The organism is uncultured Roseobacter sp. (assembly GCF_947501835.1).
Classification (GTDB): Bacteria; Pseudomonadota; Alphaproteobacteria; order Rhodobacterales; family Rhodobacteraceae; genus Roseobacter.
Window position 1 is genome coordinate 449,609 of the sequence record NZ_CANMXR010000001.1, and the last position, 228,624, is coordinate 678,232.

Consider the following 228,624-nt stretch of genomic DNA (forward strand, 5'->3'; position numbering starts at 1 on the left):
CGTTGCAAACGACCATGACCTCTTGGCCCTGCACCTGACCAATGCCGGCAATGACGCCTGCGCAGGGGGCCGCACCGTCGTAAAGCCCATGCGCGGCTGTCGCGCCCACCTCCAGAAACGGGCTGCCGGGGTCGAGCAGGTTCGCCACCCTGTCGCGGGGCAGCATCTTGCCCCGGCTCACGTGCCGCGCGCGGGATCTCTCGCCGCCGCCCAGCGCTGCCGATTGCGCGACCTCCGCGATCTCTGCCAAGGCGTCCAGATGCGCGGCCCGGTTCGACTGAAAACTCTCTGACGAGGGCAAAGCCTGTGACGTTAATCTCATAGTCTCTCCTATATCACGCGGGGCTGCGTCAGAGCATCATTCATGTTTGGGGTTCCGCGGGTCGTTCGGCGTTGCCGGGCACATCCAGCAGCCGCCCGAACCGGTCCACCGGGTAGTCGTAGCGCGTGCCGTCCCGGATGCATCTGACCACGATCCAAACGCCCGATTGCCCGCCCGGCACACCTGCGCAATCCGTCAGGCGCGCGTTTTGCCCGGTTTCATCCAGGTAGCGCTGTGCATAGGTGGTGATCACATCGGTCTCAGTGATCGTCGCGGCGATCCATCCCCATCTGAAGCCCCAGGCGGCCAATGCGGTGGCCAAAACGGCGAGGGGCAAGAACCACATCCAGCGCGGCATCAGATCACCGGGCGGTGTGCGACAGCACGCGTCGCCAACCGGTATCCGCTGCTTTTTTGGTCAGTTTCACGCCCCAGCTGCGTGGGAGCACACTGCGGCTGCGGCAATTTTGCACAGGCTGTTTCGTGACCCTCTTGATCTGCGTCAATGCGATTGCAACCGGCGGGGCGCATCACCTCTTCGAAACAACACAAGGAAAGAGAACGACCATGAAACTCACCCCCAAAGCCCTCCTTCTCTCCAGCGCGCTTGCATTGCTCGCCGCCCCCGCGCTTGCGCAGTCTCAGGGCGATTGGACAATTGGTCTGGGGCTTGCCAACGTGAACCCCAAATCGGGCAACGGCACCCTCGCGGGCAGTGAAGCGGATATTGACGACGACATCGCGCTCACCTTCACATTCGAGTATTTCATCCGGGAAAATCTTGGCATTGAGCTGCTGGCAGCCACCCCGTTCGAGCATGACATCTCGATTGGCGGCGCGGCGGCGGGCAGCACCAAACATCTGCCCCCGACCCTGTCGCTGAACTACCACTTTGCGAATGCCAGCGCGTGGACCCCTTATGTGGGCGCGGGCATCAACTACACCACCTTCTTCGAGGAAGAATCGGCTTTGGGCACCCTTGAACTCGACGATTCCTTCGGCGTTTCGCTTCAGGCTGGTGTGGACTACCAGATCAGCGATGCAGGCTCGCTGCGGCTGAACGTGCGGTGGTTTGACATCGACACCGATGCCACACTCAATGGTGCGTCGATTGGCACCGCCGAAATCGATCCCATCCTCGTTGGCGTGGCCTACGTCCACAAATTCTAGGTCTTTGGCCCGGCAGGAAGGGACCAAATCCTCGCTCAAGGCTGACCCGGTGCATCCCATCGGGTCACGCCATTGCCGTCATGAGTTCGCGGCCCACCAGCATACGCCGGATTTCGGAGGTGCCCGCCCCGATTTCCATCAGCTTGGCATCCCGGAAAATCCGCGCCACCGGGCTATCGTTCAGGAACCCCGCGCCACCCATGGCCTGCACCGCCTGATGGGCCTGTTTCATCGCTTCCTCTGAGGCATAGAGACAACAGGCCGCCGCATCCTGACGCGTCACGTCGCCGCGGTCACAGGCCTTGGCCACCTCATAGACATAGGCTCGCGCCGAATTCATCGCCGTATACATGTCGGCGATCTTGCCCTGCATCAGCTGGAAATTCCCGATGGGCTGGCCGAATTGCTTGCGCTCACTCAGATACGGCATAACCGCATCAAGGCAGGCCGCCATGATACCGGTGCCGATGCCGGCCAGCACCACGCGCTCATAGTCCAGCCCCGACATCAGCACCCGCACGCCCTTGCCTTCTTCGCCCAGCACGTTCTCAAACGGCACCTGTACGTCCTCGAAGATCAGCTCGGCGGTGTTCGATCCGCGCATGCCCAGCTTGTCAAAGTGCGGGGAGGTTGAGAACCCGACCATCTCCTTTTCGATCAGAAAGGCGGTGATGCCCTTGGATCCGGCGTCGGGGTCGGTCTTGGCATAGACCACAAGCGTATCCGCATCCGGACCATTGGTGATCCAGTACTTCGTGCCGTTCAGGCGGTAGTGATCGTTGCGCTTTTCCGCGCGCAGCTTCATCGACACAACATCCGATCCCGCCCCCGCTTCGGACATCGCCAGCGCGCCCACGTGTTCCCCTGAGATCAGACCGGGCAGGTATTTCTGTTTCTGCTCATCCGTACCGTTCAGCTTGATCTGATTGACGCAGAGGTTGGAATGCGCGCCATAGGACAGCGACACCGAGGCGCTGGCCCGCGCGATCTCTTCGATGGCAACGGTATGGGCCAGGTAGGACATGCCCGCGCCGCCGTATTCTTCGTCAACGGTGATGCCCAACAGACCCAGCGCGCCCATTTCGGTCCAAAGCTCGGACGGGAAGGTGTTTTTCGCGTCGATTTCGGCGGCCATGGGCTTCACGCGGTCCTGCGCCCATCGGTGCACCATATCGCGCAGCGCGTTCACATCTTCGCCCAGATCGAAAGCCATGGTTGCCATAAACATCGCGCCGCACTCCCCTCGGTGTTTATTGAACACTCGTTCATAAATGCCACAGCGCGCGCGCTCGGTCAAGCCAGCAAACGGCAGGCAGATCAACGCAACCGTCACACGGCACGCATTTTCGCGACGGGTGTGCGGCCTATTCGGCGGCTGTGGACTGTCCTTGGAATACCGCGCTCACCTCAGCGCGGATGATCCGCGCAATCAGCGCGCAGTCCTCCAGCGAGAAGGTCAGCGGCACCCGCATGTCCGCGATCCCGGCCAACACGCGGTCGGTCTTCGGCATCGCCGGTGTCTCCGCATAGCGCCAACTGTCGTAGCGGCTGGTAAAGCCTGCGGGCTCTGCGCCGCCAAACCATTTCAGCTCGACACCGCGCGCAGCACAGCGGGCCAATACCTGGCGCACATCCGCCGCGCCCCAGTCGAGCAACAGGAACTGAATGGACGAGCCCACGATTGTCTCGGGCGCGGGCCGTTCAATCACGGTCAGCCCCGGCGTGCCGCGCAGCCCGTCCTCCAGGCACCGGTAGCGCTCGTTCCACCGCGCGCATTGGGTCGCCAGATCAGCCACCTGCGGGCGCAGAATCGCAGCGCGCAGATTGTCCATCCGGCCCGAGATATTTGGCGTTTCATAGCGAATGGCGTCAAACGCCTCCGTCGGCGGTGCCGCCAGATGACGCTCGTAAAGCATATAGGACCCCGACAGCATCACCGAACGGGCCGCAATTTCCGCATCATCTGTGACCAGAAATCCACCCTCGCCGGAATTCACATGTTTGTAGGTCTGACAGGAATAGCAGCCCACGGTGCCCTGCCGCCCCGAGGGCACACCGTTCCAGGCGGCCCCCATCGTATGGGCGCAATCTTCGATCACTGTGACGCCCGCTGCTTCGCAGATCGCTATCAACCGGTCCATGTCACAGATGTGGCCGCGCATGTGGCTGAGCAACAGCACGCGGGCCGCGCCGGCCTTTTCCTCAAGATCATCGAGATCGATGGTCAGCGCTTCGGTCACGCCGACAAACACCGGCCGCGCCCCAACGGCGGCAATCGCACCGGGCACCGGCGCCAGCGTGAAGGCGTTGGACAAGACAGGATCGCCCGGCTTCACCCCAACCGCGCGCAGGGCCGTGGCCATGGCATAGCCGCCGGACGCCACCGCAAGGCAGTATTTCGCCCCGACGGTTGCCGCAAACTCCTGTTCCAGCAGCGCCGTCTCGCTGATCTCGTCAGCCGCCGTGTTGTACCGGTGCAAACGACCGTGACGCAAAACCGCCATTGCAGCCTCGATACCGGCCTCCGGGATCGGTTCCTGCTGGGTGAAACTGCCTTTGAAAACTTCTGTCATAGCGCGCCTCTTCTTGGCTGAAACTCTGCCGATGCCAATGCCATTGGTCAAGCCAGCAAGCGATCCACGATCTCCGGCAAGTCGGCGTAATCCTGCAACAGCGCCTCAGGTGACAGCGCCGCCATATCCCCGCCTGCAGGGCCGAAAGTGACAAGAACGCAGGGCACGTTGGCTGCTTTGGCCGTGTTGCGGTCGGTATCGGAATCCCCGATCAACACGCATTTCATCGGATCCCCGCCCGCTCGCCGCGCCGCCTCATAGAGCGGTTCCGGGTCCGGTTTGCGCACCGGCAGCGTGTCCGCCCCGATCAGCGCGCCAAAGGCATCACGCACGCCAAGACGGCGCAACAGCGTGTCTGCCAGACCTTCTGGCTTGTTGGTGCAGATCCCCACACCATAGCCCATGACCTTCAGCTGCTCCACCGCTGCCATCGCGCGCGGGTAGACCTGCGTGTGGACGTCGATGGCGGCCCCGTAGGCCTCCAGCAGCACCGGGTAATAGGTATCGATGGTGGCCACTTCTTCGGCGCGGCCCAGCCGGGCCATTCCCAGACGCAGCATCGCCCGCCCGCCGCGCAGGGCGGTGCCTGCGTCCGCGATGGCGTCCAGCACGTCACCCTCGCCCATGTCTCGAAAACAGTGGTTTGCCGCGGCAATCAGATCGCCACTGGTATCGGCAAGCGTGCCATCTAGATCGAAAATTACCGTTTTCATGCCTGCTCCCCGGGCTGTAGTTTGGACGTAACCCCGCCACGGGATGTTGCAAGCCGCAACCTTCTTTGATGGCCGCGTGACTTGCGCCACCCCGCCAGACGGATAAACAGGGCCGGAGCAGAACACAAAGAGAAACGACATGAAAACCGCATTGGTCATCCTCGCCGCAGGCAAAGGCACCCGGATGAATTCGGACCTGCCAAAGGTTCTGCACCCGCTCGCCGGTGCCCCCTTGTTCGTGCATGCCATGCAGGCCGGTGCCAGTCTGGCACCGGAGCACACTGTCGTGGTCGCTGGACACGGCGCGGATATGGTGCGCAAGGCGGCGCTGGCCTATGACGAGACCGCGCAGGTGGTGGCCCAGACCGAGCAGCTTGGCACGGCCCATGCTGCGGCACAGGCACGCGAAGCCCTTGCAGGATTTGATGGCACGGCGATCGTGCTCTTTGGCGATACGCCCTTTGTGCGGGCTGAAACGCTGGACGCGATGATGGAGGCGCAGGCGTCTCATGACGTTGTCATTCTGGGGTTTGAGGCCGCAGATCCCGGTCGCTATGGCCGGTTGGTGATGGCGGGCAATACGCTTGAACGGATTGTCGAATTCAAGGACGCGGATGCGGCGGAGCGCGCGATCACCCTCTGCAACAGCGGTGTCGTGGCCTGCAAGGCGCCGCTGCTGTTCGACCTGATCGAGGCTGTCGACAACAACAACGCCTCCGAAGAATACTATCTGACCGATATCGTCGGGCTGGCCCGCGCCCGCGGGCTGAGCGCCACGGTCGTCACCTGTGACGAGGCCGAAACGCTGGGCATCAATACGCGGGCCGAGCTGGCCGGGGCCGAGGCCGCGTTTCAGGCCCGTGCCCGCGCTGATGCTTTCGAGAATGGCGTGACCCTGCCCGCACCGGAGACCGTGCATTTCGCCTTTGATACGGTCATCGGCCGCGACACGGTCGTTGAACCCAATGTGGTTTTCGGCCCCGGTGTCACCGTGGAAAGCGGGGTGACGGTGCGCGCATTTTCCCATCTGGAAGGCTGTCACATTGCCCGTGGCGCGATCGTCGGACCCTATGCGCGGCTGCGTCCGGGGGCCGAACTCAGCGAAGACGCCCGTGTCGGTAATTTTGTCGAGATCAAGAACGCCCGGATCGGCACCGGCACCAAGGTCAACCACCTCAGCTATATCGGAGATGCCACTTTGGGGCGCGGCACCAATATCGGCGCGGGCACCATCACCTGCAACTATGACGGCGTGATGAAACACCATACCGACATCGGCGAGAACGTCTTTATTGGATCAAACACCATGCTGGTCGCACCCGTGCACGTGGGCGATGGTGCGATGACCGGCAGTGGGTCGGTGATCACCTCGGACGTCGATGCCGACGCGCTGGCCATCGCCCGCGCCCCGCAGGTCGAAAAACCGGGGATGGCGGCGAAATTGTTCCAAATTCTAAAGGCCAAAAAGGCCAAACTCCAAAGAGGCAGCTAAAATGTGTGGAATTGTAGGGGTTTTGGGCCATCACGAAGCCGCACCCATTCTGGTGGAGGCGCTTAAACGCCTTGAGTATCGCGGTTATGACAGCGCGGGCATCGCGACCATCGATGCGGGTAAGCTGGACCGTCGCCGCGCGGTGGGCAAGCTGGTTAACCTGTCGGATCTGCTGGTGCATGAGCCGCTGACCGGCAAATCGGGGATCGGGCACACCCGCTGGGCCACCCATGGTGCGCCTACGGTCACCAACGCCCACCCGCATCAGGCCGGGCGTGTCGCCGTTGTCCACAATGGGATCATCGAGAATTTCAGGGAATTGCGCACGGAACTGGCGGAGCTGGGGATTTCCTTTGTCACCGAAACGGATACCGAAACCGTTGCCCTTCTGACGGAGCATTACATGTCGGGTGGTGCAAACGCCGTTGAGGCCGCCAACAAGGCGCTGGACCGTCTTGAAGGGGCTTTTGCCCTGGCGTTTCTCTTCGCTGGCGAGGACGATCTGATCGTGGCCGCGCGCAAAGGCTCGCCGCTTGCCATCGGCCATGGTGACGGCGAAATGTTCGTGGGCTCCGATGCCATTGCCCTGTCGCCGCTGACCGACCGGATCAGCTATCTCGAAGAGGGCGACCGGGCGGTTGTGACCCGCGGCACAGTCGAGATACGCGATATCAACGGCGCGCTGGCCAATCGTGCGATCAAAACTGTCCAGATCGGTGATACCCGCATCGACAAGGGTGGCCACAAGCATTTCATGGCCAAGGAAATCGCCGAGCAACCCACCGTGATCGGGCAGGCGCTGAGCAATTACCTCGACAATGAAGGCAAGATCATTCTGCCGGATCAGGGGCTTGATTTCTCCACCGTTGACCGGCTGACCATGGTGGCCTGTGGCACCGCATCCTATGCTTGCCTGACCGCGAAATACTGGTTTGAACAGATCGCGCGCCTGCCCGTCGACGTCGACGTGGCGTCGGAATTCCGCTACCGCGAGCCGCCCATTCCTGCGCGCACCGCCGCGCTTTTTGTCAGCCAATCGGGGGAAACTGCCGACACGCTGGCCGCGCTGCGCTATTGCGAGGGCAAGGCGGACCGTATCGTCTCCGTGGTGAATGTGCCCGAAAGCTCGATTGCCCGCGAAAGCGATCTGGTCCTGCCCATTCACGCAGGTGTCGAAGTCGGGGTCGCCTCCACCAAGGCTTTCACCTGTCAGCTCGTGGTGCTCTTCATTCTGGCGCTCAAGGCAGCACAGGATCGCGGCGTGATCGACGCCGAGACCCTGGCCGAGCACCTCTCGGCCCTGCGCAGCATCCCCAGCGTGCTCAGCACCGCGCTGGAGGCCAATGCCGAAATGCAGAAAGCCTCGCTCAAGCTGGCCGAGGCGCGTGACGTGCTGTTCCTGGGACGGGGGCTGATGTTCCCGCTCGCGTTGGAAGGCGCATTAAAGCTAAAAGAAATCAGCTATATACACGCCGAAGCTTATGCATCCGGAGAATTGAAACACGGGCCCATCGCGCTGGTAGACAAGACCGTTCCTGTGGTGGTGATGGCCCCACGCGACGCGCTGTTCGACAAGACGGTGAGCAATATGCAGGAGGTTATGGCACGCAAGGGTCGGGTCATCCTGATCTCTGACCGGCAGGGGCTCAAAGAGGCTGGCGAAGGGGCTTTTGCCACCATCGAACTGCCCACCGTGCCCGATGCGGTCACCCCGATCCTCTATGCCATTCCCGCACAGCTGCTGGCCTACCATACGGCCGTGGCCAAGGGGACGGATGTGGACCAGCCGCGCAACCTCGCAAAATCCGTTACGGTGGAATAAATCATGGCCAAGCAATTTGATCACCTGAGTGACGCGCTGACCCGCTTCATCGAAGCACAGCATATTTTCTTTGTCGGCACCGCCGCGGCAGAGGGGAAGGTGAATATCTCTCCAAAAGGCATGGACAGCCTGCGTGTGCTGGGCCCGAACCGGATTGCCTGGCGCAATCTGACCGGGTCAGGCAATGAAACCGCCGGGCACCTGGCGCAAATCAACCGCATGACACTCATGTGGTGCGGGTTCGAGGCCAAACCGATGATTTTGCGCACCTATGGTTCTGCGCGTACGCTGCACCCGCGCGATGCGGATTTCGCGGAACTCAATGCGCTTTTCCCACCATCGGACGCAGCGCGGCAGATCTATGATCTGGCCATCGACATTGTCCAGACCAGCTGTGGTTACGCGGTGCCCTTTATGGACTACGCCGGCGACCGCGATGTGTTGAAGAAATGGGCCGAAGACAAAGGCCCCGACGGCATTGCGGCCTATTGGGATACACGCAACAGGCAGACCATCGATGGCGCGCCAACGCATATTCTCGACCCGCAAGAGGGCTGAAATCAGGCCAGAACCTGAAGGGTCACCAGATCGGTCAGGTTGACTTCCAGCAGCCGCATCGCAGAGAGCGACAGGCGGCTGCCTGCCGTTTCGGGGCCATCGATGGGAATCAGCGTCACCGCGACCGACAGCCCGGTTGCCGGGTCTCTGACCCGACCCGCCGTTTCCGCCTGTACCAGCGGCGTTTTCAACCAGAAGCCCGGTTCCGCCGGGCTGCCCAGTGAAGCAACGGTTTGCCCCAAGGCACGCCCGCCCCCGGTTTGCGCCGCGGCCTGCCGTTCGGCATCAGTGGTTTGATCGAGAGCTTCCGCTGTGCTGAGACCGGTTGTCGGCACACCGTCGGTCGCAGGTGCCGGCGCGGTCGTTTCCGGTTTGGCAACCCCCAGCGCGGCACCGAGCTGTTCGAATTCCGCGCAGCCAGTAACGGCAAAAAGCGCGCCAACAAAGGCAATCCGGGAAACCATGGTTTTCAACATGACCCGTCTAAATCACATGTGCCCTGCGCCATCAATGGCGTTAACCTCTTGCTGCGCCAGCCCCAGACCATTACCTATGGTGCCATGACAGCCCCATTGATTGATCCCTTTGCCCGCGCGATTACCTACCTGAGAGTTTCGGTAACCGATCGCTGCGATTTCCGATGCGTCTATTGCATGTCCGAAAACATGACCTTTCTGCCCAAGAAAGAATTGCTGACGCTGGAAGAATTGGACCGCATGTGTTCGACCTTCATCGGGCTGGGCGTGGAAAAGCTGCGGATCACCGGCGGCGAGCCTCTGGTGCGCAAGGGCATCATGACGTTCTTTCAGGGCATGACGCGGCACCTGGAGAGCGGCGCGTTGAAAGAGCTGACGCTGACGACCAATGGCAGCCAGTTGGAGCGGTTTGCCAAGGACCTCTATGCCGCTGGCGTGCGCCGGGTGAATGTTTCACTGGACACGCTGGATGAGAGCAAATTCGCGGAGATCACCCGCTGGGGTCGTCTGCCACAGGTACTGCGCGGCATTGATGCGGCGCAGGATGCAGGGCTGCGCGTGAAACTGAACGCGGTGGCGCTCAAGGATTTCAACGAGGTTGAGCTGCCCTACATCACCGAATGGTGCGCCAAGCGCGACATTGATCTGACGTGGATCGAAGTGATGCCGATGGGCGATATCGGCAATGAAGATCGCCTGGGGCAGTATTGGTCACTCAAAGACGTGCGCGCGCGCTACGGCGAGCACTACACCGTGACCGATCTGGCAGAACGCACTGGCGGCCCTGCCCGCTATGTCCGGCTGGAAGAAACCGGGCAGAAGATCGGCTTCATCACACCGCTCAGCCACAATTTCTGCGAAAGCTGCAACCGGGTCCGGCTGACCTGCACGGGCGAGATTTTCATGTGTCTGGGGCAGGAAGATGCCGCAGACCTGCGCGCGCCCTTGCGGGCGCATCCGGAAGACAACGGACCGCTCGAAGATGCGATCCGTGCCGCGATCGCGCTGAAACCCAAGGGCCATGATTTTGACTACTCGCGCCAACGTCTCGACGGACAGATGCCCCGGCATATGAGCCATACGGGCGGCTGATCTGAGCCATGCGCGCGCCGCCGCTCTTTCACGTCTATGTGGCCGCGACCGTCCTTTTGGCGCCCTTCGCGGCCTGGTCCGAAATTCGCAAATTGCGGCGGCAGGGCGTCTCGGCGTTACGCGCGCATGAGAAGATGGGCCATGCCAGCCAGCCGCGCTCCGGGGCGGGCCATCTGATCTGGTTTCACGCCGCTTCCGTGGGCGAGAGCCTCTCGGTGCTGGCGCTGATTGCCAAAATGGGTGACATGCTGCCGCGGGCGCATTTCCTGATCACCTCCGGCACGCCAACCTCGGCCAAGCTGGTCGCAGACCGGATGCCACCGCGGACCGTGCATCAGTTTGCACCGCTGGACGCGCGCGGCCCGCTCAGCCGATTTCTAGGGCATTGGCGCCCGGCCGCCGCAATCTTTGTGGAAAGCGAGCTTTGGCCCCGGATGCTGCGCATGACCCGCGACAGGGGCACCCCCATGGCGCTGGTCAACGCGCGGCTGAGTGCGAAATCCCGTGCGGCCTGGGCCAGCAAACCGGCGCTGGCGGCCTATGTGCTGGATGTCTTCGATCTGATCCTGACGCAGAATGACGAGATGGCGCAGGCGATGGTGGCGATGCACGCCCCTGTGGACCGGGTGGCGCGCGGCACCAATCTCAAGGCGATGTCCTCGCCACTGCCCACCGACCCGGCGGTGCTGGCGCAGGTGCGCACCGCCATCAAGGCGCGCCCTATCTGGGTTGCGGCCTCCACCCACAAGGGCGAAGAGGCCACGGTGCTGGCGGCGCATAAGGCGCTGCTGGAAGATATCCCCGATCTGCTGCTGATCCTGGTGCCGCGTCATCCGGATCGCAGCGATGAGGTGGCCGCACTGATATCGGATCACGGGCTCAGCCATGCAACCCGCTCGCAGCAGGCACTGCCAACGGCGGAGGACGCGGTCTACCTCGCGGATACGCTGGGCGAGTTGGGCAATTGGTACACGCTCACCGATTTTGCTTTTCTGGGTGGCTCGCTGCTGCCCATCGGCGGGCACAATCCGTTTGAGGTGGTGCAAGCGCAGGCTGCGGTGTTGTCGGGGCCGCATGTGACCAGTTTTGCGGAAACCTATTCGGACATGACGGAAATGGGGGCCGCGGAAATTGTCGATGACGCGCCCGCCCTTGCAAAAGCTGCTGGAAGGCTGTTGAACGACCCGGCCCATGCAGCCGCGAGTCTGACGGCGGCGGACCAGTTTGTGCGGGGGAAATCGGACGAACTGGGCTCCATTGCGGCCCGCCTGATCCATATGCTCAAGCTTGAGGATGACATCCGATGAGTTCTGTCCCTGCGCCAGTGCTGCGCGACATTGAGGTGATCGCGCCGAATTTCAAACGTCGCCATTCCGGCGTGACGTCGACCGTGATCCGTCTGGTGCCGCTGCAGGCGCATGACATCGCGATCACTGCCTGCGCGCCCGATCTGCCGCCCGAGGTGCCGAACATGGCGCCGGTGCGGCTGTTGCGCCTGCCGCGACGCGGCCCTTCCGGCGCCCGGGTCTGGCACGCGCGTCGCAACGTCGAAATGATCGCCGGTCTTGCGCTGAAATACCTCACCGGCAAGAAGCTTAAGCTGCTTTTCACCTCCGCGGCCCAGCGACGACACACCGGGTTCACCCGGTGGCTGATCCGGCAGATGGACGCGATCATCGCAACCTCGTCGAAATCCGCGAGCTATCTGGAACGCGATGCAACCGTGATCCGGCACGGTGTGGATTGCGAACAGTTTCAACCAGTTGACGACCGGGCAGCCTTGCGTGTCGCGCTGGATTTACCCCCTGATGGCCCCCTGATCGGCTGCTTTGGCCGCATCCGGCATCAAAAGGGCAATGATCTCTTTGTCACCGCGATGATCGACGTTTTTACCAAACACCCAGAGGGCAAGGCCCTCATCATGGGGCGGGCGACGGCGGAACATCAGGATTTCCTGAAAAAGCTCAAGGATGACGTTGAAAGCGCGGGATTGTCGGATCGGATTCTGTTCCGGGATGAGGTGCCAATTGCGGATCTCGCCCGTCATTTTCAGGCGCTGGATCTCTATGTGGCCCCGCAACGTTGGGAAGGGTTCGGGTTGACACCGCTGGAGGCGATGGCCTGCGGTGCGCCCATCGTTGCCACGAAAGTGGGCGCTTTTGAAGAGCTGGTGGTGGAAGGGGAGACCGGGCATCTGGTGGAGATCGAAGACGCGCCTGCCATCGCGGACCGGGTCAGCCGGATCCTGTCATCCCCGGAAAACCTTCAATCGATGTCGGAGGCCGCTCGGCAAAACGTGGTCGACAACTTCCGCATCGAACAGGAGGCTGCCGCCATCATCGCGGTCTACCGCAAGCTTTTGGCCGCCTAATCCTGGCCTGATCCGCTATGAGGCGACGGGCAGCCGTTGTTCAACGATCTCGGCCCACCAGCTACAGCCTGCGGGGATCGCCTCGTCGTTGAAATTGTATTCCGGGTGGTGCACCGCCGCGCCCGGTCCGTTACCGACCAGAATGTAAGCGCCGGGGCGTTCTTCGAGCATGAAAGCGAAATCCTCGCCGCCCATGACCAGCGGTGCTTCGGCACAGGACCCGCTGATCTTGGTCGCGACATCTGCGGCAAATTTGGTCTGCTCGTCGTGGTTCACCATGACCGGGTAATTGCGCACATAATCCACCCGGGCCTCGGCACCAAAGCTCTCCGCCACACCTGTCGCAATCTTCTTCAGTCGCGTTTCTGCAAGGTCCCGCATCTCACCGGACATCGTGCGCACCGTGCCCTTGAGGGCCACCCGCTGCGGGATGACATTGAACGCCTTGGAGGAGGTCTCGAACGAGGTGACAGAGACCACGACCTGATCCACCGGATCCGCGAAACGGCTGGCAATTGTCTGCAAGGCAACGACAATCTGGCTCGCCACAACGGTGGTATCCACGGTTTCATGCGGCTTTGCGGCGTGACCACCCAGCCCTTCGACCTCAATCTCAAAGATATCCGTTGCGGCAAAAAACGCACCGGGGCGGATCGCGAAACTGCCCAGGGGGCGGCCCGGCCAATTGTGCATGCCGTAAACTTCCTGAATGCCGAAACGCTCCATCATCCCGTCTTCGCACATTTCGCGGCCACCGCCTCCGCCCTCTTCGGCGGGCTGGAAGATCACCACGGCCGTGCCATCGAAATTACGCGTCTCCGCGAGGTATTTCGCCGCCCCCAGCAGCATCGCAGTATGGCCGTCATGCCCACAGGCGTGCATCGCGCCCGGTGTTTTGGAGGCATATTCAACACCAGTCTGTTCCAATATCGGCAGGGCATCCATATCCGCACGCAATCCGATCACCTTGCCGGAGGTGTCCGAATTGCCCTTGATAACACCTACGACGCCAGTGCGCCCGATGCCCGTGACGACCTCGTCACACCCGAAGGCCGTCAGCTTTTCCGCCACCAGCGCAGAGGTGCGATGCGTATCGAAAAGCAACTCCGGGTGCTCATGCAAATCGCGCCGCCATGCGGTGATTTCATCATGCAGTTCGGCAAAACGGTTTTTGACAGGCATGCGTATCGTCTCCTTGACGGCCATGCGACCACGTACGGCGCTTCTTGCATAAGGCAAATGGCCACCATGGTTCAGGCTTTTGGGCGTTGGGTGCCTTTAGGGCACGGAAATGCGGGCGTGATTCCGACCGCTTACCGGTATCTTAACCCGCTGCGCCGGGTCTTCAACCAGATCGCGAAAATTCCTGGGCGATATCCGGGACAGCGCTAGAGGGCCGGACCAAGGTGCATCCTGCTGCCGTCTGAAAAACGTGCCAGTCTGAAGCGGGTCAGATCATGCCCCGGTGGTTTGCCCTGCGCCAGATCCGCAAGCACCCGCCCCATCGCCGGGCCGATACCAAATCCGTGGCCGCTCATGCCCGTGCCCAGGGTGAGCCCCGGCAATGCCGCCACCCTGTCCACCACGGGCACGATGTCGGGCATGGTATCGATCATGCCAGCCCAGGCATGCGACAGCTGAAAATCGGGCAGTTCCGGAAACAGCTGTGCGAATTGGCTTTTCAGGCGATTTGCCCGGCCCATGTTCGGTTTCGGGTTCAATACGCGCAGGGCCTCAAAGGGGCTGGGCTGATCCCCCGACCAGTGGCGGGGTGTGCGCCAGCCATCGGGGTATCCTTCGGGTGCGGCGGGCAGAAATCTGGTGCCAAAGGGGGCTGCACGCAGCTGGGTCAGAAATTTCGGCAAGGCGCGCAGAGCGTCCCACCCCAGAAACAGCTCATGAAACCCGCCCGGCGCAAGGGTGTACCCGCCATCCACGCGGGCACGAAAGGCAATTTCATCATCCGCAACGCCGCCTGCGGCCACCACCGGCAGCGCCGACGTGGCCGCAACGGTTGCGCGCACGGACAACTGCGGCAGCGCCACACCGTGATTGCGCAGGAAGAGCGCGGACCATGCCCCGCCTGCCAAAACCACTTCCGGGGCGGCGACCCTGCCCCGTTCCGTGACAACCCCGGCCACCCGCCCAGCCGCAAGATCAAGGCAGCGCACAGCACAATTTTCAATAATTACAGCACCTTCGCGCTGCGCAATCTCGGCCACAGCAGGCACCGCCAGCCAGGGTTCGGCCCGCATGTCGGAAGCGGTGTGCAGCGCGCCCGCGTATTTTTTGGACATGCCGGGCACCAAATCTGCAGCCTCAGTTGCAGACAGGAGCCGCGTATCGACGCCCGCATCGCGGGCATGGGCGATCCAGTCTGCATAACGGGCCATCTGCGCCTCAGACTGCGCCAGATAAGTCACGCCGCCCTGTGTGAGCCCGATGTCCTGATTGGTCTGGGTCGCCAGTTCACGCCACAGGCGATTGGCCTCCACCATGATCGGCAGCTCATCCGGGTCGCGCCCCTGCTGGCGGATCCACCCCCAGTTGCGGCTGGATTGTTCGCCCGCAATGCAGCCTTTTTCCAGCAGAACCACCTTTTGACCCGCGCGCCTCAGAAAAAGAGCCGTTGAGACCCCCACAACCCCGCCGCCCACGACGACAACATCCGCCTGCGCTGGCAGCTCTGCGGAAAAACGTCGGGGTGTTGCATCTGAAAAGGGAAAAGACTGCATATCAGGCAAGGCGCGCCTCAAGACGGTCTGCCGGACACCGCTGGGGTCTTTCGCCCCAGGCCAACCGGCTCATTGGCACAATCGGGTGACCAGCTTCTGCATAAAGCTATGGCCTGCGTTGAATTCCGCAACTGAAATAAATTCGTTGGGCTGATGCGCCTGTGCGATATCACCCGGACCGCAGATGACAGCAGAATATCCCGCTTCCTGAAATTGCCCGGCTTCGGTGCCGTAGCTGACCACATGGCTGGCATTGTCGCCGGTCAGCATGCGCACCAGGCTCTCGGCTTCGCCCTCGACCTCAGGCTGCAACCCCGGCACGTCGAACCGTGGGGAGATTTCGATCTTCGTCTCCGGCACAACTGCCTGCATGAGCGCTTCGACCTCGGCGACACGCGCGCGGTAACGCGCCTCCCAGTCCGATTTGCGCTCCCCGGGCACAACGCGGAAATCGACCGCGAAATAACAGTCCTTGGCGGTGATATTATGTGCCGTGCCGCCTTCGATCATCCCGACATGAACCGTGGTGTAGGCCGGGTCGAACATCGCCGCCATGGCGCCGGGTGTGGCGCTCTGGTTTTGCGCGTTCATCTCATTGGCCCATTCGATCAGCTTGGCACCATACATGATCGCATTCACGCCGCGGTCCAGCAGCGAGGAATGCACTTCAAAGCCGCGGACATGGGTATTGAACCCGGTGCCGCCCTTGTGGCCAGCCACCACGCGCATCGACGAGGGCTCGCCCACAATCACCGCGGATCCTTTGGGCAAGACCGGCTGCATGGCCGCAATCATCGGCGGCGCACCGACGCAGCCGATTTCCTCATCAAAGCTCAGCGCAATCTGCAGGGGTCGTTTGATCCCTGCGTGATGTGCCTCGACCATTGCCCAGATCGCCAGCGCGTCGAACCCCTTCATATCGCAGGTGCCGCGCCCGAAATACTTATCGTCTCTCTCCACCAGATCGAAGGGATCGCTGTCCCAGGGCTGGCCATCCACCGGGACCACATCGGTGTGACCGGAGAGCACGATTGCCCCTTCTTCCCAAGGCCCAACATGCGCAAAAAGCGCCGCCTTGGGTTCATCGGGATGATTGTAGCGATGCGATGTGATCCCGTGACTGCTGAAATAATCATCCACCCAGTCAATCAAGGGCAGGTTGGTATCACGGCTGACGGTGGGAAAGCTGACCAGTTGGCGCATCAGCTCTAATGGGGTGAGCCGGTCAGTCATACAGGCGGCGTCCGCTCAACCCTTCCGGGGCGTCCTGCCCTTCGCGCAGACGGTTTTCTGTGCGCACCAATGCGTCATCACGCTTATAGCCGCCCCAATCGCCCTGCAACACAAAGTGCCCCGGTTCAACCTCGTCATAGACTGATGGTCCGGGCGCGTAGCCAACCGGGTGAATCGGCGATGGGATCGGTTTAAAGTTCAAATCCCGCTCGTCCTTACGTTTGCGCGGGTCCGCGATGGGCACCGCCTTCATCAGGGCCTGCGTATAGGCATGCTGCGGGTTTTCGAAAACGCGCGCGCGCGGCCCAAGCTCGACAATCCGGCCCAGATACATCACACCCACCTGATGGCTGACGCGTTCAACGACCGCCATGTCATGGCTGATGAACAGGAACGACAGGCCCATTTCGGCCTGCAGTTCCAGCATCAGGTTCAGCACCTGCGCCTGCACCGACACATCCAGCGCCGAGACGGCCTCATCAGCGATGATCAGTTTCGGATTGAGCGCCAGGGCGCGGGCGATGGCCACCCGCTGCCGCTGCCCACCCGAAAGCTCGTGCGGAAAGCGGCGCATGAAGCTGCGGGGCAGTTCCACCCGGTCAAAAAGCATGCCGACCCGTTCCTGCACGGCCGACCCCTTGAGCGTGCCGTAGTTGTGCATCGGTTCGGCTACCTGATCGCTCAGCTGCATCTGCGGATTGAGCGAGGCGAAGGGATCCTGAAAGATCATCTGCATGTCGAGCCGCGCCTCGCGCAGCGCATTGTGATCCAGCGCCATGACATCAGTGCCGTCAAGGTTCACCTCGCCGGACATCGGATCGACGAGCCGCAGGATCGAGCGCCCGGCGGTGGATTTGCCGCAGCCGCTTTCGCCAACAAGGCTCAACGTCTGCCCCTTGTTGATGGTGAAGGAAACATCCTCCACCGCGTGCACATTGGCCACCGTCCGCCGGAAAAAGCCGCCCTTGACCGGGAAGCGTGTGGTCAGGTTCTTGACCGACAACAGCACCTCATCCGTGCCGGTGATGGGCTTGATCTCATGGCCCTCGGTGCCCAAGAGCTTCATCGGCTCCGGGAATGCCTTGCCGGTCATCTCGCCCAGCTTGGGCACCGCCGCCAGCAGCGCCTTGGTATAGGGGTGCTGCGGGTTCTCGAAAATCTCGGCCACGGGGCCTTCTTCGACCTTGTTGCCGCGGAACATCACGACCACGCGGTCGGCCATCTGTGCCACCACCGCCATGTCATGAGTGATGAACATCACCGCCGTGCCGGTCTCACGCTTCAACCGGTCCATCAACGCCAGAATTTCCGCCTGAATGGTCACATCCAAGGCCGTCGTCGGCTCGTCGGCAATCAGCAGACGCGGCTTGCAGGCCAACGCCATGGCAATCACCACACGTTGTCGCATCCCGCCCGAAAGCTCGTGCGGGTATTGCACCAAACGCCGCTCCGGTTCCGGAATGCGGACCTCGCGCAGCAGCTCCAGCGCCCGCGCCTCGGCTTCGGCACGCGTCATATCCTTGTGCAGACGCAGCCCCTCGGTCAGCTGCCGCCCAACGGTGAACACCGGGTTCAGCGCCGTCATTGGCTCCTGAAAGATCATCCCGATCTCATTGCCGCGGATCGAGCGCATCTTTTCCGGATCGGTGCTGGCCAGGTCAACGTCATCGGCATCCGGGCGATCAAACCACAGCTGCCCACCGGTGATTTCGCCGCCGCCAAACTCCACAAGCCGCATCAGGGAGAGCGATGACACCGACTTGCCGGACCCGCTTTCGCCCACCACGCAGACGGTCTCGCCCGGGTTGATGTCAAAGGAAACATCCTCGACCCCGACAACCGGCCCGTCCTTGGTTTGGAATTCGACCCGCAGCCCTTTGATTTGTGCAATCGGATGCACAGCACCGCTTTGTTGTTCGTTATCCAGCATGGTCGCCCCTGATGTTCTTGTCCCGGGACGCTAAAGCCAAGACGCCAGTGGTGTCAAACCCGTCCGGGGCAGTTGCCACAAAGTCATCCATCACAAGGGTTGCTTTTTCCGAAAAAGATGCTTCGATGGGCATATGCACCCCCGGGGGCTCGGCTCAAAAGTTGCGTCTTTTCGCAAAGTTAGGCCAGTGTTCTCACATTGCTTCCGGTCAGCACTCAAGCGCCCAAGACGCAATCGAGGCGCGCAACGGCATTCACGTGTCCAACATGGAGTACAAAATGAAACTCAAAACCCTACTATTGGGGGCAATCGCCACAACCGCACTGGCACCCGTCGCATTTGCAGACGGCCATGAGGGCGAACGTGGCAGAGATGGTCAGGTCAACATCATCTACTGGCAGGCCCCATCGATCCTGAACCCTTACCTTTCCGGTGGTACGAAAGATCTCGAATCTGCCTCGCTGGTGATTGAGCCGCTGGGCCGCTACGACGAAAACGGCAATCTGGTGCCCTATCTGGTCGATGAGATTCCGACCGTTGAGAATGGCGGCGTCAGCGCGGATCTGAAATCCATCACCTGGAAACTGAGCGAAGGCCTTGTCTGGTCAGACGGCTCACCTGTGACCTCGGCGGACGTTGCCTTTACCGCTGAGTACTGCATGCACCCCGAAGGCGGCTGCGCGCAGGCGTCCAAATTTGACGGCGTGGAAAGCGTAGAGATCCTTGATGACCTGACGGTCAAAGTGAACTTCGTCGACGCCAAACCGAACCCTTACGGCCCCTTCATGGGCGGCCAATCCCCGATCATTCAAAAGGCGCAGTTTGCGGACTGCCTCGGTGCCAAAGCGCCTGAGTGCACAGAAGCGAACTTCAACCCCATCGGCACCGGTCCCTTCGTCGTCACAGATTTCCGTCCCAATGACGTGATCCAGATGGTGGCGAATGAAAACTTCCGCCACGAAGGCAAACCAGCCTTTGCCTCGCTGACCTTCAAGGGCGGCGGTGACGCAACAGCAGCAGGCCGCGCGGTTCTGGAGACTGGCGAATTCGACTACGCCTGGAACCTGCAACTGGCTCCCGACGTTCTGGCCAAAATGGCGGAAGCCGGCAAAGGTGTGCCCGTCTCGGCCTTCGGCACACTGGTTGAGCGGCTTGAGATGAACCTCACCAACCCGTCGCCGGACCTGCCGGAAGGGGAGCGCTCCACCATCGCGCACCCCCACCCCTTCCTGTCCGACTTCAACGTGCGCAAGGCGCTATCCATGGCCATCGACCGCGAACTGCTGGTCGAGATCGGCTACGGTCAGGCGGGTCGCGCGACCTGTAACCTCGTGCCCGCTCCGGCGCTTTATGCCTCCGACAATACGGAATGCCTGACGCAGGACATCGATGGCGCCAAGGCGCTGCTGGATGAGGCCGGTTGGGTCGACAGCGATGGCGACGGCGTGCGGGACAAGGACGGCGTGAAACTGTCGATCCTCTACCAGACCTCGACCAACGCGGTGCGTCAGGACTTCCAGGCCCTGATCAAGGACTGGTGGAACCAGATCGGTGTTGAAACCGAGCTGCGCAACCTTGACGCCTCCGTGTTCTTTGGCGGTGACCCGGGCTCGCCCGACACCTTCCAGAAGTTCTATGCGGATGTGGAAATGTACGCCAACAACTTCGACGGCACCGACCCGCAGGCCTACCTGTCGGCCTACCGTTGCGGCGGCGAACCAAAACCCTCCAGCCAATGGCAGGGTGAGAACATCAACCGCTTCTGCAACGAAGAATATGATGCCCTCCTCGATGAATTGGCCCGCACCGGTGAGCTCGACAAGCGCGGCGAAATTGCCAAGCGCCTGAACGACATCATCACCCGCGAGACAATGACGATCGTGCCGCTGGTGGACCGTGGTCGTGTGTCGGCACACTCGACGACGCTGGGCGGTGTGATCCTGAACACGTGGGATTCCGAATTGTGGAATGCCGCGGACTGGTACCGCATCAGTAACTGACACAAATTTGAGCAGGGGCGCACAATAAGATGCGCCCCTGCCCTCTTTTGGTGGCGGCGAAATTGATTTATGCGCCGCATAGCTCGCAACAATAACAAGACTGACGCATAGAGGCGTAGCACATGCTGACTTACACGATCCGACGGCTGGTCCTGTCGATCCCGACTTTGCTTTTTATCAGCCTTGTCATTTTCGCACTTTTGCAACTGGCCCCGGGCGATCCGATGGCGCAGGTGCCCCTGACCGTCCCCCCCGAAGTGAAACAGAAAATGCGCGAAGCCCTGGGTCTCGGAGCGCCCGCGCATGTGCAATACTGGAAATGGCTGGTGCAGTTTTTCTGGATCGAGCCGCAGGTGCTGATCGATCATTGGTTCGGCACCAGTTTTGCCGAAGGCAAGCTGCGCGTGATCTCCTGGCAGACCCGCTCGCCGGTGATGGACATCGTCATGCAGCGGATGCCACAGACGCTCTGGGTGGTTGGCATGTCCTATGTCGTGGGCATCCTGATCGCACTGCCGATCGGCATATATTCCGCCTATAAGCAGTATTCGCTCTTCGATCAGGCGGGTACGTTCGTCTCGATGATCGGGTTTTCCATTCCGCCCTTCTTCTCCGGCGTGCTCGTGATCGTGATCTTCTCAGTCAATCTGGGCTGGTTCCCGTCCATCTACGACACCACCCATGTGGTCACGGACTGGGACAGTTTCGTGGTGCAATTCAAGCAGATGATCATGCCCGTGATGGTGCTCGCCCTGCAGACCACCGCCCAGATCAGCCGCTTCATGCGCGCCTCCATGCTCGACAACCTCAATCAGGACTACGTGCGCACCGCCCGCGCCAAAGGGCTGAAGGAAAGCGTCGTGGTGCTTGTCCATGTGCTGCGCAACTCGATGATCCCGATCATCACCGTGATCGCGCTCGGCATCCCGGCGATCTTCGGCGGCGCCATTATCACCGAAACGCTCTTCAAGGTGAACGGCATCGGGCAGCTCTTGCTGACAGCGCTTTTTGCCAACGATCTGCCGATGGTGATGACGCTGACCTTCATCTTCGCCATCCTCATCGTTCTCTTCAATCTGATCGCTGACGTGCTCTACGGCATTCTCGATCCGAGGATCCGCTATGACTGATCAAATCACCGACCCGTCCGAGATCGAACTCTACGGCGCGCTCAAGGATAAGGAGCCGCCCAAGGAGCCGCGCAGCCAGTGGAAAGACGTCTGGGACCAATTCCGCAAACACAAGGGCGCGATGATTGGTGGCGGCTTTTTGCTGTTCATCACGCTGGCCGTGCTGATCGGCCCGGTGGTCTGGGATGTGGATCCCAAAGCGCTCGACATCCGCAACAAGGACATGCGCCCGATGTATACGCTGCTCTGGGATGGCGAGGCCAAGACCAGCTGGGCCAAGCCGCTGGGCTCGGACAACCTGGGGCGCGATATTCTGGCGACCCTCATCGCCGGCGGGCGCGCCTCCATGGCGGTCGGTTGGACGGCGATGATCCTCGCCCTTTTCATCGGCACGGCCGTGGGCGTCTCTGCCGGGTATTTCAAGCGGCTGGACGGCCCGCTGATGCGTCTGACAGACCTGTTCCTGTCCCTGCCCATCCTGCCGCTCCTGCTGGTTGCGGTGACCCTCTTCCGACAACCCTTGAGGGCCAACTTCGGGCCGGAAACGGGCATGTTTATCCTGATTGTCGGGGTGATCGGCATCACCTCCTGGATGCAAACGGCCCGGATTGTGCGCGGCGAAATCCTCGCCCTCAAGGAACGGGAATTCATCCTCGCGGCGCGCTCCATCGGCACCAAGCCTTTTGCGATCATCCGGCGGCACTTGCTGCCAAATGTGGTCTCGCCAATCATGGTGTCTGCTACCCTTGGTCTGGCCACCGCCATCATCACTGAAAGCGCGCTGAGCTTTCTCGGCGTTGGCTTTCCTTCCGACTTCCCCACCTGGGGCAAACTGCTGTCGGACGCCGTGCCACGGATGGAGGAATTCCCAGAACGGGTGATGCTCCCCGGTATCCTGATCTCTCTCACCGTCTTGTCCGTGAACTATCTGGGCGACGGGCTAAGGGACGCGTTGGATCCCCGGATCAGAGGGCGTTAAAGCCCTCTGATCCGGGTGCGGACCGCGTGAAAATCCATAGGATTTGGGCGGAGGCCGCACCACTCTCGATTTCGGGGACCGAATACGGGACGGCGGGCGGGGCGTCTTTGGCGCAAGCCCAAAGAGCGCCGTTCAGCCGTCATCCCAACATCAGAACCGGGTGCCGGACCGCAGGTTTCTTTCAGAAACCCACTTGTCCGCACGGGTCGACTTTCCTTCGGAAAACTCGATCTACTCTACTGACTTCCGCAACCTGCGCACCATCCACCACACAAGCAGCACCACAGGCACCGTTGCCAGCGCCGTCAGCATCCCCTTGCTCATCCCGGTGGCCTGTGTCAGCGGATAGATCAGATAGCCCACCAGCGAGACCGCATAATAGCTGATGGCCACCACAGACAGCCCCTCCACCGTGCGCTGCAACCGCAGTTGCAAATCGGAACGGCGGTCCATGCTCTCCAGCAAGGATTGGTTCTGTGCCGAACGCTCCACATCCACCCGCGTCCGCAGCAGGTTCGACGCCCGGATCGACCGGCTCGACATCGCCTCCAGCCGCGATTCCGCGGAATGGACGGTGCGCATCGCAGGGGCATAGCGTCGCATCATAAACTCGCCGAAATGCTGCCGCCCCTGATACCGCGCCTCGCGCAGCGCCGCGATCCGCTGATTGACCAGCGCTTCATAGGCCCCCGTCGCGCCAAAGCGAAAGGACGATTGCGCCGACAGGGTTTCCAGCTCCGCCGAAATCGCCAGCAGGTTGTGCAGCGTCCACTCTGCGGGCGCATCCTCATCGGACATGTCACTCATCAATCCGGTCAGCTTGGTGTCCAGATCGTTGAGCTTGGGCTGCAGCGCCCGCACCCGGGCAAAGCCCAGCATCGACATGGTCTTGTAGGTTTCGATCTCACAAAGGCGCTGCACGATCCGACCGATGCGCCGTGTCCCGGTCTCCGGCTTGGCAAAAACGGCAAATCGCAAATGCCCGTTTTGATCGATCCGGAAATCTCCGGCAACAATCGCGGCCTGATCGAGCACCTCTGACACGGCAAGGCTTTCAGAGACAAACCAATCGTCCAATCGAGTGCTCACCTCCGCGATATCGCCTGGTTGCTGCTCAATGTGCAGCAGCACCGAGGTCATACGCTGCCCCGGCGCCGCCTCCAGCCAGTCCGAGGGAAAGACATCAAACTGCGCGGGGTCGAAGGGGCGCTCGTAAATCGTTTCCGAAAACGCCGTATAGGTCACAAACTCGGTGTGCTGCTCCCATTTGAGCCAGTGCTTCCCGATCTGACCATAGTAATGCGTGGCCCCCGGCTGCGGATGCGGCGCCCCGTGACGGTCGAGCAGCGCCGTGAGATGCGCCAGATCCTGCGCCCGATCCCGGCTCACCGCATCATTGGGCTGCTTGATGGCGATATAGACCGCCGAGCACGGCGCGCTCAACGACGGAAACGGGCGCGCATGCAGCTCATTGGCCAGCTTGTACCGCAAAGGGTGATCAGTGATCGGTGCCATATGTACTTTCCAGAGGGTTTTAGCTCAACTAGTACTCGACCAGATAGAAGTAAAGAAAAACGCCTTTTTATTCATTACCTTAGCAGTACACCTTTGCATACTGCCCGGCAATCAGGCGCGCAGGCGGTTGATCCGGGATCGGGCCGTAAAACGCCCTAATCCGCGGCGATTACCGGTCGGGGCCGCCCGTTTTCATCCAGCGCTACAAAGGTAAAATGCGCATCCGTCACTTTCACACGCGTTTCATGATGCCGCACGCGCCGCCAGGCCTCGACATGAATGCGCATGGAGGTTCGGCCAATCCTGGTGGCTTCGGCATAGAGGGATACCTCGTCGCCGACCTTCACCGGGCTGAGGAATTGCATCCCATCCACCGCGACGGTCGCGCTGCGCCCGCCGGAAATCATGGCCGCAATGTTCCCGGCCGCAAGGTCCATCTGGGACATGAGCCAACCGCCAAAAATGTCACCCGCCGGATTGGTATCCGCGGGCATGGCAATGGTGCGAATGGCAAGGATCTGATCGCCCTCTTCGGGGCGACCAGATTTTTCAGGCGTATCATCCATCTTGCAAATCCACCGGATCGATCACCACACCAATGGTGCGTCAGTCGATCATCGGCAAAAGCTTGTCGAGGCTTGCCTTGGCATCGCCGTAGAACATGCGCGTGTTCTCCTTGAAGAACAGCGGATTTTCGATGCCGGAATAGCCCGTGCCCTGCCCCCGCTTGGAGACAAAGACCTGCTTGGCCTTCCAGCATTCCAGCACCGGCATACCGGCGATGGGCGAGTTCGGATCGTCCTGGGCCGCAGGGTTCACGATGTCATTGGAGCCGATCACGATGGCCACATCCGTCTCCGGAAAGTCCTCGTTGATCTCATCCATTTCCATCACGATGTCGTAAGGCACTTTCGCCTCGGCCAGCAGCACGTTCATGTGCCCGGGCAGACGCCCAGCCACCGGGTGGATCGCAAACCGCACGGTCTTGCCCTGCGCGCGCAGCTTGCGCACCAGCTCGGCCACGCCCTGTTGTGCCTGTGCCACGGCCATGCCATAGCCGGGGATGATGATCACGCTGTCGGCTTCATTCAGGGTCGCCGCAACACCGTCCGCCTCAATGGCGATCTGCTCGCCTTCGACCGCCATTTGCTCCCCCGCAGGGCCACCAAAGCCCCCCAGGATCACGCTGACAAAGGACCGGTTCATCGCCTTGCACATGATGTAGGAGAGGATTGCACCAGACGAACCCACCAGCGCGCCCACAACGATCAGCAGATCGTTGCCAAGCGAGAAACCAATCGCCGCTGCGGCCCAGCCGGAATAGCTGTTGAGCATGGAGACAACCACCGGCATATCCGCGCCGCCAATGCCCATGATCAGGTGATAGCCGATAAAGAGCGCCAGCAGTGTCAGGAGTACCAGCGTCCAGCTGCCGGACCCGCCCAGATACATGATCGTAAAGATCAGGGACAATCCAGCCGCACCGGCATTCAGCAGATGACCGCCGGGCAGTTTTGTCGCAGCGCTGTCCACCTTGCCCGCAAGCTTGCCGTAGGCAATGACCGATCCTGTGAAGGTCACGGCACCAATCCAGATGCCCAGCACCAGCTCGACCTTCAGAATATTGATCTCAACCTGGCTTTTCTTCGCGATCAGCTGACCAAAGGACGACAGCCCCTCGTAAATCTCCTTGGGCAAACCAATGGCCGTGAAGCCGTCCGCTTCCGTCGCACCGAGAACCAGATTGTTCGCGACAAAAAGGCTATCGAGGTTGTTTATCATGATATCGGCGTTGAAACCCACGAACACCGCCGCGAGACCCACAAGGCTGTGCATGATGGCCACAAGCTCTGGCATCTGCGTCATCTGCACCTTGGTGGCCAGCTGATAGCCAACAGCCGCCCCCAGACCGATCAGGATGATCGATGCGATCCCAAGCCCCTGACCGGGGCCGATGAGGGTCGCCAGCACCGCAATGGCCATCCCGACGATGCCATACCAGACCGCGCGTTTCGCGCTTTCCTGACCGCTCAGACCGCCCAGGCTGAGGATGAAGAGAACAGCCGCGACCGCATAGGCCGCAATCGTAAATCCGTATTCCATTGTTCCCTACCCCTTACGATTTCTGGAACATGGCGAGCATGCGCCGTGTCACAAGGAAGCCGCCGAAAATATTGACGGAAGCCATAAAGATCGCCAGCGCCGCCAGCAGCGTGATCAGCAGCGAGCTCGACCCGATCTGGATAAGCGCCCCCAGAATGATGATCGAGGAGATCGCGTTGGTCACCGCCATCAACGGCGTGTGCAGGCTGTGCGCCACGCCCCAGATCACCTGGAACCCGATGAAGACCGAGAGCACAAAGACGATGAAGTGCTGCATGAAGCTCGCCGGCGCCACCAGCCCAACGGCCAGCACCAACGCCGCCCCGATGGCCAACAGGCCGACCTGATTGCGGGTCTGCGTCTTGAACTCCGCCAGTTCCTGAGCGCGTTTTTCTTCTGCGGTAAGTTCCTTGGGCGCTTCTTTCTTGGGGGCTGCCGCAATCGCGGCCACCTTGGGGGGCGGCGGCGGGAAGGTGACCTCTTTGGCGTGCGCGATGGTGGCACCCCGGATCACATCGTCTTCCATGTCGTGGTTGATCACACCGTCTTTTTCCGGTGTGAGGTCCGTCATCAGATGGCGGATGTTGGTGGCATAGAGGTTGGAGGCCTGTGTGCCCATGCGGCTGGGGAAATCGGTATAGCCGATGATGGTCACGCCGTTGTCGGTCACGATCTTCTCATCGGCCACGGTCAGCTTGCAGTTGCCACCCTTCTCCGCCGCCAGATCGATAATGACCGAGCCGGGCTTCATGGATTTCACCATGTCTTCGGTCCAAAGCTCCGGTGCCTCGCGGTTCGGGATCAGCGCGGTGGTGATCACGATGTCCACGTCCGGGGCCAGTTCGCGGAACTTCGCCAGCTGTGCTTCGCGGAATTCCGGCGAAGAAACAGAGGCATAGCCACCAGAAGCGGAGCCGTCCTGCTGTTCTTCCTCGAAATCGAGATAGACGAATTCCGCGCCCATCGATTCCACCTGCTCGGCCACTTCGGGCCGCACATCGAAAGCATAGGTGATCGCGCCCAGCGAGGTCGACGTCCCGATGGCCGCCAGACCGGCGACACCGGCACCGACCACCAGAACCTTGGCTGGCGGTACCTTACCCGCCGCCGTGATCTGCCCGGTAAAGAACCGGCCAAAGTTGTTGCCCGCCTCGATCACCGCGCGGTAGCCCGCGATGTTCGCCATCGACGACAGCGCATCCATCTTCTGCGCGCGGCTGATCCGGGGGATCATTTCCATCGCGATCACGGTCGCGCCCTTTTTCGCGGCGGCCTGCATCTTGGCTTCATCCGCCACCGGGCTGAAGAAGGAGATCAGCGTCTGCCCCTCGCGCAGCCGCTTCATTTCGGCCGCGTCAGGGACCCGCACCTTGGCCACGACATCCGCCGCTTTCCACAGGGCGGCCGCCGTTTTGACAACCGTGACACCGGCCTCTTTGTAGTCTGCGTCCGAAAATCCGGCAGCCGCACCGGCCCCGGCCTCGATGACACATTCATGACCCAGCTTCTGCAGGTCCTTTGCCGAAGCCGGTGTCATTGCAACCCGTGCTTCGCCTTCAAAAATCTCTTTTGGCGTCCCGATCTTCAATTGGAGCTCCCCCGTTTGATGCGTATTTGCGCAAAATGGTGCACTAAACTGGCATGTCCACTATCGCCTACGCCCGCAAGGTACAAGCGCGTGGCAAAATGTGAGCGCTGACGGTTGCACAGAACTCACACCCACCTGCGTGTTTTTTGGACGTATCGGGCAAAATCGGCGCGGAATTCCCGACGCATACGATTTTCTTCGGGGATGATGAACCGTTTCTCCAGAACCCAGACCAGAAGAGGCACCAGAACCAGCGCGAGCACCGCATCCCACCAGAGGCACAGGCCTGCCAGAATCAGGACATCCGCCAGATAGATCGGATTGCGAGAGCGGCCAAAGATGCCGGACTGGATCAGCGCACTGGGGGTTTCATGCGGGATGATCGTGGTCTTATGGCGGCGAAACTCCATCACCGCCAGCACAGTGATCACAATGCCACCGCCCACAAACAGCCCTGCCAACAAAAACGTGATCGGATGCGCCAGGCTCAGACCGAACGCATAGTATTGCGCCTGGCCCCAGGCCAGCGCGAGACAGAGGACCAACCAGACAGGTGGCAAATCGAGCCACTTCATGCCGGTGTTTCGACCTCCTTGGGTTCCCAAAGCTCGATCGGGTTGCCTTCAGGGTCGTAGACCCGCGCAAACCGCCCGTTGGGCAACGTCTCTGGATGCATCTCGACGTCAATCTCCGCCGCGCGCAGTTGTGCGACCATCGCGTCAAGATCATCCACCCGGAAATTCAGCATCCACTGATTGTCTGAATTGCCAAAATACTCGGTGCCCCGCGCGAAAGGGGCAAAGACGGTTGGCCCCGCCTCCTGGGTCCAGACCGGGGTTTCGTAATCCTGCGGGACTTCCGATATGCCGAAATGGGTTGCGTACCAGGCCGATAACGCCTTTGGGTCGTTCGATCTGAAAAAGAAGCCGCCGATGCCGGTGATTTTCTGCATGATGTTTCCCCTTTGACCACAGAGCCATGCTACCTGCCCCGCAGGGGTAAAACAATCTTCCACTCTCCCTTGCACCCGCTTCCCCTGCCTCTAAGCTGAACGTCTGAAACCGGAGGAGGTGTCATGTCGCTTGCAGGAAAACACGCATTGGTCACAGGGGGTGGCACGGGCATCGGCCTCGCAATTGCCCGTGATCTGGCCGCACAGGGCTGTGTTGTGACCATCACCGGCCGTCGCCAGGAGGTCTTGGACGCGGTCAGCGGCCAGGGCATTTTTGGCATGGCCATGGACGTGCGGGATGAGGCGGATGTGGTGGCGACCATTGCAGCGGCGGTTGCCGCACGCGGCCCCATTCAGATTTGCGTCGCCAATGCCGGCATTGCCGAAGGGCGCGCGGTGCACAAGACCGATCTGGAATTCTGGCGCAATATGATGGCCACCAATCTGGATGGTGCGTTTCTGACCATTCGGGAATCGCTCAAATCGATGCGGCAGGCCGAGTGGGGCCGTGTGATTGCCGTCTCTTCGATTGCCGGGTTGCGCGGGCTGCAGGGGGCGGCCTGCTATTCGGCATCCAAACATGGGTTGATCGGGCTGATCCGGGCGCTCAGCGAAGATTATCTGGGCAAGCCAATTACCTTCAACGCGCTCTGCCCGGCCTATGTCGACACGCCCATCGTGACCCGCAACACCACCTCCATTGCCGAACGCGCAGGGGTCAGTGAGGATAAGGCAAAAGCGATGATGGTCTCCGCCAATCGTCACAACCGGTTGATTGCCCCTGAGGAGGTCTCCGCCGCGGCGCTTTGGCTGGTCTCCCCCGGCTCCGAAAGCGTGAATGGTCAGGCGATCGAGATTGCTGGCGGTCAGATGTAAGCGCGGCGTAAAGCGATGCTCAGGCGCGTCCGCTCTGACCGGATTTCGGTCAACCGCTGTTCAATTTCCATTAACCATGTCGGCGCTAGACATGGACCATGCCACATTACATCCGCTCCCAACCGCCTGGTGCCACCTATTTCTTCACCGCCCGTCTGGCCGACCGCGACAGCACCTTGTTGACGGACCGGATCGAGCTGCTGCGCCAGGTAACCCGGCTGGCCCGCCAGCGCTACCCCTTCGAGATCGACGCGGTGGTGATCCTGCCCGCAGCGATCCACACGCTTTGGACACTGCCCAGGGGCGATGCGGATTGCAGCATCCGGTGGCGTTTCCTGAAGAGCGCGTTTTCCCGGGCGGTGCCGACGGCGGATGACCACCCGAATGTAAAGAGGGTCCGGACCGACAAAGGCATCTGGCAACGTCACTTTTGGGAGCACCGCATTCGTTCGCCACAGGATCTGGCGCTCCATCGGACGCTCATTCACACCGCGCCGGTTCAGGCCGGGCTGGTCGACGATCCTTTAGACTGGGCCTGGACGTCGTTGCATCGGGATATGGCCGTTGCACACCCTGCAACATACCCCGAGCCGCCTAAACCTTTTGGAGCCTTAAAGCTGAAAGACCCGGCGCCCACTTAACAGCGGCGCTTACGCTACCTGGGCGGGGCGCAGTTTCTGACCGTTGGACCAGGCGCGTGTCGCCTCACCAAAGGCCGCAAACAGCGGGCGTGAGACAGGATCCTGCGCGGCCTCATATTCCGGGTGCCACTGCACCGCCAGGGTAAAGCCCGGCGCACCGTCGACATAGATCGCTTCAGGTGTCCCATCGGGGGCGATGCCATCGACGACCACGCCCGGACCACAGGATTTGATGCCCTGGCCATGCAGCGTGTTTGTCATCACTTCCTGCGCGCCCATCAATCTGTGAAAAACGCCGCCTTCTGTGAAGGACACAGTGTGGCGATGTTCGAATTTCTCTTCCAGCGTGCCATCGGGCGGCATCCGGTGGTTCATGCGGCCCGGCAGGTCCCTGATCTCGGGATAGAGCGATCCGCCCATGGCCACGTTGACCTCCTGAAAGCCCCGGCAAATGCCCAGAAACGGCTGGCCCCGTTCCACGCAGGCCCGCACCAGCGGCAGCGCAATCGCATCGCGCGCCCGGTCAAAAGCGCCATGTGCCTCCGTGGGGGCCTCACCATATTCTTCGGGATGCACATTCGGGCGCCCGCCGGTGAGCAGGAAGCCATCGCAGATTTCCAGCAGCTCAGTGACGGAGACATAATCGGGGTCGGTGGGGATCATCATCGGCACACATCCCGACACCGCAGAAACCGCGTCAGAATTCATCGTGCCACCGGCGTGCACCGGGTATTCATCATTCAACAAATAGTGGTTGCAAATAACTCCGACGACGGGTCGCGCCATGGATATCCCCTTACATTTGTCCCCTACATGATTTTATACTGTGACACACAAGCAGTTAACAGCCTATGACCGCGCAGACGTCTGTGCGTCATCGCTCAATTGCAGGAATTTGCCGCAAAATCAGGCGTCGCCGATCAATCCGGCGGCCTCGATCCCGGCCACACCGGCAATCACATCGTTCTCCGAAGTGTCGCCGGTGACCCCAACCGCCCCGATCACCGCGCCCTTTTTGTCGCGCAGCAGGATACCACCCGGCACCGGCACCAGTTTGCCGTCATAAACGCCGTTCACCGCATTGATGAAATAGGCCTGGGTTTCAGCGCGCGCCATCTGCGCGGAGCTTGGAATGCCCAGCATGATCGCGCCATGGGCCTTGCCGTGGGCAATCCCGAAACGCCCCGGCGACGCCCCATCTTCGCGCTCGAACGCCTGCACATGGCCACCCGCATCCAGCACGACAACGGAGAGCGGTTTGAATTCCATCTCACGCCCTTTGGAGAGCGTTTTGCGAATGATCGTGCGGGCTTTGTTCAGTGAGATTGTCATATCTTGTCCCTGTTCTTCTGTTAACTTCGATGGGCGTGATCAGTGGCTGGCTTTGAGCTCCAGACGACGCGCGTGCAACACCGGTTCAGTGTAGCCCGATGGCTGTGTGCGGCCTTTGAAGACCAGATCACAGGCGGCCTGAAAGGCGATGCCGTCAAATCCCGGCGCCATCGGATGATAGAGCGGATCACCGGCATTCTGGCCGTCCACCACTTCGGCCATCTTGCGCAGCGCCTGCATCACATTCTGCGCATCGACGACACCGTGGTGCAGCCAGTTGGCGATATGCTGGGCTGAAATCCGGCAGGTGGCGCGGTCTTCCATGAGCCCGACGTTGTTCATGTCGGGCACCTTGGAGCAGCCCACGCCCTGATCGACCCAGCGCACCACGTAGCCCAGAATGCCTTGTGCGTTGTTTTCAACTTCACGCTGCTTCTGCGCATCGGTCCATTTCTGATACTCCGCCAGCGGAATGTTCAGCACCGTATCCACATAGGCGCGCCGCCCGCCCTTTTTCAGCTGCTTCTGCACCGCAAACACATCGATCTTGTGATAATGCAGGCTGTGCAAGGTTGCCGCGGTCGGGCTTGGCACCCAGGCGCAATTGGCGCCGGATTTCGGATGTTCGATCTTTTGTTCCAGCATCGCGGCCATCATGTCGGGCATCGCCCACATGCCCTTGCCGATCTGCGCTTTCCCGCTCAGCCCGCATTCCAGCCCGATGTCCACATTCTGGTTCTCATAGGCCCCGATCCAGGCTTTGCGTTTGATGAAATCCTTGCGGCTGAACGGGCCCGCTTCCATCGAGGTATGTATCTCATCGCCCGTGCGGTCCAGAAACCCGGTGTTGATAAAGGCCACCCGTGATTTGGCCGCCCGGATGCACTCCTTGAGATTGACGCTTGTGCGCCGTTCCTCGTCCATGATCCCCAGCTTCACGGTATTTTGCGGCAGTCCCAGGATTTCTTCGACGCGGGTAAAAATGCGATCGGCAAAGGCGACCTCTTCCGGCCCATGCATCTTGGGTTTGACCACATAGACCGATCCGTGCAGGGAATTGCCGCCGTCGCGTTTGAGATCATGGATGGCGATGAGCGTGGTGATCATCGCATCCATCACACCCTCGAACACCTCGTTGCCCGCCTTGTCCAGAATGGCCGGGTTCGTCATCAAGTGACCGACGTTGCGCACCAGCATCAGCGCCCGCCCCTTGAGCGTCACTTTCAACCCGTCCGGGCCGGTGTATGCGCGATCAGGATTGAGCGCGCGGGTGATCGTCTTGCCGCCCTTGTCAAAGCTCTCCTGCAAATCGCCTTTCATCAGCCCCAGCCAATTGTCATAGGCAACGACCTTGTCCTCGGCATCGACGCAGGCGACGGAATCTTCACAATCCATAATCGCGGAAACCGCGCTTTCCATCTGCACATCCGCCAGCCCGGCCTGATCACGGCTGCCAATCGGATGTGTCCGGTCGAACACCAGTTCGACATGCAGCCCGTTGTTGCGCAGCACGATGCGATCCGGCGCCTTTGGGTGGCCGGTGTAGCCCACGAATTTGGCCGGATCGATCAAAGGCTGATCGTCAATCAGCAAGGCACCGTTGTGCACATAGTAACGCCGTGCGTCGGCGTGACTAGTTTTCTCAATCGGGAAGGCCTCGTCCAGAAACACGCGGGCGCGGGCCACCACGCGGGCCCCCCGGCCCTGATCATAGCCCCCCCTTGGCGGCGCGCTGCCCATCGCGTCCGTACCATAAAAACCGTCATAGAGGCTGCCCCACCGGGCGTTCGCCGCATTGAGCGCATAGCGCGCATTGGTGATCGGCACGACCAGCTGCGGCCCGGGCACGCGCGCGATCTCATCATCCACATTGGCGGTGTCGATCTCGAAACTGTCGCCTTCGGGGACCAGATAGCCGATCTCGCGCAGGAAGGCGCAGTAGGCTTCGTGGTCATGGGGGGCGCTGCGACGTTCCTTATGCCAGGCATCGATCTGTGCCTGAATGGCCTCGCGTTTCTCCAGCAGTGCACGGTTTTCAGGTGCCGCATCATTCACCAGCTGCGAAAAACCCGACCAGAAGCTGGCCGGGTCAACATCCGTTCCGGGCAAGGCGCGGTCTTCGATAAAGCGAACGAGTTCCGCCGCCACCTGCAGATCATTTTTCTGAAGAAACTCGGCCATCCGGAACACTCCCCAACTTCGGCGTCTTTGTTTGGACCGAAGGTGTAAGAAGTTTGTTTCCGATAGGCAACAAGACTGGTCAGACTATTTTACCAATCACTGGTTTGTCGCCTCTGTTGAGGCATTCGAGCGACGCTCGCGTCGGCATCTGTCCGAACAATAGCGTACCTCATCCCAGGTTTTCGCCCATTTCTTCCGCCACGCGAAGGGGCGCTGGCAGCTGGCACAGATCTTCGTTGGCAAATCGCGTTTGCGCCGCATGTCCACCTAGACAAACAGCTCGAGGGCCGCGAGGGATGCGGCGGCTTCATCCGCGCTCAGCATCCAGGCCAGGATCGATCCGACAACGATGGCGAGCAACACGCCCGTCCAGAGCCCCCAAAGCGCGGGCCGATGCCGGGTTTTCTGTTTCGCGATGTTTGTGTCAGGCGCTGACATGAGGTCTCCTTCAGATTGCTTGGCCAAGCCGTCTTGCAGCTTGTGTCTTGGGCACCTAACGTCTGCGCTGTCTGATCCGTTCCAAAAAAAGATGTAGGTGACCATGCGCGACGCCACCCCTCAAACCATTTATCTGAGCGATTACAAACCTTTCGGGTATGATGTCAGCTCGGTTGAGCTAACCTTCGATCTGCACCCGACCGCCACGCGGGTCAAAAGCCGCATCGCTTTCGTCCCGAAACCCGATACCGAGCCGACGCTCTTTCTGCATGGCGAGAATCTTAAGCTGATCTCCGCGCATATCGACGGTGCCCCGGTGTCACCAACCCTGACGGCGGCAGGCCTGACCTGCGATGTGCCCGCGGCATCCTTTATCTGGGAAGCTGAGGTTGAGATCGATCCGGCGGGCAACACCGCGCTTGAGGGGCTTTACATGTCAAACGGCATGTATTGCACCCAGTGCGAGGCCGAAGGCTTTCGCAAAATCACCTACTACCCCGACCGTCCGGATGTGATGAGCGTTTTCACCGTGCGCATCAACGGCCCGCACCCGGTGCTGCTCTCCAATGGCAACCCGGTTTCGGCCTCGGAAGGGGCGGCGGAATGGCATGACCCCTGGCCCAAACCGGCCTATCTGTTTGCGCTCGTGGCAGGTGAATTGGTCGCCCATCCCGGAGAATTCACGACAAAATCGGGCCGCAGGGTTGATCTGAACCTTTATGTCCGTCCGGGCGATGAGGACAAATGCGCCTTTGGCATGCAGGCGCTGAAGGATTCGATGAAATGGGATGAGGAGGTTTATGGGCGTGAGTATGACCTCGACATCTTCAACATCGTTGCCGTGGATGATTTCAACATGGGGGCCATGGAAAACAAGGGCCTGAATGTTTTCAATTCCTCGGCTGTGTTGGGCTCGCCCGAAACCTCGACAGATGGCAATTTCGAACGGATCGAGGCCATCATTGCACATGAATACTTCCACAACTGGACGGGCAACCGCATCACCTGCCGCGACTGGTTCCAGCTGTGTCTGAAGGAGGGTCTGACGGTTTTCCGTGACAGCCAGTTCACCTCCGACATGCGCTCGGCCCCCGTCAAACGCATCGCCGACGTCATCGATCTGCGCGCGCGACAGTTCCCCGAGGATCAGGGTCCGCTCGCCCACCCGGTGCGGCCGGAAAGCTTTCAGGAAATCAACAACTTCTACACCGCCACCGTCTATGAAAAAGGCGCAGAGGTCATCGGCATGCTGCGCCGCTTGGTTGGCGCGGAGGCCTACAGCAAGGCGCTGGACCTCTATTTCGAACGGCACGACGGGCAGGCCTGCACAATCGAAGACTGGCTCAAAGTGTTTGAGGATGCCACGGGGCGCGATCTCAGCCAGTTCAAACGCTGGTATTCACAGGCGGGCACGCCAACGGTGACCGTGAAAGATGCCTGGTATGCAGGCAGTTACATACTGACCTTCACGCAAAATCTGAAGCCGTCGACGCCGACCCCGGACCCACAACCGCAGGTGATCCCCATCGCCACGGCGCTGTTTTCGCCCTCAGGCGAGGAACTGGTGCCAAGCCAGATCCTCGAACTGACAGAGGCCTCGCAGTCTTTCACCTTCGAAGGCCTGCCAGAGCGTCCGATCCCCTCCGTTCTGCGCGGGTTTTCTGCTCCTGTGGTGCTGGAACGGGACTTGCCACAGGAACATACCACCTTCCTGCTCGCCCATGACACCGATCCTTTCAACCGGTGGGAGGCCGGGCGCAGCCTCGCCCGCGCCAGCCTGCTGGCGATGATCCGCGAGGATGCTGAGCCGGATACCGGGTATCTTGACGGGCTGCATGCGGTGTTGGCGGACGACAGCCTTGATCCGGCCTACCGCGCGCTGATGCTGAACCTGCCCGGGCAATCCGATCTGGCGACCACCCTGCACAACGAAGGCGACACGCCCGATCCGGATGCGATCTGGGCCGCGACCGAAAAAATGGCGCAGGCGCAGGCGGCGCATTTCGGCGATCTGCTCGACCGGCTCTTTGATCAGCATCAGGTCACGGAACCCTATCAGCCCAACGCCGATCAGGCTGGCAGACGTGGCCTTACCAATGCCACGCTTCGGCTGCTGTGTCTGCGCGACGGGCCCGCGCGGGCGCAGGCGCAATATGACGCCGCCGACAACATGACACAGCAATTGGCCGGATTGGCCGTGCTGCTGCGGGAAGGCGCCGGGGAGGACGCGCTGAAATCCTTTGCCAAGCAATGGCAGGATGATCGTCTGGTCATGGATAAGTGGTTCGCCCTGCAGGTCATGCAGGCCCGACCGGACCAGGTCGCCGCCACCGCGGCAAAGCTGACCGAGCATCCGGATTTCAACTGGAAGAACCCCAACCGGTTCCGCGCAGTCCTTGGTCCGCTGGCGTCGCATCACGCCGGGTTCCACAAGGCCGATGGTGCCGGTTATCAATTGCTGGCTGACTGGCTGATCAAACTGGACCCGGTCAACCCGCAGACAACGGCACGCATGTGCTCCGCCTTTCAGACCTGGCGGCGCTATGATGCGAACCGTCAGGGCCAGATCGCCACCCAGCTGGACCGGATATTGGGCACGCCCGAACTCTCCCCAGACACCACCGAAATGCTGACCCGTATCCGAGGAAATACATCATGAGACCCGTACTCTTAGTCACCGGCGGCTCCGCTGGTATTGGCGCCGCCTGCGCCCGCATCGCTGCAGCCCAGGGCTTTGATCTGGCGCTGAACTTCCGGACGGATACGGCGGGCGTCGAAACGGTCGCTGCCGCCTGCCGGGAGGCCGGGGCCAAGGTCATTCTCTGCCCGGGTGACGTGTCAGATCCGCAGGCGATTGCCGACATCTACGCACAAATAGATGAGAGTTTTGGCCGCCTCGATGCGCTGATCAACAACGCCGGCGTGGTCGATCAGACCGCGAAAGTGACCGATATCGACCACGCAAGGTTGCGCCGCATGTTTGATATCAATGTGATCGGCGCCATTCTGGTGGCGAAGGAGGCGGTGATCCGCATGCAGACCCGCGGTGAAGGTGGGGTAATCGTCAATATCTCCTCGGCGGCGGCACGGTTGGGGTCTGGCAATCAATATGTCGATTACGCAGCCTCCAAGGCGGCAATTGATTGCTTTACCAAAGGCTTATCAGACGAGGTTGCAGCGGATAACATCCGCGTCATGGCCGTACGCCCCGGCCTGATTGAGACCGAATTGCATGCCAAGGGTGGGGAGCCGGGCCGCGCCGACAAGCTCGCGCATATGGTGCCGATGAAACGCAAAGGCTCCGCCGAAGAAGTAGCGCAGGCGGTGGTCTGGCTGCTGTCGGATGATGCAAGCTATGTCACCGGATCGACGCTGGACGTCACCGGTGGCCGATGAGCCCTTCAGCTTCCGGCGTGACGGGCGCAATCGGGCAACGCTCTGGGCGGTTCTTGCCGTCTGGGCGGTGCTCTTGCTGGCCATCATCTGGGTGGATGCCGCGCCCTGGCTGATGGGCATCATCGCGCTTTTTACCCTGCCCGCGCTCTGGGATCTTTATGCCAATCCGGGCGCGGGCCTCACATTTGACGACCGGCAGATCAGCTGGTTCAGCGGCAAACGCACGGGCGTGCTGGCCTGGTCTGAGGTCGATCATATGCGGCTTGATACGAGGTTGGACTTCTCCGTGCGCGCCACGGCGGTCCTGGAGAGCGGGCGCAAGATCAGGCTGCCCTATGAAGCCACCCCGCCGCATCAGGCGCTGGAAGACGCACTGCACGCCATCGGCATCCGCACCGAACGGCATCACTTTTCGCTGATCGGCTGATGCCGGGCCGCCTAGCGTTCCTCGGATGAGTACCGCGGGCGTTGTCGCACCGGTTCCACCGGGGCCTGGCAGTAGGGTTGTTGCTGCAACCAGCCCGCGATGTCGCGCCGCTTGGTTGGGCTGCGCATCGGGCCCCAATCGGCGGCAACGCCGCTCCAGCGGGGCTCCCGGGCAAAGATCACGCCATCGCGCGGCACGGTCACAGCCATGATCCGGATCGCACAGCTCAGGTTGTCGCCGCCGTCCTTCAGCGCCTCGCCGGATCCTGCACGGCATTCATAGCCCCGCGCCGTGGCAGGCGCGATCTGGAGCAGACCGAACCATTTGCCGCCACCGCCCACCGCGCGCGGTTTATATGTGCTCTCGTGTTTCGCAAGCGCGGACATGAACCCGACCCAAAAGGCCTGCCGCCCGGTCTGATCTGCCGCCTCATAGTAGGGGCACCACTGCGCAATATCGGCAGGTACCATGGATGTCAGCGGTTGCCCGTGCGCGCGCAGGGCCGCCAGGGCGGCTTCGTTCCACAAGTGCTGATTGGGCATATGGCTCCACCGCATCTGCGGCAGCGGCGCGGATTGATCACCGGGGTCGGGATCTTTTGCGGCCACACTCAAAGGCAGGCAAATCACACATATCACAAGGCGCATGAGGGCTTTCATCCCGCATCTATGCGCCAAAAACTTTTGTCTTTTCAAGCCTCTTGTGCCCACCCGGGCGCAGAGCGACCAAAACCCGCGCACGCCCCAAAGGCGCCTTAAAAGATCGTTGTCGGTTTCTGAACAACTGCGAACAATTGTCTCCTTCACCGCTTCCAATCAACGCGATATCTCCGCGCGACCGCCTTTATTCAGCCCAAAAGAACCGCAATGTTTAAATCTGTTACCGAAGTTGGAATTTGTAAATGTCACTGCTGTACCGTGTTGCCAAAGGTTCGTTGGCGCCGTTTCGCCGGAGCGTCCGTAGGGCGGCAAAAATCTCCGATGAGACCTCCCCTCACGCCGCGCACCCGACAAGTGTACGCCCTGAAGGAGCGCTGATGATCGCCTGCCCCAATCCTACCGCGGAAGAAACTGCGCGCGACACGCATCAGATGCGTGGACAGTTCCTGGCGCGTCAGGACCGCTGGACCGAATTGGTCGAGGATATCCGGCTGGCCGAAGATGCCCGGCGCGCGACCCCCAGCGCCATGCCAGTGGCCGATTTGTTGAGCTACGGCGCACGCTCCGACGTGGTGCTGGCCGTAGAACACGCGCTTTTTGACGGGCGCCCGGCCCGCGGCGCGCCGATGCTGCGCGGGATCGAAGCGCTCGAGGAAGTGCTGGCGGACGCGGGCAATGATATGATCCTGTCCACTGTGGTGGCCCATGCGCATATGGACATCGCCTGGGCCTGGCGCGGCACCGGTTGGGACAGTCAGGTGCCGCGGCGCAACCGGGACGCCTTTGAGGCGCATTTTGACCGTGCCCGCGATATCCTTGCCCGATTTTCCGTGGCTGAAACGCAATCCCCCACATTGGCGGCAGCGAAATGCGCGTTGCACGGCGTGGGATGCGACCAAAGCGACCGGCTCGCCGCCGACTACGAGGCGCTCATCGATCTGGCCCCGGGCAATCCCGGCCCGATGCGCGCCATGGGCAACTTCCTGTCGCCGCGCTGGTTCGGCAGCTACCAAAAGCTTGAGCTCGAAGCCCGCAGAACAGCGGCCCGGACGCAGGACGTTTGGGGCGCTGGTGCCTATACCTGGGTGATGTTCGACGCGCTGTCTGGGGATGATGCCGCCTGCGCCAACCTCGATCTGGAATTCTTTGTCGAAGGTCTGCACGACATCCTCGCCCGCAACCCGAACCAACATATGGTCAATCTGCTCGCGGCCTATTGCGCCCATACCATCGGCGGCAATTTGACCGGGTGTGACGCGGCCGACCAGACCCGCGCCCGCATCGCCGCCTGCGCGGGCTGGATTGTCCGCAATCATATGACCGAATTGCACCCGTTGATCTGGGCGCATGCGGCAGTTGGGTTTGACAACAACCTCACCGTAAAATCCGCCCGGGGTTTTGCCCTGGCCGGACAGAAAGAAGCGCTGCGCATCATTGCGGATCTCTTCAAACGCGAAATCGCCTCCGGGCATCGCATCATTTTCACCGCGGATGGTCCCGTGGCAGAACCGAGCTAGACGAGAAGAAAGGACGCATCATGGGCGAGATACCCACCGACGCAACCCATTGGGACACAGGCGACTGGATCGACTGGCACCGCAACGCGCAACTGCCCGCCAATCCACCCTGTGCCGCCCCGTCCGAAGACCCGCGCGCGCGCCTGCACACGCTGCACATGCGCATGTTGCAATGTGCCCGGGCCTATTTCACGCTGACAGGGGATCATCTGCCCATCTATGAAGACATTGCAAAGGTCCATGCCGCGCTTGCCTTTGATCTACCATCTGAAAGCAGATTGATGTGCAACGCGGACAATGAACCGGCACAGATCATCACACTTGCGCCAAACAATCCGTTGAACATCGTGACCGTTGATTTGGCAAAGCCGTTCTGGTGTCTGATCGTTGTGCGCATCAACAATAATTTCGTGGCAGAGGGTCGGATGATGCGGCGAGCGTCCTTGCCCGACCAGCGCGAGGGCACATTCGAAATTCACTGGCGCGACCTGCCGACGAGCAACTAACCGGTCGGTGCGGGGGCTTGCAGCACCCCGCGCACTGGCCTAAGACCTCTGGCACGATAAGACCTGCCTGACGAGGGACCACAATGCTTGATTTGACCTTTGAAACGCCGAAACCCAAGACCATTGCAGGCGCCAAACATGACTGGGAACTGGTGATCGGCATGGAGGTGCATGCGCAGGTCACCTCCAACGCGAAGCTTTTTTCCGCAGCCTCCACGAAATTCGGCGCCGAGCCCAACAACAACGTGTCCTTCGTCGACGCGGCGATGCCCGGCATGCTGCCGACGATCAACGAATACTGTGTGGAACAGGCGGTGCGCACGGGCCTGGGCCTCAAGGCCGAGATCCATTTGCAAAGCGCCTTTGACCGGAAGAACTATTTCTACCCGGATCTGCCGCAGGGGTATCAGATCAGCCAGCTCTACCACCCGATCGTCGGCGAGGGCGAAGTGCTGGTGGAAATGGGCGACGGCACGGCACGGCTGGTGCGCGTCGAGCGCATCCATCTGGAACAGGACGCGGGCAAATCAATCCACGACATGGACCCGAACATGTCCTTTGTGGACCTGAACCGCACCGGTGTGGCGCTGATGGAAATTGTCTCGCGCCCCGACATTCGTGGCCCCGAGGAAGCCGCCGCTTATTTAGGCAAGCTGCGCCAGATCCTGCGCTATCTGGGCACCTGTGACGGCAATATGCAATCGGGGTCGATGCGCGCGGATGTGAACGTGTCGATCTGCCGACCGGGCGATTATGAAAAATACCAGGCGACACAGGATTTCTCGCATCTCGGCACCCGCTGCGAGATCAAGAACATGAACTCCATGCGGTTCATTCAGGCCGCCATCGATGTCGAGGCCCGGCGCCAGATCGCGATTGTTGAAGCGGGTGGGTCCGTCGATCAGGAAACGCGGCTTTATGATCCCGACAAGAACGAAACCCGCTCCATGCGTTCCAAGGAAGAGGCGCATGATTACCGCTATTTCCCCGATCCCGATCTGCTGCCGCTGGTGATTGAACAGGCCTGGGTCGATGAGATCGGCGCTACCCTGCCCGAGCTGCCCGACGCCAAGAAGGCCCGTTTTATCGGCGATTTCGGGCTGAGCGGCTATGATGCCTCAGTGCTGACCGCCGATCTGGAGTCGGCGGACTACTTCGAAGCTGTGGCGGCGGGCCGCGACGGCAAGATGGCGGCGAACTGGGTGATCAACGAACTCTTTGGACGGCTGAAAAAGGACGACAAGGACATCACCGACAGCCCCGTCAGCCCTGCGCAATTGGGTGGCGTGATTGACCTGATCGCCTCTGATGCCATATCTGGCAAAATCGCGAAGGATCTTTTTGAGATCGTCTACACCGAAGGCGGCGATCCTGCGGAGATCGTCGAGACGCGTGGCATGAAGCAGGTCACGGACACCGGTGCGATTGAGGCTGCGGTAGACGAAATCATCGCCGCCAACCCCGAGCAGGTCGCCAAGGCGCAGGAAAACCCGAAACTGGCGGGTTGGTTTGTTGGACAGGTGATGAAAGCCACGGGCGGAAAAGCCAACCCCAAGGCGGTCAATCAGTTGGTGGCACAAAAGCTCAAGGGGTGACCCTGCCCCCCGGATGTCGGCCTGACGGCGTCCGGTCAATTGGCGCACGCCGTTGAGCTTGCTATAAAACACCTCACAAGTTTGGAGAGGCATTATGCCACAGTACGAATACCGGGTGATCACCGCCCCCAATCGCGGCGTCAAGGCGAAGGGGATCAAGACACCCGAGGACCGGTTTTCCCACGCGCTCGAAGAGGTCATGAACCAAATGGCGGCAGAGGGCTGGGAATATCAGCGCGCGGAAACGTTGCCCTCGGTTGAGCGCTCCGGTCTGACCTCATCAACGACCTCCTGGCGCAACGTTCTGGTGTTTCGCAAGCAGGTCGCGGAAATCGCATCACAGCCCCAAGAAGAAGCGGAGGAAGCGGCGGAGGAGACCGATCCAATCCGCAAGGAACCGGTCATTGTCCCGCCCAAAACACCCGATGACGATGCCTCGCAAAGCGAAGGTGCTACCCGAATGCTCAGCGATAATGGCGTCGAGGAATCCAGCGACGTGGCGGGCATGACGAATTCGCTGAAACAACTCGCGGCCAGCAGAAATCCCGAAAAAACAGAAGACTAGGCCGCAGCGCTAAACATCCACGTCAAGCGCAAGCGCGTGGATCTCTGAGATCAGCTTGGGCCCGAGCGCTGCATGTACCGCGCGGTGCCGCGCCAGTCTGTTCATGCTCTTGAACTGCTCGGCACGGATCGCCACGTTAAAGTGACTTTCACCCCCCTCGGGATATCCTGCATGGCCACGATGGCTTTCGCTGTCATCCACCACTTCCAGTTCGCGCGGTGCAAAAGCTTCGCGCAACCGATCCTCAATCTCTTGTCGTTTCGACATTTTTTTCGCCCGACCCCTTCACTCTTTCGGTGTGCAGTCTAAACTAAGCGGCCTCGACTCGTATAGGTGCCAATATGCCAAAACAAGATCCTTTCGGATTCGATATGTCCGTCTCTTCTTCCAAGAAGAAAAACCCACGCGGTCGGCGTGGCATGTCCGGCGCCTCCGAGACGTCGACACGCATCTGCGATCACGAGGGATGCAACGAGCCGGGCAAGTACCGCGCGCCAAAAGCGCCGGATGTTCTGGATGACTTTTTCTGGTTCTGTCAGGCGCACGTGCGGGAATATAATCTGAAGTGGAATTTCTTTGATGGCACCACCGAAGCCGAGTTGAACGCGCAGATGTCCAAGGACAAGGTTTGGGAACGCAATACCAAGCCGATGGGTGATCCGGAGGCGCGCGCCTGGGCACGGCTGGGCATCGAGGATCCGCATCAGGTGCTGGGCGCCAATGCCACGCAAAACCCCGGTCGTGGCGCGCAGGCGGGTCGTCGCTTGCCGCCCACCGAGCGCCGGGCGCTGGAAATTCTCGAAGCCAAGGACACCTGGACCAAACCGGAGGTTCGCAAGGCCTATAAGGCGCTGATCAAAGTCCTGCACCCGGATATGAACGGCGGCGACCGCAGCCAGGAAGAGCAGTTGCAGGAGGTCGTCTGGGCCTGGGATCAAATCAAGGGCAGCCGCAACTTCAAGGATTGATGGCGCTACCGATTTGCGCCAACTGGCACGCCCCTTCCCCTTGCACATGCCCGATATATGTTGCACCAGATGAGCCGGGCCTGACCGGCTCCGAATTCTTGTTCTTTCTATAAGGGTGAAACCTCATGGCCGACGGCGCACTGGACATCAACACAAAGCCCACCGAAGAGATCCACGTCCGCGACGTCTTTGGCATCGATACCGATATGGTGGTCAAGGGGTTCTCAGATCGCAGCGACCGGGTGCCGGAAGTCGACAGCACTTATAAATTCGACCCCGACACGACGCTGGCGATTCTTGCCGGTTTCCAGCACAACCGCCGGGTGATGATCCAGGGCTATCACGGCACCGGGAAATCAACCCATATCGAACAGGTGGCAAGCCGCCTCAACTGGCCGGCCGTGCGGGTGAACCTCGACAGTCACATCAGCCGGATCGACCTCATTGGCAAGGACGCGATCAAGTTGAAGGACGGCAAGCAGGTTACTGATTTTCAAGAAGGTATCCTGCCCTGGGCCCTGCGCAATCCGACCGCGATCGTGTTTGATGAATACGACGCGGGCCGGGCGGACGTGATGTTCGTGATCCAGCGCGTGCTGGAGGTGGACGGCAAGCTGACGCTGCTCGATCAGAACCAGGTCATTGAGCCGCACCCTTATTTCCGCCTCTTTGCAACGGCCAACACCGTCGGCCTCGGCGATACCACTGGCCTCTATCACGGCACACAGCAGATCAACCAGGGTCAGATGGACCGCTGGTCACTGGTGGCGACCCTGAACTACCTCAGCATCGATGCGGAGACGGCGATCGTGCTGAGCAAGAACCCGCATTACAACACCGAAAAAGGCCGCAAGATCGTCAAGCAGATGGTCACAGTTGCGGACCTGACACGCACGGCCTTCATGAACGGCGATCTCTCCACGGTGATGTCACCCCGGACGGTGATTGCCTGGGCGCAAAATGCTGAAATTTTCCGCAATGTCGGCTATGCCTTCCGCCTCAGCTTCCTCAACAAATGTGATGAGCTGGAGCGTCAGACCGTGGCGGAATTCTACCAGCGCCTCTTTGACGAGGAACTGCCAGAAAGCGCTGCCAGCGTGAGCTTAGGATAGGCCCATGCACATCGGGTTGATCGGAGGTATCGGCCCGGCAGCCACGGTGGTTTACTATCAGCGGCTGACGGCGCTGATGCGGGAACGCGGGAAAAAGCTTGAGCTGACGATTGTGCAAGCAAGCTCGGATGAGCTGGTGGCCAACAATCTGGCAGATGACCGCGCCGCGCAGGCGCAGATCTATGCGGAGCTCATCGGGCGCTTGCAAGCTGCGGGCGCTGATTGCGCAGCGATCACGTCGTTGGGCGGCCATTTTTGTTACGCGGAAACCGAGGCGATCAGCCCTCTGCCGCTGATCAGCGGCGTCACCCCCTTGGACGCCTATTTCGCTGCGCAGGGTCTGAAGACCGTCGGGCTGTTGGGCACTGAAGTTGTCATGCGCACGCGCCTTTACGGTCAATTGCAGACCACGCAAGCGGTCGCTCCTGCGGAGAACATGGATCGGGTGGCGCGCAGCTATCTTGATATGGCCCTGCGTGGCACCTGCACCGAAGAGGATCGCGCGTTGTTCTTCGAAGCCGGGCGTCTCATGGTCGAAGATCAGGGTGCGGAGGCCATCGTGCTCGCCGGGACCGATCTGGGTTTGGCCTTTGACGGGCATGATCCGGGGTATAGAGTGATTGATGCGTTGGATGTGCATGTCGCCCTGTTGGCCGATCTGGCCACGGAGGACGCGACCCTGCCGCAAGGGACGAAAGGCAAAGAGCGATGAGCAAACCGTCAGACAACCCGGCTGATGCGTTCAAAAAGGCGCTTTCAGAAGCGACCAAGGTCATGGCCCATGATCCGGAGTTGACCGTTTCCTATTCGGTGGACCCTGCCGGCATGTCAGGCGATGCCATGCGCTTGCCCCAGGTCAGCCGCCGGATGACGCGAGACGAGGTGATGCTGGCACGCGGCACGGCGGATGCGCTGGCGCTGAACCGGCGCTATCACAATGGTCAGACCCATGCGCGCTATGAGCCGCAGGGCGAGATGGCGAAAGATCTCTATGAGGCGATGGAAACGGCGCGCTGCGAAGCCATGGGTGCACGCGACATGCCCGGCACCGCAGGCAATATTGATGCCAAGATCGCCCATGAGGCCATGCGCAAGGGCTACGATCAGGTCACGCAAGCGGCGGATGCTCCGCTGGCCACGGCGGCGGGCTACCTGATCCGGCATTTGGCCACGGGGCGTGAGCTGCCATCCGGTGCGCAGAACGTGATGGAATTGTGGCGCGGCTTTATCGAAGAGCAATGCGGCGGGACGCTGGAAAACCTGGATGAGACGCTGAGCGATCAGGCGGCCTTTGCCAAATTTGCGCGCCAGTTGATTTCTGATCTGGGATATGGCGATCAGCTGGGCGACGACCCCGATCAGATTGACGAGGATCAGGAAGACGAAGCCGAAGAAGGGGCGGAGGAGGAGTCCGATCCTGACAGCACCGGTCAGGACGATCAGGATGATGAAGAGGCGGATGCCTCGCCCGAACAATCGCAAGAAGAGCAGCAGGACGCCGCACAGGCGCAGGTCTCCATGGATGACATGGCCGATCAGGAGATGGGCGAAGAGGCCGAGATGCCCGACGGCGAGGCGCCGATGGAACCGCCTGCCCCACCGCCGGCCTCCGAAGCGGACCCGGATTATCTGGTCTACATGAATGATCATGATGAGGAAATCGGTGCCGAAGATCTGGCTGATCCCATCGAGCTGGAACGCCTGCGCGCCTACCTCGATCAGCAGCTTGAACCACTGAAGGGTGCGGTCAGCCGCCTTGCCAACAAGCTGCAACGCCGCTTGCAGGCGCAGCAGAACCGGTCCTGGGAGTTCGATCTGGAAGAAGGCATGCTGGATGCCGGGCGTCTGGCGCGGGTGGTGGCTAACCCCACCACGCCATTGTCGTTCAAGGTCGAGAAAGACACCGAATTCCGCGACACGGTTGTGACGCTGCTGCTGGACAATTCCGGCTCCATGCGCGGGCGGCCGATTTCGATTGCGGCGATCTGCGCGGATGTTCTGGCGCGCACGCTGGAGCGCTGCAATGTGAAGGTTGAAATCCTCGGCTTCACCACGCGGGCGTGGAAAGGCGGGCAAGCGCGGGAAGCCTGGCTGGGTGAGGGCCGTCCGCAGCAACCCGGGCGTCTCAACGACCTGCGCCACATCATCTATAAATCAGCTGATGCGCCCTGGCGGCGAACCCGGCCCAACCTGGGTCTGATGATGAAAGAAGGGCTGCTGAAAGAGAACATCGACGGCGAAGCGCTGGAATGGGCGCACCGCCGGATGCTGATGCGGCATGAGGCGCGCAAAATCCTGATGGTGATTTCCGATGGTGCGCCGGTGGATGACAGCACGCTGTCGGTGAACCCGGCGAATTATCTGGAAAAGCACCTGCGGGATGTGATCGCCATGGTCGAGAAACGCCGCGCGGTTGAGCTGCTGGCCATCGGCATTGGCCATGATGTGACGCGCTATTATGATCGCGCGGTGACCATTACTGATGTGGATCAACTGGCGGGCGCGATGACCGAACAACTGGCAGCGCTTTTTGACAGTGATCCCCGCGCGCGGGCGCGCATCATGGGCATCAAACGCGCAAGCTGATGCGGCGGGACGCTCCGCGGGGGGATATTTTTGGCCAGAAGAAATCAGGGGGGGTGGCATGTTTCAGACCTTTGAGGTGACCGCGCGGCCCGAACAGGGGCCACCCCGTCTGGCAGCGCTGCGCGATGAAGTGGCGCGCGACGGGCTGGATGGATTTCTGATCCCGCGCGCCGATGCGCATCAGGGAGAATATGTTGCCCCTCGCGATGAGCGTCTGGCCTGGCTCACCGGGTTCACGGGCTCCGCCGGGTTCTGTGCCGCGCTGACGGGGATCGCGGGCGTTTTTATCGACGGGCGGTACCGAACCCAGGTCAAGGCGCAGGTCGCGGAAGACTACACACCGGTGCCCTGGCCTGATGTTTCGCTTGGATCATGGTTGACTGAACAGCTGCCCAATGGCGGTGTCGTGGGGTTTGATCCCTGGCTGCACAGTGCGGGGCAGATTGAAACGCTTGAAAAGACGCTGGAGACATCGGGCATATCCATGCGCGCGCATGCAAATCTGGTGGATCGTATCTGGGAGGATCAGCCTGCGCCGGCCCTGGCGCATGCGAAAATCCACCCCCTCGAATTTGCGGGTGAAAGCCATGACGCCAAACGCGCGCGCCTTGCGACCGAGCTGCGCGACGACGAGCATAAGGCGGCAGTGATTACGCTGCCGGATTCGGTATGCTGGCTGCTGAACATCCGCGGCGCCGATATTCCACGTAATCCAATCGCCCAGGGCTTTGCTATTCTGCACGATGACGGGGCGGTGGATCTGTTCATGGCGGCGGAGAAACTGGTGGAGCTGGGGGATCACCTCGGCCCCGATGTCAGGCAGCATGCGCCCGATCACCTGCTGGACGCCGTGGACGCGTTGGAGGGTCCGGTGCGGGTTGACAGAGGCACGGTGCCTTTCATCCTGTCGGAACGTCTGGGGGAGCGCGCGGCCTTTGCCGGGGACCCCTGCGCCCTGCCGAAAGCGCGCAAAAACGCCGCCGAAATCGAAGGCAGCGCGGCGGCGCATCTGCGCGATGGGGCGGCGATTGTCGAGCTGCTGGCCTGGCTTGATGCGCAGCCGGTGGGTAGTTTGCGCGAAACGGAAGTTGTGAGCCGGCTGGAAACCTTCCGGCGCACCGACAACGCGCTGCAGGACATCAGTTTTGAGACAATCGCCGGAACCGGCCCCAATGGTGCGATCATGCATTACCGCGTGACCGAGGAGACAGATAGCATCCTGGAAGACGGCCAGCTGATTGTGCTCGACAGCGGTGGCCAGTATCTGGATGGCACCACGGATATCACCCGCACGATCCCTATCGGCACGCCGCCGCGTGAGGCCATGGAAGCCTTTACCCGTGTGCTGCAAGGCATGATCGCCATGAGCCGCTTACGCTGGCCGGAAGGCCTTGCCGGGCGCGACATCGAGGCCATTGGCCGGATGCCGCTGTGGCTGGCGGGCCAGGACTTTGATCACGGGTTGGGTCATGGGGTCGGCGCTTATCTGAGCGTGCATGAAGGTCCGCAACGGCTCGCCCGAACCAGCCATGTGCCCTTTGAGGCTGGCATGATCCTGTCCAATGAGCCGGGATATTACCGCGAGGGGGCGTTTGGCATCCGCATCGAAAACCTGATCGTGGCGCAGGAAGCACCCGACCTGCCGGGCGGCGACAGTCATCGCAAGATGCTGAACTGGCGTACGTTGACCTTCGCGCCCATCGACCGGCGGTTGATTGTCGTGGAGATGCTGACCGCGGCGGAACGCGACTGGCTGAACGCCTATCACGCTGAGGTTGCAGAAAAGATCGCCCCCCGGCTATCGCCCGCTGCAAAAACATGGTTGGATGCGGCAACTGCGCCGATCTGAGGCCCCTGCGGATGTCATGAGGGTGTTACCAAGCGAGCGCAGGTACAGTTTGACGATGAGGGGGAGACGCGTCTATGGCCGACCATATCACCATCCGCAAAGCCGAAGGCACCTGGAGTGTGCGCGCAGGTGGCGCTGTGCTGGGCGAAAGCGCCAATGCGTTGGAACTGGTCGAGGGCGACTACCCTTCAGTGATTTATTTCCCGCGGGATGACATCGCCATGGCCTTTCTGGATCGCACCGAAAAATCCACCCATTGCCCGCACAAGGGCGACGCCAGCTATTTTTCGGTGGTGACAAAAAGCACGACGCTGTCGGATGTTGTGTGGTCTTATGAGACACCCAAGGAAGCTGTGGCGCGGATCAAGGACCATCTGGCCTTTTACACCAATGGCGATGTAACGGTGGAGCAGATCTGATCAGGAATGCTCTTCGGCGGCGGTGGCAGCCAATGCGCGGTTGTAGACTTTCAACGCATCCACGTGAAAAAGCGCGCCGTGGAGTTCGGGCGGCGACGCGTCGGTGCTGAGGGTCACGACCGGGATGAAGCGAACACCGGTTTCAAAGATCGGCATGGCGGCTTCCAGCGTTGCATTGCTGTCGATGTAGACACCATCGCCGATCATTTCCCAGCACTCCTCCTCGGTCGCCGCGCGCGGATCATCCATCGCGCGCATCACGGATCCGACGCGGAACATCGCCAGCAGATAGGCCTGTGGCCCGGCGGCAAGGTGGATGTCACGCCGCTCCAGCTGGGTGAGGAAAAAGCTGCGGTCCACCAGCCGTGACGCCAGAGCCGTGGACATGGACACGGCGACCATCACGGCAAGACCGGTCTGCCAGTCACCCGTCAGCTCAAACACGATAAGCGTGGTGGAGATCGGTGCGCCGAGCACAGCGGCGGCCACAGCGCCCATGCCGGTCAGCGCGTAGAGCGTTACCGAGCTGGAGACATCCGGAAAGACACTTGTGGCAATCAGCCCGAAGCTGAGACCGGAGAGCGCGCCAATCATCAGCGACGGCGAGAAGATACCACCGCCCATACGGCCCGCCATGGTGATCGCCACTGCAACGGCCTTGAGGATGGCAAAAACGATGGCGTTCCACAGCGCCAACTGCCCGGTCAGCGCCAGCGAGGTGGTCTCATAACCCACGCCGATGATGTGGGGGAAATAGATCGCCAGCCCGCCCAGCATCACCCCGGCAAGGGCGGGGCGCAGATACCCCGGCAGCCTGATCTTGTTCTGCACCAGAGTGCCAAGGTCTTCCGCCCAGAAGATCCCCTTCATGAGCGCCACCGCAATCAGACCGGAGACGAGGCCCAGTATCAGATAGGCTGGCATTTCCTGATAGAATTGCACGGCCCCCGTGGTCGAGAGCGCAAACTCCGTGACATCGCCAAATTCCAAACGGTTGATCACCGTGCCAGCGGCACTGGCGATCACGATGGGCGCAAAGGCATGCACGGCAAAATGGCGCAGCACCACCTCCAGCGCAAAGAGCGCCCCGGCAATCGGCGCGTTGAAGCTGGCGGATACGGCGGCGGCAACGGCACAGCCCAGCAAATCACGCCCGGTGATCCCGTCCGCGTGCATGCGGCGGCTCACCCATGTGGAAATCACGGCGGCCAGGTGCACCACCGGTCCCTCACGGCCGGTCGATCCGCCCGTGCCCAGCGTGATCATCGAGGCCAGCGCCGAGGCAAGGCCTGCACGCGTCTCCACGCGCCCGTCATTCATGGCCGCGCCGTGGATGACATCCGCCACAGACCGTGCGCGCCCGTCGGGTGTAAAGAAATGCAGGATCAGCCCCACCACCAGCCCGCCACAGATCGGGATGATCAGGATCAGATACCAGGGCAGCGATTCCGCAAAACTGTGCAGCAGACGCACATCCTCGGTGCCATAGAGGTAGGTCTGCAGCGCATTGACACCCTTGCGGAAAAACAGCGCAGCGAAGCCGGCGGCAATCCCGATGGCCAGGGCGATGAACCAGAACTGGATCTGATTGGGACCGCGGTGGCGTATCACCCGCAATCCATCCCGACAGGTGGTCAGCGCTATATCAAGCTGCTGGGACAGGATGGATCGCTTTGGGCTGGACATCAACTTTACTCTGGCTGCTTCCTGTCTAGGCCACCCGGTGATGTGTGGAAAGCCCCTTGGTGGTCCTACCCCGCCAGAAGCGCGCGCGCGGCACCGCGCGCCTCTTCTGTAATCGTGTCCCCGGACAGCATGCGCGCGATCTCATCCACACGCTCCGGTGTTGGCAGCGGCGTCACGGTGGAGGTCGTCATGCCAGCGGCCACGCGTTTTTCCACGCGCCAGTGGTGCGCGCCCAGGGCGGCCACCTGCGGCGAATGCGTCACCACCAGAACCTGCCCGTCACTGGCCAGCGTCGCCAACCTGCGCCCCACCGCATCTGCGGTCGCACCGCCCACACCGCGGTCGATCTCGTCAAAGATCATAGTCAATCCGCTTTGCCCCTTGGTCAGGCAGACCTTCAACGCCAACAGAAATCGGCTGAGTTCGCCGCCGGAGGCGATCTTGTTCAGGGGTCCCGAGGGCGCGCCGGGGTTTGTCGCCACGGTGAAGGCCACGGCATCTGAACCCTCCGGGCCCGCCGCATCTGCAGTGATTTGCGTCTCGAAAACCGCGCGCTCCATCTTAAGCGGCGCGAGTTCTGCGGTGACAGCCTTGTCCAACGCCTTGGCTGCTTTTTGGCGTGCGATGGTCAAACGTGCCGCCTCGGCGTCATAGGCGGCTTCTGCCGCCGCCAGATCCCGGCCCAATTGCGCGAGATCCGCATCGCCGGCGTCGAGAGCCGCCAGCTTGCCGCGCAGCGTATCGGCAAAAGCGGCAAGATCGTCCGCCAGCACCTCATGTTTGCGCGCGAGGGCGCGGATGGCAAAGAGGCGCTCTTCGGTGTCTTCCAACTCTATGGGATTAAACGACAACCCCTCAATCGCCGCGGAAATGCCCGCCGTCGCATCATCCAGTTCGACAAGCGCCCGTGACAGCGCGGCCATGGGCGCTTCGAGCGCCCCCTCCGCCTGTTCCGCCGCGCCATCGAGCCAGCGCAGCGCGTCACTGAGCGCCGCTTCGGCGCCCTGCCCGCTCAGTATTTCATGCGCACGCACCACATCGCTGCGGATTTTCTCGGCGTTTTGCATCGCCCGGCGGTGTGTATCCAAAGTGGCCTCTTCGCCGGGTTCCGGGCTGAGCGCATCCAGTTCGGCAACCGCGTGGCGCAGGAAGTCCTCCTCCTCCCGGATCACCACCATTGCCGCCTCTGCCGCGGCCAATGCCTTGGCGGCCTTGCCTTTTTCGGTCCAGGCGGCGCGGCACTTTGCCTTCGCTTTATCCAGCCCGGCGAAGTCGTCCAGGATCAGCCGGTGCCCGCGCGGGTTAAGCAGGCCGCGGTCATCATGTTGGCCGTGCAACTCCACCAGCGTTTCCGACAGCTGCCGCAGCACCTCTCCGGAACACCGCCGGTCGTTGATCCAGGCGGTTTTCCGACCATCAACCGTGTTGATCCGGCGCAGGATCAACTCATCCCCCCCTGGCAGCCCCGCCTCGCTCAGAATGGCATGGGCGGGATGCCCCTCGGCCAGATCGAACCACGCGGTGACCTCGCCTTGCGCCGCACCCTGGCGCACAAGGTCCGCGCGACCGCGCCAGCCGAGCACAAACCCCAAGGAGTCCAACAAGATGGATTTGCCCGCACCGGTCTCGCCCGTCAGCACATTCAACCCCGGCTGGAAGCTGAGTTCCAACCGGTCGATGATGAGCATGTCGGAGATATCGAGCCCGCGCAGCATTGGCCTTTTCCGTTATCCCCGCCGGGTCAGAGCCAATCGCCCCTGACAGTTTGGCGGTAAACCTGACGCAACCAACCATCGCCAGCGGCCTCAAGCGTGAGCCCCTGCCCGGTCAGCAGCGCAAAACTGTCCTCATACCAATCGGTGGATCGGTAGTTGAAGCCGAGGATCGCCCCTGCGGTCCGCGCCTCATCGGTCAGACCGAGTGACAGATAAGCTTCAACCAGACGGTGCAGCGCTTCCGGTGTGTGCGACGTGGTCTGGAAATCCTCGACCACGACGCGGAAACGGTTGATCGCAGCGGTGTAATGGTCGCGGCGCAGATAGTAGCGTCCGATCTCCATTTCCTTGCCCGCCAGATGGTCGAAAGCGAGATCAAATTTCAAAATGGCGGAGCGTGCATAATCGCTGTCCGGGTAGCGTTCGATCACTTCGCGCAGCGCTTGCAACGCCTGGAATGTCAGACCCTGATCGCGACCGACCTCATCGATCTGGTCGTAATAGCTCAGCGCCAGAAGATATTGCGCGTAGGCTGCATCTTCATCATCGGGGTAGAAATCAATGAACCGCTGCGCGGCTGACCGGCTGTTGGGGTAGTCCTGGTCGCGGTGGTAGGAAAACGCCTGCATGATCAGCGCCCGGCGCGCCCAATCGGAATAGGGATAAAGTCGCTCGATCTCGGCGAAATAGAATGCCGCGTCATCGGGTCGGCTCCGGGTGAGCTCGAACTCACCCCGCTCGAAAATCTGTTCCGGAGAATAGGTTTCAAGCGGAATTTCCTGTGGGTTAAAGAAATTACCTGTGGTGCGCCCGGGATTCCCGTCACCACATGCCACCAATGTTGTTGATACCAACACCGCAGCTAACCACCGCTGGCGCGACCCAAGCCTACTCATGCTTTGCCACCTTTGCTCCGTACCCCTGTGAGCTGCATTTCACGTCAACTCTCAGAGGTCCTAGCATAGAAATTTCCCATGCAAAACGCCCATTGCGTCCTTTGTGAACGCGAGTGTGAGAAAGCTTGGGAAAATGAGAGGGCTCTTGCCGCCAAGCCGCGACATGACCTTATGCGACCGCGGGGATCTCGTCCCAGACGAGGCCGTAGCCCGGCAGCCGTGATGCCGTGCTTTGATCACAGACCACCATGCGCACCGCATCCGGCGTGGCAAAGAGGCTGCGCAAAAGCGTGTTGGTCAGGGAATGCCCGGCGCGCACGCCGGTGTAATGTCCGATCAACGGCGCCCCGGCAAGGGCCAGGTCACCCAGCGCGTCCAGCATCTTGTGACGCACGGGCTCGTCGCTGTGGCGCAGACCGCCGGGGCTCAGGACCCGCTCACCGTCAAAAACAACTGCGTTCTCACCAGGTGTGCCGCCCAGGGCCAAGCCGTTCGCGCGCATCGCATCCACATCCGCCTGACGGCAGAAGGTACGGCTGTCGCACAGCTCGCGCGCAAAGCTGCCGTTGTTCATCACCAGCGACTTCTTCTGATGGCCGATCGCCAGGTCGTCAAAATCAATCTCGAAATCGATCCGCAGCGTGTCCGCCGGGGCCAGCGTTGCAGATGCAAGCCCATCGGTGACCGTTACGGTTTTCAACACCTCAAAGGCGCGCACGGGTGCTGCGAGCTTCCGCAGTCCGCGTTGCATGATACCGCGCACGAATGGGACCGCAGATCCATCCAGGATCGGCACTTCCGGACCGTCGATTTCAACCAGCGCGTTGTGCACGCCACAGCCGGCCAGCGCCGCCATGATATGCTCAACGGTGGACACCTGAAGGCCAGCACCATTTTCGATTTTTGTGCAGAGGGGCGACCGCAGAACGGCATCCCAGCGCGCGGGGATCAGGCGATCACCGACGGCAATATCCGTGCGCGAGAACCAGATGCCATGTTCGGCACCCGCCGGACGGATCGTCACGGTGGCTTTGTGGCCTGTATGAAGACCACAGCCGGAAAAGCTGATCGGTGATTTGATCGTCGTCTGCACTGGTTGCCCCACATTCTTCGAGCCCTTTGGCCCGGTTGCAATGGTAACTATGGGTTGATCGCTCCAGCCTCAACTCAATCTTTGCAACCGACTGAAACACATCTGTTACATTTGAGCACAAAGACGCCTGCCACGCCCTAAATTACTGTTTTTCAATAAAAAAGAGCCGCATCTCTGCGGCTCCTTCTTCGAATTTCGTGAAGTATTTAGTTCGCCTGACGGCGCAAAAACGCGGGAATTTCGATCCGTTCCTGATCCGGATCCGCCTGTTCCTGGGGCATGGGCGCCGGTTCATGCGCGCGCTGTTGCACAGGGGGTTGCTGGCGCGGCGCAGGCTGTGCGCCGCCTTCAGCATGTCCGGTCATCCGGTTGATCAGGGAATTGATCCCGAAACGGGGGCGATCACCCTGTGCCGCATCGCGAGGTTCAGCGACCTCCCGTGGAGCAGACTGCTGTGGCGCTGCTTTTTGCGCAGCCGCCCGCAACCGCGCCATGGCTTCTGGCGACGGTGTTCCTGGGGTCGGCGCACGGGGTGCGACAAAGCTTTCGGGCTCGACGTCTGTGTCAACACGGCTGGGTTCAAAGGCAGCAACCTGCGGCTGATAGGCCGGGGGCGGCAGATCGTCGTCGTCCTGCGCCGGTGTGTCATGCGCAAAGACATCGTCGCGCGTATCCTCGGGAGCGGCTTGGTGCACGTCCAGCGATTCAAAGAGCGAGGGCTCTTCCGCTGCTTCGGCGACCACGCTTTCCTGAGGTTCAGGCATCGTGGCCACGGCGGCCACTGCCGGTGCTGGCGTTTCTTCCTCAGCAACCTCTGCAGGCTTGAGCGGCTGAGACAAAGAGCGGCGCGGTACGGGCATTTCGGTGTTCACATCCGTCGCGTCGATGCCTGTGGCCACGACGCTGACGCGCATCAGGCCCCCCATATCCGTATCCAGCGTGGAGCCCACGATGATGTTGGCCTCTGGATCCACTTCCTCACGAATGCGGTTTGCCGCCTCGTCCAGTTCAAACAGGGTCAGGTCATGACCACCGGTGATGTTGATGAGGACACCCTTGGCGCCACGCAGACTGATCTCGTCCAGCAGCGGGTTGGCGATGGCCTTCTCGGCGGCCTGGATGGCGCGATCTTCGCCGTCATCTTCCCCCGTGCCCATCATTGCCTTGCCCATTTCGTCCATCACGGCGCGCACATCGGCAAAGTCGAGGTTGATCAGGCCCGGACGGACCATCAGGTCGGTCACACCCTTAACACCCTGATAAAGCACATCATCCGCCATTGAGAAGGCTTCGGTAAAGGTGGTTTTTTCATTGGCCAGACGGAACAGGTTCTGGTTTGGAATGATGATCAGCGTATCGACAACCTTCTGCAGCGCCTCGACGCCGTCTTCGGCCTGACGCATCCGCTTGGCGCCTTCAAACTGGAAGGGTTTGGTCACGACACCAACGGTCAGCACACCCAGCTCGCGCGCAGCCTGCGCGATGATCGGTGCGGCCCCGGTGCCGGTGCCTCCGCCCATACCTGCGGTAATGAAACACATGTGTGCGCCTGCCAGATGGTCGACGATCTGTTCAATGCTTTCCTCAGCGGCGGCGGCCCCAACCGTCGCGCGGGCGCCCGCGCCCAGACCTTCGGTGACCTTGATGCCCAGTTGCACCCGGTTGTCCGATTTCGCCTGCTGCAGCGCTTGCGCGTCGGTATTGGCCACGACGAACTCGACGCCGTCGAGTTCCTTCTCGATCATGTTGTTGACTGCATTCCCACCGGCACCACCAACGCCGAACACGGTGATACGAGGTCTGAGATCTGCCTGTCCGGGCATGGAAAGAGTAAGGGTCATGGTAAAATCCGCCTGTGCTGCTGCCCCGCATTCGCGGGTGTTTTTGTGCCTATTCCGGCTTGACACTACCCTTTGAGCGCCGCAGCGTCACGCAAAAAACGCAATTTCGCCACAAAATATGGCCCAAATCCGGCCTCACTCCGCTTCAGGGAGTGTTCTTTGGCAAGATGTTGCGCAAATCGCGCATCAAGACGCTAGAAAACGCGCAGGGGATTCGGCCAGATGCAGGGCATCTGATCCGCGCAAACGCGTCGTGGTCAGCAATTTCAGGACGACTGCTCGGTCGCCTCGGGCCTCTTATGGGCCTTAGTGAAAGCGTATCACAACGCACGCGACGCGTCATCGTGATTCGCTAAAGTCTTACCAGTTATCGCGAAACCAGCGGACAGCGCGTTTCAGCGACCGGTTCGGGTAACGCTCAGCCGGAATATCGAAATCCCACCATTCGTCCTGCGGATGCGCTGCAAAGAGCGTGAGCCCAACCACGGATGCAAATCCGGGACCAGTTGCCGCCTGCGGCAATCCATGCACCCGCAAGGGCCGCCCCAACCGCACCTGTTGCCCGAGAATTTTGCTGGCCAAGCCATCAAGCCCCGGGATCTGGCTGCCGCCGCCGGTCAGAACGATCTGCTGGCTGGGCAAATGGTCGAAACCGGCTGCATCCAAACGCGCCCGCACCTCTTCAAGAATCTCCTCGACCCTGGGCCGCATGATTCCGATCACTTCGGCGCGGCTGGCCGTCCGGCGGTCGTGCTCAAAATCGCCGGTATCGCCGCCGATCTCGATCATCTCCCGGTCGTCCATTCCGGTAGCATGCACCCCGCCGTGCATGGTCTTGATCCGCTCGGCCATCACCATGGGCACTTGCAGCCCCATGGAAATATCCCCGGACACATGATCGCCGCCCATACGCACGGTATCGGCGTAAATCATGTGTTTCTTGATGAAGATCGACACGCCGGTGGATCCGCCGCCGAGATCGATACAGGCCGCGCCCAATTCCTGCTCATCTTCCACCAGCGCGGAAATGCCACTGACATAGGCGGATGAGGCAATGCCCGCGAGCTCCAGATCACAGCGTTTGATGCAATGCGCCAGATGCTGCACCGCTGCGCCGTCGATGGTCAGCATGTGCATGTCGACCGACAGCGCATTGCCCAACTGTCCGCGCGGATCGCTGAGACCGGAGCGGTGGTCGATGGCGAAATTCACCGGCTGCGCGTGCAGCACTTCGCGGCCCGGTCCGTAATCCGGCACATCGCAGGCCGCCAGCACGCGGGCCACATCCTGTTCATCGACCGCCTGCCCTTCCAGCGCGATCTGCGCATCCAGACCGTAAGACCTTGGCTCAGCCCCCGCGAAACAGGCAATCACGTGATCAACACGAATACCGGCCATTTTCTGAGCGCCCTGAAGAGCGGTGCGAATGGCGCGTTCGGTTTCCTGCATGGCGCAGATCTCACCAAACCGGACCCCGCGGGACCGCGTCGTGGCCGCGCCGATGACCCGAAACCCGGACTGCCCGGCCAGGGACCCGATTTCACCCTCATCCCCGAGATCGCCGGTGCCATCGAACCGCAGCACCAGACAGGAAATCTTGGAACTGCCCACATCCAGAATGGCCACCACGCCGCGTTGCATGGCCGCCTTGCGCATGTTCCGCATCTGGCGCTGGCTGTCGTATAAATCCATTGTTTCTATTGCCCCGAAAACTGTTTTATGTCCCACCACAATGCCGTGGCCTGCTCGCTCATCTGTAAGGTCGGTCGCGTGCCCAGCCGCAAATCGACCCGCACCACGTCACGCGCCAGAATGTCCTGTGCCCCATCCAGCGCAATCACCCGCTCCAGCGCTTCCACAGCATCCGTTTCGGGCAACAGGATGCGTTGACCCCGATCCAGCACAACGTCCCAGCGCCGCGCGCCCATCCGGACAATGCCGCGCAGCCGCCCGCCCAAGGGGGCCGCGGCCCGGTAAAGGCTCAGCGCTTCCTTGACCTGCGCTTCGGCGCCTTCGCCAGCGATCACCATCAAATCGGGGCGGTCCATGCGTTTGGGCAGCGTCCCCAGATGCGTGCCGGTGATATCCACCAGGATCAGCCCTGTGCGCCCGCGCCAGATCGCAACCGGTCTGCGTGGGGTGACGTCAACCTGCAGGATACCGCCCGGACGGATGCGCACCCCCACTGTTTTCACTGGTGCAAGCGCTGCGATTGTCTTCCGGATTTCGACGAGATCGAGGTCAAAGGAGCTGACCGGGAAATTGAGCGGCACCACTTCGCGGATGTCTTCGGCCAGCGCGTCGTCACCGCCATCGATGGCCATCAGCTGGACCATGAACTCCGGGCGTGTCTCGAAACTGGCCCGCGCCTCGGCGACCGTGTCGTGAATGGCCTGCCGCCGCCCCTCGTCCGACAGATACCAGGCCCCCGCCAGAAAGGTCAGCGCCATGGGCACACCCGCGCGCAGCATCAGCAAGAACGCAGGCGTCAGCATCAACCGCTGCATGCGCCAGGCCCACCGCGACGGTGCCGGGTCGCTCGCAGCGGGCCTGCGGGACATCAGCGATCGCATGAGGCGTCCTCCACCATCCAGGCGCAGAGCTGACCAAATGTCATGCCGCAGGCCTGCGCCTGCTCCGGCGTCAGCGAGGTCGGGGTCATGCCGGGCTGGGTGTTGGTTTCCAGCAGGATCAACCCGTCAGCGCCCTTGTTTTCATCCCAGCGAAAATCGGTGCGGCTGACACCGCGACAAGCCAAAGCTTTATGCGCCCGCAACGCGTAGTCCATACACAGATCGAAGATCTCCAACGGCACATCGGCGGGCACGACGTGGCGCGAGCCGCCCGGTTTGTATTTTGCATCATAGTCGTACCAACCGTCCGTCAGGATATCTGTCACAGTCAGGGCACGATCCCCGATCACAGTGGTGGTCAACTCGCGGCCCGGCGCAAAGGCCTCCACCATGACGTTCTTGGGCATATCATCGGAGAGTTGCGGTGGCCCATTGCTGGCCTCATGCACCAGATAGACCCCAACCGAAGACCCTTCGTTGTTGGGTTTGACAACATAGGGCGGCGGCATCACATGCCGCTTGCGCACGTCCTCGGCAGGAACAATCACACTATCGACGATGGGCAACCCCGCGGCAACAAACGCATCCTTGCTGCGTTGTTTGTCCAGGGCCAGCGCGGAGGACAATACGCCGGAATGCGAATAGGGCATCCCCATCCATTCCAGCAGGCCCTGCACACATCCATCCTCACCCCAACGCCCATGCAGGCAATTCAGGATCGCATCCGGTGAAATATCGTCGAGAACCGTGCAGAGATCGCGGCCTGCATCGACCTCGATCACTTCAAATCCTTCTCCCCGCAGGGCGGCTGCACAGGCTTGCCCGCTCGACAGAGACACTTCGCGCTCAGCCGAAGGGCCGCCCATCAATACCGCCACACGCTGGGGTGTCCTGCTCGACTGACCCACTTTGGTGCCTCTTTGCCGGACCGTTTCGGCCCATTATTTGTTTTTAGCTCCGACTTTTGCGCCGGTTCACCGCTAATTTTCTTTCTGCACTCTGGCGAGGGTTTGGTTAATGCCCCGTTAACGCTCGCCGACGCGCATGATTTCCCATTCTAGCGTGATACCGCTTTGGGCGTAAACCTTTTTTCGCACAGCTTCCCCCAATCCTTCCAGGTCCGCCGCTGTGGCCTCCCCGGTGTTGATCAGAAAATTCGAATGCTTCTCACTCATTTGCGCCCCGCCCTGCCGCGCCCCGCGCAGACCTGCGTCGTCGATGACTTTCCAGGCTTTGAGATCATGCACATCATCCAACTGACCGGTGGAGGAAAAACCGGCGGGGTTGCGGAACGTGGAGCCTGCGCTGCGGTCCTTGGTTGGCTGCGTGGCGTCGCGTTTGGCGATCTGATCTGCCATGCGCGCGTGCAGCGTCGCGGGGTCCCCCGAGGGCGCCTGAAACGTCGCTTGCGTGAGCACCCATCCCGCCGGTAAATGGCTTTGCCGGTAGGCAAATTGCAGGTCATCAGCGCGCAAGGTCACAACCTCACCGCTGCGCGTGATCGCTTGCGCCTCAATCAGAACATCCGCCGTATAGCTGCCATAGCAGCCCGCATTCATACGCACAGCCCCGCCAATGCTGCCCGGTATCGTGCGCAGGAACGTCAGATCAAGACCCGCATCCGCCGCTTTCTTTGCCACATGCGCATCAAGAGCCGCCGCCCCCGCCGTCACACCTGTGCCATCGATCTCGATGCCGTTGAACCCGCGCCCAAGGCGAATGACCACAGCGCGCAGGCCGCCATCGCGCACAATCAGGTTGGATCCGACACCCATCGGGAACACCGGAACATCCGCAGGCAGATTGCGCAGAAAATCGCGCAAATCCGCAAGGTCAGCCGGTTGAAACAGCCAATCAGCGGGTCCGCCCACGCGCAACCACGTCAGATCGCTCAATGCTCGATTGGGCGTCAGGCGCCCGCGAACCTCTGGCATGTCGTTCATCGGCCAAGCCTATCGCAGGGTCACGCGCTTGATCCAGCGGCCCAGGTAAATGACAGGCCAGCGCAGCACCGACATGCCGCCCGCCAGCACCAACATGCCAATCCAGGGCCCATGTTGCCAGGTCACGAACCCAACGATGGGAATGCCGATGGCGATCAGGACATAGGCGTTGCGCCAGTGGTGATCCTTGCTCGGCGTCATCGCCAGGATGTTTGCCGCCACGGCCCAGCAGGCGGCCAAAATCAACGAGAGGCTCATTCAGGGATCTCCGGTCTTTGCCCACGGGCGCGGGCGAGAAAAAAACGCAACGGGTTACGGAACATGGAAACGAAAGCAAATAGGGCCAGCACCGCCGCCCACCATGCAACCTCCATCCCGATCCAGAGGATCAGCAAGGGTGCTGCAATCAGCAAGGCAACGCCCGGAATATATTGATGGCGCATCGGCAGCATTGCGACCGCCGCAGAGGCAAAAACCCATAGGATTGCCGCCCAAAGCAACATCAGGCGGCCCCTCTGCGCAGCCGCGCAGGCAGGCCGTTGGCCCAGGCACTGATGGTCCCCGCGCCAAGGCAGACCACCATATCGCCGGGGCGGGCCTGTTCACGCACAAGACGTTCAAGATCATCCTCACCCACAACTGCGCGGGCGTGACGGTGGCCATGCCGAATGAGCCCGGCCACCAGATCATCGCGGCTGGCCCCCTCAATCGGGTCCTCGCCCGCGGCATAGACCTCGGCAATGCCGACCACATCGGCGTCATTGAAACAGGCGCAGAATTCGTCAAAAAGATCAGACAGCCGCGTGTAACGGTGCGGTTGATGCACGGCGATCACGCGACCCTCCGTCGCCTGCCGGGCCGCCTTCAGGACGGCCGTGATCTCCACCGGGTGATGGCCGTAATCATCGATGATCGTTACGCCCTCGACATCGCCCACGCGGGTGAAGCGACGGTTCACACCGGCGAAATTCGCCAGGGCCTCGCGGATCTGGTCGCCCTTCATGCCGAGATGCCGCGCCACGGCAATGGCCGACAGCGCGTTGGAGACGTTGTGATCCCCAGGCATCGGCAGGCTGCAGTCCTCGATCATGATCCCCTCGGCTTGAAGGGCGACATCGAAATGCGCCACGCCATTTTTATAGGTCAGGTTGACCGCCCGCACATCAGCCTGAGCATTGAAGCCATAGGTCACCACGCGGCGGTCGGTGATCTTGCCCACCAGCGCCTGCACCTCCGCATGATCCGTGTTGCAGACGGCAACGCCGTAAAACGGAATGTTGGAGACAAAATCGAGGAAGCCCTGGCGCAGCGTGTCAAAATCCCCCCAGTGCTCCATGTGCTCGGGATCGATGTTGGTGACAATCGCGATGGTGGCTGGAAGGCGGTTGAACGTGCCATCGCTTTCATCCGCTTCGACCACCATCCACTCGCCCTCCCCCGCCCGCGCGTTGGAGCCATAGGCGTGGATGATGCCGCCGTTCACGACCGTCGGGTCGAACTCCCCTGCATCCAGCAGCGTCGCCACCATTGTCGTCGTGGTGGTCTTGCCATGGGTCCCCGCCACCGCAATGTTCGATTTCAGCCGCATCAGCTCCGCCAGCATCTCGGCGCGGCGCACGATGGGCAGGCCCTGCACGCGGGCCGCATCCAGCTCGGCATTGCCGGGTTTGATCGCGCTGGAAATTACGATGACTTCGGCATTGTTGATGTTTTCGGCGCGCTGACCTTCAAAGACATGCGCGCCCAGCTCTTGCAGCCTTTTGGTGATCGGCGTGGCCTTCAGGTCAGACCCCTGCACGGTATAGCCATGGTTCAACAGCACCTCGGCGATGCCTGACATGCCGATACCGCCGATGCCGACAAAATGGATGGGCCCAACGTCGCCGGGCAGTTTTGTTGCTGCACTCATTCTTCTTGCCTTTTCATTGTCAGCCCCTCGACCAGTTCCACCAAGGCTTCCGTTGCATCCGGTTTGCCAAAGCGCGCGGCCGAGCGCGCCATTTGCATCGCCCCCTCGGGATTGTCCAGCACCGAGAGGATCTGTTCCGTGACGGCATCCACGTTCAACCGGCTTTCGGGGATCATGATCGCGCCACCCGCCTCAACCAGCCCGCGCGCGTTTGCGGTCTGGTGATCGCCGGTCGCCGCCGCATAGGGGATCAGAATAGAGGGCCTACCGATCACCGAGAGGTCAGCGACGGAAGAGGCCCCTGCACGGCTGATCACCAGTTGCGCTTCGGTCATGCGGCGCGGAACATCATGAAAGAACGGTTGCACATCCGCGTTGATACCCTGCTCTGCATAAAATTCCGTTACGCGCTCATGATCTTCGTCGCGGGCCTGGTGACTGACCCGGATGTTGCGCAACATGTCCATGGGCAGACCTGCAATGGCGGGCGGGATCACATCGCTGAGAATGCCCGCACCCTGGCTGCCACCGATCACCAGCAGCTCCATCGGATAGTCGCCGGGCGAGATATACCCGGCCTCCACCCGTTCCAGAATGGCGCTTCTGACCGGGTTTCCGGTGTGGTATCCTGCGACCCCATCGGGCAGATCCGTGGGCCATGTGCCGCAAGCAATCGCATCAACTTTCGCCGCGAAGATCTTGTTTACACGTCCCAATATGCCGTTCTGCTCGTGGATCATCCGTGGCAGCTTCATCAGGTAAGCTGCCGACATCGCCGGGATCGTCGGATAGCCGCCAAATCCCACCACCACCGATGGTCGGTCCCGCATGAAGGCAAAAAGCGCTGAAACCGCCCCCACGGCCAGACGCGGCGCAACCATCGCCTTTGCCAGCAGACCGCCGCGCGCAAAAGTGGCGCTGCTGATCTCTTCGATCTCGGTGCTATGCGGGAAACCTTGGGTATAGCGCGCACCGCGCGCGTCGGTGGACAGCTTCACCCGCCATCCCCGCAGCAACATCGCTTCGGCCAGCGCCTGGGCTGGGAACATATGCCCGCCCGTACCCCCGGCCGCGATCAACAAAAGAGGTTGCTTGCTCACTTTACCCGTCCACGTGCCAGAAGATCACTGATTTCGCCTTGCGGGCGGGTGCGGGTGAACGCCAGCAACATGCCAACCGCGATCCCGCTGGCAATCACCGAAGACCCACCATAGCTCACAAACGGCAGGGTCATCCCCTTGGCGGGCAGCAGCCGCACGGCAACGCCCATGTTGATCATCGCCTGAACCCCCAGCGTGCAAGCCAGCCCCGTGCCCGCCAGGCGGATAAACAGGTCGCGTTCCCGCAGCAGCCGCAGCAGGGACCGCACAACCACGGTCGCATAAAGTGCTATGATGACCAGCACCAGGATCAATCCATATTCCTCAGCTGCCACAGCGATGATAAAGTCCGTATGTGCGTCCGGCAGGGACCATTTTACCTGTCCCTCACCCACACCGACACCAAAAAAGCCACCTTCCTGAATGGCATTTGTGGCATACCCCAATTGGGTCCGTGGGTCGATATCGGGATTCAGAAAACCGTCGATACGGCGGGCAAAGTGTTCCGAATTGGAATAGGCCAGCGTACCGCCAAAAACCACCAGTGCCGCCATTCCGACCAGCAACGCCATCGGCGCCCCCGCGACGAAATACATCACACCCCAAGCAAAGAGAATGAGGCAGGCCTGCCCAAAGTCGGGCTGCATGACCAACATCATCGCAATCGCCATGCAGAGCGCGAAAGACCATGTTTTTCCGGGCGGGCCATTCAACTCGGAGGACGCCGCCATCATCCAAGCCGCGACGATCACGAACCCTGGTTTCAGAAATTCGGAAGGCTGGATCGCCGCAAAGCCCAATCCATACCAGCGCACGGCCCCTTTGCCAAAGTCCGTTCCGAAAAATGGCAGTAAAGACAGCGCGATAAAGGCCACAATGAAACCAAGCACAGCCAGCCGCCGCACCAGCACCGGAGACATCATCGAGGTCACGATCATGGTCAGGAGCGCCAATGTGCCAAAGAACGCTTGCCGCTGCACGTAGTGGAAGGGTTCGAACCCGTTCTTTGCGGCCAGCGGCGGCGAGGCGGCCAGCCCCAGCAAGAGCCCCACCGCAAAGAGGATGAGCACACAGGACATCGCCCATTTGTCAATCGTCCGCCACCATTTGGGAAGGATCGGTTCACCATCGCGAACCGGAACTGCGCCATAGACCATTTCTGTCATGGGTGCCTGCCTTGGATAACTACACTGCCTCGATACGCCCCTTTTCGGGGTCTGATCCGCACACAGTAACGCGAAATCATCCACAACGCTAGCCTCAAGGCTTGTCATTTGCGGGATTTCACGCCAGTTGGCCGTGATGCAGGTAGACATAGCAATTATCGGTGCCGGGGCCGCAGGCATGATGTGCGCCGCCCATGCCAAGGGGCGCATTCTGATCGTGGATCATGCCCGCGCGCCGGGGGAAAAGATCCGCATTTCAGGCGGCGGGCGTTGCAACTTCACCAACCTGTATTGCGACGCCGGGGCCTTTTTGTCCGGCAATCCGCATTTCGCCAAATCCGCGCTGGCCCGATACACGCAGTGGGATTTCATTGATCTGGTGGATCGCCACGGCATCGCGTGGCACGAGAAAACATTGGGTCAGTTGTTTTGCGACACCTCCGCAAAGGAAATCATCGCGATGCTGCGCGGGTTGATGCAGGAAAACGGCGTTGACCTGCATTTGCAAACAACTGCGCACAGCTTTGCAAAGTCACCTGACGGGTTCACGTTTCTGCTGAAATCCGACGCGGCGGAAACGCTGGTGACCGCAAAAACGCTAGTGATTTGCACAGGCGGCAAATCCATCCCCAAGATGGGGGCGACAGGGCTTGCCTATGAGATCGCGGCGCAATTCGGTCTGCCTATGAAGGAGACCCGACCGGGGCTTGTCCCTTTCACCTTTGCGCAAGAGCGATTTTCAGGGCTCGCCGGCGTGGCAACCGATGCGCGCATCACCGCCGGTGGGACCAGTTTCGAGGAAGCACTGCTTTTCACGCATCGCGGCCTGTCCGGCCCGGCGATTCTGCAGGCCTCTTCCTATTGGCGTGAAGGCGAGAAAATTGCCGTCAACCTGACGCCGAATGCCGATCTCTACACCGCGCTGCGCGACAAACGTGGACACTCCGGACGGCGCAACCTGACAACGGAATTGTCGCAGCACCTGCCCGCCCGGCTGGTAGACTTTCTCGCCACTGAAACCGATCTGTCTGGCAATCTCGCCGATCAATCGGATGCGAAACTCCACGCGATCACCACGCAGCTGTCCGAATGGTACCTGACACCCACGGGGACCGAAGGCTACCGCACCGCAGAAGTGACTTTAGGCGGTGTGGACACCGACGCGCTTTCGGCCAAGACAATGGAGGTGACCGCTGTTCCGGGGCTGTTTTTCATCGGTGAGGCCGTGGATGTGACGGGCTGGCTGGGCGGTTACAATTTCCAATGGGCGTGGTCATCGGCCATGGCCGCTGCCTCCGCACTGCGGCCCTAGGCGCAACCAAGATCCCCGCACTCAGAGATGTTTTGCCACCGCGTCGGCAAATGCCTCGCCGCGTTTTTCGAAGTTATCGTATTGATCGAAACTCGCTGCCGCTGGCGCAAGCAGGATCACTTCTCCCGCCTCAGCCTCAGATACCGCCCGCGTCACCGCTTTTTCCATCGTGGTGCAGACCTCTGCCTCCACCGGCAATTGCATCGCAAAATTGGCCGCTTCGCGCCCGATCACATAGGCTTTCACCACGGTGCGGGCGTCGCCGAGCGTTGCCAAACCGCCCTCTTTTTCAAGCCCGCCGCAGATCCAGCGCACCCGCTCGAAGGCCGAGAGGGCTTTGGCCGCGGCATCCACATTGGTGGCCTTGCTGTCGTTCACAAAGCGGACACCATCCTTTTCACCAATCAGCTGACTGCGGTGCGGGAGCCCCGCAAAGCTATGGAACGCGGCCTCGATGACCTTGGGGGCAAGCCCCAATGCCCGGCAGGCGGCATAGGCGGCGCAGGCGTTCTGGTGATTATGCGCGCCGGGCAATCCCGGCACGCCCCGCAGATCGATTGAGGCGGCCTGCTTGCCTTTGCGGTATTCCGACAAGAACCCCTTGCGGGCAAAAACCTGCCAGCCCGGCCCGGTCAGTTTTTCCGCGACGGACACGCGGATCACCCGATCATCGGCGCGGCCCTCCGCCAGTTGCCCAGCCAGAAAACGCCCTTCGGCTTCGTCCACGCCAATAATCGCGCGATCCGGGCCGCCCTCCGCGAACAAGCGTCTTTTGGCCGCGAAATATCCCCCCATGCCTGCGTGGCGGTCCAGATGATCCGGCGACAGGTTGGTGAACACCGCGATGTCCGGGGTCAGGCTGCGTGCGAGATCGGTCTGGTAACTGGACAGCTCCAGCACAACGACTTCGCCATCAATCGGCGGATCGATATCGAGAACCCCGCGCCCGATGTTGCCCGCCAGCTGACAGGGCCGGTTCACCTCGCTCAGAATATGGTGCACGAGCGCCGAAGTTGTGGATTTACCGTTGGACCCGGTGATCGCCACGACCCGCGGGGGCACATCAAAACGGTTCCACTCTGTTGTCGCGAAGGATTGAAAGAAGAGCCCGATGTCATTGTCCACCGGCACGCCCGCGCTCAGCGCAGCGGCGACAACCGGGTTCGGCGCGGGATAGAGATGCGGAATGCCGGGGCTGACAATGAGACGCGCAATCTCTTCAAAATCCCGCGCGTCCCGGAAGGGTTGACAGGTGAACCCTTCGGCCTCCGCCGTGTCGCGCGCGGCCTGCGTGTCATCCCAGCAAATTGGCACGGCGCCGCCCGCGGCCAGCGCGCGTGCAGCACTCAGACCGGAACGACCAAGACCCAACACAGCGATTTTGTGACCTTGCAAACCTCTGACCGGAATCACCTAAGCTCTCCTTGGAAATTGTCGGGGCGACACTGCCGCTCCTGCAGCTTGCTGACAAGCGCGTTAACTCTATCGGGAGGAAAAGCGACGGGGATCAGGCCACATTTGCACGCGGCGCGCAGTGCCGGATTTGCCAGCGTACTACGCACAGTTGGTCACGGGTGACGTGTCACCGCACTTTCAACGTCGCCAGACCAATCATCGCCAGGATCAGCGAAATGATCCAGAAACGGATCACGATGGTGCTCTCCGCCCAGCCCTTTTTCTCATAGTGGTGGTGGATCGGCGCCATCAGGAAGACGCGCTTGCCGGTGCGTTTGAAGTAGAGTACCTGGATGATCACGCTCATCGCTTCGACCACAAAAAGCCCGCCGACGATGGCCAGCACAATCTCGTGTTTGGTAGAGACGGCGATGGCGCCCAGAGCCCCGCCCAATGCCAGGCTGCCGGTATCGCCCATGAAAACCGCCGCTGGCGGCGCGTTGTACCATAGAAAGCCAAGGCCGCCGCCGAAAATACCCGCCGTAAAGATCAGGATTTCACCCGTTCCGGGCACGTAATGCACGTCAAGATATTCGGTAAAGTCGACGCGCCCCACCGCATAGGCGATCACGCCCAGCGTTCCGGCGGCAATCATAACCGGCATGATCGCAAGGCCATCGAGACCATCGGTGAGGTTCACCGCATTGGCGGCCCCCACGATCACGATGATCGCAAAGGGGACAAAGAGATAGCCCAGGTTGATCAGCGTGTCTTTGAAAACAGGCAGCGCCAGCCGGTTGTACAGCGCCTCCGGGTGATGCTGTGCCGCCCAATAGGCAGCGACAGCGGCGATGAGAAAGCCCAGCAGCAAACGCACCCGGCCGGGCACGCCCGCCGTGGTCTGTTTGGAGACTTTGGCATAGTCATCCATGAAGCCGATGGCCGCGAAGGACATGGTGACAAAGAGCACGATCCAGATGAAGGGATTGTCGAGCCGGGCCCAGAGCAGCGTCGAAGTGAGCAACGCGCCCACGATCAGCAACCCGCCCATGGTGGGCGTACCGGCCTTGACAAAATGGCTTTCCGGGCCGTCGTCGCGGATCGGCTGACCTTTGCCCTGGCGTTTGCGCAGCACCGCGATGAGCGGTTTGCCAAAAAGGAACCCGAAGACCAGCGCCGTCAGAAATGCCCCGCCCGCGCGGAAGGTGATGTAGCGAAAGAGGTTGAAGAAATCCCCCCCGTCCGACAGCAGCGTGAGCCAGTAAAGCATTCGTTATCCTTCTTCCACGTCCAGCGGGGCATGTCCCATTTTGCGGATCGCGTCAACGATCAGGCCGAGTTTCATGCTGAGTGACCCTTTGGCCAGCACCACGTCACCGCTATCGAGGGAACGTTTGAGCCGGGGCAGCGCCTCTTGCGCGGTTTCGAACCAGTCACCGCGTTGGGCATCCGGCAAGAGATCATAAAGCGCGCGCGCCAGCGGCCCGATGCAATGGATCACGTCGATCTCCTGCGTGGCGGGCAAATGCGCAAGGGCCGCGTGCAGGGCAATCTCATCCGCCCCCAGCTCCTTCATATCGCCCAGATAGGCGATGCGGCGGCCTTTGGACACGCGGCCAATGTCATTCATCACCGGTGCTGCGGCCAGAACCTCCAGCGCGGCAGCCATCGAGGTCGGATTGGCGTTGTAGCTGTCATCAATGAGATCCAGCGACAGGCGCGTATCCACCGCGTCGAGGAAAATCCGTTCCCGCTGCCCGCGCCCCTTATAGGGACGCCAACGCCCCAGGGCGCCGACGGCCAGCGCGATATCAGCCTTGAGCGCGGCCACAACCGCCAGCGCCCCCAGCGCGTTCATCGCAAAATGACGCCCCGGTGAGGCGATCTTATAGAGCAGCGGTGCTTCGGCCATCTGCGCCTGCACCACGGTCATGTCATCGCGCAGGTCAGCGCGAATGAGTTTGAAATCATAGCCTTCCGTGCCAAAGCTGATGTCGCGCAGCTTGCAATCCAGCGCCTTGGCCATCAGAATCGCAGAAGTTTCGACATCCGCGTTCAGAACCGCCACGCCGCCCGGTTCCACGCCCTCGAAGATCGAGGCCTTTTCCACCGCGATGCCGCTGATGTCGTCAAAGGCCTCCAGATGCGCGGCGGCGACCGTGGTGACCAGCGCCACATGCGGGCGGGCCATTTTGGCAAGCGGGGCGATTTCGCCGGGGTGGTTCATGCCGATCTCGATGACAGCAAATTCGGTCTCGTGGGGCATCCGCGCGAGGGTCAGCGGCACGCCCCAGTGGTTGTTGTAGCTGGCCACGGAGGCGTGGGTGCGCCCCTGAGCAGAGAGCATTTCGAGCAGCATTTCCTTGGTGGAGGTCTTGCCGACGCTGCCGGTGACCGCCGCGACCTTGCCCGTCATTCGGGCACGTGCAGCGGTGCCCAAGGCTTCCAGCCCGGCCAGAACGTCGTCAACCATCAGCAAGGGTGCGGTGTCGGGCACGCCCCCTGGAACATGGTCTACCAGCGCCGCGGCGGCCCCTTTTTTCAGCGCCTGCGCGACAAACTCATGCCCATCGCGCTGATCCTTCAGGGCTACGAAGAGATCGCCCGGCTGCAGCGTGCGCGTGTCGATGGACACGCCCGTGGCGGACCAATCGCCCGTGACCGTGCCGCCCGTGGCAGCGGCGGCTTCCTGCGCCGTCCAGAGGGTCATGCCATCCTCCCATCAAGCGCGGCAACGGCAACACTCGCCTGTTCGGCGTCGTCAAAGGGCAAGATATCATCGCCAACGATCTGGCCGGTCTCATGGCCCTTGCCTGCAACCAACAGGGCATCTCCCGGTCCCAACGCGTCGACTCCGCGCAGGATGGCCTCCGCCCGGTCGCCAACCTCCTGCGCATCCGGCGCCCCCAGCAGAACCGACGCGCGGATCGATGCGGGGTCTTCTGAGCGCGGGTTGTCATCGGTCACAATCACCAGATCGGCGTTGTCAGCCGCAGCCTGTCCCATCAGCGGGCGTTTGGTGGCATCACGATCCCCACCTGCGCCGACAATGGCGATGAGCCGCCCCACCACGTGCGGACGCAGTGCGCGCAAAGCGGTCGCCACCGCATCCGGCGTATGCGCGTAGTCCACAAACACCGTGGCCCCGTTCTCACGCTTTGCCGCCAGTTGCATCCGACCCCGCACCGTCTTGAGGTCTTCAAAGGTGTCAAATACATGGTTCGGCTTTTCACCGCAGGCCACTACAAGTGCTGCCGCCAGCATCACGTTTTCCGCCTGAAAATCACCGATCAGGTTCAGGCGGCGCACGTAGGATTTACCCAGATGGTAAAACTGCACGGTCTGACCCGTTGCATCGACCTGAACATTCCCCAGATGGAAATCACCGATATCGCGCCCGACCGAGACCACCGGGCACCCGCGCGCATTGGCGATGGCGGCCATATCGACACCGCGCTCTTCCTCGATATTGATCACGGCCTTGGCGTCCTCCGGCAGGACCCGCGCAAAGAGCCCCGCCTTGGCATCGAAATAGGCTTCGAAGCTTTCGTGATAATCCAGATGGTCCTGGCTGAAGTTGGTGAACCCTGCCGCCTTGAGCGTCACGCCATCGAGGCGACGCTGATCCAATCCGTGGCTGGAGGCTTCCATCGCTGCATGGGTCACACCGTGATCTGCCGCCTGAGCGAGCGCCCGGTGCAGCGTGATCGGCTCCGGCGTGGTGTGCATCAGGGGCGCGGTCCAGGACCCTTCGACGCCGGTCGTGCCGAGGTTGATCGCCTGATGCCCCAGCATCGTCCAGATCTGTCGCACGAAGGTGCTGACGGAGGTTTTACCATTGGTCCCCGTCACGGCGACAACCACCGGGGGCTGGCGCCCGAACCACAGCGAGGCGGTGCGCGCCAGTGCTTCACGCGGCTCGGTCGTGACGACAACGGCGGCATCGCTTTCAGCCAGCACATCGCGGGCGATCTCTGCACCCGTCGCATCGGTCAGGATCGCGGCAGCACCCATTCGCAGGGCATATTGGATGAACTCACCGCCGTGCATCTTGACCCCCGGCATGGCGGCAAAGAGGAATCCCTCCTCCACATCCCGGCTGTCCACGGCAAGACCGGTGATCTGCGGGTTCCGCCCGGCCTTGGCCGTCAGTCCCAGTGAGGAAAGTGATTTTATGTCAGCGCTCATGCCGGGCCTTTTCGGCTTAGTTCTTGGTGAGCTTTATATCCGTCAATTCCACAGGTTCAACGGTTGGTCTGAGGCCCAGCAAGGGGGCCACGCGTTTGATCATCTCCGCCGCCACGGGCACGGCGGTCCATCCGGCGGTCCTGCGCGGCTCGTCACCGATGGTATCCACCGGCTCGTCCAACGTCACAATCAATACGTAGCGCGGGTCATGTGCCGGGAAAATCGAGGCAAAGGTCGCGATCACCTTGTCATCATAATAACCACCCTGACGGCGCGGTTTGTCGGCCGTGCCGGTTTTGCCGCCCACAGCATAGCCCGCTACATCACCAAAGCTGGCGGTGCCCTCGGTGACGACGCGGCGCAGCATCTTGCGCGCCTCGGCGGATGTTCTTTCCGAGAAAACACGCGCGCCGGATTGCGGGCCATCCTGCTTGAGCAGCGTGGGCTTCACTTTCAACCCGCCATTGGCGATCGCAGCGTATCCTGCTGCCAAGTGCATCGGCGAGGTCGACAGCCCATGGCCATAAGAGATGGTCATGGTGCTCAGCTCGGACCAATTTTTGGGCAGAAGCGGTTTGCCTGTTGCGGCCTCCACGATCTCGAAATCCGTGGCCTCCAGCATGCCAAGCTCGCCCAGGAACGCACGTTGACGCGCCACGCCGATTTGCTGTGCCAGCCGTGCCGTGCCGATGTTGGAGCTTTTCTCGATGATCTTGGAGACGGTCAGCTCATTGCCATAGTTGCGAAAATCCCGGATGCGGAACTTCCCCCAACGCAATGGCCCCTTGGTGTCGATCACCGTGGAGGGGTTGACCAGCCCCAGATCCATCGCCTGCGCCACAGTGAAGATCTTGAAGGTAGAGCCAAGCTCGTAAACGCCCTGCACCGAGCGATTGAAAAGCGGGCTGTCGGAGGCATCGCCCTGAACCGCGGGACGTGGGCGGTTGTTGGGGTCAAAATTCGGCAGCGAAACCACGCTGACGACCTCTCCGGTATGCACATCCATCAGGATCGAGGTCGCCCCTTTGGCGTTCATCAGCTTCATGCCGCCATAAAGCACGCGCTCCGCGGCGGCCTGAACCGTCAGGTCCAGCGACAGCTGCAGGGGCTTGTTGCCATTCGCCGGGTCGCGCAGGTAGTCGTCGAAATACTTCTCCACCCCTGCCACGCCGATGACTTCAGCGGCATGTACGCCTTCCCGACCGTAGCTTGCGCCGCCCATGACATGGGCCGCAAGACGCCCATTGGGATAGAGGCGCATGTCGCGGGACCCAAAAAGCAACCCCGGATCGCCGATTTCATGCACCGCCTGCATTTGCTCCGGGCTGATCTTGCGCTTGATCCAGATGAATTTGCGCTTGCTGGTAAAATCCTCCAGCAAGTCATCGGCATCAAGGTCCGGAAACACACGGGCCAGCTCCCGCGCAGAATGCGCCGGGTCGATCATCTGCGGTGGCTGCGCGTAAAGTGAATGCGTCTCAAAATTGGTGGCCAGCAGACGCCCGTAGCGGTCGACAATATCTGCGCGGCTGGCATGGATGCGGGCGCCCGGTGCTTCGGCCTGCGGCTCCATCGGCTCTGCGGTTGCCAGCAGCCCCATGCGCGTGCCGATGACACTGAACGCCACGACAAAGAACAACCCAAGCACCAGCAGGCGGCCCTCGGCGCGTTGTCGGGCCTGGTCGCGCATCTGCTCGTGGCGGATGCGGATGTTTTCGCGTTCAATCGCGTCGGGGTTTTCGCCCTTTTCGCGGGCTTCCAGAATACGCGCGAGCGGGCGAAGCGGTGTGCGGATCATGGGCGGGCCTCTTCATTCGATGCGTCCCCGAGGTTGGATACATCTACCGGATTGGTGATGGGCAAAATCGGATCGGGCGGGTAGGCCACCTGATCAACAAAACCGAACTGTTCCGGGCGCAGTTCCAGCAGGCCCAATCGGTCAAAATTGATCTCGGCAAGATCGCGCAAACGGTCCGGACGGTTGAGATAGGCCCATTCCGCCCGCAACACCGCCAAACGTTCATGCGCTTCGCGGATGTCCTGACGCAGATCTCTGGTCTCGCTCAGCGCCGCCTGGGTCGCGTAGTTTTCGCGGTAGGCCCAGAAGGCGAGGCCAATCACGCCAAGGGTGGTGAGAATGTAAAGGACCGTCCGCATCACTATACCTCTTTGACCATCGGCATCCCGATGGCTTTCGCGTCTATTTCCTGGGCTGGCGCATCGGTGCGCTCGGCCACCCGCAGTTTCGCCGAACGGGCCCGCGGGTTGGCGGCAATCTCAGCAGCATCCGCGGCAACGGCCTTGCGCGATTTCAACGTGAACGCGGGCGGGTCCTGTTCGATCTGGGGGGCGTATCTGTTGGCATTGCCGCCGGCACCTGCCCGCGCGGTCAGGAAGCGTTTGACCATGCGGTCCTCCACGGAGTGAAACGTGACTACCGCGAGTTTTCCACCGGGCGCCAAAGCCCGTTCGGCCGCCATAAGCCCCTGAAAAAGCTCGCCATACTCGTTGTTCACCGCAATGCGTAGCGCCTGAAAGCTCCGCGTTGCCGGATGCGATTGCCCCGGCTTGGCCCGCGGCAAGCAGCCTTCGATGATGCTCGCCATCCGCAAGGTGGTGGTGATCGGATCCAGCGCGCGTTCCCGCACGATCGCCTTGGCAATGCGGCGGCTGGCACGCTCTTCACCGTAGTGAAACAGGATATTGGCAAGCGTCTCTTCGGCAGCGTCATTGACGATGTCTGCCGCCGACACGCCGTCCTGGCTCATGCGCATGTCCAGCGGACCGTCCCGCATGAAGGAAAACCCGCGTTCCGCCAGATCCAGCTGCATCGAGGACACGCCCAGATCAAGCACGACACCGTCCAGATCGGTCGCATATGTGTCCATCTTGGAAAAGACGCCCTGCTGCTGCAGCAGCCGCGCGCCGTATTGGCCGGACCAGTCGGCCGCCATCTCGAAGGCCAGCGGATCGCGATCCACGGCGATGACCTTATCCGCGCCCGCCTCCAACAAGCCGCGCGTGTAGCCACCCGCCCCAAAGGTGCCGTCAAGCCAAACGCCCGTGACCGGGGCGACAGCCTTCAGGATCGAGGGCAACAGAACCGGAATGTGGGGGGCAGACGTGTCAGAGGGGGCCGCAGCAGCCATGTGTCACTCCCCTTGCTTGGCATCCAAAAACGCCAGCGGATCGAAGTCTTGCGGCAGCTCGTCCAACCAGGCTTCGGTTTTGGCCGCCTCTTCCGCCTCATAGGTCTCGGGCTGCCAGATCTGGAAAGTATCGCCTGCGGCAATGAAGAAGGCTTCCTTATCAAGGCCGATTTTCTGACGCAGCTTGGCGGGCAGCACCAGCCGCCCGGTCTCATCCACGGACGTCGGAAAGGACTGACCGTGAAAGAGACGCTGCAGCATTTTGCGTTCCATCGATCCGCGCGGCAGCGCATCGATCTTGTCATCGACCTCGTTGATCGCCTCAACGGTATAGCATTCCAGATAATTGCGGCGGTGATCGCCGTAGACAATCACCAATTCGGGGGCATCGCCGGAGGTCCAGTTCGGATCAGCAGCTTCGATCACACGCCGAAAAGAGGCTGGGATAGAGACCCGCCCCTTTGTGTCGACCTTGTGATGGCTTTCGCCTCTGAACCTGCGGCCCACTGCCTTATCCCAATCTTCGGCGCCACTTTAAGGTTGACGCCTATCCCCCTGCCGTGAAATGGAAACGGCGGGTTGATCTGCTGCCACTGATCAACCCGCCGCCCTCGTCCCGCTCCTGCGGGGAAGTCCAGCTGCGCGCGCCACCTGGGGGGATGTCTGCTCGCTCGCGCGCCGGATCTCTTGGTCGGATGAAAGCGAGGTGCCTGTATGAAACCTGCTAGAGTTTTTGATTTGCGTGGGGTCGTTTGGTGCCCCTGGCTCGTTCTCATCTGATGTAGAAAGGTATAGCGCGGGAAATCATGGTACGGCAAGGGATTTTTGGTTACTAAATCCCTAAATCTTGCTTTCGAGGTTAACGAAAAACAATATATAGTTGTATATTCCACTGTTAAGAGGAACAAATAGCGTCCAAGGACAATTGAAACACAAGATATAGATCCAAGCAGAAAGCAAAAATTTTCCCTCGATTTCCCAAATAAATTGGTCGCGCACCAATTGCGGATCCTTTGTTTCCCTTATGTTCCACCATGCCCGGTCGCAAATTCTCAGATTCCTTCAGGAAATGGGCCATTTTTGATTCGTTTCCGGCGCAAACCAACGAGTCACCCCTGTGACCCATTCAACACGTCCCATCAATTCCCATGCTGATCTCATCCGAAAGCATCAACTTGATGCTGCGCGCACGGCTGTGGGCGCGTAGTAGAAAGATAACGCAATAGAAATCCAATGAGACCGCCCCATGAGCCTCCCCATCAATATCCTCAGCAGATCCTTCCGGCTCATTCTTGCAGCCCCGACCCAAACCCTGAAGGTCATTGCGCCGGGCATGATCGTGAGCGGCTATGCCACATATCTGCTTTTCAACAGCCTGGGCGGTTTGGGCAACGATCTGCTGGATGCTCCTGCCGCGATCAATTTCCCGCTGTTTGGCGGCGCACTCCTGCTCAGTATCCTGGGGTGGATGACCTTTGCGATTCTCTGGCATCGATATGCGCTGCTGCAAGGGGACGACCGGGACCATATCATGCGCCCGACAGCGGCCATCTTCGGTCAGTACTTCAAGGGTGCATTGGTCGTCGGGGTGATTTCGTTTCTCGCCGCCCTGCCCGGTGGCTTTGTGCTTGGCTTCGTTCTGGCCATTCTGGCGGCGACAAGTGCGAGCATCATTACCCTCGCCTCCATCGCTCTCAGCCTGGCCTTTGCTATGTTCCTGTCCTGGGTTCTGCTGCGGGTCAGCCTGATCCTGCCAGCCGCAGCCACCGGGCAGCAGTTGCGCTATTCCGAAAGCTGGCAGGTGACCAAGGCTGTGTCGCGTGACATTCTGTGGACGGCCGTGTTGCTGGGCGTGCTGAATGTTGTGGTCGAGCAGCTCGCAACAGGCCTGGCGACAGCTATGCCCGCGTATCTAGGTCTCTTTGTCATTCTGCAAATCATGGTGCAGTCGCTGATCTACATCAGCGTGCTCAGCACACTCTATGGATACCTGCTGCAGGGCCGGTCACTCGACTGAAGCGGCAACGGGCTTTACGCCATCCCGCCTTTGATCAGGCCCTGCGCGATCTGCGCATAGGCCTGAGCCATCGCGCCATCACCCACGGCAATGGGGGTGCCGCCGTCGCCCGCCAGCCGTGTTTCCAGATCAATCGGCAGCGCCCCCAGCAGGGGCACACCAAGTTTCTCAGCCTCGGCGGCCACGCCGCCCTGCCCAAATATCTGATGTTCGGACCCGCAGTCGGGGCAGACAAACATCGACATGTTCTCGATCAGCCCCAACACCGGCGTCTTCAACGTGTCGAACATATCTAGAGCCTTACGGGCATCTATAAGAGCCACATCCTGCGGGGTGCTCACAACAATGGCGCCGGTGAGTTCAGACTTGGTACAAAGCGTCAGCTGAACATCCCCCGTGCCCGGCGGCAGATCGACAAGCAGAACGTCCAGCTCCCCCCATTCCACCTGCCCCAGCATCTGCTGCAACGCGCCCATGAGCATCGGACCACGCCAGACCACCGCCTTCCCCTCTTCGAGCATGAAGCCGATGGACATGAGTGTCACGCCATGCGCGTGCAATGGAATGATGGTCTTGCCATCCGGCGAGGCCGGGCGCTTGTTCACCCCCATCATCCGTGGCTGGCTGGGACCATATATATCGGCATCCAGCAGCCCGACTTTACGACCCGCCCGCGCCAGCGCCACGGCCAGGTTTGACGAAACGGTGGATTTGCCCACCCCGCCCTTGCCCGAGCCGATGGCCAGAATGCGTTTGACACCGCTGGGTTTCGTCGGCCCTGCCTGCGGTTTTGGATGCCCACCGATCTTGAGGCTGGGGGGCGCGGGCTTTTTTTCCGCCGGACCATGGGCGGTCAGCGCAACGGAGGCGGTATCGACGCCCGGCAGCTCCGCAACGACCTTTTCTGCAGCATCCCGCAGCGGGGCCATCTGGCGCGCAACCTCGGGGCTCGGGGCCTCAATCACAAAGCGCACGGCATCGCCGTCGATGGTCAGCGCACGAATCAAATCATGCTCAAGGAGGCTTTTGCCGTCTGGCAGCGCAACACGGCTCAGAGCCGCTTCGATTTCGGCTTTCGTTACAGACATGCTCATTTTCTCCTCATTAGCGCTGCGTTCTTAAGCGCCTGTTGCCGCTAACATAATGTAAGCGTTCAAACTGCTTAACCCTATAGCGATACGCATAAATTTACGCTAGGTCGCCCATGCATTTGCTGCATAGCAGCATTGAAAATCTAGGCATTGTGCACCCGCAGCATATTCCTAAATATAGGACACAAGAACGAACACGAACGAAACTCGAGGCGAAAACAATGGCCTATTACACAAACACAGCATCTGCCAGTGTGATCGAACGGATCCTGGCCGCAACCGCAAACCTGCTGCACTCGGCAGCCGCACGCTACGCACGGTACCGCATCTATAGCCAGACATATGCCGAATTGGCGGAACTGGGTGATCGCGAACTGGCCGACCTCGGCCTGTCCCGCTCGATGCTGCGCGGCCTGGCCTGGGAAACAGCACAGAAACAAACAGGCGTCTAAGCCTGAACCGGATCAGATGTTCCTATCCTCCCTTTGGACATCTGTAACACAGCGGCGGCATTCATCCTCCTCCCGGATGCCGCCGCCATGAACAAAAGCGCTCAGATGCGCGCCGGCCCTCTCCGACACAGCGTCGCCGCGGGCGGGTTACCAGATCAGGCATTCCTCTCCTCCTCCCTGGGATGTCTGTAACTTGGCAGCGGCATTCATCCTCCTCCCGGATGCCGCTGTCCCTAATCTTCAAGCCAACCGGCTTGGTGTCATACGCTTCGGGGACAATCCTCCTCCCTGATCTCCGAAGCGGACAAAGAAGGCGGCGCCCTCCTCCCGGGCGCCGCCTTTTCTTTTTGCAAAACCTCCATCGTCCCCCCGCCGGCGACACAGAGTGCGGTGCCGCCTTGGGCTGAAAACTGCTCAAATTGTCGCGATCTGAGTGACTTAACCCCTGTTCCTGATAGGATCGCGTGAGGGGTGCGAGGATAATTCCGCAGATCTTCCGGGCAGATGACCGGGGATGTGGCGCGAAAAACGGGTTGGTGCGACATGCCAGTTTTCATCAGATTGACGAATTCGGATATCACGGATGCGTCCTTTTGGGCGTCTCTGGACATCGGCCCCGACAGCACCATCGACGCCCGCAGCCTCAGCGACCGGTTCCAGATCACGCTGACGGGCAACTCGATCACCTTCACTGACACCAACAGCGGCGTCACCACCACCTACACCGATACCGACCTGGCAGGCGGTTCGTTCAGCGAATTCGTCGAGTTCCGCGGAAACGACGCCGACAACGACGTCAGCGGATCTGTTGGATTGAACGCGCGTGGGTATCGCGGTGGCGGGGGCGACGATACCTTCACGGACGACGGCACCCTCGGCGGCACCATACGCGGCGGGCGCGGTGATGATGTGCTGCAAGGCGGCAGCGGCAACAACAACATGGACGGCGGGCGCGGCGACGACATCCTGCGCGGCGGGGGCGGCAACAATAACATCCTGCGCGGGGGCAGCGGCGATGACACGCTTTTTGCCGAGGACGGTGGCGGCAACCTCGAAGGCGGCAGCGGCGACGACACGATTTTCGCGGGCCTGAATACCGGGTTCGTACAGGGGGGCACCGGCGATGACAGCCTGATTGTACCGCAGGGCTCCACCGTCAATCCGTTTTCCGCCACAGGCGGGACCGTAAATCTACCGAACGGCAATAGTTTTACCTACCTTAACATCACGAATGTGACGGTTGCCTGTTTCACCGAAGGCACCCCGCTTGCCACGCCGCGGGGGGACGTCGCGGTGGAAGACATGAGCGTTGGGGATCTGGTTGAGACGCTGGATCACGGGCCGCGCCCGATCCGCTGGATCGGCAAGCGGGCCGTGGTCGGCAAAGGCCATCTTGCGCCCACTACATTCATGCCCGGCAGCATCGGAAATGCGCAAAAGATCAGCCTCTCGCCGCAGCACCGCGTCCTCTTATCAGGCTGGAAATGTGAGTTGATGTTTCAGGCGCCCGAGGTGCTTTGCGCCGCCAAGCACCTATGCGACGGGGATCAGGTTTTTGCAACGCCTTGCGAGACCGTCACCTATTATCACATCATGTTTGACCGACATGAGATCGTCTTCTCTCAGGGCGCACAACTGGAAAGCTTCTTCGCGGGAGATCATATTTTGCAGGCGGATCAGGCCAGCTATGACGAATTGGTCGACATCTTCCCTGAGATTGCCGAGGGTCATCGCGGGCCGCTGCGCGCCGCGCGGCCCTTTGTGAAAAGCTATGAAGCCGCAGCACTGTTGCGCAGCAAGGTCGGCTAAGCGCTCAAAACGGGATATCGTCGCACCCGGTCACGAATTTCGCGACCACCTTTTTGACACCCGCCTTTTCAAACGCGATCTCCAGCTTGTCGCCTTCGATGCCCTGAATAGCCCCATAACCGAACTTCTGGTGGAATACGCGCTCGCCCATGGTGAAACTGGAAACCGCGGACATGTCGATGACGGTGTTCTTGCTTTCGCGCGGCTGGCTGACCGGGCGTTCCTGACTGCGAGCCTGCAAGCGTCGCCAGCCCGGTGAATTATAGACATTTGCCTCTGCCGCCGCGTCATGCAGGTTGGACGTCGGCGCCGCCGCACCATAGCCACCGCCGTAGAGGCCCGGCGGGGTCAGGACCTCGACATGCTCCTCGGGCAACTCGTCAATGAACCGCGAGGGCATCGAACTTTGCCACTGGCCGAACACCCGCCGGTTGGCCGCAAAGGAAATCGTGCAGACCTCTTCGGCCCGCGTGATACCAACGTAGGCCAGACGGCGTTCTTCCTCCAGGCCCTTCATCCCGCTTTCATCCATCGAGCGTTGCGAGGGGAAGAGGCCGTCCTCCCACCCCGGCAGGAACACCACCGGAAACTCCAGCCCCTTGGCCGCATGCAGCGTCATGATCGACACCTTTTCGCCGCCATCATCGCTCTCATTGTCCATGATCAGGCTGACATGTTCGAGGAAGCCTTGCAGGTTCTCGAAGTTATGCAGCTGGTTGACCAACTCCTTGAGGTTTTCCAACCGCCCGGGCGCCTCGGGCGTCTTGTCGTTTTGCCAATGCGCGGTATAGCCGCTCTCATCCAGGATGATCTCTGCCAGCTCCACATGGCTGACGTCAGGTGGGCCATATTCCATCTGGACCGGGCCATCCTCGATCACGTCATCGGTCTCGGACACCGACAGCAGGCGCCCTTTTGTCATCTTGCCCCAGCGGTTGATACCCTCAACAAGCTGCGCCAGCGCCGCCCCACCCTTGCCGCCGATGGCACGCGTCTCCACCACGATCCGTGCCCCTTCGAGCAGTGCGACGCCGTTTTCCCGCGCGGTACGCTGAATGGTCTGTTGTGCCTTGTCGCCAAGGCCGCGTTTGGGCGTGTTCACGATCCGCTCAAAGGCCAGATCATCGTCCGGGCTGACCACAACGCGGAAATAGGCCATCGCATCGCGGATTTCCATCCGCTCATAGAAGCGCGGGCCGCCGATGACGCGGTAGGGCAGCCCGATGGTCAGGAACCGATCCTCAAAAGCGCGCATCTGATGCGACGCGCGCACCAGGATGGCCATTTGATCGAGGCCAAAGGGCTTCATCCCGCGGGTGCCGCGTTGTGCGGCCTCGACCTCCTCGCCGATCCACCGCGCCTCTTCCTCGCCGTCCCAGTGGCCGATCAAACGGATTTTTTCGCCCTCGGTCAGGTCGGTGAACAGCGTCTTGCCCAGCCGCCCCTCGTTGCCTTCGATCACACCGGAGGCGGCAGCCAGAATATGCGGGGTGGAGCGGTAATTCTGCTCCAGCCGAACCACATGAGCGCCCGGAAAATCCTTTTCAAACCGCAGGATATTGCCCACTTCGGCACCGCGCCAGCCATAGATCGACTGGTCATCGTCACCCACACAGCAGATGTTCTTGTGCCCCCCCGCCAGCAGGCGCAGCCAGAGATATTGGGCCACGTTCGTATCCTGATATTCGTCGACGAGGATGTAGGCGAACCAGCGCTGGTATTGCGCCAACACATCCGGATGCGCCTGAAAAATCGTGACCATGTGCAGCAAGAGATCACCGAAATCGACTGCGTTCAATTCCAGTAAACGGCGCTGATATTGCGCATAAATTTCCGTACCACGATGATTATAGGCGCCTGCATCGCTGGCGGGCACTTTCTCCGGCGTCAGGGCGCGGTTTTTCCAGCCGTCGATGATGCTGGCAAGCTGCCGGGCGGGCCAGCGTTTGTCATCGATGTTGGCGGCAGAGACCAATTGCTTGAGCAGCCGCAACTGATCATCCGTGTCCAGAATCGTGAAATTCGACTTCAGGTGGATACGATTAGGTTGAACCGATTGCTGATCAGGCGGCACTGGAACGGGGCCAAGGTCATATGCATCATCAATTCCCGGTTGCTCCGAACCCTGCTTCCTAAGATCCCCGATATCACACCCCACCAGTTCCGCGTGCCGCCGCAACAGCTTCACACAGATCGCATGAAAGGTGCCCAGCCAGGGCATTCCCTCGACCTGCTGACCCAACATCTGGCCCACGCGGTTTTTCATCTCACGCGCGGCCTTGTTGGTGAAAGTCACCGCCAGCACCTCGTTGGGTCGCGCCCGCCCGGTGTTCAGCAAATGCACAATCCGCGCCGTCAGCGCCCGGGTTTTGCCCGTCCCCGCACCGGCCAGCATCAGAACCGGGCCGTCCAACTGCTCCACCGCGGCGCGCTGTGCCGGGTTCAGACCATCCAGATAGGGCCGCGGACGGGCGGCCATCGCCCGCGCACTCAGTGATGCGCCATCAAAGGCGTCCATTTCATCAAAACTGCTCATGGCGCCATCTTACCCCGGACTGGCCTCGGTTTAAAGCTATGTTCTTATAATGTTCGACAGGTCCTGTGACGCATGGGAACCCGCCCAAACTAGGATAAATGCAACTGAAATACCGGCTGGAACGGCACGCATTTACCGTTGGCAGATCAAGAGATTAAGGAATTCGAAATCTTAACACCTCATCCCGGTACATGGTGTTTCAGAGGAGTGTATCGCGTGGAAGTGGTAGAACTGTCCAACAAGATTTCGGATCATATCAAAGAGAAAACGTCTTCGGTCCGGATTCGCAAATACGGTGTTGTTGCCCTGCTGGTCTTCATGGCCGCCGCCAATATCTTCGCCAACATCAAGCTGCCCTACCCGATTGTCGACTGGATGCTGGAGACGGACATCAAGCAGGAGGCTAAACTCTGGCGCAAACGCGTGCTCGATCAGTTGGACCACGGCGCGCGTGCATTTGTGCCCGATACGGACATCGGTCCGGGCAATCAGGGTTTGAATTCCAGCAGCCCCATCGTCGACAGCAAATACAGCCTTACCTCTCGAGACACGCTGTTCTTGTCACAGATCACGCGGGCCTCCGACATTTACCGGTTCAAACTCTTCGACGCCGAGGGCAACGTCTTCTGGTCCAGCCGCGCCTCGGACATCGGCGGCGTCAATGCCACACCCTATTTCTCCGAGCAGGTCATGCAGGGAGAGGCGTATTACACGCATTCAACCAAATCAGCCTCCGAGGTGGATGATTTTGAGCTGCACGCCTTGGCCGACACCAACGAAATGTCGCGCGAGGTGGCCGAAGTCTACACGCCGGTGGTGATTGACGGGGCCGTTGTGGGCGCGATCGAGTTCTACACTGACATGACCGACATCCGCGACACCTATGCCTGGCGCATCGAGTGGTTGATGATGACCCTGTCCGCGATCTTCATGACCATCTTTTCCGTCATTGTGTCGTCGGTTTTGCGCCGAGGGCGGCGGCAGATGCTTGAGCTGGAGACCCGGACGACCCAGGAACGTCAATCGCTTGAGCGGCAGATGCAGCTGGCCCGTGAGGTGAGTCTGCTCGGCGAGTTGAACGAATGGCTGCAATCCAGCCGGTCACTCGACGAACTCTTTGAAATGGTCGCGCGTTTCATGACGCACATGCTGCCGGATTGTGAAGGGAGCGTCTATGTATATTCCAATTCGCGGGATGTGCTGGACGGTGCCGCCGCCTGGAATGAAGGCACGCATAAAGCGCATATTCATCCCGAGGAATGCTGGGGCCTGCGGCGTGGGCGCACCTATATCTATGGTACCTCCAGCATCGATTTCGTCTGCGAGCATGCGGAGCCCCATGACGACCGCCCCTATTTCTGCTTCCCGATCTTGGCCCATGGCGAAACCGTTGGCCTGATGCATCTGAAAGCGAAATCCATGGTCCCCGTCGAGGTTTTTCGCGAAAACCAGAAGCTCGCGCAAATGTGCGCCGAACAGATCAGCCTCGCCATTGCCAATGTGCAGATGCGCGACCAACTGCAGGAACGCTCGGTGCGCGACCCTCTGACGGGTCTGTTCAACCGTCGGCATATGACGGATTATCTGCGGACAATGATCCAGAGCGCACAGCGGAACGAGAGCCCGTTTAGCATGCTCTACATGGATGTGGATCACTTCAAGAAATTCAACGACAACCACGGGCATGATGCGGGCGACATGGTCCTGCGCACAGTGGGCGAAGCGCTGGAACGGGCCTGCGATGGCGATGAGATTGCCTGCCGAATGGGCGGCGAAGAATTCATGCTGCTGCTGCCGGGCACAGATCGTCAGACGGCCGAACACCGCGCGGAAAAGCTGCGCCGCGCCATCGAAGCCATCACACTACGCTATGGCGAAAAGAATCTGCCACGGATCACCGTTTCGGTTGGGGTCGCGCTTTTCCCGGACCATGGCCAGATGCCACAGGACCTGCTGCGTGTGGCCGATGACGCGATGTATGACGCCAAAGCACAGGGTCGCAATCTGGTGGTCGTTGGCGGGACCAACGGCGGAGGGCGCAACGAAGATGCCGAAGAAATGGCGGACCGCGCATTCGAAGCGCAGGCGGAACATGTGTCGCGGGCCAGTTAGACATTGAAGGCGAAGCTGAACGGGGTCGAACCGGTGTAAAACGCGCTTTCCGGCTCCACGATTGGTTGCTAGCGTCCCGGCATGGATTTGCACAGCACCTACCCTGCCCTCGTTGACCTGCGCACCCGCGCGCAAAAACGCATTCCGAAATTTGTCTGGGAATATCTCGACAGTGGCACGGGCCATGAGGCCACCAAAACCCGCAACCGAACCTGCCTGGACCGGATCGGCTTTGCACCCGCAATTCTGCGCGGCGAATTCACACCGGATTTGAGCGCCCGCCTATTTGGCGACGATCTGCCGCTGCCTTTCGGTGTGGCGCCCGTGGGTATGTCCGGGCTGATCTGGCCGGACGCCGAGGGACATCTGGCGCGGTGCGCGGCGCGCGCAGGCATCCCCTATACGCTGTCGACCGTGGCCACGCAGTCACCGGAGGATCTCGCCCCCCATTTGGGTCCGGCGGCGTGGTTTCAAATGTATCCACCGCGCGACGAGGACATCCGCTGGGACATGCTGGCCCGCGCCAAGCTGGCCGGTTTCAAAACGCTGGTGCTGACCGTGGATGTGCCGGTGGCCTCGCGCCGCGAACGGCAAACACGCTCTGGCCTGACCATGCCCCCACGGCTTACACCACGTTTGATGGGGCAGATTGCGCTGCGCCCCGCCTGGGCGCTGGCGATGGCGCAGCGCGGTCTGCCAAAGATGCGAACCCTGGAAAAATATGCGCCACAGACGGCAACGCCGCTGTCCTCCACCGCGCACGTCGGCTACCTGCTGCGCACCTCGCCGGATTGGGACTATGTCGCATGGCTGCGCGATGCCTGGGACGGGCCGTTTGTCCTCAAAGGGGTGCTGCGCCCGGAAGATGCGCAGCCCGCGGAACAGGCGGGTGTGGATGCGCTTTGGGTGTCGAACCACGCCGGGCGGCAGTTTGATGCCGCGCCGGCGAGCATCGACGCCCTGCCCGACATCCGCGCCGCAACCAGGCTGCCCCTGATTTTTGACAGCGGCATCGAAGGTGGCCTTGATATCCTGCGTGCCCTCGCCCTGGGTGCAGATTTTGTCATGCTGGGACGTGCATTTCACTTTGCCCTTGCCGCCCTGGGTCCCAAAGGCGTCGACCACCTTGTGGACTTACTGACCAAGGATCTCATTTCAAACATGGGCCAACTGGGCGCGCGCAGGCTGCAGGATTTGCCACCGCCCCTAAGATTGACCTAACCTCGCGCAGGCACCGAAGGGACGATGGTCACTTTACATTTTCGTCGCAAAATGCTGCGGTGCGGCGGAAATAACCGGCTCTACCCAATACTACGCGTTTACGCGCCAAGATAATCTTTCTACACAGACGCACCCGACCAACACCGAAAGAAACCATCTCATGCCAGAATTCAGCAAAATCCTGATTGCCAATCGTGGCGAAATCGCCATCCGCATCATGCGCGCCGCCAATGAGATGGGTAAGAAAACAGTCGCGGTCTATGCTGAGGAAGACAAGCTGGGCCTGCACCGTTTCAAGGCGGATGAGGCCTACCGGATTGGCGAAGGATTGGGACCCGTGGCCGCCTATCTGTCGATTGACGAGATGATCCGGGTGGCCAAGGCGTCGGGCGCCGACGCGATCCATCCGGGATATGGGCTATTGTCTGAAAACCCCGAATTTGTGGATGCTTGTGACCAGAACGGCATCACCTTCATCGGGCCACGTGCGGAAACGATGCGCGCGCTGGGGGACAAGGCCTCGGCCCGCCGCGTTGCCATGGCCGCAGATGTGCCGGTGATCCCGGCCACTGAAGTGCTGGGCGATGACATGAAAGCGATCAAAGCGGAAGCGAAGGAGATCGGCTATCCGCTGATGCTGAAGGCCTCCTGGGGCGGTGGCGGGCGCGGCATGCGCCCGATCAACGCCGAAGCTGAGCTGGAGGAAAAAGTGCTGGAGGGCCGCCGCGAGGCCGAAGCGGCCTTTGGCAATGGGGAAGGCTATCTGGAAAAGATGATCCTCAAGGCCCGTCATGTGGAGGTGCAAATCCTCGGCGATAAACACGGCGGCATGTATCACCTTTACGAGCGGGACTGCTCTGTTCAGCGACGCAACCAAAAAGTAGTAGAGCGCGCGCCTGCCCCCTATCTGACCGAGGCGCAGCGCGCAGAGGTCTGTGAGCTGGGCTATAAAATCTGCAAACACGTGAATTATGAATGCGCCGGGACCGTCGAATTCCTGATGGATATGGAGGACGGCAAGTTCTATTTCATTGAGGTCAATCCGCGCGTTCAGGTCGAACATACCGTGACCGAAGAGGTCACCGGCATCGACATCGTGCAGGCACAGATCCTGATCGCCGAGGGCAAGACCATCGCGGACGCCACGGGCAAGCCCACGCAAGGTGACGTGCACCTCACCGGGCACGCGCTGCAGACCCGGATCACCACCGAAGATCCGCAGAACAATTTCATCCCCGATTATGGCCGTATCACCGCCTTCCGCGAGGCGACCGGCATGGGCATCCGGCTCGATGGCGGCACCGCCTATTCCGGCGGCGTGATCACGCGCTACTATGACAGCCTGCTGGTGAAAGTGACCGCCAAGGCGCAGACGCCCGAAGCCGCGATCGCGCGGATGGACAGAGCCCTGCGCGAGTTCCGTATCCGCGGGGTCAGCACCAACATCGCCTTTGTCGAGAACCTGCTGAAGCATCCGACCTTCCTCGACAATACCTACCACACCAAATTCATCGACGAGACGCCGGACCTGTTCCAGTTCAGCCGCCGCCGGGATCGCGGCACCAAGGTGCTGACCTATATCGCGGACATCACGGTGAACGGGCACCCGGAGACCAAGGATCACCCGCGCCCCGGTGCCCATGTCCGAGACCCACGCCCCCCGGCGCTGAAAGCCGAACCGATGATGGGCACGCGCAATCTGCTGGAGCAAAAAGGCCCGCAGGCCGTTGCCGACTGGATGAAACAACAGCGCCAGTTGCTGATTACCGACACCACCATGCGCGACGGTCACCAGTCGCTGCTGGCCACGCGGATGCGCAGCCATGACATGATCAAGGTCGCCCCTGCCTACGCCGCCAACCTGCCACAGCTTTTCAGCGTGGAGTGCTGGGGGGGCGCGACGTTCGACGTGGCCTACCGGTTCCTGCAGGAATGCCCCTGGCAGCGGTTGCGCGATCTGCGCGCGGCCATGCCCAACGTGATGACGCAGATGCTGCTGCGCGCCTCCAACGGCGTCGGCTATACCAATTATCCCGATAATGTGGTGCAAGAATTTGTCCGCGTCGCCGCGAACACCGGTGTCGATGTGTTCCGCGTGTTCGACAGCCTCAACTGGGTGGAGAACATGCGCGTCGCCATGGATGCGGTGATCGAGGCAGGCAAGGTTTGTGAGGGGTCGATCTGCTACACCGGGGACATCAACGACCCTGACCGCGCGAAGTACAACCTGCAGTACTATGTCGATATGGGTAAGGAACTGCGCGACGCAGGCGCCCATGTGCTGGGTCTCAAGGATATGGCCGGGCTGCTGAAACCCGCCGCTGCGCGTCAGCTGATCCGGGCCCTGAAATCCGAGGTCGGCCTACCGATTCACTTCCACACCCATGACACCGCCGGTGTCGCTTGCGCGACCATCCTCGCCGCCTCCGAAGCCGGTGTCGATGCGGTCGACTGTGCCATGGATGCGCTTTCAGGGAACACCAGCCAGGCCACCCTCGGCTCCGTTGTCTCGGCCCTCAAACACACCGACCGCGACAGCGGGCTGGACATGGCTGCGGTACGCGAAATCTCGGATTACTGGGAAGAGGTGCGCAGCCACTACGCAGCCTTCGAGACCGGCATGCAGGCGCCTTCATCCGAGGTTTATCTGCATGAAATGCCCGGCGGTCAGTTTACCAACCTCAAGGCGCAAGCGGCCTCATTGGGGCTCGAAGATCGCTGGCATGAGGTGGCACAGACCTATGCGGATGTGAACCAGATGTTCGGCGATATCGTGAAGGTCACGCCGTCGTCCAAGGTGGTGGGTGACATGGCGTTGATGATGGTATCGCAAGGCCTGAAGCGCGCCGATGTGGAAGACCCTGGCACGGATGTGTCCTTCCCCGACAGCGTCATTGACATGATGCGCGGCAACCTTGGGCAGCCTCCCGGCGGCTTCCCGACCGGCATCTTGGACAAGGTGCTCAAGGGCGAAAAACCCAATACCGAGCGGCCCGGCAAACACCTGCCCGCAGCAGACCTTGAAGCGCTGCGCAAGGAGGCCTCCGACGCGATGGAGGGCCGCACCGTCGATGATGAAGACCTGTCTGGTTACCTGATGTACCCCAAGGTTTTCCTGGATTACATGGGCCGTCATCGCACCTATGGCCCGGTGCGCACGCTGCCGACACGCACGTTCTTTTACGGGATGGAACCGGGCGAGGAAATCTCCGCCGAGATCGACCCGGGCAAGACGCTGGAAATCCGGCTGCAGGCCGTGGGTGACACCAATGAGGATGGCGAGGTCAAGGTCTTCTTTGAACTGAACGGCCAGCCACGGGTCATTCGGGTGCCGAACCGGTTGGTCAAGGCAACCACCGCACAGCGCCCCAAGGCAGAAGCTGGCAACGCCAACCACATCGGCGCGCCGATGCCGGGCGTTGTGGCCTCGGTGGCCGCGACGGTCGGCGGCAAGGTGAAAGCGGGCGATCTGCTGTTGACCATCGAAGCGATGAAGATGGAAACCGGCATCCACGCCGAACGCGATGCGGTGATTAAGGCCGTGCATGTCGCGCCGGGTGGGCAGATCGATGCAAAGGATCTGCTGGTCGAGCTGGAGTAAAGTGGCCACAGGCCATTGAACGCAAAGCGCTTTTTCAGTGAACTGCTTCATGCTGGTGAGGCGGTCAAAAAGATATAGACGCGGCGCGGCCCCGCTGCGCCGACCCCGCCACGCCATCAGGAGGGCCGGATGGAAATCTCTTCCTTCTCTTTTATCGTTCCCGATTATGACGCCGGGATTGCGTTTTTCTGCGACACTCTGGGATTTGAACTGATCGCGGATGAGCCACAAGGGCGCAAACGTTGGGCCGAAGTGCGTGCACCGGGCGCAACCACATCCGTTGTTCTGGCCAGAGCAAACGGCCCCGAGCAAGAAGCGATAATCGGCCAGCAAGGCGGTGGGCGGGTCTGGTTGTTCCTGAAAACCGACGATTTTGAACGTGATCACGCGCGCCTGTTGGCCCGTGGCATCATATTTGAAGAAGACCCGCGCGACGAACCCTATGGTCGCGTGGCCGTTTTCCGCGACCCGTTTGGCAACCGCTGGGATTTGCTTCAAAAAGCCAGCTGAGCTTGGGAAAAATCTCTGAATATGGCGGACCGTCAGCGGCCAAAAAAATATCCCGGTTTTGGGTTTTTCCTCTTGCAGGTGATCGGCAGCAGGGGTATTCCACGCCTCACCCAAGGAAGCGGGCGTAGCTCAGGGGTAGAGCATAACCTTGCCAAGGTTAGGGTCGGGCGTTCGAATCGCCTCGCCCGCTCCAATGGGTCCTCAGAAAAACATCGTGTTACGACGGCGTCATCTATCGCCGTTGTTGGCACGTGTTTTTTACCCTCCACAGGTTCACCGGCGAGCCTCTGGCACCACCAAAGAAAATGCACGAAAAGCCATACGATTTTAGCGTTTAGGTGGTATGCAGGTGCCGGAGATCAAATGTGAGGCACAGGTGAGAATTCTCTTAGCAGACGATCATGAATTGGTCCGCGAGACGATTGCGGCCTTTATCGAAAACGAAGATGGGTTCACGGTTGTCCAATCCAGCGACCTGACCGGCGTTGAAAAAGCGCTGGTGGCGCATGATCCCTTCGATCTGGTCTTGCTTGACTACGAGATGCCAGGAATGAACGGGTTGAACGGCCTGCAAAAAATCATGGATGCGGTGCGGCCAAGGCCCGTGGCGTTGATATCGGGATCGGCCAGCAAATCGATTGCAGAAGAAGCGCTGGAAATGGGGGCCGCTGGCTTCCTGCCAAAAACGGTTGCTGCCAAATCGCTGGTAAACGCCATACGGTTCATGGCCATGGGCGAAAAATATGCGCCCATCGACTTTATGACCCAGGAAGAGGAAGAGACCGCGCATCCACTCAAGGATTTGCTGACAGAGCGTGAGTTGCAGGTGCTTTCCGGCCTGACACGCGGCCTCGCAAACAAGGAGATCGCGCGCGAGATCGATCTGCAGGAAGTCACCATCAAGCTGCATGTCAAAACGCTTTGCCGCAAGCTGGAAGCAAAGAACCGCACTCATGCGGCGATGATCGCGAAAGAGGCAGGCCTGTTCTGACCCGCCACTCTCGCGCGCGCCTCAAAGCTCCAGACCGTCACAGACTTGAAGGTAAAACGCGTCCATCATGTCGTTGTGGTCCCATAGATTAACGGTCAGATCCTGCACATCGATGGTCACGCTGTGATCCTGGTTCTGAACCACGTGTTCCGCGACCCATTCTGATTTGGATTGACCCGCCGCCAGGAGCTCAAGCAGACGGAAGTCCAAGCGGTCATTTTCAACACCGTCACAGGTGAAGTCCTGGATCGTGTCGGTGCCGCCGTCCATATCCTCGGCGCGGAACACAAACCAATCGGTATCAGCGCCGCCCAGGGCGATATCGTCCCCTGCGCCCAGCAGGATCTTGTCGCGACCGGCGCCCGCATCAACCTGATCATCCCCTGATGAGGCGTTGATATAATCGCTGCCGGTGCCGCCGTGGATCACATCATTGCCGGTGCCGCCGTAGAGTTTGTCCTTGTCGTCGCCCCCATCAAGCCGGTCATCGCCGGTACCGCCCTTCAAAACATCACGGTCACCGCCCCCTGAGAGGATGTCATTTCCAGAGCCCCCGGTCAGATGATCGATGCCACTGCCGCCGGTCAGCTGGTCGTGTCCGGAGCCACCTTCCATCGTGTTATTGCCGTGGGCGTCGGTCAGGATATCGTTGCCCGTGCTGCCGTGCAGAACGTCATCACCCTGCCCACCGTTCAACAGGTCATCGCCAACGCCGCCTTTGAGCAGATCATTACCCGCCCCGCCGTCCATCACATCATCGCCTTCGCCACCCGCCAGCGTATCCGCGCCAGCATCACCAAAAAGGTGATCGTCGCCAGTGCCACCTGTCAGCGTGTCATTACCGGCCCCGCCATAGAGGTGATCGTTTTCCGATCCCCCCGACAGTTGATCGTGACCGTCCCCGCCGTGCAGCGTGTCTAACCCGGACCCGCCGATGAGTTCGTCATCGCCTGTCCCGCCATCGAGTTGATCATTGCCAGCGCCGCCGTGGATCATATCCGCCCCGGCCCCGCCAAAAAGCGTATCATTGTCTTCGGGCAGCAGGTTGCCCGCGGCATCGTAACGGTTGCCGAGCCCGTCATAGGTATAGGCAACGGGCGCGGCGCTTCGGTCAGAATTGCCGCCAAAGAGCTGATCATCACCATCACCCCCGGTCAGCGTGTCATTCCCGCTTTGGCCCGCGATCTTGTCGTCACCGATCCCACCATGGGCGGCATCCGCCCCGGCACCGTTTTCAATGACATCGTCGTATGAGGTGTCGCCCCCCGTTGTCGCCGCCACATTCAGATCGCGGATCAGAACAGTTGCGGCGCGATCAATCTCGGTAAACGGGTCCATGGCGCGCGGGTCTGCGGTACCATCGTTGGAATAGGATTTAGGACTGGTCGCCACCAGTTCGAGATGCGCGGTATCGCTGCCCGCTTCCTGTATCACGCGGTAGATACCCCCGGCGCTGGCCGTGGCATCGTTCATATCATGATCGCCACCATTGCCCCCAACATAGAGATTGCCATCCGCGTCATGGATCGCAGCGCCGAATGTGATCTGCGGCACGCCGTCCTGGAGAATGCCGTCGATCACCGTGCCGGTGATCTGGGTGGTCAAAATGGTCGGTACACCGCCGTCAGCCACGGTGGAGATATCGATCTGGTAGAGCGTGCTGGGGCGGCCCTCGGCGGCGGGACGCGTCACACCGAAAAAGGACCCGCTTTGCGCGTCAAAGGCCACATCCCAGAGCTGATCCGTAATCAGTGACTTGGGGAACGGAAACGTCTTTGTTGCAACGGCGCCGTCCGCGCCCACGTCGTCCACATCGATCATTGTGATGCGATCCATGCTGGACTGAAACGCCCAGAGGTTGCCATCCGTATCAAAATCCCCCGTCCAGGAGCGATAGGGTGTGGTGCCGATGCGGAAACTCGCGCCCGAGGCATCCAGCATCACCAGGTCAGAACTGGCCACGGCATTGCCAAGGCTATCCGTGCCATTCGATACGGCAAGACCGTAGATCATGTCGTCCTGAGTGTTGAACCCAATCGCATTGACCGTCACAGTCGCCGCCTCTCCGGCGCGTGTGTAGGTGCCGGCCTGCGGATCAAAGACCTGAAGGGTGCCATTGATGACCTGATAGATATTGGGCTGGCCTTCGGCAAAAGCCTTCACTTCAACGGGCTGGTCACCGATCTGCATCTGTTTTTCATAGTAATAAATCGGACCATCCGTGTGGATGACCGGACCGGTGGACTGGGTGCTGTCAATGGACCGGAACGTCAGTTCACCGATGCCGTCCACACCCTCGAAGGTGACATCATGGGCGGAAAAGCTGGCGCTGTTGGTGTCGAAACTGTCGATCACCGTACCATTCCACAGCACCTCCACCGCGCCGCTGACGGAGCCCGCGCCATAGTTGGCCGCCAGATCAAAACGGATCTCATAGACCTCGCCCAACCGGGTATCGACCGCTTGGCTCATACTGGTGTGGCCATTTGCGCCGGTGGTGACCGCCCAAACCCCCGTTTCCGCATATTGTGCGAAGCTGGTGGCGTTTTCGGTGCCATTCAGCAGGTTCGACTGCAGGAAATCGCCGAAAACAACATCGTCCCCCTTGTCGGTTCGGATCACGTCATCACCGGAGAGCCCGACCATATAGTCGGAGGCCGTGGTGCCGTACAGTGCTTCGGACAGGTGGGTGCCGATCTGGAGGGATTGATTTGGATTTACTGACATTTTTCTTTTCCTTGATTACGCGTACCGTTGATGAGGGAGCTGATTTACCAGCCGATGCCGCTGTAGGCTGGCGACGGCGGCAGGGTTTGCGCCACGCGAACAACATCGATGACGGGTGTATCGCCTGCATTCAGTGCCGCTGCGCGATAGGCCGGATTGGCATGGGTCACGATCAGCGCCTCGACGTCTTGCGTGACCTCACCCAACTCCGCACGCATCATGCCCGGCAGGTCCTTTGCCAGCGCCTGCAAACCGGGGCTGCCATGACGCACATAGGCAAGTTGCCCGGCCAGTGGCGTGTCCGGCGTGATGGCCGGGTCGTGGATGACAACCTCGACACCCTCGGCGTTGAGGGCGGCGATCACCTCCAGAATTGGGCTTTCGCGCAAGTCATCTGTCCCCGGCTTGAAAGCCAGCCCCAGAACACCGACCTTTTTCGCCCCGGTCTGTCGAACCATCCCGATTGTGGTGTCGATATGCGATGTGTTCGACGCGCCAAGGCTGTTGATCAGGGGCACATCGACACCCTCTACTGCCGCGATATGGGCCACCGCGCGTACCTCTTTCGGCAGGCAGGACCCCCCGTAGGCAAAACCGGGCTTGAGGTAGTAGGGCGACAGATTGAGCTTCGTGTCCTGCACGAAAACATCCATCACATCGTGGCTGTCGACACCCAGTGGCTTGCACAGACGCCCGACTTCATTGGCAAAGCAGACCTTGGTCGCGTGCCAGACATTGTCCACATATTTGACCATCTCCGCCGTCTCCACAGAGGTGATGATCGGCGCGTCATCGACCGCCTCGTAGATGCGCGAGAGAATGCGCGCGCTGCGGTCGTCATTCACGCCAATAACCGTTTTCGGCGGCGCGTAGAAATCCTCGACCGCGACGCCTTCACGCAGGAATTCGGGATTGAAGCAGACACCAAAATCCACGCCCGCCTTGAGGCCTGATACCTCTTCGAGGATCGGGGCCATGTACCCCATGGTGACGCCCGGCGGGATCGAGCATCGCATCACCACCACATGAAAATCCTGCTTGCGCTTCAATCCGGCGCCGATGGCGCGGGCGGCGGCGTCGATATAGCTGTGATCGCAACCGCCATCTGCGGCCGTTGGCGTGCCGACGGAAACAAAGGTGACGTCGGTTTCCACCACGGCCTGTTCCAGATCATCCGTGGCCGTTACCAGGCCTTCCGTGACGCCTTTTTGCAGCAAATGCTCCAGGCTCTTTTCGTGGATCGGAGAGCGTCCGTTGCCGATGCATGCCACCTTATCGGGGTCAATATCCACACCGATCACAGGGTGCCCGAGGCTGGACAAACAGGCCGTCGAAACAGCCCCCACGTAGCCAAGGCCAACGACGCTGATGGCTGGTTTTTCATCAACCAACCGCAGGGGAGGGATCGCGATTTCCAGGGCGAACGTAGGGGGACTGTCAAACATCTTTAAATCCTTTACTCGTGACTGAACCCTTTGTAGCGGACTGTTTTTCAACAATCTTTTCCGCGCCCGTATAGGTCGGACAAAATTTGTATGGGGTCCCTATCCTTTGGCATAGCCTCACTTGACCCTTCGCGCGGGTTCAAAGAAATGACGCTTGAACGGCGCGGCATCGGGTCTGAACCGGATGGGTCTTGGGCTCGGGAAACCAATGCTGCCAGCAGCACGCGCGTGGGCAGCTCGATGGAGAGATTAGATGTCGCTACAGGATACCGACCACAGCTTCGCACATGGCGACGGCTGGACCGGCGGACATTGCGAATAGTATCTACGGGGTCATCCACCTCATGAACGCTGATGGCAAACCCTGTCCCCCAGCGTCAGAAAACTCGCGGCAGATCCAGCAGGCCAACGTACACCGCCAACCCGGAGACAAATGCAAGAACCGTAGTGATCATCTGAAACTTCGCGATCAGAGTCTGGATCCTGTCGCGCATGGCCGTGCCACGACCCGCGGTCTGATTGCCGCGGTTTGCCCAGCTTTGTTTGCTGAGGTGAAATATCATGTAGACCTTCACGCCCGCGTTGATGATCTGATTGAAATAGAGAATGAACGGCCAGCTGATATCCGGGATGCGTGCGTACCTGAAAAGGAACAGGCACAGCAAGGTGCGGCTCAACACGATCCAGATCACGCAATGCACAAGATAGGCCGGATCGACAAAAAGGGTCAGCAGCGCCAGCGTTGGGCTGACCAGCATGGTCCACATCGCGATGCGTTGATCGACAAGACACCACCAGATAAACGGGTTGACCAGACGCGGACCAAGGGCAATCGCCCGCGCCCCGTTGCGCAGCATATTGCCGGACCAGCGCCGGAAATTCTGCACCATACGACCCGTGCCTGAGCCTTCGATCCGCTCAATCGTATAGACACAGGCATCAGGCACATAGGTCATTTTGGCGCCTTTGCTCAGCAGGTGGTACCAGGTGCTTTTGTCGTCCCCGGACAAGAAGCGGAACCTGCCCCAAAGCCAATGGTCCAGATGATCGGCTTCGACCGTACGAATGAACTTTTCGTCGATGATATGCTTGGCACGAAACACGCTCATCCGACCGGTCAGGGTCAGCACCTTGTCGGACATCGCATGGCTCTGCATCGCAAGGCGCCGCTGTGCAAAGCGCATCGACAGCCAGCTCTGGATCCAGCGCGGCCCGTAACAAAGCACCTCTTCATTCGTGGTCAGTGCTTGCAAATCCGGGTCCGCACCGAACATCGAACAGGTTTTTTCGAGCACATCCGCGCCGTAGACGGCGTCGCCATCCATGAAGATCACCAGATCATCGCGTTCGATCCCCGCCCGGTTCATCGCGCGCAGGATCATCCCGATGGCCATGCGCTTTCCCGGCTGGTTCTGGCGCAGGAAAATCAAATCCGCATCAAGATCGACGGCATGGGTGCGGACAAAATCGGTAATGATCTCCTCGTCGTAGGATGAGCCCGTGCCGATCCACAGCGTCGTCGGAATGCCTTCACGCCGGATTTGCCCGATGATCGATCCGATGACGCGCCGGGTGATGGCCGGTTCCTCGTAATAGGTGGTCATCTGGATATGCAGATGACGCGGCCGCCAGCCATTTTGCCAAACCGCGTCGGCCCGCCGCCGCATGCCCGGCCATTTCAGGCGCGCATAGACCTCGGCGCGGATCGCGTGGGTAAACCACCATCCGAACCGCCAAATGCCGAGCACACCCAGCACGAAGGTGACCTGCAGCACATCAGGGTGGAAAAAATTATTGGGCCAGCAGACCATGGCCGCAGTCAACGCCACCAGCAAAACGCCAAACTGCGCGATCCTTGTTCCGGACCATTTGGCAAAACCACTTGGGGCTGGGCCTGACAATTGCCTGAGCCAGCCATCAAGGTGTTTTTCCCTTGCGTGGAGGGTTTCAGGGGGTGTCATTGCCGTCCCGCGACCAGAATGCGATGACCGGGCGCCGGTTGAGCGTTACATGCGCCGGCGCGTTACGGCGAAACCACTTGCGGCTGTTCAACAGCCCAACATCGTCCGCTGTTACCGTCAGGACCATCCCGAAACGATCAGGTCGAACGTGGTCGGCGCCTGCCTGAATGTCGGTAACCGTGCCGGACGCATGTTTGCGCGCGCCCCGAAAAGTGTAGGTGATGTCGGCGGTCATGCCGATATGGACGTCGCGCGCCATGCTATCATCAAGCCAGGCCACGGCCACGCGCGGTGTGCGGTCCTCAACTTCCAAAATGGGCGCATTGCGCGCCACGTAGCTGGTCTTGCGGGTATGCACCGCAAAGACCGTGCCCGCAGAACGTGCTCGGATCAGCAGCTTGTCGGCGGCGGCTTTGCGGTGGCGCAGCTCACGTTTCCAGCGCCGGAGGTCCAACTGCCGTTCTTCGACGCCGGATTGTAGCGTTGCCAGCATGTCGAAATACCCGCCAGCTTCGCTATCGCGCCCTCGGTCAAACGCGTAGAGGGCCCGCCACGCCGCCTCGATCCGGGGCGGATAGCGGGTGGCGCGCGGATCGTGACGGTGCCACGGCAGCCAAAGCTGCTGAAACGCCTCGAACAAAGCGGCCCGACGCGCAGCCCGCAGCGCAAGGTGGCGGGCCAGACGGTCCTCGGCGGTGGCAAGACGCCGTTCCGCCAAAAGCACCTCTGTCCGGACTTCCTCAACATCGCTGCGCCGGTCGGGATCCTCGATCTGCGCCAGGACATCCCCGGCGGCGACATCATCCCCCACCTTGACGGTGAGCCGGGCCACATAGCCCGCATCAGGGGCGGTGTATTCGACTACCGGGGCTGTAAAACGCGCATGATCCAGAGTGATCTGCGACAACCGCTGCCAAATCTGTCCGCCCAGACCCGCCACCAGTATCAGGGCCAGCATCAGATAGACGACGCTATTGCCCAGGATACGCAGGAAACGCGGCCTGGCCTTGGCGCGCCCCATTTCTTCTTCCTCTTCGGTCTCGCCCATCGGCACGAGATCAACGGGTGTGTCGAGGCTGGTGATCATATCGGCAGTCGACACCATTTGCCCCGACAGCACCCCCTGATGAAAGGCCGAGAGTGTTTCACGCTGGCGCACTGTGAGGTCGACAAAATGATATTGGCCGGGCGTATCCGCAGCGGTCAATGTGGCAGGAAATGAAACCTCAACACCCTGAAAGGGAACGGATAACACGACATCACCAACCAAATCCCCGGATGTATCCTCTACCCAGAACCCCGCCAGGGACCACCGTCGCACAACGATCTTGCAGCCATTCGCCTTGTGCAAATGCAGCGGTGCTGTCACGGGAAATGACAGATCCGGCAGAGGACATGCGTGGCGAATGTTCATGGCATACTCCCGACTGATCGACAGTCCGGCGACTGCCACCATCGTTGGATATCAGGAGTTGCAAAGAGGTTGGGGAGCGCAGCCGGACAATTGCCGCGTCAAAAGCCTAGGGCAGACTATGCTTTGGGATAGGGCATGCTCAGTGGGCAGCAGCGCGCAACGCCCGGCGCGTACCCTGCCAGGCGGTTTTAACTTCAGCCGCCGCGGCCTGTGCCACTTCTGCGTCATTGACCTTGGCGGCCTGTTCCAGAGCGCGCAATTGGCGCTGAAATCCGAGCGTCCCGATCATGCCCGCCGAGCCAATCGATTTATGCGTGCGAGCCGCCAGCTCGGACAGGTCTTCGGCGTTCATCAGGTCCGGGATCGCGGCCAGGAGACCGGATATTTCCGCTTCGAAATCTTCAACCAGTTTTTGCAGTTTCTCCGTTTTGAACACGCTCTTGAGGTCCCCAAAGATATGGGCGTCGATCAGGTCACTTGGAGCCGTCTTTGGACCACTTGAGCCCTGCGAGCCATCCTGTGAGACAACGGAGACAAGCGCGCCCACCAAGCCGGCCTGCGATACGGGTTTGTTCAGGCACATGTCCATGCCGGCGGCGAGGAATTTTGCCTGCTCATCCGCAAGCGCATGGGCGGTCAGCCCGATGATCGGCGCCTGCTTGTTTGGCGTGTCCGCCTGTCGGATAATCTCGGTGGCGTCCACGCCGTTCATCACCGGCATGCTGACGTCCATCAGGATGGCCGCATATTGCTGTTCATGAACCCGGTCCACGGCTTCCTGCCCATTGTGGGCCTCAGTGACGGTGGCGCCCTGAGACTGCAACATCTGCCGCACGATCAGCCGGTTGATTTCATTGTCCTCCACCAGCAAGACAGACAGGCCAGCGAGCGCGTCGGTATTCTCCGGCACCTCCGGTTTGGCTGCAGGCTTGACCGGTTCGGTCGCAATGCGAAGCGGGACCCGGACGGTGAAGGTGCTGCCCTTGTCCACCGCGCTGTCGAGCGCAATCGTGCCTGCCATCATATCGACAAGCTGCCGACAGATGGTCAGGCCCAGCCCTGCGCCCGACGCCAGGCGGTCGTAGGATTTTTCCTGAGTAAAGAAACGATCAAACACGCGGGTCTGATCCTCGGGGTGGATGCCGACACCGGTATCGGTCACGGAAAATTCGAGCCATTCTTGCCCGATGATCCGTGCTTTCAGCGTGACCTCCCCGTGATGGGTGAATTTGAGCGCATTGCTGACCAGGTTATACGCCACCTGCCGCAACCGCTGCTCATCGGCGACGACATGACACCGCGGCATGTCGCCGAGATCGAGGCTCAACCGGTTGCTCTGCGCATAGGCAGTGGTTTCATTGGTCGTGACGATATCCCTGAAAAACTGTGTAAGTTCAAAGGTATCGTTGCTCAGCTCCAGCTTGCCAACATCCATCCGCGCAACATCGAGCACGTTGTTGACGTGGTACAGCAGGATATCGCCCGATTGCTTGGCGATATCGAGGTATCCTCTTTGCGTTTTTCCAAGTTTCGTATTCTGCAAAAGCTCAATGGTGCCGAAAATACCATTGAGCGGGGTGCGCATTTCGTGGCTCATCACAGCCAGGAAATTGGATTTCGCCTGTTCAGCCTGCAGCGCTTCATCGCGGGCACGCTTCAGGTCTTCTTCCGCGGCGCGCCGGTCGGTGATGTCGCGCAGGTAGGAGATGAAAATCGTACCACGATGATCCGTCGACATGCCGATGGAGATCTCCACCGGAAACTCCTCGCCCGACTTGCGCAAGGCGGTGATCTCGATGCGCCCCTTGCCCACCAGATGCGCTTCCCGAGTTCTGTTGAAACGCTCCATCCCGGCAAGATGCGCGGCGCGGTGCTGATGCGGGACAATCAAATCCGACATCTTGGCACCAATCGCTTCGTCTTTGCTGAAACCAAAGACGGTTTCCGCGGCACCACTATAGTCGAGGATAACCCCCTGATCGTCCGCAACGATGATCGCATCCAGCGATACGTCGAAACTGGATTTCAGCCGCGAATTCGCCCGTTCCGCCGCCTCGGAGATTTCGCGATGCGACCGGTATTGCCGCAACAGAAAGACCAGCATCACCCCCAGGAACAAGATCAGCGCCAGGCTGATGGCCGCCGCCGCAAAGAGCAGCCGACTGAAGGCTTCACGCTCTGCGTCCGAGGCAACGGACCGCAGCTTGATACCGGTCAGCGCTATGTCATGCGCGTCTTCGCGGATCGTGCTGGAGAGTTCCCAGACCCTTGGCAGGTTTGCCACCAACTCGGCGTCTGAGGCGTCGATCAACACCGCCAGCTTGTCGATGCAGGTCCGCAAGGTTGCCAATTGCGCGGCAAAGGTCTCATCTGCGCGCATCGGGCCAAAGACCGGGCTCTCGCTGACACTGGTGGCGCGGCTGTAGACATTGTCGAACCGTCGCCGCAGCGTGGCAAGATCCGGTGTGCCCGCCTGCATCGCCAGTAGCGCCTCATCCGTCAGCAGCAAGACGTCGACCTCAACCTGCGACAGGGTCCAGGTCAGGTTGTCGCCCGGTGCCTCGCGCAGGTCGGTCATCCGCTGTGTGATCGACAGGAAGGTCACCGCCAGCGCCGCGATGCCTGCAAAGATCACGCCAAGCGGGATTAATCGTCTCAGGATACCGCTCTGTTCGAACACGTCAGGGATCATTCCAATGCCACGACCAGCACTGCGCTAGTCGCCCGAATGTATACGATCAAGTTGCCAAATAGAACGTGAATAGACGACTTCGGTGCGGTACTTGGTGTCCTCGTCATAGGGGTAGACGATCCAAAGCGGCCCTTTGCCGCGTGGCGACATTTCCGCGCCGTTCATCAGATAAGCGACAATGGGCGCGCCCTCTTCAATCTCGCCCACCGGAATGTCGACCTTATAATCGTTCAGCGCCAACGCGCTCACCATATCGCCTTGCGCCCCGGCATAGTCGAGCACGTCACGCAGGGAAACGCCGGTGAATTCAACCTCCCCCTCCATCCAGATCGTCGAGGTTGTGAACACGATCTGATCCATCGCCTGCAACATCGCCATGTCCAGCGTCACGACACCATCCGCTGTTTCATGCATCAGATCACCGGAGAGGGTCAGAACAACCTCACCCGTGGGCGCAGGCAATTGCTCCGCCATCGCGGGCATTATCAGACCGGCGATCAGGGTTGCGGCGACAAGGTTCACTTTGAAAGGGGTCATGATGGCTCCGTCGGATTTGCGCGGGTGTCGGTTGTGTTCCTGATTAGGGCCTGCGCGAAACGAATGCGACAAAGCAACGGGATAGACCGCTATACGAAGGTATAGTTGCCACCGAAATCGCCGCGATCTAGTGCAGCAAACGCAGCTCTGTGCCAGGGGTCGCCTCCTGCCCAACAAGACGGAGTTTGATCCTTGCAATATCGGTCATCTCCAGGGCAGCCAGCGCCACTTGCCAGCGATCACTACGCTGCGCCGGGTCAATGCGTTCCGATTTGATCAGCTTGATGCGTGTTTTCTCGCCACTGTGGTCGATCAATTCGACCACGAGCGTGCCGATTGATCGACCCGGTGTTTCGATCTCGAGGCCGCTGTAGGCCACAGCATCGAATGCATGGGAAATCCCGGTCCAGGCGTCCCCGACGGGCCCGATTTTGACGGGTGTGTGGTGGGTCGCTGATTGGCCCCGCAATGCGCCCAGGATCTGGCGCAGGCCGTCAACCCGGGTCAACACAGCCGTATAGGGGGATTCCCAGACAACCGTCTGAAACTGTCCCCGATCCAAGGCACCGCTGCCGATAAACGCGGTCATCGATCCAGCAAGGCCGCCACCGGTCACCGCGTGATTTTCCACCGTTCCGTCCAGCACATGCGCCAGCGCATCCGCGACCTGATAGGCGTCCCGCTGATAGCGGTCGGAAAAGCTTGTACCCACCAGCGCGATGCGCGGCCCCCCGGCCTCTTGCGACAGAAGGTCGGATGCGGTGCCGCGCTTTGCGAATACCGGCGCCGGTACCGTTTCGGGCCTCGGTCTTTCTCCGCAAACATGCTCCACTACCACGCTCAATGATCCTTTTTCGCTGTAGTCCGCGGAGAACGGAACCTCCGGCAAGGCTTCACGCCCTGCTGATCCCGCCATCGCTGAGCGAAGATATGCGGCCGAAAGGGCCGCACCCCTCGGCGTCCAATGGGTGTCGCGTTTGAAATAAATCGACGTAGATACATCGCTTGCGGCAAGCACAGACAGGTCCGGGGCGACAATCCCTGCCTGGTTCAGCGCCGCGATGTAGTCCGAAAACCCCTGTGACAAGGCCTGCCGGTCGAAGCCGCTGCCGAGACCCATGGCCGTGACAGTATCCTCCGGCACAAACAGCGGGCGTGGGGGCGCGGCGAGAACCACCAGCTGTGCGCCGCGGGCTTTGAATTCCGCAGCGATCAATCGCCAAAGCTCCGTCGCTTCTTCTGACACGGCAAAATCGGCCTTGAGCTGGTCAGCACCAATGATCCATCCAGTTTCCGCCTCGGAATAGAACGGGCCGCGTTTCTGATATTTCTTTGGCAGGCTCTCAACGTTCTCCAGCCCCGCGCAATAAGGTGCCGCCGGCACTGGCGTAGCCAGGACAATACTGGTGGCGAGAACCACCTTGGCAAGCAACGTTTTCATAATCTTAGCTCCTTTGAGACATAGCGCACCGGAATTTCCCAAATGACGGTTTGGGGGGATGTATTCTTGAGAAAGTCGGACGCCAGAAAGGCATCCATCGGTCGGAATGGCCCACGGCCTTCTAGGGAAAAATTGATCACATCCGCGCTCAGCGCCTGTTTGAGGAAACCCGCAAAATGCCAATCGTCGCGCGCACTGAAGCTGGTCCCAACCAAGACAGCATCAACCTGCGCTGCGCCGAACAGACCGCCACCCGTTTCCACAGTTGTCGTGTAGCGGGTGATGTGTTCCTGCGGCGGCCCCATGAGGGGGCGGAAAGCCCCCGTCGGAACAAAGCGCAGCAGGTCCCCATCAAAGGCAATGCGTCCCTCCGCGCGTGTCGTGACAGTGGCTGGCGCCAGGGGGATACCTTGGTCCCTCACCCACTCGGCCACCAGATGGGCGACGGCCCGGCTGCCATCAGGCGACCAATGCGTATCGCTGCGCATGAACGCATCTGCTGCGTCCTTGGTCCGCAACAGGGTGTCGGTTGCATCCAGCGCTGCGATATCCTCTGCGGCCAGTTCCTGCAAAAACCGGTGGCGCCGTGATTTAACCCTTTCCGGACGGGCAACACCCAAGGCCTCTGAGTAGATCTCCGCCTTATCGGGCAAGATCACCGGGATCAACGTGATGCCACGCGCGGCCAATTCAGCATGCACAGCGGCCACTTCGCCCGCCGCCAACGCGATGTTCTGCGTATGATCTTCGGGTGTGACCAACTCTTCGGTGGTAAACAGCCATCCCTCACGCCCGATAATCGCGCCGGGCATCGCCTGACCAAAAACGCCATAGCGAACTGCGCCAAGGATCGACACGGCGATCTCCTCAAGTGGGTTATTTGCGATAAAGGCCGCCTCGTACTGCGATTGCACCGCGCCCCTGAAAACATCCGCAGATGTATGGTCACTCTTGATTCCTGGATGACTTGCCAGCCCGATGCCCGCGAGCGCCGCGACAAAACCGAACGCCATCGCATGGTGCAAATACGATCGTTTCAAATACATCAGGATCCTCCTTAGAATTGGAAGTAGAGAAAAGGAGAGTGGGTTTGCGCGATCAGCGCGAGGCAGGATGCGGTCATCAGTGAGAACGCCCCCGCCCCGCGCAGCAAAGATGGCGCATTTGCTATTGGTCTTTGGAGCCATTGACCGGGTGCGCAAAGCGCCATCCCCACGGCCAATGCGGCCAGTTCTGTGGGCTGTATCTGCCAGGCAATGTCTGTGGTGACAGCCCAGCCATGGACCCCCACCATTCCGGCGTAGATCTGAAACGCGTCTTCAACAGACGCGGCCCGAAACATCACCCACCCGATCAAAACCACGCTCATCGTCACCGGCCAGCCGATCATGCGGGGCCAGACCTGCGCCGCCGATTTCGCCCCAAATGCGCGCTCGATTGCCAGCCACCCCCCGTGCCAGGCCCCCCAGAGCAGAAAGGTCCAGTTGGCACCATGCCACAGCCCGCCCAGCACCATCGTCAGCATCAGGTTGAAATATGTGCGCAGCGGCCCTTTGCGATTGCCGCCCAGCGGCAGATACAGGTAGTCCCGCAACCAACGTGACAGGCTGATGTGCCAGCACCGCCAGAATTCCGTGATCGATTGGCTGCGATAGGGTGCGTCAAAGTTTTCGACAAAGCGAAATCCGATCATCAGGCCCAATCCAATGGCCATGGCTGAATAACCCGCGAAGTCGAAGAAAAGCTGGATGGCGTAGGCAAGAGCGCCCAACCAGGCCTCGCTCGCCGAAGGGGCGGAGATCGCAAAGAGGCGGTCCGCAAGCGGGGCGACGCTGTCGGCAATCAGCAGCTTCATCGCCAGACCTTGCGAAAAGCGCCCGGCACCCTGCAGGAATTTTGCAGCCGAATGGGTGCGATTGGCAAATTGCGCGGACAGGTCCTTGTAGCGCAGAACCGGCCCTGCAATCAGCTGGGGAAACAAGGACCCGAAGGCGAGAAAATCGATCAAATTGCGCGCGGGGGGCGCGTCCTTACGGGCCACATCGATGATGTAGCTGATCGATTGAAAAGTGTGGAAACTGATGCCGATGGGCAGAATAATTGCCGGGACGGTGATATCGCCGCCGCCAAGCGCCACGGAAAGATCGCTCAGACCCGTCAGCGCGAAGACGGTGTATTTAAAATACCCCAGCACAGCGAGATCGAATAGGACGCCAAGCCGAACCGCCCAGGTTTTGACCCCGCCGGAGCGCGTAGTGTGGGCCAGATGGGCCGCGGCATAGCTCACCAACGACATGCCGAAGATCAGCGCCAGATAGTCAAGACGCCACCAGCCATAAAACGCGTAGCTGCCCAGCAGAATAATAGCAGATCGCGCCCGCATCGGAGCCAGATAATAGAGCGTCAGAAAGGCTGGCAAGAACCCGAAGACGAATATGGCGCTGGAAAAAATCATCGGAAACCTCTGCTGCGGGGCGCGTTATCTGGCGACGGCGCCAAAGCGGTTTTCGACCAGCCGGATGCCGGTGTCATCGGCAATGAAGCTCAGGTTCTGCCCCCGCTTCAGCGCGACATCGAAAGTGGCCAAAGGGATCGGGTTGCCAAGCTCAAAGACGCCCAGCGCAATGGCCACCGGGTTGACATCGCGCGCACCGGCGGTTGCCGCAGCCACGGTTTCGATGACCGGCGTGGACCCGTCCGCAAGACGAAGCTCCAACACCCGCTCGGTCGCGTTGATCAAAAAGAGATGCACGCGTGCCGCGTGAGAACGCGGCCCCTCGAGGATGGTTTGCTGATGGCCATCCGCACCGCGCACAATCGTGACGAAGGTTCCCGGAGCGACGCTGTTGAGCAGCGCTGAGGACACCGGGAGGTAGGCCAGGTCATCTTCTAGCGTGAGCGCAAAGGATTTGCCCGCGAATTCCGCGGTCTCGTCAGGATCAAACCCGGCAAAACGGACAAAGCTGGCGTCCGCCGGGGCGGCTTCAGGGTAAAGGCTCGTGTCACTCGCCGTGGCGGTTGCACATATCACCTGGGCTGCGAGAAAAAGGGCGGTGAGGTATGAGTGTTTCATATGAAGGCTCCTTCAAAAAGCGTCAGAAGTAATAGGAGATGCGGGCGTAGACGCGGCGGGCCTTGCTACGATCTGAATAGGCCGATCCCGGCGTGAATCGGGCCACGCCGAATTCCATTTTGGATTTCTTGCCGGGCCGCCATGCCCCTGCGAGGCTGATTTCCGACCCGAGAAAGCGTGCGTTTCCCGTGGTGGTCCCCTTGATCCGCGCATCCGGGCCAATCGTGGACCGGCTGGGTTGCAGATATGCGTGCAAGCCCAGGTCCATCGAAAACCGGCGCGAGGGGCGCAACCCATAGGCTAACGTGCCAATGGCGATATTGGTCAGCTCAGGCTGGAAAACATAACCATACCGGTGAAACTGCGTCTGCCCGCCGTCATAGGTTTTATTGCTGTGCAGACCGCTTTGTTGAAACCCGGATGTGCCAAATGCAAACCCATAGGTGATTTGCGGGTTCCAGCGGCCTGTGCTCAATTCCTGATGCGCGCGGACATCGACGCCGACGCCATATGATCGGTCCTGCGCCGCCTCCCCCATCACCACACCCGCATTGAGCTGGTAGGAAAATCGCTCCGATACCTGGGCGAACCGATAGGTGGATAGATGCAAACGTCGCTGGTTTCCATCGCGTTCTGCGATGGCAAAAAGGCCGATGCGCCGCGCCGGATCTGTGTCCGAGATATGGGCGATCAGATAATCGGCGGTGATGTCACGCGTCCCTGACACCGCGGCAAACTCAAGGGCCCTGCCCTGCGATCTATGCGCAAAATGCAGGCCATCCACCGATGCGTCAGCCACCCATTTATGGGGATCGGAAAACCGCAGCCGCCCGACACTCACCTGCGCCCGATCTGTCAGCGCAACAGAAACAAGCGCCTCTTTGAGCTGCGGTTGCATGATCCGATCATAGGAGCGGGCGTGGGTCTTTTTGTCCTTCAGGCTTACCTCGCCATGGACAAACCCGGTCACGCCACGCGCGATGTTTGCGCGCCCGACCACCCCCAGATAGCTGGCGAATTCATCCTTGCGATCCGAGACGCCATCGTCGCGGGCGATATCACGTTCACCCTGGAACCGCAGGTTGCCGTAAACCGAGGTGCGCAGCCAATGCGTGACGGTGCGTTTCGTCTTTTTACGTTTGTCGATGTCAAAAACCACTGATGCCTGCGGTGCGTCTTTGCCGCCTGCAATCGCGCCAGTTGTCTCTGCCATCAGACACAGACCACAAAGGGCAGCAAACATCGTGCCTTGAACTGTCTTCTTACTCGTTACCATCGAACCATCCTCGCACTGGCTGTGCTGAGGAATGACTACGGCAGACCGCTCGTTCCGAGCAGACCTGCAAAGGCACAGGAAGACGACAATCCGTTTAGGCAGGCTATCCTTTGGTATATTCAGCCACGCGCTCAGGATGGGCTAAAGGCGTGAATCCCTACTGCTGGAAAAGCTTCGCGACCACCGCCGCAATCGCGGCCTCGGCGCGCGCGCGGTCGCCGCTGTTGACGTTTATGACCGCAGAGGTTCGCGTTTGCGGATCGAAAGCAACAAAGGAATACCACATCGTGTTGGACCCAGCATGCGCCAGCACCCCCTGGCGGTGGCCCCACCCGGCGGAATAATCGGCTCCCTCAGGCGGATCATGCAAACGCCGCCAACTCTCCGGCGTCAGGAATGTGGTGTCTTGCGTCGCATGAGCGTTCAGGTAGGTCAGGTGGTCCGGGATCGAGAGATGAACGGTACCTGCGGGGCCAAAGAACGGCGGGTTATCCCCGGCGGGTCCGGGCGAGATCGCGCGGCGCACAAAGAGGAACTTTCGATGACCCCACGGCTGCGTCTCCGGCGCGGAAACACCGGGGGCCCCAAACCCTGCGCTATCCATCCCAAGTGGGCTAAAGACATGACGGGTGATCAGCGTTTCCCATGACAGTCCGGTTTGCTGTTCCAGCATGGCACCCGCAACGATGTAGCCTAGATTGGAATACTGGAAGGATCCCTGAGCCTGGGGGGCCTGGGCCAAGGCAGCATCTGCTGCCGAAAGGCGATCAGCGAGCACATCACGCTCCGCTACACTTCCTGACATGCGGATCATGGACAAACGCCCCGGGTTGGCTCGCAACCCCGCGCGGTGATGCAGAAGATCAGCGTAGGTGACCGCCCTATACCCCTGATCGATATCCGAGAGGACGGGCCCTAGAACATCGGCAATTGTATCCTCCCAACGGATCACGCCACGTTCGGCCAATCGGGCAATCAGCGTTGCGGTCATCGATTTGGTATTGGACCCAATGTGCCAGAGGCTCTCATCTGTCACGGCGGGCCCATTGCGATAGATCGTACCGGCGCTGGCCACGCGCATGTTGCCCTCCCGCATGACCCCGATGCTGGCCGCAGGCGCCCCGCTGATTTCCAGAACCTCGTTTGCCAGAGACGACATGTCTTGCGCATATGCTGTCTGCGACGTCATGAAAATCGCTGAGTAACAGGCCAGTTTGAGCTGCTGTAAGATCCGCATGGGTTCGATTTGGTCACGCGCCTCAACGTAATCAATCCCAATCATTTTTTGGGCGGAGAACGGCTGGACATCAGCCAAGACCCCAAAACTTTGCTGCGCTTTCTGAACACGGTATTGAGCGTTTTAACTCTTTCTTCACAAAGTCCATTTACCTTTTATTAATTGATTTGAGACGGGGGAAGGGTGTCGTGGATATCCTGATTTTGGAGGACGATCTGCCTTTGCTCTTGGCCTTTGCTCAGGCATTGGAGAGCGACAATCACAACGTCCATGCCGTCTCAGACATCGAGACCGCAGCAGATATCGTTAGCAGCTGCAAACTGGACATTCTTCTGCTGGATTTGATGATCGGAAACGACAGCTCCCTGCAGATCGCAGAACTTGCCGGATACGCGGCACCGGATGCCGAGGTTGTCTATGTCACTGGCAGTACAAAATTTGCGAATGGCGAGCTGTTTCAAATGTATCAAAACACCTCATGGGTCATGCGCAAACCGGTCGATTTCCGCGATCTGAAGGCTTTGATCAACTACCTTGGAAAATCGCCCTCCGGCAAGCGAGGAGGCTCTGCAACGCAGATGTTAAGCGCCAAAGCGCAGGCTTGAAAGATCGACAATGAACCGTCGACCTCCCGATAAACTGCGTCCCCGCTGGAAAAATATCCTAGAAACTTGAAGCTGATCTGGTCGACGTGATCCTGGATGGGGTTTTCGCCACTGATGTCGTTACCGCGCTGTCTCATACGGCGTCATCGGGCGACATCTGAGCGCTCAAAATAACGTTTGTGCGGTCGGTCCGCCGCTAGCTGTCAGCCTTTTCGATGATTGTGAGATGAATAAGCGAATAGAGCGGCTCTTCTGCCGCCACCGCCTCATCCAGCAGTTCGTCCCCACCCAACAAGGGCGCCGAAAGCTCACCGGTTGCAATCACCCGTTGCCCATCCAGGCGATGGCCTTCCTCCGCCGGCCGATTGGCAAGATCGACAAAAGTGCCATCATCAAGGGCGAGCAACACAACGCAGGCTGCTGGGGCAGAACGGCCATCCGCGTCCAGCACGGGCATCTTATGCACCGGGTCAAACTCAGCCCGATAGGTGCCGGCCAGACGAACGACACGCCCGGCATTCTCGGCAAGTGCAGACGGCGCGATCAGAGGTGCATCCTGGCTCATTTTGTGGCGTGGAATGTGGTGGCACGGTTGCCGTGGGTGCCACTGCCGAGATGATCGTCGTGGAAGGTCTCGCCCTTGCGCTTGGTCCCATACATCTGGAACAGCCAATCCCGGTCGACATAGTCCGCCGCCCATTTGCGCAAGCGGGCGATTTCGTCCTTAAGCGCTTGACCGGACATGGTTTCTTTGGCCTTCTTGATCTCAGAGGCGGCACTGACCGCATAACCCTCCAGGGTCAGATTGTCGCCGCCATCCTTGGCGATGACGCCGGCCCAGTGGAAGTTCCACGTGCGGCCGGACGATTTGAACCCCGGCATGTCTTTTTCGGTCACCATCGTGTAGGCGTCGCCAATCTCCGGGTTGGCGAAGCGGTTGATACCAACGTGTTTGTCGAAGGCTTCGCGACCCTCTTCGCCGAGCGCCGAATACATCTTGCGGGCATGTTTCGGATCCTTCGGCTTCACAAAGCTGACCCAGCCAATGAAGTTGGTCGTATAGTGCACATTTTTCTTGAGGAATTTCTTGTTCGCCTTGCTTCCGAAAAACGCCTTGATGGCTTTGGGATAAAGCTCGTTTGAATAATCTGCCGGGTTGCCGGATGGGGCGCTATCGCCAATGTTGGTGGTGGCCTTTGGGCTTTTGCCGGTGTCCTGCACACCCATGATTGTGCGTGCCGCCTTGCCGCAGTCGGTCCAGAGCGCCATGATCTCATCATCTGTGACCCCTTCATCATCCTCAAGATCACCCGCGTTGATCTGCTTGAGCTTTTTCGTGCGATCATGATCCACGTCGGCGATGGCCTGATCCCGCAGATAGGGGGCCACGCCGTAAACGGTTTCGCCTGCCAGCGTCATTTCATCATCGGATTGGTGCAGACCAATCGCTGAGGAGGCGGCGAGCAGCTTCTTGTCCCCGTCCTTGATGATGTCGGGTGTTGCATAGAGCTTGTTGCCACCCTCGTCCTGATCCTGTGGCACCGCAGATTTGTCAGAGTCGCTGACCCGCCAAACCGGATCTTTCGATTCGTCGGTCAGCCCATAGGCCTGGATCACCGGCGTAGCGGGGATGTTTGTCCGGGCGCGCCCATCAGCCATCCGCTGCAACACGCCCAACTGCCGCGCATTGCTCGCGCGGTCTGCGATGGCCTGCAGCACATGCGCCTGCCCCCCCACCGCGCTGAGCTGTGGTTTCGCCTGACGGGTGGCGGTTGGAAGTGGTTTCCGCAACGGTTGAGCTCTGACATTCATGTCCGAAATTCTATCTCAGGTGGTGGCACACGACAAGAAATCTTTGGTTAATGGCTCGGTCATGGAAAGAACCGCGCATGGTGTTTCGACGCGAGGCCCCTTTATCAAAGGGGATCCACCGGCCGATGGCCGCAGGTTCTCTGGCGCAAACGATCCAGATTAAACGTCCAATTGATCCAACAATGCCCGAAAGGTCTTGCGGGCGGATCCCGGGTGGCGCACCTTCCTGACCGCTGCCAGATTGGACAGGTCTCCTCCCACCACGATCAGCCCGACCATGCCCATCTCATAATGCGGCAAGCAGAGATACCCGTAGATGCCGGGCACGGTGAAATCCACGGTCAGCACCTCATCGATCGCGCCATTCCACGGCTGCGCCCCCTCGGGGATCATCCCGCGTTTGGAGGCGGCGTTGTGCCCCGCGTCCGTGGGCAGGAACGTCACGCTCTCGCCTTGGTTGATGCGCAGGATTGCAGGTTCAAACACGTTCGGCGTGTTGCTGTCCCCACAGGCGGCATTGAGCATGAGGATGCTGTGATTGCCGGTCTCGTCCACCGCAGGCGCCGGGCAGGCCCAGGCGGCGCGTGCGGCCCCCAGGGCGGTCAGCGACAGGATGATGTTACGACGCGTAGGCATGGACAATCAGATCCTTTCTGGGCCCCGTGGTGATCTCAACCTCCACCCCGTAGGTTTGCGAAATAGCCGTGGAACGCAGGACCGTTTCCGGCGGGCCCTGCGCCAGAATACGCCCCTGCCCCAACAGGATCAGGTGATCGGCGAACCGGGCGGCGAGGTTCAGATCATGCAAGGCGACCATGCCGATGACACCGCGCTCGACCATGGCTGATTTGATCCGGGTCAGCACCTCCAGCTGGTGGCGCAAATCAAGGGCGGAGGTGGGTTCATCAAAGAGATACACCTCGGATTTGCGGATCAGCGCCTGCGCGACCGAGACCATCTGCGATTGCCCGCCTGACAGGTCGCTGACGTAGGCCTCCGCCAGATGGCCAATGCCTGCAGCCTGCAGGGCGCGGCTCACGGTCTGCATGTCCGCCTCCGACACCCGCCATCCTTTGAGCTGTTTATGGGCCATCATCACCACGTCAAAGACCGTAAGGGCGGCGTTGGCGGCAAAGAACTGCGGCATGAAACAGATGCGTTTCAGACGCGCGCGGGTGGGCAAACTGGACAAGTCGGTGTCACCCAAGATGATCTGGCCGGTGGTCGGTTTGGCCAGCCCGGCGATCAGACGAAACAGGGTCGATTTCCCTGCGGCATTTGGCCCGATCAGCGCCGTCAACTGCCCCGGGTGCAGCGCCGCGAAGTCGGCGTTCTGCAGCACCGGACGGGCGCCGTAGGAGAACCCGAGGCCAGAAGCGGAAAGCGTGTTCATTGCCAGTGCCTTTTGCGTTGGCCCAGAATGAGCAGGACGAAGAACGGGATGCCGATCAGCGAGGTGATCATGCCGATAGGATAGACAATGCCGGGGGTGATGGCCTTGGAGGCGATGGAGGTGCCCGAAAGAATGAGCGCCCCGCAAAGCGCCGAGAGGGGCAGGAAGCCGCGCTGGTCCTCCCCCACGATCATGCGTGCGATATGCGGGCCGACCAGGCCGACGAAAGCCACGGCACCCACAAATGAAACCGCAACGGCAGAAAGCAGCGAGACACCGGCCAGCACCGACATCCGCAACAGCGACACGTTGACCCCAAGTGCGGCGGCTTTTTCCTCGCCCATGCGCAGGGCGGTAAGCGCCCAGGAGCGCGACATAAAATAGGGCAGAACGATCAGCAGGATGACGACACAGACGCCAACCTTTGCCCATGAGGCGCGGGCAAGCGAGCCCAGTTGCCAGAAAATCAGCTGCGCCAATTGCAGCTCGGAGGCCCCGTATTGCAGAAAGGCCAACAGCGCGTTGAAGGTAAAGAGCATCGCGATGCCCACGAGGATCATCGCCTCCGGGCTGACCCCCCGCAGACGGGTGAAAAGGAACAGAAAACACGAGGTCAGCATGGCCAGCGCAAAGGCGTTCATCGTCACGAAGAGCCCACCGACCCCCGGCACCACCGACCAGCCCAGCACGATCGCGAGCGCGGCACCAAAGCTGGCCGCAGAAGACAGCCCCAGCGTGAAGGGGTCCGCCAGCGGGTTGTTCAGGATTGTCTGCATCTCGGCGCCAGCCACACCCAGCATCGCGCCGACGGCCACGGCCATCAGCGCCACCGGCAGGCGCAGTTGCCAGATGATCACCTGCTCCTTCGGCGAGGCAACCGAGGGGTCGATGATCACCTGCACCGTGCGCCCGAAACTGAGGTTTGCGGGGCCGGTGATCACGTCCAGCACAATCAGGCAGCACAGCACCACGCCAGCGCCGAGCACCAGTGCCACCCGGCGCAGGTTCCGCCTTTTGTAGGCCGCGACAAGCATTGCGGCACTTGGCCCGGATACCGAGGCGGGTGAGATGGCATGGTCTTTCATGGCGCGATCCAGATCAGGGGTGCGCCCACGGCGAGATACCGGCGCGGGCGCAGCGTGTCAGTTCAGGGTTGTCCAGAACTGTCCTGAAGCCGCAAACGGCAGAAACCGTTTGTGCAGCTCGTCGAAATTCGCCTCCACATCAAGGTCTTCGAAGTCATCGGGGTGCAGCCATTTGGCGATCTGTTGCACCGCGATGAAGTGGTAAGGCGAATTGTAGAACTGGTGGTAGATGGAGTGCAGATTGCCCTCCTTGACCGCGCGCAGATCGGCAAAACCGGCCCGGTCGGCAAGGGCCTGCAGCTTTTGCGCATTGACCGCCGGGTCGCCTTCGTAGCCCAACAGGGTCGAGGTTACCTCGGGCCGCGCTTCCACCCAATTGGCGCCGGTGCCGATGATATGATCTGGGTCCGCCTCCAGAATGCCTTCCAGGCTGATGTCGACCGAATAGGCGTTGGCAAGTGTGGAGGCGTAATTCACCCCACCGGCAAGCTCGACAAAACGGCCGTAGTTATAGGGCCCGAAGGACCAGCAACAGAAATCCTGCTGCCACCCGGCGGCGTTTTCAACCACCACCAGCGGGCGGTCCTCGGCGGGGATGGCGTCAACCACATTGGTAACCCTGCGCATCTGCGCGATGTAGAAATCGATGAATTCGGCGGCGCGCTTTTCTTCGCCAAGGATGCGCCCCATCAACAGCAGGGACGGCACCGTGTTTTCGGTCGAGTTGCGCCGGAAATCGACAAACGCCACCTGCACACCGGCATCACCCAGCTTTTCCACCAACCCGGTTTCTTCAGCCTTGAAGAGATTACCGACATCCAGCAGCACCAGATCGGTTTCCGCCTCAAGCACGGCCTCGATGCTGAAATCGCCCGCATAGGGGTTGCCGAAATTGATCAGCCGGGCAGTGTCTTCCGGAAAGGCCGCTTCGAATTTGCGAAAGGCGTCCGGGTCATAGAGGATCAGATCGTCTTTCCACCCGACGATTTTTTCAAAAGGATTGCCATCGACGAGCGGCGCGATGGAATACATCATCCGCCCTTCGCCCAGAACGATCTTTTCTGGCAGGTCGGTAAAGGTGACTTCTCGGCCAGCGATATCAGTTACAGTCAAGGCTTCCGCTTGAGCTTCACTGGCTTGCGCGATCATCATCACGCTGGCTGTAACAGCACCAAGGAAGCCGCGCGTGGGTGTCGAAAACGACATGGCGGTCTCCAATGTGTTGGTCAGTGTGCGGTGCTGGTAGCGCATTTCGCGGCAATACCCAAGTATTTTTATCGGAAATTTCAGATTTCTGTAAAGCCCGTCTGCGCGTGACGGTTTCACGCCTCAAGCCCGCGGTTCAGCGTTAATTTCGCCCCGCATTCCCTTTCGAGCCATGATCAGCCTGTCGCCGGGGTGCCCCCCATCGCACCACCAAATGCATTCTGCCGCAGGAAATCCACGAAGAGGGATTTGGACCCCACAATCGAATCCGTGCGCCAAAGTGCGACAGTTTGCAGCTGCTCGGTGATCCCCTCCAGTTCCAATGGCACCAGGTCATTGGTCAGTGAGCCACGCACACTTTCTGTCAGGACGGTCACGCCCATCCCACAGGCGACAAGGCCCAATATGCCCGCAGAGTTATAGGCTTCCTGCACGATGTGCGGAACAAACCCCGATCTGCGACACAGCGGGATCAGATAGGAATAGAAATGTTCCCAATCCTTTGACGGTCCATGCACAAAATCCTCATGCGCCAGCTCTTCCAGGTGGATGCTGCCACGGTGGGCCAGCCGGTGATTTTCATAGACGACACAGACCAGACGCTCCGACTGAATGAGCTGTTGCTCATATCCGGACCGACTTATCGGACCGGTGACGCAGCCGATGTCGAGCTCGCCCTCATCGAGTTTTTTCAATTGGGTGGCGGTCACGTGATGGTTGGGCTGCAAAACGATGCCCGGTTGCTGCGCCTGAAAGGATTTCAGCAACCTTGGCAGCACGCCAGCAATCGCCATATCCGTATAGCCGATGCGCAGACTGCCTATTTGCCCGCGATGCACCTGACGGGCATCTTCGATGGTGTGCTCCACCGCGTTCATGATGCTGCGGCACCCCTCCAGAAAAGTCTGGCCCGCATCGGTGATCCGAACGCTGCGGTTTGACCGATCAAACAGCAACACCTGCAGCTCCTGCTCCAGATGCTGAATGGCGCGGCTCAATGCGGGCTGCGCCACGCTCAACCGGTCCGCTGCACGGCGGAAGTGCAGCTCTTCGGCCACGGCGATAAAATACCGGATATGTCTGAGGCCAATTTTCATGATGCCGTTTCGTTATCAAAGCTGACTGATTTGATATTATACTTGCAATGATACCTGTGGCAATCTTGCGGGAATAACCAAAAAAATTTCAACACGGAGAGAAAAATGCCAAATTTCAGATCACTGCCCCTTGCGGCATCGCTGTTGTCCCTGAGCCTGTCCGCCCACGCGACGCTCGCCGCGGATGTCGTCATCAATCTTGGATATGCGGCAGCCGAGGGCAGTTCCTATGCGGTTCTGGCCAATAAATTCGAAGAGCTGGCCGAGACCTATTCCGATGGCACCATCGATGTCAAAGTGCGCTGCTGCGGGCAGCTGATGGGTGAGGATGAGGCGTTCAAGGCGATGCAGCTGGGCACCGTCGATATGCATGTGATCACCGGCAACAACATCTCGCCGCACTTCCCGCTGATGGACGCCTTTGTCTTGCCCTATATCTTTGAAGACAAGGACCATGCCTACCGCGTGCTTGAAGGTGACGTGGGACAGGGCTTTGCCGAGCAGCTGCAGGCCGCAACGGGCGTTCATCTGCTCACCTTCGGCTTTGTCGGAGATCGCGACTTCTATAACTCGCGCAACCCCATCACCAAGATGGAAGATATGGCGGGCCTCAAGGTACGGGTGCCCAAGAACCAGGTGATGATCGATACCTTTGCCGAATTTGGCGCCGCCCCGATCCCGCTGCCCTGGGCCGACACACCTACCGCACTGCAAACCGGAACGGTGGAGGGGGCGGACAACGGCACCTCTTTCATCAAGTCACAGAAATTCTACGAGATCATGCCGCATTTTACCGCGCTGGAGCATTTCACCTATTTCTCACCGCTTTTCGCCAGTCAGCGGATCATGGACAAGCTTGATGACAACCAGCGCGAGGCCGTGATGCGGGCCGCCCGCGAAGCCGGGATCTACCAGAAAGAGGAGATGACGAAACAGGTGGATGAGATCCGCGCATTCCTCACCGGTGAGGGCGGGATGAAGACCGCCGCGTTTGACCGTACCGATTTCATTGCCGCCGGGCAGCGTGTGCAGGACAAATATGCCGCCGAAAAAGACGACGTTTTCAAAACGCTGGTCGGCGAAATCCGGGCGGCGGCCGAATAACACCCTTTCTCCCTGAAACTTCGGGCTGCGATCAGATGATTGCAGCCTGCTTTTCACCCGACACGAAAGGGGTGGTTCATGCTGGGCAAACTTGATCGACACTTCGAAGAGGTTCTGTGCACGATCTTTCTGGCCTGTGTCGTGGGATCGGTCCTGATGCAGGTGGTGATGCGCTTCGTCTTTCACTCTGCCGCCGTCTGGGCCGAGGAAACTGCGGTCTACGGCATGATTTTTGCGGTCTATCTGGGCGCGACGATGGCCGTGCGCGAACGCGCCCATATCCGCATCACGCTGCTGGTCAGCCGCCTGCCCCGCGCCTTGCAGGTCTTCTCGATCGTGCTAGCGGATGCTTTGTGGTTCGCTTTTGTGATCTTCATGATCGTGCAGACCACCACATATACCCAACTGCTGTTCAACGTGACCTATCAGACGCCCGGCCTCGGGATCGAACAGCGATGGGTGCAGATGTTCATCCCGATGCTTTTCTGCCTGATGCTGTTTCGCATTCTGCAGGTCTACTGGCGCTGGAAAAACGATCGCTTCAAAGGGCTGCCGCTGTGAGCCAGACAGACACGTCCCCTGCGCGCCGCGGCATCATCCCGTCGATCATCTTTGGCCTGATGATCCTTGGGGTCGCCGCCACCTACGCCGTTGGCCTGAACGGTCCGGTCACAATGGCGGTGATCTTTGTCGTCACCATGGCCATTGGCGTACCGATCCCCTTTGCCGCGGGGATTGCCACCGTCGCGGGGCTCTATATCGCCGACATTCCGATGACCCTGATGGCGCAGGCAGCCTGGACCGCGTTTGAGCCCTTCCCGCTGGTCACCATCCCCCTTTTCGTGCTGGCCGGGCAGTTGATGGAACAGGGCGGCATGTCGGAGAAGCTGGTCAATATCGCGCAGAAACTCGTGGGCGCCTATAAGGGGGGGCTGGGCCTGGTCACGGTGGTGGCCTGCATGTTCTTTGCCGCCCTCTCCGGCTCCGGCCCAGCCACCACGGCGGCCATCGGATCGATCACCATTCCCGCGATGCAGGAAGAGGGCTACAGATCCCGCTTTGCGGGGGCCATCGCCGCCGCTGCCGGGGCGCTTGGCAGCATGATCCCGCCCTCGAACCTTCTGATCATCTTTGCGCTGGTCACCGATGTCTCCATCCCGCGCCTGTTTCTTGCCGGCATCGTGCCCGGCATCGTTCTGGGCCTGATGCTGATGGTTGTCGTCTTCATCATCTCGGCCAAGAACGGCTATGGTGGCACCGGCGAACCCTTCCGCTGGGGGCCGTTGCTGGAGGCCTTTTGGGAAGGCAAATGGGCGGTCTTTGCGCCGGTGATCATTCTGGGCGGCATCTATGCGGGCATTTTCACCCCCTCCGAGGCGGCAGGTGTGGCCGTGGCCTACGGGCTCTTTGTCGGTCTCTTCATCTATCGCGGGCTGACCCTGGCCAAGCTTTTTCATGCCTTCAAATTCACCGCCATCGTCATTGGCACCGTGCTCTTTATTCTGGGCTCCACCAAGGCATTCGGCCAGTTGGTCACGATCTTCGACATTCCCGACGCGGTGCTGAGCCTCTTTCGCGGGCTGGTCGAATTTCCCTGGCTGGTGATGCTGATGATCGGCGCCTTCTACATCCTTGTCGGCATGTGGCTGGAAAGCATCCCGCAGATCATCATCTTCACCGCCGTGTTCTTCCCGCTGGTCACCAGCCTGGGGATCGACCCGGTGGTCTTTGGCATCTTCACGGTCATGACCTGCGAGATCGGCTTTCTGACCCCACCCATCGGGGTGAACCTCTTTGTCGCCGCAAGGATCAGCAAGATCACGATCGAGGAAATATCCGTGGGCGTTCTGCCCCTGCTGATCCCCTATATTCTGATGATCCTGCTGCTGGTCTTCTTCTCCTCCTGGGTGACATTTCTGCCCGATCTGGTCTATGGGCCGATGCGATGACTACCCGGCACAAAAACCCGCCCTTACTGGGGTATGCTGACCGTCTCTCCGCACGACCCGGAGAGCGCATCGCCTTCAAGGTGTCATCGGCCTCGCCCCAGCCCTTCGCGGCACGGCTCGTGCGCTCCATCAGCGCGGATCCGAACCCGGCGGGCCAGGGGATCGTTGAAGAGGATGCCTCGCCCTACTTCCCCGCTCAGACCTTCGCATCTGTCGAACGCCCGTTTTATGCAGGCTCCTATAGCATCGCCAGGTCCGGGGTTGCCGCCGCAAAAGGCGCTGACCTGAGCCTGTCGGTGAAAATATGGCCGACGCTGCGGTCGGACCGCCGCCAAACCATTCTCAATATCGACACGCTCGACTTGCGACTGGACACCGAAGGTGCCGTGGCACTGGCATTTGGCGCGCAAACCATCTCCACCGGCCGTCCGCTGAGCTTGCGCCAATGGCACCTGATCGAAGCGCGACTTGAGAAGGGCACCTGGACGCTGCGGCAAACCCCGCTTGGACCTGCGCAGGCCGCGCCGGTTGAGGTCCAAGAGGACGCGCTTGCCTCCCTCAGCTTATCCGGAACCCCGGTGATCGCGGCCAAATGGGAGGACGGTCGCGCAGGGCAGCATTTCAACGGAAAAATCGAGGCCCCGACCCTGGTGGCTGATGCTCAGCCCCTCTGCGCCTGGGATTTTGGCAAGCAGATCTCCTCCACGACGGCAGAAGCAACCGCCGGACCCGATCTTGATCTGGTGAACTACCCGACGCGCGCCGTCACAAGCGCCGGTTGGGACGGCGCCGAGATGAACTGGACCCACAAGCCCGATCACTACGCGGCGATCCACTTCCACGAAGACGATATCTACGATTTCGGGTGGGACACCGATTTTACCTTCACCCTCCCCGAAGACATGGCCTCAGGCGCCTATGTCATGCGGCTGAGCTGCGACGGGCATGAGGATGCGATCCCCTTCTTTGTCTGCCCGCCGTTGGGGAAGCCATCCGCCGATCTCTGCGTGCTGATCCCGACCTTCACCTACACGATCTACGGCAACCACGCGCGCCCGGATTTTGACCCCTCGTGGCAGAAAAAATTCGCCGACTGGGACGCCTACCCCCACAATCCGGCGGCATACCCGCACTACGGCCTGTCGACCTATAACAATCACAGCGATGGCTCCGGCATTTGCCACGCGTCGCATCGCCGTCCGCTCTTCAACCTGCGCCCCGGCTACGTGACCTTTGGCAATACCGACTGTTCGGGCCTGCGCCATTTCCAGGCCGACAGTCATCTGCTCAGCTGGCTGCATGCCAAGGGCATTGCCTATGATGTGATCACGGACCATGCCCTGCATGCGGATGGCGGCGCGGCGTTGCGTGACTACAAGGCAGTCACCACGACCACCCACCCCGAATACCACACCGCACAGACCCTTGATGCGCTGCGCGACTATCGCGATGCAGGCGGCCATTTGGCCTATCTTGGCGGCAACGGGTTTTACTGGCGTATCGCGGTGCATCCCGAAAACGACAGCCTTCTGGAAATCCGCCGCGCCGAAGATGGCATTCGCGCCTGGGCGGCTGAACCCGGGGAGTATTATAACGCGTTTGACGGCACCTATGGCGGGCTTTGGCGGCGCAACGGGCGCGCGCCGCAGGCTCTGGTGGGCATCGGCTTTGCCGCGCAGGGCGAGTTCTTCGGCGATCCCTACCGACGTGTCTGCACCAATCTGGCGTATGACTGGGTATTCGAGGGGATCGAAGGCGAGATCATCGGCGATTTCGGGTTTTCGGGGCATGGCGCCGCGGGCTTTGAACTGGACCATATGGATCATCGTCTGGGCACACCTGAACACACGGTGCTGCTGGCGCGATCCGTGACGCGTGAAAACGGCTTCATGCTGGTGCCCGAAGAACAACTGACCCATCTGACCAACCTCACCGGCGGCCCGGCGCAGGATGCCCTGCACGCGGATATGATCTGGGCCGAATATCCGCAGGGCGGGACGGTTTTTGCCACCGGTTCGATCACCTTCTGCGGCAGCCTGCCCTGGAACAACTTTGACAACAGTGTTTCACGACTCTTCCAGAATGTTCTGACCAAGCTGCTGGCGTGAATCGGTCGACAGGCGGCGAAGCGCGCAACTGGGGTCAGCCTTGGCTCGCCACTGAGGTGGCATTCCATTTACGCTCAAGAAAATTAAATACACGCCCGATTTTCGGCGGCGTCTCTTTTGCCAGATGATATGCAGGGTGCATGCTCTTTGATCTTCCAGACCGCGACACGCTCTACCAGGCGCTGATTGACCGGAATACCGCCTATGACGGACAGGCTTATGTCGGCGTGTCGACAACGGGTGTGTTTTGCCGGCTGACCTGCCCTGCCCGTAAACCAAAGCCCGAAAACTGTAGGTTCTACGGATCGGTCAAGGCGTGCCTGGAAGCGGGGTTTCGCCCCTGCAAGAGATGCCAGCCCTTGCGCCCCATGGCATCGGCGGACCCTGCGGTCGGCACCCTGCTTGCGGCGCTTGAGGCACGGCCAGCGCACCGCTGGTCCGAAGACGATGTCAAACATATGGGCTTTGACCTCTCCACGATCCGCCGCAGTTTCAAGCGCCAGTTCGGGATGACCTTTCTGGAAATGGCCCGGCAACGGCGGTTGCGCGACGGGTTCGCGATTCTGGCCGAGGGCGGCAAGGTTATTGACGCCCAAATAGATGCAGGGTTCGCATCCGCAAGCGCGTTCAGAGCGGCCTTTGCACAGCTCCTGGGCCGCGCCCCGGGCAATTTTGACAGCAAACCCCTGCTCTTCGCGGATTGGGTCACAACCCCCTTGGGCGATATGATTTCGGTAAGCAGCCGATCACATCTTCACCTGTTGGAATTCGTCGACCGGACAGCACTGAAAAGAGAGATCACCCAGCTGGAAAAGCACGCCCATGGCAGGCTCGGGATCGGTAAAACCGACCCCGGCGAGCAGATCAAAGCGGAATTGCGTGCCTTCTTTGCGGGCGCTTCCGCCGGTTTTTCGACACCCTGCGCGCTCGACGGATCACCCTTTGCACGCGAGGTTTGGGCGGAACTGACGCGCATCGCGCCCGGCACAACGCGCAGCTATTCAGAGATTGCCAGATACATTGGCAGGCCCTCCGCCACGCGCGCCGTTGCCCGCGCCAATGGCGCCAATCGGCTGGCCATTGTCATCCCCTGTCACCGCGTTGTTGGTGCCGACGGGTCGCTGACCGGATATGGTGGCGGTCTGTGGCGCAAGCAGAAACTGATCGACATAGAACGCCAATATCAACCCCAGGAAAGGGAAGCATGAAACAATGAGCCAGACCGAAAAAGCAAATTTATTCAAATCACTGCACGTGAAAGGTGATCCTCTGGTTCTCTACAACATCTGGGACGCAGGTGGGGCAAAAGCGCTCGCGAAAGCGGGCGCCAAGGCCGTCGCAACCGGCAGCTGGTCGGTCGCCGCCGCACATGGGTTCAAGGATGGCGAAGCCATGCCACTGGATTTCGTGCTGCGTGTCGTGGAACGCATCGCGGCCAGCGTGGATATCCCCCTCACCGTTGATTTCGAAGGGGGATATGCCGAGGCCCCGGAGCTTGTGACCGAAAACGTGCGCCAGGTCCTGCGGGCAGGTGCAATTGGCATCAATTTCGAAGATCGCATCGTGCAGGGCGAGGGCCTCTATCCGGTTGCAACGCAGGTCGAGCGGATACGCGCCGTGCGCGAAGCGGCTCGGATGGAAGACATCCCCCTGTTCATCAACGCGCGGACCGATGTGTTTCTGGGGTCGGATCCGTCGGAGCACGCTGAGCTGGCCCCCGACGCGCTGGAACGTGAAGCCGCCTATGCGGAAGCAGGTGCAGATGGTTTCTTCATCCCCGGCCTGACACAACATGATTTGATTGGCGACATTGTTGATGCGGCCAGCCTTCCGGTGAATGTGATGATGAAAGGCGCGCTGGACACACTCGCCGGTGTCGCAGAGATCGGTGTGTCCCGTGCAAGCTACGGTCCCGGCCCCTATGCGAGCGCGATTGCGGACTTAACTGAAAGGTTCAACTCCCTGAAGTAGGTATCTGTTATCAGAAGATAGTTTGAATTCCCGAAGGCGCGCTTCGGTCATTCAAACAACAGCCGCCGAGGTTGCCTGCATGTTTTCGGCCTCAGGCTTCCACCCCCTGGGCCATCTGCAGCAGCTTCTTCGAGAATTTCGCCAATTTCCCGCCGCCGCGGATATCACGCAGGCAGTCCTCGGCTTGCGGGCTGAGCGAGGTGGTTCGTGAGGCGACAGAGAGTTCATACAAAAGCTCCAACATGCCGCCAAAGTCATGCGGCGTGTCATCTGCGGTAAAATCCAGCATCGCGACCATGGCTTCGCGCACCAGCGTCGCGTTTTGTGGGGCCGTTTGAGCGATTGTACCAAGTCCTTTCGTCCACCGTTTGGTTGGGAGGGCATCGGCCAAGACAAACGGCTTCAACGCCTGCGCAAAGAGCGCAACCTCCAGGCGGTCTTCTGCAAACAATGTGGCGACAGCTTCGCAGGCCAGACCGGAGACGGATTTGTCCTCTGACGCCATATAGTAAACCAGTGTCGCAGCGCCCAGCGGTCCACATGGGGGACCCGGTCGGAAGAACGGCTCCAGAAAACCCAGGCACGGGTGATCGGTCAGTTTTTGATCGGGATCCAGCCTGGCGATTGCGGAGCGGAAAAATGGCTCTGGCCATCCCGGTCTGACAAGGGAGGCCCAAGCCACATCCTCATAGGTGCCACTGCACGCAAAAACCCCGTATGCGCCTGTCACATGGAACATGGCGGGCAAGGCTTTTGTATCCTCCGTAATAGTCAAGGGCTCGGCAATTCTAACGTCGATGTAGCGATAGATATCGCGGTCGATCCGCGCGACCGAGACATCATATTCCGCGGCAATGCCACAATCGGGATGTGGCCGGTCAAACAGCGCGACAATGTGCGGATCGGTCGGACAAGGCTGCCGCGCGGCCCAGGCGGCGGCCCACAGCGCTTGCTGCGATCCGAGGCACGCGTCGGAGCCCAAAGCATAGGCCAGCGCGTGTTCCTCCTCTGTTTTTGGCACAAAACCCACGCGCGCCGTTTCGCGATTGTCTGTAGACAACCGCAACAAGGCCAGCGACAGATCGACCATCCCCGGCGCAACCCCGGCTGCCCGATAAGGCTCAAGCCGGGTCATCAAGACCACCGGATTAACGAAGCCGCCGGTATCTGTGGGTGCAGATAGCATCGGCAGGCTGAACCCCGACTGAATACGCTCGATGATTTCGGCGTTGCGATCGCGAAACACGCGGGCAAAGCACCCTTTTGGCACATGAGCGACGCTCGGATTGTAACCCCTCTCGTCCGCAAATTCATGCACTGCGGTGCCCTCGGCGAGCGCGCTGCCAGTCGCTGCCAGAACAACCCTTGTGTAGTTCTCGCCCGGTTTATTCCAAATCTGCCTAGCACGTTTTTTAAGTGGTGACAGGAGCTTGGCGTCCTTTGTTAATTTCACGCCAAACCGTGCAATCCCATCGATTGCGCGTTCTACCTCAAACGGATCGCGCGAGACTTCCAGAACGGCCAGAAACACCGTGAGCGCCTCGGCAGCATCAGCGACGGGCATGATCTGCTGTGGGATGCTGGTCTGGGCAATGGCCTGACCGGCTTGCGGTGTTTCATGGCTGATCCCCGCCATAGTGGCAATGCGCGCCTGAACCGATGGCGCCACCAGCGGCACATATTGCGCCAAGGCATCCTGGATCGCCGGAGCATCTAACCTCTCAATCAGGTCGAGCGCTTTGGATTGCACATCCGCCTGCTCGGACACCAGTGCGCATATCGCCTTTCGGGTCGCGGCCTCGGACAACGTCGGGTCTCGTTTGACCGCTGAGGCGATGAGGCGCAAGGCAGCCACCACGGTACCCTTTTGCCGAGCCTGAAGCGGGCCGTCCAACGCCTCCAACAGGTCACCGGGCGCGATCTCCTGCGCCTTGTCCAAGGCCTGCACAATCTTGATGGCAAAGGATACCGTCGTCGGGATCGACGACCCAAGCAGCGACAGATACCGTTCCGCCCGTTTGGCAATTTCTTCTGGCGTGGGGTTAAGAGCGGTGTGAAACCGCGCGTACCAGCCTGCACGAAACTGCGCGAAATCGCGGGCGAGCGCCTCCAGCGTTGCATCGAGCATCCTGTCGCGGTCCAGCTTGCCTGCGTTCACAAGCGCCACAAGTTGCGTTGCCCAACTGCAATCGGGGCTCGCATATTTATCATGCGCCGCGAGGCTGAATTCGCCACCGCCTTCGACTTCGAAGAAGCGCCAGACGTCGTGGTCGAGGAACATATCATCCGCGGAGAGGTCGCGGTTTTGCGCGTAGGTTGCGTAGTAGCCAAGAATGAAGGCATCGCTTGTCGGTCGAGCGCACAGACCGGCCTCCCAAACCGGCGCAATACGCGCGATCCAGTGGGGGCTGTTTTCAACCACCCATGCAACCCATGCATCGGTCCACTCCGGTGACAGGGTGCGCAGGGCGTTTTCGATGCCGAATTTGGTTGGAATAGGGTGAAAGAGCAGTTTTTTGAGATCGGTCAGGGTCGCCGTCGCCAAAACACCCACCTGAACCGCCTCAAACGACTTGGCGGTCTTCCGGTTTTGCAACGCCTCACCATAGAAACGCGCGACGTCTTTGCCATGCTTGCGCCGCTCCGCCTGCGGTATGGCGGCCAGCCGCTCCAAGACCACTTCAGGTCGCTTTGTGCGGATCAGCTTGAGGATATCGTCGGAATTCATGCCCCTTGCTCCACTTGCATTTCGACCGCCAGCACGTGTTTGCACGGGCCCCGGCCCCCGGCATGTTTGGCGTACCAGGGGCAGGTGCAACGCCAGCCCTCAGCATGCGCGTCCACCCGATGGATCACACCGGCACTGCGCACTTCAGCGCCTTTTCCGATCATCTGTACGGCCCCTTTGTCGAGTAGCTTTTGCGCGGCATTGAGGCGGGGGTTCATCGCCGCGATGCGTTCCAGATCAAACGGCAGTACTCGGTGGAAATATCTGTTCTCTTTTAGGTCAAACCCAAGCAGACCGACAGCGGCCAGTTCCGCCATCGCACGGCGGGTATCGCGCACCGACAAACCCGTCGCAGCGGCGAGAGACACCTCGTCCAGCTGCTCCTGCCAGCACAATTGCGCCCGCAGGGCCGCCGCCCCGGACCCGTCCGAGGTCGCAATCTGCGACAGCAGCCCCCCATCCCCGGAAAACCCTCGCCACGGATTCGCGTTCAAGACAAGGCACAGGCGCTGAGCAGCAAGCTCAAGCACCCAAGCCGAGGCGCCCGTATCCCGATTGACATAGACCTCCAAACGTTCACACAGGCCAGCCATCACCTCCAAAGCACGCAAACGATGCGCACCACGCAAAGGCACCGCGCCAGGCACCTCACGCATCGTCAAACGCGGCAGATCACCGGCCAGAGTAAGCCATTGAAGATGATCGCTCTTTCCGCGCGGCAACTGCCGCAAAAAGCGCTGCGCCGCCATAGGTTTCAACGTGTAAGCCTTCGTCATGCCCGCCATAACGGTTTGCACCTCGGCAAACCCCTTGATCCACCGCAGGGGCAGCGGCACTTTCTTCTCCACGATGGCTTGGCCGTCGCGCGCGACCTCGACCGCATCCGCACCAATCGTCAGGTCCAGCGTGTTGCGCGTGCTCATCTGGGCCAGCGTGCTCCGCATCTCGGCCCCAAAATCCACGTTCACAGTCCCCTTCCGGCGCAGCGTGGTGTTCAGCGCATTCTGGTCGAGATCAAGCCGGATATAGGCGCTGCAGCAGGCGGAAAAGCCTTCAAACCGGACGGCAGTGCTGCTGACGGTTGCCACCGGATCCGCTTCGCGCAGCATCCGCGCCAGCATCGATGGCGGCACATAGAACCGCGACCCGACAATCTCGGACACGGCCCTGAGACCACGCGCCGTCACATCTGGATAAAGCGCCCTCGCTTTCAGGAATTGACCCTGGTTCGCAGGCGACGCACTGGTATCGCTTACCAGAGCCAAGGTTTGACCGTTGGCATGATCGCGCAGCGCTGACCGGGCCAGATAACGATAGTTTTGTTCAAGCGCGCTCATTCAGGCCACCGGGTGATTTCTCTTGGGCCCATGCATAGCGATGAATTTCGTCAAGATTTTGATGCAGTGGGAAAAACCGGATCGCCGATGCTTTTCTCTGCGCGAAAGCTGTCGCCATCAGCCATGCTGTGATGCGTTTTCCTCCCCATTTCTCGCCCCTACCCTCCGATCGGCAACAGCCCCAATTGGCAAAAAGTGCGGACGTCATTTTTCTGTGATCGGCGCGCGATATACACGGCGCAAAAGCAAAATGGCCGGGCAGCAACGTGAATTACCGCACCATCTTCTTGTCGGATATCCACCTGGGCACGCCAGGTTGCCAGGCGGAATTGCTGCTGGATTTTCTGCGGCAACACGAGGCACGAGAATACTATCTCGTCGGTGACATCGTCGATGCCTGGCGCATCCGGCGCAAAGGTTTTCTATGGCCGCAGGCCCATAATGACGTGGTCCAGACCCTTTTGGCCAAGGCACATGATGGGGCAAAGATCTATTTGATCCCCGGCAATCACGATGAATTTCTGCGTTCCTATCTGGGCACGCATTTCGGCGGCATTGAGGTCCTGCACAGCGCCGATTTTACCAGCGCCGATGGCAAGCGGTTTCTGGTCACGCACGGGGATCAATTCGACTCCGTGGTGGTCAACGCCAGGTGGCTCGCGCATGTGGGCGACCGGGCCTATGGTTTCATGCTGTGGCTCAATACCCGGCTAAACCGGCTGCGCTGGCTCTGGGGCGGGCAATACTGGTCGCTGTCGAAATGGGCCAAGCATCAGGTCAAGCAAGCCGTGAACTACATCAGTGAATATGAAAACGTGCTTACAACCGAAGCCAGACGGGGCGGCTATGATGGTGTCATTTGCGGCCATATTCACAGCGCCGCCATCCGCGAGATGGATGGCATTGCCTATGTGAATACCGGCGATTGGGTCGAAAGCTGCACGGCGGTTGTGGAGTTGGACAGTGGCCGCCTGGCCCTGATCGACTGGGAAAATTCTGCCCGGCAATCCCGCAAACGCGCGCGCCTGCGCCGTGCCCGCCGCAAAGACAAACAACTGGAAAATGTATAGCGAGGCCCAGACCTGATGAACATCTCTGCACAGGCCCAGCTGGACGCCGCGGTTCGGCAAGACACCGATGCAACGACCGGGCATCTGGAACAGCTTTTCTCGCGCCTGTTTCTCGGTCTGGTGTATCCTCAGATCTGGGAGGACCCGGTTGTCGACATGGCCGCCCTGCAGATCAGCCCCGACGACAATCTGGTCTGCATCGCCTCTGGTAGCTGCAACATGATGTCCTATCTGACCGCCGGACCGGCCTCTGTCACGGCGGTTGATCTGTCACCGGCCCATGTGGCTCTGGGCCGTCTGAAACTGACCGCAGCACAGAACCTGCCCGACCACGCGGCGCTCTACCAGTTTTTCGGACGCGCCGACATGGCAAGCAATATGCGGCTTTACGACCGCTATCTGCGGCACAGTCTGGATGACCAAAGCCGCGCTTTCTGGGAAGGGCGGTCGCCATTCCGCCGCAGGCTTTCGCTGTTCCAGAAGGGTTTTTACCGATATGGGCTGCTTGGTCGTTTTCTGGGTGCGGTGCATCTGGTCGCGCGCCTTGGCCGTGTTGATTTCTCCAGGCTGTTGGCGGCGCGCACCCAGACTGAGCAACAGGCCTTTTTTGACACGGAAATCGCCCCACTCTTTGACATGTGGCTGGTGAAAAGGCTCGCTGGTTTCCGGGCGTCGCTGTTCGGTCTGGGCATCCCGCCTGCGCAGTATGACAAGCTGGCCGCAGATGGGGGTGGCGATGTAATTCCGGTGCTGCGCGAGCGTGTGCGCAAGCTCACCTGCGACTTTCCAATTCGAGAGAATTACTTTGCCTGGCAAGCATTTGCGCGGTGCTATGATCCCAGCCCGGATGCCGCGCTCCCGCCCTATCTCCAGGCACAGAATTTCGAAGCACTGCGCAGCTATGCCAACCGCGGCAGGATCGTGAACCAATCGCTCACCGACCATCTGGCCACGGCCCCGGACGGCTCGAAACAAGGATATGTGCTTCTGGATGCGCAGGACTGGATGAACGACGCGCAGTTGAATGCGCTCTGGCGCGAGATGACCCGCACGGCCAGCCCCGGCGCACGGGTGATCTTCCGCACCGGCGGCACCGCTGACATCCTGCCCGGGCGCGTGGCCCCTGCCCTGCTTGGGCGCTGGTCATACGACGACGAAGTCTCCAAAGATGGCAGCGCACGCGACCGCTCGGCGATTTACGGCGCCTTTCAACTTTACCATTTCGAAGGCTGATACCCATGCTTGATACAGGTGCCAATTCTCACGCCAACCTGATGAACCAGACCTACCGCCATCAACGGCTGATCTATGATCTGTCCCGGAAGTACTACCTCTTTGGCCGCGACCACCTGATTGCCGGGCTCGCGCCGAAGGAAGGATCGCATGTGCTGGAAATCGCCTGCGGCACCGGGCGCAACCTGCAGGTCGCAGCGCAAAAATACCCGCATTGCGCGTTCTATGGATTGGACATCTCATCTGAAATGCTGCGATCCGCGCAAGACAAGTTGGGCGAGAAGGTGCAGCTCGCCCAGGCAGATGCCTGCCATTTTGATGGTGCGGACCTGTTTAATCGTCCGCACTTTGATCGGGTTTTTATCTCATATGGGATCTCGATGATCCCGGAGTGGGAGGCTGCGCTGAGCATGGCATTTGCCCACCTCGCACCCGGTGCAGAGCTGCATGTGGTCGACTTTTCGGATCAACACGGTTGGCCGCGCTGGTTTGGAACGGCGCTGAACAAATGGCTGCGCAAATTCCACGTCAGCCCGCGTCTGTCTCTGGCGCCCGTTCTCAGCGAAATCGCGCGCGACGCTGGCGCAGGCGCGCGCCACCACCAACTCTATCGCGGCTACGCGCAATATGGGGTGATCGAAAAGCGGCGCTGACCCGACGCCCCAAGGCCGTTCCTAGCGAGCGGATGCGCGCTCAACAGATCAGGTTGCCGTTCATACTTGGCGGACCAAGCCGCTAGCAGCTTTTGCATTGGCCAGATCCCAAAGCCTGTTCATTGACCCGGCGCGTCAGAGCTTCGGCGCTCTTCATGCGTTCGCTGTAGCGATCAACCAGATAGGCGCTGCTGTCTCTTGTCAGCAGGGTGAATTTCAGCAACTCCTCCATCACGTCGACCATGCGGTTATAGTAAGGTGATGGTTTCATGCGATCGTCGCTCTCGAACTGTTGAAATACTTTTGGAACCGACGACTGGTTCGGGATCGTCAGACAACGCATCCAGCGGCCCAGGATGCGCAGCTGATTGATCGCGTTGAAGCTTTGCGACCCACCACAGACCTGCATGACGGCGAGCGTTTTCCCCTGCGTTGGCCGCACCGCGCCGAGCGAGAGTGGTATCCAGTCGATCTGCGCTTTCATGATCCCGGTCATGGCCCCGTGACGCTCCGGTGAGCACCAGACCATGCCCTCGCTCCAGGTCACCAGATCGCGCAGCTCCTGTACCTTGGGGTGTTGTGCATCCGTATCATCGGGCAGCGGCAACCCTGAGGGATCGAAGGTTTTTGCCTCCGCCCCAAGGTGCGCTAAAACGCGTCCCGCTTCTTCTGTCATCAGGCGGCTGAAAGAGCGGGCGCGCAGGGACCCGTACAAGAGCAATATGCGCGGTGGATGCACGCTCCGGGCCTGCGGGAAAAGCTGCGCGTCGTCGATTGGTTGCAGATGCTCGTCATTTAAACTCGGCGTCTCAGACAAGGCGTTCTCCTCTCTCTCAAGATCATCTGCCTGCTTTCAGCGCAGGGTAAGGTTCATCTGATGACCATCCCATCACCCAACAGGTTCAAATCGATATGACAACGGCTCTTACAGCGGGACCTATCGCTCTGCTTTCACGACACGACACGAAGACGGTTGGCCATCCCACAGCCTCGCGTGATGCTATCGCTGCTGGACGGCATAAAAAAGGCCCCGGTGGTGACCGGGGCCTTTAAGGAGCATTGTTGCCAGATTATTCCGCTGGCATCACCGAGGTTTCCGGGTCAATCGTTGTCGCGACACCAGCCGCTTCCCGGCGACCATCGTTGAAGATGGCCTTGATCAAAGCGATGCACATCAGCGCCATAACAATCGAGAACGGAAGCGCTCCGATCACCATCGCGGTCTGAATGGCCCCCGTCCCCCCGGAGATCAGCAGACCGCCAACAACCAGCGCCAGAGCAGCACCCCAGAACAGGATGTGAGGGCGGGCCTTTGGACCTTCGTCACCGGCCGCGTTGATGGTGTTCACGATCAGCACCGCAGAGTCAGCGGAGGTCACGAGGAACGTCATCAGCAGGACAACGATCACGACCGCCATGCCCCAAGCCAGGGCTTGTGCAATCGGCGCCAGCATGAACTCGGTCATCGCAAAGATCTTGTCACCGTTGGCGGCATCAAGGATCAGCCCATTGGCCTCACCGTTGAGCTCGAGGTCGATCGCTGTGCCACCGGCCCAGGCGAACCAGACAAAGCACATCAGCGACGGTACGATCATCGCACCCAGCACGAATTCGCGGATGCTCCGGCCACGCGAGATACGCGCGAGGAACAGACCCACAAACGGCGCAAAGGCGATCCACCAGGCCCAGTAGAACACCGGCCACCAGCCCTGCCATTGCGTCAGCAGGAATGCTTCGGACCCTTCGACACCATCAGAGCTGTAGACGTTGAAGCTCAGCCATGGCAGCGCGACCAGGTAGTCCCAAATGCCGACGAAGAAGGCCATCGCCCCGAACCATGTTGCGCCAAAGAGGATGAAGAACCCCAGCAGGAAGATCGAGAGCACCATGTTGATGTTGGATAGCCACTTGATGCCCTTGCCAACACCCGACAGCGCCGAGAGCGTCGAGGCCCCCATGATCACCAGCAAGGCAATCACGATGCCCATTGTGGTCGCGGAGCCATCTTCGAGCGCAAGACCACCGATCCCGATGCGTGTCAGACCGGCCACGAACTGCTCAACACCGAAGCCAAGCGTTTGCGCCACACCGAGAATTGTCGCCACGACGGCCACGATATCGATGAGGTGGCCCACCGGGCCGGACAGGGATTTGCCAAAAAGAGGTGTCAGTGACGAGCGGATCGTCAGCGGCAATCCCCGGCGGTAGCTGAAGAAGGCCAGCGCCAGACCTGCAATCGCGTAACACGCCCAAGCGCCCAAACCCCAGTGCAGGTAGGACCACACATAGGCCGTACGCACGTTGTCCGCATCAAGGGCCGTTGTCAGACCCTGAATGACCGAAGGGTTGTTCTTGAAGTGGGCGACGGGTTCCGCCACGGCCCAGGTCAGCATGCCGACACCGATCCCGGCGCCAAACATCATCGAAAACCATGAGAAATTCGAAAACTCAGGCTTCTCGCCATCGGTGCCCAGATTCAGGCGACCGGCGGTGGGCCAGATGGCCAAGCCGATACAAACGATGACAAAGGCGGTCACCACCCAGATGTACCAGGCCGCAAACTGCGCCAGGATGGCCGTGTTCCAATTGCCCAGAACGGTGCCCGCCTGGGTTGGCCAAACGATACACCAGACCACCAGCATACTGATGATGATCTTACTGATGACAGTTACGTTAACACTGAACCCCCGATAAAAACCGCTGTCAGCGGTCTTAATCGGTAGATCGGATAATGGAGGTTTTATTGACATTATAGTCTCCCTGTTGTTCTCGCGAACGTAGCGCGATCTTAATAGAGATAACAATACGGGCGGCATAATGTTTGACAACTAGAAACTATGTTGTGCATAGTTGCATAATAGAGAAACCTTAGATGGCCAAACGCGCACTCATTCGAAGCCTTACCAATGTCGATATTCGGCTTGTGCGTATCTTCATCACAGTGACCGAATTCGGCGGCTTTGCAGCGTCTGAACTTGAGTTGAACATCGGGCGCTCGACCATTTCAAAGCACATTTCGGACCTGGAGCTGCGTGTCGGGCTGAAGCTGTGCAATCGCGGCCCATCCGGGTTTTCGCTGACGCCAGAAGGTGAACAGGTATTGGTTGCAGCGCGAAGGTTGCTTGCGTCCATCGAAGGGTTTCAATCAGAGATTGACAATATCCAAACCAATTTGACCGGCACCCTGAGGATCGGCCTGTTTGATCAGTCCACGACCAATCCGAATGCCCATATCCACAAAGCCATTCAAAAGTTTGACGATATTGCCCCTGATGTGGCTCTTGAAATCGCCCTCGATCCGCCCAGTTCCCTTGAGGCGCGTGTCACCGATGGCACCATGGATGTGGCGATCGTGCCCGTGCACCGCCAATCCACCCTGCTGACATATACCCCCCTCTATACCGAGCATATGACGCTTTATTGCGGTGAAGGGCATGCGCTTTTTGACACGCGAAACGACGTAACCGTCAGCGATCTGGCCCTCGCGGATCACAAATACGCAGGCTACGCGTTCAACTCTCCAAACATGAAGGCGGGCATGAACCTTGGCATCAAACGCGCCGCCCGGGTGCAAGAGGAAGAGGCGCTGTCCCTACTCATCCAATCCGGACGCTACCTGGGGTTTCTGGCGGATCACGTCGCCGAGACCTTCCTGCGCAAGGGTACCGTGCGTCCGATTGCACCTGCAGATACCGGCTATTCCAGCACCTTCGCTGCCATCACACGCAAGAAACCGGAACCTGATCGCAAGACAATGGAGTTCGTTGCCTGCCTCAAGGCGTTTCACGCGCAGGAGGCTGACGAACAAGGTCTCTAAAGCTTCGGCGGCAATGTTAGCGCGTATTGTGGACATTTTGACATCGCCTGCCCTTCATTGTCGGCAAAGAATGCCAAGGTTTGGCAGGTAAAACGCGCCGGACGTGGCTGCCAACGTTTATGTGCAGCAGCGCCTGGCCACCGCATGATCTTCGAGCGACCAAGGACAGCGAGAAGAATTTGAGCGGGGTGGCATTTAGCCCGCGCTCCCCATGGTCAAATTCCGGCTATCGCAAAAGTCGATCCCGACCAGAGTTTAAGGTTGACCTAAACCATACTTGAGGACCTAGGAACTGTTCATCACGATCAATTTTGACGTTAGGCATCTCCATGAGCAATCCTCCTCAATCCCACCAGCTTTCAAGGTTTATCGTCGCCAGCGGCATGACAAATCTCGCCGATGGGATTGCTGTCGTCGTATGGGCATGGATCGCGTCTCTGCTGAGCCGCGACCCTTTTCTGATCGCCCTCATGCCCGTCGCCCTCCGCCTGCCATGGTTTCTGTTTGCGTTACCGGCCGGGATCGTCACCGACAGAACAGACCGCCGTCGCCTGATCCTGGCGATGGACATGGTGCGGGCCATCGCCTTCACCACGGCAGCGCTGGTTGTCTGGATGTCGCAGCCGCTTGCACCGGTGACCGGGGACGGAACCGCAGAGCCAACCCTATTTGCCGCGTTGCTGGGGTGCGCCTTGCTGGTGGGCACCGCTGAGGTTTTCAGGGACAATGCCGCACAGACCATGCTGCCCGCGATTGTCCCGCACGACCAGCTTGAACGGGCCAATGGACGGCTGTGGAGTGTCGAACTGGTCGGCAACGCGCTCTTGGGGCCAGCGATCGGGGCCTTTCTCATTGGTTGGATCATCTGGCTGCCGTTTGCCCTGAATGCGGTCACTTTTGCGCTGGCCGTGGCGCTGATGCTCAGCTTGCAGGGGCCTTTCAAACCGCGGCGCAACGATACGCCCGATTGGCGAAAGGAGCTGGGGCAAGGACTGGCATTTCTGCGCGATGCCCCCCTGCTGCGGCTTCTTGCGGTCACGACAGGGGCGTGGAACCTCCTGCATCAGATGGTGGTGATCGCGCTGGTTCTGCATGTGCAGGAAAATCTTGGGCTCGCGGCCTGGGGGTTTGGTTTGATCCTCGCGGCCGGTGCCGTCGGAGGTATCCTGGGGGGTTTTGTCGCCGAGCGGGTCGTGCGCTGGATGGGTCCTGGGGCGGCGGCACAATGGATGACGCTGGCCTCGGCCGTGGCCTTTGCGGCCATCCCGCTGGCCCCGAACGGTTTCGTTTTGGCGCTGGTTCTGGCCGCGTTCGAGTTCACCGGGCTGATCTGGAACACCGTATCCGTGTCTTATCGCCAAAGGGCCATTCCCGATGAACTGCTTGGCCGCGTGAACAGCGTCTATCGACTTCTGGCTTGGGGCATGATGCCCATCGGGCTTCTCTTGTCCGGGGTTGTCGTCAATGCCGCCACTGTAATCATGGCCCGCGATCTTGCGCTTGCCATGCCGTTTATGGTCGCAGCGATTGGTGCTGCGCTTTTGACGCTCTTCGTCTGGCGACCTTTGGGACATGGCTTTGCCCTGGTTTCGAATTGATAGCATTGAGTGGTGGCAATTGGTTGGCGCGACATCGCAATTCTGGGTGAGGAAGCTGTCATCCTCAGCTCAACAGTTACAAGAGTTTTGACCGCTTTTCAGCGGAAATCGCCTTGGCGTCAGCGCACTGCGAGCATGCTCTAAAGTGAATTGCCTGTCTGAATTTGAAGATCCGCGACAACAGGTCCGGCTCAGCGCGATGTCTTCCGTGTCGCGAAAGCCCGGAGGCCAACCACCGTCCTGATGGTCGCTGCGAGGACCAGCGCGCAGAGCGCCGCCTTTGACACCGTTTCCATCGTGCCCTCAATCAGCATTGCATGGACCACGCTACCCAGCACGATCACAATCGCGAAGATCGTGTGAACGCGCCGCCAAGTGCGCACGTGCAGGCGTAACCGCCGACGGAAAGCGACCAAAAGCGCTGTTGCAAAGATCGTCCACATGGCGATGACGCCCCAGGCAGAGAATGGGGTGGGTGATACGAATAGCAGTGCGTCGATCACATCTGGCGGACTGGTGATCCAAAGCCCCGCGACATGTATGACCACAGCCATTAACAAGAAAGCGCCAACAAAGCGGTGGATTCGTCGTCCGATCTGTACCGTCAGGCCCGGCAAGTACCCACCCGCGAGCAAAGGTTGAACGAGCAAGAGAGACATCGCGACAACCCCGGCAAAGCCAGCCACGATGTAAACCGGATCGCGCCAAGCGAGCAGCGGGCTGGTGGCCGCCGCTGCGATGGGCACAGCAACGGCCATCGCGAGGGCTGCCCATTTCAAGGTAGCGCGCGCGAGGCTCATCCTGGTGGGTCAGGCCGACTGAAGGACGAAATGCGCCTCGAGAGTGGTCTCAGCTGCCTTTGACATGACGGGACGCAGGAATACTGTTTCGAAGTCGTCACTGTCATAGGCGAGATGCCCATGCGGTTGGCCAAATGCGGGGACAATTTGCGGCATCTCCAGGCGAAATTCGCCGTTTGCGTCGGTGAGCGTGGCACCATGGCTATGCGGGTCGCGCTCGTGACCTTCGGTGGTATGCGCCCAGATTTGAATGCGCTGACCGGCAAGCGGTGCGCCATCTCCGGCGCGGCGGACGGTTCCGGTCATCCAGAAGCCCCCACCCCCAATTTTATCGACAATCGGTGCGCCGGGCAGGTAGTTGTTGGCGCCGCCTCGCATCGAAGCCGTCGGGGCAAGACCCTGAGCCTGAGCCGGCACAATCAGGCCGGAAACGCCCGTTGCGACAGCGGCAGAGCCTGCTGCGAGGATGGTTCTACGGGTAGGACGCTTGGAAATCATCTGGATGCCTCCTGTCGAATCTCTCATTTCCATAGCTTGCTGGACAAAGCCAACGCGCGTTACGCGCAACTCTTTCTAAGAATTATAAATAGGGTATCTCCCGCGCATGACAAACCATAGCCACAGCTTCGTGATGTCATGCGCGACCCCTGGCCGAGGTTCGGCGTGTCCGGGTCGCCTGCCCCAAAGCTGTCATCCGTGCACCTGCTTTGAATTGACGGCCTTTTTGGCGTGAAACGAGACCAGACCGGTATTCGCAAAATACTTGATACCCTGGGATATTCATGTAGCGCTGTCGCATCACCATCAGCCTGGGACGGGGTACAAATGGGAACGCTTGCCGGCAAAACAGCCATCGTGACGGGCGCATCGGCACCACAAGGGATTGGTCGCGCGATTGCGTTAAGACTGGCGATGGACGGTGCTGACATCGTTGTGGCAGATATGGACGGCACGGTGGCAGTGGCAGGAAAGCCCCGTCTGAGGGCGGACCTGCTCAATGATCTCGTCACGGAGATCGCCCAAGGTCAAAGTCAGGCGATCTCAGTGCAGCTGGATGTCACGTGCCAAGACGACATAGAAGCCTGCGTCGCGCAGACCATTTCAGCGTTCGGCCGCATCGATATTCTTGTCAACAACGCGGGATCCCTTGCAGGATCGGCCAATTTTCTTTCGACGACGCCCGATCAATGGGAAACAAGCTTTCGCGTCAATCTGCTGGGTCCGATGATGATGGCACAGGCTGTTATTCCCCGGATGCAAGAGATTGGTGGTGGCCGGATCATCAATATCGGCTCAACAGGCAGTCTCGGCGCAGAGCCGGGATTTGGTGCCTATACTGCGATGAAACATGGTCTTGTTGGGTTATCGAAGACCCTGGCTGCCGAATTCGGAGGTGATGGCATTCTCTGCAATACTGTTTGTCCGGGGTACATTGCAACTGACATGCATTTGGCTGCCAACCATCGGCTGTCTGCTGAAAGCGGTAACTCTCTTGAGGAAACCAAGGCAAATCGCTATGCCAATGTCGCGCTACAGGATGCGGGTCTGCCAATCGATGTGGCACATGCTGTGGCCTATCTTGCGGGGCCGCAGGCAAACTATGTCACCGGGATCAACCTGCCCGTTACCGGCGGCGTATCCGTCGGACTCTAGCCTGTGAAATCCCGGGGGGGCGATCTCGAAGAGGCCAGTTTCAGTACCCTGGGTGGTCTGTTGCTTGACGATAATAGCCCAAATGCGGTTCCGCGAACATTCGACCGTGACGGGCGGCTTCTTTAAACGGGCCGTTCGTGGCTCGCAAAATAGATCAGCTGGTCCAATATAAGGCCACCACGCCTGCTCTTTTGGATGACGGCACACGGTTTATTCCCGGTGTTCTCAAGCACTTCATCATCGTGATCAAGACTGATGAGATCAGACGCCCCGAGGCCGGGAATGGCAGGCAACGTCGCTGACAAATGCGCAAACCCGGACTATTTACGCTCAGTTTCACTTGATGATGGGCCTAGTCCGGATCAATCGCGCTTTGGCGATAGCTCTCCGATTTGGGCAACCGGTTGGACGGCAGCGCTTTCAATGCGGCCAGCAGGTCAGCAGGCGCATCAATCCTCAGATCGACGTCTTTCAGCCCTTCCGTTCGCAGCACAACTAGAGCAGCAGATTGCAACGGATCGCGTTCGCTACAGGCCTTCTGACGGCCTTGGCGCGTGCTGACCTGTTTGGGATCATTGCGCTCGGCCCAGCCTCTTTCGCACGCCGCCGTGTGCGCATCCGACCTGAATGTCGATCTCAAGTAACAGTCACCACCAGATCTCCCACGCCCGCCACATGACCATGCAGGTTATCGCCACGCTGAACCGGACCGACACCTGCCGGGGTGCCGGTCAGGATCACATCGCCCGGCTGCAAGGTAAAGAGCGTCGATAGTATCGAAATCATCTCCGGTGTCTTCCAGATCATCTGGTTCAGATCGCCCGACTGCCGCAGCTCATCATTGATCTTGAGCCAGATGTCACCCGCATCGGGATGCCCCACTGCGGATACTGGCATGATTGGCCCGGCAGGCGCAGACATTTCAAAGGCTTTACCAATTTCCCAGGGCCGACCCATTTTCTTCATTTCACCCTGTAAATCCCGGCGCGTCATGTCGAGGGAAACGCCATACCCAAAGACGCAGTCCAGCGCGTTCTCGACAGGGATGTCTTCGCCACCGGATTTCAATGCAACCAGAAGCTCAATCTCATGGTGCACATCCTCGCTCGCCTTTGGATAGGGAAATGTGGTCGCATCCGGCACCAGATTGTCCGGGTTCTTCTGGAAGAAAAATGGGGGTTCCTTATCCGGGTCATGCCCCATCTCGACGGCATGCGCGGCGTAATTTCTGCCGACGCAATACACCCGATGAACGGGGAAACGATCAGTCGTTCCACTAATTGACAGCGCCGCCTGCTCGGGGGGCGAAAAAGCGTAAGCCACGGCTTGAGCTACAGAGTCCATATCATTGCCTTTCGATTTTCATGCATTTTTAAGAGAGGTACGTTGCGTCGCAACAGGAGGTGGGGCGTATTTCAAACCGTAAACGGATCCGGGACACCGACATCCTTGGCGAGGTGTTGAAGGTCGCGGCGCAGCGCCGGGTTCAGAGCCAGCCCTTCAGCGCGCCGCTTGGCAGCAGCGGCGGTTTTGCCATCACCCGGCAGGCGGACGGGATCGTGACCCGGAAGCGGCGCTGATGCGCGCATCTCGCTGAAAACACGGGCCGCCGCTGCGGCAAAAGCATCGCGGCCAAGGCCAAAGGCTGCCACATCCAATGCCATCACGAATTGCCCTGTGTTGGTTTCACTGGTCGTATCGGAAGTAAACTCAACCACATCCGATCCGAAAGCGGCCCCATTCAGCACGCCCGCCAGCAGGCCAATTGCCACCGACAGGCCGAAGCCCTTGGCACCGCCGATGGGCAGCAGGAACCCCTCAGACCGTTTGGCGGGGTCGGTCAGTGGTGCGCCATCCCGGCCCACCATCCAACCCTCTGGCATGAGTTCTCCGCGCTGCGCAAGCACTTTGATTTTGCCCATGGCAGCAACGGTTGTGGCCATATCGAGGACAAAGGGGTCGGCGTCGGCACTGGGCGCAGAAATGGCAAACGGATTGGTGCCAAGCAACAGGTCCGATCCGCCGAAGGGTGGCACATGATTGGCGCTGCCCACCGCAGACGCCATGCCGATCATGCAGGCATCAGCCTGCGGGCGGACATAGAGCGCGAGGGGCCCCGCGTGATTGCCGCGGCGCACGCCGACCCACCCAATCCCAGCTTCCTTGGCTTTCTGCATGGCCAGATCACGCGCTGCGGATAGGGCCAAATGGCCAAGCCCGTTGTCGCCGTCGATCAACGCCGTCGCGGCTGTTTCTGTGGCCACGCTGATTTGTGCCTTGGGATTGCAGCCGCCGTCGCGCAGCCGTGCCAGATATTGCCGCAGCCGGAACACCCCATGGGTGCCATAACCGTAGACATCCGCCTCAACCATCAGGGCGGCGACCGTGTTGGCGTCCTTCGATGGCACATCTTGGGTCGTCAGGGCCTTCGCAACGAAATCGCGGAGGTTTGAAACCGGTATATTTGGCTCTGTCAGATCAGCCATCGAACCGTGCACCGACGCTGTCACGTTGCCAGAAAACGATCTTGCGCTGTGCAAACGTTACGAGTGCATAAAGCGCGAGACCAAGAAGGCTGAGATACAGAATGAGTGAGAAGACGCGCGGCGTGTTCAGCTGCGAAGCCGCGACCCGGATCAATTCGCCGAACCCTTTACCGCCGCCGAGAAATTCAGCCGTGATCGCGCCCGCCATCACACCGACCGCGCCGATTTTGAGGCCGGTAAAGACCTGGGGCAACGCCATCGGCAGCTTCATCTTGATCAGCGTTTGGACACGACTGGCGCCCATGGTCTTGAAAAGCATGCGTGAGTTTTCATCCGCGGCGTGAAGGCCTGCTGCGGTCCCGACGACAATCGGGAAGGTGGCGATAAAGGCAGCCAGCGCAACCTTCGATTCAATCCCAAAGCCCAGCCAGGCAACAAAGAGCGGCGCAAACGCCACTTTGGGCATGGTATCAAGGGCGACGAGATAGGGCATGATCGCCCGCTCGCCAAACGCGGTTTCCCCGACCAGAATACCAAGCGAAAACCCCAGAAACATCGCCAGGGCAAAGCCGTAGATCACCTCCTTGGTCGTGATCCAGAGCGCGGGCAGCATGTACTGCCCGGTCAACAGGTTCTTGCCGACAAAAACCATGTCATTGAAGGTTTCCAGAGGCGTCGGCAGCACGATGCTGGACACAAGATCTAGGCTGGTGGCGAGTTGCCACAACGCGACAAAGACCACGAAAACGAAGGTCATCAATATCCCGCGTGGAATGCGGTCCAGGAGGGGCACCTCCTCTACCCAGACGGTATCTTCCTCCGCCTGGTCACGATCGCTTGCGCTCACATCGGTCATAGGTCTTCTCCCTTGTCCAAAAGGCTGCGGATGTAATCCACCAACTCGCCAAACTTCGGGGTTGTCATCATATCCAGCGTCCTCGGACGCGGCAGATCGATATCGACAATCTCGGCAAGACGCCCCGGCCGGGGCTTCATGACAAAGACCTGATCCGACAAGATCACCGCCTCCTGAATAGAGTGGGTCACGAGAAACGCCGTGGCATGCTGTTCATTGCAAATGCGCTGGAGCTCCATGTTCATGGTGTCGCGTGACAGCTCGTCCAGCGCGCTGAAGGGCTCGTCCAGCAACAGCACGGCTGGCTCGGTGATCAGCATTCGGCAGATGGACGCCCGCTGTGCCATCCCACCGGACAATTCGTTCGGGAAAACGTCTTCGAAGCCCTTCAGCCCGACGATCTCCAACAACTCACGCGCCTTTTTCTTTGCCTTTTCGGCAGCAGCACGCCCGTCCCGGATTTCGATGGGCAGGACAATGTTTTCAAGCGTTGTGCGCCAGGGAAAGAGCGTGGCCTGCTGGAACATCATGCCAATGTCGCGACGTGGGCCGGTGACAGGCTTGTTCCGCAGGACCACGCGCCCGCGCGTCGGCGGAATCAACCCTGCCATGATCTTCAGGAGCGTGGATTTTCCGCAGCCACTTGAGCCGATGACCGATGAAAAGCTGCCCTTGCGCAGGGTGATGCTCACATCTTCAAGGGCGATGACCTGATTGCGCGCATAGGTCTTGTGCACGTTGGTCAATTCATAGATGGCTTCGCCGGAGACCGGCGGGACATCTATACGGGCTGCGGAAGCACTCATCAGTTCAGCGCCTCGTTCGCTTTGGCACTGAATTCATTGGTAAAGGCCGCAGACAGATCATCGAGCGGGGCCGCGATTTCACCACCGGCAACCAAGCTGGCCTGCCATTCTTCCCAGACTTCGGCCGGCAGATATCCAAGACCTTTTGACATATCCACAGGGATGGTTTTCGACCGGACCGCGTCGAAAAGAGCGGACTGGAATTCGGCGTCTTCGCCCTCTTGCGGATTGCCGTCCTTCAGATGCGCCAGTACTGCCTCACGATTGGCATCATCCAAGGCGAAAGCATGACCTTTCGCAAATGCCCGGATGAACTTTTCGACCAGTTCCGGCTCATTTCGGATGGTGTCGCCCATGGTGGCAATACCGTTGCCGAAGAACCGCGCGAATTCAGGCGGGGTAATGTCCCGCACGGCCATGCCGCGCTGGTTCAGGATCGCCGCATCCGCTGTCGAAGACGAATAGGCATCCATCTCGCCACTGTTGAAGGCGACCGTCGCAGGCCCACCGTCGCCGACCGTAAGGAATTCAAAATCCTCGCCGGCAATCATGCCTTGGCCGGCCATGACATTGCGTGCAAAACCAACCTCGGCGCCATCGGCTGTGCCGGTGCCGATGACCTTGCCCTTAAGTTCCGCAGGGCTCTGGATTTCGCTATCTTCCCGGACGACGATGCCAAAGTTGCTGCGGGCGGCAACGTTATAGATGAAAACCGCGTCGACGTCGCGCGAGCGCGCTGCAATGACCGGGCCAGGGCCTGGCCGACCGAAATGCGCCTGGCCAGCGGAAAGCGCCTGCAGCACGGCGCCTGATCCGTTGATCGCTTCCACCGTGACGTTGAGCCCCTCCTCGGCAAAATAGCCTTCACCGATGGCCACAAACACCGGGAAAGAGTTGATGGCCGAGGGGCTGGGCTGCACAAAGGTGATATCGCGCATGTCCTGAGCGACGGCCTGATTTGCGACAATACCGGCGAGCGGCAAAGCGGCGATCAGGCCCGCTGTGATTAATCTTCTGGTAATCATGAATTTTCTCCTCCGTTTTGATTTTGGTTATGTGCCGCACCTCTGACGGGTGCGTTTGAGCCCGATTATGCCAAGCGGACCGTATTCTTGAGCTGTCCGATTTTCGGGATGTCGCAGACGACGGTATCGCCCGCCTTCAGAAATTGCGGTGGGTCCATGGCATAACCCACGCCCGACGGTGTGCCCGTTGCAAGGATGTCGCCCGGCTCCAGCGTCAGACCTTCCGACAGCGAGGCAATCAGCGTCGGGATGTCGAAAATCATATCGCGGGTCTGGCCGTCCTGACGCATGTCACCGTTGACGGTCAGACGGATGGCAATGTTGTGGGGGTCTTCGATCTCATCCGCGGTCACGATCCACGGACCGATGGGGCACGACCCGTCCAGACCTTTCCCTTTGAAATACTGCCCCCCATGCCGCCTCTGGACGTCGCGCGCCGTGATGTCGTTGAGGATCGTGTATCCAAAGACGTGATCGTAAGCGCTTTCCTTCGGAATGTTCCGCCCGGCCTTGCCAATCACCACGGCCAATTCGACCTCGTAGTCGATGGCCTCGGAGACGGAGGGAAAGAGCAGCACGTCACCTTCGTGCCCGACCACTGCCGTTGCGGGTTTCGTAAAATACACCGGGTGATCCGTGACGCCGATCTTGGTGTTCTGCGCGCGCTCGCCTTCTGCGATGTGTTCCGCATAATTGCGCCCCACGCAAAAGACGTTTTTGCGGGGGTGGGGAATGGGGGCGAGAAATGACCCGCGCGGATCAAAGGTGGCATCTGCATACCCGCCGCCGTTGGCCTCTGTTGTGATCTCTTGCAGAGCGGGCAACGCCTCCGAACTTCTATCGACAATCGCCTGGATGGTGCCCGCGCGCAGGATCTCGCCAGCGACACCGGGGAGGTTCTTTGCCGCCTTTGCGATGTTCAATGCTGCCTCATTGTTCAGCAGCGTAACCGCCAATGGGCCGTCCGCTGTCGAAACAGTTGCAAGTCTCATCCGATCCTCCCCCCTTAGTGACCAATGACTGTCCTGGAAACATGCGGGCTGGCTGTTGCGATGGGCTCCGCCAAAACGCTGCGCCAGTGCCGATTTTCTCAGCCGGACAGATATCGTTACTTTCAATAAGAGCTTAGGTTGACTACATTTCAATCAACCAATTCAGTGATTGGGTGAAAGATTGTGTCTGAAACAAACGCGCTCGTGGACCAATTGCGCAAGATGATCGTTGCCCAGAAATACGGGCTCAGCGACCGCTTGCCCGCCGAGCGAGAGCTTTGCCAGGCCTTCGACGTGACGCGTCATCAGATGCGTACGGCACTGGCATCACTGGAGAAAAACGGGTTGATCTGGCGCCATGTCGGGCGGGGGACATTCGTTGGGCCGCGTCCCGTTTTGAACCTCGAAGAGGTCGCATATCTGAGTGAATTGGTGTCCGCCGAACAGATCGTAACCGTTCGCCATTCCATTGAACCTGAATTGGCCCGGCTGGCGGCGGAAAACGCAAACAAGTCAGATCTGGTGCGGATCAGAGACTGCGCCACCGGTTGCACGCAAGCCGCCGATTGGCGCGGCTATGAAGCATGGGACACGAACCTGCACCTTGCAATCGCACGCGCGGCGCACAACAAACTTTATCTCTATTTCTTTGAAACGCTGAATGTGGTTCGGCGTGGCATGGTCTGGAAGCAAACCCGAACGACCCGCGGCCCGGCGCAAGACTATTGCAGCTTTGAGCAGCACGAGAGCATCGTCGCCGCCATCGAAACGGGCGATGCGCGGCGCGCCAAAAAGGCCATGTCAGCACATCTGAAATCCGTCTATGCGCGGGTCTTCCCCGAGATGCGGTAACGCGCGCAATGCCGTCTGACCGGGCTATGGCCCGCATCTGGAAAACGCACAGCCCAGCGACGTCAGTTGTAGAAATAATCTACCAGGAACAGCGGGATAGACGGAATGTAGGTGCACATGAGAAGCACAGTCAGCAGCACTGCGATGAAGTAGATATTAACCTTCGTCACATCCCAGATATTGGCGCGCGCCACAGCACAGGCGGTGATGAGCACACTGGCCACGGGCGGTGTCTGCTGACCGATGGCGAGGTTGAGCGTGACCACGAGGCCGAAGTGGATCGGATTGATCCCCACGGCGTCGATCAGCGGAATGACGATGGGCACGACAAGGATGATGGCCGCGGCGGAATGCAGAAAGAAGCCGATCACCAGAAAGAAGAAGTTCAGGATCAGCAGGATCAGCCATTTGTTTTCCGTGATGCTGAGGATACCCGCCGCCAATTCCTGCGGGTATTGCGCACGTGTCAGAAAGCCCCCCATGACCACGGAGGCAGCGACCAACAACATGACCACAGCCGTCTGCATGCCCCCGTCCAGCATGGACCGTTGCAGGTGCCTGAGATCCACCTGCCGGTACCACAGGCTGATTGCAATCGCAGCAAGCACGGCCAGCCCTGCGGCTTCTGTGGCGGTGACGTAGCCGCCGAAAATTCCGCCCAGAATGATGACCGGCAGCGCGAAGGTGGGCAGCGCGTCGACAAAAGCCACCCATAGTTTACGGCCGGAGAACGCCTCCTCCCGGGGCAGATCGTAGCGGCAGGCGAAGTAGTAGGCGACGCCCATGAGACCCGCCGCGCCCATCAAGCCGGGCACGATACCGGCGACAAAGAGCTGCTCCACCGACACGTTGGCCGAGGTCGCATAGAGGATCATCGGGATCGAGGGTGGGATGATGATCGCGAGCGAGGCCGAAGAGGATGTGACGGCAGCCGAAAAGGCACCGGAATATCCGCGTTTCTTCATCTGCGGGATCATCACGGAGCCCATCGCCGCCACATCCGCCACGGCTGAGCCAGAGATTTCCGCGAAGAACAGCGAGACGCCAATGTTCACATGCGCAAGGCCACCGCGAATGAACCCGATGAGTGCCGCAACGAAATTGATCAGGCGGTCGGTGATGCCGCCTGCGTTCATGATCGCACCGGCCAAGACAAACATGGGAATGGCGATCAGTGAAAACTTGGTTGCCCCGCTGTACATATCCAGCGCCACATTCACGAGCGATCCGGTGCCTTCCAAAGCAACGAGACCGCCGATCGCGGACACGGCCAACGCCACACCAATCGGCACGTTCAGACAGATCATCGCCACCATTGCGATGAAGATCGCCAGCATCAGCATCAGGTGTTCCCCGCTTTCTTCATTTCGGCTTCGACCTCTTCCTCGATCTCGGCATGTTCGAGGGAGACGCCGCGCGCAGTGTTGCGCCAATAGTCCGGCAGGCTGAGCGCCTGACAGATCAGGAACAAGACGGCGCCGACGGGGATAACCGATTGGGTGAAACTGACGGGCACCCAGGTCAGGGAAACCAGCGACATGCCCCCGAGGATGGTCATCACGACATACCCGGCCCAGGCCAGCAGAATGAAGAATCCGGCGGTGATCGCTTCGGCCAAGGCAACCGCCCACATCCGCGTCGGCATCGGGATCGACAGCAGCACGCTGTCAAAGCCGATATGGCGGCGGCGCAGCGCGGCCAGCGCAGAACCGTAGTAGGTTATCCAGGCCAGCAGGATTGCCGCGACTTCATCGTACCAGGCGAGGCTGGAGCCCAGCAGCCGGTAGATCACCGCCACGACGACAATCACCGTCAGGATGACCATCAGAAAAATGACGAAGTATTCGAGGACCACCTCGAAGAACCTGCGCAGTGAATTGAGCATAACCTTGTCCCTGCCGGGTGTCGCGCCCGATGATCTACAAAATGGCTGTTTTGGGTCGTCTGGCCAAAGGTCGGCAGAAGGCCAATGGCGGCCTTCTGCTCTGTTCAGGTCAGGACCCCGAAGCGAGCTTCTGGATGCGTTCGATCAGGTCTGCGCCCCCCTCAACGGTGCTGGCGAACTCGTCATAGATGGCCGCCGAGGCCTCGATGAACGCCTGATTATCCGCCTCATTGACCGCGACACCTGCGTCTTTGATCACCTGCAACAGCTCGGTTTCAAGCTTGGCCGCATGCTCATAAACGAAATCCTGGGTTTCAGCACCGCAGGCCTCAAGTTCCGCGCGCACATCTTCCGGCAGACGCTGCCACTGGTTCTCGGCCACCAGCACATATCCCGGCGTGTAAACATGACCCGTGATCGACAGATATTCCTGCACTTCCTGGAACTTGGCGGAGGCGATCTGAGCGTAAGGGTTTTCCTGCCCGTCGATGACTTTGGTCTGCAGCGCTGTAAACACTTCAGAGAAGGCCATCGGCGTCGGGTTGGCGCCGTAAAGCTGGAACATCTTCACGCGCCATTCCCCATTGGGCGTCCGCAGCTTGATGCCCTGCAGGTCCTCGGGTGTGTTGATCGGGCGCGTGTTGTTCGTGATGTGGCGGAAACCATTCTCGAAATAACCGATGATCCGATATCCCTCGCGCAGCGCCGCGTCCTGAAAGACGTCACCCAGCTCTGCCTGAATGCGCCGCATATGGTCGCGATCCTGCACGATATAGGGCATCTCAAAGACACCGAACTCAGGCGCCACGGATGACATGACGGACGACGGCAGTGAGAAGTCCACCTGGCCCAGCTTCAGCTTTTGTAGCAGTTCCCGGTCCTTGCCAAGCTGGCTTGCGCCAAAGGTCTGGACCTCCGCCTTCTCTCCCAGCTTGCCATTGGCACATTCGGCAAAAGCATCCGCCGACGCTTCAAACAGCGATCCGGGGTTGCCGACATGACCAAATCGCAGGGTCAAATCTGCCGCGCTGGCGGCGAGCGGCATCGCAATTGCCGCAACACTCGCAAGAATGGTTGCTCTCAATTTCATGGTTCTTCCTCCCTTTGATGCCCCGTTCCGGGGGCTATTCAGCGGCGACCCGCTCGTCTGTTGTCTCCTTGAGATAGTCCATCGCCGATTGCACGCCGCCCGATTGGTGAGGGACACCGGCTTTGGCAAACCCCATCTCCACACCGCTGAGCGTGGCCATCAGCATCAGATCGTTGAAATCGCCCAAATGACCGATGCGAAAGACCTTGTCGGCGACTTTCGACAGCCCATTGCCCAGCGAGATGTCATAATGCTTGAGCGTGGTGGCACGGAAAGCATCCGCGGAATGCCCTTCCGGCATCATGACCGCGGTCAGCACACCGGATTCCTCGCCCTGCCGGGCGCACAAGACCTCAAGCCCCCAGGCGCGAACCGCCGCCCGCGTCGCAGCACCATGGCGGGCGTGACGGGCAAAGACACTGTCGAAGCCCTCCTCATGCAGCATGTCAATCGCCTCGTTCAGGCCGTAGAGCAGATTGGTGCCGGGGGTGTACGGGAAATACCCGGTTTGGTTCGGCGCAACCATGTCTTGCCAGTCCCAATAGCTGCGCGGCATCGTCACGGATTTCGAATGCTCCAGAGCCTTTTCGCTCACCGCGTTGAAACTCAGGCCGGGCGGCAGCATCAGCCCCTTCTGAGACCCCGACACACAGACATCCACGCCCCAAGCGTCAAAGCGGAAATCAATCGATGCCAGGCCAGAGATCGAATCGACCATCAAGAGGGCGGGATGCCCGGCGGCATCGATGGCCTTGCGCACTTCCGCGATGGGTGACACCGATCCGGTAGAGGTTTCGTTGTGCACCACGCAGACGGCCTTGATCTCATGCGTCACGTCTTCCCGCAGGTGCTTTTCGATCCGATCAGGTTCTGCTCCGCCGCGCCAATCCCCTTCCAGTAATTCAGGCTCCAGCCCGATCTTGCCCGCCATTTTGTTCCACATGGCCGCAAAATGCCCGGTCTCAAACATCAAGACCTTGTCGCCAGGCGACAGCGTGTTGACCAAAGCGGCCTCCCATGCGCCGGTGCCGGAAGACGGAAAGATGAAGACGTGCTGCTCGGTTTTGAAGATGGATTTCATGCCGTCGAGGGCTTTCTTGCCCACCTCGGCGAAATCCGGACCACGATGATCGATGGTCTGCTGGCCAATCGCTTTGAGGATGCGGTCGGGCACCGCGCTGGGACCCGGGATTTGCAAGAAATGTCTGCCAGCCTGACGCATTGAAAACTCCTCCGGCGTGCGCCTCGGCACGGGCGCATTTACTAGTTGCTAAAGCGTAATTATGAATTCATAATTCAGTCAACACTAAAGTTTGCGTTAATAGACCTACGCAAAAACGCGAGGAGAAGTCGTCGCTCATGCGTGAGAATGCCCGTCTTTTCAACAAGCTGACCGGCGCTGTTGAAGGTCAGGTCATGTCTGACCCCGCCTCCCGCGGGCGCTATGCGACTGATGCCTCGATCTACCAGATGATTCCCGAAGCCGTGGTCATCCCCCGGTCAAAGGACGATATTCAGGCGGCAATGAGCGTCGCGCGCGAAGAAGAAGTGCCGATCCTGCCGCGCGGCGGCGGCACCTCACAATGCGGGCAAACTGTGAACCGTGCCGTGGTGCTCGACAACACCCGACACCTGAACCGAATTCTGGATATTGATACGGACACGCTTCGGGCACGGGTGGAGCCGGGGCTGGTGCTGGATGAGCTGAACCGCGCGCTCAAACCGCATGGATTGTGGTTTCCGGTCGACCCCTCCACGGCCTCACGCTGCACTTTGGGGGGCATGGCCGCAAACAACTCCTCCGGCGGAAAATCGTTGCGCTACGGCATCATGCGCGACAACGTCCGAGCGATCACCGGCATCCTCCCCGACGGCACCGAAGCAAATTTCAACGGGTCCGAACCTGCCCCCGGACCCTATGCCGATCTGGTGGCGGACATGCGCACCCTGGGACATCGCGAGGCAGATGAAATCGACGCGCGTTTTCCCAAGGTGCAGCGCCGCGTCGGCGGCTATAACATCGACGCGCTGACCGGCAATGAAGTGAACATGGCGCATCTGCTTGTGGGCTCCGAGGGCACGCTCGCCTATTTCACGGAACTGGAGCTGAGCCTCGCGCATCTACCCGGCGAAAAGGTGACGGGGGTCTGCCATTTCCCAACCTTCTATACCGCGATGGAGGCCGCACAGCATCTGGTGACCCTAAATCCACAAGCGGTTGAGCTCATCGACGACACGATGATCGCACTGGGGCGTGACATCCCGCTCTTTCGCAAAACGATTGAAGCCTTTGTGGAAGGCGCGCCCGAGGCGCTTTTGCTCGTCGAGTTCGCCGAAGGCAGCGCCGAGACCAATGCCGCCAAGCTGGCGGAACTGGCGGAGATGATGGGCAATCTTGGCTACACCTTCAGCGGGCATAAAGACAGATGGGGGGGTGTTGTGCCGATCACGGACAACGCCTTGCAGAGCGCCATCGCGGAATATCGGAAATCGGGATTGAACGTGATGATGTCCATGAAGGAGGCGGGCAAACCCATTTCCTTCGTCGAAGATTGCGCGGTTGCACTACCTGATCTGCCGGAATACACGCGCGGGCTCACCGAAATTTTCGCGCGCCACGGCACCAAAGGGACCTGGTACGCCCATGCTTCGGTCGGCTGCCTGCATGTGCGCCCCGTGCTGAACATGCGTCAGGACCAGGATGTCAAAACGATGCGGTCGATCGCCGAAGAGGCTTTCGATCTGGTGAAACGCTACAAGGGGTCTCATTCGGGCGAGCATGGCGACGGGATCGTCCGATCCGAGTTTCATGAAAAGATGTTTGGGCCACGTATCGTAAATGCCTTTGAAGAGGTGAAATCCCGCTTTGATCCGGGCGGCCTGATGAACCCCGGCAAGATCGTGCATGCCCCGGCAATGGATGACCGGCGCGTGTTCCGCTATGGCCCGGGGTATGACGTGCCGGAATTCGAGACCGCGCTGGACTGGTCGGCCTGGCCCGGTGCCGCAGGGGGATTTCAGGGCGCGGTCGAGATGTGCAACAACAACGGCGCGTGCCGCAAGCTCAAGGGGGGCGTCATGTGCCCATCCTTCCGGGCCACCCGAAACGAGCGCGACACGACGCGAGGGCGGGCCAATACGCTGCGGTTTGCGATCTCCGGCCAAATGCCGGGTGGGCTGACGTCCGACGCCATGGCGGACACGATGAAATATTGTGTGTCCTGCAAGGGCTGCCGCCGCGAATGCCCCACGGGCGTCGATATGGCCCGCATGAAGATCGAAGTGCTCGCCGCCCAGCGCCAGAAAAACGGACTGACGGTTGCTGACAAGTTGGTCGGGCACCTGCCCCGCTATGCGCCCTACGCGGCCAAAGTCGCGTTTCTGATGAACCTGCGCAACAAGATCGGCCCTCTGCGCAGACTGACCGAAGGCCTGACCGGCATTTCTCACCGCCGCACCCTGCCCGTCTGGTCGATCAATCCATTCCGCGACGCTGAGGCACAGGACGAGGCACCCGACGTTCTGCTCTTTGCCGATGTCTTCAACCGCTACTTCGAGCCTGAGAACCTGCGCGCCGCTCTACGGGTTTTGCGCGCCGCCGGAATGCGCGTTGCCGTCGCACAGGATGGATCGGGCCGTGCGCTGGATTGCGGGCGAACGCGGCTTGCGGTGGGGGCTGTGGATGCGGCACGGGCAGAGGCGCAGCGTGTCATCGCCGCCACCCGGAACGCCGTTGCCCGCGGGGTCAAGGTGGTGGGTCTGGAGCCCTCCTCGATCCTAACCCTGCGCGATGAATTTCTTGCACTCTGTCCCGGCCAAGAGGCTGACGCATTGGCCGAAGCCACCTGCACCTTCGAAGAGTTTCTGATGCAGCACACCGAACTGCCGCTCAAGCCACTTGGCCGCCCGATCTACGTACATGGCCATTGCCACCAAAAGGCGCATGACGCGGTATCGCCCATGCTCGCGCTGCTGGGCCGCATTCCGGACGCCCAGGTGCATATGATCGAATCGAGCTGCTGCGGCATGGCCGGGGCGTTTGGATACGCGCCGGATACAATTGACGTGTCCCTCAAGATGGCGCAACTTGACCTTTTCCCGGCACTTGATGCTGTGCCGGCGGAGGCGCTGATTGTGGCGGACGGCACATCTTGCCGTCATCAGATTGCGGACGGGACCCCCAGGCGCGCGCATCACGTGGCGCACGTATTGGACAGAGTTCTGGCCGGGTAGGAGGACGATATGAATCTGACCAGCAGCATCAAACGCGCCACCTTACATGAAGAATTGGTGGAACGGCTGCGCAATCTCGTCATCGAGGATGTTCTGAAGCCTGATGAAAAGGTGCCGGAAAAGGAGCTGTGCGAAACCTTTGGTGTGTCGCGGACACCGTTACGCGAAGCGCTCAAGGTGCTGGCCTCGGAAGGGCTGGTCGTGCTTCTGCCCAACCGCGGCGCGCGCATTGCCCGGGTCACGCGTGAAGAGCTGGAAAACACCTTTCCAGTGATTGCGGTGCTTGAGCAATTGGCGGGTGAACTGGCTTGTGAACGTTTGGATGACGACGGCATCGCAAGCATCGAAAAGCGCCATAACGCGATGGTCCGAGCCTATGAGGCAAGGGATCGAACGGCGTATTTTCAGGCCAATCAGGACATTCACAATGCTCTGATCGAAGGGGCCGAGAACGATGTTCTAAAAGCGCATCACCGCAGGCTCGCCGCCCGTGTCAGCCGAACCCGGTTCATGGTCAACCTCTCTGACGAACGCTGGGCCGAAGCAATCGACGAGCACAACCAGATGATGGATCGGCTGCGCAATCGCGACGCACCCCGGCTCGGACAGCTTATGAAGACGCATATGATGAATAAGTTCACGGCCCATCTAAAAGCGCTTGGCTGCGACCCCGAGTAGGGACCGAACTGCCCTCAAAGGCATTGCAATTACCCTCTTACATGATCCCGAATAGGTGTTTCGTTTCTCCAGATAACCTCCGCACTTTAACCCGCCTGACAAAGCATTGCGACGGGCCTCTAAGCGAAACACCGCAAGTTCTGAGCAATGAAACTGAGCACTTCTGAACGCCTATAGAAAGGGTGGCGGTTCCAGCAGCACCCGGCATTATGATCTCATTGAAGATGTCAGGTGATTTTCCGCCGCGTTTGCGCGAAGCAAAGGGCAGCGAGCTTGCAACTTTGCACCACCTTTTGGCTGGTTGAGCTAGAAAAGCGATCTGTCGGGCAGGTCAGCACTTGGTCGCGGCCAAAGCCTCAACCGCGACATCGCCAACGGCCTTGGGTAAGTAACGCGACCAGTTCATTACCCACAAACGATCACTCTCTGACCGGTTCAAAAACACCCAATCCGGTGCACCATCCTCACCAAACTTGATCAACCGGCCCCGGGAGGTTTCTTCCACCATGCGTCCAGACCCTGCGATCGCATCCGAAAGACCCTGATTAAACGTCCGAATGTCCATCGAACTCATTTCATCCAGAAAGAATTGCTCCGCTTTCTTGCCGGGCAAATCGAAACGCAGGAGCTCGTTCAAGCCCAGGACAAACGGCTTGCCATCCGCATCCGTCTTGCGTCGGTTGTCATAGACGGAGATGCTGTCAGGGCCCAGCGGGTCGACATCGTGCTGGTGCATCATCAGGTCCTGCGAATACCAGATAATCTCGTCGGTTGCCGGTCGGAACAATAGGACCATATTCAAATGTCCCAGGCTCAGAAACACGTCTCCGCGCTTTGCGATCTCTCCGTCTGCGCGAACCGGTTCGATGTCATTCAGGTGGATGGGATCCTGCACGGTAAAGTCATAGTCGTAAATCAGATTGATGAGGTCCGCATCAATCAGCATTTGCAGCACGGATTTGGCGTAGAGCACCTCTCCCTCTGGTGAGACCTTCACGATGTGATCATCGTATGTTTTCTCGTTCCAGCCATAGCCTTCGATTTCCGGCGACACGGTGCCCGGCGTCCAGATGTCACCTTCGGGTGAAATTTCGACGCTGTGGTGAAAGCCAAACTCGGCATTCGTCCAGATCGGTTTGCTGCAAGCATCGACCCGGTAAAGGCCCGAATAATGTGAGTGGACGACGAGCGAGCCGTCCGACATCAGCTGCGGGTGCACTGTCCGTAGGAGGTGGGACTTGCGCGGCTTCGGGGACACCGCAAAGCGATTTTCCGACGCAAATGCGAATTCCTCAGGCTGGTCGAATTTCCACACATGGATGGGATCGCTCTCACCCTCGCGATAAAGCTCCACAATGCTCCAGCGAATATCGCCGTCATACCGGCTGACAAGGACATATTGCGGCGCTTCCGGTTCACGAAAGAAAGTGAACCCGCCCGCTTCATCAAAATTCGCCCGCACTTCGTGATCATCGAGTTTCAGGTCACCGCTGAGGATCTTTTGGGCTGTTTTCGGTGCCGATACGATCAGCACAGCGGCGGAAGACGCCGACCCGAAGTGCTCTCCACCGGACAAACGGTTGTAGACCAACCAGCCAAACACCCACGTCAAGAGCAGCATCAAAAGAACTGCCCCCAACAGGATACGCAATTCAACCTTCTTGGCGAGCCATCGTTCCACAGAAACCACCCCTACTCGTGCACCATCCCAAGGACATGTTAAAGAAACATAACACTAAGGGAACCCCTCAATATTTTTGGCCGTTTCTCAGAAACGCTTTAAAAGATCAAAGGGTATTGAATCGGTATTGCGAACAATTGGATGCGAAATGACCGACCTATGCGCCGGTCATCAGAAACCGCGGTTTCTTAGGGCATCGGAAGAGCACGTCGAGAGGGCCAAACTCTGCACCGTCAACGAATACCAGAAATCCGTTCGACCTCTTTCTCAATCCGCGCGGCCATCAACATGAGCTGAAGAACCTCCCCATGTGGTTTCTCAGACGCAAGCGTGTAGGCCGCTTCTTCCACCAGTTTGGCCGCCAGGAAAAGACATTCGGTTGATTTCAGGGAATCGGGCAACGCCTCGGTTTCCGTCAGCAATTGCGTGAACGTGCTGCGGTGGGAGTACTTCTGGGTCTTGCCGCGCTTTTCATTCGACCGCTCAAAGTCATAGATGTACAGATTGCTTTCTTCGAGCGATTGCTGAGGCTTTGTCACAGAAGGTTCCCGTTGGATCATTTTCGGTTTTTTGCGGTCATGTTCGCGTTACGACCGGTGGTTGTTTAAACAGACCAAAAATGAAACATTCCTGTCAATAAAGAAGCAAGAACATCGGCATTTTCCTCTTCGCAACCGCGCTATTTTGAGTGTTTTGAGACAAAATATCCCATTCGCAAAATGGCACCCGCAGTGCGCCTCAGAGAGCTAGGTTGCCTCGCAACGCAAGCTTTGAGCACAGACGATGAAGTTCTGCGCCGGAAACAGCTGGCCGCGACCTGCGTGCCGCGCCAATTTACTTGTGGGCTTTCCGGCTTGCATCCGCTTCCTCGGCAATCCCGGACAGGTTCGTTTCTGAGCCTGAAAGGCGTGCGCGACGACAGGCGAAAATGGATCAATCAGGGACCCATCCGAAGCATCGCAGCCGACCTTCTAACCTGACTGCGCAAATTGCTTTAGTCCCGCCGCCCTTGCGCCTATAGTTTCGCAAAAGACCCTCAAAGGGACAGGCATTCATGGCCGGATCGGCTGAAACCGGGAAGACTGACTTCAATGTGGTTGTTGTCGCGCAAAAAGGGCGGCTGACTTATGAGGCGTTGCTGTTTGCAGCCTCCTTGCGCCAGTGCAGTCCGGATTTTAGCGGTCGGTTGCTGATCGCCGAGCCACAACCTGGTCCGCTCTGGCCAGATGATCCGCGTATCTCCGATCATGCTGCGCTGGAGATGTTTGGGGCGCTCGGGGCGGAAATCCTGCCTTTTGAAAGCATTCACTTTGGTGCGGAGTACCCCTATGGCAACAAGATCGAAATGCTCGCAGCGCTTCCCCCCCAAGAGCCTTTTGTCTTTTTCGACACCGACACCCTGATCACCGGCGATCTGACGCAGGTGCCCTTTGACTTCGCCCGTCCCACGGCATCACTCCGGCGCGAAGGCACCTGGCCCAAACCCGAACTCTACGGGCCCGGCTACACTGATCTGTGGCGGTCTCTCTATGACAAGTTCGGGCTGGATTTCGAAAGCTCGCTCGACCCCGATCAACCCGACGAATACTGGAAACGTTACCTCTATTTCAACGCCGGGTTCTTCTTCTACGAATGCCCGCGTGTCTTTGGTGACCTGTTTCGCGACTATGCTGTGGCGATCCGAAACGACCCGCCACAGGCGCTTTGCGCGCAGGAATTGCACCCCTGGCTGGATCAGATCGCCCTGCCTCTGGTCATTCACGCGCTTGGCGGCGGGCGTGACACCCTACCCGCTGGATTGCTGGACGGCACCGTGAGTTGCCATTACCGCATGTTCCCGCTGCTCTATGCCCGCGAAAGCGACCATGTGATCAAGGTCCTCGAAGAGGTCGCGGCCCCCAATAAACTCAAGAAGCTGCTCAAGGCGCATGAGCCGATCAAGCGCAACGTCTATCAGGGCCGGGGCGCAAAGGTGCGCGCACTCTTCGATCAGGACAACCTGCCACGGCGCGAAGCTGCGATCCGGAACCGGATCAAATCCGCGGGCTTCTGGATGCGCTGACAGACGGGGGCAGAGCAGCCGCCCTTGTATGCTCTGCCCCCTTCGCCTAACGATATGGGCAAATAGTCCTCAGGAGGAACCCCATGACAGACGGCCCCAGCTACGGCTTTGACACCCTGCAAATTCACGCAGGCGCGCGCCCCGACCCGGCAACCGGTGCCCGCCAGACGCCGATCTACCAGACCACAGCCTATGTGTTCCGCGATGCGGATCATGCGGCGGCGCTGTTTAATCTGCAGGAAGTGGGGTTCATCTATTCACGCCTGACCAATCCCACCGTCGCCGTGCTGCAGGAACGGATCGCCACACTCGAAGGGGGCGTCGGTGCGGCCTGCTGTTCCTCGGGCCACGCCGCCCAGATCATGGCGCTTTTCCCGCTGATGATGCCGGGCAAGAACATCGTGGTTTCCACCCGGCTTTATGGTGGGACGGTCACGCAATTCTCGCACACGATCAAACGGTTCGGCTGGGAAGCTACTTTCGTCGATTTCGACGATCTGGATGCGGTCAAAGCGGCGATCAACGACGACACGCGTGCGGTGTTCTGCGAAGCCATCGCCAACCCGGGCGGCTATATCACCGATCTCGACGCAATATCGAAAATCTCCGATGCGGCGGGCATTCCGCTGATCGTCGACAATACCTCCGCCACGCCCTACCTCTGCCGCCCGATTGAGCATGGCGCGACGCTGGTCGTGCATTCCACCACGAAATACCTGACCGGCAATGGCACGGTAACCGGCGGCTGCGTGGTGGATTCAGGCAAATTCGACTGGTCAGCAAACGATAAATTCCCCTCGCTCAGCCAACCGGAGCCTGCCTATCACGGGCTGAAGTTCCACGAGACCTTTGGGCCCCTCGCCTTCACCTTCCACTCCATCGCCATCGGGCTGCGAGACCTCGGCATGACGATGAACCCGCAGGCGGCGCATTATACGCTGATGGGGACGGAAACGCTGAGCCTGCGCATGGAACGTCATGTGGAGAATGCCGAGACTGTGGCGGGCTGGCTGGAGAAAGACCCGCGCGTAGACTACGTGACCTACGCCGGTTTGAAATCATCGCCCTACCATGACCGGGTCAAAAAGATCTGCCCCAAGGGCGCGGGCGGGCTCTTCACCTTCGCGATCAAGGGCGGGTATGAGGCTTGCGTGAAATTCGTCAACGCGCTGGAGATCTTCAGCCATGTGGCCAATCTCGGCGATACCCGCAGCCTTGTCATCCACTCCGCCTCCACTACCCACCGGCAGTTGACAGCGGAGCAACAGGAAGCCGCGGGGGCCGGTCCGGGCGTGGTGCGCATTTCCATCGGTACGGAAAACGCCGATGATCTGATTGCCGATCTGGATCAGGCCTTGGCCAAAGCCACCAGTTGAACATGAAAAAGGGGCGCTCCGACGGCACCCCTTTTTCCAGTTCTAAGAGAAGCTATTCAGCGATGGTAAAAACGATGTTGACCGAAGCCGTCACGGTCAACTCTCCCGCAGCCACCGGTGCGTCCATCTGACGGGCGGCCGCCATCTCCATCATCTGCGGGCGTGGCATGCCGCCCTGTTCGCTGATCGATTGAATGGCGCCCAAAACGACACCCGCGGCATCCGCCAATTGCTGAGCACGGTCTATCGCGTCGCGCACCGCCTCGGCCCGGGCCGCATCTGCGACCGGTTTCGGCTCTTGCAGGCCAAATGACAAGCCATTGAAGGTATTGGCACCGTCACTGACAACCAGATCCAGGATGCCACCAAGTGCCGCCAGATCGCGCACCCGCACGGTCAGAGTGTTGCTGGCCACAAAGCCGGTGATCTTTGCCGGTGTGTCGCTGTTCGATCCCCGCCCCGACCAGACCGGTTGCAGCGAAATATTGTTGGTTTGCATGTCGCGCGGCGCGATCCCCGCCTCCGACAACCGGCTCAACACGGCTGCTACGCCTTCAGATGTCGCTGCCATGGCGGCGGCGGCCTCTTTCGCCTCCTGGGTCACGCCAAGGCGAATGGTCGCCATATCCGGGGCAGCCTCAACCGCGCCCTGTCCGTTCGTAGTGATCACGCGCAGATCTTCGGCAAAAGCGTTGCCTGCTGCCATGCACAAGATCATCACAAGCTTAAAAACATGTCTCATCGTTATCCTCCATACATTCCATTTACCTGACACTCCCGCTCCTGCAAGAGCAAGCCGTTAAGACATGGTTCACTTTTCCTCGGCAAAGACCTGCTGTATGATCTCAAATGTCATCAACGTTCTGTGCAACTTCGCAATCGGCTGGTAAACCCACGACATGAAACCAAACTTCGCGTTGTCTTTATCCGCTGAGAGCATCCGGTTGCTGCATCGCGCAGCGGGCGGGTGGCGACTGGTCGGCGAAGTTTCGCCAGAGGCAAAAGAGCTGATTTCCGAGCTCGCGATGCTGCGCAAAACCGCGTCGTCGCTGGCGCCGGACGGGGTGCGCTGCAAGCTTGTCATTCCCAATGGGCAGATCCGTTATCTGAGCATCGACACACCGGATATGGACATCGCCGCCTGCCGGGATGCCGCGCGGGCCGCCCTTGAGGGTGCAACGCCCTATGCGGTCGACGATCTGGCGTTCGACATCTCTCAAGACGGTGATCGCACCCATGTCGCGGCTGTCGCACAGGAAACGCTGGACGAAGCCGAGACCTTTGCGGAGGAGCACAGGTTTCATCCCGTCAGTTTCGTGGCGATCCCGGATCACAACTCCTTTCTTGGCGAACCTTACTTTGGGCCGTCAAAAGCGGCGCGCACCTTGCTGGAGAGCGGCCAAAGCGTGGAGCCGGACGGCGTTGCCATTGTCGTCATCGGTGACGTGACCGTGCCCGAAGGCCCCGTCGTGGAGCCCGCCGCAGCGGAGGCGACGCCCGCTGATGCTGCGCATGTGATCGATTGGACCGATGACACCGCAACCGAGCCCCGAAACCGGTTGGGTGACGCGCTCGAAAACCTGCGCAAGAACAGTGATATCTCCGCAGATGTCGCGGCGCCCCAGGTGCCACCCATCGATGTGCCGCCGCCCCCGCCAACGTTCTCCAGCAGGCGGCAACCCATCGCGCCACCGCGCCCCACCTTCGTGCAAAAGCCGGAGCCAGCCATGGCAGCGCGTGGTTTTGCAGAATCGGCGGCGGCGCCCTACACGCCCAAAGCCCGTTCGGTGCGCGTTCCAAAACCGAATGTCGTTGCACCGGTAAAACCCAAGCCCGTCACGGATGAAGCCGAACGCATGACCGTGTTCGGGGCCCGCGCGCAGATGCCACGCAAACAAGCGCCGCGCTATACAGCTCTTGTTCTGACGGTTGCACTTCTGGTTATTCTCGTCGGAGTAGGCGCTTTTGCATCTGGCAAGATGCCGGAAAGCATCGCGGGTCTTTTTGACCGCACATCCCGTGCCGATGTCGATACCACGGCCATCCAGGTCTCTCCGCCCATTCCACAATCGGATGCATCCAAAGCTGATCCGGCCCCTACCCAGCTCGACGAAACCGAATTCACCTCGCTTAACCCGAACCTGACGGATGAAGATGCCGCCGTGCTTGATGCGTTGCGCACACCGCTCGCACAAGACGACAGCGCATCGCCGCAACCGACGACCACTGATGATCTGCGCGCGCAATACGCGGTCACCGGGATCTGGCCCATCGCGCCAGATGTCCCGAGACCCCCGCCCCTGGTTGATATCGAAGACCTTTATGTGACCAGCATCGATCCGATTGAGCCCGCGTTCGACGCCGTTGCCCTGCCATCAGTGGAAGAGCTCAATCGCGATGTCGCGCTGGACGCCCCCAATTCACCCGCGGCTGCAGGGACAAAATTTGCACTGGATGATCGCGGGCTTGTTGTCGGATCCAGCGAGGGTGCGCTCTCGCCCGATGGCATCAAGATCTTCGCCGGTGCCCCGCCTGTCCGCCCCACCTCGCTGCCCGAACGCGGTGGCCCCGAAGCCACGGAAGAGCTGAGCCCGGTGCAGACGGAGCTTGCCGCCTTCCGCCCGCGTCTGCGCCCGGCCGACATTGTGGAGACAACGGAGCGCGCAACGCTGGACGGCCTTACACGCTCGGAACTGGCGGAAATTCGGCCCCCCGCGCGGCCGAGGCCGCCGTCACCTGAAACCACTGTTGCCTCAGCGAGCCTCGTTCCGCTGGAGGGCAGTGCCGCGCTCCTGTCGGACCCGAATGCGCAGGGCATTGCCGCCAGCAACAGCCGTTTGGCCCTGGCGGCAACCCTGCGTCCCGACGCACGCCCAAGCAATTTCAACCAGATCGTTCAGCGCTCCCAAGAAGCCGCCGCCGCTGCAGCTTCGGTTGCCACCGCATCGATTGCACCACGCGCCATCACGCCCAACATCCCCTCAAGCGCCTCCGTGGCCCGCGAGGCCACCGTGCGCAACGCAATCAATCTGCGGAAGGTCAATCTGATCGGCGTTTATGGCACGCCCTCCCAGCGGCGCGCCCTGGTACGTCTCGCAAACGGGCGCTACAAAAAGGTCGAGGTCGGTGATCGCATTGATGGCGGGCGTATCTCGGCCATTGGTGAGGGCGAGCTACGGTATCAGAAAAGCGGTCGGAACATCGTTTTGAAAATGCCCAAAGGCTGACCCGTCGGGGGAGCGCCCCATGGCACGCCCGTAGACTTCCCAACTCCTGATCCCCCGCTGAGTGACTGAGCACCCAAACAGCTTACTCCGCGGCCAGCTCCCCGCTATCGATCTGCTCTTGCTCAATACTCTCGAAGAGCGCCTTGAAGTTGCCCTCGCCGAACCCATCATCACCCTTGCGCTGGATGAATTCGAAAAAGATCGGCCCGATCACGGTTTTTGAGAAGATCTGCAGGAGGATCTTGGTCTCGCCACCATCGACGACGCCTTCGCCATCGATCAGAATGCCGTGTTTTTTCATCCGGTCAATCGGCTCCTCATGCCCGACAACCCGATCCTTACTGAGCGCATAATAGGTTTCGGGGGGCCCGGGCATGAATTTCAACCCACGCGCGGCGATCTCATCGGTGCTGTCGTAAATGTCGCTGGAGCCCACGGCGATATGCTGAATGCCCTCGCCCTTGTATTTTTTCAGATAGGATACAATCTGCCCGGTCTCGCCCCGATCCTCATTGATCGGAATGCGAATGCGCCCACAAGGCGAGGTCAGCGCACGGCTCAGCAGACCGCTGAACTTGCCCTCGATGTCGAAGAACCGGATTTCGCGAAAGTTGAACAGGTCGCCATAGAACTTGAACCAGATGTCCATGTTGCCCTTGTGCACGTTATGGGTCAGGTGATCGAGATAATAAAAACCGACCCCCGCAGGTTTGGAGTGCGCAATCCAGTCGAATTCCGCGTTATACGGGCTGGTGTCGTAATACTGATCGACAAAATAAAGCAGCGATCCGCCAATGCCGACAATCGCCGGCACATCCAGCGCTTTGCCCTCGCCCTCATAGGGCGTGGCGCCCTTCGCCACCGCATGGTCAAAAGCGTGCTGGGCATCCACGACGCGCCAACCCATGGAGGGCGCGCAGGGCCCGTGCTCTTCGACAAACCGTGCAGCAAAACTCTCAGGATCCGCATTCAGCACATAGGTGATGTCACCCTGCTGCCAAAGCTCGATCTGCTTGGTCTTATGGTTGGCCACATGCGCATAGCCCATGCGCGCAAAGAGATCGCGCAATTCCTGTGGGTCGGGGTGGGCGAACTCCACAAACTCAAACCCATCGGTCCCGGTCGGGTTTTCGGCTGTGATCGAAGACTTTGGTGCGTCATGCGGGAAAGGTCCCATGAGAAAACTCCTGAAATGAGTGGAATCACGCGCGAAACGCACGGTTTTACGGCAAAATACATCCTATTCACTGTGAAATTCGCGCAACTTCGGTCAAAGCATTGGCTATTCATGCGGATTGCGCGCACAATAAGCGTGAAACGTGGAAAAAGGACGCATGATGCTGGATGACGTCGATACCCGCCTTTTGGAAGCCCTGCAAAAGAATGCGCACCTGACCGCGCAGCAGCTGGGCGAACGTCTCAACCTTTCCCCGAGCCAGGCCGGGCGCAGACGCCAGCGTCTGGAAAACGACGGCTACATCCGCGCCTATGTCGCCCGGCTTGATCCCGCACGGTTGGGGCTACATGTTCAGGGGTTCGTGCAGGTTCACCTGGGCACGCATGGACCGGATCAGTCAAAGAGCTTTGCGCGCCTCGTAGATACCCGCCCGGAAATCACGAGTGCGTGGACATTGACCGGGGATGCGGACTATCTTTTGAGGGTTTACTGTGCCGATTTACCAGCGTTAAACGCGCTTATCCACGAAGTCTTGCTGCCGCATCCGGCTGTGGCACGCGTTCACAGCCAGATTGTCATGGACCAACTGAAATCCGACGGGCCCCTGCCCACCTGATCCCCTGCGAGGAGAACCCGCATTCATGGAAAGTTTCCTGTTCCAAGCGTCCATCTACCTTGCCGCAGCGGTCATCGCGGTGCCGATTGCGGCGCGGCTGGGGTTGGGGTCGGTGCTGGGCTACCTCGCGGCCGGGATCATCATCGGGCCGGTGCTGGGGCTTGTGGGCGCCGAAACCGAAGACCTGCAGCACTTTGCCGAATTCGGTGTTGTGATGATGCTGTTTCTCATCGGGCTGGAGCTCGAACCCCGCACATTGTGGGACATGCGCCACCGCCTCATTGGCCTGGGCGGTTTACAGATCGGGCTCAGCACGCTGGCGATCATGGGCATCGCAATGGCCTACCACCAACCCTGGGGCGTGGCGCTGGCCATCGGGCTGGCGCTGTCGCTGAGTTCCACGGCCATCGTTCTGCAAACCCTGTCGGAAAAGGGTCTGATGCAAACGAGCGGCGGACGATCCGTGTTCTCCGTACTGCTGACGCAGGACATCGCGGTTATCCCGATCCTCGCCTTCCTGCCGCTGCTGGTGGCGGCTGTCCCTGCGCAACTCAACACAGACGGCTCGATCCAGCGCGCCGGCGAAGAAGCCCACGACAAGGCGCACCACAGCCTGTCGCTGGTCGAAGGTCTGCCGGGATGGGGGGTCACGCTGGTCACCCTCGCAGCCATTGCTGCGGTTGTACTGGCGGGTGTGTTTCTGACCCGACCGCTCTTTCGCTACATCCACTCCGCCCGGCTGCGCGAAATGTATACCGCGCTGGCCCTGCTCATCGTCGTGGGCATTTCCTTTCTGATGACGCTGGTGGGCCTGTCCCCGGCGCTTGGCGCATTTCTGGCCGGTGTGGTGCTGGCCAGTTCGGAATTCCGTCACGAGTTGGAAACCGACCTTGAACCCTTCAAGGGGCTGTTGCTGGGTCTCTTTTTCATCACCGTGGGCGCGGGCATCAATTTCACCCTGCTGTTCGACAACGTGGCGGGCATCGTCGCGATGGCGCTGCTGGTGATCCTCATCAAGGGCCTGATCCTGTTTTTCCTCGGGCGCGCCTTCAAGCTCAAGGGCAAGGACCATTGGCTTTTCACGCTCGCGCTGGCGCAGGCGGGTGAGTTCGGATTTGTGCTGGTGTCCTTCTCCGTCGTGCAGGGCGTCATTCCGAGGGGGGTTGCCGAAACGCTGTTGCTGGTGATCTCCATCTCCATGCTGATCACACCCTTGCTGTTCATCCTCTACGATTTCCTCTCGAAACGGATGCAGGACACGCAGGAACAACACCCAGACGACGAGATCGACGAAGAAGGCCCGGTGATCATCGCCGGTATCGGTCGCTTCGGGCAGATCGTGAACCGGCTGGTGCAAGCCAACGGGTTCAATACGGTTGTGCTGGATCACGACATGGAAACGATCGCGGTGATGCGGCGCTTTGGCTTTAAGGGGTTTTTGGGCGATCCCACGCGCCCTGACATTCTACGCGCTGCGGGTCTGGACGCGGCGCGCGTGCTGGTGGTGGCGCTCGATGACAAGGAGGCCGCGATAAAGCTGGTCCGATACGCCCGGAAACTGCGCCCGGATCTGCATATCGTTGCCCGTGCGCGGGACCGCACCCATGTTTACAGGCTATATCAGGCGGGGGCCGATGACATCGTGCGCGAGCTCTTTGACAGCTCCCTGCGCGCCGGGCGCTACGTGCTCGAAAACATGGGGCTCAGCGATTACGAGGCGGCGGAGGCCGAGCGCATCTTCTACCACCATGACCGATATTCGGTGCAGGAATTGGCGCAGCTCTGGGATCCGGATATTCCCGCCAGCCAGAACGCGGCCTACCTGGCCCGCGCCAAAGAGCTGCAGAAAGAGCTGGAAACCGCCTTCCTCAGCCGCGACAGCGAGAAAAAGAGCGCGTGATGTGAGGCCGCGAAACCCTGACAGTAGATCGGGGTTTCGATGTCTGCGTTCAGCTGTCGGAAACGCCAGCTTCGGCAAAGGTTGCCATACCGCTCAGACAGGCCACAGCAGCCTTCAAAACCCCAAGGGACAGCGCCGCACCGGAGGCCTCCCCCAGACGCAGGCCAAGTGACAGCAACGGTTCTTTGCCCAGCGCCTTCAACATCGGGCCATGCGCGCCTTCGGCACTCAGGTGACTGGCGACGCAGTGATCGAGGGAACCCGCCACCGTCTTTTCCAGACAGGCCGCTGCGGCACAGCAAATGAACCCGTCCAACAGCACCGGGATACGCAAGCTACGCGCCCGCGCAATGGCCCCCACCATGCCCGCCAGCTCACGCCCGCCCAGACGGCGCAGCTTTTCCAGCCCGTCGCCTTTGCCGCCGTGTCGCGCCACGCCTTCTGCAACCACGCGGGTCTTCGTCGCCAGACCCTCATCATCCACGCCGGTGCCGCGCCCCGTCCAGGCGCCCGCATCCCCGCCAAAAAGCGCTGTGGCCAGTGCTGCCGCAGAGGTCGTATTCCCGATCCCCATTTCGCCCGTGACCAGCACATCCGTGGTCTCATCAACCGCGTTCCAACCCGCCAGCAGAGCCTCGCAGAGCTCATCTTCGCGCATTGCCGGGCCTTGTGTGAAATCGGCCGTGGGCCGGTCCAATGACAAGGCATGAACATCCAGTTTGGCCCCGAAGGTGCGCGCCAACTGGTTGATCGCCGCCCCGCCGTGCTCGAAATTCAGCACCATCTGCGCGGTCACCTCCGATGGGAAGGCAGACACGCCCTGCGCCGCGACCCCATGGTTGCCGGCAAAAACGATGACCTGCGGCGCGGCAACCGTCGGGCGATCCGTGCCGCGCCACCCGGCATACCAGATCGCAAGATCCTCGAGGCGGCCCAGGGCTGCGGGCGGTTTGGTCAATTGCCCGTTGCGCGCGCCTGCTGCTGCGATGGCCGCTGTGTCCCTGGCAGGCTGCGTTGCGAGGAGGTTCCTGAACCCTGCCAAATCGGAAAAAGCTGCTGTCATCGGGTCACCTCGGTTGCATCATTCTTTGCACCTCATTACCCAATGCTGAGACACTCACAAGGCAAGAAACGGCATGTAATGTCATGAAAACCGACAGATTACCCTTTTGGGTTCTGGATATGCTGGTCGCGGGCAGCCTGCTCAGCCGCCTGCCGCTTCCGCAGCTGCACGAAGGCGCCTATGAGCGCGCGGCACGCGCGGTGTGGGCCTATTCGATCACTGGCGCCGTTCTGGGCCTGATTGCGGGTGGCTTTGGGTTTGCGCTGATGGGTCTGGGGCTCCCTGCGGGTCTTGCCGCGGGGGGTCTTCTCGCCGTCCTCATGCTGTCAACCGGCGGGATGCATGAGGACGGGCTGGCCGATACCGCCGATGGTTTCTGGGGCGGGTTCGACGCACAGCGGCGCTTGGCGATCATGAAAGACAGCCACCTCGGTACCTATGGCCTGCTTGCCTTGATCGTGGTGACCGGTCTGCGGTGGGTCGCCTATGCATTCTTGCTGCCACTGGGCGTTTGGCCGGTTGTTGCCGTGGCCGTGCTCTCGCGCAGTGTGATGCCCTGCCTGATGGTCGCTTTGCCTCATGCGCGCGACACCGGCCTGTCACATAGCGTCGGTCGCCCGGGCGAGGTCTCGGTGATCGCCGGATTGGGCTTGGCCCTGGCCCTCGCGGGGGCGAGCCTAGGTGGCATTGCGATCCTGTGTTTGCTGGTGGCGCTGTTGACCGCCGCCGCCATGGGCCTGTTGGCGCGCGCGAAAATAGGCGGGCAGACTGGTGATGTTCTGGGCGCCGTGCAACAGCTTTCCGAAGTTGCCGTTCTTATGGTTCTTGTGGCCGTCTTGACATAAAGAAAGCCGCCCCCTTTTCAGGGAACGGCCTTGTTCAACCTTGATATCGGATCAGGCCGCGACGCGGCTTTCCAGCACGTCACCCACCTGCTTGGCCGCGGCAAGCTCATCGCCACCGCTCACTGCCGCAACCTCCCGGGTCAACCGTTCAAGTGCGGCCTCATACAGCTGGCGTTCAGAATAGCTTTGTTCGCGCTGATCGTCGGTGCGGTGCAAATCACGCACCACTTCCGCAATCGCGATCAGATCGCCCGAGTTGATCTTTTGCTCATATTCCTGTGCCCGGCGTGACCACATGGCGCGCTTCACCTTGGCCTTGCCCTTGAGCGTCCGCATCGCATGGGTGATCACATCCGGCGAGCTCAGCGCCCGCATCCCGATCTCCGTCGCCTTATGCGTCGGCACCCGCAGTGTCATCTTGTCCTTCTCAAAGGAAATCACAAAAAGCTCCAGCGAAATACCGGCCACTTCCTGCTCCTCGATCGACAGAATCTGACCCACGCCATGCGCTGGGTAGACGACAAATTCGTTCGGGCGGAAATCAAGTTTCTTCGATTTGGTCATTCAGTGTTCCTTAGAAAACAGGCGTGCAAATCGAAACTTTCGACAGTCAAAATCACACCAAGCGGTGGCCTCGCAGCCGCGCCCCTGAGTGTGAGTAAGTCGATTTTCCGGTGCCTGCCCCCTCTTCGAGGCAGGGCAATTAGCTCGTCCATTATTACTTTGTGACAGAAGTATAACACAAAAATGCACCGCAAAAAAGCGCACGCTGCGTCAACTTGCGAAAAATCGGGAAAAATGAGTGCCTTAACCGGAGAGTTCTGCGCAGGGACCGCTTCGAATCAGCCAGATTGACCTAGCCGCCCTCACCCGGTGCTTCGGAAAAATACTTCTCCAGCTTGCCGGATTCGCCATCCCGCTCTTCCGCGTCAGGCAGCGGGTCCTTCTTGGTGATGATCACCGGCCACATCTCGGAATACTTGCGGTTGAATTCCACCCATTTTTCCATGTCCGGTTCGGTATCCGGGCGGATCGCATCGGCGGGACATTCTGGCTCGCATACACCACAGTCGATGCATTCATCGGGGTGAATGACCAGCATGTTCTCGCCCTCGTAGAAACAATCCACCGGACAGACTTCGACGCAGTCGGTGTATTTGCAGGCAATGCAGCTGTCGTTCACGATATAGGTCATCGGACCCTCTTTTTCCCCAAGATCATATGGTAGCTAAATGAGGCAAAGGGATCATTCAAGAGAGCGTGCCTTAGAAAGATCAAGGATGCGACGATTGCGCTTCGTTGGACGACCTTTTCCCTCATAGGCCGGGTTTTTCGGGTCGCTATCCTTGGATTTCGCCTCCGGCGGGGACAAATCCGTGTAAAGCTCCTGAGCTTCCGGCGCCGGACCGCGCCGCGTGCCAATTGCATCGATCCTGATCACGCGAATATGATCGCCCTGCGCAAAGGTCAGAACGTCCTCCGGCCCGACCATCTGGCTGCGCTTTTGTGTATGAACGCCATTGACGCGCACGTCCCCGGCGGCGACGCGGGTTGCGGCGAGCGACCGGGTCTTGAAAAACCGCGCGTGCCACAACCATTTGTCCAACCGGAGTTTTTCAGCCAATTATTTGGTGTCCTTGAGCCCCATAAGTGCTGCCGCGAAAGGATTGTCCGGATCGATCTTCTTTTCCGGTTTTGGCGGACGGGCCGAAAACTTCTGGCCGCTCTGCCCCTTGTCACTGCGCGGCCCGCCGCGCTTGCCCTTGCCGCCGGGTTTGCCTTTGCCCTTGCCCTGCGGACGATCCGCAGACCCGCGTTTGTTAGCGTGACCTGCCGGACGTGCCGTGCGGCCCCAGGTGAAGGTATAGAAAACCTCTGTCTCGGGCGCAGTGTCCGTCGCGGCTGCTCCCGCATCTTCGCCAGATGCAGCATCGTCCGCCGCTTCTGGTGCCGTCTCCGCTGGCGCGGTCTCTTGCTCGACTTCGGCGGCGTCAGGCGTTTCGCTTGCGGTCTCCGCCGCCTCAGACGTCACAACCTCATCGGGCGCTTTTGCCTTTTCTGCAGCAGTGGGATCAATGGCCTTGACCTTTATACGCTCGCCTTTCTCGGCCTTGTAGCCAAGACCCTGCATAAGATCAGCGAACTGCTCCAGCGTCATGCCCGTGATCGACAGCATGTCTGCTGTCGCCTCGAACCCCGCACGCGAATTCTCCGAGCGCAGCATATCCGCCAACCGCTCCAGCATATCGATACGGATCGCGCGCTCCCCGGCAATCCGGTAGCCCGACATCGTATCCGCCCCTGCGGGCGCAGCGGTATCCGCGGGGATCGTCACCAAACCCGGAGGGGGGGCTTCGGGGAAGTCCTGAACCCCTTGCGACAGGGACCACAACACCAGACGCAGCCGCGTCGGGGCGGGCTTCAGCAAAAGCGGCATGAAGATCGTGAACTGCCCGAACCGAATGCCGTGCTTGCGCAAGGCGCCACGCGCGTCCTGATCGAGCGCCTTCACATCATCGGCAACAGCGGCGCGCGGCAAAACACCGAGGCCCTCGACCATCTGAAAGGCAAAGCCACGCGCCAGCCCGGCCAGCGTTTCATCGCGACCAAGGTTCAGCAGCGGCTCAAACAGCGCCGCGATCTTGCGGTCGATGAAATGCTGCAAACGACGTTGCACCTTCTGCGCCACCTCGGGCCCCGCCACGTCATCGACAAAAACCTCAACCTGCGGCTTGAGCGCATCCGCACCGGCAACCAGCTTGCCAACAGCGTCCTTCCCCCAGATCAGGCCGCCCTGCTCGGTGAAATCGATCTCCGTGTCCGGGGCGTTATAGAACCGATCCGCGCGCAAATGGAATTGGGGCGCCAACGCCTGCAGCGCCGCCGTCTTGATGGTTTTCGCCTCCGCGCCGCCGGCGCCCTTGTCCTGGGAAAACCGGAACCCTTCCAGTCGTCCCACAAATTCGCCTTCGACGGTTACTTCGCCGGTATTCGATACTTCTGCCACCATGGCTTCCTTCTGGCCGAGCCGGCGCAAGAGCACGGATGTGCGCCGGTCTACAAATCTTTGGGTCAAACGCTCGTGCAGCGCATCTGACAATCGGTCTTCTACAGAACGCGCCTGCTCGCGCCAATGACTTTCGTCAATCGTCCAGCCTTTGCGCTGCGCGACATAAGTCCATGTGCGGATAAACGCCAATCTCTTGGACAACGCATCAATGTCGCCATCGGTTCGATCAATTCTGTTGATTTGTTGCGCCAGCCAATCGTCCGGGATCTGGCCGCGTTCGTGCAGATAGGTGAATATCGCCTCCAGAAGGCCCGCGTGTTCCGCGTGGCTGATGCCGCGAAAGTCAGGGATCCGGCACACATCCCAAAGCAGTTTGACCGAAGGCCCATCGCTGCACCGCGCCGCAACCTCGGTGACCTGCGCCAGGGCTTTCAGCGCGCCCAGATCGTCGGCCTCGCGCGCTTTTACCAGAATTTCGTCGTCGGGCGCCGCCTCCAAGGTCTGGATCAGACGGTCAATGGTGCCGAACTGGAGCGCATGATTGCGCCAGTTGAGCTTTTTTTGCGGGGTGAAGCGGTGGTCCATGATCGCCTCAGCGACCCCCTCCTCCAACGGCGATGCCTCTCCGGTCACGCCAAAGGTGCCGTTCTTCATCCCGCGCCCGGCGCGTCCGGCGATCTGCGCCAGTTCATTGGGCGCGAGAGGACGCATCCGGCGCCCGTCGAATTTGGTCAGGCTGGAAAACGCCACGTGATCGACGTCAAGGTTCAGCCCCATCCCGATGGCATCGGTGGCCACCAGAAAATCGACCTCTCCGTTCTGATACATTTCGACCTGCGCATTCCGCGTCCGCGGCGACAGCGCCCCCATGACCACTGCGGCACCGCCCTTCTGGCGGCGGATAAGCTCGGCAATCGCATAGACATTTTCAACCGAAAAGCCGACGATGGCGCTGCGCGGGCGCATCCGGCTTATCTTTTTCGGACCTGTATAGGTCAGGGTCGACATCCGTTCGCGTTGCACGAACTGTGCATTTGGCACCAACGCCCGGATCGGGCCGCGCATGGTGTCCGACCCCAGGAACAGCGTCTCATGCAGCCCTCTGGCCCGCAACAACCGATCGGTAAAGACATGCCCACGTTCCGGATCGGCGCAAAGCTGGATTTCATCCACGGCGAGAAAATCACAGCCCATGCCCTCGGGCATCGCTTCGACCGTGCAGATCCAGTATTGGGTGCGCGGTGGCACAATCCGCTCTTCACCGGTGACCAGGGCAACAACGGAGGGCCCGAGCGCCGCAACAACGCGGTCATAGACCTCGCGCGCCAAAAGCCGCAGCGGCAATCCGATCACACCGCTCTTGTGGCCCAGCATGCGTTCGATGGCATAGGTGGTCTTGCCTGTGTTGGTTGGGCCTAAAACGGCCACAACCCGGGTTTCACCTGTCACGGCGCTGTCCTTGCATGTCTGGGGGTCAGAGAGTGCGGCCGATCCCGCTCCGTTTGAGCTGTTGCATCGCCGACTTGGCGTTCTCGTGGTGCGGGTTCAAGGCCAGAACCTGATCAAAGGCTTCAGCCGCGCGCTCAAAATCCCCAAATTCCTGCAGCATGACCCCAAGGCCGAAGATCGCATGGTAATTGTTCGGGTTCAATGCCAGCGCGCGCTCCAGATCATCCAGCGCCGGTCCGTAAAGCCCGGCCTTGTAATAAGCCGTCGCACGGGCGTGCCAGCCCTCGGCGAAATCGGGCGCGTGATCCGTCAGCGCCGTAAAATGATCAATGGCTTTTGAATTATCTTCTGCTTCCATGGCATCGCGCCCGCGGGTAAGCAGTAAATCCATGGCCGCAGATCCAGATCGCCCCCACAGCAGTTTCAATTCCCGATCCAGACGCTTTGCTTCCGATTCGGGGGCCTGTTGCAATTGCTGCAATAATTCCGCTTCGGTCTGTTGTGCATGCAATGGCGCAACATAGAGCAACAAGGCGACAAGTGCCGTAACGATACGTTTGAGGATAACCGGTTTCATAGCCATAACACATGTGAATGTAACAGGCGTGCAGGGCAATTCCAGACCCCAGACACGCAGATTGGCAAAAGGGCCTGATGATGAGCGATATTGTGAACCAAGCTGTAACAGTTCTGAACGAAAAACTGGCGGGTGCGGATTTCGGCGGGACGGCCAAATTCGTGATCTCCGGCGAGGGCAGCGTGATGATGGACAGCACCGGCGCGCGCGCGGCGGATGAACCGGCGGATGTGACGCTGACCTCTGACGCGGATACCTTCCAATCGATCCTGTCGGGTGACACGAACCCGACCAGCGCCTTCATGTCCGGCAAGCTCAGCGTTGACGGTGACATGGGCATGGCAATGCAACTGGCCTCCGCGCTCGCCTGATGGCTCTGACCCCCGCCCCCTTTCTGAGCGATATTGCCTATGGCGCGGCGGGCGGGGCCGCGCATTGGGTGACCGCGTCGGATGACATCCGCATCCGGGTTGGCCACTGGCGACCGGAAGCGGCCAAGGGCACGGTGCTGATGTTCCCTGGTCGCACCGAATTTATCGAAAAATATGATCGCTGTGCGGCGTCCTTCGCGACACGCGGCCTGGCAAGCATGGCGATCGATTGGCGCGGACAGGGGCTGGCGGATCGCCTCCTGGATAACCCGCTGATCGGTCATGTCGGCCATTTTACCGACTACCAGAAAGACGTGGATGCCATGGTGCGCACCGCGCGTGAGCTGGACATGCCGCGCCCTTTCTTTCTCTTGGCGCACTCGATGGGCGGGGCCATCGGCTTGCGGGCCGTGATGGAAGGGCTTTCGGTTCAGGCGACGGCCTTTTCCGCCCCGATGTGGGGCATCTATCTGGCGCCGCATCTGCGCCCGATGGCCTGGGCGCTGAGCCATTTGATGCCCCGCGTCGGTCAGGGGCACCGCCTGCCCCCGGGCACCCAGATCGAACACCACGTGTTGACGGAGGGGTTTGACGACAATCTGCTGACCCGTGACCGGGCCCAGTTCGAGATGATGCGCAAGCAACTCGAAATCCATCCTGAGCTGGCACTTGGCGGTCCCAGCTTTGTCTGGCTGCGCGAGGCGCTGTTGGAAACCAGACATCTGGCCAGCCGTCCCGCCCCAAACCTGCCCTGCGTGACCTTCCTGGGCACCAATGAGCGCATTGTCGATGTCCCTTCAATCCATCGCCGCATGGCGTCCTGGGCGCGCGGACGTCTGGAACTGGTTGAGAACGGCGAACATGAGGTGCTGATGGAAAGCGATGCGGTCGCAAATCCGCTGTTTGACATGATGGCAGATCTCTTTCGCAGCGGCGGCCACGGCTAGGCTCTGGGCAAATGGGCTGAGCCCGCTAAATTGGCCGGTATGAAGACCAGCCCCGCCCTGACTTTCACCGACCGCGGCATCTATTGCGCCGCTGGCGATTTCTACATCGACCCCTGGCGTCCCGTGGACCGGGCACTAATCACCCATGGCCATGCCGATCACGCGCGGGGCGGGCACGGCAGCTATCTCGCGACGCATGCCGCCCTGCCGGTGATGCGGCACCGATTGGGAGAGATCGATGCCCAGGGGGTTTCACTTGGCGAGGTCCTGCAGATCGAGGAGGCGACGGTGTCTTTTCATCCCGCGGGGCATGTGCCGGGGTCGGCGCAAATCCGGGTCGCGGTCGGCGGCGAGGTCTGGGTGGCCTCTGGCGATTACAAAACCGAAAACGACGGGCTGTCGGAAGCCTTCGAGCCGCAGAAGTGTCATCACTTCATCACCGAATCCACCTTTGGCCTGCCGGTCTTTCGCTGGCAGCCGCAAGCGCGGGTCGCTGAGGACCTGAACGCCTGGTGGGCCGCCTGCGCTGCGGCTGGCAAAACCGCGTTTCTGGGCGCCTATGCTCTGGGCAAGGCGCAGCGCTTGTTGACGATGCTGAACCCGGAGATCGGACCGATCCTGGCCCATGGCGCGGTGGAGGCCACAAATACCGTTCTGCGCGCGCAAGGGGTGGCGTTGCCCGCAACGGTGCCGGTCACGGCAGAAACGGATCCCAAAGCGCAGAAAGGCGCCTTGGTGCTGGCCCCGCCTTCGGCTATGGGCAGCGCCTGGGCGCGCAAATTCGGCCCGCAGGAAAGCGCCTTTGCCAGCGGCTGGATGCAATTGCGCGGTGTCAGGCGGCGGCGCGCGGGCGACCGGGGGTTTGTGATCTCGGATCATGCGGATTGGAGCGGGTTGCTTGACGCAATCAAAGCGACAGAGGCCGAGAACATCTATGTCACCCACGGCTACACCGATGTTTTCGCCCGCTACCTGACGGAGAATGGATGGAACGCGCAAGTGGTGCCCACCGAGTTTGAAGGCGAAAACCTCGACACCGAGGGCCCGGAATGAAACGGTTTGCCCAGCTCTTCAGCGCCATCGATCAGAGCACGAAGACCACCGTGAAGGTGACCGCGCTGGCCGCCTATTTCCAAACCGCGCCGCATGAGGACCGGATGTGGACCATGGCGCTCTTTTCAGGTCGTCGTCCCAAACGCGCGGTGACCACCACCAAACTGCGCGAATGGGCGTCGGAGGCGGCGGACATCCCGCTTTGGCTCTTTGAGGAGAGCTATCCGATTGTCGGCGACCTTGCCGAAACCATTGCACTTGTCCTGCCCGCAACCGAGACATCGAGTGACCGGAGCCTGTCGCAGTGGATCAACGCGCTGCGCGACCTGTCAGCGGTTGAGGAAGACGCCCGCAAAGCCTTTGTCCTGAAGGCCTGGGCAGAGTTGGGCGGCACCGAGAGGTTTGTGTTCAACAAGCTGATCACCGGCGGGTTCCGCATGGGCGTCAGCCAAAAACTGATGACCCGCGCGCTGGCACGGGCCACGGACAAGCCCGAAGCGGAACTGGCGCATCGGCTAATGGGCAACTGGCACCCCGATGACACCACATGGGAGGCGCTGATTGAGGCCGAAGACGCCTCCGCAGATGCCTCGCGGCCCTACCCCTTTTACCTCGCGTATGCGCTGGAGGACACGCCTGACGCTCTGGGCGACACCCACGACTGGCGGGCAGAATGGAAGTGGGACGGCATTCGCGGCCAGCTGATCCTGCGGGACGGGGCGCATTTTGTCTGGTCGCGCGGCGAGGAGTTGATGACAGACCGCTTCCCGGAACTGGCGCGCGCGGTGGACTTCCTGCCCCCCGGCACGGTGCTGGATGGCGAATTGCTGGTCTGGCAAGCCGCCTCCGACCGGCCCGACAGCTTCAATGCCTTGCAAAAACGGATCGGGCGCAAAACTGTGCCGAAAAAGCTGTTGTCAGAAACGCCGGTGGTCCTGCACGCCTATGACCTTCTTGAATGGCAGGGGCATGATCTGCGGCAGACGCCCTTTAGCGAGCGGCGGCACCTGCTGGAAACCGCCTGCGCGGCCCTTCCCCCCGACGCGCCGGTCCGGCTCTCTCCGCAACTGGATTTCGAGAGTTGGGACGATCTTGCCGAGTTGCGCAGCGTCGCGCGGGACGAGAATGCCGAAGGGATCATGCTGAAACGCAGCCAAAGCCCCTATCTGGTGGGCCGCAAGAAGGGTGATTGGTGGAAATGGAAGCTTGATCCGCTGACCATCGACGCGGTGATGATCTATGCGCAGGCGGGGCACGGGCGGCGCGCCAATCTCTTCACGGATTTCACCTTTGCGGTTTGGAATGGCAACGATCTGGTGCCTTTCACCAAGGCCTATTCCGGCCTGACGGATGCGGAGTTTCGTGAGATCACCAAATGGGTGCGCAAGAACACGCTGCAGCGCTTTGGCCCGGTGCGGCAGGTGACGCCACATCATGTCTTTGAAATCGCGTTCGAGGGTATTCAGGCCAGCCCGCGCCATAAATCTGGCGTTGCCCTGCGGTTTCCGCGTATGTCGCGCTGGCGGCAGGACAAACCGCTGCAGGAGGCCAATACATTGGACGATTTGAACGATATGCTGAGAATTTATGGATAAGCCTGACGCCGGAATGCCCCCCGCACCGCAAGCGCCGCTGAAACTGGCGCCCCCCGGGGCCTGTGATGCGCATGTGCATCTTGTGGCGGGGGCAGGTGAATTCCCGCTTTGGGAGGGGCGCGCGGAAAACCCTGCCCCAGGACCCACCCTTGAGGGTTGGTTGGAGAAGTTTCGCACCCAATTGAAAACGCTGGGGTTTTCGCGCGGTGTGATCGTGCATTCGATCCTCTATAGCACCGACAACAGCGTCACCGTGGAGGCTGTGCGCCGGATGGGCACGGGGTTCCGTGGTGTCGGTCTCTTGCCGGATGGCGCGTCAGAGCAGCAGATGGACCAGTTCGTCGAATGGAACATCTGTGCGGTGCGCCTGAACTACGTGCATGGTGGCGTGCTCACTTGGGAGGGGGCCAAGGCGATGGCGCCTGCGCTGGCGGAACGCGGCCTCCACATTCAGATGCTGTGTCATTCGGATGACCATATGGCGGAGCTGGCGGCGGATGTGCGCGGCCTGAATGTCGATGTCGTCTTTGATCACATCGGCTGGCCCAAGGATGCGTTAACCGCGCAGTCCGACGGGTTCCAGACACTCTGCGGCTTGTTGGCCGAGGGCAAGGCCTGGGTGAAACTCTCCGCGCTTTATCGCATGTGCGCCGCTCCCTATGATGCAGCCGACCCACTAGTCGCGGCCCTGATCGCGGCCAATCCGGAACGGTGCCTCTGGGGGTCGGACTGGCCGCACCTGATGCTGGCCGGGGCCAGCATGCCACAGGCCGCGGAGATGCTGAACGCGCTTGATCGTGTGATCCCCGATGACGCCACCCGCCAACGCATTCTGGTGGACAATCCTGCTGCATTATTCCGCTTTTCGAGAGGCTAACCCGCAGCACCCGGCTTGTCCCTTGCTTACGTGCGCCTTAGGTATAGCGAAACACATATGAGGTCCTTGATGTTCCAACTTCCCTTCCCCGTCCGTGACGCCAATGCAGCAGGGGCGGCCAGCCCGTTGGGCGACCTGCCAGAGTGGAACTTGGATGACCTCTATACCGGCGAGGATGCGCCAGAGCTAAAGCGCGATCTGGACTGGCTGGAGCAGGCCTGCGCCAGCTTTGCCGCAGATTACGAGGGAAAATTGGCAGAACTGGATGCGCCCGGGTTTCTGGACTGCGTGCTGCGCAATGAAAAGATCAATCAGGTCGCGGGACGCATCATGTCCTTTGCAGGCCTGCGCTATTACCAGCTGACCACGGATGCCGACCGGGCGAAATTCATGTCCGACCTGCAGGAAAAAATCACCAATTTCACCACCCCACTGGTGTTTTTCACCCTGGAGATCAACCGGCTGGCCGATGATCACCTGGACGGGCTTTATGCCCAGAACGCCGACCTTGCGCGCTACAAACCTGTTTTCGACAAGGTGCGCGCGATGAAGCCTTATCAGCTTAGCGATGAGCTGGAAAAATTCCTGCATGACCTCGGCGTGGTCGGCGACGCCTGGGAACGGCTTTTTGATGAAACCATCGCCGGTCTGGACTTCGAGGTGGAGGGCGAGACGCTGAACATCGAAGGCACGCTGAACCTGCTGACCGATCCCGAGCGCCCCAAACGCGAGGCCGCCGCGCGCGAGCTGGCAGAGGTCTTTGCCGAGAACATCAAGACCTTTGCGCGGGTGCACAACACACAGGCCAAGGAAAAAGAGATCATTGACCGGTGGCGCGGGATGGAGACGGCGCAGCTGGGCCGCCATCTGAGCAATCAGGTGGAGCCAGAGGTCGTCGAAGCGCTGCGCAATGCGGTGGTGGAGGCCTACCCCAAGCTCAGCCACCGCTACTATGAGCTGAAACGCAAATGGCTCGGCCTCGACAAGATGCAGGTCTGGGACCGGAATGCGCCGCTGCCGATGGAAGACAATCGCATCGTCAATTGGGATCAGGCCGAGAAAACGGTGATGGAGGCCTATAACGCCTTTGATCCGCGCATGGGCCAGATCGCAGAGCCGTTTTTCCGCAAGGGCTGGATCGATGCCGCCGTTAAACCGGGCAAGGCGCCCGGCGCTTTTGCCCATCCGACCGTGACCAACGTGCACCCTTACGTGATGCTGAACTACCTTGGCAAACCGCGCGACGTGATGACACTGGCGCATGAATTGGGCCACGGTGTGCATCAGGTGCTGGCCGCCGAACAGGGTGAGATGCTGTCCTCCACCCCGCTGACCCTCGCCGAAACGGCGTCGGTTTTTGGGGAGATGCTGACCTTCCGCAAAATGCTCGATGGTGCCAAGGATCCCGCGCAACGCAAAGTGATGCTGGCGGGCAAGGTCGAGGATATGATCAATACCGTGGTGCGCCAGATCGCGTTCTACGATTTCGAGTGCAAGCTGCACGCTGCGCGCCGTGGGGGCGAATTAACCCCCGAAGACATCAATGCGCTGTGGATGTCGGTGCAGGCCGAAAGCCTTGGGCCTGCCTTTGAGTTCATGGACGGGTACGAGACCTTCTGGGCCTATATCCCGCATTTCGTGCATTCCCCCTTCTACGTCTACGCCTATGCCTTTGGGGACGGGTTGGTGAACGCGCTCTATGCGGTTTACGCAGAAGGCGACGAGGGCTTCGAAGAGAAGTATTTCGACATGCTCAAGGCCGGTGGCTCCAAGCACCACAAGGAACTCCTGGCCCCCTTCGGTCTCGATGCCTCGGACCCCGCGTTCTGGGACAAGGGCCTGTCGATGATCTCCGGCTTCATCGACGAGTTGGAAGCGATGGAGGATTGAAGCTGGCAGACCGCTCAGGTTTGCAGCGAAAACTCATCCTTGGCTGACAAAAACCCTTTGACGATCTGATGGATACCCTCGGAGCCGCCTGCAAGGATCAACGCGGTGAAGAGGATATCAACAGCCACAAAGCACTGCAGCTGGTTGAAGATCCCCAGGAAATGCGCGCCGCTGGCTTCCTGGGGCACCTTGACGAACTCCGCCAGAACGGTTGTGCCGGTCAGGGCAACCAATCCCCCCAGGATCGTGGCGGTTGTTGCGGCAAAAGCGGCCTTCTCCGTCGATGTTTTTTCGCGATCCGGCATGGCATTTTGATCGGCGGCGATTTTTGCCAGTTTCGCTTCGCGGATCTGGGTCCTCAAAGAGTGAATGTTTTCATTCTTCGCCTCATTGGCTGTCGTCAAAGCATTCTGATCGGTCATCACCGGAACCGGCTGTTGCACCTCCAGATCAAGGGCGGATTGCAGGATGCTGCATTTGCGCTGCAGGCGCACCACGGCAGCGTTTTCGCTGAGCTCACGCGCCATGAACTTGTTGTTGACGATGACCTCCACCGCCCGTTCGATCAGAAGCGCAAAGAACGCCAGGGCCAGCAAGTGACTGGCCACGCGTTCCGCAAGGTTTTCTTCAAATGACAGGCTGCCAAATCCGAGCGAGGCCGCATATGCAGCGATCAACGCGACGATGGCAACGGCAATAATCGGGGCGATTTTCATGGTCTTCTCCAAATTCGATCTTTCAAACAACGTCGTCTGTGGGTTGAGACGTATCCCAAAAGCGCTGCGACCCGCTGAACGCAAAGGGCGGTGCCACAGCCTATCAAGGTCACTGCCTGTGGCCTAAAACGCCACCGGCAAGGCTCAACCATTGTAAACAGGGGTAAAATGACCCCAGATCACGTTACCTTATTTTCCAGTTTCAATCCACGCTAGAGGTTATTCTGGCATAAAATGCCTCTAGCGGAACGCCAAGGATCACTGCTGCGTCGAGGAGAAACGCCGCCGTAAGACCACGCTCCTTTGCCCTGCAATGCACTTTCATTGCAAGACAGTTTCGCGGGCGCAAAAAAACCCGCCGGACTTGCGTCGGCGGGTTAATGACAAAAAGGTGTTGGCTCAGGCCGTGGCCAACATGCCTTTTTCCTTGGCCAGATCACGCATTTTCTTTTGCAGCTTCTCGAAAGCGCGCACTTCGATCTGGCGAATACGTTCGCGGCTCACGTCGTATTCCGTGCTCAGATCTTCCAGCGTGACAGTTTTATCAGACAGGCGGCGTTGGGTCAGAATGTCCTTTTCGCGGTCATTCAGCACCGACATTGCCTCGGAAAGCAACTCCCGACGCGCCTCAAGCTCGTTACGCGCCTCATAATCGCCAGCCTGGTCGGCGTCTTCATCTTCCAACCAGTCCTGCCACTGCATGGCGCCTTCGCCTTCGGAGCCAACGGTCGCGTTCAGCGATGCATCGCCGCCGGACATACGCCGGTTCATGGAGATCACTTCGTCTTCGGTCACGCCAAGATCGGTCGCGATGCGAGCCACGTTTTCGGGGCGCAAGTCGCCTTCCTCCAGCGCACCAATGCGGTTTTTGGCCTTACGCAGGTTGAAAAACAGCTTTTTTTGACCGGAGGTTGTGCCAAGCTTCACCAGGCTCCAGCTGCGCAGGATATATTCCTGGATCGACGCGCGGATCCACCACATGGCATAAGTCGCAAGGCGGAAGCCTTTTTCTGGGTCAAACCGCTTCACCGCCTGCATGAGGCCGACGTTTGCTTCGGAAATCACCTCAGCCTGCGGCAGGCCATAGCCACGGTATCCCATGGCGATCTTGGCAGCCAGACGCAGGTGTGACGTCACCATCCGATGCGCCGCCGCGGTGTCTTCCTTCTCGACCCATGCTTTTGCGAGCATGTATTCCTCTTCAGGTTCCAAGAGCGGAAACTTCCGGATTTCCTGCATATAGCGGTTCAAGCCGCCTTCCGGTGTTGGAGCCGGTAGATTTGCATAATTCGCCATGAGCACCTCCCAATGTTTAAGGGCTTAACATGAATATGGGGTCTGAACCGATCAGTTCAAGTCGCAGACCGCGGAAATGTTAACGCAATCATTACAATGCATCGATTAATGAAAGACTGACACAAAGCGCCAGCGTTAACATCTCACATGTCAGTGCGCTCACGCAGGCTTGCTGTTTATGTCAAAACGCTCCGCAAATTCCGCAGCAGCGCCGCCAAATCTTCGGGCAAAGGTGCTTCAAACCGCATTTTTTCGCCGCTGATGGGGTGGTCAAAGCCCAAAACCGCGGCGTGCAATGCCTGGCGCGCAAATGCGCGAACGGCCTCATGGGCACCATCCGAAAGGGCTTTTGCCGCCAGTTTGCGTCTTCCACCATAGGTTGGATCACCGACCAGACCATGACCGGCATGCGCCATATGCACCCGGATCTGATGGGTGCGTCCGGTTTCCAGCCAACACTCCATGAGCGCCAGTACCGGCGGCGTCCCATAGCTTTCAACCGTGCGCGCACGGGTCACCGCGTGGCGCCCACCGTGAAACAGAACCGCCTGTCGTTGGCGATCCGTCTTGTGGCGCGCCAATTGGGTGGTGATCTTCAAGATGTTCCCAGCCTCGAAACTCGCCCCCTTTACCCCCCGCAACCGGGGATCGTTGCCATCCGGCACCCCGAAAACAAGCGCGCGGTAGTATCGCTCCACCGTATGGGCTTCGAATTGCGTGGCCAGCCCATGATGGGCGGCGTCGGATTTGGCCACAACCAGCAGGCCGGAGGTCTCCTTGTCGATCCTATGCACGATGCCGGGGCGTTTCAGGCCGCCCACCCCCGACAGAGCGTCCCCGCAATGCGCCAGCAGTGCATTCACCAGCGTGCCCGAAGGCGTTCCCGGTGCGGGATGCACCACCATCCCCGCGGGCTTGTTCACCACGATCAGGTCATCGTCTTCAAAAACGACGTCCAGGGGGATGTTTTCGGGTAGAATATGGCTCTCTTGCGCCTCCTCGACCTCAATCACCACCGCTGCCCCCGCCTGCACGCGCGCCTTGGGGTCGGTGACCACATCCCCCGCCACAGAGACGGCACCATCTGCGATCAGGCGGCCCAGACGGGTGCGCGACAATGCAGCCTCCGCTGGCACATCCCGCGCAAGCGCCTTATCAAGACGCTGCGGCGGTGTTTCGTCGATGATGAAGTGGATTTGGCGGTGCGGCATGCGTAATTCCGAAATGAAGCCCGAAGAAGAGATGGCAGAACCCGCAAACCTGCGCTTTCTGAGACGATTGGTGACGGTGCTGACCGCAACGATGATTGGCGGTCTTCTACTGATCATCGCGCTGATTGTCATCCGCTTCAATGATCGCCCACCGACATTGCCCTCCGAGATCACCTTGCCGGGGGATGCGCGGCCCGTTTCCTTCACCCAAGGGCCGGATTGGTTTGCAATCACGACGGATGCGGATGAAATCCTGATCTTTGACAGGGTCACCGGTCAGCTTCGGCAAAGCATTGCCATCAATCCGACCGATTAACGTGTTTTGGGTGGTACCACCTCCCCGGCTCGAACGGGGGACCTCCTGATCCACAATCAGGCGCTCTAACCTACTGAGCTAAGGCGGCACTATGCTCGATTTATCCGCCCGACCTGCAGATTGCAAGGGGCTTAGAAGCGATAGGTCCAGCTCTGTTCCACCAGATTCTGGCCAAATGAATGCACCGTTTTGCTGCCGATCATCTGCCATCCGGTCGATTTGTAAAGCGCGCAGGCCGCCGCGTGGCTTTCATGAGTCCAAAGCTGCATGTCAGCGTAGCCGCGATCCTTGGCAAAGCGCATGCAGGTCTGCAAAAGTCGCTTGCCCAGCCCTTTGCCGCGCGCCTCCGGCACCAACAGAAACAAGCGCAGTTTTGCGGTCGTCTCGGTCAGCCGGACGCAGAAAATCGACCCCAGCCGCTGGCCGTTCTCCTCCGCGATCCAACCAGCTTCGACACTCGGGTCATGCCCGGCGATGAAATCATCCAAAATCTCCGCCACCAAACTGCCGAAACTGTCATCGAACCCTTCGGATTTTGCATAAAGCGTGCCATGCTGTGTCACCAGCCAATCCCGGTCGGCCGAGGTGAAATTGCGTATCTTGATGTGATCCATCCGGCCACAAAAGCGCATGCCGGCTTGTGTTTCAAGGTCACGCACGCTAGCGATGCCTGCACTTACCTGAGGAGAGCAGACATGGGCATCGATACCGAAAGCGACATTGAGGCAAATCTGCAAATTGGCCCGACCGACAAGGGTATGGTGCGGATCTATGTCGAAGCGGGTGGCGCTGAAATCCCGATGGATTTTTCACCCGATGACGCAGATGAAATCGCCGAAGAGATCTCTGCCGCGGCAAACCGTGCCCGCGCGATGAAACCCGGCCGCCGCTAACCCCAATCCGCGCCCGCCTCCGGATCGCGCAAAACCTGCAGGCGCCGCGCTGCGGTCACTGCCACTTTCTGCACCATGGATTTGCGCCGCGGCGCGGGCAGTTTGTCTTCCGGCCCCATGCGGATGATTTCCGCGCCATAGGCGTCGCCAATGATCAACCCGGTCTCATCGGGCAAAAGGTCGGTTGGAAAATGCGCGTCAACCGCCCAGAAAAACCTGTCACACCAGTCCAGATACCCCTGCCATTTGTGATCAGACTGATAATCCGCGCGGCTCGATTTGCATTCGATGATCCAGACCTCGCCTTTGGGGCCTAGGCCCATCAGGTCCACCCGCAGACCGCGGGAGGGGATCAGCTCTTCTACACTGACAAACCCGTAGCTTGTCAGCAGGCGGGCCGCCCCACGCGCCAACAGCTGGCCCGGTTGGAAATTCTGCGGATCATCATGTGGCATGTCGCAAATATGAACATATCATGAACATCGTGCAAGGATAATCATCCGCCGTTGTCGCTTAGCCCCTTGCCGAGGTCAGCTGGTGAACTTAAGTGGGGTGGGTGACGGGTGCTGCTCTTCGCGTGACTGGTTACATTCCAGTGGCCTTAAGCAAATCCGAGGGAGCTGGCTCTGTCCTGGCCCTGGCCTGGTTACCTGGCGCCCACCTGTATATACAGGTCCTCGGGAATAAATACCAAGACGGCTGTAGCGGGCCCGTCACACCGACCCGCTTTCAAAACGTTCAAAACTTGGCTGGTGCGCAGCTTAGCGGCGCGTATACAGCTTGCGCTTTTCTTCGACGCGCACTGGGATCAGCAGTGTTTCTTGCTGCGGCTGAGCAAACAGATTTCTGAATATTCTAAGGATGAATTCGGACATTTTGCTCTCCTTTGATCTTAAGATGGCATTTCTGAGCCAAATGTCCAGAGGTCAATGCGACATAAATCAAGATTAAACGAAAGAATATGACCGCATCGGCGCGTGCATCATTGGCTGTTACGCAGCGTCAATCTGTTCGCTTCGCGAGCTGTGTGACGGCATAGGCAAACTGAACCCCTGAAAACACGATTCCGTTCAGAATCCAAAACGCGACCGTCGCCATGACACCAATATCCGAGGTGAAAATGAGGTGCCGCAGGTTGGCCACGTTGAAGGCGATGATCATCGCAACGAAAACCGCTGCGACACCAAATCCGGTGAGCCCACTGATGATGTAGAGACGCATGACACGTGGCATGACCGATCCAATCTTACCATTCACGGTTGAGAATCTAACACCCGATCCGCGGTAAGCAAATGCTTCAGAATGCCTCGGGCTGGATTTCGCGCGCCATGTGATCCAGCACGGCGTTGACAAATTGCGGCTCTTTCCCATCGGGGAAGAACGCGCGGGCCACATCGACGTATTCTGTGATCACCACCTTCGGTGGGGTCTCTTTGCCATTCAACTCGGCACCGGCGGCGCGGAAGAGCGCGCGCAGCGTCGGGTCGATGCGGCCCAACGGCCATTTGGCCACCAATGCACGATCGGTCATCTGGTCAATCGGGGCCTGATAGTTCACGGCCCCCTCGACCACCGTTTCAAAAAGCTCAATGTCGCCATCGAGCATTTCCTCACCATCGTAGGTGGCGCCAAAACGGTGATCGAGAAACTCAGCACGCACCGCTTCCACGGTCTGCGCGGAATGCTCCATCTGAAACAGCGCCTGCACCGCATAAAGCCGTGCCGCCGATTTCATTTTGCGGCGCTGATTGCCGGAAAGGTTGCCGTGAAGCGATGTCATGAGGTTGTGGATCCATCTTTTGAACCGGCGATCAGAATCTCCTGCCCTGCTGGCTTGAACCCGATGCCCTTGGATTGGGACGCCCACTTACGAGCCATCGCCACCAGATGCAAGGCCGCCGCCGCCGCCCCACCGCCTTTGTTCTGCCCCTTGACATCAGCACGCACCTCAGCCTGTTCGCGGGTCTCCACCGTCAGGATGCCATTGCCGATGCACAGCCCCTGAAGGCCCAACAATTGCAAGGCACGGCTGCTATCATTGCACACCGTTTCATAATGCGTGGTCTCGCCCCGGATCACACATCCCAGGGCCACGTACCCGTCGAAATTGCTGCGCCGGTCGGAAATGCCGATGGCTGTCGGCACTTCCAGCGCCCCGGGCATTTCGACCAGATCCCAGGTGCCGTCCGCGGCCTCAATCTCAGCCTTGGCCCCGGCCACCAGATTGTCGGCGATGTCCTTGTAGTAAGGCGCGACCACGATCAGGATTTTCACCGGTTTGTCGAACGCCGGGCGCGGCAGGACATAGTGCTGTTCATTGGCGGCCATGGTCTACTCCTTGGTGATGGGGCGCGTGCCCACGATGGACAGGTTGTAGGCATCAAGCCCGAGGTATTTGGTCTGCGGGCTGTCGGTCAGCAGAATGAGCTCGCTCAGACCCATGGTGGACATGATCTGCGCGCCCACCCCGGTCCGCTTGATGGTGCGGGGGCCATCATCCTCATCCCCATCAAGGCGCAGTTTCGGATGCGGCTCCCGAAAGAGCAAAACGGCACCCCGCCCTTCCTCGGCAATGATCTCCATCGCGCGGGGCAACTCATCCGCAGGGCTTGGCCCGAGACCCAGAATGTCTTCCAACGCGTTCAGCGCATGGGTGCGCACCAGAACCGGCGCATCAGACGAAATATCTCCCTTCGACAGCATCACATGGTCGGTGCCGGTGATCTCATCGGCAAACACCCGCATGTGCCAGGCGCCACCATAGGCCGAGGTCACCTCGCGTTCATCGCGCAACCGCAACAGGTTGTCATGTTTCAGACGGTAAGCGATCAGGTCGCTGATGGTGCCGATCTTGAGCCCATGCTCTGCGGCGAAATCCACCAGATCGGGCAGACGCGCCATGTCGCCATCGGGTTTCATGATCTCGCAGATCACACCGGAGGGGTGCAGCCCCGCCAAACGGCTGATGTCGACGGCGGCTTCGGTATGGCCCGCGCGCACCAGAACGCCGCCGCGCCGCGCACGCAGGGGAAACACATGGCCAGGTGTTGCAATGTCGGCCTGGCCGTTGTCGTCATCAATTGCCACCGCAACCGTCAATGCCCGATCTGCCGCGGAAATGCCGGTGCTCACCCCTTCACGCGCCTCGATCGATACGGTGAAGGCGGTCTCATGCCGCGACGAATTGTTCACCGCCATCATCGGCAGGCCCAGGGTGTCCACCCGCTCCGCGGTCAGTGGCATGCAGATCAACCCGCGACCGTGCATCGCCATGAAGTTGATGGCCGCGGCATCGGCAAATTGCGCAGGGATCACCAGATCGCCTTCGTTCTCGCGATCCTCATGATCCACCAGAATGAACATCCGCCCCTGCCGGGCATCTTCGATGATGTCTTCGATGGGTGCGATGCTGCTGCGCAGATCTTTCTCAACCGGTCCGGGCGTTTCAAAACTCATGGCGCGCGTGCCTTTCCTTCAACCTTGCTGGCTCTTAGCCCAGCCGCCGCCCCTTGACCAGACGCGCCGCGCGTTCAGGCGGCAGGCATTTCTGCCAGTCGCGCGACGTAACGCGCCAGCGTATCGATCTCCAGATTGACCAGATCCCCCAGCGTGACCTCCCCCCACGTGGTGGCGGTTTTCGTATGGGGGATGAAATTGATACCGAAATCCGTGCCGGAGACATCATTGACAGTCAGCGACGTGCCGTTCAGCGCCACCGATCCCTTGGGCGCAATAAACCGCGCCAATGCATCAGGCGCGCGCAGCGTCACGCGGGTGCTGTCGCCCTCATCTTCGATGGCGACGACTTCTGCGACGCTATCCACGTGCCCGGAAACGATATGCCCCCCCAATTCGTCGCCAACCCTGAGCGCCCGCTCAAGGTTGACGCGTTTACCGACCACCCAATTGTTCCGCCCGATGTTGGTTTTCTCCACGGTTTCGGCGCTGATCTGCACTTCGTACCAGTCAGGCCCCAGATCGACGACGGTCAGGCACACGCCGTCTGAGGCGATGGAGGCGCCCATATCGATGCTTTGTGTATCGTAATGCGTCTGGATGCGCGCGCGCAGGTCGCCTTCCTGCACCAGTGACGTGATGGTCCCGATATCGGTGATAATACCCGTGAACATGGCCAGCCTCTCCTGCGGTTCTGACCTTGACCTAGCTGCGCGACCTTGCCCTGACAAGACCCCCTGCCTTGCCGGAACGGGCATAAACTGCCATACAAATGCCGGGTATACTTGGTGGAAGTGAAGCTATTCGTTGATTGAGGCGCAATCGTTGACTTCAAATACCATCGCATCTTCCCGCGTTTTCCTTTTTCTGCAAGGCCCGCACGGTCCGTTCTTTTATCAATTGGGCAAGCAATTGCGCCAGGCGGGTGCAAAGGTTTGGCGCATCGGCTTCAACGCGGGCGACAGGGCATTCTGGCCCGGACGGCAGAGCTATTTGCCCTACCGTGCACCGCAAGAAGACTGGCTGCCTTTCCTGCAAAAACATCTTGCCGACAAGGGGGTGACCGACCTTGTGCTTTATGGCGACACACGGTGGATGCATGCCTCAGCCGTCACGGAGGCCAAAGCCCGCAACATCCGCGTACATGTCTTTGAGGAAGGGTATCTGCGGCCCTATTGGGTCAGCTATGAGCTCGGCGGCTCAAACGGGCATTCCGCGCTCATGGACATGCCGCTTTCCGCCATGCGCGATGCCCGTGCAGAGGCTGACCCTGACCCGCCACTGCCGCCAAGCCATTGGGGCGACATGCGCCAGCATATTTTTTACGGCGCGCTCTATCATTGGTTCGTGATGTTCTGGAACCAGCGATACAAGCAGTTTCAACCCCACCGCGCCCTGCACGTGCGGCAGGAATTTGCGCTTTATATCAGGCGGTTGCTGTTCATGCCGTTTCAGGCGCTTGAACGGATCGTTGCCACATATCGACTGCGCAGCGGCAGCTTCCCCTACCATCTGGCACTGCTGCAACTGGAACATGACAGCGCCTTTCAGATGCACGCGCCCTTTGCCAGCCAGGCGGAGTTTCTCGAACTCATCATCTCGCAATTCGCCGCTGGCGCCCCCGCGCACCATCACCTGGTTTTCAAGGCTCACCCCCTGGAGGATGGGCGCGCGCCCCTGCGCCGCGACATCCGCCGGTTTGCCCAGCAGCATGGCATCGCGGATCGCGTGCATTACCTGCGGGGGGGCAAATTGGCGGGTATCCTCTCCGAGGCGCGCAGCGCTGTCACGGTGAATTCCACCGCCGGTCAGCAGGTGCTCTGGCGCGGCATTCCTCTGCGGACGTTCGGCGCTGCGGTCTATGGCAAACCCGAACTGGTGTCGCATCAACCGCTGAACGCATTTTTTGCCAACCCCACCCGCAGCGACATGAAAGCCTACCGCGACTTTCGGCAATTCCTGTTGGAGACCAGCCAGTTACCCGGCAGCTTTTATGCCAGCCGGGGCCGCGTCCAGCTGCTGCGCAAGGTGGTCGATCTGATGCTCGCGGGACGCGACCCCTACGAGATTCCACGCCGCAAAACCGCGGCCATCGCGCAACAGTTTCGTGTCGTGAAATAGCCTACCCGCAAGCGCACAGTAGATTTTTGAAAGATTAGCCGGTACTTTAAGGAATAATACGCCGGGAAAACGTCGGCGATCTGAGGCAGAATTCGAATTGGTCGAGGAGACCGCGCAGTGAAAATCTCCGATTTCGGATGGGTGCGTCCCATCGTAATTTCGGCGGCTCTGGCCGTCTTGACGGCGTGCACGCTTCCGCAAGTTGGCCCCAACAAGAAACAGATCTTTGCGGGCTCCGTGCAAAAGGAAGGCGATGCCTTTGTCGTTGCGGTTAACGACCGGGTCACGCGCGCCATCGCAGTTGTGCCGGCCTTGGGATTTTCCGAAAGCTTCCAGAATTCTGCCAAGATCGGGTCCGACACGATCCAGCCCGGCGATATTCTCGGTCTGACGATCTGGGAAAACGTGGATGACGGCCTGCTGGCCGGAGAGGCCAGCAACGCCACACTGCTGGAAAGTGTACAGGTTGATGGGGACGGGTTCATCTTTGTCCCCTATGCCGGGCGCATCCGTGCGGCGGGCAATTCACCGGAAGCCATTCGCCGTATCATCACTGCCAAGCTCGAAGAACAGACGCCTGATCCGCAGGTCGAAGTACGCCGCGAGGCCGGTGACGGCTCCACCGTGTCCCTGACGGGGGCAGTGGGTGGACAGGGTGTTTACGCTATTGAACGACCAACCAGAACCCTTTCGACCATGCTGGCACGTGCGGGTGGCGTGACAATTGAACCTGAAATTGCGCAGATCACCGTGATCCGTGGCAGTCAGCGCAGCCGCATCTGGTTTCAGGACCTCTACAACAACCCCCACCTTGACATCGCCCTGCGCGGCGGCGACCGCATCCTGGTCGAAGAGGACACCCGCTCCTTCACAGCGCTTGGCGCGACCGGCACGCAGGCACGGGTACCCTTCCAGTCGCAAAACCTGTCCGCGCTTGAGGCCATCGCCCAAGTCGGCGGCCTGGTATCGTCGACCTCTGACGCCACGGGCGTTTTTATTTTCCGCAACGAACCGCCAGAAGTTGCCGCCCAGGTGCTGGGCCGGGATGATCTGATTGGGGCGCAGCGCATGATCTACCTGCTGGATCTGACCCAGCCCAATGGCATGTTCGTGGCCCGTGATTTCGTCATTCGCGACAGCGACACGCTTTATGTGACAGAAGCGCCGATCAACCAGTGGAACAAAGCGGTTTCCGCGGTCTTCGGATCGCTTGTCGGACCTGTTGCCAATGTCGACCAGATCGTCAACTGACGCACCACATGGGTCATCCGCATGATCCAAAGGCCGCCGGACAGGAAACTGCCCGGCGGTTATACGTTTACAACGGCGGTTTCCTGACCCAAACGCGCATCAGGCGCATTCTGCAGTTGAGCGGATATGACATTAAACTCGGGGCGCCCGGTCCGAATGATCTTGTGGGCGTATGGGGCAATAGCCCGACATCACATCGCGGCGAAGCGGTGGCCGCCCATAAAAACGCAGGGCTGGTGCGTGTCGAAGACGCGTGGCTGCGCTCCCTGCATCCCGGACGCGCGGGCGAGCCGCCGCTTGGGCTGCTGATCGATCACGCAGGCGCGCATTATGACCCCGCCACGGTTTCCGATCTGGAGCATCTGCTGAGCACCCACCCTTTGGACGACACCGCCCTTCTCAACACCGCCCGCGGCGCAATTGCGCGGATGCAGGAGGCGCATCTGACGAAATTCAGCGCGGTCAATTCCGCCCTGCCCGCCCTGCCCCCGGGCTACGCGCTGGTGCTGGATCAGACCCGCGGCGACGCATCTGTGACCGCAAGTGGTGCGGACCGGAACCGCTTTCTCGAAATGCTGTTTGTGGCGCAGGAAGAGCACCCCGGCGCGCAGGTTATCATCAAGACCCACCCGGAAACCGTGGCCGGGTTCCGGAAAGGGTATTTCGACACCGCCGATCTTTCGGATCGCATTTCGCTGCTGGCCGATCCCATCAGCCCCTGGATCCTTTTCGAAGGGGCGGTCGGCGTTTACACGGTTTCTTCACAACTGGGGTTCGAGGCGATCTTTGCCGGGCACAGACCACGGGTCTTCGGCCAGCCCTTTTACGCGGGCTGGGGACTGTCCGAAGATGAATTCCCGGTGCAGCGACGACAACGCAAACTGACCCGTGCACAGCTTTTTGCAGCGGCCATGATGCTCTACCCGAAATGGTACGATCCCTACAACGATATGCTCTGCGATCTCTTGACAGCGATGGAAGCCATGAGCGCCCAAACCCGCGCTTGGCGAGAGGATCGTGAAGGTTGGGTCGCGTCTGGTATGAGCCTTTGGAAACGCGCGCCGCTGCAGCAGTTTTACGGACAGCACAAGCCCGTCACCTTCGAGGATGACCCCGGCAAAGCGCGCGCAACCAAACGTCCCTGGATGGTCTGGGCGGGCAAGGCGGACGTTGGCCACAAGGATGCGGTACGGGTGGAGGATGGGTTTCTGCGGTCCCGCGGGCTCGGCGCGGAACTGGTGCCGCCCCTGTCTCTCGTCACGGATGATCTGGGCATCTACTATGATCCGTCGCGCCCCAGTCGGTTGGAAAATCTGATTTCCGAACGCGAAACACTGCGCCCGGATCAAGAGGCGCGCGCACAGGCGCTGATCCGGAAATTGGTTACCGGGGGCCTGACCAAGTATAATCTGGGCGGCGCGGCCGCGCAGATACCGGAAGGGCACCGGATTCTGGTGGTTGGCCAGGTCGAGGATGACGCCTCGATCACCACCGGAGCAAGTCCCATCCGGCGCAACCTGCAGCTTTTGCAAGCCGCCCGGGAGGCCAATCCGACCGCCATCCTGATCTACAAACCCCATCCGGATGTGGAGGCAGGTCTGCGCGAGGGGGCCTGTGACGCCACCAACCTCGCCGATCATATCGCACAGAAAACAGACGTGTTGTCGTTGCTGGATCAGGTAGAGGAGGTCTGGACCATGACCTCCCTGCTGGGGTTCGAGGCGCTGCTGCGCGGATTGCCCGTGACCACGCTCGGCGCACCCTTCTATGCGGGCTGGGGGCTGACAACCGATCTCGGGGAAATCCCGCCGCGCCGCCGTGCAAGGCCCACACTGGCCGGGTTGGTCCACGCAGCACTCATCGACTACCCACGCTATGTCGATCCGCAAACCGGTCTGCCCTGCCCGGTCGAGGTCGCCGTGGACAGGCTGGCGCAAGGCGACATGCCCCCGCGCAGCACACGCAATCGGTTATTGTCAAAACTGCAGGGCCTCTTTGCCAGTAAAGCGCATCTTTGGCGCCGGTGATTCAACCCTGCGCGCGGCGCCACACCTGCACCGTATCAGGGCCAAGAGACCGACAGCTTTTCAGCGCGTAGCGGGGCGCGTTTTGCAAATGGCTCAACCCGAGCGCGCCAATGGAGGGCAGCCCTTCGGCGCCGATGGCCAGACCCGCCGTAAAGCCGATGAGCTCATCCACCAGATCCGCTTCGATCAAGCTGGCGGCCAAGGCGCTGCCGCCCTCGCAAAAGAGCCTTGTCAACCCGTAGGTGCCAAGCTGTCGCAGCACATCACCCGGGTCGAGTTGGCTGCCACTTGCAGCGCAGGGCAGAAGGTCAGCCCCCAGGTCGCGCCAGGTCTGCACAAGCGCCGGGTCAGCATCTTTGCCGTGACATAGAATAACGGGTACGTCCTGGGCGGTGCGGGCCAGCTTGCTCATCAAAGGCAGGTCAAGCCGCCGGCTGATCACCACCCGGGCCGGTTGCCAATCAACCCCCAAGTCGCGCACCGTCAGGCTGGGATCATCTTTGCGGGCCGTCCCCCCACCAACCATCACCGCATCGTGCCGTGCCCGAAGCGCATGCACATATCGCCTGGCTGCTGGTCCGGTGATCCACTTGCTTTCGCCGGTCGCCGTTGCAATCCGACCATCAAAGCTGCTCGCCAGCTTCAGGGTTACGAAAGGTCGGCCCAGATCGACACGCGCAAAAAAACCAGCATTGTCGGCCAGCGCTTCGTCTTCCAACAGGCCGATCTCGACCTCAATCCCGGCGGCACGCAGCATCTCGCAGCCCTTGCCGCTCACACGCGGATCGCTGTCGAGCGTCGCAACATAGACCTTTGCCACCCCCGCATCGATCAAGGCTTGCGCACAGGGCGGCGTTTCACCCTGATGCGCGCAGGGCTCCAAGGTAACGTAAACATCCGCGCCTTTTACGGTGGCTCTGGCTTGAAATAGGGCCTCTGTTTCCGCATGCGGCCGCCCACCGGGTTGCGTCCAGCCGCGCCCGATGATGCGGCCCTCTTTGACAACCACACATCCGACAGCGGGGTTGGGCCAGGTTCGTCCCTGCCCGCGCCGCCCCAAAGACAGCGCCAGTGCCATGAAACGTTTGGGGTCGCTCACTCTTCCGGTGGGACGTCGGGGCGCAGCTCGCTGACGAATTTGTCAAAGTCATCTGCGGCCTGGAAGTTCTTGTAAACGCTAGCAAAGCGCACGTAAGCGACGGTGTCGATCCGGGCCAAGGCTTCCATCACAATCTCGCCGATCATCTTGGACTGAATATCCGTCTCGCCCATGCTTTCCAACCGGCGGACGATGCCAGAGATCATCTGGTCGATACGCTCTGGATCGATGGGACGTTTCTGCATCGAAATACGGATCGAGCGCTCCAGCTTGTCGCGGTCAAAATCTTCACGCTTGCCTGTCGATTTGATCACAACCAGATCGCGCAGTTGCACACGTTCATAGGTGGTGAACCGCCCGCCACAGGCCGGACAAAAGCGCCTGCGCCGGATCGATACGTGATCCTCCGCCGGGCGGCTGTCTTTTACCTGGGTGTCAATGTTTCCGCAAAACGGGCAGCGCATGGGCCGTCCCCCTTTTATTGTCTATCTGCCTCTGATTGTGGGATCGCCGCCCCACTTATCCACACTTATAGGTGAGCGCCTAAGTTTTGGGTAGTGGGGAAATGCGCGCCCAGATGTGGTAGGCGAATTACGCCCTCAAACGTTGCGCAGAAATGACACTGCAATGCTGCGTTGGTGCGGGCGTGTGCGGTGTTCAAAGAGATAAATGCCCTGCCAGGTGCCCAGAGCCAGCTGCCCGTCCACCACCGGGATCGACAGATGCGTGGGCAAAAGTGCGGCCTTGATATGGGCCGGCATGTCGTCGGGCCCTTCATAGGTATGGGTGAGATAGGACATCGCAGGATGGTCGGCGGATGGCACCAAACGGGCAAAAAAATTCGCCAGATCTGTTTGGACCTCCGGGTCGGCATTTTCCTGAATGAGCAGGCTCGCTGAGGTGTGTTTTATGAAAAGTGTGAGCAAACCGGACCCGGAAAGCGATTGCCGCACATGATCGGTGATCTCATAGAGCCCGACACCTCGTGTGCTGACCGTAATCTCGCGTGGCCCGGGAGCGCTCACTGAAACAGCCGCTCACCCTGCTCGTCGATCACCTGTTTGGCCTTGCGCAATGAAATACGTATCGCTTCATCTCGGTCAGAGAAGGTATCCGCGCGCAGCAATCGGTAGCTCTGCCCATCCTTTGTGATCGTTGCCGCGATGCGATAGTTTCCGCCTTCTGCTTCGGGATCCGGCATGATCCGGAAACCTTCGTACACTTCTACGTCTTTCTTAGCGGTCGCAGCAGCCGAGCCGCCCTTACCAAAGAGTTTAGAGAGTATCGACATTTCTGATTTACTCACCTTGCGCCATCAACCCACACAAACAGAGTTCGCTGCACGGCTTCTGTCAAGAAGATAGATATCGAAGTTCGCAATTGCCGCGCTTGATTTATGAGACTGAGTTCAGCGACATTTCAATGACCGGTGGGCATGTTTCAGATCTCGGATGCCGCGCCTCATCGTTTCTCTCCCGATGCAAATGAACGACGCTTGCAGCCCCGAGATCGCCGCAAAATAGAGACTTTAAGTGCTGTTGCGCGTTGCAAAGATTGCCGGGCTGGTGGTGCTAAAGGTTTTACCGACGGCAAAACGCAAATTGGCTCTGGCGACCGGGTATGCTTAGCGGGCCGACGCGGTAGTCCGCGCTGAAGCTTCGATGCGTGTCAGATCAAGACGTCCAACATCTTGTCTTCTGCACCGAACGCGTTCACCGCTGCAGTCTCAAAGACCGACCATCTGCGCTTTGATGCGCTGCGCCCGCATCGAATTCTGTGCACAACCGCCGCCGTAGGAAAGGATCAAAATCCACTGGCAGGATCTGGGACGGCAAAGCCGCCAGAACAACCGAAAGAAGCTGGCGAGAAAGGCCATTTCGATGTAACGCGGCGCGAACATCCATCGCGTTTTGCCAAACCAGGAAACGGAGACCTCCCCAGTGTTTTCACCGCGTCGGGTCTTCATTGGCAATCAGTGACGTCTCTTGGTTTGGATATCACACAAGCGTTTGGCAGCGCGTCAGCATCAGGCGACACAGCGACAATGATAAACTCCTGCGCGGTCGGAAACGCATTGGCAAGTCTTTGGCGAAGGGTTTCGGATGTCACACGATCAAGTGCAGACGCAAGATCAAGTGCTACGCTGGGGTCCTGATCATCCAGCAGAGCCATAAGGGCAGAGGTGGACGCGGCGACAGGGTCAGCAGCTGTTTTTTTGCTCTGTGCGACGAAGGGGTCTTTGAGACTTTCCAGAAAGCCTTGCGGCGGCCCGACCTCGCGAAACGACGCATAGGCTTCCTGCACGATGGTTGCGGCTTGCGCTAACTTTGAGGTTTCGACCTCGCCCCCAAAGTACAAAAGCCGGATGTCGCGCGTGTATGCATCAAGATGCGCACTGAGCCCATATGTTGCGCGCAACTGTGTGCGCACGGCCTCAAAGAGAACGCTGTCCTTACCCTCCCCCAGAGCCGAAACAAGGATGATATCCTCCAACTCACCGCCATCTCGCATCGGGGGCATTGGTGCAACAAACGACAACGTGCTGGTGTTGGCCTCCGGCACATGCAGCAGGATACGGCGGGGCGTGAAATCGGTACTTGGCGCCTTTGCGACCCGCGCCCCCACCTCTGGCAAGCCGGCAAAGAGGTCGTCAATTGCGGCCCCGGCCTCTTCAGCATCAATGGCACCCGCGATCACAATCTTTGCGTCGTTGCGCACAATTGTTTCACGATGCCATCTCGCAACATCCTCGGGCGTGGCAGATGTAATCTGCTCGGGTGGATCGACGGACAGCGCACGACGGAGCGGTACATCGCCCAAAACGGCCCATCGCACCGCGGCAAAACCCTGATGTGCTGGCGCAGCAGATGCTTCGGCCATATTCGCTGCAAAGCTCTGTTGAATCCCTTCAAACCAACCTTGTTCCAAAAGCGGTGCCCGCAAATGCGCATTGGCGATTTCGACAGCCTTGTCCAGGTTTTCCTTTGGCGCGGCCAAACTGCCCTGGACATTATCGGACGTAACCGACAGGTGGCCCGTGACTTGCAGATCTGCAAACATCTCTACGACTTCCGAAGCCGGAAACCCCTCGGCACCACCTGCGAGGATCAGGTCGGCCCCGATATAAGGAACCGCCTGATTGGCATCTTCACGCAACGGCCAGTCTGTGGGCCAGGCGATCTGGATGGCCACAACCTCGGCCTCGGGGATGTACAGGCGCACGTAGTCAATGCCGCCGGGGCTGGTCTCGATGTTGGAGGACGGTGCATCGTCGCTACACCCGCTCAACATAAGGATTGCAATCACTGCCACGGCAAAGTGTTTCACTTGATCTTGTCCTTTCCGATAAAGGCAGTGGCCGTTCGGCCAGGGCCGGTCAGGGCCGTGAGCAATGCGTCGATGTCTTGCGCCGAGAGCAGACTGTGCAATGCGGCCAGTTCGATTTCCGTCATTGGCGCCCGCAAGTTGCTGGCGCGGTCCAACACGTAGTCCGCCATCCAGTCACGGGTCGCCTCCTTGTTCGACCACTCCGGCCAAAACGATCTGAACCGTTCATGGACACGCGCGTAGGTTTCTGCAGGGATTCCTCTGGCAGAAGCGGTCAAGGCCGCCTCGAAGCCCGCGCGCAGGTCGTCAAAGCCAATGTCATTGCCCGGTTCAGCGCGAAAGTTGAGTTCGACATGGCGTTCATCGATGGGAAAGACGGCGATCCGGAAGCTTTTTGCGACAAGGGTGTCGAACCGCAAAGGCCCGGCAATACCGCCCGGAAGGGTGCTCGCGAGAATATCCCGCAGCAAACGCGTCTGGGCATCCAGAAGATCGAATTGCACCGGTTCGGGCAGTGCAACAACCTTGCGCCAGATCATGCGTGGGGCCGCATCCGCCACCGGGTAGGTCACGACACGATGGTCTGGCTGGCCAAGGACAAAAGGCGGCGGCGCGATCACCGCGGGCGCGCCCGGCTGATGCGGAAAACCGACCTGTTTCATGGCGCGGCGCACCTGACGCTGCGATACCTCTCCGATAACCAGCAGCGACGACCGGTCTGGCTGATGGATGGCCATGTGTTGCGCCTTGGCGTCGTCAAACCGTAGCGCGTCGATCTGCGCAGGGGTGCCAATGACCGATGCGGCAATGGCATTGCCCTGATAGAGAAACGCATTCATCTCTTCGGCCGCCTGCGCATCGGGATGGTTAGCAAGGCGCAGGTCGTATTCCCGCCGGACGATATCCCGCTCCTGGTTTGCAAATTCACGCGACAGTGTGATGGGATCAAACACGCGTGCAAGGGTGCGCAGCATGGCTGGTAAATCTTCGGGTGGACCTGACAACCAATACCCGATGGCAATGTCAGACGTCCATGCGTTGGAATGGCGTGCGGCGTGGCGACTGGCGGCAAATGCGTTGAGCCAAGTCAGATGCTCGACATAGTGATCCAACGCAGGCGATGCGCTTTCGGCCCCTCCCGACCGGCTGAACAACAGATGCACACTCACTGTTTCGGGCTCGGCGTTCCCGACGATACGGGTTCTGCCATAGGCTTCATCCCACCCAGAACTGACCAAACCCGAAGCAACGGTTACAAAAATTGCGAGCGCCACGCCAACTGCAGAAATAAGGTAGAGAGGCCTGAGTTTGAAAGTGCGCGTGACCCAAATCAATGCTTGGACCTTTGCTGAAACAAATGAATGTTCCTGCTGGGGATTACCGGAAACAATTGGCCAAAAATACGTCTCGATCGTATCAGATGAAAATACGACCAGCACATCGGCATCTTGATGCTATTGGGATCAGACATCTAAATATGCGTCAATAAAACGGTCAATATCGTCAAAAGCAGTGCGCCCAAAAAAGCGATGGACACCTCGCGTGGAGTAATCGCTTTCTTTTGCACATATTTTCTGATGGCAATCGATACTGACATTGCAACAACAAAGAAAAAGACTGCCTGAGGTATCGACATAGAATCCGCCTTTTTTAGGTGGCTGTTTTTGCGATCTGCGAAACGCGTCGCGCAAAAACAGCCGGTCAAGTCTTACGCGTCACTATTCGGGGGTCAAAGCATCATATGTGCCTCTTGCAACCATCGCGCCGACAGCTGCGCCCGCAACCGGGCTCCTGGTGGCTGCGGTGACGCCCAAACCGGCGGCCGTTCCAGTGGCTGCCGCAGCACCAGTTGCAGCATAGTCGCGATTAACAGCCTGCTGTTCTGCGGTGAACTCCACACTGCCAGCGATGCCGCTATCGTAATTCGACCCGCTGCCGGTTCCGCTGTCTCCACTGCCACCACCACCTCCGCCGCCAAAACTGATGTTGGCGTAAAGATCACTGAGCGCCTTTGTTGAAGTATTGGACATTCCATCTTCCTTCCTGTTGCGGGCCGGATCTGATACCGTTCCGCCGTTGTGGTTAGCCGGGTTTTCCTGCCCGGCGGCTCAATCGGGTGGGAGGTTCTTGACTAACCGCCCACCCACTTTCGTCTCTTTGGACGGATCGAGACGAAACTGGTTCCGGCGCTCAGTAGTAGCGCCAGAAATAATTCACGGACATGTTGGGGCAGTCGAGCGCGTGGACACGATGGAACCAACCTGCGCACTGCACTGGCGGTTCACCGGGATGCAGTGCGACAGAAATGGATTTGGTAAGGTGGTTTACACGCGGATTGCCGGGGGACGTGATTGTGCCGATGATCTGGGGATCGCGCCGATTGAGGGTTTCGAACTCGTTGAAAATGCGATGTATCGTGGCTGTCGGGGTCATCACCTGCGTGTCAACGTTGCGTTCTAGATCGCCATGCACGACCTGAAGATCATCATCATTGCCTACGACAAAATAGTGCTGAAGGTATTCGGGAATGGTGAACAAGACTATTGCCCAGATGTTTTCCGGGTTTTCAACGCCGTCTCTAAGCAAGACGACAAAGCCCTCGATCGCGGCGGTGTCTGATGTGCCATCTGACGAGAGTTGGGCGATGTTCATGCCCCCCCCTTTCGCACGCTCCGCGCAAGTCTATCCCGGTCCACTCGTTGATCCGGCGCACAGAACGATCCTGTTTCCGACGCAGGCGAAGCCGCGCGCCCGATACATCTGCCAAGCTGAAATTGACGGTGATCTTCGGGCCAAACCAACAATCCGAGTGCATAGCCAACGCCAGCGTAGGAAGCGACAGTTACCATGCCACCTGTTCCTGTCGTGCGCGGCGGGAACGGCGAGCCAAATCAGCGCGACGGTCCACCAAATGACGTTCCAGTGACTTTTGAAGGCCAGGATAGCCATCAAAAGATGCGGCCTTATGGTTGGCTGCAAGCTCTCCCGAAGGGCCCTTGGTCCACTTTGCATCGACGAAACCGGACACCAGCGCGGGGCAAACAATCGTTCGGAGAACCGGCTGTTGGCCTCCGAGACCAGTACACAGCTGGTCGTGCCCTGCCGGATTCTTCTTTTCGAGCAGGGATCGGGCGATTGCTTCCGAACGAAACACCGCAACGATGTCCAGACCCGTGAGCCGGCCCAGATCTTGTAGATCTACCCAGTGAGAAATGCTGTGCACAAAACTCCCTCCCGACCGAGATCATCGCAATTCACGCATAATCGTTGAGCCGCGAAACGCCACACGTTTCAAGCAAGGGAGGTTTTCAAGCTATTTGCCGCTTGTTCGCTGTCGTGTTTAGCAAAGAATTGCCATTTGCCTTTGTCAGATTAAGGCTCCTGGCCATGGCACTTTGTGGTCCGTTCAACACCTTTGACAGCGACAAGCGCACCGCGAACGATGTCTTTTACGTCCACGCTTACGCGGTCGAAGCTTGGGGATTTTCATTTTTGCAATACTCAGAATTCCAATTCAGCAAATCGCTGGCGAGACAAACTAGAAGCTTCAGCTGAGGCAGGAACCCGCATTGGAGGTTTACGGAGATCGCTTCCTTGGGCCTGAAAACAGCTTCCTGCTTGTCCAGATTGACCAACCCAATGCATTCGTTGTTACGGAGTAGCATCGCTGGGACGCATATGCCCTTCGGGCGTCTTCGATCTCAACAAGAGTACCACCAGCAGTGGTCAGCTGTTATGGTGGGAGGCACCCTTCAACATAGTACAAAGAGATCGGGCTTCGGTATCTATAAGGATGCTATGCGGGCCACCGTGACTACGCAGTTTCCATTCTTGAGATCGCCTCGCCCGACATGGCAACATCGGACATCATCGCCTCAAAGACCTTCTGGAAACAAATGCTCGGCGCAAGATGCTTGGCTTGACACAAGAGAACTTAGCGGAAGCTGCTGGGCTGACTGTCCGTACGATACAGAACATGGAAAGCGGGCGGCGTGTGCCTCACGTACAAACTCTGCGAAGCATCGCGCGTGGCGTTGGGTTTAATGTGACTGTGTTCAGCAAACCGACACCGGAGCAGGAAAAACGGCAACAAGAGGAGATGGTGCGCGCGCTGAGGCAGACCATTCTTGTACCAACCTCGCCAATCAAGAAAGCGAACGACTTCTATTCTCGCAACTGCGAATGGCATGCGATTTTATTCAACACCGAGGCCGTGGAAGCGGATGACGCGCTCGAACTGACTGCCGCGATATCGTATTGGATGGATGAACTCGACAGAATATGGGCAATCAGCACGGCGAGCCAGCGTCTCGGGCAAGGGCCGGCCTTTTCGAGAGGAGAGCCTCTACCGCACTCGCCGATACGACAGATATGATTTCTCTTGGCGCGAGGCGACGGCCAAGACGTTCTTCCAGCGACAGAATGAGCCGCATATGCGACAGGCTTGACCAAACTTCACTGGCACCGGGCGCGAGGCTATCGTCTATCTCTTCTGACGACACTTCAAGCGCATCAGCCATCAACCGGATTGTGCTGCTGGATAGCTTCATCCGGTGCCCTTTCTTTTTTCGGCCCATTCAGGAGCCAGAATGCCATAGACCAATTGATCCAGCCGGTCGTTGTCGACGACGGACAGCATCTGCGCGCGCAGGACCGCTTCGCAGGTGAACCCCATGGCGTTGTAGTTGTATATGGACGATAAATTTCGACCATGCGGCCGTCCAATAACCTTGTAGATACCGAGCGTATCGAAGAGAAAATCGAGAAGTGCCGCACGTGTTTCCATGACAACGTTTTTTCCCCAGTAGTTCCGGTCGCCAACAACAACGGCCGTCTCTGCGGTCTTGTGGCTGTCTATAGTGACTGTGAAGAACCCGATGGGGGTTCCAGTCGTCCGGTCACAGACGAGCAGAAAGAACTGGCGGGCATTGTCGAACCCCATTGCCCATCGCAACGCCTGGGCCTGTGACATCCGGCGCTCTGGCAGGTTGAGCCCGGTCATCACCTCGGGATCGGCCATCCATGACAGGAGACTTTCCGTGACATCCTCGCGCTCGATCGACCGAACCAGAAAGCGGACCGTTTCGATCTCCACCAGATCTCCGGGCGACCAGATCATTGCGCTGTAACCATGCAAAGCGAAGCGACCCGATTTCGGTCGATCTTGCCCGTGGCGGTTCGGGGCAGGCTGGGCAGCAGGAAAACCTTTGCGGGATGCGCGTCCTTGCGGATCCGGGCCTTGGCCCAACCTGCAAGCACCTTTGAATCAGCATTGGCGCTTTCGGCCAGCGACAAAGCGACCGCGAGCTTCTCACCGCTCGCTGCGTCTTCCTGGGCGAAGGCGCAGGCCTCTTTCACGGCGGGGTGCTTTTCGTACAGCAGGTCGAGCTCCTCAGGATAGATTTTCGTGCCAGCGACATTGATCATGTAGCGCGTCCGCCCGTGCAGCCGGAGCGCGCCGTCTCTCGCGATCTCTCCGGAATCTCCAGTTCGGTACCAGCCTTGCGTAAATACCTCATCGGTCAGTGCCGGGCTGTTCAGGTAGGCCCGCATCAGCGTCGGCGTGTGCACTACAATCTCGCCTTGCCCGCTGCTGTGAAGGCTTCCGTCGTCGGACAGCACTGCCGCGCGCCCGCCCCAGAGCCGCCCAACCAGTCCGTCCATAGGTCCGGTATCGCGGGACGACGCGCCAGCGACCCAGTTCGCAGTCTCCGTCATCCCATACATGTTGACCACATCAGCGCATCCGCTCCAGTCGATCACCTCTCGCCAAAGATCAGCTGACAGCGGTGCGGATCCGATATGAATGCGTTTGAGGCTGTCCACGGATTTCTCATTGGGCGAACGGGTTGCAAACCGCCAGAACGCTGGGACGGAGCTCAGAAACCGGATCTGATGGTCGACAATGATCTGGTCGAGGTTCAGCGCCAGCGATGCGCCCATATGAGCGCCGAGATAGACCGTGCCGCCCGCGAAAAACGGTGTCAGGCAATTGCCGACCAGACCGTGGCCAAAATGAGTGGGCAGAGTGCAAAGCGTGCTTTGCAAGGCGTCATCGCCGATATGAGCCCGGTTAAGCTCGATGCGCGCAAAGAGGGCGCGCAACGTGTGAACGACCCCCTTTGGCGTGCCGGTCGATCCGGAGGTGAAGAGGATCAGCGCCGGATCGTCCAAAGCGAGCGGTCGCGCGTGCGAAATGTCCGCGGACAGGCTTTGCTCTGAGAGGTCATGAACGGGAACGCTGCAGCGCAGATCCTGCCCATTGCTCAGCAGCACCACGGCGTCTGAGAAGGCGATCAGGCGGGCAAACTCCGCGCGCGTCAGCCCCGGATTCAGACAGGCCGCCGTCGCCCCCACGGACCAGATTGCAAAAAGATCCGCGAAGAAGTTCGGTGAGTTGGCATGTGCAACGGCCACACAGTCCTTGCGGCGGATGCCGAGACGCAGCAGGACGCCAGCGCGACGGTGGACTTCGGCACCAAGCTCGGGGCCGGACAGTCGGCTGCCTGTCGCGAGATCGTGGAATGTTCCGGACCAGTTGAACATTCAAGCCTCCATTTCCGCAGCGCGCCAGTTTTGCAAAAGAGCTTCGATTGCGGTGCCGGCGGAAATCTGATCGAGTTGCCGCACCCCCTCCGCAGCAAGCTCAAGCCCGGGGGCGAGCGACAGCGACGTCTCGAAAGCGGATCGCGCCTCGCCCAACCGGCCAAGGCCCAGCAGGGCAAACCCGCGCCGGGCGTGAACCTTGGGCTGATGCTGGGCGCCTTTCAACGCGCTTTGAAAGTATGACAGCGCCTGCGTAAATCGTTTGCGGCCAAGATGCACGGTTCCGAGGCCACCCAGGGCCAGTGTGGACGCGCCGTCGATGCTCAGGGCTTGTTCAAAACTGCTGCTGGCCGCGTCATGAGCCGCGAGGCGCAGCTGCGCCCAACCAGTTGAAGCCAGCAGTCTGCTGCCCTCTGCCGTCTTTTCGGTCTTTTGCGCGGCACGTGAAAAATGAGCTTTGGCGGTCTCCGCATTGCCGCGCGACTGTGCGATGCGCCCGCGCAGGAAATCGAGCATGGCGTTATCCAATCCGAGACCTTCGGCGATATCGAGCGCCGTTGCAGCATCCTCTGCCTGCCCAAGTTCGATCTGGCTTTGCGCGATCAGGACATGGGCGTTGATGTTGCCTGGCGCAAGGTCGAGCAGCTCGGCGAGGTGGGCAAGGGCCTTTGCATGCGCCCCCGCCGTGATGGACAGCCGCGCCAGCGCCTCCAGCTGCATGGAGACCGTCATTTCGCGGGTGGCATCGCGGCTGCCCGGCAGATCCGGCAGATAGCCAGCGCGGGTCCAGGCCAGCAGGCGCGGCACCACGGTTTCGGGCGCGGGTGCTGTTGCGGGGCCCTGCGCAGACGGTATCTCACTGCGCTCAGACGGGACGTGGGTGGTCAGATCCGCAATCGGGTGCCCGTCCATCTCCGGCGGGAGCGCAAGGCCCAGCAGCGCCAGCAGCGTAGGGGCGACGTCCGTCTGAAGGGCCCCGAACACCAGACGATCCTCGGGAATGCCGGGGCCCGCCGCGCAGAGGATGCCGGGGTCGCGGTACGCCAGATGCACCTTGCCGCCGCGCATCTCTGCCGGGCGTTTGCGCAGCGCACCCTTCTGATGGCCGTGATCAGAGGTGAGGACCACCCGCGCACCCTCGCCTGCCAGTTCCAGATACGTTGCGAGCATCATGTCGAACGTTCGGTATGCCCCCTCGACCACATTGGCAAACCGCGCGTGATCGGACCGGCTCACATGACCCATGCGCGGGGCGCGGTATTGCAGGAAGGTGGCGGACAGAAAATCAACAAGATCGACATTCACCGCGAGGAAGTCCGGCGTGCAGTGCTCTGCGATCCAGGTGGCCGCGCCATGCAGGGTCAGCGTGCGCGCGAGAGCCCGGGCGAGCAGGACGAGCCTTTCGTCGCTGCCGCTGTCGATGGTCTCGGGTTTGTCGAGAAACGGCAGCACCATCTCGGCGCTGACATCGCCGGGATGCAGACGCAGGTCGGCAAAGACAGCATGTAGGTCGGGGTCGGACACCGTCTGTGGATCAAAGGGCCATGTCTCAAACGCGGTGCCGCTGGCGTCGGCAAAGCTGTCGCTGACCACCAACAGATTGTCCACTCCGGTGGCCGGATAGGTGACCGGCCAGCCGACCGCGGCGCAGGAGACACCGGCGGCAGCGACGTGCTCCCAGACGGGCGGGACGCCTAGGTCGCAGCGCTCCGCCGGGCGCGCACCAACCGGACCTGACGCATCCACCACCAGCGGGGTTACGATTCTGTGGCGTAGCGGCGATGCCCCTGTTGCAAGGGTCATGGCGGCGGTCGGAAACCGCAGCGACTGTCCGGCAAAGAGCTTGCCAATGCTGCCAGCCTCAATCAGGGCCGCCAGCCTTGGCAGCGCACCGGCATCCACCAGCGGCTGCACCAGCGCCCAGTCGGCACCTTGCAGATTGATCCAGAGCAATCGAGGCTGGGTCATGATGGTGTCCAACTCTAACGTGGTCCGCGGCCACAAGGACCGCATTTGCATGGAACAGTTTCAAAGGCGAACCCCGGTGAGAGGGATACCCGGGTTCGCCTGCCTGATCGGGGGAAACCCCGCGGATCAGGGGGTTACGCCGCCTGAGCGGTCCGGCGACGCCGGAGCGCCAGCAGACCGCCCGCACCGGCCAACAGCAGCGGCAGGCTGGCAGGAAGCGGCACGGCGGCGAGATCCTCGCCACCGGGGATTTCAGCCGCCGTGTTGGCGTTGGTCTGAAAGCCGATGCGCAGCAGGGACAGACTGTCTTCGCGACCGCGTTCCAGCTCGGCCCAGCCGAAATGTGTGTTCGCGACCCCATCTTCGTCCAAGAGCGACAGGACAAGACCGACAAAACCGGTGTCCCCGACCGTCGCGAAGGGACCCTGGTCATTGATAAAGGCGTTGGCGAAACGGTTGGCGTCGCCGTCGCTATCGGCATCAACTTCATCACCTTCTTCGAAGCGGAGAGCCAGACGAAAACGGTTCAGTTCGCCATCAGTGAGCACGTTCCCTGCCGGGTCGTCGAATTTGCTTTCGGCGAGGCCGGTGATAGCTCCAAAAGCGCCTTTTCCCCGGTTAACCGCGGCAACGCTATAGTCGTCCACCCCATCCCCGTTGAGATCAAAGTTGAAGGAAGAGTTACTCGCCGTCTCGTTGATATCGACGATTCTCAGCCCGTTGGCATCCACGGTCGCGGCACCGGCGGTTGTGGCCGCAAACGCGCCCATAACAGCCGTACCGGTCACGAGGGTTGCCTGCTGCAAAAGGGCTTCCAGTTTATCTTGGTGCTTCATCAAATCATCCTTTATTCGTTACAAACGTTGAACCCACGAAAGGTCTTGTTTCAAAAATCCGAGAGCGGCAAAGAACATAAAAAGGTAACGCGTTACGCCGTTTTGCCGTGATGCGCCGTTATTGCCCACGCTCTCGACCGTCAGCTACAGCAAGCCAGTGTTTGGCTAAAGCCCAGGAGCCCGCACGAAGCGTGGTAATTGCGTTGTAATGGCGTTGTATTTGCGTTGTAACGACGTGCCTGCGTGGTCACGAGGCGGCTGCATGCAACAGAGAATTGAAGACCAAGGCCGTTGATGGTGCCCCTGAACCGCATGCCGTCGCCGCCTTGCGGAGGATAGGATTCGGATGTGCGCAGCCAGCCTGCAGGTCGGGCCAATCGCTCTGCGGCTTTGGTGGGGCAAGTAACGCTGAGACGGGGGAGCCAACCTGACTGTCAATCAGGATCAATTTACCTGCCCATTCCCATACCCGGCGTGGCGCGCCGGATGGATTGTCATCTGGTTGGGTGCCAAGTCATTCTTTCCCGTGACACGATCCAGATGACCTGTCTCCCGCGGCGCCTCCATTCATAGCGAGAGTGTGCGGGTTCTTGCGCTGCTCCCCCAATCCTGCATCGCTTGTGGCTGATTGACGAGCCTGCTGCGAACGGCCGTGTGTCACTGACGCAGCTCATTTGCACACCTTTTCATGGGCATATGAAACGCAAGCTCACCACCAAATTCATCTAAGGCAAAAAACCTAACCCAAAAAAGCGCCTCGAGTACCGAGATGAACTAATGCCGGGTTTGGTGCTGCGGATCAGCTACTTTCGCTGACCGCGTGCGCAGAGAGTAAGCGATGCGAGGCGGCAAGTAGTGACGGACAAGCTCCTTCGGGGTGCGACGACTGAAGTAGAACACTCCGTCTTTTATGAAGGTGAACGTGGGTGAGATGGTCTCCGACACGGTCTACGGCTCCAAGCAGTTTTTAAAAACTGAAGCAAAACCAATGTGTTAGCTGAAGATATGGTGCCCGGGGGCGGAATCGAACCACCGACACGAGGATTTTCAATCCACTGCTCTACCCCTGAGCTACCCGGGCACGGGACGCCAATTGCTTGGCTGGGTGAGCGGGTTCTAGGAGTTTGTCGCAGGGCTGTCCAGTGCAATTTTCCATCTGTTCCGCCAAGGTCCAGCGGTATCCTTTGAACCACCCGTCTTGGTCATGCGACCGTTTCGGAAAACCACTGGCCGTAGTAACCAGATACATCATTTGATTTCAGTCACGCCCCCGCTGAGGCTAGCACATTCAAAGCGCCTGTTTTTTGGGCAGCAGACGCATCATGACCTTTGCAATCAGCAGCTTGACGCCAAACGGTTGTGCCACAGGCCTTGTGCGTTATGGTAATCAGATGATTAAGAAATCGCAGATTTTCGATGAAATGATCCAATCCGACGGATCGATTACCTCACCCTACCAGGCCTATAACGATTGGTTCCAAGCGCAGGATGCCGAGCGCCTGCAATCCAAATCTGAGGAAGCAGAAGCATTTTTTCGACGCACAGGCATCACATTCAATGTCTATGGTCAGTCCGAAGCGCAGGAGCGTCTGATCCCCTTTGACCTTGTGCCGCGTATTCTAGCGCATCGGGAATGGACCCGGCTGTCAAAGGGCATTGAACAACGGGTACGCGCGATCAATGCTTTCATCTGGGACATATACAACCGTCAGGAGATCCTGCGCGCGCGCCGTGTCCCCAAAGAGTTGATCGCGCACAACGAGGCCTTCTTGCCGCAAATGATGGGCTTCACCCCGCCTGGGAATGTCTACACTCACATCGTGGGCACCGACATCGTGCGCACGGGCGAAGGCGACTTCTTTGTGCTCGAAGACAATGCGCGCACCCCGTCCGGCGTGTCCTATATGCTGGAAAATCGCGAAACGATGCTCCAGATGTTTCCCGAACTCTTCTCGCAGATCCGGGTGCAGCCGGTCAGCGACTATCCGAAAAACCTGCGCCGATCCCTCGCCGCCTGCGCCCCGCAGGCCTGCGTCGGCAAACCCACCGTTGCGGTACTGACCCCCGGCATTCACAACTCGGCGTACTTTGAGCATTCCTTTCTGGCGGATCAGATGGGCGCGGAACTGGTGGAAGGGCATGATCTGCGGGTGGTGGAGGGTCGGATCGCGATGCGGACTACCAAGGGCTACAAAGTGATCGACGTGCTTTACCGGCGGATCGACGATGATTTCCTGGATCCCTTAAGCTTCAACCCCGACAGCATGCTGGGTGTGCCCGGGATCATGGATGTCTACCGTGCGGGCGGCATCACGATCGCAAATGCACCGGGGGCGGGCATCGCGGATGACAAGGCCATCTATTCCTATATGCCTGATATCGTGGAGTTCTATACCGGCGAAAAGGCCATTCTGCGCAATGTGGAAACGCATCGCTGCGCAGAACCCGAAGCGCTGAAATACGTGCTCGACAACCTCGCTGATCTGGTGGTGAAAGAGGTGCACGGTTCCGGCGGATACGGCATGCTGGTGGGACCTGCCGCCAGCAAGAAAGAGATCGCCGCCTTCCGCAAGAAGCTGGAGGCGAAACCCTCCAACTATATCGCGCAGCCGACACTGTCGCTCTCCACCGTACCCATATTCGTGGATCAGGGGCTTGCGCCGCGGCACGTGGATCTACGCCCCTTCGTGCTGGTGTCGCCGCAGGGCGTGAACATCACACCCGGCGGTTTGACCCGCGTCGCCCTGACCGAAGGGTCCCTGGTGGTGAATTCCAGCCAGGGCGGCGGGACCAAAGACACCTGGGTGCTGGAGGACTGATATGCTTGGAAAAACCGCAGGCGGCCTCTATTGGATGTTCCGGTTTTTGGAACGCAGCGAAAACACAGCGCGGCTTTTGGAGGCCGGGTTTCGTATGGCGCTCACCCGCTCCTCTGATGCGGAATCCGAATGGAAATCCGTGGTCACGACCTCAGGCACAGGCATCGGCTACGACGCAAAATACGACAGCTACAGCGACACCCTGGTGATGGATTGGTTGCTGCGCGACAGCGACAACCCGTCAAGCGTCATGTCCGTCACGAAATCCGCGCGCGACAATGCCCGACTGGTGCGCACGGCGCTGACGACGGAAGTGTGGGAAGCCGTCAATGACAATTGGATGAGCCTGCGGGACCTGCTGGCAAAACCGGTAACTACGGTGGATTTGCCCGCGGCCCTCGCCGTGATCCGCAAACAAAGCGCGCTGGTGCGCGGGGCGCTTTACGGGACCATGCTGCGCAATGACATCTACGATTTCGCACGCATCGGCACCTTCATCGAACGCGCGGATAACACGGCGCGGATCATCGACGTGAAATACTACACGCTGCTGCCCTCCGCCTCGGCAGTCGGTTCTTCGCTGGACAACGTGCAATGGGAAATGATCCTGCGCTCGGTCTCGGCGCATCGGTGTTTCCGGTGGCTTGATGAACAGGATATGACCGCAACCGCCATCGCGGAGTTTCTGATCTTTGACAAAAGGCTGCCGCGGTCCTTGGCGTTTTGCGTCAAGCAGACCACCGAAAACCTGCGGTATCTCGAACAGGAATACGAAACCCGCCACCCCTGCCATGATCTGGCGGAGAAACTGGGGCGACGGCTCAAAACGCTCGATATCGATACGGTCTTCGATCAGGGGCTGCACGAGATGGTCACTGAATTCATCCGCGACAACAACGTCTTGGGATCACAGGTCGAAAAAGACTTCCGGTTCATCGGATAGAAGGGAGCAGCCATGCAGCTGTCGATCAATCACACCACCCGCTACTGCTACGATGCGCCGGTCGATTATGCTTTGCAACAGGTGCGGCTGACGCCGCCCAATACCGCGCAGCAGGATGTGCGTGATTGGGCGCTATCCGTCGACGGTGGCACCATTGAGACGCAGTATCGGGATCACAACGGCACGCAGGTGCATCTGGTCAGCGTCGACCCGGGCGCGCAGGAGATTGCGATCACCGCGGCGGGTGAGGTTGAGACTACAGATACAGCGGGTGTGCTCGGCAAGGTCTACGGCCCTGCCCCGCTTTGGTATTTCCTGCAATCCACCGCGCTGACCGAAGCAGGCCCCGGCATTCGCGCGCTGGCGGGCGAGTTGGCCGAAGCCTCCGACATGCTGGGTGCGCTGCACGCGCTGTCCTCTTCGATCCGCATGGCAGCGCCTTACAAGATTGGCGAAACCTATGCGGCGACTACTGCGGAGAACGCCTTGATGGGCGGCAGCGGTGTCTGCCAGGATCACGCTCAGATCTTCGTGGCCGCCGCGCGTGTGGCGGGGGTGCCCGCGCGTTATGTCTCGGGTTATCTGATGATGGACGACCGGGTGGATCAGGACGCAAGCCATGCCTGGGCCGAGGCCCATGTCGAGGGGCTTGGCTGGGTGGGCTTTGACGCCTCAAACGGGATCAGCCCCGATGACCGCTATGTGCGCCTGGCTGTGGGCCTCGATTATCGGCACGCGGCACCGATTTCCGGCATGCGTCTGGGGGCATCGAATGAATCGATGATTGTATCGCTGCAGATACAGCAGTAAGCCTGCGGGAAAGAACTGCTGCCTGAGAACTGGATGACTTCATGACCTATTGCGTGGGCCTGCGCCTTGATCGTGGCCTGGTGTTCATGTCAGACACCCGCACCAACGCCGGGGTCGATAACTTTTCAAAAACACGCAAGATGTTCAGCTGGGGCGTGCCGGGCGAACGCCTGATCACGCTGATGACCGCTGGCAATCTGGCCACAACGCAAGCGCTGGTGAGCCTGATCGAGGAGCGCGTCAAAGCCGTGGGCGAACGTGACCCTTCCATCCTGCGTGCCCCGTCGATGTTTCAGGTGGCCCGCATGGTCGGCGCGACGCTGAAAGAGGTGATCGCCGACAGCGCGCCCGTGGGTCAGAAAAGCGATGCCGCCTTTCAGGCCACGGTGATCGTGGGCGGGCAGATCCAGGGCAGCGCCCCCACGATGTTCATGGTCTATCCGGAAGGAAACTTCATCGAAGTGACCTCCGAGACACCGTTTTTTCAGATCGGCGAGGCTAAATATGGTCGGCCCATTCTTGTACGTGCCTATGACGCAAACATGCGGTTTGAGGATGCGGTGAAGCTGCTGCTGGTGTCCTTCGATTCAACGGTACGGTCAAATCTATCCGTTGGTCTGCCGTTCGATCTGATGATCTATGAAAACGATTTTTTTGAGCCCCTGCTGGAGCGACGGATCGAACAGGAAGATGCGGTTTACCAAAGTATTTCAACGGGCTGGGGTGACGCCTTGCGTGCAGCGTTCGAGCATTTGCCGACCTTTGATCTCTAGGTGCGGATGGCCTGAAGCCCACCCTACGGCACTGCGTCAGTGGGGTTTGCTTGGGGCGTCACCCGTTCGCGCTGCTTCATCCAGCGCCTGTTCCAGATCGTCCATGTCTTCGGGATCGGTGGAGGGCACGGCATAGCTGCCATTGAACCACCGCGAGAGATCAACATCCGCACAGCGTTTGGAGCAGAATGGCCGCATCCTGGGCGCGGTCTCTTTGCCACAGATCGGGCAACTCATGTCAGAACCTCCTCTATCGGCAGGCGCGCGCGTTTGCGCTGCAACTCATAGTGGCCAAGTGGCGTCCAGCCCACCAGCGCCGTTTCTACATCATCCGCGCGGAAACTCTGCCGCAAGGCTGTCTCGAAGGCGCGACGATCCTTTTTCGGCATCGGTGCCAGATCAAGCACGATTTGTCCGCCCAAACCGCGCAACCGCAATGCCCGCGGCAATGCTCTGGCGCAGGCCATATTGGCCTTGATCCCCGCCGCCAGCGACGCGTCCGAGCCGGTGTTGACGTCAACAGCGACCAGCGCACGTGTGGGTTCGACATAGAGGCTGGCACCGCCGCCCAAACCAACCTGTGCCGCACGCACCCCGTCCAGCGCATCCAGAACACCGTGATCCTCAAAGCCGCCCGGATCGGTGATCACCTCTGCCGGGGCAACCCAATCACGCCATGCCAGCACGTGGGGACCATCCCCTTCTGCCAGCGTTTCCATACCCGCGCCCTCATCTGCAGCGACACGCGCGGCAAGCTCTGCCATCTGCGCGATGTCATCGGCAATCTCATCCGCATCTGCGCCGGCGCAGGAGGATCGCAGGATCAGGCCGGTTTTGGCCTCCGCCAGCACATCATGCGCAATCTCCAGCAAACGATCCCGTTGTTCCTCATCCTTGATCGCGCGGCTGATGTTCAGACCGGGCGCGTCGGGTGTCACAATCGCGTACCGGCTTTTGAAGAGCAGCTTTTGCGTGACCGGCAGGGCCTTACCCGGTTCCGCGTAGCCGGTGACCTGCACGAGGATCGCCTGCCCCGGCGCCAATCCCTTGATTTGACGTAAGAAAGCCGATCCGTCGGGGGTTTTCAGGAACATGCCCCCCTGACCCTTCACCGGCCGGTCCGCAATGGCGCGATAGACTGTGCCGGGGCGCGGCGCGTCTGCGTCGATCAAGATGTCCTCCAGTTGACCATCCACCATCAGGGCCGCCGCTTCACGGTCGCCCAGATGGTCGAGAATGATGCTGCGCCCCTTCATGCCAGCGCCCTCATCACCGGCTGACCAGCCGCGCGTAACAAATTTGCGGTCTCGGCCAGCGGCAGCCCGACAATGCCGGTGAAGGAGCCGCTGATCCATGGCACCAGCACGCCCGCGGGCCCCTGAATGCCATACCCGCCCGCCTTGCCGCGCCAGTCCTCGGTGGCCAGATAGGCCGCAAGTTCCTCATCAGAAATCGACTTCATCCGCACGGTGCTGACCACGTCCTTCTCCCAGATGCGGGCACCCTGGCGCACGGCCACGGCGGTGATCACCCGGTGCCTGCGCCCGGAAAGCGCCCGCAGAAAACCCGCCGCCTCTTCGGCATCTGCCGGTTTTCCCAGGATGCGACGCCCCAGCGCCACCGTGGTATCGGCACAAAGCACGACGTCCACGTCATCTGACACGACCGCCAGAACCTTTTCACGGGCGATGCGACGGCAATAGGGCCTGGGTAATTCGCCCGGGCGCGGGTCTTCATCGATGTCGGGCGCGCGAATATCATCCGGCACAACGCCGATTTGCGCCAGCAATTCCTTGCGGCGCGGACTTCCAGACCCAAGTATAAACAAGGGCTTACTTGAAGCGGTAGTTGATCCGACCCTTGGTCAGATCATAGGGGGTCATCTCGACCTGCACCTTGTCGCCAGCCAGAACACGGATGCGGTTCTTACGCATCTTGCCTGCCGTATGTGCGATAATCTCATGGCCGTTTTCAAGCTCGACCCGGAATGTCGCATTCGGCAGGAGTTCCTTCACGACACCGGGAAATTCGAGCGTATCTTCCTTGGCCATGTTGTCTCCTTGATTGCACGTCCACCTGATATGGACGCCGCCTAAATGAGCGCATTTTCAAGGATTTTCAAGGGGAATTCAGTGCAATGACACAATTGGCGCGACGTTATCGCGCCCGTCCTGCTCCTCCCAGTGCAAACGGCCCAAAACCCTGCCATCTGCGCGCACCTGTGCGATCTTGTCCAAATCAACCTCCGCATAGGTCCAACCGGGGCTGTTGATCTCTCCCTGCGCCATCACCCCTGTGGGCGGAAACCCCACATCGGGCGGCCCAAAGACACCGCCCGTCCCGGTGGTCACGTCAACGGCCTCCGACCAAGCGGCCTCTCCCACCAAGGACGACATGATCGTCACACATTGGTTTTCGAGCGCACGGGCCATCGCGCCGATGCGCACCCGCCAATAGCCCGATAGCGCTTCGGTGCATGAGGGCACCAGGATCACATCGCACTGCGACAGGGCCCGCCCCAGCAGGGGAAATTCGCTGTCGTAACAGATCAGAACGCCGATCTTGCCAATCTCCGTGTCGAAAATCTGCAAGGGACCCCCACCGACGACCCCCCAGACATCCCGCTCAAACCGGGTCATGATCTGCTTGTCCTGCACCCCAACATCCCCTTTGGGCGCAAAGAAACGCGCACGGTTGACAGGCCGCGTCGCGGTCGCGGCAGACCCGGAGGCGGCGAGAATGTGCATCCCATGTTCCGCCGCCAGTCTTTGGTGCAAAATATCCGCGTCGGCCAATCGGTCGGAAACGGAGAACAGCGATTTCTCCAGATCGGCGGCAACATCGCGCCCGTCCAGCGTTGCCAGTTCCATGGCACCATATTCGGGGAAAACGGCCAGCTGCGCGCCTTCTGCCGCCGCCCCGCGCACCCATTTCGCGATCTTGTCTTCATACTGCGCCCAAGACGTCAGATAATCCAACGGATAGGCGGCGGTGGCGATCTTCATATCTGTGATCCTTGATGTGTCTGCCCCATCGTCTCGAAGCCAGCGCGACAGTGCAACCGTCAAAGCAATATGTTGCGGATTCAGTTTTCCGACATATACAGGCGCTCAACGACTTCTATGACAGGACAAGAACAGATGCACTTCTCAGGAAAGCTGAAACTGTGAAAGGCTCGCCGACATGATGAAGGGCATCACCCTGCGCGGCCTCGAGGTTTTTGAAGCGCTGGCGGGCACCGGTTCGGTCGCGCAGGCCGCCGCGCGCACCGGCCTCAGCCAACCCGCTGTCAGCCAGCAATTGCGCAACCTCGAAACGGCGCTGAACGCGGAATTGATCGATCACGGACGCCGGCCCATGCGGCTCACCCCCGCGGGAAGCTTGTTCCTGCACCGGGTCGAGGCGGCGCTGGCCGAATTGCGGCTGGCGCAGAGCGAGTTGACGGTGATGGATCTGGCACATCTGAAGGCGTTGAGCATCGGCATCATCGATGATTTCGACGACAGCCTGACCCCGCGCCTTGCCACAATTCTGGCCGACAGCCTAACCGGGTGCCAGTTCAAGATGATCACCGCATCGAGCCATGATCTGATTGCCGCCATCGCCGAAAAACGTCTACATCTGGTGATTTCAGCCCACACCGGCCAGCCGCTGGAGGGCGTCGTCGAACACCCGCTGGCCGAAGACCCGTTTATGCTGGTCGCACCCAAGGGCGTCGATGTCAGCAGCGGCGCATTACCGGATCCCAACGGCCTGCCCTACCTTCGCTACGATCCCGATCAGCTGATCCGCAAACAGATCGATGGCCACCTGGCCCACCAAATCGATGCGCATCCGGTTCCGTTCGAGATCGGCAGCCACCTGGCGCTGATGTCGATGGTGGCGCGTGGCATCGGCTGGACGATCACGACACCTTTGGGGTACATGCGCGCGCATCGCTTTCATGACCAGCTGGATGCCCACCCCTTGCCGTCAGAACCCTTCGCCCGGCAAATCTCGCTCTTTGCCAGTTCGGATTGGTCGGATGACGTACCGCTGAATGTGGCGCAGACCATGCGGCGCCTGATCAAGACCCATATGATCGACCCGGCGCTCACGGAATTGCCGTTTCTGGCTGGGCACCTGCGAATTCTGGGCCTCTGAACCTGCGAACCGCTTTGACAGCTCCCTATGATCGCGTCATCAACGTGTGGATGACACAGGAGGCCGCTGCATGCAGAAAATCGTGATCCTCACCGGCGCCGGCATTTCCGCGGAAAGTGGATTGGGCACCTTCCGGGCAGAAGGCGGCCTTTGGGCGCAACACAAGATCGAAGACGTAGCCACCCCCGAAGGGTTCGCACGCAACCCCAAACTGGTTGTCGATTTCTACAACGCCCGCCGTGCGCAGGCTGCGGAGGCCAACCCAAACGCCGGACATCTGGCGCTGGCGAAGCTGGAGGCCCAGTTCGCGGGCGAGGTCGTGCTGATCACACAAAATGTCGACGATCTGCACGAAAAGGCCGGATCGCAGAAGGTCATGCATATGCACGGCGCGTTGAAGGGCGCGCTCTGTGCAGCCTGTGACACCAGGTGGCCCGCGCCGATGGTCATGGCACCGGGAGACGCCTGCCCCAATTGCGACCGGCCCACCGCGCGGCCTGACATCGTCTGGTTTGGCGAAATGCCCTACGATATGGACGAGATTTTTGACCATCTGGCCGGTGCGGATCTCTTTGCCAGCATCGGCACATCTGGCAATGTCTACCCGGCGGCCGGCTTCGTGGCGGAGGCCCGGCGCTTTGGTGCAGACACGGTTGAGTTCAATCTCGAACCGTCGCTGGTCGGCAGCCAGTTCGACGACATCCGCATTGGCCCGGCAACGCAGACCTTGCCCCTTTGGGTCGATGAAATTCTAAAGAGCTGACCCCGGACACGAAAAAACCCTGCCCGATTGAGGCAGGGTTCGATTTCTTTAATGGATCAGATGGATCAGCTCAGCGCTTCAGCCGTGTCCGACGACTTGGCAATCGCCTTTTTAACTTTCAGCGCATTGGGCGACAGCTCGCTGTCTTTGGCTTTTGCCAAAAACTGGTCCAGCCCACCGCGGTGATCCACGGTACGCAGGGCTGCGGCGGAAATGCGGAACTTGAAGGCACGTCCCAGCGCTTCTGATTGCAGGGAAACGTCGTTCAGGTTCGGCAAGAACCGGCGACGGGTCTTGTTGTTGGCGTGGCTGACATTGTTGCCAGTCATCGGGCCTTTTCCGGTCAATTCGCAAACGCGCGACATGGGTTTATCCTTTTCTCTCAGGTCGCCCCGGCGGTCCGGTAAACGACAAAGGGGGCAGCTTCAGGCCGCGCCCCGGAAATTCGTTCGCTGGCTGTAGTGGGAATCGCCTACCGGGTCAACCCGAACCATGCGGCATTTCACGGTTTTGCGGTCACAGGGTGCTGCAAATCTTCCAGAAACTCCTGCGCGGCGGTTCCCGGTGCTTTTTCACCGGCGGCAACCTCGGCCCCAAGCCGCGCCAGGGCCTGACGGGCGCCTGGTGTCTGCAATTGAGCCAATAGCGCGTTTTTGACATCCTCTTCGAACCAGTAACGCGCCTGATGCGCCCGCGTCGCCGCCCAGAACCCCTGCGCCTGACGCCAGTCGCGCAGCCCTATCAGATCGGTCCAGACCTCCTGCAACCCGTTCTCCTGCAGCGCGGAAACCATCATCGCCTTGGGAAACTCCTCGGGATCCTGTTCCCGCTTGCGCAGCAACCGCAGGGCCCCGGTATAATCGGCACAGGTCCGGGTGGCGGCAGCTTTCAGATCCCCATCCGCCTTGTTGATCAAGATGATATCCGCAATCTCCATGATCCCGCGTTTCACGCCCTGCAACTCATCACCGCCCGCAGGCGCCAAGAGCAGCAGGAAAATATCCGCCATTTGCGCAACCACGGTCTCCGATTGCCCGACGCCCACCGTTTCAATCAGGATGACATCGAAACCCGCCCCTTCGCAGAGCGCCACCGCCTCGCGCGAACGACGGGCAACGCCCCCCAGGTGCGTCTGGCTTGGGGAGGGCCGAATGAAAGCATCCGCCTCGCGCGACAACCGGTCCATGCGGGTCTTGTCGCCCAGGATCGACCCACCGGACCGGGTCGACGACGGATCCACCGCGAGCACAGCCACCTTCAGGCCCTGCCCCACCAGCATCATGCCAAAGCTCTCGATGAAGGTGGATTTGCCAACACCGGGCGTGCCCGACAGCCCGATGCGCAAGGCCTGGCGGTCCTTTGGCATCGCGTCCAGCAACGCTGCTGCTTGCTCTTTGTGATCGGCACGGGCGCTTTCCACCAGGGTGATGGCACGCGCCAGCGCGCGGCGTTCACCTCCTGCCACCCGTTTTGCCAGATCGGCGATGTCCATAGCGCGCGGTCCCTCTGCTTTGGTCCCGGTTGTCCGGCAGGCAAGCGTAAATGTCCAGTGCTTGGCGGGCGCACGCGCATTCGTTAAGCAGGGGCATGACCCTCTCCCTGCCCATCGATCATATCCTGCCTGACGTGGTGGCGCAGCTGCGCGAAAGCGGCCGACTGGTGCTGCAAGCGCCCCCCGGTGCGGGCAAAACCACGCGGGTACCCTTGGCACTTCTGGACGCGGGTGTGACCAAAGGCAGGATCATCATGCTGGAACCGCGCCGTCTGGCCACGCGTGCCGCGGCAGAAAGGATGGCGGAGACGCGCGGCGAGCCTGTGGGCGCGACCATTGGCTATCGCATGCGCGGCGCCAGCAAGGTCTCGAACGCCACACGCGTGGAGGTGGTGACCGAGGGCATTCTGACGCGGATGATCCAGTCACAGCCCGATCTTCCGGGTGTGGGTGCGATTATCTTTGACGAATTCCACGAACGCTCTCTGAACGCCGATCTCGGGCTCGCACTGGCGCTGGATGTGGCCAATGCGCTGCGGGAAGATCTGCTTTTGGTGGCGATGTCCGCGACATTGGATGCAGAGCCCATCGCCTCCCTGATGGCGGCCCCCATTCTGACATCCGAGGGGCGATCCTATGAAGTGACATCTCACTGGTTGCCCAAACCCGTTCCCAAAACCGCGCGGCTGGAACGGGCGGTTGCGGATCTGACGCTGCAGGCCTTGGCGGAAAACGACGGCAGCGCCCTGGTTTTTCTGCCCGGAGAGGGCGAGATCAGGCGCACGGAGGCCGCGTTGCGCCCGCATCTGCCACCCGATACTGCGCTGCGCCCGCTTTTCGGGGCGATGTCTTTCAAAGATCAGCGCGCCGCCATTGCGCCGGTGACATCGGGGCGCAAGGTTGTGCTGGCCACAGCGATTGCCGAGACCTCGCTGACCATCGAGGACATTCGGATTGTCGTGGATGCAGGCCGCGCCCGGCGCGCCGAATTCAATCCGTCCTCCGGCATGTCGCGCCTGATCACAACACGGGTCACACGCGCGGAGGCGACGCAGCGGGCGGGCCGTGCGGGCCGCGTGGCCCCTGGCGTTTGCTACAAGCTCTGGACCCGTGGTGAAGAGGGCGCGCTGGCGTCGCACCCACCCGCAGAAATCGAAGTTGGCGATCTGACAGGCCTTGCTCTGGAGCTGGCGATGTGGGGCAGCACCCCTGATCAGATGCAGTTTGTGACACCGCCGCACACAGGGCGGCTGGAAGAAGCGCAGGGCGTTCTCAAGATGCTGGGGGCTTTGGACAAAAACGGCCGGATCAACCCCCACGGCACCGCGCTTGCCGCTTTACCTCTGCACCCACGACTTGCCCATATGGTCACAAAAGGGGGTCACGATGCACCTCTACTGGCTGCATTATTGTCGGAACACGACATTTTGCGAAATGCACCGCTGGATCTTTCACTGCGTGTGTCAGCGGCCAAAACCCCCGCACAATTTCAGAGCCAACACGGGTGGGAACCTGACCGCCCTGCCCTGTCGCGCATCCGTGAGCAGGCCAAAAAACTGGCCGCAAAAACCAACGGCACCGGCCCGAATGAACCATCGGTTCTGGCAGCACTTGCCTATCCCGACCGCGTCGGCGCGCGGCGCGCCGGAGATGCGCCCCGCTATGTGCTTTCCGGCGGCAAGGGCGCGATCATGCCTGAAGGCGATCCGCTGGCGGGCGCACGGTTCATCGTGGCCACGGATCTGGACGGTGACCCGCGCGAGGCCCGTATCCGGCAGGCGGTGGCGCTGTCACAGACCGATTTGCGCGCGACCTTTCCGGACCAGATTGCCTGGCACGATCTCTGCGTCTGGTCGCGTCGGGAGGGCCGCGTTTTAACGCGCCAACAGGAGAAGTTCGGCGCGGTGATCCTGGAGGACCGCGTCTGGCATGACGCACCCGCCGAAGATATCGCGCGCGCCATGCTGGAGGGTGTGCGGCAGTTGGGCTTGCTGCCCAATGCCAAAGCACAGCGTTTCATGGCACGGACACGGCTGATGCAGGGCACCGACCCGGCCTTCCCCGACTATTCGGAACCGCATCTCATAGAGACGCTGGAGGATTGGTTGCTGCCCCATCTTACAGGTGTGAAATCCGGCGCGGACTGGAAGCGTTTCGATATCACACCGGCCCTCAAGGCTCGGCTCAACTGGGATCAGGCGCAGGGCTTGGAACGCACCGTTCCGGGACAATTCAAAACACCCCTGGGACGGCAGGTGCCCATTGAATATGACGGCGCGCAACCGCGCATCGCACTGAGATTGCAGGAAGTTTTCGGGGTGACACGCCACCCGACGGTGGCCGGAACGCCGGTGCAACTCACGCTTTTGTCGCCCGCGCAACGCCCTGTTCAGGTGACGGAGGATTTGCCGGGGTTCTGGGCGTCGTCCTACGCGGACGTGCGCAAAGACATGCGCGGTCGCTACCCCAAGCACCCCTGGCCCGAAGACCCGACGCAGGCTGATCCAACCCTGCGGGCGAAACCCAGAAAGTGACTGATGATGACGGACAATCCCGGGCACGTTTTGGCAACGGATTGACATCAGGTAACGAAATTTAAACGAATGTGATGTCGTTTACAGAAAATTCGAACTTTCTCGGTATGGATTGAGGTCCGATCTCGCCGGGAACGTCCAAAAAACTTAATATGTTGGAATCCCTCACAAAACCGTCTATCATGTTTAAAAAGTGAGCAGAAATATATCTTGTCATGATCAATATCGTTAAAACAACACTCGAAAATGCCATGCGCGTTTTCACCGGACCCGCCCGAGAACGACAGGTTGCCGCCTTGTGCTTTCGTGAAACGAAAAAGGGCAAGAAAGTGCTGCTTGTGACCAGCCGTGGCACCGGGCGGTGGATCGTGCCCAAGGGTTGGCCGATCAAAGGATTGGATGATCCTGACGCCGCGCTGCAGGAAGCCTGGGAAGAAGCGGGTGTTAAGTCCGCGGAGGTCGAGGCGGACCCGGTTGGGCATTACGACTACGACAAATTAGGCGACAGCGGGGAAGTCACGCCCGTCAAAGCGCAGGTTTATCTGGCGGAGGTCGAAACCCTCGCGGAAAGCTACCCCGAGGATCATCAAAGGGAACGGCGCTGGTTCACCCCGGATGAAGCCGCCGCACGCGTGCGCGAACCAGAACTCAAGGCCATTCTGCGCGACTTTTAACCCGGGTCAGACTTCCAGACACCAGCGCAAGATTGCCTTTTGCGCATGCAGCCGATTTTCCGCCTCATCAAAAATGACCGAATGCGGCCCGTCCATCACTTCTGATGTAGCCTCGTCATCCCGGTGCGCAGGCAGGCAGTGCATGAACAAGGCATCCGGTTTTGCCTGTGCCATCAGTTCTGCATCCACGCGGTAGGGCCGCAATTGGTTATGCCGCCGTTCGCGCGCGGATTGAGCATCATGCATGGAGACCCAGGTGTCTGTCACAACCAGATCGGCCCCCTGCACCGCCTTGGCCGGATCACGTACAATCTCGACCTTCGATCCCTTGGACCGCGCCAGATCAACGAATTCCTGCTCCGGGTCCAGGGTCGGCGGCCCCGTAAAGGTCAGATCAAAGCCGAACTGCCCAGCCGCGTGCAGGAAAGACGCGCAGACATTGTTGCCATCCCCGGACCAGACGACTTTCTTGCCCTTGATCGGGCCGCGATGCTCCTCGAACGTCAGCACATCCGCCATGATCTGGCAGGGGTGCGTCCGATCCGTCAGGCCATTGATGACCGGCACGGTGGCAAACTCCGCCATTTCGGTCAGCACCGCCTCATCGAAGGTCCGGATCATGATCAGATCGACATAGCGGCTCAGCACCCGGGCGGTATCGGCGATGGTCTCGCCGTGCCCCAGCTGCATGTCGTTGCCCGACAGCACCATGGTCTGCCCGCCCATCTGGCGCACGCCAACGTCAAAGGATACGCGCGTCCGCGTGGAGGGCTTTTCGAAGATCAGCGCCACCATTCGGTCCTTGAGCGGTTGATCCGCGTCCAAAGCGCCCCGTGGCTGACCAAACCGCGCGGATTTCATATCCGCCGCCGTATCGATGATCCGCCGCAGGTCGGCGGTATCGGTCAGATGAATGTCGAGAAAATGGTTCATGGTTTTCAACTCAAAAAAGATGTGGCACGGGGGTCTTTGCCCCCAAAAGGAACAATCAGGCCGCGCTGAGCGCGGTCGCGGCCGCGTCCAGACGGTAAATGGCCTGCGCTATTTCCGCGTCTTCGATGGTGAGCGGTGGCAACAGGCGGATCACATTATCAGCGGCAGGAATGGTCAACACCAGTTGGTCATAGCCCGCCTGCACCACATCGGCATTGGTCGCCTTGCATTTGATGCCGAGCATGAGGCCCGATCCACGCACCGTTTCAAACACATCCGGGTGCGATGCCACCAGCCCTTCAAGCTTTTGCCGCATCAGCCCGGCCTTGCGGTTGACATCATCCAGAAATCCCGGCGCGGTCACATGGTCCAGCACCGCACAGCCAACGGCACAGCCCAGGGGGTTGCCGCCATAGGTCGATCCATGCGTGCCCAGCGTCATCCCACTCGCCGCCTCCTCGGTCGCCAGCACCACGCCGATGGGAAAGCCCCCACCGATGCCCTTGGCGACCATCATGATATCGGGCGTAATCCCGGACCATTCATGCGCAAAAAGCTTGCCGGTTCTGGCAACGCCGCATTGCACTTCGTCAAAGATCAGCAGCAGCCCATGTTCATCACAGAGATCCCGCAGCCCTTTCAGACATTGATCCGGCACCGGGCGAATGCCGCCCTCGCCCTGAACCGGCTCGATCAGGATCGCACCCGTTGTCTCGGTAATGGCCGCCGTCAACGCGTCGTGATCGCCAAATTTCAGGTGCACGAAACCGGGCAGCAGCGGCCCGAACCCTTTGGTCATCTTTTCCGATCCCGCAGCCGCGATACCGGCGGAGGATCTGCCGTGGAAAGACCCCGAAAAGGTGATGATGTCAGTCTTTTCAGGCGCACCTTTCTCGTACCAATACTTGCGCGCCATTTTGACGGCCAATTCGCAAGCCTCAGTCCCGGAGTTGGTGAAAAACACCGTATCGGCAAAGCTATGCGCCGTCAGCTTGTCCGCCAGTTCCTGCTGTTTGGGAATCTGATAGAGATTTGAGGTATGCCAGAGCGCACCCGCCTGATCCGTCAGCGCCTGCACCAGCGCAGGATGCGCATGGCCAAGGGCATTCACTGCGATGCCAGCGCCCAGGTCCAGAAAACGTCGACCATCCGCCTCGATCAGCCAAGCGCCTTCGCCTTTTTCAAAGCTGAGCGGAGCACGAGCATAGGTCGGCAGGAGGGTCGGGATCATCGGATCGTCCTTCTCAGAGGGTCTGCTGCAAGAACACGGAACGTGCATGAGGCAGGCAGACAGGTCAATATTTTAAGTTGGGGATTTTATGCGCCCATAGGCGCGGGATCACGACAGCGGGGTCAGGCGCAAGCGCGTCGTCGGATAGAAGTATGTGGTGCTGTGATCATGAGGCTCATTTACCGCATGACCTGCCATTTGCAAAGCTGTTTTTCCGCCCTTGCCCATGGCGCGTTTCGGGCGCATAGCGACGATCATGTTCCAGCCCAAGACGACCAACCCCGGCCTCGCTGTCCTGTTGATGGGCGCAGCAACCGCGTTCATCGCAGGCACCACGCTCTTTGCCAAGGCGTTGGGGGGTGACACGCTTGGCCCACCCCTGCACCCGCTGCAGGTCAGCCATGGGCGTTTCGTCTTTGCTTTTCTGGCGATTTCCAGCGCCGTTGCGATCATGCGGCCGCAGTTCACGCGACCCAACTGGGCCCTGCACTTTGCGCGCACTTTCTTTGGCTGGGGCGGGGTCACGCTGATGTTCGCTTCGGTGGCGTTCATCCCACTTGCGGATGCCACGGCAATCGTTTTTCTCAACCCGGTCTTCGCCATGATCCTCGCGATCCCGCTGCTGCGCGAAAAAGTGGGGCCGATCCGCTGGTCCGCTGCGGCCATTGCCTTTGCCGGTGCGATGATCCTGCTGCGCCCGACCCCCGAAAGCTTTCAAATCGCCAGCCTTTTGGCGCTGGCTGCGGCGTTGATCATGGGGTTCGAGCTGATTTTCATCAAAAAACTGTCCGGTCGGGAAGCGCCTGTTCAGGTTTTGCTGATCAACAACTTTCTGGGCGTGATCATTGCCTCACTGGCGGTGATCGGCGTTTGGCAGGTGCCTACAGCGGCACAATGGGGTGTGCTGATCGCCCTGGGGGTCTGCATGGCATTGGCGCAGGCCTGTTTCGTCAACGCCATGGCCCGGGCGGATGCAAGTTTTATTGCGCCCTTCAGCTATGGCACCCTGCTCTTCGCAACACTCTATGACATTGCGTTCTTTGGCCAAATCCCGGATTGGATTACCTTGACCGGGGGCGGGATCATCCTGTCGGGCGGCGTTCTGTTGGCCTGGCGCGAGGCCAAGGCACGGCAGCGCGCGCAAAACTCAAGGGTGTAACGCTGCGTTCACCGCTTGTAACTCCGCCCTCAGTGATTAAAATAGGGCGCTGACGACACTGACAGAGCGGTCCGCATACAGCAGGACCGCTTTTAAATTAGGGAATGGCTGATGTCCTGGACTGACGATCGCGTGGAAATGCTCAAAAAGATGTGGGGCGAAGGCCAATCCGCCAGCCAGATCGCCAAAGAGCTGGGGGGCGTGACCCGCAACGCTGTGATCGGCAAGGTACATCGCCTGGGCCTTTCCAACCGGGCAACGGCCTCGGCGACGGCCAAGCCCGAAGCCAAGGCAAAACCCGCCCCCAAGGCCGAGGCAAAGCCGAAACCGGCACCCAAGCCTGCTGAACCCGCAGCCAAGGCGGAGGCGGAGCCGGCCCCGCGCCCCCTGCCCGCGCGCAAACAGATTATTCCAGCAGGGCAGCCGCTGCCGCCGCAACCTTCGGCCAATGAGATCAGCCCGGAAGCCCTGGCCAAAGTCTCCGAAATCGAGAAAAAGGCGAAAAAGCTCTCGCTTATGGAGTTGACCGAGCGGACCTGCAAATGGCCTGTCGGCGATCCGGCAACAGAAGACTTCTGGTTCTGCGGCCTGCCTGTACAGCAGGGCAAGCCCTATTGCGAGGCGCATGTTGGCGTCGCATTTCAGCCGATGTCGTCTCGCCGCGATCGCCGCCGCTGAACCGCGACCCGCGCGACAACAGCACGTCAAAGCCCGGGCCGCTATGGTTCGGGTTTTTTGGTGCGCTGAAACACTTTGAACATAATGGTGAATTGCACTGCGATCTGCTTCGGGTATGACCGTGCGGGCGAACTTTATGACCGGAGGGGCGGGACTTGGCACCATCATCAACCATCAGAGCGGCGGATGCCGTGGCGCGCCGCCTCTATGCCGAAGGGTGCCGCTATGCCTTTGGCATGCCCGGCGGCGAGGTTCTGACCCTGGTCGATGCGCTCGAAGACGCGGGGATCCGGTTCATCCTCGCCAAACATGAAAACGCCGCGGCTTTCATGGCCGAAGGAGCCTATCACCGTACGGGTGCGCCCGGTATTCTGGTGGCCACCGTCGGTCCCGGCGCGCTGAACGGGGTGAATGCGGTGGCCAATGCCCATCAGGACCGGGTGCCGATGATCGTGCTGGCCGGTGCCGTGGATGCGGATGAGGCGCAGACCTACACCCATCAGGTTCTCGACCAGCAGGCTGTTTTCCGCCCCATCACCAAGGCGAGTTTCTCGCTGGTGCCCGGTGCCGCGCATGTGATTGCCGACAAGGCGGTGGCCATTGCCACCGAAGGCCGCCCCGGTCCGGTGCATATCGATGTGCCGATCACGTTGGCCGATGCAAAGGTGCCCGCCGAGGCACCGCCAAGGCGGGTCAAGGCCTCCCCGCTGGCCCCTTCCGGCGCGGACCTGGAAACGGCCCGCAGCTGGCTGGCGCAGGCCCGCCGTCCGGTCATGGTCGTCGGTCTGGACGCCATGGTGGAAGGCGCCGAGGTGGCGATTGCAAATTTCGCCGAAACCTACAACGTGCCCGTGGTCACGACCTACAAGGCGAAGGGTCTGCTGCCCGAAGACCATGCGCTGGCGCTTGGAGGGGCTGGGCTCTCACCGCTCGCCGACCGCCACCTCTTGCCCTTGATCGAAAAGGCAGACCTGATCCTTTGTGTGGGCTACGACCCGATTGAAATGCGGGTGGGCTGGCGCGATATCTGGGATCCGACAACGCAGCGCGTGATCGACATCACCGCCGAGCCGAACCACCACTATATGCATCAATCCAGCTTGAACTTTATCGCCGATTGCGCGGCAAGCCTGCAGGCGATTTCAGATGGGATCGCCCCGCAAGAGACCTGGGCGCAGGGCGAGGTTGCCGCGACCAAGGTAGCGCTGGCGGAGGCCTTCCCCAAGGAGGACACCTGGGGACCCGCCGCCGTTATGGATACCTGCCGCCAAGTCCTGCCCCGCGACACGCTGGCCACGGTGGACAGCGGCGCCCACCGCATTCTGCTCAGCCAGATGTGGGAATGTTACGCACCCCGCGGGCTGACACAATCGACGGCGCTGTGCACCATGGGCTGCGCCATCCCGCTGGCGATGGGCACCAAGCTGGCCGATCCGGACCGCCCGGTGATCGGATTTTGCGGCGATGCCGGGTTCCTGATGGTCGCGGGCGAGTTGTCCACTGCGGCGGAATTGGGTCTGAAACCGATCATCTTGGTGTTTGTCGATGCGTCGCTCTCCCTCATTGAGCTCAAACAGCGTTCGCGGCAGATGAAAAACCGCGGCGTGGATTTTGCAAAACACGATTTTGCGGCGATGGGCGTGGCCTTTGGCGGCGCGGGGCACACCGTCACCAGCCGCGACGGATTGGAACAGGCGCTGAAAACCGCCATGACCGCCGACACCTTCACCGTCATTGCCGCCGTGATCGAGCGCGGAGCTTACGATGGCCGGCTCTGATACACCGATGGCCTTGGACGGGCTGGTTGTCCTCGACCTCAGCCGCATTCTGGCCGGGCCAACGGCAACACAGTTGCTGGGGGATCTCGGGGCAACCGTCGTCAAGGTCGAAAACCCCAAAACCGGGGGCGATGACACCCGCAGTTGGGGGCCAAACTACGCCAAGGGCAAGGACGGCACGCCCACGGACCTGTCCGCCTATTTCATGGCCGCCAATCGCAACAAGCTTTCCATTTCCGTCGATCTGGCCACCGAAGCGGGCCAGCAAACCCTGCGCCATCTGGCGGCGCGCGCCGATGTGGTGATTGAGAATTACAAACCCGGCGGGCTGGAAAAATACGGGCTGGATCATGCGACGCTGCGCGCAGCACACCCCGGTCTGGTTTATTGCTCGGTCTCCGGCTTTGGCCAGACCGGACCAAACCGCGATCAGCCAGGATACGACCTGATGGCGCAGGGCTATGGCGGGATCATGTCCCTGACCGGTGCGCCCGACGGGCCGCCCATGAAAGTTGGTGTCGGCATCGCGGATGTCATGTGCGGCATGTATGCCACCATCGGCATTCTAGCCGCGCTGCGGCACCGCGATGCAACCGGCGAAGGCCAGCACATTGATCTGAGCCTGGTTGACGCGCAGATGGCCTGGCTGATCAATGAGGGCACAAATTTCCTGACCTCGGGAAAGCTGCCGGAACGGCGTGGCAACGCCCACCCCAACATTGTGCCCTACGATGCCTTTGCCTGTGCTGACGGGCATATCCTGCTCGCGGTCGGCAATGACGCACAGTTCGCGCGGTTCTGTGACGCCTTCAATCTGACAGGTCTGGCCGAAAGCGCAAATTTTAACACCAATCTGGCCCGTATTGAAAACCGGGTGAACCTGACCGGACGGATCGCTAGCGTCTTGAAGGATATATCCTGCGCCGACGTGCTGGCCCGCTGCCATGCGGTCAAAGTGCCTGCAGGCCCCATCCACACGGTTGCGCAGGCGCTGCAATCCGATCAGGCGCAGGCGCGGGGCACGGTCGTCGCGATAGAGACACCGGATACCGCCAAAGGTGCG

The 228,624-nt window shown here is 60.2% G+C and carries 209 protein-coding genes and 3 tRNA genes (2 of these 212 only partly in view); 83 read left to right on the top strand and 129 right to left on the bottom strand.

Going from position 1 to position 228,624, the window contains the following annotated elements:
• On the bottom strand, nt 1-322 hold the beginning of the coding sequence (locus Q1A20_RS02240; protein ID WP_299404054.1) for a carboxyl transferase domain-containing protein. It extends 1,283 nt beyond the left edge of the window; only the first 322 of its 1,605 coding nucleotides appear in the window; it begins with the start codon at nt 320-322; its stop codon lies off the left edge, out of view.
• Between the two features lie 40 nt (nt 323-362).
• Complete coding sequence (locus Q1A20_RS02245) at nt 363-680, bottom strand: hypothetical protein (RefSeq protein WP_299404051.1); 318 nt, start codon at nt 678-680, stop codon at nt 363-365.
• A gap of 209 nt (nt 681-889) precedes the next feature.
• Between Q1A20_RS02245 and Q1A20_RS02250 the strand changes: the two genes are divergently transcribed.
• On the top strand, nt 890-1,492 hold the full coding sequence (locus Q1A20_RS02250; RefSeq protein WP_299404048.1) for an OmpW family outer membrane protein: 603 nt from the start codon (nt 890-892) through the stop codon (nt 1,490-1,492).
• A gap of 64 nt (nt 1,493-1,556) precedes the next feature.
• Here Q1A20_RS02250 and Q1A20_RS02255 read toward each other — a convergent pair whose 3' ends face one another.
• The 3 genes from Q1A20_RS02255 to Q1A20_RS02265 all read right to left on the bottom strand — a co-directional run bounded on the left by Q1A20_RS02255 (nt 1,557) and on the right by Q1A20_RS02265 (nt 4,778).
• Entirely contained in the window at nt 1,557-2,720 is a 1,164-nt protein-coding gene (locus Q1A20_RS02255) for an isovaleryl-CoA dehydrogenase (protein ID WP_299404046.1), read from the bottom strand.
• Between the two features lie 136 nt (nt 2,721-2,856).
• Nucleotides 2,857-4,065: a DegT/DnrJ/EryC1/StrS family aminotransferase gene (locus Q1A20_RS02260; RefSeq protein WP_299404043.1), complete on the bottom strand. Its 1,209-nt coding sequence runs from the start codon at nt 4,063-4,065 to the stop codon at nt 2,857-2,859.
• 47 nt (nt 4,066-4,112) lie between these two features.
• Nucleotides 4,113-4,778 carry an HAD-IA family hydrolase gene (locus tag Q1A20_RS02265; protein ID WP_299404041.1) on the bottom strand — a complete coding sequence of 222 codons (666 nt, stop codon included), beginning with the start codon at nt 4,776-4,778 and terminating at the stop codon, nt 4,113-4,115.
• A 139-nt stretch (nt 4,779-4,917) separates the two neighbouring features.
• Between Q1A20_RS02265 and glmU the strand changes: the two genes are divergently transcribed.
• From glmU to Q1A20_RS02280, 3 genes are read left to right on the top strand one after another with little or no spacing between them, the layout of a single operon-like run.
• Nucleotides 4,918-6,270, top strand: a complete 1,353-nt coding sequence (glmU, locus tag Q1A20_RS02270) for a bifunctional UDP-N-acetylglucosamine diphosphorylase/glucosamine-1-phosphate N-acetyltransferase GlmU (protein WP_299404039.1) — start codon at nt 4,918-4,920, stop codon at nt 6,268-6,270.
• Between the two features lies 1 nt (nt 6,271).
• On the top strand, nt 6,272-8,092 hold the full coding sequence (gene glmS, locus Q1A20_RS02275; protein ID WP_299404036.1) for a glutamine--fructose-6-phosphate transaminase (isomerizing): 1,821 nt from the start codon (nt 6,272-6,274) through the stop codon (nt 8,090-8,092).
• Nucleotides 8,093-8,095: 3 nt separating this feature from the next.
• Nucleotides 8,096-8,650: a pyridoxamine 5'-phosphate oxidase family protein gene (locus Q1A20_RS02280; protein WP_299404034.1), complete on the top strand. Its 555-nt coding sequence runs from the start codon at nt 8,096-8,098 to the stop codon at nt 8,648-8,650.
• 2 nt (nt 8,651-8,652) lie between these two features.
• Here Q1A20_RS02280 and Q1A20_RS02285 read toward each other — a convergent pair whose 3' ends face one another.
• Nucleotides 8,653-9,126, bottom strand: coding sequence for a hypothetical protein (locus Q1A20_RS02285; RefSeq protein ID WP_299404031.1), 474 nt, complete (start codon nt 9,124-9,126; stop codon nt 8,653-8,655).
• 84 nt (nt 9,127-9,210) lie between these two features.
• On the opposite strand from Q1A20_RS02285, the gene moaA reads away from it, so the two are divergent.
• Genes moaA through Q1A20_RS02300 form a run of 3 tightly spaced genes read left to right on the top strand, consistent with a single transcriptional unit; the run spans nt 9,211 to nt 12,589 of the window.
• Nucleotides 9,211-10,218, top strand: coding sequence for a GTP 3',8-cyclase MoaA (gene moaA / locus Q1A20_RS02290; protein WP_299404029.1), 1,008 nt, complete (start codon nt 9,211-9,213; stop codon nt 10,216-10,218).
• Nucleotides 10,219-10,226: 8 nt separating this feature from the next.
• Nucleotides 10,227-11,525 (top strand): 3-deoxy-D-manno-octulosonic acid transferase, encoded by a 1,299-nt coding sequence (locus tag Q1A20_RS02295; protein ID WP_299404026.1) that lies wholly within the window; start codon nt 10,227-10,229, stop codon nt 11,523-11,525.
• The gene (locus tag Q1A20_RS02300; protein WP_299404024.1) at nt 11,522-12,589 is read left to right on the top strand and encodes a glycosyltransferase family 4 protein; all 1,068 of its coding nucleotides are present in this window, start codon (nt 11,522-11,524) and stop codon (nt 12,587-12,589) included. Before Q1A20_RS02295 ends, Q1A20_RS02300 begins: the two co-directional genes overlap by 4 nt.
• Nucleotides 12,590-12,604: 15 nt before the next feature.
• Here the strand turns inward: Q1A20_RS02300 and Q1A20_RS02305 are convergent, their stop codons facing one another.
• The 4 genes from Q1A20_RS02305 to Q1A20_RS02320 all read right to left on the bottom strand — a co-directional run bounded on the left by Q1A20_RS02305 (nt 12,605) and on the right by Q1A20_RS02320 (nt 18,487).
• The gene (locus Q1A20_RS02305; protein WP_299915731.1) at nt 12,605-13,771 is read right to left on the bottom strand and encodes a M20 aminoacylase family protein; all 1,167 of its coding nucleotides are present in this window, start codon (nt 13,769-13,771) and stop codon (nt 12,605-12,607) included.
• Nucleotides 13,772-13,977: 206 nt separating this feature from the next.
• The gene (locus Q1A20_RS02310; protein ID WP_299404019.1) at nt 13,978-15,324 is read right to left on the bottom strand and encodes an FAD-binding oxidoreductase; all 1,347 of its coding nucleotides are present in this window, start codon (nt 15,322-15,324) and stop codon (nt 13,978-13,980) included.
• 69 nt (nt 15,325-15,393) lie between these two features.
• A complete protein-coding gene (gene argE, locus Q1A20_RS02315; RefSeq protein ID WP_299404018.1) occupies nt 15,394-16,557 on the bottom strand; it encodes an acetylornithine deacetylase in 1,164 nt (387 codons plus the stop codon).
• Nucleotides 16,550-18,487, bottom strand: coding sequence for an ABC transporter ATP-binding protein (locus tag Q1A20_RS02320; RefSeq protein ID WP_299404015.1), 1,938 nt, complete (start codon nt 18,485-18,487; stop codon nt 16,550-16,552). Before Q1A20_RS02320 ends, argE begins: the two co-directional genes overlap by 8 nt.
• A 278-nt stretch (nt 18,488-18,765) precedes the next feature.
• Between Q1A20_RS02320 and Q1A20_RS02325 the strand changes: the two genes are divergently transcribed.
• The 3 genes from Q1A20_RS02325 to Q1A20_RS02335 all read left to right on the top strand — a co-directional run bounded on the left by Q1A20_RS02325 (nt 18,766) and on the right by Q1A20_RS02335 (nt 22,596).
• Nucleotides 18,766-20,487, top strand: coding sequence for a peptide ABC transporter substrate-binding protein (locus Q1A20_RS02325; RefSeq protein WP_298969943.1), 1,722 nt, complete (start codon nt 18,766-18,768; stop codon nt 20,485-20,487).
• A 122-nt stretch (nt 20,488-20,609) separates the two neighbouring features.
• A complete protein-coding gene (locus Q1A20_RS02330; RefSeq protein WP_299404012.1) occupies nt 20,610-21,617 on the top strand; it encodes an ABC transporter permease in 1,008 nt (335 codons plus the stop codon).
• Complete coding sequence (locus tag Q1A20_RS02335) at nt 21,610-22,596, top strand: ABC transporter permease (protein WP_298969945.1); 987 nt, start codon at nt 21,610-21,612, stop codon at nt 22,594-22,596. Before Q1A20_RS02330 ends, Q1A20_RS02335 begins: the two co-directional genes overlap by 8 nt.
• A gap of 231 nt (nt 22,597-22,827) precedes the next feature.
• Here Q1A20_RS02335 and Q1A20_RS02340 read toward each other — a convergent pair whose 3' ends face one another.
• From Q1A20_RS02340 to Q1A20_RS02365, 6 genes are all read right to left on the bottom strand, one after another.
• Nucleotides 22,828-24,111, bottom strand: a complete 1,284-nt coding sequence (locus Q1A20_RS02340; protein WP_298969946.1) for a DUF3422 family protein — start codon at nt 24,109-24,111, stop codon at nt 22,828-22,830.
• Nucleotides 24,112-24,266: 155 nt separating this feature from the next.
• Nucleotides 24,267-24,677 carry an acyl-CoA thioesterase gene (locus Q1A20_RS02345; protein WP_298969947.1) on the bottom strand — a complete coding sequence of 137 codons (411 nt, stop codon included), beginning with the start codon at nt 24,675-24,677 and terminating at the stop codon, nt 24,267-24,269.
• A gap of 40 nt (nt 24,678-24,717) precedes the next feature.
• The gene (locus Q1A20_RS02350; protein ID WP_298969948.1) at nt 24,718-26,214 is read right to left on the bottom strand and encodes an NAD(P)(+) transhydrogenase (Re/Si-specific) subunit beta; all 1,497 of its coding nucleotides are present in this window, start codon (nt 26,212-26,214) and stop codon (nt 24,718-24,720) included.
• 13 nt (nt 26,215-26,227) lie between these two features.
• Nucleotides 26,228-27,802, bottom strand: coding sequence for a Re/Si-specific NAD(P)(+) transhydrogenase subunit alpha (locus Q1A20_RS02355; RefSeq protein WP_299404003.1), 1,575 nt, complete (start codon nt 27,800-27,802; stop codon nt 26,228-26,230).
• A 125-nt stretch (nt 27,803-27,927) separates the two neighbouring features.
• Nucleotides 27,928-28,377, bottom strand: a complete 450-nt coding sequence (locus Q1A20_RS02360) for an isoprenylcysteine carboxylmethyltransferase family protein (RefSeq protein WP_299404000.1) — start codon at nt 28,375-28,377, stop codon at nt 27,928-27,930.
• Entirely contained in the window at nt 28,374-28,754 is a 381-nt protein-coding gene (locus tag Q1A20_RS02365) for a VOC family protein (protein WP_299403998.1), read from the bottom strand. The genes Q1A20_RS02360 and Q1A20_RS02365 overlap by 4 nt, the downstream gene beginning before the upstream one ends.
• Before the next feature lie 123 nt (nt 28,755-28,877).
• Between Q1A20_RS02365 and Q1A20_RS02370 the strand changes: the two genes are divergently transcribed.
• The gene (locus Q1A20_RS02370) at nt 28,878-29,630 is read left to right on the top strand and encodes an SDR family NAD(P)-dependent oxidoreductase (protein WP_299403995.1); all 753 of its coding nucleotides are present in this window, start codon (nt 28,878-28,880) and stop codon (nt 29,628-29,630) included.
• Between the two features lie 98 nt (nt 29,631-29,728).
• The gene (locus tag Q1A20_RS02375) at nt 29,729-30,271 is read left to right on the top strand and encodes a transposase (RefSeq protein ID WP_299403993.1); all 543 of its coding nucleotides are present in this window, start codon (nt 29,729-29,731) and stop codon (nt 30,269-30,271) included.
• Nucleotides 30,272-30,280: 9 nt separating this feature from the next.
• On the opposite strand, the gene Q1A20_RS02380 is transcribed toward Q1A20_RS02375, so the two are convergent.
• The 5 genes from Q1A20_RS02380 to Q1A20_RS02400 all read right to left on the bottom strand — a co-directional run bounded on the left by Q1A20_RS02380 (nt 30,281) and on the right by Q1A20_RS02400 (nt 34,222).
• Nucleotides 30,281-31,057 carry a gamma-glutamyl-gamma-aminobutyrate hydrolase family protein gene (locus Q1A20_RS02380; protein WP_298969954.1) on the bottom strand — a complete coding sequence of 259 codons (777 nt, stop codon included), beginning with the start codon at nt 31,055-31,057 and terminating at the stop codon, nt 30,281-30,283.
• Nucleotides 31,058-31,177: 120 nt separating this feature from the next.
• The gene (locus Q1A20_RS02385) at nt 31,178-31,603 is read right to left on the bottom strand and encodes a heme-binding protein (RefSeq protein WP_299403990.1); all 426 of its coding nucleotides are present in this window, start codon (nt 31,601-31,603) and stop codon (nt 31,178-31,180) included.
• A gap of 39 nt (nt 31,604-31,642) precedes the next feature.
• Nucleotides 31,643-33,784, bottom strand: a complete 2,142-nt coding sequence (locus tag Q1A20_RS02390; protein WP_299403988.1) for a malate synthase G — start codon at nt 33,782-33,784, stop codon at nt 31,643-31,645.
• A 96-nt stretch (nt 33,785-33,880) separates the two neighbouring features.
• Complete coding sequence (locus Q1A20_RS02395; RefSeq protein ID WP_299403985.1) at nt 33,881-34,045, bottom strand: DUF2256 domain-containing protein; 165 nt, start codon at nt 34,043-34,045, stop codon at nt 33,881-33,883.
• A gap of 6 nt (nt 34,046-34,051) precedes the next feature.
• On the bottom strand, nt 34,052-34,222 hold the full coding sequence (locus tag Q1A20_RS02400; protein ID WP_299403984.1) for a hypothetical protein: 171 nt from the start codon (nt 34,220-34,222) through the stop codon (nt 34,052-34,054).
• 103 nt (nt 34,223-34,325) lie between these two features.
• On the opposite strand from Q1A20_RS02400, the gene pepN reads away from it, so the two are divergent.
• From pepN to Q1A20_RS02415, 3 genes are read left to right on the top strand one after another with little or no spacing between them, the layout of a single operon-like run.
• Complete coding sequence (gene pepN / locus Q1A20_RS02405; protein WP_299915999.1) at nt 34,326-36,881, top strand: aminopeptidase N; 2,556 nt, start codon at nt 34,326-34,328, stop codon at nt 36,879-36,881.
• On the top strand, nt 36,878-37,618 hold the full coding sequence (locus Q1A20_RS02410; RefSeq protein ID WP_299403981.1) for an SDR family oxidoreductase: 741 nt from the start codon (nt 36,878-36,880) through the stop codon (nt 37,616-37,618). The genes pepN and Q1A20_RS02410 overlap by 4 nt, the downstream gene beginning before the upstream one ends.
• Entirely contained in the window at nt 37,578-38,045 is a 468-nt protein-coding gene (locus Q1A20_RS02415) for a hypothetical protein (protein WP_299403978.1), read from the top strand. Before Q1A20_RS02410 ends, Q1A20_RS02415 begins: the two co-directional genes overlap by 41 nt.
• Before the next feature lie 11 nt (nt 38,046-38,056).
• Here Q1A20_RS02415 and Q1A20_RS02420 read toward each other — a convergent pair whose 3' ends face one another.
• A complete protein-coding gene (locus Q1A20_RS02420) occupies nt 38,057-38,692 on the bottom strand; it encodes a transglycosylase SLT domain-containing protein (RefSeq protein ID WP_299915737.1) in 636 nt (211 codons plus the stop codon).
• A gap of 389 nt (nt 38,693-39,081) precedes the next feature.
• On the opposite strand from Q1A20_RS02420, the gene Q1A20_RS02425 reads away from it, so the two are divergent.
• The 4 genes from Q1A20_RS02425 to Q1A20_RS02440 all read left to right on the top strand — a co-directional run bounded on the left by Q1A20_RS02425 (nt 39,082) and on the right by Q1A20_RS02440 (nt 42,887).
• Nucleotides 39,082-40,221, top strand: a complete 1,140-nt coding sequence (locus tag Q1A20_RS02425) for a hypothetical protein (protein ID WP_299403973.1) — start codon at nt 39,082-39,084, stop codon at nt 40,219-40,221.
• Nucleotides 40,222-40,241: 20 nt separating this feature from the next.
• Nucleotides 40,242-40,727 carry a hypothetical protein gene (locus tag Q1A20_RS02430; protein WP_298969964.1) on the top strand — a complete coding sequence of 162 codons (486 nt, stop codon included), beginning with the start codon at nt 40,242-40,244 and terminating at the stop codon, nt 40,725-40,727.
• An 83-nt stretch (nt 40,728-40,810) separates the two neighbouring features.
• A complete protein-coding gene (gatB, locus tag Q1A20_RS02435) occupies nt 40,811-42,322 on the top strand; it encodes an Asp-tRNA(Asn)/Glu-tRNA(Gln) amidotransferase subunit GatB (RefSeq protein WP_299403970.1) in 1,512 nt (503 codons plus the stop codon).
• 94 nt (nt 42,323-42,416) lie between these two features.
• Entirely contained in the window at nt 42,417-42,887 is a 471-nt protein-coding gene (locus Q1A20_RS02440) for a DUF4177 domain-containing protein (protein ID WP_299403967.1), read from the top strand.
• Between the two features lie 9 nt (nt 42,888-42,896).
• On the opposite strand, the gene Q1A20_RS02445 is transcribed toward Q1A20_RS02440, so the two are convergent.
• A complete protein-coding gene (locus Q1A20_RS02445) occupies nt 42,897-43,154 on the bottom strand; it encodes a BolA family transcriptional regulator (RefSeq protein WP_298969967.1) in 258 nt (85 codons plus the stop codon).
• Between the two features lie 74 nt (nt 43,155-43,228).
• Here Q1A20_RS02445 and Q1A20_RS02450 point away from each other — a divergent pair, with 74 nt between their 5' ends.
• From Q1A20_RS02450 to Q1A20_RS02475, 6 genes are all read left to right on the top strand, one after another.
• Nucleotides 43,229-43,855 carry a J domain-containing protein gene (locus Q1A20_RS02450; RefSeq protein WP_298969968.1) on the top strand — a complete coding sequence of 209 codons (627 nt, stop codon included), beginning with the start codon at nt 43,229-43,231 and terminating at the stop codon, nt 43,853-43,855.
• Between the two features lie 125 nt (nt 43,856-43,980).
• On the top strand, nt 43,981-44,967 hold the full coding sequence (gene cobS / locus Q1A20_RS02455) for a cobaltochelatase subunit CobS (protein WP_298969969.1): 987 nt from the start codon (nt 43,981-43,983) through the stop codon (nt 44,965-44,967).
• 4 nt (nt 44,968-44,971) lie between these two features.
• Entirely contained in the window at nt 44,972-45,679 is a 708-nt protein-coding gene (locus Q1A20_RS02460) for an aspartate/glutamate racemase family protein (protein WP_299403963.1), read from the top strand.
• Nucleotides 45,676-47,553, top strand: coding sequence for a cobaltochelatase subunit CobT (gene cobT / locus Q1A20_RS02465; RefSeq protein ID WP_298969971.1), 1,878 nt, complete (start codon nt 45,676-45,678; stop codon nt 47,551-47,553). The genes Q1A20_RS02460 and cobT (Q1A20_RS02465) overlap by 4 nt, the downstream gene beginning before the upstream one ends.
• A 58-nt stretch (nt 47,554-47,611) precedes the next feature.
• The gene (locus Q1A20_RS02470) at nt 47,612-49,402 is read left to right on the top strand and encodes an aminopeptidase P family protein (RefSeq protein ID WP_299915741.1); all 1,791 of its coding nucleotides are present in this window, start codon (nt 47,612-47,614) and stop codon (nt 49,400-49,402) included.
• A gap of 74 nt (nt 49,403-49,476) precedes the next feature.
• Nucleotides 49,477-49,821, top strand: coding sequence for a DUF427 domain-containing protein (locus Q1A20_RS02475; protein ID WP_299403956.1), 345 nt, complete (start codon nt 49,477-49,479; stop codon nt 49,819-49,821).
• On the opposite strand, the gene Q1A20_RS02480 is transcribed toward Q1A20_RS02475, so the two are convergent.
• The 14 genes from Q1A20_RS02480 to ftsW all read right to left on the bottom strand — a co-directional run bounded on the left by Q1A20_RS02480 (nt 49,822) and on the right by ftsW (nt 65,743).
• Nucleotides 49,822-51,507, bottom strand: a complete 1,686-nt coding sequence (locus Q1A20_RS02480) for a chloride channel protein (protein ID WP_299915743.1) — start codon at nt 51,505-51,507, stop codon at nt 49,822-49,824.
• A gap of 65 nt (nt 51,508-51,572) precedes the next feature.
• A complete protein-coding gene (recN, locus tag Q1A20_RS02485; protein WP_299915745.1) occupies nt 51,573-53,222 on the bottom strand; it encodes a DNA repair protein RecN in 1,650 nt (549 codons plus the stop codon).
• A gap of 26 nt (nt 53,223-53,248) precedes the next feature.
• Entirely contained in the window at nt 53,249-54,118 is an 870-nt protein-coding gene (locus Q1A20_RS02490; protein ID WP_299403950.1) for an outer membrane protein assembly factor BamD, read from the bottom strand.
• A gap of 169 nt (nt 54,119-54,287) precedes the next feature.
• Nucleotides 54,288-55,211 carry a UDP-3-O-acyl-N-acetylglucosamine deacetylase gene (gene lpxC / locus Q1A20_RS02495; protein ID WP_298969977.1) on the bottom strand — a complete coding sequence of 308 codons (924 nt, stop codon included), beginning with the start codon at nt 55,209-55,211 and terminating at the stop codon, nt 54,288-54,290.
• A 206-nt stretch (nt 55,212-55,417) separates the two neighbouring features.
• Nucleotides 55,418-57,052: a cell division protein FtsZ gene (gene ftsZ, locus Q1A20_RS02500; RefSeq protein ID WP_299403947.1), complete on the bottom strand. Its 1,635-nt coding sequence runs from the start codon at nt 57,050-57,052 to the stop codon at nt 55,418-55,420.
• Nucleotides 57,053-57,412: 360 nt separating this feature from the next.
• The gene (ftsA, locus tag Q1A20_RS02505; RefSeq protein ID WP_299405124.1) at nt 57,413-58,717 is read right to left on the bottom strand and encodes a cell division protein FtsA; all 1,305 of its coding nucleotides are present in this window, start codon (nt 58,715-58,717) and stop codon (nt 57,413-57,415) included.
• A 32-nt stretch (nt 58,718-58,749) separates the two neighbouring features.
• Complete coding sequence (locus Q1A20_RS02510) at nt 58,750-59,625, bottom strand: cell division protein FtsQ/DivIB (protein ID WP_299403942.1); 876 nt, start codon at nt 59,623-59,625, stop codon at nt 58,750-58,752.
• Nucleotides 59,613-60,491 (bottom strand): D-alanine--D-alanine ligase, encoded by an 879-nt coding sequence (locus tag Q1A20_RS02515; protein WP_299915749.1) that lies wholly within the window; start codon nt 60,489-60,491, stop codon nt 59,613-59,615. Before Q1A20_RS02515 ends, Q1A20_RS02510 begins: the two co-directional genes overlap by 13 nt.
• 159 nt (nt 60,492-60,650) lie before the next feature.
• Complete coding sequence (gene murB, locus Q1A20_RS02520) at nt 60,651-61,568, bottom strand: UDP-N-acetylmuramate dehydrogenase (RefSeq protein WP_299403937.1); 918 nt, start codon at nt 61,566-61,568, stop codon at nt 60,651-60,653.
• Between the two features lie 9 nt (nt 61,569-61,577).
• Nucleotides 61,578-61,826, bottom strand: a complete 249-nt coding sequence (locus tag Q1A20_RS02525) for a DUF2484 family protein (protein ID WP_299403935.1) — start codon at nt 61,824-61,826, stop codon at nt 61,578-61,580.
• The gene (locus Q1A20_RS02530) at nt 61,823-62,071 is read right to left on the bottom strand and encodes a DUF2484 family protein (protein ID WP_367180865.1); all 249 of its coding nucleotides are present in this window, start codon (nt 62,069-62,071) and stop codon (nt 61,823-61,825) included. The genes Q1A20_RS02525 and Q1A20_RS02530 overlap by 4 nt, the downstream gene beginning before the upstream one ends.
• Entirely contained in the window at nt 62,071-63,477 is a 1,407-nt protein-coding gene (gene murC / locus Q1A20_RS02535) for a UDP-N-acetylmuramate--L-alanine ligase (RefSeq protein WP_299403932.1), read from the bottom strand. Before murC ends, Q1A20_RS02530 begins: the two co-directional genes overlap by 1 nt.
• Entirely contained in the window at nt 63,474-64,577 is a 1,104-nt protein-coding gene (locus Q1A20_RS02540; RefSeq protein ID WP_299915752.1) for a UDP-N-acetylglucosamine--N-acetylmuramyl-(pentapeptide) pyrophosphoryl-undecaprenol N-acetylglucosamine transferase, read from the bottom strand. Before Q1A20_RS02540 ends, murC begins: the two co-directional genes overlap by 4 nt.
• On the bottom strand, nt 64,574-65,743 hold the full coding sequence (ftsW, locus tag Q1A20_RS02545) for a putative lipid II flippase FtsW (protein ID WP_299915754.1): 1,170 nt from the start codon (nt 65,741-65,743) through the stop codon (nt 64,574-64,576). The genes Q1A20_RS02540 and ftsW overlap by 4 nt, the downstream gene beginning before the upstream one ends.
• Before the next feature lie 136 nt (nt 65,744-65,879).
• Here ftsW and Q1A20_RS02550 point away from each other — a divergent pair, with 136 nt between their 5' ends.
• Nucleotides 65,880-67,055 (top strand): aminoacetone oxidase family FAD-binding enzyme, encoded by a 1,176-nt coding sequence (locus Q1A20_RS02550; RefSeq protein ID WP_299403928.1) that lies wholly within the window; start codon nt 65,880-65,882, stop codon nt 67,053-67,055.
• A 21-nt stretch (nt 67,056-67,076) separates the two neighbouring features.
• Here Q1A20_RS02550 and murD read toward each other — a convergent pair whose 3' ends face one another.
• The 8 genes from murD to mraZ form a co-directional block, all read right to left on the bottom strand.
• On the bottom strand, nt 67,077-68,468 hold the full coding sequence (murD, locus tag Q1A20_RS02555) for a UDP-N-acetylmuramoyl-L-alanine--D-glutamate ligase (protein ID WP_299915757.1): 1,392 nt from the start codon (nt 68,466-68,468) through the stop codon (nt 67,077-67,079).
• A gap of 169 nt (nt 68,469-68,637) precedes the next feature.
• On the bottom strand, nt 68,638-69,720 hold the full coding sequence (mraY, locus tag Q1A20_RS02560; protein ID WP_299499327.1) for a phospho-N-acetylmuramoyl-pentapeptide-transferase: 1,083 nt from the start codon (nt 69,718-69,720) through the stop codon (nt 68,638-68,640).
• Between the two features lie 3 nt (nt 69,721-69,723).
• The gene (murF, locus tag Q1A20_RS02565) at nt 69,724-71,160 is read right to left on the bottom strand and encodes a UDP-N-acetylmuramoyl-tripeptide--D-alanyl-D-alanine ligase (protein ID WP_299915759.1); all 1,437 of its coding nucleotides are present in this window, start codon (nt 71,158-71,160) and stop codon (nt 69,724-69,726) included.
• Nucleotides 71,157-72,638: a UDP-N-acetylmuramoyl-L-alanyl-D-glutamate--2,6-diaminopimelate ligase gene (locus Q1A20_RS02570; RefSeq protein ID WP_299915761.1), complete on the bottom strand. Its 1,482-nt coding sequence runs from the start codon at nt 72,636-72,638 to the stop codon at nt 71,157-71,159. The genes murF and Q1A20_RS02570 overlap by 4 nt, the downstream gene beginning before the upstream one ends.
• A gap of 16 nt (nt 72,639-72,654) precedes the next feature.
• Nucleotides 72,655-74,436 (bottom strand): penicillin-binding protein 2, encoded by a 1,782-nt coding sequence (locus Q1A20_RS02575; protein WP_299915763.1) that lies wholly within the window; start codon nt 74,434-74,436, stop codon nt 72,655-72,657.
• A complete protein-coding gene (locus Q1A20_RS02580; RefSeq protein ID WP_298969992.1) occupies nt 74,433-74,795 on the bottom strand; it encodes a cell division protein FtsL in 363 nt (120 codons plus the stop codon). Before Q1A20_RS02580 ends, Q1A20_RS02575 begins: the two co-directional genes overlap by 4 nt.
• A 2-nt stretch (nt 74,796-74,797) precedes the next feature.
• Nucleotides 74,798-75,787 carry a 16S rRNA (cytosine(1402)-N(4))-methyltransferase RsmH gene (gene rsmH, locus Q1A20_RS02585; RefSeq protein ID WP_299915765.1) on the bottom strand — a complete coding sequence of 330 codons (990 nt, stop codon included), beginning with the start codon at nt 75,785-75,787 and terminating at the stop codon, nt 74,798-74,800.
• 3 nt (nt 75,788-75,790) lie between these two features.
• Nucleotides 75,791-76,294, bottom strand: a complete 504-nt coding sequence (gene mraZ / locus Q1A20_RS02590) for a division/cell wall cluster transcriptional repressor MraZ (RefSeq protein ID WP_299915766.1) — start codon at nt 76,292-76,294, stop codon at nt 75,791-75,793.
• Nucleotides 76,295-77,033: 739 nt separating this feature from the next.
• On the opposite strand from mraZ, the gene Q1A20_RS02595 reads away from it, so the two are divergent.
• Complete coding sequence (locus Q1A20_RS02595) at nt 77,034-77,804, top strand: hypothetical protein (RefSeq protein ID WP_299403907.1); 771 nt, start codon at nt 77,034-77,036, stop codon at nt 77,802-77,804.
• Nucleotides 77,805-77,818: 14 nt separating this feature from the next.
• Here Q1A20_RS02595 and Q1A20_RS02600 read toward each other — a convergent pair whose 3' ends face one another.
• Nucleotides 77,819-78,892 (bottom strand): Mrp/NBP35 family ATP-binding protein, encoded by a 1,074-nt coding sequence (locus Q1A20_RS02600; protein WP_299403905.1) that lies wholly within the window; start codon nt 78,890-78,892, stop codon nt 77,819-77,821.
• A gap of 224 nt (nt 78,893-79,116) precedes the next feature.
• Between Q1A20_RS02600 and Q1A20_RS02605 the strand changes: the two genes are divergently transcribed.
• Together Q1A20_RS02605 and Q1A20_RS02610 are read left to right on the top strand one after the other, a co-directional pair.
• A complete protein-coding gene (locus Q1A20_RS02605) occupies nt 79,117-79,347 on the top strand; it encodes a DUF1127 domain-containing protein (protein ID WP_299403902.1) in 231 nt (76 codons plus the stop codon).
• A 543-nt stretch (nt 79,348-79,890) separates the two neighbouring features.
• Entirely contained in the window at nt 79,891-81,156 is a 1,266-nt protein-coding gene (locus Q1A20_RS02610; protein WP_299403899.1) for a Hint domain-containing protein, read from the top strand.
• A gap of 4 nt (nt 81,157-81,160) precedes the next feature.
• Here Q1A20_RS02610 and Q1A20_RS02615 read toward each other — a convergent pair whose 3' ends face one another.
• On the bottom strand, nt 81,161-83,692 hold the full coding sequence (locus tag Q1A20_RS02615) for an ATP-dependent helicase (RefSeq protein ID WP_299915769.1): 2,532 nt from the start codon (nt 83,690-83,692) through the stop codon (nt 81,161-81,163).
• A gap of 216 nt (nt 83,693-83,908) precedes the next feature.
• Between Q1A20_RS02615 and Q1A20_RS02620 the strand changes: the two genes are divergently transcribed.
• The 6 genes from Q1A20_RS02620 (at nt 83,909) to Q1A20_RS02645 (ending at nt 92,127) form a co-directional block, all read left to right on the top strand.
• Nucleotides 83,909-85,804, top strand: coding sequence for a diguanylate cyclase (locus Q1A20_RS02620; protein ID WP_299915771.1), 1,896 nt, complete (start codon nt 83,909-83,911; stop codon nt 85,802-85,804).
• Nucleotides 85,805-85,885: 81 nt separating this feature from the next.
• A complete protein-coding gene (locus tag Q1A20_RS02625) occupies nt 85,886-87,025 on the top strand; it encodes an alpha-hydroxy acid oxidase (RefSeq protein WP_299403891.1) in 1,140 nt (379 codons plus the stop codon).
• A gap of 160 nt (nt 87,026-87,185) precedes the next feature.
• Nucleotides 87,186-90,626 (top strand): pyruvate carboxylase, encoded by a 3,441-nt coding sequence (locus tag Q1A20_RS02630; RefSeq protein ID WP_299403887.1) that lies wholly within the window; start codon nt 87,186-87,188, stop codon nt 90,624-90,626.
• A gap of 129 nt (nt 90,627-90,755) precedes the next feature.
• The gene (locus Q1A20_RS02635; RefSeq protein WP_299403885.1) at nt 90,756-91,136 is read left to right on the top strand and encodes a VOC family protein; all 381 of its coding nucleotides are present in this window, start codon (nt 90,756-90,758) and stop codon (nt 91,134-91,136) included.
• A 118-nt stretch (nt 91,137-91,254) separates the two neighbouring features.
• Nucleotides 91,255-91,329: transfer RNA gene (locus tag Q1A20_RS02640), tRNA-Gly, on the top strand.
• Nucleotides 91,330-91,512: 183 nt separating this feature from the next.
• Nucleotides 91,513-92,127 carry a response regulator transcription factor gene (locus Q1A20_RS02645; protein WP_299403882.1) on the top strand — a complete coding sequence of 205 codons (615 nt, stop codon included), beginning with the start codon at nt 91,513-91,515 and terminating at the stop codon, nt 92,125-92,127.
• A 21-nt stretch (nt 92,128-92,148) separates the two neighbouring features.
• On the opposite strand, the gene Q1A20_RS02650 is transcribed toward Q1A20_RS02645, so the two are convergent.
• From Q1A20_RS02650 to Q1A20_RS02705, 12 genes are all read right to left on the bottom strand, one after another.
• Nucleotides 92,149-94,854 carry a calcium-binding protein gene (locus Q1A20_RS02650; protein WP_299403879.1) on the bottom strand — a complete coding sequence of 902 codons (2,706 nt, stop codon included), beginning with the start codon at nt 94,852-94,854 and terminating at the stop codon, nt 92,149-92,151.
• 44 nt (nt 94,855-94,898) lie between these two features.
• Entirely contained in the window at nt 94,899-96,299 is a 1,401-nt protein-coding gene (locus tag Q1A20_RS02655; protein WP_299403876.1) for a nucleotide sugar dehydrogenase, read from the bottom strand.
• 377 nt (nt 96,300-96,676) lie between these two features.
• Nucleotides 96,677-98,260, bottom strand: coding sequence for a glycosyltransferase (locus tag Q1A20_RS02660; RefSeq protein ID WP_299403872.1), 1,584 nt, complete (start codon nt 98,258-98,260; stop codon nt 96,677-96,679).
• The gene (locus tag Q1A20_RS02665; protein ID WP_299403869.1) at nt 98,247-99,674 is read right to left on the bottom strand and encodes an HlyD family efflux transporter periplasmic adaptor subunit; all 1,428 of its coding nucleotides are present in this window, start codon (nt 99,672-99,674) and stop codon (nt 98,247-98,249) included. The genes Q1A20_RS02660 and Q1A20_RS02665 overlap by 14 nt, the downstream gene beginning before the upstream one ends.
• A 139-nt stretch (nt 99,675-99,813) precedes the next feature.
• Nucleotides 99,814-102,366: a PAS domain-containing hybrid sensor histidine kinase/response regulator gene (locus tag Q1A20_RS02670; protein WP_299915775.1), complete on the bottom strand. Its 2,553-nt coding sequence runs from the start codon at nt 102,364-102,366 to the stop codon at nt 99,814-99,816.
• Between the two features lie 24 nt (nt 102,367-102,390).
• Nucleotides 102,391-102,903, bottom strand: coding sequence for a molybdopterin-dependent oxidoreductase (locus Q1A20_RS02675; RefSeq protein ID WP_299403865.1), 513 nt, complete (start codon nt 102,901-102,903; stop codon nt 102,391-102,393).
• Between the two features lie 127 nt (nt 102,904-103,030).
• Entirely contained in the window at nt 103,031-104,344 is a 1,314-nt protein-coding gene (locus Q1A20_RS02680) for a hypothetical protein (RefSeq protein ID WP_299915777.1), read from the bottom strand.
• Nucleotides 104,341-105,390 (bottom strand): hypothetical protein, encoded by a 1,050-nt coding sequence (locus tag Q1A20_RS02685; RefSeq protein ID WP_299915779.1) that lies wholly within the window; start codon nt 105,388-105,390, stop codon nt 104,341-104,343. Before Q1A20_RS02685 ends, Q1A20_RS02680 begins: the two co-directional genes overlap by 4 nt.
• 11 nt (nt 105,391-105,401) lie before the next feature.
• The gene (locus tag Q1A20_RS02690) at nt 105,402-106,799 is read right to left on the bottom strand and encodes an MBOAT family protein (RefSeq protein WP_299403857.1); all 1,398 of its coding nucleotides are present in this window, start codon (nt 106,797-106,799) and stop codon (nt 105,402-105,404) included.
• Nucleotides 106,800-106,823: 24 nt separating this feature from the next.
• Entirely contained in the window at nt 106,824-107,417 is a 594-nt protein-coding gene (locus Q1A20_RS02695) for an alginate O-acetyltransferase AlgF (protein WP_299403854.1), read from the bottom strand.
• A 22-nt stretch (nt 107,418-107,439) separates the two neighbouring features.
• Entirely contained in the window at nt 107,440-108,693 is a 1,254-nt protein-coding gene (locus Q1A20_RS02700; protein ID WP_299915782.1) for an alginate export family protein, read from the bottom strand.
• Nucleotides 108,694-108,850: 157 nt separating this feature from the next.
• Entirely contained in the window at nt 108,851-109,882 is a 1,032-nt protein-coding gene (locus Q1A20_RS02705) for a serine hydrolase (protein WP_299915784.1), read from the bottom strand.
• 236 nt (nt 109,883-110,118) lie between these two features.
• On the opposite strand from Q1A20_RS02705, the gene Q1A20_RS02710 reads away from it, so the two are divergent.
• The gene (locus Q1A20_RS02710; RefSeq protein WP_299403847.1) at nt 110,119-110,535 is read left to right on the top strand and encodes a response regulator; all 417 of its coding nucleotides are present in this window, start codon (nt 110,119-110,121) and stop codon (nt 110,533-110,535) included.
• Between the two features lie 196 nt (nt 110,536-110,731).
• On the opposite strand, the gene Q1A20_RS02715 is transcribed toward Q1A20_RS02710, so the two are convergent.
• The 7 genes from Q1A20_RS02715 to Q1A20_RS02745 all read right to left on the bottom strand — a co-directional run bounded on the left by Q1A20_RS02715 (nt 110,732) and on the right by Q1A20_RS02745 (nt 117,128).
• Entirely contained in the window at nt 110,732-111,100 is a 369-nt protein-coding gene (locus tag Q1A20_RS02715) for a replication factor A protein 3-like protein (RefSeq protein ID WP_299915786.1), read from the bottom strand.
• Nucleotides 111,097-112,347, bottom strand: coding sequence for a hypothetical protein (locus Q1A20_RS02720; protein ID WP_299915787.1), 1,251 nt, complete (start codon nt 112,345-112,347; stop codon nt 111,097-111,099). The genes Q1A20_RS02715 and Q1A20_RS02720 overlap by 4 nt, the downstream gene beginning before the upstream one ends.
• A gap of 159 nt (nt 112,348-112,506) precedes the next feature.
• Nucleotides 112,507-112,983 (bottom strand): pseudoazurin, encoded by a 477-nt coding sequence (locus Q1A20_RS02725; protein WP_299915790.1) that lies wholly within the window; start codon nt 112,981-112,983, stop codon nt 112,507-112,509.
• Nucleotides 112,967-113,740 carry an ABC transporter ATP-binding protein gene (locus tag Q1A20_RS02730; protein WP_299915791.1) on the bottom strand — a complete coding sequence of 258 codons (774 nt, stop codon included), beginning with the start codon at nt 113,738-113,740 and terminating at the stop codon, nt 112,967-112,969. Before Q1A20_RS02730 ends, Q1A20_RS02725 begins: the two co-directional genes overlap by 17 nt.
• Nucleotides 113,737-114,825, bottom strand: a complete 1,089-nt coding sequence (locus Q1A20_RS02735) for an iron ABC transporter permease (protein ID WP_299403834.1) — start codon at nt 114,823-114,825, stop codon at nt 113,737-113,739. Before Q1A20_RS02735 ends, Q1A20_RS02730 begins: the two co-directional genes overlap by 4 nt.
• Before the next feature lie 57 nt (nt 114,826-114,882).
• Nucleotides 114,883-116,031, bottom strand: coding sequence for an ABC transporter substrate-binding protein (locus Q1A20_RS02740; RefSeq protein WP_298970022.1), 1,149 nt, complete (start codon nt 116,029-116,031; stop codon nt 114,883-114,885).
• Between the two features lie 176 nt (nt 116,032-116,207).
• Nucleotides 116,208-117,128 carry a LysR family transcriptional regulator gene (locus tag Q1A20_RS02745; RefSeq protein ID WP_299403828.1) on the bottom strand — a complete coding sequence of 307 codons (921 nt, stop codon included), beginning with the start codon at nt 117,126-117,128 and terminating at the stop codon, nt 116,208-116,210.
• Between the two features lie 105 nt (nt 117,129-117,233).
• Here Q1A20_RS02745 and Q1A20_RS02750 point away from each other — a divergent pair, with 105 nt between their 5' ends.
• The 6 genes from Q1A20_RS02750 to Q1A20_RS02775 all read left to right on the top strand — a co-directional run bounded on the left by Q1A20_RS02750 (nt 117,234) and on the right by Q1A20_RS02775 (nt 124,260).
• Nucleotides 117,234-118,232: a TRAP transporter substrate-binding protein gene (locus Q1A20_RS02750; protein WP_299915795.1), complete on the top strand. Its 999-nt coding sequence runs from the start codon at nt 117,234-117,236 to the stop codon at nt 118,230-118,232.
• A gap of 78 nt (nt 118,233-118,310) precedes the next feature.
• On the top strand, nt 118,311-118,793 hold the full coding sequence (locus Q1A20_RS02755; protein WP_299403822.1) for a TRAP transporter small permease: 483 nt from the start codon (nt 118,311-118,313) through the stop codon (nt 118,791-118,793).
• A complete protein-coding gene (locus tag Q1A20_RS02760) occupies nt 118,790-120,181 on the top strand; it encodes a TRAP transporter large permease (RefSeq protein ID WP_299915797.1) in 1,392 nt (463 codons plus the stop codon). Before Q1A20_RS02755 ends, Q1A20_RS02760 begins: the two co-directional genes overlap by 4 nt.
• Nucleotides 120,178-122,289 (top strand): N,N-dimethylformamidase beta subunit family domain-containing protein, encoded by a 2,112-nt coding sequence (locus Q1A20_RS02765; protein WP_299915798.1) that lies wholly within the window; start codon nt 120,178-120,180, stop codon nt 122,287-122,289. The genes Q1A20_RS02760 and Q1A20_RS02765 overlap by 4 nt, the downstream gene beginning before the upstream one ends.
• A 140-nt stretch (nt 122,290-122,429) precedes the next feature.
• Nucleotides 122,430-123,497 (top strand): bifunctional transcriptional activator/DNA repair enzyme AdaA, encoded by a 1,068-nt coding sequence (locus Q1A20_RS02770; protein ID WP_299915800.1) that lies wholly within the window; start codon nt 122,430-122,432, stop codon nt 123,495-123,497.
• A gap of 4 nt (nt 123,498-123,501) precedes the next feature.
• Complete coding sequence (locus tag Q1A20_RS02775) at nt 123,502-124,260, top strand: isocitrate lyase/phosphoenolpyruvate mutase family protein (protein ID WP_299915802.1); 759 nt, start codon at nt 123,502-123,504, stop codon at nt 124,258-124,260.
• A 91-nt stretch (nt 124,261-124,351) separates the two neighbouring features.
• Here Q1A20_RS02775 and Q1A20_RS02780 read toward each other — a convergent pair whose 3' ends face one another.
• Nucleotides 124,352-126,988 carry a DUF6493 family protein gene (locus Q1A20_RS02780; protein WP_299915804.1) on the bottom strand — a complete coding sequence of 879 codons (2,637 nt, stop codon included), beginning with the start codon at nt 126,986-126,988 and terminating at the stop codon, nt 124,352-124,354.
• Nucleotides 126,985-128,325 carry an SWIM zinc finger family protein gene (locus Q1A20_RS02785; RefSeq protein WP_299915806.1) on the bottom strand — a complete coding sequence of 447 codons (1,341 nt, stop codon included), beginning with the start codon at nt 128,323-128,325 and terminating at the stop codon, nt 126,985-126,987. Before Q1A20_RS02785 ends, Q1A20_RS02780 begins: the two co-directional genes overlap by 4 nt.
• A gap of 266 nt (nt 128,326-128,591) precedes the next feature.
• On the opposite strand from Q1A20_RS02785, the gene Q1A20_RS02790 reads away from it, so the two are divergent.
• The 3 genes from Q1A20_RS02790 to Q1A20_RS02800 are packed head-to-tail and all read left to right on the top strand — an operon-like array spanning nt 128,592 to nt 131,281.
• Nucleotides 128,592-129,395, top strand: a complete 804-nt coding sequence (locus Q1A20_RS02790) for a UDP-2,3-diacylglucosamine diphosphatase (RefSeq protein ID WP_299915808.1) — start codon at nt 128,592-128,594, stop codon at nt 129,393-129,395.
• Between the two features lie 15 nt (nt 129,396-129,410).
• On the top strand, nt 129,411-130,628 hold the full coding sequence (locus Q1A20_RS02795) for a DUF3419 family protein (RefSeq protein WP_299915810.1): 1,218 nt from the start codon (nt 129,411-129,413) through the stop codon (nt 130,626-130,628).
• A 5-nt stretch (nt 130,629-130,633) separates the two neighbouring features.
• Nucleotides 130,634-131,281 carry a class I SAM-dependent methyltransferase gene (locus Q1A20_RS02800; protein ID WP_299915813.1) on the top strand — a complete coding sequence of 216 codons (648 nt, stop codon included), beginning with the start codon at nt 130,634-130,636 and terminating at the stop codon, nt 131,279-131,281.
• An 82-nt stretch (nt 131,282-131,363) separates the two neighbouring features.
• Here the strand turns inward: Q1A20_RS02800 and arsH are convergent, their stop codons facing one another.
• The gene (gene arsH / locus Q1A20_RS02805; RefSeq protein WP_299915815.1) at nt 131,364-132,098 is read right to left on the bottom strand and encodes an arsenical resistance protein ArsH; all 735 of its coding nucleotides are present in this window, start codon (nt 132,096-132,098) and stop codon (nt 131,364-131,366) included.
• A 253-nt stretch (nt 132,099-132,351) separates the two neighbouring features.
• Nucleotides 132,352-134,031 (bottom strand): BCCT family transporter, encoded by a 1,680-nt coding sequence (locus Q1A20_RS02810; RefSeq protein WP_299403793.1) that lies wholly within the window; start codon nt 134,029-134,031, stop codon nt 132,352-132,354.
• Between the two features lie 122 nt (nt 134,032-134,153).
• Here Q1A20_RS02810 and Q1A20_RS02815 point away from each other — a divergent pair, with 122 nt between their 5' ends.
• Nucleotides 134,154-135,098 carry a LysR family transcriptional regulator gene (locus Q1A20_RS02815; RefSeq protein ID WP_299915818.1) on the top strand — a complete coding sequence of 315 codons (945 nt, stop codon included), beginning with the start codon at nt 134,154-134,156 and terminating at the stop codon, nt 135,096-135,098.
• A 329-nt stretch (nt 135,099-135,427) separates the two neighbouring features.
• A complete protein-coding gene (locus Q1A20_RS02820) occupies nt 135,428-136,696 on the top strand; it encodes an MFS transporter (RefSeq protein WP_299915820.1) in 1,269 nt (422 codons plus the stop codon).
• A gap of 191 nt (nt 136,697-136,887) precedes the next feature.
• Here the strand turns inward: Q1A20_RS02820 and Q1A20_RS02825 are convergent, their stop codons facing one another.
• Nucleotides 136,888-137,496, bottom strand: a complete 609-nt coding sequence (locus tag Q1A20_RS02825) for a ferric reductase-like transmembrane domain-containing protein (RefSeq protein WP_299915822.1) — start codon at nt 137,494-137,496, stop codon at nt 136,888-136,890.
• 9 nt (nt 137,497-137,505) lie between these two features.
• Complete coding sequence (locus Q1A20_RS02830; RefSeq protein WP_299915824.1) at nt 137,506-137,994, bottom strand: twin-arginine translocation pathway signal; 489 nt, start codon at nt 137,992-137,994, stop codon at nt 137,506-137,508.
• A gap of 231 nt (nt 137,995-138,225) precedes the next feature.
• Here Q1A20_RS02830 and Q1A20_RS02835 point away from each other — a divergent pair, with 231 nt between their 5' ends.
• Together Q1A20_RS02835 and Q1A20_RS02840 are read left to right on the top strand one after the other, a co-directional pair.
• Nucleotides 138,226-139,149 (top strand): SDR family NAD(P)-dependent oxidoreductase, encoded by a 924-nt coding sequence (locus tag Q1A20_RS02835; RefSeq protein WP_299915826.1) that lies wholly within the window; start codon nt 138,226-138,228, stop codon nt 139,147-139,149.
• A 137-nt stretch (nt 139,150-139,286) separates the two neighbouring features.
• Nucleotides 139,287-139,451 carry a hypothetical protein gene (locus Q1A20_RS02840; RefSeq protein WP_299403777.1) on the top strand — a complete coding sequence of 55 codons (165 nt, stop codon included), beginning with the start codon at nt 139,287-139,289 and terminating at the stop codon, nt 139,449-139,451.
• 50 nt (nt 139,452-139,501) lie between these two features.
• Here the strand turns inward: Q1A20_RS02840 and Q1A20_RS02845 are convergent, their stop codons facing one another.
• The 7 genes from Q1A20_RS02845 to Q1A20_RS02875 form a co-directional block, all read right to left on the bottom strand.
• A complete protein-coding gene (locus Q1A20_RS02845) occupies nt 139,502-139,789 on the bottom strand; it encodes a hypothetical protein (RefSeq protein WP_299915828.1) in 288 nt (95 codons plus the stop codon).
• Nucleotides 139,786-140,493 (bottom strand): fumarylacetoacetate hydrolase family protein, encoded by a 708-nt coding sequence (locus Q1A20_RS02850; protein WP_299403772.1) that lies wholly within the window; start codon nt 140,491-140,493, stop codon nt 139,786-139,788. Before Q1A20_RS02850 ends, Q1A20_RS02845 begins: the two co-directional genes overlap by 4 nt.
• A 71-nt stretch (nt 140,494-140,564) precedes the next feature.
• Nucleotides 140,565-141,635 carry an Ldh family oxidoreductase gene (locus Q1A20_RS02855; RefSeq protein ID WP_299915831.1) on the bottom strand — a complete coding sequence of 357 codons (1,071 nt, stop codon included), beginning with the start codon at nt 141,633-141,635 and terminating at the stop codon, nt 140,565-140,567.
• On the bottom strand, nt 141,628-142,491 hold the full coding sequence (locus tag Q1A20_RS02860) for an ABC transporter permease (protein WP_299403767.1): 864 nt from the start codon (nt 142,489-142,491) through the stop codon (nt 141,628-141,630). The genes Q1A20_RS02855 and Q1A20_RS02860 overlap by 8 nt, the downstream gene beginning before the upstream one ends.
• Nucleotides 142,488-143,297 carry an ABC transporter ATP-binding protein gene (locus Q1A20_RS02865; RefSeq protein ID WP_299915833.1) on the bottom strand — a complete coding sequence of 270 codons (810 nt, stop codon included), beginning with the start codon at nt 143,295-143,297 and terminating at the stop codon, nt 142,488-142,490. Before Q1A20_RS02865 ends, Q1A20_RS02860 begins: the two co-directional genes overlap by 4 nt.
• A complete protein-coding gene (locus Q1A20_RS02870) occupies nt 143,297-144,322 on the bottom strand; it encodes an ABC transporter substrate-binding protein (protein WP_299915835.1) in 1,026 nt (341 codons plus the stop codon). Before Q1A20_RS02870 ends, Q1A20_RS02865 begins: the two co-directional genes overlap by 1 nt.
• A gap of 65 nt (nt 144,323-144,387) precedes the next feature.
• Nucleotides 144,388-145,314, bottom strand: a complete 927-nt coding sequence (locus Q1A20_RS02875; protein ID WP_299915837.1) for a fumarylacetoacetate hydrolase family protein — start codon at nt 145,312-145,314, stop codon at nt 144,388-144,390.
• A 183-nt stretch (nt 145,315-145,497) separates the two neighbouring features.
• On the opposite strand from Q1A20_RS02875, the gene Q1A20_RS02880 reads away from it, so the two are divergent.
• Complete coding sequence (locus Q1A20_RS02880) at nt 145,498-146,166, top strand: FadR/GntR family transcriptional regulator (RefSeq protein ID WP_299403757.1); 669 nt, start codon at nt 145,498-145,500, stop codon at nt 146,164-146,166.
• A gap of 62 nt (nt 146,167-146,228) precedes the next feature.
• Here Q1A20_RS02880 and Q1A20_RS02885 read toward each other — a convergent pair whose 3' ends face one another.
• The 4 genes from Q1A20_RS02885 to Q1A20_RS02900 all read right to left on the bottom strand — a co-directional run bounded on the left by Q1A20_RS02885 (nt 146,229) and on the right by Q1A20_RS02900 (nt 150,363).
• Entirely contained in the window at nt 146,229-147,509 is a 1,281-nt protein-coding gene (locus Q1A20_RS02885; protein WP_299403754.1) for a TRAP transporter large permease, read from the bottom strand.
• Nucleotides 147,509-148,051 carry a TRAP transporter small permease gene (locus tag Q1A20_RS02890; RefSeq protein ID WP_299403751.1) on the bottom strand — a complete coding sequence of 181 codons (543 nt, stop codon included), beginning with the start codon at nt 148,049-148,051 and terminating at the stop codon, nt 147,509-147,511. The genes Q1A20_RS02885 and Q1A20_RS02890 overlap by 1 nt, the downstream gene beginning before the upstream one ends.
• 109 nt (nt 148,052-148,160) lie before the next feature.
• Nucleotides 148,161-149,141, bottom strand: a complete 981-nt coding sequence (locus Q1A20_RS02895; protein ID WP_299403749.1) for a TRAP transporter substrate-binding protein — start codon at nt 149,139-149,141, stop codon at nt 148,161-148,163.
• Nucleotides 149,142-149,175: 34 nt separating this feature from the next.
• Complete coding sequence (locus Q1A20_RS02900) at nt 149,176-150,363, bottom strand: aminotransferase class V-fold PLP-dependent enzyme (RefSeq protein WP_299403746.1); 1,188 nt, start codon at nt 150,361-150,363, stop codon at nt 149,176-149,178.
• A 137-nt stretch (nt 150,364-150,500) separates the two neighbouring features.
• Between Q1A20_RS02900 and Q1A20_RS02905 the strand changes: the two genes are divergently transcribed.
• Nucleotides 150,501-153,374, top strand: a complete 2,874-nt coding sequence (locus Q1A20_RS02905) for an FAD-binding oxidoreductase (RefSeq protein WP_299915840.1) — start codon at nt 150,501-150,503, stop codon at nt 153,372-153,374.
• A gap of 9 nt (nt 153,375-153,383) precedes the next feature.
• Nucleotides 153,384-154,052, top strand: coding sequence for a GntR family transcriptional regulator (locus Q1A20_RS02910; protein ID WP_299403741.1), 669 nt, complete (start codon nt 153,384-153,386; stop codon nt 154,050-154,052).
• A gap of 331 nt (nt 154,053-154,383) precedes the next feature.
• Here the strand turns inward: Q1A20_RS02910 and Q1A20_RS02915 are convergent, their stop codons facing one another.
• Both Q1A20_RS02915 and Q1A20_RS02920 read right to left on the bottom strand, forming a co-directional pair.
• A complete protein-coding gene (locus Q1A20_RS02915) occupies nt 154,384-155,733 on the bottom strand; it encodes an arylsulfotransferase family protein (RefSeq protein WP_299403738.1) in 1,350 nt (449 codons plus the stop codon).
• Nucleotides 155,734-155,966: 233 nt separating this feature from the next.
• Nucleotides 155,967-156,272, bottom strand: a complete 306-nt coding sequence (locus Q1A20_RS02920; protein WP_299403736.1) for a hypothetical protein — start codon at nt 156,270-156,272, stop codon at nt 155,967-155,969.
• A 515-nt stretch (nt 156,273-156,787) separates the two neighbouring features.
• Here Q1A20_RS02920 and Q1A20_RS02925 point away from each other — a divergent pair.
• Both Q1A20_RS02925 and Q1A20_RS02930 read left to right on the top strand, forming a co-directional pair.
• Nucleotides 156,788-157,795 (top strand): hypothetical protein, encoded by a 1,008-nt coding sequence (locus Q1A20_RS02925; RefSeq protein ID WP_299915843.1) that lies wholly within the window; start codon nt 156,788-156,790, stop codon nt 157,793-157,795.
• Between the two features lie 83 nt (nt 157,796-157,878).
• Complete coding sequence (locus Q1A20_RS02930) at nt 157,879-159,171, top strand: O-acetylhomoserine aminocarboxypropyltransferase/cysteine synthase family protein (protein WP_298970065.1); 1,293 nt, start codon at nt 157,879-157,881, stop codon at nt 159,169-159,171.
• 52 nt (nt 159,172-159,223) lie between these two features.
• Here the strand turns inward: Q1A20_RS02930 and Q1A20_RS02935 are convergent, their stop codons facing one another.
• Nucleotides 159,224-159,913 (bottom strand): SIMPL domain-containing protein, encoded by a 690-nt coding sequence (locus Q1A20_RS02935; protein WP_299403730.1) that lies wholly within the window; start codon nt 159,911-159,913, stop codon nt 159,224-159,226.
• Between the two features lie 157 nt (nt 159,914-160,070).
• Here Q1A20_RS02935 and Q1A20_RS02940 point away from each other — a divergent pair, with 157 nt between their 5' ends.
• On the top strand, nt 160,071-162,398 hold the full coding sequence (locus Q1A20_RS02940; RefSeq protein ID WP_299915846.1) for a hypothetical protein: 2,328 nt from the start codon (nt 160,071-160,073) through the stop codon (nt 162,396-162,398).
• 82 nt (nt 162,399-162,480) lie between these two features.
• On the opposite strand, the gene hppD is transcribed toward Q1A20_RS02940, so the two are convergent.
• Nucleotides 162,481-163,575 carry a 4-hydroxyphenylpyruvate dioxygenase gene (gene hppD, locus Q1A20_RS02945; protein ID WP_299915848.1) on the bottom strand — a complete coding sequence of 365 codons (1,095 nt, stop codon included), beginning with the start codon at nt 163,573-163,575 and terminating at the stop codon, nt 162,481-162,483.
• A 160-nt stretch (nt 163,576-163,735) separates the two neighbouring features.
• Between hppD and Q1A20_RS02950 the strand changes: the two genes are divergently transcribed.
• Nucleotides 163,736-164,191 carry an Lrp/AsnC family transcriptional regulator gene (locus Q1A20_RS02950; RefSeq protein ID WP_298970490.1) on the top strand — a complete coding sequence of 152 codons (456 nt, stop codon included), beginning with the start codon at nt 163,736-163,738 and terminating at the stop codon, nt 164,189-164,191.
• 25 nt (nt 164,192-164,216) lie between these two features.
• Entirely contained in the window at nt 164,217-166,091 is a 1,875-nt protein-coding gene (locus Q1A20_RS02955; RefSeq protein WP_298970074.1) for a monovalent cation:proton antiporter-2 (CPA2) family protein, read from the top strand.
• Between the two features lie 49 nt (nt 166,092-166,140).
• Here Q1A20_RS02955 and cobT (Q1A20_RS02960) read toward each other — a convergent pair whose 3' ends face one another.
• Nucleotides 166,141-167,154, bottom strand: coding sequence for a nicotinate-nucleotide--dimethylbenzimidazole phosphoribosyltransferase (gene cobT / locus Q1A20_RS02960; protein WP_298970076.1), 1,014 nt, complete (start codon nt 167,152-167,154; stop codon nt 166,141-166,143).
• Between the two features lie 83 nt (nt 167,155-167,237).
• Here cobT (Q1A20_RS02960) and cobS (Q1A20_RS02965) point away from each other — a divergent pair, with 83 nt between their 5' ends.
• Nucleotides 167,238-167,999 carry an adenosylcobinamide-GDP ribazoletransferase gene (gene cobS, locus Q1A20_RS02965; protein WP_298970078.1) on the top strand — a complete coding sequence of 254 codons (762 nt, stop codon included), beginning with the start codon at nt 167,238-167,240 and terminating at the stop codon, nt 167,997-167,999.
• Nucleotides 168,000-168,050: 51 nt separating this feature from the next.
• Here the strand turns inward: cobS (Q1A20_RS02965) and Q1A20_RS02970 are convergent, their stop codons facing one another.
• From Q1A20_RS02970 to Q1A20_RS02990, 5 genes are all read right to left on the bottom strand, one after another.
• Nucleotides 168,051-168,563, bottom strand: a complete 513-nt coding sequence (locus Q1A20_RS02970; protein WP_298970080.1) for a CarD family transcriptional regulator — start codon at nt 168,561-168,563, stop codon at nt 168,051-168,053.
• A 292-nt stretch (nt 168,564-168,855) separates the two neighbouring features.
• Nucleotides 168,856-169,194 (bottom strand): ferredoxin FdxA, encoded by a 339-nt coding sequence (gene fdxA / locus Q1A20_RS02975; protein WP_298970081.1) that lies wholly within the window; start codon nt 169,192-169,194, stop codon nt 168,856-168,858.
• A gap of 51 nt (nt 169,195-169,245) precedes the next feature.
• Complete coding sequence (locus Q1A20_RS02980; RefSeq protein ID WP_298970082.1) at nt 169,246-169,623, bottom strand: RNA-binding S4 domain-containing protein; 378 nt, start codon at nt 169,621-169,623, stop codon at nt 169,246-169,248.
• A complete protein-coding gene (locus Q1A20_RS02985) occupies nt 169,624-172,458 on the bottom strand; it encodes a helicase-related protein (RefSeq protein ID WP_299915851.1) in 2,835 nt (944 codons plus the stop codon). It abuts the gene before it with no gap.
• 25 nt (nt 172,459-172,483) lie between these two features.
• A complete protein-coding gene (locus Q1A20_RS02990) occupies nt 172,484-173,041 on the bottom strand; it encodes a tetratricopeptide repeat protein (RefSeq protein WP_298970085.1) in 558 nt (185 codons plus the stop codon).
• A 74-nt stretch (nt 173,042-173,115) separates the two neighbouring features.
• Here Q1A20_RS02990 and Q1A20_RS02995 point away from each other — a divergent pair, with 74 nt between their 5' ends.
• The 6 genes from Q1A20_RS02995 (at nt 173,116) to Q1A20_RS03020 (ending at nt 179,768) form a co-directional block, all read left to right on the top strand.
• Nucleotides 173,116-173,406, top strand: coding sequence for an SCP2 sterol-binding domain-containing protein (locus Q1A20_RS02995; protein ID WP_298970491.1), 291 nt, complete (start codon nt 173,116-173,118; stop codon nt 173,404-173,406).
• Nucleotides 173,406-174,353 (top strand): alpha/beta fold hydrolase, encoded by a 948-nt coding sequence (locus Q1A20_RS03000; protein ID WP_299403714.1) that lies wholly within the window; start codon nt 173,406-173,408, stop codon nt 174,351-174,353. Before Q1A20_RS02995 ends, Q1A20_RS03000 begins: the two co-directional genes overlap by 1 nt.
• A 39-nt stretch (nt 174,354-174,392) precedes the next feature.
• Nucleotides 174,393-175,406 (top strand): ligase-associated DNA damage response exonuclease, encoded by a 1,014-nt coding sequence (locus Q1A20_RS03005; protein WP_299403712.1) that lies wholly within the window; start codon nt 174,393-174,395, stop codon nt 175,404-175,406.
• Nucleotides 175,403-177,001, top strand: coding sequence for an ATP-dependent DNA ligase (locus tag Q1A20_RS03010; RefSeq protein WP_299915854.1), 1,599 nt, complete (start codon nt 175,403-175,405; stop codon nt 176,999-177,001). Before Q1A20_RS03005 ends, Q1A20_RS03010 begins: the two co-directional genes overlap by 4 nt.
• The gene (locus tag Q1A20_RS03015; protein WP_299403700.1) at nt 176,994-177,878 is read left to right on the top strand and encodes an amidohydrolase; all 885 of its coding nucleotides are present in this window, start codon (nt 176,994-176,996) and stop codon (nt 177,876-177,878) included. The genes Q1A20_RS03010 and Q1A20_RS03015 overlap by 8 nt, the downstream gene beginning before the upstream one ends.
• A 69-nt stretch (nt 177,879-177,947) precedes the next feature.
• A complete protein-coding gene (locus Q1A20_RS03020) occupies nt 177,948-179,768 on the top strand; it encodes a M3 family oligoendopeptidase (RefSeq protein WP_299403697.1) in 1,821 nt (606 codons plus the stop codon).
• A 14-nt stretch (nt 179,769-179,782) separates the two neighbouring features.
• Here Q1A20_RS03020 and Q1A20_RS03025 read toward each other — a convergent pair whose 3' ends face one another.
• The 3 genes from Q1A20_RS03025 to Q1A20_RS03035 all read right to left on the bottom strand — a co-directional run bounded on the left by Q1A20_RS03025 (nt 179,783) and on the right by Q1A20_RS03035 (nt 182,991).
• Entirely contained in the window at nt 179,783-180,484 is a 702-nt protein-coding gene (locus Q1A20_RS03025; protein ID WP_299403695.1) for a hypothetical protein, read from the bottom strand.
• Nucleotides 180,485-180,883: 399 nt separating this feature from the next.
• Entirely contained in the window at nt 180,884-181,780 is an 897-nt protein-coding gene (rpoH, locus tag Q1A20_RS03030; protein WP_298970098.1) for an RNA polymerase sigma factor RpoH, read from the bottom strand.
• A gap of 176 nt (nt 181,781-181,956) precedes the next feature.
• Nucleotides 181,957-182,991 (bottom strand): RluA family pseudouridine synthase, encoded by a 1,035-nt coding sequence (locus Q1A20_RS03035; RefSeq protein ID WP_299915856.1) that lies wholly within the window; start codon nt 182,989-182,991, stop codon nt 181,957-181,959.
• On the opposite strand from Q1A20_RS03035, the gene Q1A20_RS03040 reads away from it, so the two are divergent.
• Complete coding sequence (locus tag Q1A20_RS03040; protein WP_298970102.1) at nt 182,990-183,307, top strand: DUF6476 family protein; 318 nt, start codon at nt 182,990-182,992, stop codon at nt 183,305-183,307. The genes Q1A20_RS03035 and Q1A20_RS03040 overlap by 2 nt on opposite strands.
• An 11-nt stretch (nt 183,308-183,318) precedes the next feature.
• Here the strand turns inward: Q1A20_RS03040 and Q1A20_RS03045 are convergent.
• Nucleotides 183,319-183,395 (bottom strand) — tRNA-His (locus Q1A20_RS03045).
• A gap of 43 nt (nt 183,396-183,438) precedes the next feature.
• A complete protein-coding gene (locus Q1A20_RS03050; RefSeq protein ID WP_299916001.1) occupies nt 183,439-183,921 on the bottom strand; it encodes a GNAT family N-acetyltransferase in 483 nt (160 codons plus the stop codon).
• An 81-nt stretch (nt 183,922-184,002) separates the two neighbouring features.
• Between Q1A20_RS03050 and Q1A20_RS03055 the strand changes: the two genes are divergently transcribed.
• Nucleotides 184,003-184,200: a DUF6324 family protein gene (locus tag Q1A20_RS03055; protein ID WP_298970106.1), complete on the top strand. Its 198-nt coding sequence runs from the start codon at nt 184,003-184,005 to the stop codon at nt 184,198-184,200.
• On the opposite strand, the gene Q1A20_RS03060 is transcribed toward Q1A20_RS03055, so the two are convergent.
• The 6 genes from Q1A20_RS03060 to Q1A20_RS03085 form a co-directional block, all read right to left on the bottom strand.
• The gene (locus Q1A20_RS03060; protein ID WP_299403684.1) at nt 184,197-184,655 is read right to left on the bottom strand and encodes an MmcB family DNA repair protein; all 459 of its coding nucleotides are present in this window, start codon (nt 184,653-184,655) and stop codon (nt 184,197-184,199) included. The two genes, Q1A20_RS03055 and Q1A20_RS03060, sit on opposite strands and share 4 nt — an antisense overlap.
• Nucleotides 184,656-185,202: 547 nt before the next feature.
• Entirely contained in the window at nt 185,203-185,433 is a 231-nt protein-coding gene (locus Q1A20_RS03065; protein WP_298970109.1) for a hypothetical protein, read from the bottom strand.
• Nucleotides 185,434-185,497: 64 nt separating this feature from the next.
• Nucleotides 185,498-185,980, bottom strand: coding sequence for a transcription antitermination factor NusB (gene nusB / locus Q1A20_RS03070; RefSeq protein ID WP_299403681.1), 483 nt, complete (start codon nt 185,978-185,980; stop codon nt 185,498-185,500).
• The gene (locus tag Q1A20_RS03075) at nt 185,977-186,528 is read right to left on the bottom strand and encodes a 6,7-dimethyl-8-ribityllumazine synthase (RefSeq protein ID WP_299915859.1); all 552 of its coding nucleotides are present in this window, start codon (nt 186,526-186,528) and stop codon (nt 185,977-185,979) included. The genes nusB and Q1A20_RS03075 overlap by 4 nt, the downstream gene beginning before the upstream one ends.
• Before the next feature lie 3 nt (nt 186,529-186,531).
• Nucleotides 186,532-187,656, bottom strand: a complete 1,125-nt coding sequence (gene ribB / locus Q1A20_RS03080) for a 3,4-dihydroxy-2-butanone-4-phosphate synthase (protein ID WP_299915860.1) — start codon at nt 187,654-187,656, stop codon at nt 186,532-186,534.
• Nucleotides 187,657-187,730: 74 nt separating this feature from the next.
• A complete protein-coding gene (locus tag Q1A20_RS03085) occupies nt 187,731-188,330 on the bottom strand; it encodes a riboflavin synthase (protein ID WP_299915862.1) in 600 nt (199 codons plus the stop codon).
• 151 nt (nt 188,331-188,481) lie between these two features.
• Here Q1A20_RS03085 and Q1A20_RS03090 point away from each other — a divergent pair, with 151 nt between their 5' ends.
• The 3 genes from Q1A20_RS03090 to Q1A20_RS03100 all read left to right on the top strand — a co-directional run bounded on the left by Q1A20_RS03090 (nt 188,482) and on the right by Q1A20_RS03100 (nt 193,055).
• Nucleotides 188,482-189,777 (top strand): capsular biosynthesis protein, encoded by a 1,296-nt coding sequence (locus Q1A20_RS03090; protein WP_299915864.1) that lies wholly within the window; start codon nt 188,482-188,484, stop codon nt 189,775-189,777.
• A gap of 117 nt (nt 189,778-189,894) precedes the next feature.
• Nucleotides 189,895-191,028, top strand: coding sequence for a polysaccharide biosynthesis/export family protein (locus Q1A20_RS03095; protein WP_299403668.1), 1,134 nt, complete (start codon nt 189,895-189,897; stop codon nt 191,026-191,028).
• A gap of 8 nt (nt 191,029-191,036) precedes the next feature.
• Nucleotides 191,037-193,055, top strand: coding sequence for a capsular polysaccharide biosynthesis protein (locus Q1A20_RS03100; RefSeq protein WP_299915866.1), 2,019 nt, complete (start codon nt 191,037-191,039; stop codon nt 193,053-193,055).
• A gap of 1 nt (nt 193,056) precedes the next feature.
• On the opposite strand, the gene ribD is transcribed toward Q1A20_RS03100, so the two are convergent.
• From ribD to Q1A20_RS03150, 10 genes are all read right to left on the bottom strand, one after another.
• Nucleotides 193,057-194,133: a bifunctional diaminohydroxyphosphoribosylaminopyrimidine deaminase/5-amino-6-(5-phosphoribosylamino)uracil reductase RibD gene (gene ribD, locus Q1A20_RS03105; RefSeq protein ID WP_299916003.1), complete on the bottom strand. Its 1,077-nt coding sequence runs from the start codon at nt 194,131-194,133 to the stop codon at nt 193,057-193,059.
• A gap of 17 nt (nt 194,134-194,150) precedes the next feature.
• Nucleotides 194,151-194,618 (bottom strand): transcriptional regulator NrdR, encoded by a 468-nt coding sequence (gene nrdR, locus Q1A20_RS03110; RefSeq protein ID WP_298970122.1) that lies wholly within the window; start codon nt 194,616-194,618, stop codon nt 194,151-194,153.
• Nucleotides 194,619-194,753: 135 nt separating this feature from the next.
• Nucleotides 194,754-195,179, bottom strand: coding sequence for a secondary thiamine-phosphate synthase enzyme YjbQ (locus Q1A20_RS03115; protein ID WP_299403662.1), 426 nt, complete (start codon nt 195,177-195,179; stop codon nt 194,754-194,756).
• A complete protein-coding gene (locus Q1A20_RS03120; protein ID WP_299403659.1) occupies nt 195,176-195,445 on the bottom strand; it encodes an HlyU family transcriptional regulator in 270 nt (89 codons plus the stop codon). The genes Q1A20_RS03115 and Q1A20_RS03120 overlap by 4 nt, the downstream gene beginning before the upstream one ends.
• Nucleotides 195,446-195,880: 435 nt before the next feature.
• Nucleotides 195,881-196,120 carry a hypothetical protein gene (locus Q1A20_RS03125; RefSeq protein WP_299915869.1) on the bottom strand — a complete coding sequence of 80 codons (240 nt, stop codon included), beginning with the start codon at nt 196,118-196,120 and terminating at the stop codon, nt 195,881-195,883.
• Nucleotides 196,117-197,481 carry an insulinase family protein gene (locus Q1A20_RS03130; RefSeq protein WP_299915871.1) on the bottom strand — a complete coding sequence of 455 codons (1,365 nt, stop codon included), beginning with the start codon at nt 197,479-197,481 and terminating at the stop codon, nt 196,117-196,119. The genes Q1A20_RS03125 and Q1A20_RS03130 overlap by 4 nt, the downstream gene beginning before the upstream one ends.
• Nucleotides 197,478-198,755: a hypothetical protein gene (locus tag Q1A20_RS03135; RefSeq protein WP_299915873.1), complete on the bottom strand. Its 1,278-nt coding sequence runs from the start codon at nt 198,753-198,755 to the stop codon at nt 197,478-197,480. Before Q1A20_RS03135 ends, Q1A20_RS03130 begins: the two co-directional genes overlap by 4 nt.
• A 444-nt stretch (nt 198,756-199,199) precedes the next feature.
• Nucleotides 199,200-199,511, bottom strand: a complete 312-nt coding sequence (locus Q1A20_RS03140; RefSeq protein ID WP_298970130.1) for a hypothetical protein — start codon at nt 199,509-199,511, stop codon at nt 199,200-199,202.
• A gap of 160 nt (nt 199,512-199,671) precedes the next feature.
• Nucleotides 199,672-200,133: a hypothetical protein gene (locus tag Q1A20_RS03145; protein ID WP_299403646.1), complete on the bottom strand. Its 462-nt coding sequence runs from the start codon at nt 200,131-200,133 to the stop codon at nt 199,672-199,674.
• Nucleotides 200,134-200,323: 190 nt separating this feature from the next.
• On the bottom strand, nt 200,324-200,704 hold the full coding sequence (locus Q1A20_RS03150) for a hypothetical protein (protein ID WP_299403643.1): 381 nt from the start codon (nt 200,702-200,704) through the stop codon (nt 200,324-200,326).
• 44 nt (nt 200,705-200,748) lie between these two features.
• Here Q1A20_RS03150 and Q1A20_RS03155 point away from each other — a divergent pair, with 44 nt between their 5' ends.
• Nucleotides 200,749-201,036, top strand: a complete 288-nt coding sequence (locus tag Q1A20_RS03155) for a hypothetical protein (RefSeq protein ID WP_299403641.1) — start codon at nt 200,749-200,751, stop codon at nt 201,034-201,036.
• A 355-nt stretch (nt 201,037-201,391) separates the two neighbouring features.
• Entirely contained in the window at nt 201,392-201,856 is a 465-nt protein-coding gene (locus tag Q1A20_RS03160; protein WP_299403638.1) for a helix-turn-helix transcriptional regulator, read from the top strand.
• A gap of 171 nt (nt 201,857-202,027) precedes the next feature.
• Here Q1A20_RS03160 and Q1A20_RS03165 read toward each other — a convergent pair whose 3' ends face one another.
• The 6 genes from Q1A20_RS03165 to Q1A20_RS03185 form a co-directional block, all read right to left on the bottom strand.
• The gene (locus Q1A20_RS03165; protein ID WP_299915875.1) at nt 202,028-202,600 is read right to left on the bottom strand and encodes a GNAT family protein; all 573 of its coding nucleotides are present in this window, start codon (nt 202,598-202,600) and stop codon (nt 202,028-202,030) included.
• Nucleotides 202,597-204,027 (bottom strand): class I adenylate-forming enzyme family protein, encoded by a 1,431-nt coding sequence (locus tag Q1A20_RS03170; protein ID WP_299915877.1) that lies wholly within the window; start codon nt 204,025-204,027, stop codon nt 202,597-202,599. Before Q1A20_RS03170 ends, Q1A20_RS03165 begins: the two co-directional genes overlap by 4 nt.
• Nucleotides 204,028-205,995: an alkaline phosphatase family protein gene (locus tag Q1A20_RS03175; protein WP_299915879.1), complete on the bottom strand. Its 1,968-nt coding sequence runs from the start codon at nt 205,993-205,995 to the stop codon at nt 204,028-204,030. It abuts the gene before it with no gap.
• A 134-nt stretch (nt 205,996-206,129) separates the two neighbouring features.
• Nucleotides 206,130-206,831 carry a VPLPA-CTERM sorting domain-containing protein gene (locus Q1A20_RS03180; protein WP_299403627.1) on the bottom strand — a complete coding sequence of 234 codons (702 nt, stop codon included), beginning with the start codon at nt 206,829-206,831 and terminating at the stop codon, nt 206,130-206,132.
• A gap of 774 nt (nt 206,832-207,605) precedes the next feature.
• The gene (locus tag Q1A20_RS26115; protein WP_367180867.1) at nt 207,606-207,776 is read right to left on the bottom strand and encodes a DUF6538 domain-containing protein; all 171 of its coding nucleotides are present in this window, start codon (nt 207,774-207,776) and stop codon (nt 207,606-207,608) included.
• Between the two features lie 61 nt (nt 207,777-207,837).
• Nucleotides 207,838-207,912, bottom strand: a tRNA-Phe gene (locus Q1A20_RS03185).
• 310 nt (nt 207,913-208,222) lie between these two features.
• Here Q1A20_RS03185 and Q1A20_RS03190 point away from each other — a divergent pair.
• From Q1A20_RS03190 to Q1A20_RS03205, 4 genes are read left to right on the top strand one after another with little or no spacing between them, the layout of a single operon-like run.
• Nucleotides 208,223-209,650, top strand: coding sequence for a circularly permuted type 2 ATP-grasp protein (locus tag Q1A20_RS03190; protein ID WP_299403625.1), 1,428 nt, complete (start codon nt 208,223-208,225; stop codon nt 209,648-209,650).
• A 1-nt stretch (nt 209,651) separates the two neighbouring features.
• Nucleotides 209,652-210,593 carry an alpha-E domain-containing protein gene (locus Q1A20_RS03195; RefSeq protein WP_298970219.1) on the top strand — a complete coding sequence of 314 codons (942 nt, stop codon included), beginning with the start codon at nt 209,652-209,654 and terminating at the stop codon, nt 210,591-210,593.
• 12 nt (nt 210,594-210,605) lie between these two features.
• Nucleotides 210,606-211,403 (top strand): transglutaminase family protein, encoded by a 798-nt coding sequence (locus Q1A20_RS03200; RefSeq protein ID WP_299403622.1) that lies wholly within the window; start codon nt 210,606-210,608, stop codon nt 211,401-211,403.
• A gap of 41 nt (nt 211,404-211,444) precedes the next feature.
• Nucleotides 211,445-212,176: a peptidase gene (locus tag Q1A20_RS03205; protein ID WP_299403619.1), complete on the top strand. Its 732-nt coding sequence runs from the start codon at nt 211,445-211,447 to the stop codon at nt 212,174-212,176.
• A gap of 36 nt (nt 212,177-212,212) precedes the next feature.
• On the opposite strand, the gene Q1A20_RS03210 is transcribed toward Q1A20_RS03205, so the two are convergent.
• The 5 genes from Q1A20_RS03210 to Q1A20_RS03230 all read right to left on the bottom strand — a co-directional run bounded on the left by Q1A20_RS03210 (nt 212,213) and on the right by Q1A20_RS03230 (nt 215,181).
• Nucleotides 212,213-212,413 (bottom strand): DNA gyrase inhibitor YacG, encoded by a 201-nt coding sequence (locus Q1A20_RS03210; RefSeq protein ID WP_299915882.1) that lies wholly within the window; start codon nt 212,411-212,413, stop codon nt 212,213-212,215.
• Complete coding sequence (locus Q1A20_RS03215; RefSeq protein WP_299403613.1) at nt 212,410-213,432, bottom strand: ribonuclease E/G; 1,023 nt, start codon at nt 213,430-213,432, stop codon at nt 212,410-212,412. The genes Q1A20_RS03210 and Q1A20_RS03215 overlap by 4 nt, the downstream gene beginning before the upstream one ends.
• Entirely contained in the window at nt 213,429-214,004 is a 576-nt protein-coding gene (locus Q1A20_RS03220) for a nucleoside triphosphate pyrophosphatase (RefSeq protein WP_299403611.1), read from the bottom strand. The genes Q1A20_RS03215 and Q1A20_RS03220 overlap by 4 nt, the downstream gene beginning before the upstream one ends.
• Nucleotides 214,005-214,008: 4 nt before the next feature.
• On the bottom strand, nt 214,009-214,227 hold the full coding sequence (gene infA / locus Q1A20_RS03225; protein WP_005978431.1) for a translation initiation factor IF-1: 219 nt from the start codon (nt 214,225-214,227) through the stop codon (nt 214,009-214,011).
• Nucleotides 214,228-214,305: 78 nt separating this feature from the next.
• A complete protein-coding gene (locus tag Q1A20_RS03230) occupies nt 214,306-215,181 on the bottom strand; it encodes a carbon-nitrogen hydrolase family protein (protein WP_299403608.1) in 876 nt (291 codons plus the stop codon).
• Between the two features lie 181 nt (nt 215,182-215,362).
• Between Q1A20_RS03230 and Q1A20_RS03235 the strand changes: the two genes are divergently transcribed.
• Together Q1A20_RS03235 and Q1A20_RS03240 are read left to right on the top strand one after the other, a co-directional pair.
• The gene (locus tag Q1A20_RS03235; protein ID WP_299405116.1) at nt 215,363-216,319 is read left to right on the top strand and encodes a LysR family transcriptional regulator; all 957 of its coding nucleotides are present in this window, start codon (nt 215,363-215,365) and stop codon (nt 216,317-216,319) included.
• Nucleotides 216,320-216,389: 70 nt separating this feature from the next.
• On the top strand, nt 216,390-217,082 hold the full coding sequence (locus Q1A20_RS03240; RefSeq protein WP_299403605.1) for an NAD-dependent deacylase: 693 nt from the start codon (nt 216,390-216,392) through the stop codon (nt 217,080-217,082).
• Between the two features lie 65 nt (nt 217,083-217,147).
• Here the strand turns inward: Q1A20_RS03240 and rpmB are convergent, their stop codons facing one another.
• Both rpmB and meaB read right to left on the bottom strand, forming a co-directional pair.
• Entirely contained in the window at nt 217,148-217,447 is a 300-nt protein-coding gene (gene rpmB / locus Q1A20_RS03245; protein ID WP_298970229.1) for a 50S ribosomal protein L28, read from the bottom strand.
• A 137-nt stretch (nt 217,448-217,584) separates the two neighbouring features.
• Nucleotides 217,585-218,574: a methylmalonyl Co-A mutase-associated GTPase MeaB gene (gene meaB / locus Q1A20_RS03250; RefSeq protein ID WP_299403603.1), complete on the bottom strand. Its 990-nt coding sequence runs from the start codon at nt 218,572-218,574 to the stop codon at nt 217,585-217,587.
• Between the two features lie 95 nt (nt 218,575-218,669).
• Between meaB and hrpB the strand changes: the two genes are divergently transcribed.
• Both hrpB and Q1A20_RS03260 read left to right on the top strand, forming a co-directional pair.
• Nucleotides 218,670-221,108, top strand: a complete 2,439-nt coding sequence (gene hrpB, locus Q1A20_RS03255; RefSeq protein ID WP_299915885.1) for an ATP-dependent helicase HrpB — start codon at nt 218,670-218,672, stop codon at nt 221,106-221,108.
• Nucleotides 221,109-221,323: 215 nt separating this feature from the next.
• The gene (locus Q1A20_RS03260; protein ID WP_366524286.1) at nt 221,324-221,782 is read left to right on the top strand and encodes an NUDIX hydrolase; all 459 of its coding nucleotides are present in this window, start codon (nt 221,324-221,326) and stop codon (nt 221,780-221,782) included.
• A gap of 6 nt (nt 221,783-221,788) precedes the next feature.
• Here the strand turns inward: Q1A20_RS03260 and argF are convergent, their stop codons facing one another.
• Together argF and Q1A20_RS03270 are read right to left on the bottom strand one after the other, a co-directional pair.
• Nucleotides 221,789-222,715, bottom strand: coding sequence for an ornithine carbamoyltransferase (gene argF, locus Q1A20_RS03265; RefSeq protein WP_299403598.1), 927 nt, complete (start codon nt 222,713-222,715; stop codon nt 221,789-221,791).
• Between the two features lie 55 nt (nt 222,716-222,770).
• On the bottom strand, nt 222,771-223,946 hold the full coding sequence (locus Q1A20_RS03270) for an aspartate aminotransferase family protein (RefSeq protein ID WP_299403595.1): 1,176 nt from the start codon (nt 223,944-223,946) through the stop codon (nt 222,771-222,773).
• 256 nt (nt 223,947-224,202) lie between these two features.
• Between Q1A20_RS03270 and Q1A20_RS03275 the strand changes: the two genes are divergently transcribed.
• The 4 genes from Q1A20_RS03275 to Q1A20_RS03290 all read left to right on the top strand — a co-directional run.
• Complete coding sequence (locus Q1A20_RS03275; protein WP_299915888.1) at nt 224,203-225,105, top strand: DMT family transporter; 903 nt, start codon at nt 224,203-224,205, stop codon at nt 225,103-225,105.
• Between the two features lie 111 nt (nt 225,106-225,216).
• The gene (locus Q1A20_RS03280) at nt 225,217-225,783 is read left to right on the top strand and encodes a GcrA family cell cycle regulator (protein ID WP_299403588.1); all 567 of its coding nucleotides are present in this window, start codon (nt 225,217-225,219) and stop codon (nt 225,781-225,783) included.
• 155 nt (nt 225,784-225,938) lie between these two features.
• On the top strand, nt 225,939-227,561 hold the full coding sequence (locus Q1A20_RS03285) for a thiamine pyrophosphate-binding protein (RefSeq protein ID WP_299915891.1): 1,623 nt from the start codon (nt 225,939-225,941) through the stop codon (nt 227,559-227,561).
• Nucleotides 227,548-228,624 carry the 5' portion of a CoA transferase gene (locus Q1A20_RS03290; RefSeq protein WP_299915893.1) on the top strand. It continues 129 nt past the right edge of the window, so the window shows 1,077 of its 1,206 coding nt (coding positions 1-1,077); the start codon lies at nt 227,548-227,550; its stop codon lies off the right edge, out of view. The genes Q1A20_RS03285 and Q1A20_RS03290 overlap by 14 nt, the downstream gene beginning before the upstream one ends.

What these genes read in the sequence shown, in the direction of transcription:
- Q1A20_RS02245 (WP_299404051.1), bottom strand. Translation starts at nt 680, where the DNA reads ATGCCGCGCTGGATGTGGTTCTTGCCCCTCGCCGTTTTGGCCACCGCA.
- Q1A20_RS02250 (WP_299404048.1), top strand. Translation starts at nt 890, where the DNA reads ATGAAACTCACCCCCAAAGCCCTCCTTCTCTCCAGCGCGCTTGCATTG.
- Q1A20_RS02255 (WP_299404046.1), bottom strand. Translation starts at nt 2,720, where the DNA reads ATGTTTATGGCAACCATGGCTTTCGATCTGGGCGAAGATGTGAACGCG.
- Q1A20_RS02260 (WP_299404043.1), bottom strand. Translation starts at nt 4,065, where the DNA reads ATGACAGAAGTTTTCAAAGGCAGTTTCACCCAGCAGGAACCGATCCCG.
- Q1A20_RS02265 (WP_299404041.1), bottom strand. Translation starts at nt 4,778, where the DNA reads ATGAAAACGGTAATTTTCGATCTAGATGGCACGCTTGCCGATACCAGT.
- glmU (WP_299404039.1), top strand. Translation starts at nt 4,918, where the DNA reads ATGAAAACCGCATTGGTCATCCTCGCCGCAGGCAAAGGCACCCGGATG.
- glmS (WP_299404036.1), top strand. Translation starts at nt 6,272, where the DNA reads ATGTGTGGAATTGTAGGGGTTTTGGGCCATCACGAAGCCGCACCCATT.
- Q1A20_RS02280 (WP_299404034.1), top strand. Translation starts at nt 8,096, where the DNA reads ATGGCCAAGCAATTTGATCACCTGAGTGACGCGCTGACCCGCTTCATC.
- Q1A20_RS02285 (WP_299404031.1), bottom strand. Translation starts at nt 9,126, where the DNA reads ATGTTGAAAACCATGGTTTCCCGGATTGCCTTTGTTGGCGCGCTTTTT.
- moaA (WP_299404029.1), top strand. Translation starts at nt 9,211, where the DNA reads ATGACAGCCCCATTGATTGATCCCTTTGCCCGCGCGATTACCTACCTG.
- Q1A20_RS02295 (WP_299404026.1), top strand. Translation starts at nt 10,227, where the DNA reads ATGCGCGCGCCGCCGCTCTTTCACGTCTATGTGGCCGCGACCGTCCTT.
- Q1A20_RS02300 (WP_299404024.1), top strand. Translation starts at nt 11,522, where the DNA reads ATGAGTTCTGTCCCTGCGCCAGTGCTGCGCGACATTGAGGTGATCGCG.
- Q1A20_RS02305 (WP_299915731.1), bottom strand. Translation starts at nt 13,771, where the DNA reads ATGCCTGTCAAAAACCGTTTTGCCGAACTGCATGATGAAATCACCGCA.
- Q1A20_RS02310 (WP_299404019.1), bottom strand. Translation starts at nt 15,324, where the DNA reads ATGCAGTCTTTTCCCTTTTCAGATGCAACACCCCGACGTTTTTCCGCA.
- argE (WP_299404018.1), bottom strand. Translation starts at nt 16,557, where the DNA reads ATGACTGACCGGCTCACCCCATTAGAGCTGATGCGCCAACTGGTCAGC.
- Q1A20_RS02320 (WP_299404015.1), bottom strand. Translation starts at nt 18,487, where the DNA reads ATGCTGGATAACGAACAACAAAGCGGTGCTGTGCATCCGATTGCACAA.
- Q1A20_RS02325 (WP_298969943.1), top strand. Translation starts at nt 18,766, where the DNA reads ATGAAACTCAAAACCCTACTATTGGGGGCAATCGCCACAACCGCACTG.
- Q1A20_RS02330 (WP_299404012.1), top strand. Translation starts at nt 20,610, where the DNA reads ATGCTGACTTACACGATCCGACGGCTGGTCCTGTCGATCCCGACTTTG.
- Q1A20_RS02335 (WP_298969945.1), top strand. Translation starts at nt 21,610, where the DNA reads ATGACTGATCAAATCACCGACCCGTCCGAGATCGAACTCTACGGCGCG.
- Q1A20_RS02340 (WP_298969946.1), bottom strand. Translation starts at nt 24,111, where the DNA reads ATGGCACCGATCACTGATCACCCTTTGCGGTACAAGCTGGCCAATGAG.
- Q1A20_RS02345 (WP_298969947.1), bottom strand. Translation starts at nt 24,677, where the DNA reads ATGGATGATACGCCTGAAAAATCTGGTCGCCCCGAAGAGGGCGATCAG.
- Q1A20_RS02350 (WP_298969948.1), bottom strand. Translation starts at nt 26,214, where the DNA reads ATGGAATACGGATTTACGATTGCGGCCTATGCGGTCGCGGCTGTTCTC.
- Q1A20_RS02360 (WP_299404000.1), bottom strand. Translation starts at nt 28,377, where the DNA reads ATGAAGTGGCTCGATTTGCCACCTGTCTGGTTGGTCCTCTGTCTCGCG.
- Q1A20_RS02365 (WP_299403998.1), bottom strand. Translation starts at nt 28,754, where the DNA reads ATGCAGAAAATCACCGGCATCGGCGGCTTCTTTTTCAGATCGAACGAC.
- Q1A20_RS02370 (WP_299403995.1), top strand. Translation starts at nt 28,878, where the DNA reads ATGTCGCTTGCAGGAAAACACGCATTGGTCACAGGGGGTGGCACGGGC.
- Q1A20_RS02375 (WP_299403993.1), top strand. Translation starts at nt 29,729, where the DNA reads ATGCCACATTACATCCGCTCCCAACCGCCTGGTGCCACCTATTTCTTC.
- Q1A20_RS02380 (WP_298969954.1), bottom strand. Translation starts at nt 31,057, where the DNA reads ATGGCGCGACCCGTCGTCGGAGTTATTTGCAACCACTATTTGTTGAAT.
- Q1A20_RS02385 (WP_299403990.1), bottom strand. Translation starts at nt 31,603, where the DNA reads ATGACAATCTCACTGAACAAAGCCCGCACGATCATTCGCAAAACGCTC.
- Q1A20_RS02390 (WP_299403988.1), bottom strand. Translation starts at nt 33,784, where the DNA reads ATGGCCGAGTTTCTTCAGAAAAATGATCTGCAGGTGGCGGCGGAACTC.
- Q1A20_RS02395 (WP_299403985.1), bottom strand. Translation starts at nt 34,045, where the DNA reads ATGCGGCGCAAACGCGATTTGCCAACGAAGATCTGTGCCAGCTGCCAG.
- Q1A20_RS02400 (WP_299403984.1), bottom strand. Translation starts at nt 34,222, where the DNA reads ATGTCAGCGCCTGACACAAACATCGCGAAACAGAAAACCCGGCATCGG.
- pepN (WP_299915999.1), top strand. Translation starts at nt 34,326, where the DNA reads ATGCGCGACGCCACCCCTCAAACCATTTATCTGAGCGATTACAAACCT.
- Q1A20_RS02410 (WP_299403981.1), top strand. Translation starts at nt 36,878, where the DNA reads ATGAGACCCGTACTCTTAGTCACCGGCGGCTCCGCTGGTATTGGCGCC.
- Q1A20_RS02415 (WP_299403978.1), top strand. Translation starts at nt 37,578, where the DNA reads ATGTCACCGGATCGACGCTGGACGTCACCGGTGGCCGATGAGCCCTTC.
- Q1A20_RS02420 (WP_299915737.1), bottom strand. Translation starts at nt 38,692, where the DNA reads ATGCGCCTTGTGATATGTGTGATTTGCCTGCCTTTGAGTGTGGCCGCA.
- Q1A20_RS02425 (WP_299403973.1), top strand. Translation starts at nt 39,082, where the DNA reads ATGATCGCCTGCCCCAATCCTACCGCGGAAGAAACTGCGCGCGACACG.
- Q1A20_RS02430 (WP_298969964.1), top strand. Translation starts at nt 40,242, where the DNA reads ATGGGCGAGATACCCACCGACGCAACCCATTGGGACACAGGCGACTGG.
- gatB (WP_299403970.1), top strand. Translation starts at nt 40,811, where the DNA reads ATGCTTGATTTGACCTTTGAAACGCCGAAACCCAAGACCATTGCAGGC.
- Q1A20_RS02440 (WP_299403967.1), top strand. Translation starts at nt 42,417, where the DNA reads ATGCCACAGTACGAATACCGGGTGATCACCGCCCCCAATCGCGGCGTC.
- Q1A20_RS02445 (WP_298969967.1), bottom strand. Translation starts at nt 43,154, where the DNA reads ATGTCGAAACGACAAGAGATTGAGGATCGGTTGCGCGAAGCTTTTGCA.
- Q1A20_RS02450 (WP_298969968.1), top strand. Translation starts at nt 43,229, where the DNA reads ATGCCAAAACAAGATCCTTTCGGATTCGATATGTCCGTCTCTTCTTCC.
- cobS (WP_298969969.1), top strand. Translation starts at nt 43,981, where the DNA reads ATGGCCGACGGCGCACTGGACATCAACACAAAGCCCACCGAAGAGATC.
- Q1A20_RS02460 (WP_299403963.1), top strand. Translation starts at nt 44,972, where the DNA reads ATGCACATCGGGTTGATCGGAGGTATCGGCCCGGCAGCCACGGTGGTT.
- cobT (WP_298969971.1), top strand. Translation starts at nt 45,676, where the DNA reads ATGAGCAAACCGTCAGACAACCCGGCTGATGCGTTCAAAAAGGCGCTT.
- Q1A20_RS02470 (WP_299915741.1), top strand. Translation starts at nt 47,612, where the DNA reads ATGTTTCAGACCTTTGAGGTGACCGCGCGGCCCGAACAGGGGCCACCC.
- Q1A20_RS02475 (WP_299403956.1), top strand. Translation starts at nt 49,477, where the DNA reads ATGGCCGACCATATCACCATCCGCAAAGCCGAAGGCACCTGGAGTGTG.
- Q1A20_RS02480 (WP_299915743.1), bottom strand. Translation starts at nt 51,507, where the DNA reads ATGTCCAGCCCAAAGCGATCCATCCTGTCCCAGCAGCTTGATATAGCG.
- recN (WP_299915745.1), bottom strand. Translation starts at nt 53,222, where the DNA reads ATGCTGCGCGGGCTCGATATCTCCGACATGCTCATCATCGACCGGTTG.
- Q1A20_RS02490 (WP_299403950.1), bottom strand. Translation starts at nt 54,118, where the DNA reads ATGAGTAGGCTTGGGTCGCGCCAGCGGTGGTTAGCTGCGGTGTTGGTA.
- ftsZ (WP_299403947.1), bottom strand. Translation starts at nt 57,052, where the DNA reads ATGACCCTTACTCTTTCCATGCCCGGACAGGCAGATCTCAGACCTCGT.
- ftsA (WP_299405124.1), bottom strand. Translation starts at nt 58,717, where the DNA reads ATGCGGAACATGCGCAAGGCGGCCATGCAACGCGGCGTGGTGGCCATT.
- Q1A20_RS02510 (WP_299403942.1), bottom strand. Translation starts at nt 59,625, where the DNA reads ATGCGATCGCTGATGTCCCGCAGGCCCGCTGCGAGCGACCCGGCACCG.
- Q1A20_RS02515 (WP_299915749.1), bottom strand. Translation starts at nt 60,491, where the DNA reads ATGGGCGGCCCTTCGGCTGAGCGCGAAGTGTCTCTGTCGAGCGGGCAA.
- murB (WP_299403937.1), bottom strand. Translation starts at nt 61,568, where the DNA reads ATGAACGACATGCCAGAGGTTCGCGGGCGCCTGACGCCCAATCGAGCA.
- Q1A20_RS02525 (WP_299403935.1), bottom strand. Translation starts at nt 61,826, where the DNA reads ATGAGCCTCTCGTTGATTTTGGCCGCCTGCTGGGCCGTGGCGGCAAAC.
- Q1A20_RS02530 (WP_367180865.1), bottom strand. Translation starts at nt 62,071, where the DNA reads ATGTTGCTTTGGGCGGCAATCCTATGGGTTTTTGCCTCTGCGGCGGTC.
- murC (WP_299403932.1), bottom strand. Translation starts at nt 63,477, where the DNA reads ATGAGTGCAGCAACAAAACTGCCCGGCGACGTTGGGCCCATCCATTTT.
- ftsW (WP_299915754.1), bottom strand. Translation starts at nt 65,743, where the DNA reads ATGACAGAAATGGTCTATGGCGCAGTTCCGGTTCGCGATGGTGAACCG.
- Q1A20_RS02550 (WP_299403928.1), top strand. Translation starts at nt 65,880, where the DNA reads ATGCAGGTAGACATAGCAATTATCGGTGCCGGGGCCGCAGGCATGATG.
- mraY (WP_299499327.1), bottom strand. Translation starts at nt 69,720, where the DNA reads ATGCTTTACTGGCTCACGCTGCTGTCGGACGGGGGGGATTTCTTCAAC.
- murF (WP_299915759.1), bottom strand. Translation starts at nt 71,160, where the DNA reads ATGACCCTCTGGACGGCGCAGGAAGCCGCCGCTGCCACGGGCGGCACG.
- Q1A20_RS02570 (WP_299915761.1), bottom strand. Translation starts at nt 72,638, where the DNA reads ATGAGCGCTGACATAAAATCACTTTCCTCACTGGGACTGACGGCCAAG.
- Q1A20_RS02575 (WP_299915763.1), bottom strand. Translation starts at nt 74,436, where the DNA reads ATGATCCGCACACCGCTTCGCCCGCTCGCGCGTATTCTGGAAGCCCGC.
- Q1A20_RS02580 (WP_298969992.1), bottom strand. Translation starts at nt 74,795, where the DNA reads ATGCGGACGGTCCTTTACATTCTCACCACCCTTGGCGTGATTGGCCTC.
- rsmH (WP_299915765.1), bottom strand. Translation starts at nt 75,787, where the DNA reads ATGGCTGCTGCGGCCCCCTCTGACACGTCTGCCCCCCACATTCCGGTT.
- Q1A20_RS02595 (WP_299403907.1), top strand. Translation starts at nt 77,034, where the DNA reads ATGAGCCTCCCCATCAATATCCTCAGCAGATCCTTCCGGCTCATTCTT.
- Q1A20_RS02600 (WP_299403905.1), bottom strand. Translation starts at nt 78,892, where the DNA reads ATGTCTGTAACGAAAGCCGAAATCGAAGCGGCTCTGAGCCGTGTTGCG.
- Q1A20_RS02605 (WP_299403902.1), top strand. Translation starts at nt 79,117, where the DNA reads ATGGCCTATTACACAAACACAGCATCTGCCAGTGTGATCGAACGGATC.
- Q1A20_RS02610 (WP_299403899.1), top strand. Translation starts at nt 79,891, where the DNA reads ATGCCAGTTTTCATCAGATTGACGAATTCGGATATCACGGATGCGTCC.
- Q1A20_RS02615 (WP_299915769.1), bottom strand. Translation starts at nt 83,692, where the DNA reads ATGAGCAGTTTTGATGAAATGGACGCCTTTGATGGCGCATCACTGAGT.
- Q1A20_RS02625 (WP_299403891.1), top strand. Translation starts at nt 85,886, where the DNA reads ATGGATTTGCACAGCACCTACCCTGCCCTCGTTGACCTGCGCACCCGC.
- Q1A20_RS02630 (WP_299403887.1), top strand. Translation starts at nt 87,186, where the DNA reads ATGCCAGAATTCAGCAAAATCCTGATTGCCAATCGTGGCGAAATCGCC.
- Q1A20_RS02635 (WP_299403885.1), top strand. Translation starts at nt 90,756, where the DNA reads ATGGAAATCTCTTCCTTCTCTTTTATCGTTCCCGATTATGACGCCGGG.
- Q1A20_RS02650 (WP_299403879.1), bottom strand. Translation starts at nt 94,854, where the DNA reads ATGTCAGTAAATCCAAATCAATCCCTCCAGATCGGCACCCACCTGTCC.
- Q1A20_RS02655 (WP_299403876.1), bottom strand. Translation starts at nt 96,299, where the DNA reads ATGTTTGACAGTCCCCCTACGTTCGCCCTGGAAATCGCGATCCCTCCC.
- Q1A20_RS02660 (WP_299403872.1), bottom strand. Translation starts at nt 98,260, where the DNA reads ATGACACCCCCTGAAACCCTCCACGCAAGGGAAAAACACCTTGATGGC.
- Q1A20_RS02665 (WP_299403869.1), bottom strand. Translation starts at nt 99,674, where the DNA reads ATGAACATTCGCCACGCATGTCCTCTGCCGGATCTGTCATTTCCCGTG.
- Q1A20_RS02670 (WP_299915775.1), bottom strand. Translation starts at nt 102,366, where the DNA reads ATGATCCCTGACGTGTTCGAACAGAGCGGTATCCTGAGACGATTAATC.
- Q1A20_RS02675 (WP_299403865.1), bottom strand. Translation starts at nt 102,903, where the DNA reads ATGACCCCTTTCAAAGTGAACCTTGTCGCCGCAACCCTGATCGCCGGT.
- Q1A20_RS02680 (WP_299915777.1), bottom strand. Translation starts at nt 104,344, where the DNA reads ATGAAAACGTTGCTTGCCAAGGTGGTTCTCGCCACCAGTATTGTCCTG.
- Q1A20_RS02685 (WP_299915779.1), bottom strand. Translation starts at nt 105,390, where the DNA reads ATGTATTTGAAACGATCGTATTTGCACCATGCGATGGCGTTCGGTTTT.
- Q1A20_RS02690 (WP_299403857.1), bottom strand. Translation starts at nt 106,799, where the DNA reads ATGATTTTTTCCAGCGCCATATTCGTCTTCGGGTTCTTGCCAGCCTTT.
- Q1A20_RS02695 (WP_299403854.1), bottom strand. Translation starts at nt 107,417, where the DNA reads ATGAAACACTCATACCTCACCGCCCTTTTTCTCGCAGCCCAGGTGATA.
- Q1A20_RS02700 (WP_299915782.1), bottom strand. Translation starts at nt 108,693, where the DNA reads ATGGTAACGAGTAAGAAGACAGTTCAAGGCACGATGTTTGCTGCCCTT.
- Q1A20_RS02705 (WP_299915784.1), bottom strand. Translation starts at nt 109,882, where the DNA reads ATGACGTCGCAGACAGCATATGCGCAAGACATGTCGTCTCTGGCAAAC.
- Q1A20_RS02715 (WP_299915786.1), bottom strand. Translation starts at nt 111,100, where the DNA reads ATGAGCCAGGATGCACCTCTGATCGCGCCGTCTGCACTTGCCGAGAAT.
- Q1A20_RS02720 (WP_299915787.1), bottom strand. Translation starts at nt 112,347, where the DNA reads ATGAATGTCAGAGCTCAACCGTTGCGGAAACCACTTCCAACCGCCACC.
- Q1A20_RS02725 (WP_299915790.1), bottom strand. Translation starts at nt 112,983, where the DNA reads ATGCCTACGCGTCGTAACATCATCCTGTCGCTGACCGCCCTGGGGGCC.
- Q1A20_RS02730 (WP_299915791.1), bottom strand. Translation starts at nt 113,740, where the DNA reads ATGAACACGCTTTCCGCTTCTGGCCTCGGGTTCTCCTACGGCGCCCGT.
- Q1A20_RS02735 (WP_299403834.1), bottom strand. Translation starts at nt 114,825, where the DNA reads ATGAAAGACCATGCCATCTCACCCGCCTCGGTATCCGGGCCAAGTGCC.
- Q1A20_RS02740 (WP_298970022.1), bottom strand. Translation starts at nt 116,031, where the DNA reads ATGTCGTTTTCGACACCCACGCGCGGCTTCCTTGGTGCTGTTACAGCC.
- Q1A20_RS02745 (WP_299403828.1), bottom strand. Translation starts at nt 117,128, where the DNA reads ATGAAAATTGGCCTCAGACATATCCGGTATTTTATCGCCGTGGCCGAA.
- Q1A20_RS02750 (WP_299915795.1), top strand. Translation starts at nt 117,234, where the DNA reads ATGCCAAATTTCAGATCACTGCCCCTTGCGGCATCGCTGTTGTCCCTG.
- Q1A20_RS02755 (WP_299403822.1), top strand. Translation starts at nt 118,311, where the DNA reads ATGCTGGGCAAACTTGATCGACACTTCGAAGAGGTTCTGTGCACGATC.
- Q1A20_RS02765 (WP_299915798.1), top strand. Translation starts at nt 120,178, where the DNA reads ATGACTACCCGGCACAAAAACCCGCCCTTACTGGGGTATGCTGACCGT.
- Q1A20_RS02770 (WP_299915800.1), top strand. Translation starts at nt 122,430, where the DNA reads ATGCTCTTTGATCTTCCAGACCGCGACACGCTCTACCAGGCGCTGATT.
- Q1A20_RS02775 (WP_299915802.1), top strand. Translation starts at nt 123,502, where the DNA reads ATGAGCCAGACCGAAAAAGCAAATTTATTCAAATCACTGCACGTGAAA.
- Q1A20_RS02780 (WP_299915804.1), bottom strand. Translation starts at nt 126,988, where the DNA reads ATGAATTCCGACGATATCCTCAAGCTGATCCGCACAAAGCGACCTGAA.
- Q1A20_RS02785 (WP_299915806.1), bottom strand. Translation starts at nt 128,325, where the DNA reads ATGAGCGCGCTTGAACAAAACTATCGTTATCTGGCCCGGTCAGCGCTG.
- Q1A20_RS02795 (WP_299915810.1), top strand. Translation starts at nt 129,411, where the DNA reads ATGAACATCTCTGCACAGGCCCAGCTGGACGCCGCGGTTCGGCAAGAC.
- Q1A20_RS02800 (WP_299915813.1), top strand. Translation starts at nt 130,634, where the DNA reads ATGCTTGATACAGGTGCCAATTCTCACGCCAACCTGATGAACCAGACC.
- Q1A20_RS02810 (WP_299403793.1), bottom strand. Translation starts at nt 134,031, where the DNA reads ATGTCAATAAAACCTCCATTATCCGATCTACCGATTAAGACCGCTGAC.
- Q1A20_RS02815 (WP_299915818.1), top strand. Translation starts at nt 134,154, where the DNA reads ATGGCCAAACGCGCACTCATTCGAAGCCTTACCAATGTCGATATTCGG.
- Q1A20_RS02820 (WP_299915820.1), top strand. Translation starts at nt 135,428, where the DNA reads ATGAGCAATCCTCCTCAATCCCACCAGCTTTCAAGGTTTATCGTCGCC.
- Q1A20_RS02825 (WP_299915822.1), bottom strand. Translation starts at nt 137,496, where the DNA reads ATGAGCCTCGCGCGCGCTACCTTGAAATGGGCAGCCCTCGCGATGGCC.
- Q1A20_RS02830 (WP_299915824.1), bottom strand. Translation starts at nt 137,994, where the DNA reads ATGATTTCCAAGCGTCCTACCCGTAGAACCATCCTCGCAGCAGGCTCT.
- Q1A20_RS02850 (WP_299403772.1), bottom strand. Translation starts at nt 140,493, where the DNA reads ATGGACTCTGTAGCTCAAGCCGTGGCTTACGCTTTTTCGCCCCCCGAG.
- Q1A20_RS02855 (WP_299915831.1), bottom strand. Translation starts at nt 141,635, where the DNA reads ATGGCTGATCTGACAGAGCCAAATATACCGGTTTCAAACCTCCGCGAT.
- Q1A20_RS02860 (WP_299403767.1), bottom strand. Translation starts at nt 142,491, where the DNA reads ATGACCGATGTGAGCGCAAGCGATCGTGACCAGGCGGAGGAAGATACC.
- Q1A20_RS02865 (WP_299915833.1), bottom strand. Translation starts at nt 143,297, where the DNA reads ATGAGTGCTTCCGCAGCCCGTATAGATGTCCCGCCGGTCTCCGGCGAA.
- Q1A20_RS02870 (WP_299915835.1), bottom strand. Translation starts at nt 144,322, where the DNA reads ATGATTACCAGAAGATTAATCACAGCGGGCCTGATCGCCGCTTTGCCG.
- Q1A20_RS02875 (WP_299915837.1), bottom strand. Translation starts at nt 145,314, where the DNA reads ATGAGACTTGCAACTGTTTCGACAGCGGACGGCCCATTGGCGGTTACG.
- Q1A20_RS02885 (WP_299403754.1), bottom strand. Translation starts at nt 147,509, where the DNA reads ATGCTGATGCTGGCGATCTTCATCGCAATGGTGGCGATGATCTGTCTG.
- Q1A20_RS02890 (WP_299403751.1), bottom strand. Translation starts at nt 148,051, where the DNA reads ATGCTCAATTCACTGCGCAGGTTCTTCGAGGTGGTCCTCGAATACTTC.
- Q1A20_RS02895 (WP_299403749.1), bottom strand. Translation starts at nt 149,141, where the DNA reads ATGAAATTGAGAGCAACCATTCTTGCGAGTGTTGCGGCAATTGCGATG.
- Q1A20_RS02900 (WP_299403746.1), bottom strand. Translation starts at nt 150,363, where the DNA reads ATGCGTCAGGCTGGCAGACATTTCTTGCAAATCCCGGGTCCCAGCGCG.
- Q1A20_RS02905 (WP_299915840.1), top strand. Translation starts at nt 150,501, where the DNA reads ATGCGTGAGAATGCCCGTCTTTTCAACAAGCTGACCGGCGCTGTTGAA.
- Q1A20_RS02910 (WP_299403741.1), top strand. Translation starts at nt 153,384, where the DNA reads ATGAATCTGACCAGCAGCATCAAACGCGCCACCTTACATGAAGAATTG.
- Q1A20_RS02925 (WP_299915843.1), top strand. Translation starts at nt 156,788, where the DNA reads ATGGCCGGATCGGCTGAAACCGGGAAGACTGACTTCAATGTGGTTGTT.
- Q1A20_RS02930 (WP_298970065.1), top strand. Translation starts at nt 157,879, where the DNA reads ATGACAGACGGCCCCAGCTACGGCTTTGACACCCTGCAAATTCACGCA.
- Q1A20_RS02935 (WP_299403730.1), bottom strand. Translation starts at nt 159,913, where the DNA reads ATGAGACATGTTTTTAAGCTTGTGATGATCTTGTGCATGGCAGCAGGC.
- Q1A20_RS02940 (WP_299915846.1), top strand. Translation starts at nt 160,071, where the DNA reads ATGAAACCAAACTTCGCGTTGTCTTTATCCGCTGAGAGCATCCGGTTG.
- hppD (WP_299915848.1), bottom strand. Translation starts at nt 163,575, where the DNA reads ATGGGACCTTTCCCGCATGACGCACCAAAGTCTTCGATCACAGCCGAA.
- Q1A20_RS02950 (WP_298970490.1), top strand. Translation starts at nt 163,736, where the DNA reads ATGCTGGATGACGTCGATACCCGCCTTTTGGAAGCCCTGCAAAAGAAT.
- Q1A20_RS02955 (WP_298970074.1), top strand. Translation starts at nt 164,217, where the DNA reads ATGGAAAGTTTCCTGTTCCAAGCGTCCATCTACCTTGCCGCAGCGGTC.
- cobT (WP_298970076.1), bottom strand. Translation starts at nt 167,154, where the DNA reads ATGACAGCAGCTTTTTCCGATTTGGCAGGGTTCAGGAACCTCCTCGCA.
- cobS (WP_298970078.1), top strand. Translation starts at nt 167,238, where the DNA reads ATGAAAACCGACAGATTACCCTTTTGGGTTCTGGATATGCTGGTCGCG.
- Q1A20_RS02970 (WP_298970080.1), bottom strand. Translation starts at nt 168,563, where the DNA reads ATGACCAAATCGAAGAAACTTGATTTCCGCCCGAACGAATTTGTCGTC.
- fdxA (WP_298970081.1), bottom strand. Translation starts at nt 169,194, where the DNA reads ATGACCTATATCGTGAACGACAGCTGCATTGCCTGCAAATACACCGAC.
- Q1A20_RS02990 (WP_298970085.1), bottom strand. Translation starts at nt 173,041, where the DNA reads ATGGCTATGAAACCGGTTATCCTCAAACGTATCGTTACGGCACTTGTC.
- Q1A20_RS02995 (WP_298970491.1), top strand. Translation starts at nt 173,116, where the DNA reads ATGAGCGATATTGTGAACCAAGCTGTAACAGTTCTGAACGAAAAACTG.
- Q1A20_RS03000 (WP_299403714.1), top strand. Translation starts at nt 173,406, where the DNA reads ATGGCTCTGACCCCCGCCCCCTTTCTGAGCGATATTGCCTATGGCGCG.
- Q1A20_RS03005 (WP_299403712.1), top strand. Translation starts at nt 174,393, where the DNA reads ATGAAGACCAGCCCCGCCCTGACTTTCACCGACCGCGGCATCTATTGC.
- Q1A20_RS03010 (WP_299915854.1), top strand. Translation starts at nt 175,403, where the DNA reads ATGAAACGGTTTGCCCAGCTCTTCAGCGCCATCGATCAGAGCACGAAG.
- Q1A20_RS03015 (WP_299403700.1), top strand. Translation starts at nt 176,994, where the DNA reads ATGGATAAGCCTGACGCCGGAATGCCCCCCGCACCGCAAGCGCCGCTG.
- Q1A20_RS03020 (WP_299403697.1), top strand. Translation starts at nt 177,948, where the DNA reads ATGTTCCAACTTCCCTTCCCCGTCCGTGACGCCAATGCAGCAGGGGCG.
- Q1A20_RS03025 (WP_299403695.1), bottom strand. Translation starts at nt 180,484, where the DNA reads ATGAAAATCGCCCCGATTATTGCCGTTGCCATCGTCGCGTTGATCGCT.
- rpoH (WP_298970098.1), bottom strand. Translation starts at nt 181,780, where the DNA reads ATGGCGAATTATGCAAATCTACCGGCTCCAACACCGGAAGGCGGCTTG.
- Q1A20_RS03040 (WP_298970102.1), top strand. Translation starts at nt 182,990, where the DNA reads ATGCGTAATTCCGAAATGAAGCCCGAAGAAGAGATGGCAGAACCCGCA.
- Q1A20_RS03035 (WP_299915856.1), bottom strand. Translation starts at nt 182,991, where the DNA reads ATGCCGCACCGCCAAATCCACTTCATCATCGACGAAACACCGCCGCAG.
- Q1A20_RS03050 (WP_299916001.1), bottom strand. Translation starts at nt 183,921, where the DNA reads ATGGATCACATCAAGATACGCAATTTCACCTCGGCCGACCGGGATTGG.
- Q1A20_RS03055 (WP_298970106.1), top strand. Translation starts at nt 184,003, where the DNA reads ATGGGCATCGATACCGAAAGCGACATTGAGGCAAATCTGCAAATTGGC.
- Q1A20_RS03060 (WP_299403684.1), bottom strand. Translation starts at nt 184,655, where the DNA reads ATGCCACATGATGATCCGCAGAATTTCCAACCGGGCCAGCTGTTGGCG.
- Q1A20_RS03065 (WP_298970109.1), bottom strand. Translation starts at nt 185,433, where the DNA reads ATGCCACGTGTCATGCGTCTCTACATCATCAGTGGGCTCACCGGATTT.
- nusB (WP_299403681.1), bottom strand. Translation starts at nt 185,980, where the DNA reads ATGACATCGCTTCACGGCAACCTTTCCGGCAATCAGCGCCGCAAAATG.
- Q1A20_RS03075 (WP_299915859.1), bottom strand. Translation starts at nt 186,528, where the DNA reads ATGGCCGCCAATGAACAGCACTATGTCCTGCCGCGCCCGGCGTTCGAC.
- ribB (WP_299915860.1), bottom strand. Translation starts at nt 187,656, where the DNA reads ATGAGTTTTGAAACGCCCGGACCGGTTGAGAAAGATCTGCGCAGCAGC.
- Q1A20_RS03085 (WP_299915862.1), bottom strand. Translation starts at nt 188,330, where the DNA reads ATGTTCACGGGTATTATCACCGATATCGGGACCATCACGTCACTGGTG.
- Q1A20_RS03100 (WP_299915866.1), top strand. Translation starts at nt 191,037, where the DNA reads ATGGGTCATCCGCATGATCCAAAGGCCGCCGGACAGGAAACTGCCCGG.
- ribD (WP_299916003.1), bottom strand. Translation starts at nt 194,133, where the DNA reads ATGGCACTGGCGCTGTCTTTGGGGCGGCGCGGGCAGGGACGAACCTGG.
- nrdR (WP_298970122.1), bottom strand. Translation starts at nt 194,618, where the DNA reads ATGCGCTGCCCGTTTTGCGGAAACATTGACACCCAGGTAAAAGACAGC.
- Q1A20_RS03120 (WP_299403659.1), bottom strand. Translation starts at nt 195,445, where the DNA reads ATGTCGATACTCTCTAAACTCTTTGGTAAGGGCGGCTCGGCTGCTGCG.
- Q1A20_RS03125 (WP_299915869.1), bottom strand. Translation starts at nt 196,120, where the DNA reads ATGAAGACCCGACGCGGTGAAAACACTGGGGAGGTCTCCGTTTCCTGG.
- Q1A20_RS03140 (WP_298970130.1), bottom strand. Translation starts at nt 199,511, where the DNA reads ATGTCCAATACTTCAACAAAGGCGCTCAGTGATCTTTACGCCAACATC.
- Q1A20_RS03145 (WP_299403646.1), bottom strand. Translation starts at nt 200,133, where the DNA reads ATGAACATCGCCCAACTCTCGTCAGATGGCACATCAGACACCGCCGCG.
- Q1A20_RS03160 (WP_299403638.1), top strand. Translation starts at nt 201,392, where the DNA reads ATGCTTGGCTTGACACAAGAGAACTTAGCGGAAGCTGCTGGGCTGACT.
- Q1A20_RS03165 (WP_299915875.1), bottom strand. Translation starts at nt 202,600, where the DNA reads ATGATCTGGTCGCCCGGAGATCTGGTGGAGATCGAAACGGTCCGCTTT.
- Q1A20_RS03170 (WP_299915877.1), bottom strand. Translation starts at nt 204,027, where the DNA reads ATGTTCAACTGGTCCGGAACATTCCACGATCTCGCGACAGGCAGCCGA.
- Q1A20_RS03175 (WP_299915879.1), bottom strand. Translation starts at nt 205,995, where the DNA reads ATGACCCAGCCTCGATTGCTCTGGATCAATCTGCAAGGTGCCGACTGG.
- Q1A20_RS03180 (WP_299403627.1), bottom strand. Translation starts at nt 206,831, where the DNA reads ATGAAGCACCAAGATAAACTGGAAGCCCTTTTGCAGCAGGCAACCCTC.
- Q1A20_RS03190 (WP_299403625.1), top strand. Translation starts at nt 208,223, where the DNA reads ATGATTAAGAAATCGCAGATTTTCGATGAAATGATCCAATCCGACGGA.
- Q1A20_RS03195 (WP_298970219.1), top strand. Translation starts at nt 209,652, where the DNA reads ATGCTTGGAAAAACCGCAGGCGGCCTCTATTGGATGTTCCGGTTTTTG.
- Q1A20_RS03200 (WP_299403622.1), top strand. Translation starts at nt 210,606, where the DNA reads ATGCAGCTGTCGATCAATCACACCACCCGCTACTGCTACGATGCGCCG.
- Q1A20_RS03205 (WP_299403619.1), top strand. Translation starts at nt 211,445, where the DNA reads ATGACCTATTGCGTGGGCCTGCGCCTTGATCGTGGCCTGGTGTTCATG.
- Q1A20_RS03210 (WP_299915882.1), bottom strand. Translation starts at nt 212,413, where the DNA reads ATGAGTTGCCCGATCTGTGGCAAAGAGACCGCGCCCAGGATGCGGCCA.
- Q1A20_RS03215 (WP_299403613.1), bottom strand. Translation starts at nt 213,432, where the DNA reads ATGAAGGGGCGCAGCATCATTCTCGACCATCTGGGCGACCGTGAAGCG.
- infA (WP_005978431.1), bottom strand. Translation starts at nt 214,227, where the DNA reads ATGGCCAAGGAAGATACGCTCGAATTTCCCGGTGTCGTGAAGGAACTC.
- Q1A20_RS03230 (WP_299403608.1), bottom strand. Translation starts at nt 215,181, where the DNA reads ATGAAGATCGCCACCGCCGCCTATCCGTTGGATTATCTGACGTCTTGG.
- Q1A20_RS03235 (WP_299405116.1), top strand. Translation starts at nt 215,363, where the DNA reads ATGAAGGGCATCACCCTGCGCGGCCTCGAGGTTTTTGAAGCGCTGGCG.
- Q1A20_RS03240 (WP_299403605.1), top strand. Translation starts at nt 216,390, where the DNA reads ATGCAGAAAATCGTGATCCTCACCGGCGCCGGCATTTCCGCGGAAAGT.
- rpmB (WP_298970229.1), bottom strand. Translation starts at nt 217,447, where the DNA reads ATGTCGCGCGTTTGCGAATTGACCGGAAAAGGCCCGATGACTGGCAAC.
- meaB (WP_299403603.1), bottom strand. Translation starts at nt 218,574, where the DNA reads ATGGACATCGCCGATCTGGCAAAACGGGTGGCAGGAGGTGAACGCCGC.
- hrpB (WP_299915885.1), top strand. Translation starts at nt 218,670, where the DNA reads ATGACCCTCTCCCTGCCCATCGATCATATCCTGCCTGACGTGGTGGCG.
- Q1A20_RS03260 (WP_366524286.1), top strand. Translation starts at nt 221,324, where the DNA reads ATGATCAATATCGTTAAAACAACACTCGAAAATGCCATGCGCGTTTTC.
- argF (WP_299403598.1), bottom strand. Translation starts at nt 222,715, where the DNA reads ATGAACCATTTTCTCGACATTCATCTGACCGATACCGCCGACCTGCGG.
- Q1A20_RS03270 (WP_299403595.1), bottom strand. Translation starts at nt 223,946, where the DNA reads ATGATCCCGACCCTCCTGCCGACCTATGCTCGTGCTCCGCTCAGCTTT.
- Q1A20_RS03275 (WP_299915888.1), top strand. Translation starts at nt 224,203, where the DNA reads ATGTTCCAGCCCAAGACGACCAACCCCGGCCTCGCTGTCCTGTTGATG.
- Q1A20_RS03280 (WP_299403588.1), top strand. Translation starts at nt 225,217, where the DNA reads ATGTCCTGGACTGACGATCGCGTGGAAATGCTCAAAAAGATGTGGGGC.